At 58.3% G+C, this 230,686-nt stretch carries 177 protein-coding genes and 14 pseudogenes (2 of these 191 only partly in view); 58 read left to right on the top strand and 133 right to left on the bottom strand.

Features of this window, described 5'->3' with window-relative positions:
- Positions 1 to 1,230, bottom strand: the 5' portion of a protein-coding gene (locus ACNJX8_RS08960) for a hydantoinase B/oxoprolinase family protein (RefSeq protein ID WP_439360311.1). Its footprint begins 441 nt before the window's first position; 1,230 of the gene's 1,671 nt are visible here — the first part of the coding sequence; its start codon is at positions 1,228 to 1,230; the stop codon falls past the left edge of the window.
- 92 nt (positions 1,231 to 1,322) lie between these two features.
- Positions 1,323 to 1,544, bottom strand: a complete 222-nt coding sequence (locus ACNJX8_RS08955) for a hypothetical protein (RefSeq protein WP_439360310.1) — start codon at positions 1,542 to 1,544, stop codon at positions 1,323 to 1,325.
- A 429-nt stretch (positions 1,545 to 1,973) separates the two neighbouring features.
- Here ACNJX8_RS08955 and ACNJX8_RS08950 point away from each other — a divergent pair, with 429 nt between their 5' ends.
- A complete protein-coding gene (locus tag ACNJX8_RS08950) occupies positions 1,974 to 2,771 on the top strand; it encodes an IclR family transcriptional regulator (RefSeq protein WP_439360309.1) in 798 nt (265 codons plus the stop codon).
- Between the two features lie 918 nt (positions 2,772 to 3,689).
- Here ACNJX8_RS08950 and ACNJX8_RS08945 read toward each other — a convergent pair.
- The 12 genes from ACNJX8_RS08945 to ACNJX8_RS08890 all read right to left on the bottom strand — a co-directional run bounded on the left by ACNJX8_RS08945 (position 3,690) and on the right by ACNJX8_RS08890 (position 18,825).
- A complete protein-coding gene (locus ACNJX8_RS08945; protein WP_439360308.1) occupies positions 3,690 to 5,219 on the bottom strand; it encodes a porin in 1,530 nt (509 codons plus the stop codon).
- Positions 5,220 to 5,688: 469 nt separating this feature from the next.
- A complete protein-coding gene (locus tag ACNJX8_RS08940; protein WP_439360307.1) occupies positions 5,689 to 6,297 on the bottom strand; it encodes a Crp/Fnr family transcriptional regulator in 609 nt (202 codons plus the stop codon).
- 1,020 nt (positions 6,298 to 7,317) lie between these two features.
- The gene (gene pruA, locus ACNJX8_RS08935; protein ID WP_439360306.1) at positions 7,318 to 8,943 is read right to left on the bottom strand and encodes an L-glutamate gamma-semialdehyde dehydrogenase; all 1,626 of its coding nucleotides are present in this window, start codon (positions 8,941 to 8,943) and stop codon (positions 7,318 to 7,320) included.
- 1,176 nt (positions 8,944 to 10,119) lie between these two features.
- The gene (locus tag ACNJX8_RS08930; protein ID WP_439410317.1) at positions 10,120 to 11,124 is read right to left on the bottom strand and encodes a branched-chain amino acid ABC transporter permease; all 1,005 of its coding nucleotides are present in this window, start codon (positions 11,122 to 11,124) and stop codon (positions 10,120 to 10,122) included.
- A 71-nt stretch (positions 11,125 to 11,195) separates the two neighbouring features.
- On the bottom strand, positions 11,196 to 12,080 hold the full coding sequence (locus ACNJX8_RS08925) for a branched-chain amino acid ABC transporter permease (protein WP_439360304.1): 885 nt from the start codon (positions 12,078 to 12,080) through the stop codon (positions 11,196 to 11,198).
- Positions 12,077 to 12,772, bottom strand: a complete 696-nt coding sequence (locus ACNJX8_RS08920; protein ID WP_439360303.1) for an ABC transporter ATP-binding protein — start codon at positions 12,770 to 12,772, stop codon at positions 12,077 to 12,079. Before ACNJX8_RS08920 ends, ACNJX8_RS08925 begins: the two co-directional genes overlap by 4 nt.
- A 32-nt stretch (positions 12,773 to 12,804) precedes the next feature.
- Positions 12,805 to 13,560 carry an ABC transporter ATP-binding protein gene (locus ACNJX8_RS08915; protein WP_439360302.1) on the bottom strand — a complete coding sequence of 252 codons (756 nt, stop codon included), beginning with the start codon at positions 13,558 to 13,560 and terminating at the stop codon, positions 12,805 to 12,807.
- Positions 13,561 to 13,637: 77 nt separating this feature from the next.
- Entirely contained in the window at positions 13,638 to 14,873 is a 1,236-nt protein-coding gene (locus ACNJX8_RS08910; RefSeq protein ID WP_439360301.1) for an ABC transporter substrate-binding protein, read from the bottom strand.
- A gap of 46 nt (positions 14,874 to 14,919) precedes the next feature.
- On the bottom strand, positions 14,920 to 16,236 hold the full coding sequence (locus ACNJX8_RS08905) for a M20 family metallopeptidase (RefSeq protein WP_439360300.1): 1,317 nt from the start codon (positions 16,234 to 16,236) through the stop codon (positions 14,920 to 14,922).
- Positions 16,237 to 16,350: 114 nt separating this feature from the next.
- Positions 16,351 to 17,250 carry an ABC transporter substrate-binding protein gene (locus ACNJX8_RS08900; RefSeq protein WP_439360299.1) on the bottom strand — a complete coding sequence of 300 codons (900 nt, stop codon included), beginning with the start codon at positions 17,248 to 17,250 and terminating at the stop codon, positions 16,351 to 16,353.
- 128 nt (positions 17,251 to 17,378) lie between these two features.
- A complete protein-coding gene (locus ACNJX8_RS08895) occupies positions 17,379 to 18,041 on the bottom strand; it encodes an isochorismatase family cysteine hydrolase (protein ID WP_439360298.1) in 663 nt (220 codons plus the stop codon).
- The gene (locus tag ACNJX8_RS08890; RefSeq protein WP_439360297.1) at positions 18,028 to 18,825 is read right to left on the bottom strand and encodes an N-formylglutamate amidohydrolase; all 798 of its coding nucleotides are present in this window, start codon (positions 18,823 to 18,825) and stop codon (positions 18,028 to 18,030) included. The genes ACNJX8_RS08895 and ACNJX8_RS08890 overlap by 14 nt, the downstream gene beginning before the upstream one ends.
- A gap of 705 nt (positions 18,826 to 19,530) precedes the next feature.
- Between ACNJX8_RS08890 and ACNJX8_RS08885 the strand changes: the two are divergent.
- Both ACNJX8_RS08885 and ACNJX8_RS08880 read left to right on the top strand, forming a co-directional pair.
- Positions 19,531 to 21,212, top strand: a pseudogene (locus ACNJX8_RS08885) (AMP-binding protein).
- Positions 21,213 to 21,786: 574 nt separating this feature from the next.
- Positions 21,787 to 21,924: a hypothetical protein gene (locus ACNJX8_RS08880; protein WP_439360296.1), complete on the top strand. Its 138-nt coding sequence runs from the start codon at positions 21,787 to 21,789 to the stop codon at positions 21,922 to 21,924.
- A gap of 928 nt (positions 21,925 to 22,852) precedes the next feature.
- Here ACNJX8_RS08880 and rpoN read toward each other — a convergent pair.
- The 3 genes and pseudogenes from rpoN to ACNJX8_RS08865 form a co-directional block, all read right to left on the bottom strand.
- Positions 22,853 to 24,353: pseudogene (rpoN, locus tag ACNJX8_RS08875) on the bottom strand (RNA polymerase factor sigma-54).
- A 1,991-nt stretch (positions 24,354 to 26,344) separates the two neighbouring features.
- Positions 26,345 to 27,130 (bottom strand): helix-turn-helix transcriptional regulator, encoded by a 786-nt coding sequence (locus ACNJX8_RS08870; RefSeq protein WP_439360294.1) that lies wholly within the window; start codon positions 27,128 to 27,130, stop codon positions 26,345 to 26,347.
- 1,146 nt (positions 27,131 to 28,276) lie between these two features.
- Positions 28,277 to 28,900 (bottom strand): J domain-containing protein, encoded by a 624-nt coding sequence (locus ACNJX8_RS08865; RefSeq protein WP_439360293.1) that lies wholly within the window; start codon positions 28,898 to 28,900, stop codon positions 28,277 to 28,279.
- A gap of 818 nt (positions 28,901 to 29,718) precedes the next feature.
- On the opposite strand from ACNJX8_RS08865, the gene ACNJX8_RS08860 reads away from it, so the two are divergent.
- Both ACNJX8_RS08860 and ACNJX8_RS08855 read left to right on the top strand, forming a co-directional pair.
- Entirely contained in the window at positions 29,719 to 29,952 is a 234-nt protein-coding gene (locus tag ACNJX8_RS08860; RefSeq protein WP_439360292.1) for a hypothetical protein, read from the top strand.
- Between the two features lie 421 nt (positions 29,953 to 30,373).
- Positions 30,374 to 31,744 (top strand): hypothetical protein, encoded by a 1,371-nt coding sequence (locus tag ACNJX8_RS08855; protein ID WP_439360291.1) that lies wholly within the window; start codon positions 30,374 to 30,376, stop codon positions 31,742 to 31,744.
- 120 nt (positions 31,745 to 31,864) lie between these two features.
- Here ACNJX8_RS08855 and ACNJX8_RS08850 read toward each other — a convergent pair whose 3' ends face one another.
- From ACNJX8_RS08850 to ACNJX8_RS08835, 4 genes and pseudogenes are all read right to left on the bottom strand, one after another.
- Positions 31,865 to 32,188 (bottom strand): hypothetical protein, encoded by a 324-nt coding sequence (locus ACNJX8_RS08850; RefSeq protein WP_439360290.1) that lies wholly within the window; start codon positions 32,186 to 32,188, stop codon positions 31,865 to 31,867.
- Between the two features lie 379 nt (positions 32,189 to 32,567).
- A pseudogene (locus ACNJX8_RS08845) lies at positions 32,568 to 33,275 on the bottom strand (IS256 family transposase); the annotation flags it as partial.
- 189 nt (positions 33,276 to 33,464) lie between these two features.
- Positions 33,465 to 34,102: pseudogene (locus ACNJX8_RS08840) on the bottom strand (dethiobiotin synthase).
- Between the two features lie 541 nt (positions 34,103 to 34,643).
- Positions 34,644 to 36,956: pseudogene (locus ACNJX8_RS08835) on the bottom strand (DPP IV N-terminal domain-containing protein).
- Between the two features lie 1,531 nt (positions 36,957 to 38,487).
- Between ACNJX8_RS08835 and ACNJX8_RS08830 the strand changes: the two are divergent.
- Complete coding sequence (locus tag ACNJX8_RS08830; RefSeq protein WP_439360289.1) at positions 38,488 to 38,721, top strand: hypothetical protein; 234 nt, start codon at positions 38,488 to 38,490, stop codon at positions 38,719 to 38,721.
- 684 nt (positions 38,722 to 39,405) lie between these two features.
- Here the strand turns inward: ACNJX8_RS08830 and ACNJX8_RS08825 are convergent.
- On the bottom strand, positions 39,406 to 39,633 hold the full coding sequence (locus tag ACNJX8_RS08825; RefSeq protein ID WP_439360288.1) for a hypothetical protein: 228 nt from the start codon (positions 39,631 to 39,633) through the stop codon (positions 39,406 to 39,408).
- 1,241 nt (positions 39,634 to 40,874) lie between these two features.
- Between ACNJX8_RS08825 and ACNJX8_RS08820 the strand changes: the two genes are divergently transcribed.
- The 6 genes from ACNJX8_RS08820 (at position 40,875) to ACNJX8_RS08795 (ending at position 45,731) form a co-directional block, all read left to right on the top strand.
- Positions 40,875 to 41,294 (top strand): SET domain-containing protein, encoded by a 420-nt coding sequence (locus tag ACNJX8_RS08820; RefSeq protein ID WP_439360287.1) that lies wholly within the window; start codon positions 40,875 to 40,877, stop codon positions 41,292 to 41,294.
- Between the two features lie 918 nt (positions 41,295 to 42,212).
- Positions 42,213 to 42,764 (top strand): MarR family transcriptional regulator, encoded by a 552-nt coding sequence (locus tag ACNJX8_RS08815; protein WP_439360286.1) that lies wholly within the window; start codon positions 42,213 to 42,215, stop codon positions 42,762 to 42,764.
- A 683-nt stretch (positions 42,765 to 43,447) separates the two neighbouring features.
- A complete protein-coding gene (locus ACNJX8_RS08810) occupies positions 43,448 to 43,939 on the top strand; it encodes a hypothetical protein (protein ID WP_439360285.1) in 492 nt (163 codons plus the stop codon).
- 46 nt (positions 43,940 to 43,985) lie between these two features.
- Positions 43,986 to 44,216 carry a hypothetical protein gene (locus ACNJX8_RS08805; protein ID WP_439360284.1) on the top strand — a complete coding sequence of 77 codons (231 nt, stop codon included), beginning with the start codon at positions 43,986 to 43,988 and terminating at the stop codon, positions 44,214 to 44,216.
- Positions 44,217 to 44,716: 500 nt separating this feature from the next.
- Positions 44,717 to 45,163, top strand: coding sequence for an IS66 family transposase (locus ACNJX8_RS08800; protein ID WP_439360283.1), 447 nt, complete (start codon positions 44,717 to 44,719; stop codon positions 45,161 to 45,163).
- On the top strand, positions 45,081 to 45,731 hold the full coding sequence (locus ACNJX8_RS08795) for an IS66 family transposase (RefSeq protein WP_439360282.1): 651 nt from the start codon (positions 45,081 to 45,083) through the stop codon (positions 45,729 to 45,731). Before ACNJX8_RS08800 ends, ACNJX8_RS08795 begins: the two co-directional genes overlap by 83 nt.
- 16 nt (positions 45,732 to 45,747) lie before the next feature.
- Here the strand turns inward: ACNJX8_RS08795 and ACNJX8_RS08790 are convergent, their stop codons facing one another.
- The 3 genes and pseudogenes from ACNJX8_RS08790 to ACNJX8_RS08780 all read right to left on the bottom strand — a co-directional run bounded on the left by ACNJX8_RS08790 (position 45,748) and on the right by ACNJX8_RS08780 (position 50,151).
- Positions 45,748 to 46,779, bottom strand: a complete 1,032-nt coding sequence (locus ACNJX8_RS08790) for a hypothetical protein (RefSeq protein WP_439410316.1) — start codon at positions 46,777 to 46,779, stop codon at positions 45,748 to 45,750.
- Between the two features lie 1,743 nt (positions 46,780 to 48,522).
- Positions 48,523 to 48,948: pseudogene (locus ACNJX8_RS08785) on the bottom strand (S9 family peptidase); the annotation flags it as partial.
- Positions 48,949 to 49,848: 900 nt separating this feature from the next.
- Entirely contained in the window at positions 49,849 to 50,151 is a 303-nt protein-coding gene (locus tag ACNJX8_RS08780) for a hypothetical protein (protein ID WP_439360280.1), read from the bottom strand.
- Between the two features lie 733 nt (positions 50,152 to 50,884).
- On the opposite strand from ACNJX8_RS08780, the gene ACNJX8_RS08775 reads away from it, so the two are divergent.
- The 5 genes from ACNJX8_RS08775 (at position 50,885) to ACNJX8_RS08755 (ending at position 57,172) form a co-directional block, all read left to right on the top strand.
- The gene (locus ACNJX8_RS08775; RefSeq protein ID WP_439360279.1) at positions 50,885 to 51,259 is read left to right on the top strand and encodes a Nif11-like leader peptide family natural product precursor; all 375 of its coding nucleotides are present in this window, start codon (positions 50,885 to 50,887) and stop codon (positions 51,257 to 51,259) included.
- A gap of 1,800 nt (positions 51,260 to 53,059) precedes the next feature.
- On the top strand, positions 53,060 to 53,206 hold the full coding sequence (locus ACNJX8_RS08770) for a hypothetical protein (RefSeq protein WP_439360278.1): 147 nt from the start codon (positions 53,060 to 53,062) through the stop codon (positions 53,204 to 53,206).
- 72 nt (positions 53,207 to 53,278) lie between these two features.
- Positions 53,279 to 53,836 (top strand): lasso peptide biosynthesis B2 protein, encoded by a 558-nt coding sequence (locus tag ACNJX8_RS08765; protein ID WP_439360277.1) that lies wholly within the window; start codon positions 53,279 to 53,281, stop codon positions 53,834 to 53,836.
- Between the two features lie 20 nt (positions 53,837 to 53,856).
- Positions 53,857 to 55,488: an asparagine synthase-related protein gene (locus tag ACNJX8_RS08760; RefSeq protein ID WP_439360276.1), complete on the top strand. Its 1,632-nt coding sequence runs from the start codon at positions 53,857 to 53,859 to the stop codon at positions 55,486 to 55,488.
- Complete coding sequence (locus ACNJX8_RS08755) at positions 55,475 to 57,172, top strand: ABC transporter ATP-binding protein (RefSeq protein WP_439360275.1); 1,698 nt, start codon at positions 55,475 to 55,477, stop codon at positions 57,170 to 57,172. Before ACNJX8_RS08760 ends, ACNJX8_RS08755 begins: the two co-directional genes overlap by 14 nt.
- Here the strand turns inward: ACNJX8_RS08755 and ACNJX8_RS08750 are convergent.
- The 4 genes from ACNJX8_RS08750 to ACNJX8_RS08735 form a co-directional block, all read right to left on the bottom strand.
- The gene (locus ACNJX8_RS08750) at positions 57,081 to 57,776 is read right to left on the bottom strand and encodes a GntR family transcriptional regulator (protein WP_439360274.1); all 696 of its coding nucleotides are present in this window, start codon (positions 57,774 to 57,776) and stop codon (positions 57,081 to 57,083) included. The two genes, ACNJX8_RS08755 and ACNJX8_RS08750, sit on opposite strands and share 92 nt — an antisense overlap.
- Before the next feature lie 712 nt (positions 57,777 to 58,488).
- Positions 58,489 to 58,626, bottom strand: a complete 138-nt coding sequence (locus ACNJX8_RS08745; RefSeq protein WP_439360273.1) for a hypothetical protein — start codon at positions 58,624 to 58,626, stop codon at positions 58,489 to 58,491.
- Positions 58,627 to 59,275: 649 nt separating this feature from the next.
- Positions 59,276 to 59,584 carry a hypothetical protein gene (locus ACNJX8_RS08740; RefSeq protein WP_439360271.1) on the bottom strand — a complete coding sequence of 103 codons (309 nt, stop codon included), beginning with the start codon at positions 59,582 to 59,584 and terminating at the stop codon, positions 59,276 to 59,278.
- 214 nt (positions 59,585 to 59,798) lie between these two features.
- Positions 59,799 to 60,539: a GH12 family glycosyl hydrolase domain-containing protein gene (locus ACNJX8_RS08735; RefSeq protein WP_439360270.1), complete on the bottom strand. Its 741-nt coding sequence runs from the start codon at positions 60,537 to 60,539 to the stop codon at positions 59,799 to 59,801.
- Between the two features lie 104 nt (positions 60,540 to 60,643).
- Between ACNJX8_RS08735 and ACNJX8_RS08730 the strand changes: the two genes are divergently transcribed.
- Together ACNJX8_RS08730 and ACNJX8_RS08725 are read left to right on the top strand one after the other, a co-directional pair.
- A complete protein-coding gene (locus ACNJX8_RS08730; RefSeq protein WP_439361851.1) occupies positions 60,644 to 60,922 on the top strand; it encodes a hypothetical protein in 279 nt (92 codons plus the stop codon).
- Between the two features lie 579 nt (positions 60,923 to 61,501).
- On the top strand, positions 61,502 to 62,830 hold the full coding sequence (locus ACNJX8_RS08725) for an MFS transporter (protein ID WP_439360269.1): 1,329 nt from the start codon (positions 61,502 to 61,504) through the stop codon (positions 62,828 to 62,830).
- Positions 62,831 to 63,831: 1,001 nt separating this feature from the next.
- Here the strand turns inward: ACNJX8_RS08725 and ACNJX8_RS08720 are convergent.
- The 14 genes and pseudogenes from ACNJX8_RS08720 to ACNJX8_RS08655 form a co-directional block, all read right to left on the bottom strand.
- Positions 63,832 to 64,038 carry a hypothetical protein gene (locus tag ACNJX8_RS08720; RefSeq protein WP_128947667.1) on the bottom strand — a complete coding sequence of 69 codons (207 nt, stop codon included), beginning with the start codon at positions 64,036 to 64,038 and terminating at the stop codon, positions 63,832 to 63,834.
- A 722-nt stretch (positions 64,039 to 64,760) separates the two neighbouring features.
- Positions 64,761 to 66,983: a hypothetical protein gene (locus ACNJX8_RS08715; RefSeq protein WP_439360268.1), complete on the bottom strand. Its 2,223-nt coding sequence runs from the start codon at positions 66,981 to 66,983 to the stop codon at positions 64,761 to 64,763.
- 637 nt (positions 66,984 to 67,620) lie between these two features.
- On the bottom strand, positions 67,621 to 67,974 hold the full coding sequence (locus ACNJX8_RS08710; protein ID WP_439360267.1) for a hypothetical protein: 354 nt from the start codon (positions 67,972 to 67,974) through the stop codon (positions 67,621 to 67,623).
- 281 nt (positions 67,975 to 68,255) lie between these two features.
- Entirely contained in the window at positions 68,256 to 69,497 is a 1,242-nt protein-coding gene (locus tag ACNJX8_RS08705; RefSeq protein ID WP_439360266.1) for a cytochrome P450, read from the bottom strand.
- A gap of 334 nt (positions 69,498 to 69,831) precedes the next feature.
- Positions 69,832 to 70,713 (bottom strand): pantoate--beta-alanine ligase, encoded by an 882-nt coding sequence (locus ACNJX8_RS08700; RefSeq protein WP_439360265.1) that lies wholly within the window; start codon positions 70,711 to 70,713, stop codon positions 69,832 to 69,834.
- 205 nt (positions 70,714 to 70,918) lie between these two features.
- Positions 70,919 to 72,400: a pentapeptide repeat-containing protein gene (locus ACNJX8_RS08695; RefSeq protein ID WP_439360264.1), complete on the bottom strand. Its 1,482-nt coding sequence runs from the start codon at positions 72,398 to 72,400 to the stop codon at positions 70,919 to 70,921.
- Between the two features lie 734 nt (positions 72,401 to 73,134).
- A pseudogene (locus tag ACNJX8_RS08690) lies at positions 73,135 to 74,234 on the bottom strand (IS630 family transposase).
- 278 nt (positions 74,235 to 74,512) lie between these two features.
- Complete coding sequence (gene nolL / locus ACNJX8_RS08685; RefSeq protein ID WP_439361850.1) at positions 74,513 to 75,670, bottom strand: nodulation factor fucose acetyltransferase NolL; 1,158 nt, start codon at positions 75,668 to 75,670, stop codon at positions 74,513 to 74,515.
- 159 nt (positions 75,671 to 75,829) lie between these two features.
- Positions 75,830 to 76,175, bottom strand: a pseudogene (locus tag ACNJX8_RS08680) (IS630 family transposase); the annotation flags it as partial.
- Positions 76,176 to 76,632: 457 nt separating this feature from the next.
- Positions 76,633 to 78,357 (bottom strand): dipeptide ABC transporter ATP-binding protein, encoded by a 1,725-nt coding sequence (locus ACNJX8_RS08675; protein ID WP_439360263.1) that lies wholly within the window; start codon positions 78,355 to 78,357, stop codon positions 76,633 to 76,635.
- The gene (locus tag ACNJX8_RS08670; protein ID WP_439360262.1) at positions 78,358 to 79,221 is read right to left on the bottom strand and encodes an ABC transporter permease; all 864 of its coding nucleotides are present in this window, start codon (positions 79,219 to 79,221) and stop codon (positions 78,358 to 78,360) included.
- Positions 79,218 to 80,174, bottom strand: coding sequence for an ABC transporter permease (locus ACNJX8_RS08665; protein ID WP_439360261.1), 957 nt, complete (start codon positions 80,172 to 80,174; stop codon positions 79,218 to 79,220). Before ACNJX8_RS08665 ends, ACNJX8_RS08670 begins: the two co-directional genes overlap by 4 nt.
- A 4-nt stretch (positions 80,175 to 80,178) precedes the next feature.
- Positions 80,179 to 81,867 (bottom strand): ABC transporter substrate-binding protein, encoded by a 1,689-nt coding sequence (locus tag ACNJX8_RS08660; protein WP_439360260.1) that lies wholly within the window; start codon positions 81,865 to 81,867, stop codon positions 80,179 to 80,181.
- 43 nt (positions 81,868 to 81,910) lie between these two features.
- Positions 81,911 to 83,248 carry an NtaA/DmoA family FMN-dependent monooxygenase gene (locus ACNJX8_RS08655; RefSeq protein ID WP_439360259.1) on the bottom strand — a complete coding sequence of 446 codons (1,338 nt, stop codon included), beginning with the start codon at positions 83,246 to 83,248 and terminating at the stop codon, positions 81,911 to 81,913.
- Between the two features lie 2,366 nt (positions 83,249 to 85,614).
- Between ACNJX8_RS08655 and ACNJX8_RS08650 the strand changes: the two genes are divergently transcribed.
- The gene (locus ACNJX8_RS08650) at positions 85,615 to 86,523 is read left to right on the top strand and encodes a hypothetical protein (RefSeq protein ID WP_439360258.1); all 909 of its coding nucleotides are present in this window, start codon (positions 85,615 to 85,617) and stop codon (positions 86,521 to 86,523) included.
- A 766-nt stretch (positions 86,524 to 87,289) separates the two neighbouring features.
- Here the strand turns inward: ACNJX8_RS08650 and ACNJX8_RS08645 are convergent.
- Positions 87,290 to 87,730: a VirK family protein gene (locus tag ACNJX8_RS08645; protein WP_128943650.1), complete on the bottom strand. Its 441-nt coding sequence runs from the start codon at positions 87,728 to 87,730 to the stop codon at positions 87,290 to 87,292.
- Positions 87,731 to 88,359: 629 nt separating this feature from the next.
- Here ACNJX8_RS08645 and ACNJX8_RS08640 point away from each other — a divergent pair.
- The 6 genes from ACNJX8_RS08640 to ACNJX8_RS08615 all read left to right on the top strand — a co-directional run bounded on the left by ACNJX8_RS08640 (position 88,360) and on the right by ACNJX8_RS08615 (position 97,487).
- Positions 88,360 to 89,334 carry a hypothetical protein gene (locus ACNJX8_RS08640; RefSeq protein ID WP_439360257.1) on the top strand — a complete coding sequence of 325 codons (975 nt, stop codon included), beginning with the start codon at positions 88,360 to 88,362 and terminating at the stop codon, positions 89,332 to 89,334.
- 1,975 nt (positions 89,335 to 91,309) lie between these two features.
- Complete coding sequence (locus ACNJX8_RS08635; protein ID WP_128943647.1) at positions 91,310 to 91,999, top strand: response regulator; 690 nt, start codon at positions 91,310 to 91,312, stop codon at positions 91,997 to 91,999.
- Between the two features lie 27 nt (positions 92,000 to 92,026).
- Positions 92,027 to 93,481: a type II and III secretion system protein family protein gene (locus ACNJX8_RS08630; RefSeq protein ID WP_439360256.1), complete on the top strand. Its 1,455-nt coding sequence runs from the start codon at positions 92,027 to 92,029 to the stop codon at positions 93,479 to 93,481.
- Between the two features lie 10 nt (positions 93,482 to 93,491).
- On the top strand, positions 93,492 to 94,154 hold the full coding sequence (locus ACNJX8_RS08625) for a CpaD family pilus assembly lipoprotein (protein ID WP_439360255.1): 663 nt from the start codon (positions 93,492 to 93,494) through the stop codon (positions 94,152 to 94,154).
- Between the two features lie 1,804 nt (positions 94,155 to 95,958).
- Positions 95,959 to 97,131, top strand: coding sequence for a TlpA disulfide reductase family protein (locus tag ACNJX8_RS08620; protein WP_439360254.1), 1,173 nt, complete (start codon positions 95,959 to 95,961; stop codon positions 97,129 to 97,131).
- Between the two features lie 95 nt (positions 97,132 to 97,226).
- Entirely contained in the window at positions 97,227 to 97,487 is a 261-nt protein-coding gene (locus tag ACNJX8_RS08615) for a hypothetical protein (RefSeq protein WP_439360253.1), read from the top strand.
- A gap of 467 nt (positions 97,488 to 97,954) precedes the next feature.
- Here the strand turns inward: ACNJX8_RS08615 and ACNJX8_RS08610 are convergent, their stop codons facing one another.
- The 21 genes and pseudogenes from ACNJX8_RS08610 to ACNJX8_RS08510 all read right to left on the bottom strand — a co-directional run bounded on the left by ACNJX8_RS08610 (position 97,955) and on the right by ACNJX8_RS08510 (position 121,332).
- Positions 97,955 to 99,937: a RiPP maturation radical SAM C-methyltransferase gene (locus ACNJX8_RS08610; protein ID WP_439360252.1), complete on the bottom strand. Its 1,983-nt coding sequence runs from the start codon at positions 99,935 to 99,937 to the stop codon at positions 97,955 to 97,957.
- A gap of 705 nt (positions 99,938 to 100,642) precedes the next feature.
- Positions 100,643 to 102,175, bottom strand: coding sequence for a radical SAM family RiPP maturation amino acid epimerase (locus ACNJX8_RS08605; RefSeq protein WP_439360251.1), 1,533 nt, complete (start codon positions 102,173 to 102,175; stop codon positions 100,643 to 100,645).
- An 81-nt stretch (positions 102,176 to 102,256) separates the two neighbouring features.
- Complete coding sequence (locus ACNJX8_RS08600; protein WP_439360250.1) at positions 102,257 to 102,622, bottom strand: Nif11-like leader peptide family natural product precursor; 366 nt, start codon at positions 102,620 to 102,622, stop codon at positions 102,257 to 102,259.
- Positions 102,623 to 103,307: 685 nt separating this feature from the next.
- A pseudogene (locus tag ACNJX8_RS08595) lies at positions 103,308 to 103,627 on the bottom strand (IS5/IS1182 family transposase); the annotation flags it as partial.
- Between the two features lie 1,237 nt (positions 103,628 to 104,864).
- Entirely contained in the window at positions 104,865 to 105,026 is a 162-nt protein-coding gene (locus ACNJX8_RS08590; protein ID WP_439360249.1) for a hypothetical protein, read from the bottom strand.
- A 681-nt stretch (positions 105,027 to 105,707) separates the two neighbouring features.
- Positions 105,708 to 106,028: a hypothetical protein gene (locus ACNJX8_RS08585; RefSeq protein WP_439360248.1), complete on the bottom strand. Its 321-nt coding sequence runs from the start codon at positions 106,026 to 106,028 to the stop codon at positions 105,708 to 105,710.
- A 688-nt stretch (positions 106,029 to 106,716) separates the two neighbouring features.
- Positions 106,717 to 107,304, bottom strand: a complete 588-nt coding sequence (locus ACNJX8_RS08580) for a GNAT family N-acetyltransferase (protein WP_439360247.1) — start codon at positions 107,302 to 107,304, stop codon at positions 106,717 to 106,719.
- Positions 107,305 to 107,483: 179 nt separating this feature from the next.
- Complete coding sequence (locus ACNJX8_RS08575) at positions 107,484 to 107,798, bottom strand: hypothetical protein (RefSeq protein WP_128931407.1); 315 nt, start codon at positions 107,796 to 107,798, stop codon at positions 107,484 to 107,486.
- Positions 107,795 to 108,902, bottom strand: a pseudogene (locus ACNJX8_RS08570) (IS5 family transposase). Before ACNJX8_RS08570 ends, ACNJX8_RS08575 begins: the two are co-directional and overlap by 4 nt.
- 1,685 nt (positions 108,903 to 110,587) lie before the next feature.
- Positions 110,588 to 112,120 (bottom strand): S10 family peptidase, encoded by a 1,533-nt coding sequence (locus ACNJX8_RS08565; protein ID WP_439360246.1) that lies wholly within the window; start codon positions 112,118 to 112,120, stop codon positions 110,588 to 110,590.
- A gap of 802 nt (positions 112,121 to 112,922) precedes the next feature.
- Positions 112,923 to 113,960, bottom strand: a complete 1,038-nt coding sequence (locus ACNJX8_RS08560; RefSeq protein ID WP_439360245.1) for an EscU/YscU/HrcU family type III secretion system export apparatus switch protein — start codon at positions 113,958 to 113,960, stop codon at positions 112,923 to 112,925.
- On the bottom strand, positions 113,957 to 114,778 hold the full coding sequence (gene sctT, locus ACNJX8_RS08555) for a type III secretion system export apparatus subunit SctT (protein ID WP_439360244.1): 822 nt from the start codon (positions 114,776 to 114,778) through the stop codon (positions 113,957 to 113,959). Before sctT ends, ACNJX8_RS08560 begins: the two co-directional genes overlap by 4 nt.
- A 10-nt stretch (positions 114,779 to 114,788) precedes the next feature.
- Entirely contained in the window at positions 114,789 to 115,064 is a 276-nt protein-coding gene (locus tag ACNJX8_RS08550; protein WP_439360243.1) for an EscS/YscS/HrcS family type III secretion system export apparatus protein, read from the bottom strand.
- A gap of 2 nt (positions 115,065 to 115,066) precedes the next feature.
- Complete coding sequence (gene sctR / locus ACNJX8_RS08545; RefSeq protein WP_439360242.1) at positions 115,067 to 115,732, bottom strand: type III secretion system export apparatus subunit SctR; 666 nt, start codon at positions 115,730 to 115,732, stop codon at positions 115,067 to 115,069.
- Positions 115,725 to 116,816: a type III secretion system cytoplasmic ring protein SctQ gene (sctQ, locus tag ACNJX8_RS08540; protein WP_439361849.1), complete on the bottom strand. Its 1,092-nt coding sequence runs from the start codon at positions 116,814 to 116,816 to the stop codon at positions 115,725 to 115,727. Before sctQ ends, sctR begins: the two co-directional genes overlap by 8 nt.
- Positions 116,816 to 117,346 (bottom strand): hypothetical protein, encoded by a 531-nt coding sequence (locus ACNJX8_RS08535; RefSeq protein ID WP_439360241.1) that lies wholly within the window; start codon positions 117,344 to 117,346, stop codon positions 116,816 to 116,818. The genes sctQ and ACNJX8_RS08535 overlap by 1 nt, the downstream gene beginning before the upstream one ends.
- Positions 117,322 to 118,671 carry a type III secretion system ATPase SctN gene (sctN, locus tag ACNJX8_RS08530; RefSeq protein WP_439361848.1) on the bottom strand — a complete coding sequence of 450 codons (1,350 nt, stop codon included), beginning with the start codon at positions 118,669 to 118,671 and terminating at the stop codon, positions 117,322 to 117,324. The genes ACNJX8_RS08535 and sctN overlap by 25 nt, the downstream gene beginning before the upstream one ends.
- Positions 118,672 to 118,673: 2 nt before the next feature.
- Positions 118,674 to 119,297: a type III secretion system stator protein SctL gene (gene sctL, locus ACNJX8_RS08525; protein WP_128943630.1), complete on the bottom strand. Its 624-nt coding sequence runs from the start codon at positions 119,295 to 119,297 to the stop codon at positions 118,674 to 118,676.
- On the bottom strand, positions 119,294 to 119,926 hold the full coding sequence (locus ACNJX8_RS08520; protein ID WP_128943629.1) for a nodulation protein NolU: 633 nt from the start codon (positions 119,924 to 119,926) through the stop codon (positions 119,294 to 119,296). Before ACNJX8_RS08520 ends, sctL begins: the two co-directional genes overlap by 4 nt.
- Positions 119,927 to 119,937: 11 nt before the next feature.
- Complete coding sequence (gene sctJ / locus ACNJX8_RS08515) at positions 119,938 to 120,804, bottom strand: type III secretion system inner membrane ring lipoprotein SctJ (protein WP_439360240.1); 867 nt, start codon at positions 120,802 to 120,804, stop codon at positions 119,938 to 119,940.
- 9 nt (positions 120,805 to 120,813) lie between these two features.
- Positions 120,814 to 121,332, bottom strand: a complete 519-nt coding sequence (locus tag ACNJX8_RS08510) for a nodulation protein NolB (protein WP_439360239.1) — start codon at positions 121,330 to 121,332, stop codon at positions 120,814 to 120,816.
- A gap of 174 nt (positions 121,333 to 121,506) precedes the next feature.
- Between ACNJX8_RS08510 and ACNJX8_RS08505 the strand changes: the two genes are divergently transcribed.
- Together ACNJX8_RS08505 and ACNJX8_RS08500 are read left to right on the top strand one after the other, a co-directional pair.
- Positions 121,507 to 122,208 (top strand): secretin N-terminal domain-containing protein, encoded by a 702-nt coding sequence (locus ACNJX8_RS08505; RefSeq protein ID WP_439360238.1) that lies wholly within the window; start codon positions 121,507 to 121,509, stop codon positions 122,206 to 122,208.
- A gap of 417 nt (positions 122,209 to 122,625) precedes the next feature.
- Positions 122,626 to 123,354, top strand: a complete 729-nt coding sequence (locus ACNJX8_RS08500) for a hypothetical protein (RefSeq protein WP_439360237.1) — start codon at positions 122,626 to 122,628, stop codon at positions 123,352 to 123,354.
- A gap of 495 nt (positions 123,355 to 123,849) precedes the next feature.
- Here ACNJX8_RS08500 and ACNJX8_RS08495 read toward each other — a convergent pair.
- Positions 123,850 to 124,389, bottom strand: a pseudogene (locus tag ACNJX8_RS08495) (ribonucleotide-diphosphate reductase subunit beta).
- On the opposite strand from ACNJX8_RS08495, the gene ACNJX8_RS08490 reads away from it, so the two are divergent.
- Positions 124,340 to 124,909, top strand: a complete 570-nt coding sequence (locus ACNJX8_RS08490) for a hypothetical protein (protein WP_439360236.1) — start codon at positions 124,340 to 124,342, stop codon at positions 124,907 to 124,909. The pseudogene ACNJX8_RS08495 and the gene ACNJX8_RS08490 overlap by 50 nt on opposite strands.
- Before the next feature lie 675 nt (positions 124,910 to 125,584).
- On the opposite strand, the gene ACNJX8_RS08485 is transcribed toward ACNJX8_RS08490, so the two are convergent.
- On the bottom strand, positions 125,585 to 127,078 hold the full coding sequence (locus ACNJX8_RS08485; protein WP_439360235.1) for a DUF1521 domain-containing protein: 1,494 nt from the start codon (positions 127,076 to 127,078) through the stop codon (positions 125,585 to 125,587).
- Between the two features lie 788 nt (positions 127,079 to 127,866).
- Between ACNJX8_RS08485 and ACNJX8_RS08480 the strand changes: the two genes are divergently transcribed.
- The 13 genes and pseudogenes from ACNJX8_RS08480 to ACNJX8_RS08420 all read left to right on the top strand — a co-directional run bounded on the left by ACNJX8_RS08480 (position 127,867) and on the right by ACNJX8_RS08420 (position 140,590).
- Positions 127,867 to 128,163, top strand: coding sequence for a hypothetical protein (locus tag ACNJX8_RS08480; RefSeq protein ID WP_128943624.1), 297 nt, complete (start codon positions 127,867 to 127,869; stop codon positions 128,161 to 128,163).
- 43 nt (positions 128,164 to 128,206) lie between these two features.
- Positions 128,207 to 128,398, top strand: a complete 192-nt coding sequence (locus tag ACNJX8_RS08475) for a hypothetical protein (protein WP_128943623.1) — start codon at positions 128,207 to 128,209, stop codon at positions 128,396 to 128,398.
- 117 nt (positions 128,399 to 128,515) lie between these two features.
- Positions 128,516 to 129,409, top strand: coding sequence for a SctD/MshK family protein (locus ACNJX8_RS08470; RefSeq protein WP_439360234.1), 894 nt, complete (start codon positions 128,516 to 128,518; stop codon positions 129,407 to 129,409).
- A 30-nt stretch (positions 129,410 to 129,439) separates the two neighbouring features.
- Positions 129,440 to 129,973, top strand: a complete 534-nt coding sequence (locus ACNJX8_RS08465) for a hypothetical protein (protein ID WP_128943621.1) — start codon at positions 129,440 to 129,442, stop codon at positions 129,971 to 129,973.
- Positions 129,974 to 129,976: 3 nt separating this feature from the next.
- Complete coding sequence (locus ACNJX8_RS08460) at positions 129,977 to 130,405, top strand: tetratricopeptide repeat protein (RefSeq protein WP_439360233.1); 429 nt, start codon at positions 129,977 to 129,979, stop codon at positions 130,403 to 130,405.
- A gap of 9 nt (positions 130,406 to 130,414) precedes the next feature.
- Positions 130,415 to 132,532: a type III secretion system export apparatus subunit SctV gene (sctV, locus tag ACNJX8_RS08455; protein ID WP_439360232.1), complete on the top strand. Its 2,118-nt coding sequence runs from the start codon at positions 130,415 to 130,417 to the stop codon at positions 132,530 to 132,532.
- A 217-nt stretch (positions 132,533 to 132,749) separates the two neighbouring features.
- Positions 132,750 to 133,154 carry a tetratricopeptide repeat protein gene (locus tag ACNJX8_RS08450; protein ID WP_439360231.1) on the top strand — a complete coding sequence of 135 codons (405 nt, stop codon included), beginning with the start codon at positions 132,750 to 132,752 and terminating at the stop codon, positions 133,152 to 133,154.
- A 17-nt stretch (positions 133,155 to 133,171) separates the two neighbouring features.
- Positions 133,172 to 133,303: pseudogene (locus ACNJX8_RS08445) on the top strand (IS5/IS1182 family transposase); the annotation flags it as partial.
- Between the two features lie 246 nt (positions 133,304 to 133,549).
- Positions 133,550 to 134,260 (top strand): hypothetical protein, encoded by a 711-nt coding sequence (locus ACNJX8_RS08440; protein WP_245508463.1) that lies wholly within the window; start codon positions 133,550 to 133,552, stop codon positions 134,258 to 134,260.
- Between the two features lie 332 nt (positions 134,261 to 134,592).
- Positions 134,593 to 136,038: a M16 family metallopeptidase gene (locus ACNJX8_RS08435; protein WP_439360230.1), complete on the top strand. Its 1,446-nt coding sequence runs from the start codon at positions 134,593 to 134,595 to the stop codon at positions 136,036 to 136,038.
- A gap of 59 nt (positions 136,039 to 136,097) precedes the next feature.
- Positions 136,098 to 137,471 carry a M16 family metallopeptidase gene (locus tag ACNJX8_RS08430; protein WP_439361847.1) on the top strand — a complete coding sequence of 458 codons (1,374 nt, stop codon included), beginning with the start codon at positions 136,098 to 136,100 and terminating at the stop codon, positions 137,469 to 137,471.
- A gap of 1,590 nt (positions 137,472 to 139,061) precedes the next feature.
- Positions 139,062 to 139,811, top strand: a complete 750-nt coding sequence (locus tag ACNJX8_RS08425; protein ID WP_439360229.1) for a hypothetical protein — start codon at positions 139,062 to 139,064, stop codon at positions 139,809 to 139,811.
- Positions 139,812 to 139,870: 59 nt separating this feature from the next.
- Entirely contained in the window at positions 139,871 to 140,590 is a 720-nt protein-coding gene (locus ACNJX8_RS08420; protein WP_439360228.1) for a hypothetical protein, read from the top strand.
- A gap of 286 nt (positions 140,591 to 140,876) precedes the next feature.
- Here ACNJX8_RS08420 and ACNJX8_RS08415 read toward each other — a convergent pair whose 3' ends face one another.
- The 4 genes from ACNJX8_RS08415 to ACNJX8_RS08400 all read right to left on the bottom strand — a co-directional run bounded on the left by ACNJX8_RS08415 (position 140,877) and on the right by ACNJX8_RS08400 (position 143,880).
- A complete protein-coding gene (locus ACNJX8_RS08415; protein WP_439360227.1) occupies positions 140,877 to 141,950 on the bottom strand; it encodes an NEL-type E3 ubiquitin ligase domain-containing protein in 1,074 nt (357 codons plus the stop codon).
- Complete coding sequence (locus tag ACNJX8_RS08410; RefSeq protein WP_439360226.1) at positions 141,899 to 142,192, bottom strand: hypothetical protein; 294 nt, start codon at positions 142,190 to 142,192, stop codon at positions 141,899 to 141,901. The genes ACNJX8_RS08415 and ACNJX8_RS08410 overlap by 52 nt, the downstream gene beginning before the upstream one ends.
- A gap of 825 nt (positions 142,193 to 143,017) precedes the next feature.
- Positions 143,018 to 143,263, bottom strand: coding sequence for a hypothetical protein (locus ACNJX8_RS08405; protein ID WP_245508460.1), 246 nt, complete (start codon positions 143,261 to 143,263; stop codon positions 143,018 to 143,020).
- A 170-nt stretch (positions 143,264 to 143,433) separates the two neighbouring features.
- Entirely contained in the window at positions 143,434 to 143,880 is a 447-nt protein-coding gene (locus ACNJX8_RS08400) for a hypothetical protein (protein ID WP_128943614.1), read from the bottom strand.
- Positions 143,881 to 146,444: 2,564 nt separating this feature from the next.
- Between ACNJX8_RS08400 and ACNJX8_RS08395 the strand changes: the two genes are divergently transcribed.
- Entirely contained in the window at positions 146,445 to 146,690 is a 246-nt protein-coding gene (locus ACNJX8_RS08395) for a cytochrome c peroxidase (RefSeq protein WP_439361846.1), read from the top strand.
- A 113-nt stretch (positions 146,691 to 146,803) separates the two neighbouring features.
- Here ACNJX8_RS08395 and ACNJX8_RS08390 read toward each other — a convergent pair whose 3' ends face one another.
- Entirely contained in the window at positions 146,804 to 147,004 is a 201-nt protein-coding gene (locus ACNJX8_RS08390) for a hypothetical protein (RefSeq protein ID WP_439360225.1), read from the bottom strand.
- Positions 147,005 to 147,729: 725 nt separating this feature from the next.
- Here ACNJX8_RS08390 and modC point away from each other — a divergent pair.
- From modC to ACNJX8_RS08370, 4 genes are all read left to right on the top strand, one after another.
- Positions 147,730 to 148,911 (top strand): molybdenum ABC transporter ATP-binding protein, encoded by a 1,182-nt coding sequence (gene modC / locus ACNJX8_RS08385; RefSeq protein ID WP_439361845.1) that lies wholly within the window; start codon positions 147,730 to 147,732, stop codon positions 148,909 to 148,911.
- 21 nt (positions 148,912 to 148,932) lie between these two features.
- Entirely contained in the window at positions 148,933 to 149,229 is a 297-nt protein-coding gene (locus ACNJX8_RS08380; RefSeq protein ID WP_439361844.1) for a DUF2478 domain-containing protein, read from the top strand.
- A gap of 169 nt (positions 149,230 to 149,398) precedes the next feature.
- Positions 149,399 to 149,953 carry a peroxiredoxin gene (locus tag ACNJX8_RS08375; RefSeq protein ID WP_128943611.1) on the top strand — a complete coding sequence of 185 codons (555 nt, stop codon included), beginning with the start codon at positions 149,399 to 149,401 and terminating at the stop codon, positions 149,951 to 149,953.
- 6 nt (positions 149,954 to 149,959) lie between these two features.
- Positions 149,960 to 150,508, top strand: coding sequence for a carboxymuconolactone decarboxylase family protein (locus ACNJX8_RS08370; protein WP_439360224.1), 549 nt, complete (start codon positions 149,960 to 149,962; stop codon positions 150,506 to 150,508).
- 231 nt (positions 150,509 to 150,739) lie between these two features.
- On the opposite strand, the gene ACNJX8_RS08365 is transcribed toward ACNJX8_RS08370, so the two are convergent.
- The 8 genes and pseudogenes from ACNJX8_RS08365 to ACNJX8_RS08330 form a co-directional block, all read right to left on the bottom strand.
- Positions 150,740 to 151,036, bottom strand: a complete 297-nt coding sequence (locus ACNJX8_RS08365) for a ferredoxin family protein (RefSeq protein WP_128943609.1) — start codon at positions 151,034 to 151,036, stop codon at positions 150,740 to 150,742.
- 38 nt (positions 151,037 to 151,074) lie between these two features.
- The gene (locus tag ACNJX8_RS08360; RefSeq protein ID WP_439361843.1) at positions 151,075 to 152,382 is read right to left on the bottom strand and encodes an FAD-dependent oxidoreductase; all 1,308 of its coding nucleotides are present in this window, start codon (positions 152,380 to 152,382) and stop codon (positions 151,075 to 151,077) included.
- Between the two features lie 11 nt (positions 152,383 to 152,393).
- A complete protein-coding gene (locus ACNJX8_RS08355) occupies positions 152,394 to 153,503 on the bottom strand; it encodes an electron transfer flavoprotein subunit alpha/FixB family protein (RefSeq protein ID WP_128943608.1) in 1,110 nt (369 codons plus the stop codon).
- A gap of 991 nt (positions 153,504 to 154,494) precedes the next feature.
- A complete protein-coding gene (gene nifW, locus ACNJX8_RS08350) occupies positions 154,495 to 154,836 on the bottom strand; it encodes a nitrogenase stabilizing/protective protein NifW (protein WP_128943607.1) in 342 nt (113 codons plus the stop codon).
- A gap of 60 nt (positions 154,837 to 154,896) precedes the next feature.
- Positions 154,897 to 155,079, bottom strand: a pseudogene (locus ACNJX8_RS08345) (homocitrate synthase); the annotation flags it as partial.
- 292 nt (positions 155,080 to 155,371) lie between these two features.
- Positions 155,372 to 156,163 (bottom strand): nitrogen fixation protein NifQ, encoded by a 792-nt coding sequence (locus tag ACNJX8_RS08340; protein ID WP_439360223.1) that lies wholly within the window; start codon positions 156,161 to 156,163, stop codon positions 155,372 to 155,374.
- A gap of 148 nt (positions 156,164 to 156,311) precedes the next feature.
- Positions 156,312 to 157,196 carry a nitrogenase iron protein gene (nifH, locus tag ACNJX8_RS08335; RefSeq protein ID WP_027571409.1) on the bottom strand — a complete coding sequence of 295 codons (885 nt, stop codon included), beginning with the start codon at positions 157,194 to 157,196 and terminating at the stop codon, positions 156,312 to 156,314.
- A gap of 137 nt (positions 157,197 to 157,333) precedes the next feature.
- Positions 157,334 to 157,741 (bottom strand): hypothetical protein, encoded by a 408-nt coding sequence (locus tag ACNJX8_RS08330; protein WP_439360222.1) that lies wholly within the window; start codon positions 157,739 to 157,741, stop codon positions 157,334 to 157,336.
- 29 nt (positions 157,742 to 157,770) lie between these two features.
- Here ACNJX8_RS08330 and ACNJX8_RS08325 point away from each other — a divergent pair, with 29 nt between their 5' ends.
- Positions 157,771 to 158,184, top strand: a complete 414-nt coding sequence (locus tag ACNJX8_RS08325; protein WP_439360221.1) for an ArsC/Spx/MgsR family protein — start codon at positions 157,771 to 157,773, stop codon at positions 158,182 to 158,184.
- A gap of 448 nt (positions 158,185 to 158,632) precedes the next feature.
- A complete protein-coding gene (locus tag ACNJX8_RS08320) occupies positions 158,633 to 159,376 on the top strand; it encodes an OmpW/AlkL family protein (protein ID WP_439360219.1) in 744 nt (247 codons plus the stop codon).
- A gap of 411 nt (positions 159,377 to 159,787) precedes the next feature.
- Here the strand turns inward: ACNJX8_RS08320 and ACNJX8_RS08315 are convergent, their stop codons facing one another.
- The 14 genes from ACNJX8_RS08315 to ACNJX8_RS08250 all read right to left on the bottom strand — a co-directional run bounded on the left by ACNJX8_RS08315 (position 159,788) and on the right by ACNJX8_RS08250 (position 170,412).
- Complete coding sequence (locus tag ACNJX8_RS08315; protein ID WP_018319601.1) at positions 159,788 to 160,135, bottom strand: (2Fe-2S) ferredoxin domain-containing protein; 348 nt, start codon at positions 160,133 to 160,135, stop codon at positions 159,788 to 159,790.
- Positions 160,136 to 161,538: 1,403 nt separating this feature from the next.
- Entirely contained in the window at positions 161,539 to 161,988 is a 450-nt protein-coding gene (locus ACNJX8_RS08310) for a Rieske (2Fe-2S) protein (protein ID WP_439410350.1), read from the bottom strand.
- A gap of 587 nt (positions 161,989 to 162,575) precedes the next feature.
- Positions 162,576 to 163,730, bottom strand: coding sequence for a DegT/DnrJ/EryC1/StrS family aminotransferase (locus tag ACNJX8_RS08305; RefSeq protein WP_439361842.1), 1,155 nt, complete (start codon positions 163,728 to 163,730; stop codon positions 162,576 to 162,578).
- A gap of 41 nt (positions 163,731 to 163,771) precedes the next feature.
- On the bottom strand, positions 163,772 to 164,041 hold the full coding sequence (locus tag ACNJX8_RS08300) for a hypothetical protein (RefSeq protein WP_128943602.1): 270 nt from the start codon (positions 164,039 to 164,041) through the stop codon (positions 163,772 to 163,774).
- 34 nt (positions 164,042 to 164,075) lie between these two features.
- Positions 164,076 to 164,435: a DUF3024 domain-containing protein gene (locus tag ACNJX8_RS08295; protein ID WP_439360217.1), complete on the bottom strand. Its 360-nt coding sequence runs from the start codon at positions 164,433 to 164,435 to the stop codon at positions 164,076 to 164,078.
- Between the two features lie 14 nt (positions 164,436 to 164,449).
- The gene (locus ACNJX8_RS08290) at positions 164,450 to 164,689 is read right to left on the bottom strand and encodes a nitrogen fixation protein NifZ (RefSeq protein ID WP_439360216.1); all 240 of its coding nucleotides are present in this window, start codon (positions 164,687 to 164,689) and stop codon (positions 164,450 to 164,452) included.
- Complete coding sequence (locus ACNJX8_RS08285) at positions 164,686 to 165,000, bottom strand: nitrogen fixation protein NifZ (protein WP_439360215.1); 315 nt, start codon at positions 164,998 to 165,000, stop codon at positions 164,686 to 164,688. Before ACNJX8_RS08285 ends, ACNJX8_RS08290 begins: the two co-directional genes overlap by 4 nt.
- 362 nt (positions 165,001 to 165,362) lie before the next feature.
- Complete coding sequence (locus tag ACNJX8_RS08280) at positions 165,363 to 165,587, bottom strand: 4Fe-4S binding protein (RefSeq protein ID WP_128943598.1); 225 nt, start codon at positions 165,585 to 165,587, stop codon at positions 165,363 to 165,365.
- 10 nt (positions 165,588 to 165,597) lie between these two features.
- Complete coding sequence (nifB, locus tag ACNJX8_RS08275; RefSeq protein ID WP_439361841.1) at positions 165,598 to 167,097, bottom strand: nitrogenase cofactor biosynthesis protein NifB; 1,500 nt, start codon at positions 167,095 to 167,097, stop codon at positions 165,598 to 165,600.
- A gap of 401 nt (positions 167,098 to 167,498) precedes the next feature.
- Positions 167,499 to 168,362 carry an SIR2 family NAD-dependent protein deacylase gene (locus ACNJX8_RS08270; RefSeq protein ID WP_439360213.1) on the bottom strand — a complete coding sequence of 288 codons (864 nt, stop codon included), beginning with the start codon at positions 168,360 to 168,362 and terminating at the stop codon, positions 167,499 to 167,501.
- Positions 168,359 to 168,583 carry a putative nitrogen fixation protein NifT gene (nifT, locus tag ACNJX8_RS08265; RefSeq protein ID WP_018319613.1) on the bottom strand — a complete coding sequence of 75 codons (225 nt, stop codon included), beginning with the start codon at positions 168,581 to 168,583 and terminating at the stop codon, positions 168,359 to 168,361. Before nifT ends, ACNJX8_RS08270 begins: the two co-directional genes overlap by 4 nt.
- The gene (locus ACNJX8_RS08260) at positions 168,580 to 169,764 is read right to left on the bottom strand and encodes an aminotransferase class V-fold PLP-dependent enzyme (protein WP_439360210.1); all 1,185 of its coding nucleotides are present in this window, start codon (positions 169,762 to 169,764) and stop codon (positions 168,580 to 168,582) included. The genes nifT and ACNJX8_RS08260 overlap by 4 nt, the downstream gene beginning before the upstream one ends.
- On the bottom strand, positions 169,761 to 170,051 hold the full coding sequence (locus tag ACNJX8_RS08255; protein WP_439360209.1) for a NifU family protein: 291 nt from the start codon (positions 170,049 to 170,051) through the stop codon (positions 169,761 to 169,763). The genes ACNJX8_RS08260 and ACNJX8_RS08255 overlap by 4 nt, the downstream gene beginning before the upstream one ends.
- 40 nt (positions 170,052 to 170,091) lie before the next feature.
- Positions 170,092 to 170,412: a HesB/IscA family protein gene (locus tag ACNJX8_RS08250; RefSeq protein ID WP_128943594.1), complete on the bottom strand. Its 321-nt coding sequence runs from the start codon at positions 170,410 to 170,412 to the stop codon at positions 170,092 to 170,094.
- 264 nt (positions 170,413 to 170,676) lie between these two features.
- On the opposite strand from ACNJX8_RS08250, the gene ACNJX8_RS08245 reads away from it, so the two are divergent.
- Positions 170,677 to 171,267, top strand: coding sequence for a hypothetical protein (locus ACNJX8_RS08245; protein ID WP_439360207.1), 591 nt, complete (start codon positions 170,677 to 170,679; stop codon positions 171,265 to 171,267).
- 7 nt (positions 171,268 to 171,274) lie between these two features.
- On the opposite strand, the gene ACNJX8_RS08240 is transcribed toward ACNJX8_RS08245, so the two are convergent.
- From ACNJX8_RS08240 to ACNJX8_RS08090, 31 genes are all read right to left on the bottom strand, one after another.
- On the bottom strand, positions 171,275 to 171,670 hold the full coding sequence (locus tag ACNJX8_RS08240) for a Rieske (2Fe-2S) protein (protein WP_128943592.1): 396 nt from the start codon (positions 171,668 to 171,670) through the stop codon (positions 171,275 to 171,277).
- A gap of 632 nt (positions 171,671 to 172,302) precedes the next feature.
- A complete protein-coding gene (locus ACNJX8_RS08235) occupies positions 172,303 to 172,959 on the bottom strand; it encodes a host specificity protein (protein WP_439360205.1) in 657 nt (218 codons plus the stop codon).
- A gap of 1,122 nt (positions 172,960 to 174,081) precedes the next feature.
- Positions 174,082 to 174,378 (bottom strand): ferredoxin III, nif-specific, encoded by a 297-nt coding sequence (gene fdxB, locus ACNJX8_RS08230; RefSeq protein WP_128943591.1) that lies wholly within the window; start codon positions 174,376 to 174,378, stop codon positions 174,082 to 174,084.
- An 11-nt stretch (positions 174,379 to 174,389) separates the two neighbouring features.
- Positions 174,390 to 174,590, bottom strand: a complete 201-nt coding sequence (locus ACNJX8_RS08225; protein ID WP_128943590.1) for a CCE_0567 family metalloprotein — start codon at positions 174,588 to 174,590, stop codon at positions 174,390 to 174,392.
- On the bottom strand, positions 174,587 to 175,063 hold the full coding sequence (locus ACNJX8_RS08220) for a NifX-associated nitrogen fixation protein (RefSeq protein WP_128943589.1): 477 nt from the start codon (positions 175,061 to 175,063) through the stop codon (positions 174,587 to 174,589). Before ACNJX8_RS08220 ends, ACNJX8_RS08225 begins: the two co-directional genes overlap by 4 nt.
- A 6-nt stretch (positions 175,064 to 175,069) precedes the next feature.
- A complete protein-coding gene (nifX, locus tag ACNJX8_RS08215; protein WP_128943588.1) occupies positions 175,070 to 175,465 on the bottom strand; it encodes a nitrogen fixation protein NifX in 396 nt (131 codons plus the stop codon).
- Positions 175,462 to 176,871 (bottom strand): nitrogenase iron-molybdenum cofactor biosynthesis protein NifN, encoded by a 1,410-nt coding sequence (gene nifN / locus ACNJX8_RS08210; RefSeq protein WP_128943587.1) that lies wholly within the window; start codon positions 176,869 to 176,871, stop codon positions 175,462 to 175,464. Before nifN ends, nifX begins: the two co-directional genes overlap by 4 nt.
- Before the next feature lie 9 nt (positions 176,872 to 176,880).
- On the bottom strand, positions 176,881 to 178,527 hold the full coding sequence (gene nifE / locus ACNJX8_RS08205; protein ID WP_439360203.1) for a nitrogenase iron-molybdenum cofactor biosynthesis protein NifE: 1,647 nt from the start codon (positions 178,525 to 178,527) through the stop codon (positions 176,881 to 176,883).
- Between the two features lie 97 nt (positions 178,528 to 178,624).
- On the bottom strand, positions 178,625 to 180,181 hold the full coding sequence (gene nifK, locus ACNJX8_RS08200) for a nitrogenase molybdenum-iron protein subunit beta (RefSeq protein WP_439360201.1): 1,557 nt from the start codon (positions 180,179 to 180,181) through the stop codon (positions 178,625 to 178,627).
- Positions 180,182 to 180,247: 66 nt separating this feature from the next.
- Entirely contained in the window at positions 180,248 to 181,750 is a 1,503-nt protein-coding gene (nifD, locus tag ACNJX8_RS08195) for a nitrogenase molybdenum-iron protein alpha chain (protein ID WP_439361840.1), read from the bottom strand.
- A gap of 455 nt (positions 181,751 to 182,205) precedes the next feature.
- A complete protein-coding gene (locus ACNJX8_RS08190; protein ID WP_439360200.1) occupies positions 182,206 to 183,453 on the bottom strand; it encodes a cysteine desulfurase in 1,248 nt (415 codons plus the stop codon).
- Complete coding sequence (gene sufD / locus ACNJX8_RS08185) at positions 183,450 to 184,772, bottom strand: Fe-S cluster assembly protein SufD (RefSeq protein WP_439360199.1); 1,323 nt, start codon at positions 184,770 to 184,772, stop codon at positions 183,450 to 183,452. The genes ACNJX8_RS08190 and sufD overlap by 4 nt, the downstream gene beginning before the upstream one ends.
- Before the next feature lie 20 nt (positions 184,773 to 184,792).
- Complete coding sequence (gene sufC, locus ACNJX8_RS08180; protein ID WP_128943582.1) at positions 184,793 to 185,545, bottom strand: Fe-S cluster assembly ATPase SufC; 753 nt, start codon at positions 185,543 to 185,545, stop codon at positions 184,793 to 184,795.
- A 70-nt stretch (positions 185,546 to 185,615) separates the two neighbouring features.
- The gene (gene sufB / locus ACNJX8_RS08175) at positions 185,616 to 187,112 is read right to left on the bottom strand and encodes a Fe-S cluster assembly protein SufB (protein WP_439360198.1); all 1,497 of its coding nucleotides are present in this window, start codon (positions 187,110 to 187,112) and stop codon (positions 185,616 to 185,618) included.
- A gap of 194 nt (positions 187,113 to 187,306) precedes the next feature.
- A complete protein-coding gene (locus ACNJX8_RS08170; protein ID WP_035730311.1) occupies positions 187,307 to 187,501 on the bottom strand; it encodes a 4Fe-4S binding protein in 195 nt (64 codons plus the stop codon).
- A 717-nt stretch (positions 187,502 to 188,218) separates the two neighbouring features.
- Positions 188,219 to 189,331, bottom strand: a complete 1,113-nt coding sequence (ald, locus tag ACNJX8_RS08165) for an alanine dehydrogenase (protein WP_128943655.1) — start codon at positions 189,329 to 189,331, stop codon at positions 188,219 to 188,221.
- Between the two features lie 386 nt (positions 189,332 to 189,717).
- Complete coding sequence (gene hypE, locus ACNJX8_RS08160) at positions 189,718 to 190,764, bottom strand: hydrogenase expression/formation protein HypE (protein WP_128943579.1); 1,047 nt, start codon at positions 190,762 to 190,764, stop codon at positions 189,718 to 189,720.
- Positions 190,761 to 191,903 (bottom strand): hydrogenase formation protein HypD, encoded by a 1,143-nt coding sequence (gene hypD / locus ACNJX8_RS08155; protein WP_439360195.1) that lies wholly within the window; start codon positions 191,901 to 191,903, stop codon positions 190,761 to 190,763. Before hypD ends, hypE begins: the two co-directional genes overlap by 4 nt.
- Entirely contained in the window at positions 191,900 to 192,085 is a 186-nt protein-coding gene (locus ACNJX8_RS08150) for a HypC/HybG/HupF family hydrogenase formation chaperone (protein WP_306469171.1), read from the bottom strand. The genes hypD and ACNJX8_RS08150 overlap by 4 nt, the downstream gene beginning before the upstream one ends.
- Positions 192,086 to 192,134: 49 nt before the next feature.
- On the bottom strand, positions 192,135 to 194,390 hold the full coding sequence (gene hypF / locus ACNJX8_RS08145; RefSeq protein ID WP_439360194.1) for a carbamoyltransferase HypF: 2,256 nt from the start codon (positions 194,388 to 194,390) through the stop codon (positions 192,135 to 192,137).
- On the bottom strand, positions 194,387 to 195,346 hold the full coding sequence (hypB, locus tag ACNJX8_RS08140) for a hydrogenase nickel incorporation protein HypB (protein ID WP_128943576.1): 960 nt from the start codon (positions 195,344 to 195,346) through the stop codon (positions 194,387 to 194,389). Before hypB ends, hypF begins: the two co-directional genes overlap by 4 nt.
- Complete coding sequence (locus ACNJX8_RS08135; RefSeq protein ID WP_128943575.1) at positions 195,346 to 195,687, bottom strand: hydrogenase maturation nickel metallochaperone HypA/HybF; 342 nt, start codon at positions 195,685 to 195,687, stop codon at positions 195,346 to 195,348. The genes hypB and ACNJX8_RS08135 overlap by 1 nt, the downstream gene beginning before the upstream one ends.
- Positions 195,680 to 196,774, bottom strand: a complete 1,095-nt coding sequence (locus ACNJX8_RS08130; RefSeq protein WP_439360193.1) for a hypothetical protein — start codon at positions 196,772 to 196,774, stop codon at positions 195,680 to 195,682. The genes ACNJX8_RS08135 and ACNJX8_RS08130 overlap by 8 nt, the downstream gene beginning before the upstream one ends.
- A 100-nt stretch (positions 196,775 to 196,874) precedes the next feature.
- Positions 196,875 to 197,729 carry a hydrogenase expression/formation protein gene (locus ACNJX8_RS08125; RefSeq protein WP_439361839.1) on the bottom strand — a complete coding sequence of 285 codons (855 nt, stop codon included), beginning with the start codon at positions 197,727 to 197,729 and terminating at the stop codon, positions 196,875 to 196,877.
- Positions 197,729 to 198,166 (bottom strand): hypothetical protein, encoded by a 438-nt coding sequence (locus ACNJX8_RS08120; protein WP_439360192.1) that lies wholly within the window; start codon positions 198,164 to 198,166, stop codon positions 197,729 to 197,731. Before ACNJX8_RS08120 ends, ACNJX8_RS08125 begins: the two co-directional genes overlap by 1 nt.
- A 191-nt stretch (positions 198,167 to 198,357) precedes the next feature.
- Positions 198,358 to 198,648: a HypC/HybG/HupF family hydrogenase formation chaperone gene (locus tag ACNJX8_RS08115; protein ID WP_128943573.1), complete on the bottom strand. Its 291-nt coding sequence runs from the start codon at positions 198,646 to 198,648 to the stop codon at positions 198,358 to 198,360.
- A gap of 16 nt (positions 198,649 to 198,664) precedes the next feature.
- Positions 198,665 to 199,249 (bottom strand): HyaD/HybD family hydrogenase maturation endopeptidase, encoded by a 585-nt coding sequence (locus ACNJX8_RS08110; protein ID WP_128943572.1) that lies wholly within the window; start codon positions 199,247 to 199,249, stop codon positions 198,665 to 198,667.
- Positions 199,250 to 199,260: 11 nt separating this feature from the next.
- Positions 199,261 to 199,944, bottom strand: a complete 684-nt coding sequence (gene cybH / locus ACNJX8_RS08105) for a Ni/Fe-hydrogenase, b-type cytochrome subunit (RefSeq protein WP_164939155.1) — start codon at positions 199,942 to 199,944, stop codon at positions 199,261 to 199,263.
- A 4-nt stretch (positions 199,945 to 199,948) separates the two neighbouring features.
- Positions 199,949 to 201,739 carry a nickel-dependent hydrogenase large subunit gene (locus ACNJX8_RS08100; RefSeq protein WP_439360191.1) on the bottom strand — a complete coding sequence of 597 codons (1,791 nt, stop codon included), beginning with the start codon at positions 201,737 to 201,739 and terminating at the stop codon, positions 199,949 to 199,951.
- Positions 201,740 to 201,751: 12 nt separating this feature from the next.
- Positions 201,752 to 202,852 carry a hydrogenase small subunit gene (locus ACNJX8_RS08095; protein WP_439361838.1) on the bottom strand — a complete coding sequence of 367 codons (1,101 nt, stop codon included), beginning with the start codon at positions 202,850 to 202,852 and terminating at the stop codon, positions 201,752 to 201,754.
- Between the two features lie 510 nt (positions 202,853 to 203,362).
- Entirely contained in the window at positions 203,363 to 204,052 is a 690-nt protein-coding gene (locus ACNJX8_RS08090) for a molybdate ABC transporter permease subunit (RefSeq protein ID WP_439361837.1), read from the bottom strand.
- Between the two features lie 1,152 nt (positions 204,053 to 205,204).
- On the opposite strand from ACNJX8_RS08090, the gene dctA reads away from it, so the two are divergent.
- The 4 genes from dctA (at position 205,205) to ACNJX8_RS08070 (ending at position 211,439) form a co-directional block, all read left to right on the top strand.
- Positions 205,205 to 206,512: a C4-dicarboxylate transporter DctA gene (gene dctA, locus ACNJX8_RS08085; RefSeq protein ID WP_439360190.1), complete on the top strand. Its 1,308-nt coding sequence runs from the start codon at positions 205,205 to 205,207 to the stop codon at positions 206,510 to 206,512.
- 1,099 nt (positions 206,513 to 207,611) lie between these two features.
- A complete protein-coding gene (locus tag ACNJX8_RS08080) occupies positions 207,612 to 210,287 on the top strand; it encodes a PAS domain S-box protein (protein WP_439360189.1) in 2,676 nt (891 codons plus the stop codon).
- A complete protein-coding gene (locus tag ACNJX8_RS08075; RefSeq protein WP_128943567.1) occupies positions 210,284 to 210,967 on the top strand; it encodes a response regulator transcription factor in 684 nt (227 codons plus the stop codon). The genes ACNJX8_RS08080 and ACNJX8_RS08075 overlap by 4 nt, the downstream gene beginning before the upstream one ends.
- 46 nt (positions 210,968 to 211,013) lie before the next feature.
- The gene (locus ACNJX8_RS08070; protein WP_439360188.1) at positions 211,014 to 211,439 is read left to right on the top strand and encodes a response regulator transcription factor; all 426 of its coding nucleotides are present in this window, start codon (positions 211,014 to 211,016) and stop codon (positions 211,437 to 211,439) included.
- A 918-nt stretch (positions 211,440 to 212,357) separates the two neighbouring features.
- Here ACNJX8_RS08070 and ACNJX8_RS08065 read toward each other — a convergent pair.
- The 3 genes from ACNJX8_RS08065 to glmS all read right to left on the bottom strand — a co-directional run bounded on the left by ACNJX8_RS08065 (position 212,358) and on the right by glmS (position 218,308).
- Positions 212,358 to 213,185 carry an Effector protein NopP gene (locus tag ACNJX8_RS08065; RefSeq protein WP_439360187.1) on the bottom strand — a complete coding sequence of 276 codons (828 nt, stop codon included), beginning with the start codon at positions 213,183 to 213,185 and terminating at the stop codon, positions 212,358 to 212,360.
- 410 nt (positions 213,186 to 213,595) lie between these two features.
- Positions 213,596 to 215,587: a glycoside hydrolase family 127 protein gene (locus tag ACNJX8_RS08060; RefSeq protein ID WP_439360185.1), complete on the bottom strand. Its 1,992-nt coding sequence runs from the start codon at positions 215,585 to 215,587 to the stop codon at positions 213,596 to 213,598.
- 894 nt (positions 215,588 to 216,481) lie between these two features.
- Positions 216,482 to 218,308, bottom strand: a complete 1,827-nt coding sequence (gene glmS / locus ACNJX8_RS08055) for a glutamine--fructose-6-phosphate transaminase (isomerizing) (protein WP_439360184.1) — start codon at positions 218,306 to 218,308, stop codon at positions 216,482 to 216,484.
- A 1,294-nt stretch (positions 218,309 to 219,602) separates the two neighbouring features.
- Here glmS and gmd point away from each other — a divergent pair.
- Both gmd and ACNJX8_RS08045 read left to right on the top strand, forming a co-directional pair.
- Entirely contained in the window at positions 219,603 to 220,688 is a 1,086-nt protein-coding gene (gene gmd / locus ACNJX8_RS08050) for a GDP-mannose 4,6-dehydratase (RefSeq protein ID WP_439360182.1), read from the top strand.
- Positions 220,669 to 221,646, top strand: coding sequence for a GDP-L-fucose synthase family protein (locus ACNJX8_RS08045; RefSeq protein WP_439360180.1), 978 nt, complete (start codon positions 220,669 to 220,671; stop codon positions 221,644 to 221,646). The genes gmd and ACNJX8_RS08045 overlap by 20 nt, the downstream gene beginning before the upstream one ends.
- A gap of 311 nt (positions 221,647 to 221,957) precedes the next feature.
- On the opposite strand, the gene ACNJX8_RS08040 is transcribed toward ACNJX8_RS08045, so the two are convergent.
- The 5 genes and pseudogenes from ACNJX8_RS08040 to ACNJX8_RS08020 form a co-directional block, all read right to left on the bottom strand.
- Positions 221,958 to 223,100, bottom strand: a complete 1,143-nt coding sequence (locus ACNJX8_RS08040; protein WP_439360178.1) for an MFS transporter — start codon at positions 223,098 to 223,100, stop codon at positions 221,958 to 221,960.
- A gap of 620 nt (positions 223,101 to 223,720) precedes the next feature.
- Entirely contained in the window at positions 223,721 to 223,876 is a 156-nt protein-coding gene (locus ACNJX8_RS08035) for a hypothetical protein (protein ID WP_439360177.1), read from the bottom strand.
- A complete protein-coding gene (locus ACNJX8_RS08030) occupies positions 223,873 to 224,763 on the bottom strand; it encodes a sulfite exporter TauE/SafE family protein (RefSeq protein WP_439360176.1) in 891 nt (296 codons plus the stop codon). Before ACNJX8_RS08030 ends, ACNJX8_RS08035 begins: the two co-directional genes overlap by 4 nt.
- Before the next feature lie 551 nt (positions 224,764 to 225,314).
- Entirely contained in the window at positions 225,315 to 228,419 is a 3,105-nt protein-coding gene (locus ACNJX8_RS08025) for an efflux RND transporter permease subunit (protein ID WP_439360175.1), read from the bottom strand.
- A gap of 699 nt (positions 228,420 to 229,118) precedes the next feature.
- A pseudogene (locus tag ACNJX8_RS08020) lies at positions 229,119 to 229,263 on the bottom strand (pantoate--beta-alanine ligase); the annotation flags it as partial.
- Positions 229,264 to 229,322: 59 nt separating this feature from the next.
- Between ACNJX8_RS08020 and ACNJX8_RS08015 the strand changes: the two are divergent.
- Positions 229,323 to 229,634: a transposase gene (locus tag ACNJX8_RS08015; protein WP_128930227.1), complete on the top strand. Its 312-nt coding sequence runs from the start codon at positions 229,323 to 229,325 to the stop codon at positions 229,632 to 229,634.
- 198 nt (positions 229,635 to 229,832) lie between these two features.
- On the top strand, positions 229,833 to 230,686 hold the 5' portion of the coding sequence (locus ACNJX8_RS08010) for an IS110 family transposase (RefSeq protein WP_439361836.1). The gene runs 514 nt beyond the window's last position; only the first 854 of its 1,368 coding nucleotides appear in the window; it begins with the start codon at positions 229,833 to 229,835; its stop codon lies off the right edge, out of view.

Here is a 230,686-nt window from a genome sequence, read left to right as displayed (position 1 = left end):
GACTGTGTGCCATTCGCCGATCGAGGACCAGCCGTCACCGCGCGACGAAGCGCCACCACCGGGACGCGCCTGGAACATATGCCAGATGAAGCTGCGCCCGGTGCGAGGATCCTCGCCCTGCACAGCGATTCGGAAGCGCCGGCTCCAGCCACCCATGGCTCGGTCCGGACAAGATGCAGATAGCGCCTTGATCACCGCCTCCACGATCTCGTTTGATGGATGGCTGGTGCATAGCGTCACCGGCCGGCCGGGATCCGCCCAGACGATGGTGCCCTGCTTGGCAAGGACGGTGAGCGGCCGCAATGCGCCTGCATTCTTTGGGATTTCGGCGTCTATCAAGTAAGCAAATGCCATCACCACCGCCGCATGCATGTTGGCATGCGACGAATTGACAAAGCTCGTGCTCTGCGGGTCTGATTCCGACAGATCGACCTCAATCTGACTGCCTGTTTTGGTGACCTTGGCTGCAATCCGAATATCGCTGCGGCCATGGCCGTCATCATCGAGGAATGCCTCGCCGTAAAATACGCCGTCCGTCCAGGTCGAGACCACGGCGCGCGTCTGTTGTTCAGCGGCATCGAGGATCGATTCGATCGCGGCTTCGACCACCGGCGCGCCAAACTCGGCAAACAGCCGCCCCATCCGCCGCTCGCCCATGTGCGCGGCTCCAATCATTGCAGCAAGATCACCGCGGAAATCGTGAGCGTTGCGCACATTCAGTGCCAGCATATCGAGAATGTCCTCACGCAGTCGGCCGGCCTCGTAGAGCTTGATCGGTGGAATGCGCAGCCCCTCCTGCCAGATTTCGGTCGCGCTTGGATTATAGGCGCCATATGTTGCGCCGCCGATATCACTCTGGTGCGCGCGCACGATGCTCCAGAACAGCCTGCGGCCGCCGTCGAAGATTGGCACGAATGCGGTCAGGTCGGGCAAATGGCTGCCGCCGTGATAAGGATCATTCATCAGGATGACGTCACCGGGCGCGACATCCTTAGAGCGCTCCTCCACCGCGCGTGTCGCCCAGGGCAACGCGCCGACATGGACCGGAATGTGGTCGGCCTGGGCGATCAGCCGGGAATTGACGTCGCAGATGGCCAAAGAGAAGTCCCGGCTCGAGTTGAGGATCTGCGAATAGGATGTGCGAAGCATTGCTTCGCCCATTTCCGCAACGATCGAGCTCAATCGATGCTGAACGACGGACCGCGTGATGGGATCAACCTTGTGGGCCATTCTCGCACCTGTTTCAGACTATAAATTCGCGGCGTGACGACCCCCAATGGCCTCACGCGAGACTTAGCAAGTTTCAAGGACTCAAGGACGCGTCAGCTTTTGGACGCGACCTGGGCAAGTGCATCTGAGGCCGCGCGGACGATGCTCTCTATATCCGTGTCCGTCATCGGCAGCGACAGCGCCATCAAGCCATAGCTGGCGGCGAGAATGCCGCGGTTGAGGAACTCCAAATTGAACACATTTTCCCGTTTGGTCTCGCCTTCGCTCATGTAGGCCGAGCGATAGTCGCGGATCGGGCGTTCGGAGAGTTGCAATCGCGAGCTTGACGAACGCATTCACCGCCGTGCTGTTGGAGGCCTGAGTATCCTCGAACTTTAGGCTGCGTCCGTTGACGCCGCCGGCTTTGTTGATGTCCTGTTCGGCCATCATCAGGGAGCTTCCGGTCATGGGCACCGTGGCGCCGACGATGATCGGGCTTCCCTGCTCGGCGCGTGCGACTGCCATCCACGGCATTGCGGCCCCTAACAAAGCTTTCAAAACTCCTGCCTCGTCATCTTCATGATGTGCCTCGTGACGCTTCCCCGTTGCGGCAGCATGATTTGTGCCCGCAATCGCTGTTGACTTTTGTCCCGTTTTTAGGAACATTATTCCGGTATTGCGTAACGTTAACGTGCTTCTGCTCGGGTAGTCAAGCGGCTCGAGAGGTACGCATGCACAAACTGTCCGTCTGGAAGGCGCCCTGAATGACTATCTCAGATGAAACGGCGGGTCCTCTCGACCGCTATATGCAGGTGCTCGAACTTGTCGCGACCTTTCCCGGCGCCCTGACGCTGGCAGACGTGTCCTCGTTGCTTGACCTTCCGAAAACATCTGCACACCGGCTGTTGAAGGGCCTGGTACGCGCTGGACTTGCAAAGGACAACGTCGGCGGGCGCGCTTATCAGCTCGGCGACCGCTTGTTGCGTCTCCTACACGCAACTGCAGACGATGGATGGGTTGCCGCCCTTGCTCGCGGGCATCTGCAGCAGCTGACCGACGAGACGTCAGAGACCTGCTACCTCACACGCCTCATTGGCGCGCGCGTCGTCGTGGCGATTTCGATTTCACCTGATGTGCGCTGGCGGAGCTACGTGCAGCCCGGGATCGAGATGCCGGTGCATGCAGCAGCAACGGCCAAGGCGATCATAGCCTATCAAAGTGAAGCGGTATTGGCCGAAGCGATGTCCACCGACCTTCCCTTGCTCACGGCGAACACACGCAATGACCGTGCATGGATCGAACAGGAGCTCGCTGGGGTCAGGACCCGAGGCTATGCTACGTGCATTGGAGAGATCGACGAAGGGTTGGCCGCTATCGCGGTGCCCGTTTTCCTGTCCGATCGGCGTGTGTTTTACGCTCTCGGAATGACCGGGCCTCTGCAGCGGATCATGAACGGGCAACTACCGGAGCGCCTGGCAGCGCTCCGAACTGTGGCCGACACATTGGGGCGATCGCTCTCAATTGGCGAGAAACTAAAATCAAAGGATACGTCGCAAGGCTAATCGAACATGACCGCGCATGCCTGATCGCGGAACAATGACTGCGGCTAGCCATCATCTCCTGGCGTAGCTATGGCAATCGCCACGCCTCCCTCGCCGTCACCCGCGCCAGGCAGAGCGTATAGAGGTGACGAAACCCACCGCGTAGACCGCGGACGGGATCATCATCGAGGCGCTCGAGCATAGCACAATTGTGCGATGCGAGGCCGTGACTCTGGCAGACAAAGCCGAGCCGAAAGATTTCGAACGACGATTGAGCGCAGGATACAGCATGCCCGGCCGCATCGATGACGACGAATATCGACATATGACCACCGGTTGACGTTGAACCTGACAGACTCGGTGCCGAGCTGGTCGTGGCCATAGATAGAATGCACGGCGCAGCCGTCGTAGGCGAACCAGCTTGGGGAGAACCAATACAAATTTTGGAGGGATCTATCAGATTGGAATTGACTTGACTGTGCTGCCCTGCAGAGGCGATGGCTTGCTGACTCGTACCGCACTCCCGCTCTGCAAAGTGTGGTATGCAATTCTCGCGGAGGGACACTTGCTGCTTGTGGGCTTCTGCGCTGGGCCGAGACTTTCTGAGTAGCGAGAATCGAAAGCCCATTTCGCGCACGCGGCAGTCGGGCTCCTCCACACGCGTTAGAACGGTTTGATATCACCACAAATAGCCGATTCTTTGCGGTGCGAATCGCACATTCAGACTCCTACTGGAGCTGGGCCATGGTCGGAAACAGAGCTACGGCAGCTCGCGACTCTGGTCCCGCACATCCTGTGCCGCCGAACTGCTATCACCCTCGATCGGAAGTCAGAGTAGGGCTCTAAAAGGCCTCCGGCGGGCATGCCGGAGGCCTTCTTGGAGGTTAACTTAGATCTATGAAGTCGCTATTTGTCTCCTTCCGCTGGTTTGACAGTGATTCACCAGTTGCGCTGGGCGCGGAGCAGCAGCGTAAGGCTGCCCTGGTCCTTCAGCTCATACGCAGTGCCCGGCTTGGCAATCGTCGACTGCAGCGGCAGCGTGACCGTGCTTCCGCTTGCGTACTTCTGGTCAAGCATCGTGTAGGCGAGGTCGGCCGAGAAGGTCAGGTTCTTGACGGGCGTCCAGCGTGTGATCACACCGACAACCGAATAGTTGAAGTCGGGGTTGCAGCCGGCAATACCGCTCGAGAGGGCGAGCCCAGTAACGAACGCGCCGCAGAGGTAGCCCTTCGCCGTGTTGTTATACCGCACAGCAGCCCATGCACCGTAGATCGCCGTGTTCCAGTATGGGTCCCAGTTGTGGGTGTAAGCACCACGGAAGCCATAGGTCGTGGTTAACTCCTGACCGGCGCCAGTCACGAACACAGAGTCGGACAGACCAGCGAGGCCAACGCTTTGGTAAGCACCCGCCAGACCGGTACCGCCGTAGATCGCGTAAGTGCTCGCCATCAGGTCCTGAAAATTGTAGCGGCTTGCACCGTTCGTGTACACACCTGACACGTTGATCGTGTCACCCGCGCCAGTGGGGATGTTCTTGATCGACAAAGCCAACTGAGCAGCCCAGCCCCACTTGTCGCCCGGATGGCCCGTCGTCTCGTCCGCACCGTAGTAACCAGCGTGGTTGTCGTGCGCGGCAACGGACGCCTGGACGAGACCCCAGGCCTGATCGACGCGAACCATGGCCACGAGGTCCGGAGAACGTGATCCGCCGCTGTCGATGGCGCCATAAGCTCCGGTCGCGAGTCCGGCGACCGTCGCGCCGCTCACATTCCAAATATTGCTGGTATAGTAGGCCACCTGATCCTGCGCCGAGAAGGCGGCGGTGATGCCCTGGCCGAAGTCAGCAGTATAGGTGAACTGGTTCACACCGGTGACCGTTCCACCGCCGCCGGGCAGACCATCGAAGTTGTTACCAGGATAATTGGTCCAGGGAGCAGAGAACTGCGAGACCGCTTTACCCAGCGTAAAACCAGCGAACTGGATGAATGCGTAATAGACACCGAGCGAACCACCGGCGATCGCGCCAGAACCGCTCGCCCCGGTATAGGTCGTCGAGCCGTTGGCGGCAGTTGTGCCGGTACCCGTATAGCCACCCGAGGTCCAGGTGAAGGTTGCGTCGAAGAAGGTGCGGACCACGCCATACTCGGTCGCAGTGCGCGTATCGATGTTCAAATCCTCACGGGAACGGGCCGTGTAGTAGTTGCTCAGGCGATTTTTCGCGCCCGCCACACTGCCGTTCGCAGTGTCATAGACGCTATTCGTACCCAGGGCGACCTCGGCACGGAGGTAACCACCAAGCTTGATGCAAGTGTCAGTACCGGGAATGTAGTAGAAGCCGGCGCCATACAGCGAGCAGATCTTCACGTATTCAATCGCCTTGGCCTTGACAGGCAAATCCGCAGCCTGCGCTCCGCCTGCAGCAATCAGACCCGCCGCCGAACCGAGCAATAGGCTCTTCACCATCTTCATAAGAGTTCTCCGAATTCTTTCACCTCAAAGGCAATCTCTCAACCGTTACGGAAGAGACCAACCACCTTTGCCCCCAATCATTCTCGACCTGCAGGGCCCTCCTCGAACGCCAACCGATAGAGTGAACCAGCGGACGTCGCGGTGCGGATCATTCCGCCGCTCGCACATTGATGTTGACAGACTGCGTTCACAATCGGCGTGCAAACATTGTACGTATCGGACCAAGACGCGCGCGCCCTTAGCAAGCGTGTTTTAGACGCGTCACAACAGTACGCTTCGCACCATCCGTTTCTATAGGAGCACGTTTCGTACGTTGAGCAAGCGATCTAACGATGTCGAACGAAGGCCAACTGCCCGGGAATGTTCACGCGCACGCAGCGAACTGCGCAGGTCAATCCCGATGTACGAATGCGCAGTTGAGGTTTTTGAGAATGACTTTGGAGACGAATCAGACGACCAGGCGGCTTTGCTAACTCGCCGGTGTCACAGACTCGGGCGCGGCGTAAGCGCCTGAGACAATTCGGTAACAGGTACATGCCTTTTGTGCGAGGCAGTTGCGCGCCTCGATCTGCAAAACGCCGCGCGTCTTGCGAATCAATTGCTGTTCTTCGAACCGGTTCAGCGTCTCCGTTATCCCAGCACGGCGCAACCCCAGAACTGATGAAAGGTATTCGTGAGTAACGGGAAGAACGTTGGCGCCGACAGCATCACTCGCCAAACAGAGCCAGGATGCGAGGCGCTTCTCACGAGCGTGCCGAACGCCGCATAGACCTGACTGAGCGCAGTGCAAGGTCAGTGCTTGAACGTATCGAAACAGACGTTCTCTGATATCGGGGTTCTCGTTCATGATCCGACGCAGATCCTCGACACGGATCCTGTGCGCGTTTCCAGGAATGAGCACAACGGACTGATGGATCGGCAGATGTCCTCCTAACAGGAACGACGCGCCGACTGCGCCCTGATATCCTATGACTGCCGTTTCGAGGATGCTTCCCGCCGCAACTATTCGCAGCGAAATAAGACCCGACTCTACAAAATAGACATGATCAAGCTGCCTCTTTGGCTCCTGCAAAACCATACGCTCTCTCAGCACGATAGGTTCTAGACACTCCCCTATTGCCGCGAGGTCTTGCAGAGAAAGACTCCCCAATATCGTATTCTTGACAAAAAACCGCGTATTAGCACGCACGGTAGAGGGCCTATAATACACTGGCTGCCCCCCGTACGCGCACTCGGTTGAGGGACTCCCAAGCTTTGACGAGCGGCTCAGTAATCTCCGGCGAGACTTCCAATTCGTCCCTAGTCGTATCCGATCTCTCCACCTGATGAGGATCGAAGGCGGAAAGTATTTTGAATGGTCGTACAAAGCATCCGGCGGAAGTTCTGGCGCTCACGTTCATCTCCTGAGTGTCTCGATCAAGGTATCGAAGCGCACCTGGCAGTATTCAGTTTGAAGCGGATCAGTACTTCGGCTTTGGACACACGTCTTGTTGATCGTTGCACCCGAGACCTCGAGATTGCTCCAAGAAACCAATCAGGGTGGATGATGCTGCTTACGCGGCTCACAGCGATGGCGAGACACGCGCTCAGAGTCCGCTAGCCACAGAGACCTTCGAACCTCTCGCTCGGTTAGACGATCTCCAACTGAAGGCTTGTGATCGAATCGTGGTAATTGCGGGTGAAGTGGGAAGCCAATACCAATTTCGGACTGATCGACACCAGATCGGAAACGATGCGCGCCGGCCGTGTTAACGTCAGCCAACGGGAATGAAGCATCACCGACTCCTGGCGGACTGACTCGTCCTGTTTTCAAGCGGCCCCAATCGGGGCTTCAATCAGGCAAGCCGATCGCGAGCCAAGACCAGGGCGTGCCGCGGACGAACACTCGCGGTTAGTTCAAGCCAATTGTGAGCAGATCGGTGTGGCGCGACTGGAAGAGAAAAAAGCCGCCCCTGACGGGGCGGCCAGTGATGTCCGTCGCGGGAGGAAAAATACGACGAACAACGCCAAACGGTTATAAGAAGCGACTTGACTCCAAGCAGCTCTATACGAGCTGACACGTCTCGATGAGAGATACATAAAGCGACAGTTCAAACGCTCAATCGTCAATCGAGCCGCTGGAGAGGTAAGGGTAGCGATAGTCTTTCGGCGAGACGAACGCTTCCTTGATACTTCGTGGCGACGCCCACCGGATCAGTTTCCAGATCGACCCAGCTTTGTCGTTGGTGCCTGACATTCTTGCTCCGCCGAATGGCTGTTGGCCAACGATCGCACCCGTTGGCTTGTCATTGATATAGACGTTTCCGGCGGAAGAGCGCAGACCATTCAATGCGCGACCGATGATGCGACGATCGGTCGAAAATATCGCGCCTGTGAGGCCGTAAGTACCCGATTGATCTATCTTCTCCAGAACATATTCAAACTCGCTGTCGCGATAGACGTAGGCCGCGACGATTGGTCCGAAAAACTCCTCACGAAGAAGACGCGATTCCAGATCGTCCGTTTCGATCAGGGTTGGTGCAACGAAGTAGCCGGTCTTGTCGTCACCACGTCCTCCGGTGAGGATTTTCGCGTTGGAGGATTTTACTTCCTCGAAAATCCGCATGTGCTTGCGCCATGCCCTTTCATCGATAACGGCGCCCATAAAGTTGCCGAAGTCGGCGACATCGCCCACTTTGATGGTCGCGATTTCATCGCACAAGACCGTCTTCAGTGACGGCCACAAGGAGGCGGGTATGAAGATCCGAGATGCCGCAGAACACTTCTGCCCTTGATATTCATATCCGCCGCGGATGATTGCTGTAGCCAATGCGGCAACGTCAGCGCTCCCGTGAGCCAGAATGAAGTTCTTTCCTCCGGTCTCCCCCACCAGCCTCGGGTAATTATGATACCGGTCGACATTCGATCCAACCGTGCGGATAATCGAATTGAAGACCTGTGTTGATCCGGTGAAGTGAACACCGGCGAGGCGACGATCGGCCAGTGCGATCTCGGCGACTTCCGCACCGTCTCCATAAACGAGATTGATGACGCCATTTGGAAGCCCCGCCTCCTGGAGGAGCAACATGATGAGTTGCGCAGAATATTTTGCGGTTGCGGCCGGCTTCCAGACAACCGTATTGCCCATCAATGCCGGCGCGGTCGGCAAGTTACCGGCGATCGCGGTGAAGTTGAAAGGCGTGATCGCAAGCACAAAACCCTCCAGTGGTCTGTAATCGCTGCGATTCCAGACGCCGGGAGCCGAAATCGGCTGGTCCTCGTAAAGGCGCCTCATGAACTCGACGTTGAACCGCCAGAAATCAATTAGTTCTGCTGCAGAATCGATCTCCGCCTGGTGAACTGTCTTGGACTGACCGAGCATGGTCGCAGCATTCAGACGGTCGCGCCATGAGCCCGACAGCATCTCGGCAGCTTTCAAGAAGATTGCCGCCCGGTCTGTCCAAGGCCATTTCGACCAGTCGTGCCATGCCCGGGCGGCAGCATCTATGGCAGCGTTCACCTCGCTCTTGGAGGCCAGATGGGCATCCCCGAGAACATGACCGTGCCGATGAGGCATCACAGCCGTCTCACAACGGCCCGTCCGTTGGTGAGCACCGTTGATAATAAGCGGCAGTTCGACGCGCTCCCTGCTCATTTGCGCCAACGCAGCTTTTAGTGTCGATCGCTCCGGGCTGTTTGGAGCATAGTCGCGCACAGGCTCGTTGCGTGGAAGTGGTGAACGCACGTTAGCGGCTTCAGCAACCGAATTCCGTGTTAAGCGAGAAAGGTGGGTGGAGTGAAGTTCGCAGCCGGACTCGCGAGCCAAGTCCCGCGACGGGTTGGATTTCACCGTGCATCGAATGCTTCCATCCATTTTCCCGCAGGCGACCTCGGTGAGGCCAATACCAATTTCGGAGCGATCTATACCAACTTGGAATTATTTGTTGCCGCTGGCCGAGCAAAGAATAGTGATGATAGCGTCTCGTCTCTATTCTGCGGGAAGGTTGGACAGGAGCTTCTTCGTCAACCTGAGAAGGTCGGCCAAACTGTCGATCATACTGATCCGCCAGATTCCGCAGCCTCCGCAAAGATCCCCAACAATCCTGCCGTCTCTCAAGAACTGCTCGTCCAGGACAATACCAATGTACTGAACTGTGAATATGCTGCGGAGCTTACCGTTTGGCTAACCGGTACAGTTCGTCCATTTACAAAGATACTATCGACGATGACACCTTCGCGTGAATATTCCGTCAGCGACCTATCCACCGATGCATTTAATTTACTTCAAGTCCTCAACGGCACCATTATCCTTCTCGGGCCGACCCGTCGGCGCAGAACGGCGCCAGTCCGCCATCATGCGCAGGGGCTTCTCCAGCCTGTCGCCGCAGCGATAGGCTGTCTCGACCGTGTCGGACACCTCATTGGGGTGGCCGGTCTAACGTCGATCGGAGGTCCTGAGCACCATCCACCGCCGCCGGCCCAGCCCCGAGCGTCGTTCATGCCATCAATCACCGCGGCCGGAGCGGGCCGCGCGGAAGGGCTCACCGAGCCGCCGTGTGCCCCTCTTCCGTGCAAGGCTCACGGCCAGCGGATAGAAGCGCAAATGAGCCAGTTTCGAGATGCATCGGGCTGTCATGTCTCGTTCCTGAGTTCAAATACTGGACAGGCGCGCAGCAAATTTGGCCCTCACGACCGGTGTGACGACCGGGCGCGTTGGCAGCGCTTGCAAAGGTCTGCATGGCGGCGCCTCACGATCGTGATGCCCCACGAGGTCATCAGGGCAAAAGAGCCGGCGAAATTCCCGTCAACCCGGCCTCGATCAATCCCGGGACAACCACGCAATTCAGATCGCCTCTCCGGATCGGGGGCTTCAATCCTGCCTCGCTCCGCTCCGAATATAACTTCGGCCGTTAAACGGAGTTCAATGGACGCTGGAGGGACTGGCAGCTCCGGCCTCGTTCTCTTTGTCGGTCGAAGTCATTAGAGCCTGGTCTTTCGAAGACTTTAGGGGTTGTCGCGATCGCTTTTGATTTGCATTCCTTGCAATACTTGCAGGCACTGCGGAGGCAAGCCCCTTCGGAAAGAACAGGAGCACGACGATCATGGCCAGAGCAACCAGCATGAAGCGGCCTTCGGCGAAGTTGTTGATGCTGGCGAGCCCTTCCGAGATGAAGGTCAGGAAGAGCGCAGCAAATAGCGGCCCGTAGATACTGGAGGTGCCCCCGAGAAGTACCATGCTCAAGATGAGCGACACGGTCGAGAAGTCGAAGACCTCCGGCGAGGCAACGCGCAGATAGATGACGTAGAATCCACCTGCCAGCCCCGTGAAGAATGCACTTGCCACGAGGGCTTTCAGGCGCTGCCACGCAATCGGAATACCGCGGGAGACGGCGTAATCGTCGTTGTCGCGCAGGGCCCTGATCGAGAGGCCGAAATCGGAGCGGACCAGCCAGCGCAGACAAGCGGTCGTGATGACAAGCAGAGCAAAGGCGACATAGTAGTAGCCGAGCTTGTAGTCGCGCAGGAAATTGTAGCCCGGCAGCCATATTGTCGGCACGCGCACCATGCCTTGCGTTCCTCCGGTCAGATTTGACTGATTGATCACAAGTTGCATTACAAGCTGGCTGAAAGCGAACGTGACCAGCACCACATAGACGCCCTGCAGTCGTACGACGGGGAGAGCGACGATGGCAGCAGCTGCGGACGCGGCAAACCCGCCGAAGAGCATCGCAACCCACGGATCAATCCCGAGAAGCTTTGCGGTCAGTCCCGTCGCGTAAACACCGACGCCGAAAAACGCGACATGGGCAAAATTGAAGATGCCGGCATAGCCAAGGCTGAGATCCCAGCTCGCCGCGACAATCCCGTAGACGAAGGAGATGATGAAAAGATGTCGCAGATAGCTGTCCTGGATGAAAATCGGCACAAGGAGCCCTGCGACCAGCAGGACGCCAATCAGCCACGACTTGCTGCTGCTGGCATTGTGGAGGCCTATCATCAGCGCACCACCTTTCCGAGGAGCCCTTGGGGCCGGACGAGGAGCACCAGGATGAGCAGGAGAAAAATCATTGAGGGTGCCCAGTAGATGCCTACGAAAAACACAAGGGCCGCCTCGAGGATACCCATCAGATAGGCAGCGAGAATCGTCCCGCTCAGCGAGCCAAGCCCGCCAAAGATCACGATGATCAATGCCTTGACGAGCGGCTCGGAGCCGAACTCCGGCGTGAGCAGGCGGATCGAGCCGAGAAGCACGCCTGTGAGCCCGGCAAGGACTGCCGAGAGGGCGAACGTAATGATAAAAAGACGAGAGACGTCGATGCCGATCAGCCTGGCGGCGTCCGGGTTCTGGCCCACTGCCCGTATTCCGCGTCCTGTTCGCGAACGATCGAGGAAAAGCCAAAGCGCACCAAGCAACAACGGCGCCACGACAACGATGAGCGCCTCCTGCGCGGAAATCGTCGTTTGCCAGATTTGCACGTTGCCGGTTGCGACCGGAGACAGCTGCTTGAGCCTTGCTCCCCAGATCAGCTGGATCCCCTTCTGCATGAATATCATTGCGGCAAGGGTCGTCATGACAGTGATGAGCAGGATATCGCGATGGTCATAGAACGGCCGAACAATGATCCGCTCAATCAGAATGCCTACTGCGATCATGACCGCTGCTGAAATGGCGATTGCAACACCCAATCCGAAATTGAGCCCGGCCGCGTCCGAGACGGTCCAGGCGATGTAGGCGCCGAGTGTCATCAGCACACCGTGAGCGAAATTGAAGATGCCAAGCGTGGTCCATACCAGGGAAAGTCCGCTCGCCATCAAGGCATAGCCCGAGCCGAGCACGATACCGCTGACGAGAATTGCGCTGAGGATGTCGCTCGTGATCATGCGCCCTCCGATCCGAAATACATGTCCATGATTTCCTGATGGTCGACCTCTCCGCTCCGGTTGATTTCCCGGCTGATTTCGCCGTGGTCGACAAGGTACATGCGGTCGACAAGGGACAGGATGAATGCGATATCCTGTTCGACAAGAAGAAGCGGAATGCCCCGCGACGATATTTCCGAGATTGCCCCGGCAAGCTCGTCCTTGAGCTTCGGAGACAACCCGAGGGTCGGCTCGTCCAGCATCAGCATGCGAGGCGCGCACATGAGCCCCGCGCCGATTGATAGCATCTGGCGCTCGCCGCCCGACAACGTCTTGCATTGTTGCCGGCGGCGCTCGGCAAGCCGGGGAAACAGGTTGAGCACATAATCGAGGTTTGTCTTCAGCTCCTCCCGCGCGCGCGGCGTGAAGGCCGCAAGCTCGAGCGTCTCCATGATCTGCATGTCGGGAAAGAGACGATTGGCCTGGGGCACGTGAATCAAGCCGCGGGCAACGATCTTCTGGGGCTCGAGCTGGTCGATCGGCTCGCCCATGAAGCGGACCTCTCCTGCCCGCGGACGGATCACCCGAGAAATCGTGTTGAGAAGCGTTGTCTTACCGTGCCCGTTGGGTCCGAAGAGCCCGACGCGCTCCTGCGGCCCGACGTGGAGGCTGATGCCGAGCAGCACATCGCTGGCATCGTAACCGGCGCGCAAGCCGGCGATTTCGAGCGCGTTTGTAGTATTGCTCAAAGTCTCGCCTCCCGTTTGCCGAGATAGGCTTCGACGACCTCCGGGCTGCGTACCACCTCTGCCGGACTTCCCGAGGCGATGATGGCGCCGTGATTGAGGATCATCAGGCGTTCGGACACGTTCAGGAGAAGCGGCAGGACGTGTTCGATGAGCACGACCGTGATGCCGCGTCGGTGCACGGTAAATATCAGGTCGGAGAGGCCAGATATTTCGGGCCTGGTGAGACCGGCGGCAGGCTCATCGAGGAGAAGCACCTTAGGTCGCCCCGCGATTGCAGAAGCAATCATCAACTGCTTGCGCTCGAAGACCGAGAGGTCGGAGGCGACTTTCGACCGTCGGTCAACCGCCAGCGATACGTCATCCAGCGCCTGTTCGGCGGCCTCTCTCGCTTCCATTGAGGTCATGCGGGCGCAATAAGCGGCACTTGCATAGACGTTCTCTCGCGCGCTCAGCGTTGCAAACTCTGCATCTTTCTGAAAGGTGCGAAGGATGCCGGCGCGGCTGATCTGATGCGGGCTCAGCCGATGGATCGGCTTTCCGGAAAGGAGCACCTCGCCTTCGCTTGGAGGAAATGGAATCCCGGTGATGACGTTGAAGAGAGTGCTCTTGCCGCTGCCGTTCGGGCCGGCAATGCCGAAGATCTCACCCTTGCGAATCGAGAACGAGACATTGTCGATAGCGACCAAGGCACCGAAGCGTCTACTCACCTGACGTATCTCAAGCAGCGGCTTGTCATCACTGAGATCTGGCATCGTGTGCTCTTCGCTCGTCGCGGATGGATCAATCGACCACGCGGCGATGCCGCGCGGCCGCAAAGGTGCCGGTCGCGCTATTGTCGCATCCATGGAGGCATACGGAACTCTCCGTCCGCATACTGGCTCGGATAAAACAGAACCCGTTTGCCGTCCCAGATCTGGAAGAACTGAATTGGAATTGAATTGTCGCCCTGGTCCGCAAGATGCGTCTTCGGATCAAAGGAGAGCTTGCCACTTACGATCTGTTTGCGGGTATCGCCAATGGCCTTGCCGATAGCGAGCCGTTTGGCCGGATCTCCCACCCTGGCGAGGGCGTCGGCATAGACCATGACCTCCTCGTAGAGCGCCGGCCCATAGGTACCTGGTTCGTGGCCATATTTGTCCTGATATTTCTTGATCACTTCGGCAGCCCGCGGGTTCGCGGGCGTATTCAGCGTGCCGCCCAGCAGGTTATAGACGACGCCCGTGGCCTGCTTGCCCGTCAACTTTAAAAATTCGGGGACCGAAGGTGCATACTGGATGAAGACGAGGCTGTCCGTCGGCTGCTCCAGGAACTGGGTCAAGAACTTCCCGGCATTGCCCGGCTGATAGTCCGTGTTGATGATGAGGGCCGGATTATCCTGACGAACTTTGGCAAGGAACGTTCGCCAGTTGTCGATCTCCCCGAACGGCAGAAGGTCTGCCGACGTTACGGTCCAGCCGGCATCTTCGAAACTCTTCTTCAGCCCGTTCATGATGGTCTTCGAATAGGGATTGTCCGAAGAGATCAGGGCGACCTTCGTATTCCGCAGCTTGAGCTTGCCATCTGCAAGAAGACCCTTAACCACCGGCACCATGGCCGTATTGTATTCATCAAGGGACGGGGCCATTGACCAGACGGTCGGGAACTTGTCCGGATGGGGCGCGATGATGTCCCGCGTCTGAGCCGAATTCGCCCAGATCAGGTAAGGCATCTCCTGCTCGGCCATGGTCTCGATTTCGAAATTGCTGCCGCTGGCGTAGCCGGTGAGGATGGCGTTCAGGTCACGATCACCCGCCAAGCGTTCGATCGCACTGGTCACGGCATCGGCGGACTGGTTCTGGGTGTCGCCTACGACCACCTGCAGCCTGTAGCCAGCTACCCCGCCAGCTGCATTGATTTCGTCAACGGCAAGCCTGGCGCCGTCGATCATTTCGTTTCCATCCGCAGCTGAGTTACCGGTCAGCGGCGCGAGGACACCGATCTTGGCGATTTTATCAGCTGAATGGGCAGGCGCTGCCGCGGCGAGCGCAGCGAGGACCAGACTGGTCCAAAGACTAGCAAGTTTCATGGTAGCACTCCTCTTTCACGGCACTGTTCACTGCATTTGTGATCAATCACTTGATTCCACACCAATCGATGATTCCGGCTGCCAGCGTTTTGGTTGTCTCCTCCAGCGAAGCAATGTCCACGTACTCGTCGGCGCCGTGGAAACCATCGCCCGTTGCTCCGCAGATGACAGCATCAACTCCCGCGCCGGCGTAGTGCGCGGCGTCGACGACGGCAATCATTCCCGAGATCTTCGGCTTGCCGCCAAGTTGGGTTCGACGCTGCAAGAGCGATTGCACGAGCGGGTGATCTGGCGCGGTATCCATAGGCGGGAAATGCAGGCCACCGAGCTCCCACTGGACCTTGATCGGATTCTTCTGCAACCAGAGATCCTGCTGACAGAAGTGATGGACGAAGGCTTCGAACTCGGACCGGATCTCTTCCTTCGTCTGGTTGGGCAGGAATTTGTAGTCGAGGTCGATGACCGCCACATCCGGAATGATGGCGGGATTGGTCATGATGAGCGGCAACCCGTCCGGCCCAAGTCCGGCGCCAGCACGCATTGCCCCGACATTGATCGTATTCATGCCGGGCGGCAGCAATGGATGCTGACGCGCGCGGCACCTCGAATATTCGAAATTCCTGAGCGCTTCCAGGAAACGACCTGCGATATCGATCGCATTCACCGCTGGCCGCAGCCGCTCAGGTGAGTCGCGCTGCGGCCAGATCTCGTTGTAGCGCCACGCCGAATGGCCTTGTCGACCGGTGATGGTGATGCGTATCCATTCCAAACCGCCTTCGCAGATCTGGATATCGCCCATCGTCAGTTCGGTGATGATCGCCGCCTTGGCAAGATAGCCGCGCTTGACAGCGTCTATCGCTCCAAAGCCGCCAGCTTCTTCATCGACCACCGAATGGAGAGCAACACGTCCCTGAAGTTCGATACCTGCCGCCCTGATGCCGCGGATGGCAGCAATGGCAGCTGCGACGCCGCTCTTCATGTCGATGGCACCACGCCCGTAAAGCCTGCCATGCTTGATCTCACCCCCGAAGGGGTCGACTGTCCAGGTGCCGGCCTCGCCGACCGGCACCACATCGATATGGCCGCACAAGAGCAGGCTACGCTCTTCCGAGCCAGTGAGCTGACCGACCACGTTTGGCCGATCCGGAAAGACGTCCCACCGGTCAATCGACATACCAAGTGACGTCAGTTCCGATTCAACCAGGTCCTGGACAGCGCTCTCGCGGTTCTGGTCTGGATCGTTGATGAACTTTGGATTGACCGAAGGAATCCGGACAAGCCTTCGAGTGAGCTCAGTCGTATAACTCCGCTCGCGGTCGATCGCGCTCCAGGCGGCCTTCACTGCGGCGTCCAGTTTGCCCATTTGGAATTCTCCCTAATTCTTGCATAGATTATCGCTTAACAATGGCAGCCGGTCTCGTGGGTCTGCATGTCTGGTGGGGCACGCGGAAATGCCGCCTGGCCGCAACGCCTTGCTTCATCCAGAGCGGCATGCCGAATTCGCCATCAGAATGCTGCTGCGGAGAGAGCAGGCCCCGCTTGCCGTCCCAGACCTGCTAGAATGGAATGCGCGGCGCATACTGGATAACGTCAGGCTATTGGTCGGCCGATCGAGAAACTGGGTCAGAAACTTCGCCGCGTTGTCGGCCCTCGGATCGGTAGTTATGACCACTGCCGGGTTGCCCAGGGGGACCTTGACGAGGAACGTCCGCCAGTCGCTGATGTCCCCGGTGGGCAGAAGGTCAGCAGATGTGATTGTCCAGCCGTCTTCCTCGAAGCTCTGTTTCAATCCATTCATGATCGACTTCGAGTCAGGATTATCGGTGGAGATCAGAGCGACCTTCTTATTTTGCAGCTTCAACTTGCCGGTCTTTTCCAGACTGTGCAGCACTGGAATCATTGCCGTCTTGTCGGCGTCATAGGAAGCGTTGGACGACCAGATGGTCGGGAACTTGTCCGGAGGGGGCGCAATGACCGCGCGCATCGAATCAGTGCCGGTGTAGAGCAGGTACGGCATATCCTGCTCGGCCATCAACTCGATCTGAAAATTGCTATAGTGCGCATAGCCGTTGATGACGGCGTTGAGCTCAGGGTCGTTCGTCAGGCGCTGGACGGCGCTGGTGACCGACTCCAGTGACACGTTCTGCGTGTCGCCCATGACGACCTGAGGCTTGTAGCCGGCAACGCCCCCGGCTGGATTGCTTTCGTCGACGGCGAGCCAGGCGCCATCCACCATTCCGAGGTCGTCGCCGGCGCTGACGCCAGCGAGCGGCGCAATCATGCCGATCTTCTCGGCAGCATGGGGAGGGTTGGTCGCAATCAGAGCGGCAAACCCCAGGCTCACCCAAAGACCAGAAAACTGAATGACCACAGTCATTTCCCTCTCCTTCATGGTATTCTGCTGAACCTCTTTGAGCGGGAGCAATCGATGATCGCGGCCGCCGCGTTTTGGTTCAGGCGGCCGCAACTGAGCCGCAAAGGCGCGATTTACTCGCTCTTGATCACTTATCCCGAGCACCTTCCGAGCTCGTCGAGCAGCGCGTCTGTGCCGACTTGGCGGCAATACCCTTTGAGCGCTCGCAGAGTGTTGTCGTGACGATCCTGGCTATATGTGGCGCAGGCATCTGGCACGAGCGTCACGAGGTAGCCGAGATCGCAGGCGTCTCGCACCGCAGATTCCACGCATTGGTCCGTGACAAGTCCAGCCAACACCAGCTGCTTGACGCCGAGATTGCGCAGCAGGTAATCGACGTGGGTGGACACAAAGACGCTCGAGGACGATTTCGGCAGCACGATTTCATCGTCGCCGGGCGCAATCTCGTCGATAACCTTCCCGTCCCACGAGCCCTTTGGGACATTGAAGCCCGAGATCTTGTAATCAAGACTGCGATCGCGACCATTCTTGGTAAGGCTCTCTATCGTGGTGTAAAGAACTTCCATGCCTGCGCCACGAAACGCCCCCTGCAGCCGCTGCATGTTGGGGATCGCAAGGTTCTTCAAGCGATCGAAATAGTAGCCGTACTTATCGGCAAACTCAGCCTCTGACACATCCTTGAACTCGCCGCCATCGCGTCGCGCGCAAAAGTTCTGCACGTCGATGAACAACAGCGCCGACACGTTCGGATTGAGCGGCACCTCGCGTGTCGTGGGGAAATCAATCGTTGACATGATCTTTCTCTCGCGCATCGATCAGCCCCTGGGCGATTAAGCTCGCCCATCGGTGCTGCCCCTCGGGATCGCCAATCAAATCGTTACGAATTTCAAGCAGGAGGTGCAGCAGGCCGCGCGCCTCCCCATGCACCGGGATCGTGTAGTCGCCCTGATCGTCGACGACATATGGCTCGTTGTGCGCACAGATCGTCCCCGGGTTGCGCTCCCGAAAGGAGCCGAGGAAACGCCCGGCAAAGCGACGATCACGGTTGGAGAGCACACCGAGTTGCCAGGGGCGTCCGGGCCCTCCTGCCAGCCGCGGCGTAAAGCTGTGCACCGCGACTAGAACGGTCGGCGAGCCGGCCGTCGCGCGACCATCTAGAAAGAGCGCCACTTCCCGATGGAATGGCTCGTGGATCTCCGCATAACGCTGCCGGCGCTGATGTTCCGCGAGGTTCAGGTTGCCCGGGACGACCGTCCCATCGCTCACCTCTGGAATGCAGTCGGGCGCGTTAAAGGGACGATTGCAGTCGACCACTAGCCGGCTATAGCGCTGCAGGAAAAGCGGAGCATCGAGTAGATCCGCAAGTCGACGCGCCACAGCTTCGGCGCCGATATCGTAGGCAATATGCCCAAGCGTTTCGGCCGCGCGCAGACCAAGGTTGTCGAGCCGCCCTGGCACAGCGGTCCCGGCGTGCTCGCAAACCAGCACAAAGTCGGCACGTCCGCTGGCATTTACCAGTTCAACCGGGCGCGGGTCCAACGGCGAGAGCACACTTTGCAAGGTTTCTGGGTACTGCAACACGTCACCCGAAGCTGGTGCATGGCACACATCGCCATCCTGAGTTCCCCAACACAACGAAATTCTGACATCAAAGTCAAATATTTTCTTCCGTTTGATATATTTTTTTCATAAGGCTATTGCCGGAACTCGGCTTTTTCCGAGCCGGATTGCTCAGGTTGGGTTGCATGACACGGCAAGGGACAACAGGGCGCGCTGCGCCAGCAAACCCGGCAACGGGGCGCGGAGCCGGTCGAACCGGCGTTTGGCCGCGTCTGAACTTTCAATCAATGGAGAAGATGGCGAGCAGCGCCTCGGCACAGGCTGGCTGGTTCGACGGCACTGTCAGGACGACCTCGCTGAAAGCCGGAGGCTCGCTCGCAACTGCTCATCCCTGCTCACCGACTGATCGAGAGCATTTGCCCCGGCACGCCCACACGGAGCACGCGCGAGGCGCGAGCAGTCAGTATTTGCGCTTCGCTTTTGCGTCCATCGCCGACACCGCCAGCTTCCGGGAATTGGCCGGCGCACTCGCTTCAAGACATGAGTGGATGGGCGAAACGCGCACCGGTACGCCTCAACGCACCGGCTGGTCCACGGGTAGGACTGAAGGACATGACCGAAGGACCGGGCCGTCGTTGGAAACACGGCGAGGAGCACAGAAGGGCGCGTATCGCCCGGAGCTCAGGTCAGCAGGCTTTCTCAGATCGAGACGGAGGACAAGTAATGCTGAAAAAGGCAAAAACTTTCGATGAGGTTCGAAATGGGTATCGGTGGAATATCCCCGATTACTACAATATCGGTGCCGACATATGTGACAGGTGGGCCGATCAAGAGCCCGGTCGATTGGCAATCATTGACGTGGAGCCTGGAAAATCCACTCGCGAATACAGCTTCGCCGAGCTGAAGGCTATCTCCAACCGCCTGGCTAACGCCTTGAGCGCGCGCGGCATTGGCCGGCGTCCCGGAGAGATGGGTGATCGGGTTGGTGTTATGCTGCCTCAGCGCTTCGAGACAGCGGTGGCGCATGTTGCGCTCGCAAAACTCGCGTGCATCTCGATCCCGCTATTTACACTCTTTGGACCCGATGCCCTTCTACATCGCCTGGCCGATTCTGGCGCAAAAGCAATCGTAACGGACGCCTCGGGCGTTGAGCGAATAAAACCTCTTCTCCAACAGCTCCCCGCATTGGAGCTGATCATCTGCATCGATGGCGCGATTGGACCGGCCAGGAGTTTCGCTGCACTTTGCGCGGCAGAATCACCTGCCTTCGAACCTGCATCGACGCTCGCGGATGATCCAGCAATTCTAATCTACACGTCGGGCACCACGGGGAACCCTAAAGGCGCCCTTCACGCCCACAGGGTTCTGTTGGGACATCTTCCGGGGGTCGAATTGAGCCACGAATTTCTCCCTCAGGCCGGAGATCGGTTCTGGACTCCTGCAGACTGGGCATGGATTGGCGGTCTACTCGACGTCCTCATGCCGGCGTTCATCATGGCATCCCGGTTGTCGCCTGCCGATTTGCTAAATTCACCGCGGAGGCGGCTTTCGACCTGATCAAAACCTGCCGAATACGTAACGCCTTTCTGCCTCCCACGGCTTTGAAGATGATGAAGCTCTTGCCCCAGACCGAAACCCCTGAGGTGCGCCTTCGCTCGGTGGCAAGCGGCGGCGAACCGCTAGGTGCAGAATTGATCGAATGGGGGCGCACGACGCTAGGAGTTACGATCAATGAATTTTATGGCCAGACCGAGTGCAACATGGTGGTTTCTTCCTGTGCAGCGCTAGAGCCCCCTTTGCCGGGGAGAATGGGCCGGCCCGTGCCCGGCCACGTTGTTGATGTAATCGATGCCGCGACCGGCATTCGCCAACCTGAGGAGACGGAAGGCGCCCTTGCGGTATTATGCCCCGATCCCGTGATGTTCCTCGGCTACTGGCAAAATTTCGAAGCGACGCGCGAAAAGTTCGTAGAAGGGCCGGATGGGAATTGGCTTCTCACGGGTGACCAGGGGGTACGCGATGCTGAGGGACGGCTTCGCTTTGTGGGACGCAATGATGATGTCATTGGCTCCGCCGGCTACAGGATTGGCCCTGCAGAAGTGGAGGATTGCCTGCTTGCGCACCAAGCTGTCCGTATTGCCGGGGTTGTCGCCAAGCCGGATCCGCTTCGGGGTGCGGTCGTTGCCGCATATGTCGTGCTTAAGGATGGATATGTTGGATCAGATGCATTGGCCGACGACATTGCAAGTTTCGTCAAGTCACGCCTGGCAGCGTACGAATATCCGCGTGTGGTACGATTTATTGATGAGATGCCCTTAACAACCACGGGCAAAATTATTCGTGGCGCTCTGCGCAAGATGGCCCAGGATGAGGCTGCAGCAGAGCATGTCGCAGCGAATGGATGAGAGCGCACAGCGATTCTTTTGCCCACAATAGGGTGACGACTGTCCCAATTGCGAGAACTACCTTCGCGAACGAGCCCTAGACTAAGCGGATGGCTAACTTAGGCCGCGACGTCATCATCACGGCCAAACTTGATCGCGCCTTCGGACCGGACGCGCATGCGCCCGGCACGCTTGACTTCCAAATAGCTGCAAGCAGGCGCGCCTTTCCCGGCCGATTCGACCATAGGCCGCAAAAGCTGCTTCGTAGGATTAAAGACACTCGATGAGCGCTCAAACCTAGTCTCATTCAGCTACTCAGATTGGAGGAGGCATTCGAGCCATGCCGTCACTGAGAACTCCTCCTTAACAGCCGCGCACGCATCCGCGACATTGAAGACTCGAGGTCACTTCAGCACACCAAGGTATGGCTCCGGTCGAATTGTCTCGACGTGAATGCCTCCTAGAACCGCGAATGCAGCTGCCAGTTCGAGGATAAGAGCAAAGCACGGAAGCGGATGTCCCTCGCTCAGATGGGCCCGGTCCACGGCTCGCGATCAATGCCCCCTGGCCCCTATCCCGCAGCCAGCGCGACCACATGGCCGACGCCCGTCATCGTCGACCATCTCACGACCTCAACGCCCGGCAGTGGAAAGGACTTCCGGAATCCCTGCTTGCCGACCTGGACATTAAGCTCGCTGAGCGGCAACGGCTGTTCGTGCTTGAAGCACTGTGAGCAGAGCGTATCGCCGGCGGTGGATGCGTAGAAGGGAGGTGAATGCGCGCCACGATCACGACCGTCAGCGGAAGCGACATCGCCAGCAGCACCATGATGAGTTCGCCACGAATGTCGCAAGTCCCAAAATGGTAGTGCAAATTCCCACAAGGGGATCGAGCCCACGATTGTGGCGCGGCCAACGGTCCCAAGCATGACTCGGAGACGCCGGCCATCGCAATAAATGGCAACGAAACCGCTGGCGAATCCACACTCAACGCTTAATTACGGTCAAAAACGCCGATTGCATGCGACGACCGCCCTCGCTAAGAGCAAGAGCTCTGGTTTAGCGAAACGCCCGATCCAGATAAGCGTCGAGAGGGCGCCTGAACAACGATAGCGCACTCTGCTCGTTCGCTTGATCGCACATTGGATCTTCGGAGGGCGGACCTTGCCGCTAATCCAGGAGCCACGATCGCAGCCGCAGCTATGTGCCGTGGAGCCGTTCGTGATCTCTGCCTTGATCCTTTATCTTTTAAAGTGCTAGCTCAAGATCGCTTTGCAGGATCGCTTTTAGACGGGAGCTGCAGGCGACAGAAACTTCACCGGGCTCGTAGGACGCGCAGGACAAATTGCGCGGCGACCGAGCCTGGGCGTTCGATGAAAAGCTCGTCGAACAAGGGCGAAATATCGGCTAAACTTCGATACTGCGTGAGATATAATCGGCTGCGTTGCTCGCGACAAATTGCCGACTGTCATCTGCTCGATCACGGCGGCGCAGAGGACTCACCTTGGCCATCAGAAAACCCTCTTGTCTGAAGGGGGGTCGGCTCTGAGAACGCGCGATCCTCTCAGACGGCAGTCGGCCTTTACTATCTCTACCTCAAAATTCGCGCCAGCGGCTTCGTTCAATGGACCAATCAACAGATCTCGCTCGAAAGGTCCGCTTTCACAGAAATCCAAAGCGTAGCTTGTGGATTCCAAATCGAGGGCTGGGAGTTTCTTCATGGAGGCCAATTCCTGCCGATTCTCGACTGTTGATCGTTGACCACTCATTGTCGCGGCGGCGTTGCACCGAGGAGGGTATGCGCATCGCTTCGCGATACTTCGCGACCGTGCGGCGGGCAATATCAATGCCCAAGGCGCGCAAGCGTTCCACGATGGTATCGTCCGACAGGATCGCGGAGGGCTCCTCGGAATCGATCAGCTGCTTGATGTGGTGACGCACCGCTTCCGCCGAATGCGCTTCGCCGCCGTCGGCCGAGGCGATCGAGACCGTGAAGAAATATTTCAGCTCGAACGTGCCGCGATTGGTTGCCATGTATTTGTTGGCGGTGACGCGCGACACCGTGGATTCATGCATCTGGATGGCATCGGCGACGGCCTTGAGATTGAGCGGCCGCAAGTGTGCCACGCCATGGGTGAAGAAGCCGTCCTGCTGGCGCACGATCTCGGTTGCAACTTTCAGGATGGTGCGGGCGCGCTGGTCGAGCGCGCGCACCAGCCAGGTCGCGTTCTGAAGCGCATCGGTGAAGTAGGACTTGTCGCCGTCCTTGCCGATCTTCTTCGACAGCTCGGAATAGTAGGTCTGGTTGACCAGCACGCGCGGCAGGGTGTCGCTGTTGAGCTCGACGTGCCAGCCGCCGTCGGGACCCGGGCGGACATAGACGTCGGGCACCATGGTCTGGAGCCGCGCCGAGCCGAACTTCATGCCGGGCTTGGGATTGAGGCGGCGGATCTCGCCGATCATGTCGGCGATGTCCTCGTCGTCGACGCCGCAAAGCTTGCGCAAGGACGCGATGTCGCGCTTGGCGAGGAGATCCAGATGCTCGACCAGCGCCTGCATGGCCGGATCGTAGCGGTCGAGCTCGCGCAGCTGGATCGCCAGGCATTCGCTCAAATTGCGCGCACAGACGCCGGGCGGATCGAATTTTTGCAGCACGGCAAGGACGTCCTTGACGTCCTGTTGCGATGCGCCGAGACGCTCGGCGGCCTGACCGAGATCCGGCGGCAGATAGCCGGCCTCATCGACGAGGTCGATCAGGTACTGGCCGATCATGCGCTGCGCCGGTGCGGTGAAGGCGACCGAGAGTTGCTCGGCGAGATGGTCCGACAACGTTGGCCGCGACAAAAGCTTCGAGATTGTAGTCTTCGTCACCGGAGGCGCCGCCGCCCCACTCGGTGTAGGTCGTCGGCGCGCCATCCCGGGCGTCGCGCGCTTGAGCCTCGGCCAGCTGTTCGCCGCTGACCTGATCGACTTCAGTCGGGGCTTCGGCGCCAGCTACATCGTCATTGGCTCGCTCGAGCAGCGGATTGCACTCGAGCTCCTCCTCCACGAAGATCATGAGGTCGAGATTGGACAATTGTAGCAGCTTGATCGCCTGCATCAGCTGCGGCGTCATGACCAGGGACTGCGATTGCCGGAACTCTAATCTCTGCGTAAGCGCCATGAAGCAAGAACCGTTACTGAAGTTGGCCCGCGTTTTGCTCATCTAGTCAGGAGCTGATCCAACCGCTTTGATGTCGCGCAAAAGCAGATGCGAGGTGAGATTTTTTGATGAAGGCGGCCAACAGCTGGACACCGAAACACTTGCGGAACTCCTTCGTTAAGTTCCGTTGTCCATGAGACTAGAGAACTAGAGATTAAGAGGTGGCACTTTGACCCGAGGACATGAACCAACAGGACAGTTTCACTGTGGCGACACTCCTGTGAACGACTTGGCAGTCCGCGGCAGTTTCGGTGATTTCTAAGAGTAGCCGCGATGCTACACCATCCCGTAGGACCACCGGCAATAGGGCTTCATCGGTCCTGCCCGCCACTCTGACAGTCCATTAACATAGAGCCTTGCTGCACGCTCGGAATTGGCGCGAACTTTGAAGCCAATCATAGAAGAACGTTGCCCAAACGGATTGGCACTAAGGCTGGCAGTCAAAACAGTTGAGGTGGCGGGTTGAACCTGGCCGCGAGATCGGCCTTGCGCCAAAAGAGATCGCGAGGTTATCGTCGCGTTCGGCTGCCTAAAGCCCGCCGCTTGTTAGTGCAGTGCCTGCCCCATGTGCGTCGAAACAAGTCCCTTGCCCAAGTTGCTGAGGCAAATCGGCGGAAGATCGAACAGCGGGCACCTATTGTCCCTGCGCTTCGGCTTATGCTGGCGAAGGTCCCAACGTATTTGCGATGTCACTTCTGGGCCTCTCACGCATCCGAATCTGGGAAGGATACCTTCCTCCTCCAAATTGGCCGGCGTGACCGGGACGATCTTTCGGTTTGTCGAGAGCCTGCGCGAGTTGCTTTGCAGCGGACTGCCGACAATCACACGGGGCGAAAGGCGTCCGCACGCGCGTAGACCGCCATGCTGTTGCCTATGACCTCGAGCACCACCTCATCGCTGGCCAGCAGAGCCTTGCCAGCGCTTTGGCGCACTCCGCGTCGTATCAGTGCTGCCGGCGGAGCCTGCCGCCACCCCAAACATCCCTCCGAAGTTTCGCTGGATGCCGAGTCCAATCGCTCGTCTCATCGGCATCTGAGCTGCGGCGAGACGACAAGTGCGAGTACAACGCAGTGAGTCGCAGAGGTGGCCAGCTCCCAACTCGAACTCCCGGCTCATTGCCTGTATCGCCGGACCCGCAATTCGTGCTCCCGCTGCTTCTGTGCCGATGGTAGTACCATACACCACGCTGTAGAACACCGCAGCGGAACGTTGGCACCGGCAGATCTCATTGCCCGTACTAACACCATACGAGGAGTTCAAGCGACGGATCAAGATCAAGACCGTTTGCCATCAGCGGCCGCCATGGCAATATTGTCCTGGCCCGCTCACCTCCTGCCAGATCAACATGCGGCAAGGTCGATGGCTGGAGAACCCTTACCACAATGCCTAGATAGGCGATTGACCTCGCTGCACGAGCAGGTGGCTTCACGTTGATGGAAATCGCGCCACAATTGTAAGGCGGCGCTGCCCCCGCGGTGAAGCGCACGGCTTTCAGCGATCATGGCTTCATCCATCGGCAAGCCGCTGCCATAGGGCGAACCACCTTGCCTCGGCGGATCGCATCAGGCAGCGGCACCTCGATTGCCTGATCGATAAGGCCGGGACGGCTGGCGGCGATCGCCTCGGGACGGTTGCTGGAGAGAATGAAGATGATGTCGGCGTCTTCCGCCGTCTCGTTGAGCCGCCTGTTTAGCAACACTAGATCGCTTGAGAGGCGGATTGAGTCCGGCGCAACGATGCAACAACGACGCCCCAAGTCCACACCGGGCGCTGTTGAGGCACACCGCATACGCGCGCCTGATGCGCTTGCCTGCCCAGCTATCTGGTTTGAGCCGCTTCCGTTAAAGTACATCGTCGAAGCCACTTGAGATCGCTTGTCCCGATCCGGGGCAATAACAGAAGAGCCGGCCCGAGGACGGGGCCTTTGATCGTGCCTTTAAACGGGCGCGGAGTTAAATGAGGCGGCGTCGGGTTGCTTTGTGTACAGCATTTGTCCGGTTCGCCGCCCCTAGCTTTCTGACGACGTTCTTCATGTGAAAGTTGACGGTATTCTCGCTAACTTCCACAAGTCGCCCGATTACCCAGGCTGACTTTCCTTCTGCGACCCAGTATAGGCACTCTGTTTCTCGATCCGTTAGCGGAATGTCTGTCTCGCAACCTTCATCAAGCGGCGGTGTAATCTGCGCGACAGCGTTGTGAAACGCCGATGCCAATGTCGTGAGATGAGCCATGCGATCCTGTGGATCGGCATCATCGAAGGGAGATGCAAACGATACGAAAGCCAATCGGCCTTCCGATCCAAACAATGGCACGCTTATGCCATGCTTAAGACCTGCTTCTCTGGCCTCGCGTAAGACGCGCAGCTCACGGGGCTGCAGTTCGTATCGACGGGTTAGTTCATCCCAAAGAAAGGGCCTTGGCAGCATTGCTGTCCGCCGGACTACCGGGTCGATCGCTCGATACTCTTGCTCAGCATAGCGTTGGCACCAATCAGACGGGAAGTTTATAGTTGGCGGGGGCGGCAGATAGTTCAGCAGACGACGCTCATTCGAGCAGGACAGTGCTCCGTACGCGACTTTATTAAAGCCTTCATTGCTCGCGCAATTCACAAGAAGATCGAACAGCGCTTTGATTGATTTTGTCTGTGTAGCGCATTCGACGAAGCTGAATAGGTCTGGCCCGCGGCTTTCCCGTCCGCTTGAAGAGAGTGGCATTTCGCCGTGCGTTTGGTCATCCATTTCTATTTCCATTTTACTTACACAGATGTTGGCTCTGCTTCTTGCAGTTGGACGCGCGCGCGAAGGAAAGCGCCGGGCCCGAAATGTTTGACCGGTCCCGGCGCGCACCGATCAGATAGGTGGCGCAAACCGATGCGCGCCGCCCAAAGGTTGAGCCAACGCGGAGCTGTCTTCGTTCGTTGCCGGCCGGTCCGGTTGCTATTCGAGCTACCGAATCGTCACGCGCGTATCCAGACTCGCGAAAGGATGGCTGGCAAATGATGCAACGGTTGCGGCGGACAAGGTCAGCACTTCTCTAAGAACATACCAACGTCTCGAGCGCCGACGTAAAGAAGCGCGCTCGGCACGGAACTCTTCGCGCAGCTCGGCACACCTCAGGTCCGGACTGGTGCAGCCCCTCTCAGGCGCTTGCGCATGTTGGGCCGCCACTCGCGGACATTGACAACCAGCTGCTTGATAAGGACGACAGCGTGCATGCGACTCTCAGGACTTCCAAGAACCAGCATGGTGGACATAGCAATTCTCGTACCACTTTCCGATTTGGCAAAATGGCCCCTTAAGAGAGAGGCACTCAGAGAAAGACGGTCTCATCTGAGGTGTTTCGAGCGGATGCGACAAACGTCAAACATGCGACAACGTCTCAGGCGCGACATCGAATTGATATAGATCAAGAGCATGATTGCAGTTGCCTCACCTGCATTGACGCGGAACGGGATGCGCGCTGCCTGTGAGTGCGGTCCTAACGCGCAAGCCAAATCCAGTACGGGCGTTTGCATCCTTGAAATCGAGCAGCGGAGCAGCAGTTTAGTCTTGCGGGGTCTTTGAGCAGCCGAGGACCGGCGCTTTCAGCGTTTCGCTGTGGTGCCCTTTGCGAACCGCCCCCTTAGGCGTCGCGAGGACTTGCCCCCTCCTTGCAAAGCCGAGGAGCGAGCAAATGAAAGAGGAAAGAATCACGGAAGGCTCGTCGTGGATTGATCCGGGGCGCGCTGTTGATAAAGACTCCGGCTAAAGTGGCGGAGATGCTGCGCCTCTCGGGCGTAGGCGTGAGGGTCTGAAGCGGATTACACGCCAGCTCGGATGCAGCCTTCACACGATGAAGGGCTACGTAGCGGCGGGTGGGGTGAAGCCGTTCAAGTCGTGTCTGGGCTAGCTCTCGCGCACCACGTTCTTTAGGTAATGGTAAGCCTTGATGATCTCGACCAGGCGATCCTCGGTAGAGCGGTCGCCGCCATTGGCATCAGGATGGTGCTGCTTGACCATCGCCTTGTACTTCGCCTTGATATCGCCGAGCGTCGCATTGGCATTCAGGCCCATCACCTGCAACGCTTTCCGCTCGGCATTTAAAATCTTGCGAGCCTCCGGCTTGGCCTCCGCGCGGGGGCGCGCACCGGCGCGTCCGTTCAGCTCGAGGAGCGTGCAGAGGGCATGCCAGTCGTCCTCGAAATCGGCCGCGCTGCCGGTCATTTTGCGGGCGCTGATGTTCTCGCCCATTTTCCAAGTCGGACGATGGCCGATCAGCGCGTCGTTCTGGTAGCGCGCGACCGCTTCCGGATCCATCCCCGAGAAGAAATTGTAGGACTCATTGTATTCGCGAACATGGTCGATGCAGAAGTGCCAATATTCGCGCGCATTGTCGCGGCCCTTGGGCGCGGGATGGGTAGCCTTGTTCTGACAACCAGGCCATTCACATAACGCCGCGGTCTGGCGCTCCCGCGCTTCCTTCTTGTTGATGCGAATGGAGTCGAAGATTGTGGAGGTGTCGATCAGCATGACTGGCTCCGTTAGCGGAGCGGCAGTTAACAGCGCCGCTTGTATGCTAGAGTATTCGTTTGGACGGCAAGTTGGATCTGTCTCGGCCTTTGCGTCCAGCTAGTGGCATGATGTATCAGGTAGCTTTCTAGCAATCGACATGCCAGCACTCGCGAGCTTGGTTCAGGCAAGCAACTCTTTGCGATTCAGATCGACTCAATTGCAATTTGCTGTCGGGTTCTGCACATAGAGGTCTTGAGCGGGACCGGGTGAATACGAAGAAAGCGGGAGTTGCGCAAGAATTTGGGTGATAACGCGCTCAGAGAGGCAGCGTATCCAGGCGGATGGCGAACCTGCGAGAATTTCTTCAAGGAGCTGATGCGGCCCGAAGGAGACGATCAACGTCCTGCCCTTCGGTCAGCCGTCTGCGGTTGATCATGCACTGCTACAAATTCTCCGCAACATAGCGCGTGATCTGCTCGTCCGGGCTGTCGAGACGGAATTTGCCGCGTTCCGGAGACGCCGGCGAGCTGAAGCCGGCGCGGGTGGTAGCGCCGGGCCGTGCGGCACGGCCATGGCCCGGCGCGCAACATCGCAACGGATATCGGCGCAATCGAGATTGCCAGGCCCAAGGTGAGGACCGGCGCGCGAGCGGCTCGCCGGTTGGATCGACTTCACCTCGGTGATTTTGCCAGTCCGAGCGCGGCGAACTAGGAGCCTCGATCCCCTGCTGCCCGCCCCTTAGCTGCGCGCTATGTCGACAGGCGATCCAGGAGGCGCTCTCGGCCCTGCTGGAGGGGATGCACCGAACCTTTCGCCTTCGATGATTTCGGGCCTGAATGACCAATCGCAGGGGCGAATACGAGCGCTGGCAGCACAAGACCGTCAACGTGCTCAAAGACATCCCGAGCTGGTTTGGACTGGCAAGAAGGCCAAACAGGATCTCAATGGCGCTAAGCCGGGCGGTCGCGGAGCATGCACTTGATACCTTCGCCGAGAGGCGCGCCAACCATGCGCTTGACCTTGATTACCGGACAAGGATCGCCAATCTGGAACCCATTGGCTTTCTATGACTTTCCCGCCGAGTACCAGAGCCAGCTGAGAACTACAATCCGATCGAGAGCATCCGCCGCGGTGCGGCAAGCGAGCGTGCGAGCCAAGGAAGCGTTGTCGCCACAAACCGTAAAATTGATGGTGAGCTGATGGAGGTGGCGTCGAAAGCGCTGCGTTGACTGAAATGGCCCAAACAGTTGCCGAGATCGTCGCGGCCTTAGAGTGCCGACGCCATTGAGCTCGTCCCGAACACGCAAAGTCATGCCGCCTGCTCGGTTCCGTCACCCAGTCGCGGTCAAGAGCGGCGAAATGATTGATCTGAGATCGCAATCCGTAAGTCTCCAAGCGCGTCAGCTTGTCGACAGCTGATCCGAATAGATCGGGAGAGTGCGACGCTGTCGGCTCGGCATTGCGAACCGACCCAACCCCCGGGGAGTTGACATGGACCCATTTAACAGCATCAACCCATTCGACCGTGACCACGCCGCAGTGTCACAACCGCAACAGCAGCAAGCGGAGTTTGAGCCGTACTTGGATGAAGTGCCGCAGCTTGATGCCCCTGCCGTTGCAGAGATCCCTGCTTCTTCAGATCCCTACTATTTTCCTCTGTCTGAGGAAGAGCGTAGCCTCATCGAGGCTTTGGAACTTGGGCACCATGGGGCCCACGGTGCTCATCCCGAAGACGCCGTCACCAGACACCTCGGGGACACCGCTGCCCAGCACAGCGCGCCGCGGGAAGCTTGGACTTGGCCGATAGAGCTGCCTGCGGAAGGTCACGATCAGGACCCGCTGCGAGGGATGATGGGCGAACCCAACCTAACATCGTCTCTCCCGACCGCGCGCGATCACCAGGGACCGGACCGCGGAAAAGCCGTTCGCCAGTTCAACTGGAGCGACGGCTACCAACCGGCTCGGAACGAGCTGACCGAGAGCGCTCCCTCTTCAAGTCACGAGGTCCTCATGCGTGACGATTACACCGGGGAGTTGAGGCCTGCGAAGAGGCAAAGAACACTAAGCCATACGGAAGGGGATGCCATCGGACGCCGGGTGGGCGAGCCCGGCAGTTCAGTCGTTCGCGAGCCGATGGAAGACGCCGGCGCACCGTTTCAGGCCAGCGATCGGCTCGTCCTTCCCGAAGGCTACGATCAGGATCTGCTGTGGGCGATGGTGAGAAACGCTGGCCCATCTTCGTCCGTCGAGCCAACCGAGGGTCATCACCAAGGGCTGGATTCAGAACCGGCCGTTATTCCCTTCAATTTCCGGCAGGGCGACCAGCACGCGTCCGCTGCGCTTGGCCGTAGCGACGTCCCGCCGCGCCAGGACAGCCGACCCAACAGTTTTATCGTTCACAATGACCGCTACACGGCGCTGTTCGTGCCCGCGGCAACGATGAGGCCAAGCACCCCACTCAATCCGCCAGGCACTGCCATTCCTCTGGGATTTCGACTGGAAAACGCTCCGCAGCCCAGCGCGCAGCGAGCCTCACCATCGCGACTTGGACGGTCGATGGAGCAAGCCGCTCCGGCGTCTTCCAGGGCTGAGAGGACGTCCCCCGCGCCCCGCGAGATTTATGCTGCATCGTTCGCCGTTCCCGAGAATTTTTCGCACGGCGACCAACCAGCCCCGGACACGATGCTCTCGAAGCTCCGCCGCTGGGGCCACGTGCCGAACGAGGCGCAGCCGGCAATAAACTACGACATTCGCGGCGAGCGTTACACCGCCCTCTTGGGGCCGGGAGGCCCCAATGACGTTCGGCTCATCCATCACCCAAGCAATGTAGATGCCGAGAGACAATCCCACGCTAGGAATTAGGAACCCGTCCACATAGCTCCGGTATTGGACTTGTTAATGTGGCATAGCTTGCTCCAGCGAGCTTGGCGCGGTTCCGGGGGGTGCGGGTGAGCGCTACCCCGCCCGATTAACTTGCGCGCATCATCGCTGTGCGGCTCCTCGTTGAGCCGCACAGCGATCTTCTTTGATCTTCCGAACGCCAAAGCTGCGAAGAACACCTACGGTGTTATCGCCGTTGCGCTTTACAGCATTGCCATTGATTGGGGCCTCGGTGGAGCATCCTGGGAGTAAAGAGGCTGCTTCCGGCGCCCCATTGAACACGCGTCGGCTGAGCTTAGCTGGCTGCAGATGGGTGTGGTTCTGGCCAACGCCGGGCTGCGCAGCGGCGTTGTTGATCCGCCTCGAGTCTGTCAGTCCCGTATCTTCGGGATCAGCAATGGTCGGGATACCGAGCGCGATCTCCATCGCTTTAGCGCCGGCCGACGACTTCCGCAGCTGAGCCAGTGCTGCCAGACGTTGCCGCCAACGCTCGTGTCCTGATTATAGCTCTTGACGTCTGCATTCAGCGCCTCCGCGGAAAGCTGGCCAGCAATGCCCTTCTTGTTTTTTTGACGCAGATAGTCGCTGAACCTCTAAGATTAATGCATAAACGGTGGTAGTGTCTGTCGCTGCTCCGGCTTTGAACTCTTTGACATCAGGATCTCCGGGACCGAAGCGAGCTATCGCCAAATTTGGTGATAGCGATGCCGGTCAGGCCCTGGCGATTGTGGGCTGACGGTCGGTCGGCTTGGCGATGACCTCGATCCCGTCGTTGAATGTCACAGTGCTCGGCCGGGACGTCTTAGAAGGCGAGCAGCGTGTCTTGATCCTTGCTCAGGCAGTCGGCTACCTTCTCGTATCTCAGCGCGTAGCTTCGACGAAGGCGTCGAACGCCAGCTCGGCGGCGACCTTCGTTTCAGCCATCCAGATTTCCTGCAACGCGCACTTGGCTTTCGGCTGCTGGCTCTTCGACAGCTTGGCGAGCACGCTCGCGGTCTTGTGCACCCAGCAGCGCTGCTCGCGCGTTTTGGGGCCAGACCTAGCCGACCGCCTTCCAGAATCCGAGTGCGCCATCGTGCGATGACGAGCCGCGGAGGCACGTCGAGCCCACGGCCCTTCAGATCAAGCAGCAGACCGCGCCAGTCATGCGTGCTCTCGCGGGCGCCATCGGTGAAGCCGACCAGTTCCTTGCGGCCTTCCGGCGTTGCGCCGATCAGCACGAGGATGCACTGCTTTTTCGTCCTCGAGCCGGGCCTTGAGATGGATGCCACCACCCCGGATGTAGACGTAGCGTTTCGCCGACAGTCGCGCTTCTGCCATGCGCGGTGTCTCGTCGAGCCAGGCCATGCTTCAGGTGACCGATCGCGGAGGCCGACAACCCGGCAGCATCCTTCCCGAGCAGCGCAGCCGGCGCTTCCGAGAAGTCGCCAGTCGAGATCCCCTTCAGGTAAAGGATCGGCACCAGCGTCTCCATCGAATTCGAACCCCGCATGTAGGGTGGCAGGATCGACGGCATGCCGGCAAAGATGACATGCGTCAATTCATCGAGGTCTGCCCTGGTTGACGTAATATGGCGGCATCACGATAGCCGCTAGGGATCGTCTTCAGATCGGACGCCGCGGTTCCGACTAAGGCACCCGGAGGTTGTAATCATGCCTTGAAGCGCGCGTTGCATGCGGATGCCAAATCAACGACTTCATCTTTAGTGTCGTGGGTTGAAATCATCGCGCCAGAAGGAGGCCTTGAACGCAGCTTGCAGAGTGTCTGCCGACAAAGGCGCAATCCAGGGCAGTCGCCCTAACCAACGCACCCGTCCAATCTCGCGAATTGCTCTCACAGTATCCGAATTCTTTTCTCCAACGAAAGCGACTCCAAGAATGTCGATCTGGCGCCTTCGCAGCGCCTCGATAGACCGCAGTGAACAATTGACCGAGCCCAGAGTTGTGCTCGCGCAGAGCACGACAGGAAGTTGCCATCTCTCCAAGAGGTCAATGTAAAGGGAGCCGCAATTCAGCGGCTCCATCAGTCCGCCGGTACCCTCGATCACGAGCGGCTGCTCTCCGGTGTCCGGCACGTCCAGCGAATCCGTTTTGATACGAACTTCGTCAATCTCCGCGGAGTGGAGCCAAGCTGCCGTTTGCAGTCGGTAACGCTCAGGCACGATGCGATGCGACGGAACATTGCCAAGCCGAGCGACGCGCTCTGTGTCCGTTTTCCTTCGAGGCCGGCTTGTATCGGTTTCCAAAACTTCGCACTGAGGAGATTGACGAGTCCTGCGCAGAACACCGTCTTTCCGATGCCGGCGCCTGTCGCGGTCACCACAATCCGCTGCTGGCTCATTGAGCTTGGCCTCTTGTCTCCCGCCGCAGTGTACGCACCTCATCCTCCACGATCTTCAGTGTCAGTTCACAGACGTGCGCCAATCGTAAGGCCCTCCTCGCGCTGGGAAGATCGGCAGTCTACGTTGGGCGTACGACCCAATCTTTCAGCGAGTCCAGCAAAAGGCTGCTCAGCGCGCTTTCGACCATTTTTCTCCCAACGCCAAGCAGCGGCCGCACAATCATGCAAGACGCCGATGGCGTTCGTTGCCGACGCCACTGGCCTGAAAGGCCTGCTGCGAAAGATTGAACCATAGAAGTTTCGCGCGCGGACCATCGCGCTTCCCTGAGTTGCGTGTCATGCGTTCTGACAGGTCAAGATTGTTTTTCGGCGCACTAATACTGTCAGGATCGGACGAAGGCGTTCACGCCCGGCACGATGTATCCTAATAGACGCAGAACTGTACGTTTCGTACCGCAACGGAAGCGCCCATGACCCATCCTCATCCGCGCTTCCGACGAACGCTGAATCGGCCAAATCGTCCGGCCGTAGAACGCGGACATCACTTGTGAGATTCGATGGAGCTAATTAGTTTTTGGCCATCACGTCCTCGCATCCAGCACCGGCTCAGCGACTCGATCGAAGCCGCGTTCCAGTTAGGCGGTGTCTGCCAAAGAATATTGCGAACGAAGAAGTCCACGAGCTTTAGTTCGCAGTAATTGCCTGGCACTCCGTGGTTCGCGTTCGGCACCACAAGCATGTCGAAGAATTTTCCTGCGTCGATAAGACGGTCGGCAAGCTGGAAGGTGGATGATGGATCGACGTTTTCATCCAGTTCGCCGACAATCAGCAACAGCTTACCTCGTAATCGGTGCGCGTTGTCGACGGCGGAGGATTGTGAATATTCGATGCCGACCGGCCAGCCCATCCACTGCTCATTCCACCAGATCTTGTCCATTCGGTTGTCATAGCAACCGCAATTGGCGACCCCAACCTTGTAGAACTCAGAATGGAAGAGGAGTGCGCTCACCGCATTCTGACCACCGGCGGACGCACCAAAAATGCCAAGGTTTGAAATATCGTACCACGGATAGTTTACGCTCGCCGCCTTGTGCCACAGGATTCGGTCGGGAAGCCCACCGTCCTTAAGATTCTTCCAGGCGACGTCGTGGAACGCTCGCGAACGGTTGTTCGTTCCCATTCCATCGATCTGTACAACGACGAATCCAAGTTACGCGAGCGGCTCGGCCGAGGCTGAGAATGACTTCGGAACGAAAGAACCGTGAGGGCCAGCATATATTCTCTCAACGACCGGATATCGCTTGGTTTGATCGAAATTAATGGGAAGGTGAATGACCCCCCAAATATCAGCCTCGCCATCTCTCCCCTTCGCATGAAAGCTGAGCGGCGGCGTCCAGCCAGCGGCCACGAGCTCCGAAATGTCGGCGCTTTCGACCTGCATGAGCTCCGAATTGTCAGTGGTTCGATATAAGACCAAGCTCGGCGGAAGATCGATTCGTGAACACAGGTCTACATAGTAGTGGCCATCTGGCGAGAACTCGATGTGATGATTTGCCGCTCGAGGCGTGAGCGCAGTCAGGCCCGTCCCGTCAAATTCGATTCGGTAGCCATGGATAAAGTAAGGATCTTCGCTTGCGTTCATTCCGCTCGCGCCAAACCAGATCTGGCGCGTCACCGGATCGACAAAATAGACCGTGCGGACCACCCACTTGCCTTTGGTGATCTGATTTTTAATCTCGCCGGTTCGGCCATCGAATAGGTAAAGATGCTCGTATCCGTCGCGCTCGGACGCCCAGATGATCTCCTTCCCGTCTGCGACGTTATACTGAAAGATTTTGCCAGTGCACTCTTGGTCCATGTTCAGCGGCTGATAGTCGACGAAGGTCTTGCTGCACTCATCGATCAGCGAGCGGACTTCTCCGGTGGCTGCTACCACTTCTAGGAGGCGATAGAGCTGATGACCTCGTTGATTATACTTAAAAGTGAAACCTCGACTGTCCTCCCACCACTCGATCGGCGAAAGTTCGTAAGGATTTCGGAATAGATTGTTGTCGAGTTGGATCTCGCGTCGGCTGCCGATCTCAAAGAGCACCGGATGTGATACTGTCAACAGGTCGCCAGGTTTAGGATACGTCATGGTCCGGCGCCTCGGATGAAGCTGGTCGGTCGGCGACGATTCGACGAAATGAATCTTACGCTCGTATCCGGGGCGGAACCGGTATCCCGCAAGATAGCGCGAGTTCGGAGACCAACTCAGCGTGGACAACCCGTAGTTGTTGCTCTCGGATCCGTCCCAGGTCAAGGGCATGTCCTGCGAGCCATCCTTGCTGCACAGGAATAGATTGTGCCTATTGATATAGGCCAGCCATTTACCATCAGGAGATGCGCTTTTTTCCTTCGGATCATTTTCTACCGGAAGGCTGCCATAGGGGTTCTCCTCATGGACTTTGGAGGAAGCGTTCTGGGTCAGACAAGCGTAGCTCACAAGATCGCAGCTCCACCTGGTGCTATCGATCTGGAAGATGATCTCGCGACCATCGCTAGCCAGGTCAAAGCGACGGAACGGCAGATTGTCAGCGTCGCAATGCCTCTGCGTTGCTCGGGTCAGGGCGGCAGCCAGCTTATCATGATCAAAGGCCAGCTGTTTTGCGCCCGTGACAGCGTTCCCGAGGATGAATTGGCGCCGGCCCCTTACCCTTCGGCAATAAGCAAAGGCCTCACCATCCGACATCCAGAACGGCACGTCCGCGACATTGACCGTGAGCTGAGCATAGTAGTCGTTGATCGAGAGCGCTCGTTCGTAATCCGCTACCTGCAGGATCTCGTGTCCCAGTGTATCTTTCCGGCGGTCCACCGCTTCCTCCTCATCTGAGCTAACGGAGCGATCGTTAAGGTGCCCCGTATACGGAAGCAGCAATAAGGCTCGCTGGTAGGGTGCGGCCAAGTCGTGGGCCGAAAGATCTCCAGTACCCTTTCGGTTCACCCCCCTTGAGCTCCGTCCAAGTCCTTCCTGCAGAAATGATGCCATCGAAGCTGCAGGCGTTATGTGCCCCCTTGTCGGCTAGACAAGAAGAGTAACGCGAACACGAATGTGCAAAATCAAACACGGACTCGAGTTGGCAGTAGCGGCAGGTCGAGCGAACAACGTTAGGCAGCGGTCATCTCCCGAAGCCGTGACTCTCGAGAAATATGAACCTGCTTCGGACGCGAGTGCGAGAGCATACAAGCACAGCGACCTTGCACAGTTGCGCCACAGCACGCGGTTTCAAGTGGCAGGTAGTTGCCAGAACCTCCGAGCCGGCGCGGATGTCGGCTGCGGTCTCGTGGACATTTGTTCGAAGGACATCCAACGTGTGTTTGATGCAATCTTGGCTGAATTGCTTCAATCCTGTCGTGGGCGCTACTCTTGCCGCGGGCGACGCTTAGTGAGCTGCGATTTCCACCAGAATGCTATGGACCGGCCCAGGAACAATATCTCCTTGAGAAACTGAACCCGAGCGCCTTTGCCCGTAAGCTCGTTAACGAGGTGACGATTGGTTAGGTTAAGCGAACCGCTCCAAGTTGAACGAGAGCGGCCAAGGCGTGTTCCTAGGGCAAGGCGAGTGCGGCCCCCGAATGAAAAACCTTGTTTGTTGGTCGCACTGAAGTGACGGGGCCTATAGAAGCGGAGATGTCGCTGAAATTCTCTGGAACGATACATCGACTTCATCGTCCACCCCACCTTCGAGGTCATCCAGGTTCGGTGCAGGACGCGTAACTGGCTTGCCTTGCAGTCCACCGCGCTGTTGAAACGCCAGCTATGCTGCTAAGCCACGCAATCTTGTGGAGAAATGGCGGAGCCATCATTAGAATTTCTGCTCGTTGAGGAGGTCGCGGTCCATTTCAAGCCTAGGAAGAGCAACTCTCAAAGCAGGCCGAAGGGAAGCTGCCGGCAGACGCCTTAACCCTAGCACACCCCCTCCTCGCGCGAACTGGCGCACCGCTGAGTGCCGTCTAGCCGCGCGCGACATCGCGCGCGACCACAAGCTGATTTAGCAGAAATACGACGGATCCTGCCTTCAAACGCCGCGGAACGTCTTGGTTGCAATGTTAATATCCCTCGCCGATCGGCTCGGGGGAACAAGCATGGCTCAGGCATTTCGCAGTACCGTCATGGCACTCACTTTTGTCGTCGTCGCCGGCAGTAACATAATTTGGAGTTTGCTGGATGACTACGTCGCGTGCGGCCTAGCGCTAGCCGCTTCAGTCGCCGCCGGCTTTTGCGTCGAGCGCGCCTTCATCAAACGGTCCCATCGCGAAATGATCCGTCAACACGGCGCAGACTGGCAGGCTGGTACCGAGCGCATAGAGTCTGGCGGACCCACTAGGACGGCGAAGGCGGAGAAATGAAACTGCATCGGAATATCCTCGAGAGCAGCACGAAGCGGGAGGCGCCTAAGCTGGAGGTCCTCGACCGCCAAACCCCGTTGCGACCGTTGCGAGCCCATGCATCGGCGATCGAGGCATTGCGCGCCTGGTACGCTATGCAGTCAACCGTCAATACCGTCGCGCTCTATGACGCCGCGGCAGCGCTGTTCGGCTCGGATTTCGACCGGGCCGAGTACCATGAGGTCGAGTGAATATATCTGATCTCGAAGCGCTTGCAGTTGGCAAGCGCGATGCCGAAGTCCAGATTATCTTACGCCGACAGAACGGGTGAAAACCTCTAACTCGATTCCTTCCGTTACGTCCCGAGGCGGCCACCATAAGTCTCTGCCTCACAAGGATATTAGACACGCACCCCAAGAGGCAGGCGGTCGGCCTGAAATTATTTTCTGGCGCCCCTAAGGGGACGCCGCTCGATCGAGACATGACTCTGTCCGCTCGACAATCGGCGTTTCGATAAAGACTCACGACATCGTAGAGATTGCGCGGGGCGCGTTCGCTCGGCCAAAGCCCTGAACTTTTCTGCGAAGCCCTCAACGTAGTCGTAGGCCAGTACCTCGATGCCGTCTTCAGGCTTGTCGGAATAAGGATGAAAGATGTGGCAGGACGATGCGTTCGTCAGCCGTCAGATCAAGTTTAATTCGCGGAAGAGGGCGAGTCGGTGAAACGGTCCCCTTGTAGCTGATCTTGGCTGCGCTAGATGCCGGCGAGCAATCAGCCGAGAACATAGTCCTTTTCGACAACATGCGGACCGAGCGAGGTCTGCCCTGCGATGGCAAGAATTTCGCGATTGTCGATCAATCTCGGCCTCCGCGAACCTAGGTCGACGGCACAAAGAGCTGCCATCTTGAGACGAGGCACGAACAATCCAGCGTGGATCAAGCTTCGCATTTCCTGCCGTGAGCCGCGTGTGCCACAGTTCGGCAATTGATGCGCCATCCGAATGTCGCCGCTCCGCAAGAAAGCCGCTTGAACACGGCGCCGCTGCCGAGCCGCTCACCATATTCAATGACCGTTTGATCATTGCGATCGGTCCGCTTGAGATAGATACTCAGGCAATCCGATACCTGCTGAATGCCGCCGCCCAGCGCGGGATTGTCGAGCATGTCGATGATGGTCCGGTGAATGTCAGAGACGGGGACCATGGCGCCAGACCGGTTTGGTGCCGAAAATCTTTTCAGCGCCAAGATGCTTGAGCGTGAATTCAACTCCTTGTCGCGTCAGATGCTTCTGGCGAAGGGCCCGACCGGTAATCACCACTACGTCCTTAAATTTGTTCGGTGAGATACCAATGCTCGGCTCCGGTGCGGCCCCCAACATAGGCTGGCGCGAACAGCGCCGGTACCAGCACCCGGGCATCATCGAGGACGTGGTCGGTGCCGAGCCTCGATCGACAGTCAGCCAGGGCTGAGACGACGTCGCCCGCGGGCCGCGAGATTTACGCTGCATCATTCGCCGTTCCTGAGGGCTCTTCGCACGGCACACAGCCCGCCCCAATACGATGGTCTCGAAGCTCGGCCGCTGGGGCCTCTTGCCGGACGCAGCGCAGCCGATAAAGCAATACGACATTCGCGGCGAGCGTTACACGGGCCTCTTGGGGCCGGGAGGCCCAATGACGTTCGGCTCATCCATCATTCACAGATGTAGACACCAGGGACGGTACGTGAGGGGCCAGTCCAGATAGCTCAGCTAGCGGACCTGTTGATGGACGATAGCTTGCTTCAGCGATTCTTGCGAGCTTAGTGACATTCTGGGCGGTGCGGATGAGCGCTGTCGGCCCCGATGAACTTGCGGGCGCCATCGCTTAGCGGCTCCTTGTTGAGCCGAACAGCCATGGCGCCTTTTTGTTTGTAAGGAGCGTGATCACGTTGACGGGCTGGTTGCGGCGAGGTGATAGTGCAGAGAAATCGGAGGTGACTGCCGCCCCTCACGGGCCCGCTCGTCGCTATAATGTCTGCCCATGTCTTCACTTTCTTCCTGGCAAGGCACAGGAACGAATGGGCATTGACGCATTCGGCCCCTGCTCTTGAAGGCCTTGTCGGCGGCTTGCAGGGTCGCGAGAAAGTCCAGCGTGCCGCGAGTCCACAGGTCGCGATCGCGCGACACGAACTCGCCACCTTGATGGGCGCGGATCTTTGCTCGGAATCCCACCGACCTGTACCCTTTCCAGCATCACCACGATGGCGGTGCCGCGCAAGGCGATCCGGAGCGTGCAGCCGAAACGAATGCCGAGGAACTCCAAATTGTGCTGAAGGCGCGGATAGACGCCCCTACCAATTCGTGCAGGGGATTTCGCAGCTCACGTCAGTTAGCTTGCTGGGCTTAGTGACTTTGGGAGATTTCTTCGATGTTAATTATTGAGACTATTTTGAAGCCAGACCAGTTTGGCGGTATTGGACTTTTCTCCGCGACTCGTTTGCCTAAAGGCGCGTTAGTTTGGATTCACAACCCGATCGTTGACATTGCGGTGACGCGCGAACAATACGAAACTCTAGCTCCAACATTTCAAGCTCTACTTGATAAACATGCCTATCCGAGAGACCACAAGGTTAATGACGGTATCGTAGAGTATAATGCTGACAACGCTCGCTTCATGAATCACAGCAGTCATCCAAACACATATCAAGACGATCATCGCAGAATTTTCACGGCCCGTGACGTACAACCCGGTGAAGAACTGACTTGCGATTACTTGTCTTTCGATCCAGGGTGTGACTTATCGTGGAATAGGGAGCTATTGCCGAACGTTGGTGCCGCAGCGGCCTAGCGGCAATAGATTAGAGACGCAGTCTGGCGACTTCGATTTCGTCGGCGAATTAGAGGAGGAGATTGGGCCGTCCCTGGGACAACCTATGAGGCACGCAGCTAGATCAAGGCCTCTCGATCGGCAGCGTCACGACCGCCGCAGTCGGAGCCATTTGCGACAGAGGACCGTTCGAAAACGCCTTGCGCCGCCCTCTTTGAAGACATCAGGAGCTGGCCAGCCGGTTTAAAGAAGCCCGATTGCCTAAGCAGTTGCTGAGCTCGTCAAGCTACCTAGGACGTTAGATCGTGCACTCGCTCTCGCACTTCTTTTTTGCGTCTGCGACGTGCAGGCTCCGCTTCGTGGAGCGCTGGGTGTCCAGGGCCGGTCAGTTTCGATCCCTAACGGCCCAACGTTCTAATCGAACAGTCAGGAATATCAGGCTTCTGGCAAGATTCGACGAACCTTTCGGGTTCGCGTCCGACATCGGGACCGTCCGTGCACCAGCCTTGCTCTCCGGCTCCTGCTTTCGAAGCCTGGAGCCGGCTCCGACAGGTTGATCCTGCGGCGTACGCGTTGTTCTAGTGATTCAGTGAGCAACTCTCGATAACCTAGAAATTCTCGCCGTCCAAGCGCGCGGCGCGGCAGTGCCTCTTTTGGAGCGGACTCAGGGCCTCCCACGCTGTAACTGCCTCAAAAGCAGTTCATGACGCCGGAATTCTGCATGTAAAACTTAGTTTTTGAGTAATTTCACCGGGGCGAGTGTGTGAAGGTGCTTTGCACCTAGGCAGCTTCGCCATCGGGGGACCTGCAAAGAAGGCTGGCACGGAAGGGAGTTTGGTGGGATTTGATTCGACGCTTCGAGGTAAGCGCATATGTAGTCCCCGCCAACTGAGCTCTGCTCGCCCGGAATAGTTTGAGGATGGAGCTTCCTGAAATCTGATGCCGTCCAAGCTGCCAGGATCGAAAAGACGGCTCGGGAAGAGCCTTACCGTAAGTCAGGATGTGCTCAGGCGATTCACGTGGGAGATCAGAGCCATTAATGTGTGTTTGGACGACCTTCGCTATTTCCAGGCGCATGCGCTGGGCATTGCTGCACCACAAATGATGATATTGATGGCATTGCTCGACTTGGAACAGGGCGACGGTGTTCCGGTCAACGTGGTTGCAAAGTTGATGAAGGTTGAGTCGGCCTTCATTACGAAGCATTCGAAACAGCTTGAGGATAAGCGATTTGTGCGACGCGAGCGCTGCGCGAACGATGCACGAATCGTTCACCTGTCGCTAACCGACAGCGCTCGCGGAGCACTTGCGGGCATCGCGGCTCAGCAGGAAGAACTCGATGAGTTTGTTTCTGGTTATCTCGATATTGCGGACTTTGCAAAGCTGGCTAGTTGCCTTAGCGGAGTCAGGCAACGACTGGAAAAGGCGCGCCTGCACGCCGCGTTAAAGATGCAAGAACCTTCAAGAGAGCAGCAGCTGCGGGACGCCTAACTGGTCAACAACTTGAGACCACGAGCCTACTCGCCGCGACACTCACAGCGAGCGCACCCAAATTCTGGATCGGGAGCTTTGGGGTTACTCTGCTGCTCTGCAACAGCTCGAGCCGGAGCCGAATGATCAAATTCCTCCAAGATATGGCGTGCGCATGCTCAAGGAGTCCTGCGTCCTCAGAGGCTCCAACGCAGCGATTTGCCTCGACTCTAGCAATCGTTTCTGCGCCTTGCTCCGCGCGCCGATGATAAGCGATAACTCTGCTGCATTTGGCCAATGCTTTGTTTGGAGGCGGGGTGTTCTAGGAGGGCGCCCCAGAGCGCTATCTGGCTATTCTCGACAGCTCGTCGCGTCATTCTCGGTCGCGCCGCTCGGACTAATAAGTATGATTTCGCCGTCGAGTGTGAGGACAACTGACCGAGATGTCTTCATTTTGGGGGTGGCAACACCGTAGACCGTTGCTTGATACTTCTCTTCTGTTAAGAACGCATTGTTTTGCAGCCGACCGCGACGTGCGATCGAATTGCGGCAGTACCGTCGTCGATGTCTTACAGCAGAGAAGCAGGGATTCCTAGACAACTGGGCCTCTGCGGACAGTCGGGCGTATTGAGAGCCATGGCACTACGTTAACAAGCGCGCCGGATCGGGCGCATTCTGTTTTTGCGTTTTCATAGCAATTTCACATGACCCCTATTGAAGCAATCAAACGTTGGTACGTGTCCCTGGACGACGAACTTCAAACAGACATCGCGTATATGTTCGTATCTCTCACGCTGGGGGACTGCCAATTTTCGCCTGCTGCAGCGGTACGAAGACTGCTGCAATGGTTCGACCTGCGCAGCGCGGGCTCGGAACATGAGGACGCGTTAGCGGCGGTCGTGTTTCGCGCCTCGTTCGAATACATGTTTGCCGACCGCTTCACGTGCGCCGGCTGGACCTTTCCCGAACAATTGTTCAAAGACGTGATCCGCGAGGCTGCTGAAGGGAAAGAGGCAAGCAAGATCGCAACGACGGCATTTCGATTGCTCCGGAACATTCCCGACCGAAAAACGAAATGGAGAGAGGCTGGTGAGAATTGGAATGCCTTGGTCAACTCGGTACTCAACGACGATGCGCTGAAGCAATGGACCCACAAGCAATTCCTGGCGAGTGACTTTGGGCCGACGCAAGACTGAAAATACCCGGAAATATTGGAAGAGTACCAATTCAGAATGAAATTTCGTGAGACCAGCCAGCGCGACGATTTCGCTGTATTTCGCTGTCGCGGCGGTGCTCCGCTATGGCTCCCTCCTCACCGCAATCGGGACGATCAGCTGGGTGCAGCCGGCTCAGATTGGTTTTCGTGTGGCACGCTTCTCCTCCGAACGGCCCGTCGCTGAGACAATCAATGAAGAGCATGGAACCTTTGCCGCCTCTCTCAGGACGATCGAATATCTTGTTGGAGACGTATAGGCTTTAAGACGAGAGCTGCGGGTCTTTGCCGATGGTGTCTAAACGATGGGCGCGCTCTCGAGAAGCCCATTTTGGGCTGACGCATGAATACAGATTAGCCCTTCCAGCGATTTCACCTAAGGGCCTCCTAGGCCGCTCCCTGCTCTTCTACATTCTTGTGCGCGTATTTGTCCTGGAAATGTATTCTCGCGCAGCTCTAGAGCGTCGTCCGGCTATTTGCCGCCGATTCTATACCGCACGCTTGATCGCGCAAGCTGAACGAAGACTGACACCTACTCTGTTGCAGAGGACCGCCTGCTCACGCAAGCCAGTCGCGGCGGGCTGAATCAAGCCAAAACCAGTTCAGCTTACATAGCCTTTGTTTGTGCAAAGCGGGGCCGCACGTGTGCCGCGCCACGCGCGGCGCGTCACACGTAACAACGTCACCGACGGCTCGCCGTGGAGTGATCCACGAGGCGCCGCGCGCGCGAAGCGGGAGAACCCACCAGTCGGAGATCTATATGTCCTCGCGTGCAAGCCGAAGCCACAACGGCTTCGAGCCGCTGTTCGACCCGCAGAAGAAGGTGCTGCGGATCACGCGGCCGTTTTGCTTTGCCCATGCGCGGCGGGGCTTCTTCGAGCTGGCTGAAACCGAGAAAAATGCCGGGGAAGGTAAGAAGGGCAAACCGATCTCTCCGATCGCGGTGGAGGCGGTCAGATACCTCGATGCGTTGTTCGAGATCGAGCGCACCATCAACGGCCGGGACGCCGACGAGCGGCGCGCCGTGCGCCAGGGAAAAGAGCAAGCCGCTTCTCGAGGACATGCACACCTGGTTGTTGCGCGAGCGCGAAACCCTCTCGCGCTCCTCCGAGGTCCTGAAGCCTATGAATTACATGCTCAGGCGCTGGGACGACTTCGCCCGCTTCCTCGACGATGGCAAGATCTGCTTGACCAACAATTGCGCTGAGCGCGCATTGAGAGGCATTGCCTTGGGAAGGCGCAACTGGACCTTCGCTCGTAGCCAGCGTCGCGCCGGCCGTGCTGCCATCATGCTGACGATGATCACGACCTGTCGCCTCAACGACGTTGATCCCAAGGCCTGGCTCGCCGAGGTCCTGGCCCGGATCGCCGATCTTCCGCGTCGCGCCTGCACGAACTGCTGCCCTGGGAATGGAAGCTCCTGCGCCCTAAGCCCGCCGGTCAGCAGGCCGCCTGACCTTCACCCAACCGATCATAGAGCTCGCTGTGCCAGCGCGCATGCGTCAATCAGGCGGTCTTCGTCGTATGCGTACTCAGCTCCTCACGTGAGACACTATGATGCTCTGCGAACACACCGATCGCGGATCTTCGATCGGCGAGAACAGCATTTCACTCGGTCGCGCCCTATTCAGTTGAAGCCGACACCAGCGCCTAGTCGGTCCTGCAGTGCCTGCCGACTGATGACAAGATTGTTGAGGTTCAGGTCCAGCCGTCTTGCTGCCAATCGCCTGACCAGTTCCCGGGTGCCGTCCAGGACAAAGACGCCGCAGTCATAACTGTTCTGCTGCTGTCTTATCGGGGCCTGTTGCAGGCTAGCGTCGAGCCGTCCTGCGAGTTCCGCTGCGGGCCTGTCATTGTATCCCTGGGTGGAGTCATAGTGATAGGCGACCGGCCGCCACGATCGCGGCGATCAACCAGCAGCAGCGACCAGTGACTGCCGCGCTGATGTCTATCCGTATCGCTGGCATCGCTTACCGGCAGAAACAGGAAGTCGGCTGTATCATGGCGAACCCACCCTAATGCTCGTTCGGCGACCTCCTTCGAGGGAGATCGCAACATTTGGGCTATCAGGGGATCCACGAACCGCGTCCCGGCGGCGAGATCCGGATTGTTCTGCTGCAACTCCTGCGCCAGGAGCTCATAGTCCCACTGGATATGCTCGTCACCCAGCCACTGCGTGGGCCCCAGCACGGGTCCGCCGCGGTGGCCGGAAGAGGCAACGGTAGCCGAGGGGCCGATCTGAGCACCCGGGACACGGGACGGGCGAGGATGATGGATGAATTGCACATCGCGGCGTCCTCGCGGCCCCAATGTGATCGAGTGGGTCTCACCGTTGATGGAGACCTGGGTTGGGCCGCTGAACTGGGTCGGCAGGACCCCGATATTATCCAGGACATCGAGTAAGAAATCCGGCACCGGCTGGGAGCCATCCTGCCAATCCTCGTCGACTCGGTATCCGATGTCCTCAAGCTCCTGACGTACGCCCGATCGCCCGACGAAGAACGCGGGTTTACCGGCAGGGCTGAGCACCGGCGCTGACTGAGCATCGTCTCGCATCTGCTGCGGTGTGTATGGCAGATCAACGAAAGAGTCGAGACCGCGGTAGATGTCTGACGACTGAGCTGGCGCGTCGGATGGTTCGTTGAAGAGCGGCGGTCTGGCGGCAGCCCCGCCCACCGGCGCTGACTGAGCATCATCTCGCATCTGCTGCGGTGTGTACGGCAGATCAACGAAAGAGTTGAGACCGCGGTAGATGTCTGACGACTGAGCTGGCGCGTCGGATGGTTCGGTGAAGAGCAGCGGCCTGGCGGCAGCCCCATCCACCGGCGCTGACTGAGCATCGTCTCGCATCTGCTGCGGTGTGTACGGCAGATCAACGAAAGAGTTGAGACCGCGGTAGATGTCTGACGACTAGCTGGCACGTCTGATGGTTCGGTGAAGACTGGCGGACTGGCGGCAGCCCCACCCATCGCCGCTGACTGAGCATCGTCTCGCATCTGCTGCGGTGTGTACGGCAGATCAACGAAAGAGTTGAGACCGCGGTAGATGTCTGACGACTGAGCTGGCGCGTCCGACGGTCCGGTGAAGAGCGGCGGTTTGGCGGCAGCCCCACCCATCGCCGCTGACTGAGCATCGTCTCACATCTGCTGCGGCGTGTACGGCAGATCAACGAAAGACTGAAGACCGCGGAAAATGTCCGGCGACTGAGCTGGCGCGTCCGATGGTCCGTCGAAGAGCGGCGGTCTGGCGGCAGCCCTACCCACCGGCACTGACTGAGCATCGTCTCTCACTTCCTGCGAGGTGTGCGGCAGATCAACGAAGGAGTCGAGACCTCGGTAGATCGCCGACGACCCATCCGGCACCGCCTCCGGCGTCGGCCACTGAAAATCGTACGGCAGGTGTTGAGTTCGACTCGCCACGCCGCGGCTCCCCACCCGCCTGTTCAGGGGAGACGCCCAGCGCAGCGTTCGCCTCGACGAGCAATAAGTAGTTCCGAAGCCGATCGAAGCCCATGTCCGCGTTTCGATGGGATTTTTCAAAGTCCGTGTGATCGTCGTTCAGCGACTTTTGCTGCTCACTGGTGCCGGTGAGTCGGCTCCTATGCTCCCCCGCCCCTCCCTTTGGAGCCAAGCACCCAATCTTCGTTGGTTGCGGGCCAGATCTTGAACAACTTTTTTCCGGCTCTTCTGCTCGGGTTTGAGCATGCTCAGCTCTGCCTGTTCCAGGCCATCAATGATGCGGGCGTCATCGGGATAAAGATGCAATGTGGGCGACGGGACAGCATGACCGCTGGGCTTCCGAGATGCACGCGCACCCGAAACGTTCTCGGCATCGCGAACCTTGCTTGAACCTTGCTTAATGCGAACAATAGAAGCTCGTCGTTCGGGAACAACTTCTGAGCGAATTCAATGCGCGCAGCGTGGTCTAACCGGGATATCGAGTAGCCCGCAAGATTAAGCGCGTTAGAAAATCTGCGAAGACTTCTCTGAGAGGGGCGCGTCTTCCGCTGAAGGGACCGCGATCGGTCGGAGCGAGATGTAAAACAGTGCGGGCGCGGCTCGGTGCTAACCGACCCGGGGGCTGAAACCAGGCCAACTAGTTCCTACCACATCCGCACTGCCGTTGAGACTAGCGGAAAGGTGACTCGGCGCTGATCGATCTGGAGCAATAGCGCTGTCCCTGCCACTTCCCGTTAACCCCAAAGGGCTCTGTATCTGTGATAGCTTACCGCAAGCTGACAGGCCTTTGCGCAGTCGGTCAATGGTACGTGGGGGCTATCAATGCCCGCTCAATCTGCCACGGAAATTCCTGCAACCACAGTTCTGTGCGTCAAGTTCAGCAAATTGATCATGGGGTCCGGTGAGCCATCCCCTCGGAGCCGCCGTCGCTCGCCTCACCCGGAAGCGCAGCGGGCGAGCGACGGCGGCGGAGAGGGGTGGCCCATCCCCTTGGTGGGCCTGAGCATCGTCAGGCCGCCTGGCGTAGCGCGTCCTTCTTGTGCTCCTTCAGGAGATCCATGTTCAAGTAGCGATGGTCCTCGAGGTCGCGCAGCACGAATGGTCTGGCCGCGACATCGGTCGGCTCGCCACGGAAGACCTCGTGCGCTTCCGCGAGCGACTGAGCGCGCTTGAGCTCCTTCACATCGAAAGGGTAACCGGCTCTCGTCATGGTCCCTTCGCCCCAATCTCGTGTAATCAGGACCGTGTCCCTATTTACCCAACTGACCTCCTGTTTTCCCTCGGGAAGTGCGAAGCCGTTCGTGACGAAGGTTTTGGCGACTGCGTCGAACTCCCGGACGAACACAGCGTCCTTTCCGCCCTCGGACAGCTTGAGCAAGCATAGGCGCTCTTCGGGCGGAAGGCAGCTCACCCCTTTAAGAACCCAGTTCTTCTTGTCCGCGTCAGCGAGAGCATCCACGTCGAGGATGGTCTCCCATCGAGGGCTCTGGGTGCGATAGCTTTCAAGCGTCGTACGCCGCAAGACGCCGCGCACCTGGTTCTCGTCCTGCCAGAAACTATCGAGACCGCGCCGTCCCAATGAGACGTACGGAATCCGGTCCTTGGCCTAAAGAACGTAGAGCGCTTCCCCGTAGAAGCGCTGGTAACGCGGGTCAGATTGGAGCGCACTGAGTCTTGTCGTTCTCGGTGTGAGCCCAAGCCAATGCGCCCGGCCCTTCAATTTCCTCAAGCCAAAGAAAAGGATCCTCAGCCCCGCTCGCAGGCGCTAGGGCCTGGGACGGTCCCGCGGCCATCAAACAGCTCATGGATAGCGACGCTGCGAGAAAAAGCGAATTTTTCATGGGAGTTGTCCTGAAGTCAGCCAGCCGGACTTGGGCGTCTTGCTAGGTGAGTTGAAGCATTCGGAAGATGCATTCTGGGCTTCAAAGAGCGGCCATGCGGGAACTGCGTCCGCTGGCTTTCGCTAGTGCAAGCAGCGTGGCGCTTGAAAATTGGAGGTTCTCCAGTCGTTTCCAGCCCATGTAAGTGTCGACTTTTGGACGTCCGTCTCAAACCTGACAATCGGTTCTTAGTAAGGGCGGCATATTGCAGCGGCCGCCTTGCTCATCGTCTCAGTACGTAAATCCTCGACGATCGCTTGCGCCACCGTTCCGCCACTCACAACTCGGCTATGGGCAGCATCATCCGTCGACAGTTTCGACTTTAGGTGTGAAGTGCGAGCGCAAGTCCGATCTTCGCGGCCTGCTGATCGCGTTGGCCGGCACCATCAGTGCCCCGCGCAGGCCGCCGGTACTCGATGTGATTTGCGGCCTGTTGGCTGGGAGAGACTTGAGGCGATTGGCGTTGAGCGACGCCTTTGTCCGCCAGCCAAACGCGTAACCTGCGGCAGGTTCGGCGGCCGAGCCCGTGTGGAAGGCAATCGACGCCACGATTCCTAAATTCCGCAGCGGGATCTCTCCTGAGCAACCGTGACCGCGGCGAGCCCCAACACCACGTCGCCGGTGAATCCGAAATGGAGACGATAGAGCCACCAGATTGCGCAGCACCGGTCGAGATCGCACATGGCGAGCGCGCGCCTTATTGCTACGACCATCCGCGCCATCGGCTTCATTCCTCGTATCATTTGGAAACCTCGACGTCTCGGGGCCAGCGTTCTCCATTTCGTGTTTTGATCGGCGATGGTTCGCTGTGCGCGTGCAGCCGCAATGGACCGGCAACTAAGATTGATGTTCGTCATGCGCTCTTTTCCGCGTTTCGAAGCTGGCTGCACAAGCCTATGTGCATGCGATTTACCGCGAGCCTACGGTGGAGGTGCTGCTTGCAAAACGCCCAGATCTGGTAGGGCCGATTGACAGGACTCCCAGCCGACATGGAGCGCTGGTTTGGTGGCCAAGTCCCGTCTGAGCGCGCTGGCAAGTCTCCGCCTCGCTGAACAGCACCTCGGGCAGTTCGGCCCGCCGCAGCACACCATCGTGCAGCGCTTGTTGGGATCGATCAGACGCAAAGCAGCCGAGCCGATCATCCCGCGTACGGCTAAGGTGCGGCCGTGCCGGTGATCCCGGGACTGCGGCTGCCACTGCGTGTAATGGGCACTTCGCGACGCCTCCAGTGCCTCCGATCCTGCGCGCCATGATGCAACCTCCGACTGACAACCGGAGCTACATCGGTCAAGCGGAATGTTACATCCTCAGGATGCGAACGGCCGACTTTGTCCCGGCTGCTATTGACGCAGCGTGATGCAGATGGCGCTCGTGCAAGGGCGCGCTTAGAGGAAGCGGACATTTCAGCGGCGACTTCGACACTGAGCGCTTGTTAGGTTCGAGACCAATGTCGGCAAGTTGACGATACGCACGGTCAGACAAAGCGGAAACAGCAATTTCAGGTTGGTATGCGGATTGCTTTGTTACGGCGTCATCACCGATCGCTTCCAAGGCGACGGATAGGTAGCAACATCTAGCAGAGGCCCGGCTATGTCGCAGGCTGAGGTAGAACGGTTTGTCAAGAATCTAGCGAAAGAAGGTAATCTGCTCGAAAACCTTAAGCAGAGTGCTACAGGTCTTGCACCGATTGTAGCGGTCGGAAAAAGCCACGGCTACGATTTCACGCTTGACGAGGTTAGGAGCTGCATCCGAGTGCCAGGCCGACACGAGTTGATGCAGCTCGACGCGGTTGTCGGCGGCAAGCCGGATTTGAGCGGTGCGGGCTTGAGCAGGATTGTGCATACCGCTGCGTTGGCTAATTCCAAGTCGGAGGCACCCACGAGCGCCGTGCAAGCCGCGGAAGCGGGCCGTGACCTAGTCGCTATCATTTTACTTATTGTAGTTGTTGTCGCGGTCGCGGCCTGACATATTTTTAGCTCTGATCGCATTGGCTGTCCAATGCCCCTGCAGTTCCACCGCGCTGTCGAAAACATGGAAATTTGGAGTGCACGCAGCGGCGGCTACTCGTTCGTTATAAGCTTGCAGAGCCCGACCGGTCCTGGCTTTCGCGGAAGGTTCGGCTACGTCGCTTCGTGGCGTCCGCTTGACCAGAGCCGTGGCTCGATCAGGGTGCTCGGCTCGCCGCTGCAGAGCTTCGCTGAGGCCAAGGACGCCTGCAACAATATGCTCAATTACCTGAGAGACTGAACAGATTTCTGGTCGCTGAAAATGGGAGCATCTTAAAGATGCTGCAGCCGCGCCGGGTGCTACCCAGGATGTTCACCGGTCGGGACGTACTTTGTAGCGATTGAGATTATCGCGGCCGATTTGAGCGGGCGCTACACGTTCTATCCGTCGGACGGGCTTGCTTCCAAATCGAGCTCATGTGGATGATCTTGAAGATCATCTGCCGTCCCTCACGCCCGTCGGAGCAAACATGTTCGTCGAAGGCTCGACAGATTTGTTCGCGTTTCCCAATCCGGTAGCTAAGCCGTACCTCAGGATCGTGATCCACAAGACGCCCCTAGCGAACGGCTGGGCCACCTACCGGATCTATCCACGAAATGATCACCACATCCATACGCGGTTGCGAGCCCGAACAGCTTGATGACAAGGGCAGGACAGTCGTAACACCGGAGTCCCAATGACTTCACTGATTTTGCCGTCCTGCCACGCCTGTTTGCGGCGGCCGCGGTAGTTGTGCTGCCAGATCGTCGCCGAAGCGACCGGCCGGGGAGCGGGCTTTGGGCGTTTGGCGGGCAGTGACCAGAGCCGCGCTCTGGAGCTATCCGGTTGGCATGGCGCTCTTTCGCCAGCGATTCAGCCTGCGCGTTATTTCTTTCGACTATTCGTGCGGACCGGGTAGGACTAACCTACGCAGTGGCTAGACAGTCATTGATACCGGCTACTGCCTATCCCGGCGCGACCCTGCCCCAACCTGAATACGGAGTAAAGACAAATGCAAAATGGTAAGACGGTACAATTTGAGCAAGAGGTACTTAACTAGCTTCAGTCCATGGAGGTCGAGCTGGCGCTCCGGGGCGGCATGAACACCCTACCTGAACAGCCAGAACAGAATATAGAGGGAGGGTGAGGATGACCGTACGGGCGGCAGCTCCGGATTCATTGCATAAGAAGCGAACTAACGTTTTCACCGTGCTCCTTTCTAAGGTTTAGCCTCAGAGCTTTAGCCGCCATTTGTTCAAGTAAGAAAAATCTCGATCGTTATCGTCGAACAGCTCTTTGTAGGAACGAACCGTATATGCGCGCACTCTGCAATATTGCCGCCTAATCTCGCCATCCTGCATCAGCTGCGCGCGCTCGGATTGCACGGCAACGACATGCCGCGGGCCTTCATATAAGAGGCGCCGATGACTTCGCCGCCGCAGCGTCCGCCGACAGTAGTCGTCCCCCTTTCAGCTTGTCGCGGGCGCTTTCTTGGCAAGTTTTGATGAAAACCGGCGATGAAACCTTCCCTCGAACTAATCCTGGAAGGCTCAGGGCACGCATGATCATAGGTGATTGAATCGCCCGCTAATCGTCCCTTCGGCCGCTGGCGGCAAACGCGCCACCTAATTGCCTCGTCGCCCCAATCCCGCATCTTCCGCAACGTCAAACTATTTTTCGAATCGCTCGACATCATACCAAAAAAATAAAAGCCCTATTTTATATCACGATGCTAGCTTCCGCGCGCTGGCGATATGCCGGTCACTCTGGAGAAAGTGGATGAATACAACCGCTATCAATGACGCCGCTATCAATGACACGCTGCAGGACCTCGGGGACGCCACCGAGCTCACAAAAGGCTTTGGGGGCTCGTGGCGCGCAGAACACACGACCGGTGATTATTATTTCGTGGATGATTCCGATTGATGCGGACCGTCTTGATGGGATGGACTTCGGCCCATCCCATCAGTTTGAGACGGTGGGCAAGGGATCGCTGCTGTGAGCGACATATTTCATGCGTGGTCTAACGGGCGTTGGATCAGCCTCGACCTGCAATCCAATCGTTACAGCATGGCGAGCACATCTGCAGCTTGTCCGGAGGAGCGTGAACGGCTAACCGAGACGACGGCAAAGTTGCGCGATTGCCTGAGTTCACCGCCAGCCTTTCTCCCACCCCTCCATCTGGTGTGGCACTATGCGCGTGCGGCTCATGCTGCTCGCTTCATTCGCAGCCAGACCATCGCTCGTCAACTCGACTTTTTACGTGCCTCGCGGCGGGGTACGGCACCGGTGTCCATGGGAATCGAAACAATCCATTACTACGCCAGCGTATTCCAACATCTGCGCAATCTTCGGTTCCGCCGCCCGCGCTGTCTTGAGGATTCCGTAGCGGGCTATCTGTTTTTCTATCCCTACATCGCATCACTCGAGCTCCTCGTGGGTGTGAAGCAGCCACCTTTCAGAGCCCACGCCTGGCTGCAATCTGGCGACCTCATTTTGAACGACGCGAAGCGTGTTGTGGAGGAGTACAGCGTGATCTTGAGATTCGAGAAATGAGACTCAATGTAGACGGGCTCTTGGATTCAGCCAAGGAGCTTGCCACCATCATTGTAAACGGCCGCGTGGAAATCACGGTGCTCAACGATATTGTTGACGCCGAGACCGGCATGCCAACTGAATTGGAGCCAACACACTTCAAAGGCACGTCTCTGCCGGAGATTGTCGCTTTGCTGCAGGAGCGGTACGCTGGCGATGCGGCTTTCATTGTTCGCGCGCCAAGTGGCATCGCGATCGTACGCCCCCCTTTCTCGGAGATCTCCATCTTCTACCAGGTCAGAAATGATGAGATTGAGTGCTGGGCAGGACTGAAGCTGCCAGATGCCGCCTTGGCGCAACGCCAAGCCTTCAACTTTGGCTATTTGACTGGCCTGATCTGCAACGCGTCCTGGTTGACCCCGGAAACAGGGTTGTGTGGGATTTTTGAGCTACTGAGTGGCGCGGCGCTCATCGTCTCAAGGGGGACTTTTCGGCAAGTCGATTTTCTGGCGGGCGCCGTAGCCAGGCTCAACACCTCGGCGGTCTCTTTCAAGGATGACGTGGCCAGCTTTCGCCAATTGATCTCGGCGAGCGTCGCTCACAAAACGCGCCGCTATGGCGATGCTTTCAGTATTGAATGTTCCGGGGGCCTTGATTCGTCGGTAGTGGCGCTGGCTGCGGCTGACCTCCATCGAAGCAGGCCCCTTTCCCTCCTGAACAGCTACTCAGAGACGGACGTCAATGGTGACGAACGCTTCTTTTTTGCCGCGCTAGCCGAGCAGGTGGGCGGCGTGCCAACCTATGTCGAAACGAATGCTCGCTCGTCGATGACCCACCTATCGTCAGAATTGCTGGCTCCAACGCCGCGACCTTGTAAGTTAGCGGCCACGATCGCCACAACGGCTCAACTTCATGAGGCTGCGCAGGCTGCAGGATCGCGCCTGGTGCTCACAGGAGATGGAGGCGATCAACTATTTCTCAGAATGCGCCGCTTGACGATGGCCAGAGAGCTGCTTGCCGAATCCCGATCGCCACAAGAGGCATTGCGCGAGCTCGCCGGCCTTGCGATTCAGGCTCGAGCGTCTGTCTGGCGTGTTCTTCGCGAGGTGATCACCGGTCGGAGCGGCCGGGACTTACGCCGGCAGATGCTCGGTGAGCATCGGCCGCAGTCGCCTGTCGCGTCAGTGCGGCCGGATTTGGGTGCAGAGCTCGTACCAGGCGCCAGGTCCCTACGCCACCTGCCGACGACGCGATTGTTTCAGTTCTTCGGCATGCGTAACGCGGAGCTCAATCGCATCGCACTACGAGACATTTCGGTAGAAGAGCGAAAGGCGTTTGTATTCTGGCCGCTCATCAAGGCAGGTCTCGTCACGGCTCGCCGACATCATCACTCAAATGGAATTGATCGTGCACTTGAGCGCGAGGCCTTCCGGGAACACTTGCCCGACGTGATCTACTATCGGGTTGGCAAAGGTGCCGGGCGCGACATGCTAATGCGGTACGAATATGGTGCCTTGGTGTCACGTGTCGAGCGTAGTGCATTGTATCGGCAAGGCTTGATCTCCCGCGATCTCCTCCGTTCTGCTATCGACAATTTGTCTTACGACTCAGCATTTGCACTCGTTCGTCTCTGCGCTGTTGCCGATTGGATGGACCTTTATGAACTGGGGTAAGCCGCTCTTGCCCCCGCTCCAATGGGACATAGTCAAGACGAGCCTGCAATCTTCCCGCCTTCTTGTCGCGGGCTTCTTGCTCACGACCATTGCAGCGTCTGGCTGCACGGTCGCCGGGCCGCTCTTGTTCTCACGGGCCGTCGACCGGCTGGCCAGCGCGCCGCCGCTTCTTACGCTCAGTTTGCTGTTGCTGTTTGCCATTACGGCCGCGCTTGCTCGGTGCTTGCAGGAGGTCAAGGCGGTTCTGTTGAACAGGCTGGAACAGGACGTTCGTAATCTCTCCAGCAAGAAGATCATGGCCGCTCTGGTGAGTGCCAAGGGATCGCTGTTTGCTCAAAACAATTCGAGCAAGATTTCGGCAATGGTAGAGAGTTGGCAGCAGTCCAATAAGATCTACATCCAGCTCTATTTGATGGTGCTAATGGGCGGGGTCGCCGATGTTGCGTTCTCGTTCCTTGCCGTCGGTGGAGCAGCAAATTGGTTTGTGGCGCTGTTCGTTCTAGCCTACGGCGCCGTCCTCGTGTTGATAACGTGGAAGAGCAATAGAGTTACAAAGGTGTATCAGGCTGAGGCACAGGCCTCAAGTAACGAGGGCTCGAACGTTTTAGGAAATGCAATCGAAAACATCATTTCGCTCAGGGCGTTCCGCGCTCAACCCTGGATAGCTGAGTTGTATGACCGCCAGGCCGCCGCCACGCGCCGAGCCTGGCTCACGTTCTATGGAGTCCGGTTGCGCTACGGCGCTTTGCAAGCGACCCTCTTGTTCGTTCAGTATGCCTCGATCTTGGGACTTTCGTTGTGGCTCTATAACCGGTCGGGCGAGATAGGTGGGCTCGTCATGGTGAGCATGATCCTGGTTCAACTGAACCGGCCCTTCGAGCTTATCGGCATGTCAATTCGGGACATCGTCGTTGCGCGTGGCATGGCCCGGCCGCTGCAGGCGCTGCTTGATGCCCATGCCCCAGCGGCACGACCCGCTATGCTCAAGCGTACTATGCCGATATCGGGCTCACTCACCATTTCCATCAGCGCGCTTTCGTTTGGTTATGAGCGAGCCGCCTCGCCGCTTCTCTCTGGGATAACGGGCGAGTTCAAGCCCGGCGTCATCAACTTCATCATCGGACGGTCGGGCACTGGCAAATCGACGCTTATGCAACTCCTGTTAACAATGCATCAAGGCTACAGCGGCCTGGTACGCGTTGGCTCTCTGGACCTGGCCACGATCGATCCGGAAGATTACTTGGCGCACGTAGGTTACGTGCCCCAAGAGCCTATGATAATGAATCTGAGTATCCGCGAAAACATTCTGCTGGGCCGCCCGTTTTCCGATGCGGACGTATTCCGCGCCCTAGAATGCGTCCATCTGGCTGATAAGGTGACCTCCTTGCGGGACGGTTTGGACTACCGCGTCGGCGAGCGGGGCCAATTGCTAAGCGGCGGCGAGAGGCAGCGCCTTGCGATCGCCCGTGCACTCATCGCAAGGCCCCAGCTGTTGCTCCTCGACGAGGCCAGTTCCGGGTTGGACGAGCAGACCGAGCGCGGAATCTTCGCCGAACTTCGGCAACTCGCGTCGGACACGACGATCATAGCAATCACGCACCGCCGGGGCGTGATAAGTCCACATGACTACGTGCTAGATTTGTCGTGGTCGGCATCCGCGAGAGCCTCGCCTGCGCTCGCATAACTTCCGTGACCCGGCGCCTGAAAAAGTCCTGGATAGCACGGGCTGCGCCTTTGTGCTGCCCTTCGACCATCAACGCACTAATACTTTGGCTTTCGACAAGCAAATCGCTGTAGTACGGACGTGTTCCCATTGCGCGTGAAAGGTAGACATAAACGACGTCCGCGACGTGATCCGCAATGTGGCGATGCTGTTTGACCAGCAACGCGCGCCGATAGCACTCGCCTACTTTCAAGAAGAGTTTGGCGGGATCCTCATTGCTTGCGTAGATGGGCTCAATTTCACCGCAGAAGCTTGCCGCCACTTCATCAATCAGCTTCGCCTTGGTGAAATCGCTGATGCTATCGACATACATTTGCGACAGCATATTGCAGAACAGGATGGCTTGATGTGGGTCGATCGGCCTGGCGTTGAACCCCTTGTGGTCGACATTTTGCACCACATCGCGCTCAGTCAGCCTTATCAAAGCCTCTCGTACGGGCGAAATTCCGACGCGAAGCTCATCGGCAATGTCGGCAGGCTTCAAGGCTGTGCCGGGTAGCCAATGGCCCAGTAATAGACGCTCGCGCAAGGCCTGGAATACTGGATGCTGTGTCTCAAAAGCCATGATTACTCGCCCGTTCAACCGTCCTGACTGAGGCGGCCAAGGGAGCCTCACCTCTTGGCATAGCTCAAGCCGGCCCGGAAGCCATGCGCGGTCCGGTCCGCGACGAAATGGCTGCTAGGATAGGCCGCCATGGCAAGCCGTCCCTACCCATCTGAGATACAACTTGACGCTACGTGCGATTCAAGGGAGCTGAGGCCGTTAAACTGGACCATTTTTGGCTAGAGTTTTCGCCGCCGAATCCTCTCGGCTGGGAGGAGCGACAAACGATGAAGCCTCAAAATTTTCCGACACCCGTCTTCCTCAGCGCTGCGCAACGGTCGTATCGGGAATCTGCGTCGCACTGTTTAGTTTTTTCAAGTAGTGGGTCGCGAACTGGACCTTCTGGTAAGGGGGCAGCTTGATGGCGTGCCTCTCTCGCGCGTTCCGCGATTTTGCTTGCCAGTTCCTCCGTCTCGCGATCCATCTGAACAGGCGGCACCTTCGGCAAATTTGTCGATTGCTCGCCCATAGCTTTCTGTGTCTCTGCGTGCCAGGTCAGGGCGGCGACCAGCGGGTTCTTGAAGGCCCTCCGGGATATCGCTTCCCGGCCAGGCCCAGGCCGCCGTAGGCTCCCCCTTTCCTTTACGGAGCAATTTCAACGAACCGCTCAGTCTGGGCAAGTGCCGCCCTCAGTTTTGTTGCTGGCGCGATCGCCGTCCCGATCGCGGAGCAGTCATTCCGGTTTTTTGTAGTAAAGCGAGATCAGCAGATCATCCTCACCTACCCGCAGCATCACCTCTGCCAGCTTCGGCGGAACGCCAAACGGTGATCCACCGAACGAATCTTTGCCGGAAGCAAGACGCGCGTACACACTGATGCCGCCAAAGCGCTCCCAGAAATCGCCGGATTAGACACTAAGACCACGCGCACGGTATAAATGCCACCAATACAAAACTAGAAAGAACCGGTGGCTCCCATTCGTAGTGAATTGGACATGTTTTCTAATGACCGGGTCAGCGAAACGGACATTCTGGCCGCCCATTTCAAGAGCGTCTGAGAGGGCCTCGACCAGCGCTATCGATCAGCCAGAAGACTGGCGCGAGGTGGAAGCAACGCGAGACAGTCACCGATTGTTCGAATGGCTCCAAGGAAGCCAACCGACGCCAGGCTCTTCGATGCCAGATTGACGGAGCAATGCCACGCCGAGCAAGGCTGATAAAGCATAGCCAAGGCCCGGCAATATCAGCGTGTCCCCGTAGCCTAATCTCGCCGCGACAAAGCCGCTCGCTGCGAAGCCTACCAACGCGAACGCCGACATCATTGAAGCCAGGATGTGACATCTGTCCCCGGCTTCCCCGGCCGGGCGATCCCGAGAAACCAGTTCGTGAATGTAACATGCTGAACAGCGAGTGCCGCGAATACGATCCCAAGGCTCGCGACGGCGCTCACGCGAACGCTGACGTAGCGCTCGATCATCGCAAGTGCGCCAAAACTGATGGCCATAACTGCGCAGCCCCAGATCAAACCGCGGTGCGACGCCATTCGGCCGAGGATCGCGCGGGTTCGGCCTCGGTCCATTCGCCGGCGCAGCCGAGCGTGAACGGCAGACTATGCCGCGCCACCGCGACGCCGTTCTCGAATTGGCTTTTGTATTGCGGATCGATCACGGCACTGAATTCGACCGCGCTGGCGACCTGCTGGGCCGGCGTCATCGCGGTGAACCCGAAGGAATTGGCACCTCCATACATGCAGGCACCGAGCAGGACACCGCGGCCGCCGCGGTTGAAGCGAGTGTGCCGCGGATGCGCGGTAATGACTGACGTCCTCATATGGTTGCCTTCCCTCCACTCGGAGCGTTTTGGAGACCTCAATGTAAGCAACCCGACACACGAACTGCTCGATCGAACCGCAGCAGTGGGTTTGTGCTAAGGGCCGCAACACCAAGCCGCTTCGGAAAGGCATTGCGATTCAGTCACACTGCCGAAGCGGCGAACTACGTGGAGCGCGGAGCTACGGTGCTCGGGTTCTATGGCCACAAAGCGGTTACTTCGAGGTCACGGCCCAATGGTTGACGTCGAAGTTTAAGCCGCCTGGGGCTGAGGTTATCTCAACACCATATTGGACGCTGCCGACGACTATATCGGCGAAATACCCTTTCGATCTTATCCATAGCAGGATACTCTTGATGTCCACGGTCTCTGCGTTGGCCTTGGACGCGCGCAGGAACGAGATGACCTTGTGGTTGTTCCAGCCTTCAAACACATTCCAAGTCGTCCCTCCCACGTCGACGCCTGTGTGGACTGGAATCGCGGCTCCCCCTGTGGAAGTGTAGTGGTAAGAAATGGGCTTGACATCGCCACTTCCATCGGGATTCCCGGTGTAATTGGTCCAGAGCATTATCTCATAGGTATTCGAGCTGTCCCAAATGTCGTACGCGAAGTTCCAACGGCCGCGAGCCGGGACGCTCTGATCGAAGCTCGAAGTCAGGGTCTTGATCGCGCTCAGCCGTTTACCAACATTGAACGCCTCGTGGGGATAGCTCTTGATGCCGCCGGTATCAGGATGGTTCGACCACACACTCCATCGATCGACCGCATGTACAGAGATCGTCTGAGGGCCAGCACCTTGGCCATATACGTCGTTATTCCAGGAATAGCCATCAAGCGAATAGGTGCCGTATCGATCACTCGAACTCCAGATCGGCGCTTTCGCGGATGCCGGGAATAAACCGATCATGGCCACAAAGGGTAGCGCAAGTACGTTCCGCTTCGACAACTCAGACATTCTAAATCTCCAACTGAGATCTGCCCGTCAGCGACCCATAAGCGAGCAAAAGTGGTGCCAGTGTTCGCGTGCCTCGCGAGGGCTTTCAAGACGCAGATCAAGCTATCAATGCGACGCGATCGTGCTGCACGAAAGCAAGTCGGCCCGCAATCCGCACGCTCCGTGGTTGGGCGATCTGCTTGCTGAAGGAGGCCGGCGCCATTCGTGAATCCGAGAAGCACGGCTGGATGCTGGATCGAGCCGATCCACATGCGCGCGAGCGCGCCTTCGATCTAACCCGCTTCGATACTCCGCAGAGATTCTCGCCCGAGGACGCTCTCGCCGAGCTGCGTGACGTTTTGGCCTCGATCGGCGACATCTGCCCCGATTGCTCCGAACATTAGACCGCACTGCCGAGCCTGCCACGACGCAGTGGGTTAGACGCTGGAACTCGGCGTTCTTGTTGGCGTCCGGGTTAGCTTTATTCCTATGCCGGCACGCCGAGCCAAGCCTGAGTTCGCGTCGGCCCACGCCCTCTAAGCACGTCGCCGCCCCATGGCCCAGCCGACGAGCGCACGATGTCCTGGCTGGAGTCGCCGCCGATCGCTTCCTCAGGGCGGCGATCGCCAGATCAGAGCTGGCGCCATCTGTTCGGCACCCGCCAATTTTGTCGCAAACTCGCCACTGCACAGCAGCGGAATGTCTGGGGCCGCCCGACAACCGCAGCGGGTTCTCTTAACTGTCGTTGCTGGCAAGGGCCGCGATCAGTTCAAGGGTTGAATGGGAGCCGGAAGAGGCAGGCATTTTTATTGCACACGTTATTATGAGCTTCGTCGTGACACGCTTCAGCTACAGGTGGACCGGCGCAGTGGTGGCCGTGTTAGATCATCAACGTAGAGACGTGTCCGGCAAGCGGGATGCAACGCCCGCGACCTTACTGTCGAAATGTTCGTGCCGGGGATCGCGCTCCAGACAGGTCGAGGATGGCCAGGCAATTTACTCGAGAGAAGTTGGAGCCCGTCCTCGTTCCGGCAGACGAACGCTTGACAAGCCGCGCTGTGTTGGGCGCAACGATCGGCAATATTCTCGAATTCTACGACTTCGGGACGTATAGCTTTTTCGCGATCCAGATCGGTCAGGCATTCTTCCCGGCGAGGGACCCTTTCGCCAGCCTCATGCTGTCGCTCGCGACGTTTGGCGCAGGTTTTGTGACCAGACCGATCGGGGCCATCGTGCTCGGCTCGTACTCGGATCGAGTCGGGCGCCGGCCCGCGATGACCGCCAGCTTTGCCATGATGAGCGCGGCGATACTTGTATTGGCTGTTACGCCTTCTTATGAGACAATAGGGATTGCTGCTCCCTCACTGGCCATTTTTGCGCGTTTGCTGCAGGGCTTCGCTCTCGGAGGTGAAGTCGGTCCGACTACTGCCTACTTGATGGAAGCGGCCCCGGCGCAAGCCCGCGGTCTTGCTGTCTCGTTTCAGCCTGCGAGCCAACAGATAGCTGCGACGGCCGGAGCGTTGGTTGGGGAAATACTCTCCCTCACCATGACAAGCGAGGCACTCAATGCGTACGGATGGCGGATCGCGCTTTTGCTCGGCGCCGGTACGCTGCCCTTCGGACTTTGGTTGCGGAGCGCCTTGCCCGAAACGTTGCACCGCCCCGAAGTCCCACCTCCCGTCGTCCAGCCTGTAAGAAGATCGCCTGCCGCTCGCCGCATCATGAGCCTGGGATTCGTCATCTTGGCCAGCTGCACGATTATCACCTACGTCACGGGATATATGACCACCTATGCGCTGAACACCCTGCAAGTTTCCGCGCCTCTCGCCTTTGCGACCCCGCTCGTCAGCAATACAGTAGGAATTGCTGCCGCACTTCTGGGCGGTTGGCTCGCCGACAGGGCCGGGCGCCGACACATCATGATATGGCCGCAGCTCACTGCGTTGCTGATGACCTATCCGGTGTTCTTGTGGATCGCAGAGAGCCGCAGTGCCCTGGCGCTTCTTGGAGGCTTCGGCGCGCTCACCCTCATCGGAACGATTCCGTATAGCGCCTTCTATGTGAGTATGGCCGAAGGTTTGCCCAAGAACATTCGCGGTAGCGCCTTCGCGACGATTTACGCTTTTGCGATAGCGATCTTCGGAGGCACCGCTCAACCCGTCGTCGCCTGGCTGATCCACGTAACCGGAAACGCGCTGGCGCCGGCCTGGTACATGCTTGCCGCTAGCGCAGCCGGGCTCTGTGCCATGCTTATGATGCCCGAGACCGCACCGTCGAAACTTCAGAGCGCTGCGAACAAGTCAAGCCCGTGATAGCATCACGGGTCCTTCCGGCTCATATCGCGGCCGCCCCACACCGTCGGCACATGTAGATCGGCCTGAGAGATGGGGAACGTTGTCTGAAGCATTCGCTTTGCACGAGACCCAGTTCCAACCGCGCCTTCTTCTTGAACTTGCGTTGGCTCTCAAGCTTTCGTTTTCTCCTAAAGAATGGTCCGTTATAGCTGGGTAGCTTTGCGCCATTCGCTGTCAGCTTTGTTCAATGCTTTGAGTCGGTCTGCGACCTAGCGGGACATATCACCGATCACAGCAGCTTCCGAAATACCATGCCCCTTTGCAGGCTCGATAATGCGCCAGGTGAGTTCAGCCACATCCTGTGATGCGCCAGCCGTTCGATACTGCTCGACCGCGTGAACGCAGTTTACGCCAAATCGATAAACTCGCGAGCCTTGCTCACCAGATTCTCCCAAACCGTGTCGGCGGCGTTAGCTAGCAAGTAAGCACCCCTTCTTAAGGGGCGCCGCGGCCCTCTAAAGGCGTGCGCCAAGCAGGCGAAGGGCCCATTACGAATGATGGCTTTGGAGCCATCGGCTGGAAGAGCAACATGGTACGCCCCGCACAAGAAGGCGTGCCATATCAATGGTAACCGCACCAGCTCCAACAGAACTTTCAGATATCAACTTCAGCAATTCTCATCGTTAGCTGTAAAACCGAACACCCATTGCTTGGTCACGTATTTTTGTGGACTGAATTATGAGCCTGGCACCAGCGGCCTTGGCGCTGATTGTTGTCCCGGTGCTGTTCCCAACCGAGTTCGCCAATCATTGGGCAAGGGCTGCGCCAGCAGTGCTCGCGTGACAAGTCTCACCTCGATGTTGTGGCCCTGCTCGGGCGGAATTGTCACCTAAGAGAACATCGAAGATGGCGCGCCTCGCATCGTCTGCAGGGCGCGAAGAGGACGCGACCGCTGTTCCCACGAGCGGTCGGTGTACGAGGCCTCTATCCTCATTCTCCTCTTGGTGAGCTTTCCGTTGTCAGGGCTTCACGCACGCGGGGTCGGTCAAGCAAAAGAAGAGATCGCAGATACCCTCCAACGGGTCCTCCTCGCATTCAGGATATGATGTATCGGCTACCTGCACCTTGGCGTCGACCGGTTGCGCGGCGACCTCAGCGACAAAAGTCGGCACCGCCGCCGTTGCAAGCGCGACGACGCTCGCAGCTACAAACAGCAATTTTTTCATTCGATTCGTTCCCTTGTATAGCCCCAGCCGTCCTCTATGGTCCTATATGACGACCCCGCGATGGTAAAATTGATTGTCTTGATTGGTTCTATCTACGGAATGAATAAGTTTGGACATCTCCGCGGGCTTGATTGAGCCTCAAAGAACCAGCGAAGCCGTTTGTGGTCCGCCCTTCTCCCCGCTCAAAGTGGTCCGCGCATTTCTCGGAGCACTCGCAACTCCCGAACTGCACCCGGACTTCGCTTGCGGGCTGGGACGCAGTGGATTGCATGGGTTCGAGTAGTGCGCTCCCAACGGCCCCTGCGGCACCTTCCGGACGAGATGGACAAGGGAGTTCTTGATCGCCGAGAAGGACTCTAGGCCAAACCGCAAGGCTTCGACCGCCCCGAGTACGTGGCGACAGTGCGGGACCAGGAGGGTAGCGGCTTTGCGGACTATCTGGCGACGCGTTGGTAACCTTGGGAGACGGTGCTGAGGCGCATTGCCCCCGAAGTGGCCTAGCTTCTCGCCCGAGTGCCGATCTTCGCCACGCTCGTAATGGCAGCTTGCTTGTCCGGCGATCGACAATTGTCCGGATCGCCGGCTGACAAGCCTCGCCCAGGCTCCATCCTTTTGGGAGATGGAGCCTGAAAGGCTGGGTGCTGCTCAGGCAATCCGCCGAGCCGATCTGTAGGCATGAAAGCTGCAACTGAACGGCACAATGCCGCAAGACAACCAGCTCACTAGATTCCCAGTCGAGCCATCTGCGCCGACACGTGCTCCGGATCGGGAAGGGGGTGCCACGGATAGGGGCCAGCGGCGGTGCTCAACAAGGACCTACAGAACGCAGGGGTGAGCTTGCCGCGGTGGATCACGACGTTCTCGTACCCCTCGGCGGCTCGAGCGCTCTGCCAGTGCTGATTGTAGCCGCGCTGTTCGTCGGACTTCACGTGGCAAGCGGCGAATTCGCGATCGCCTAGCGTTGCCAATTGCCAGGCATGTACCGGCCGCTTGGTATGGATGTGCACCCACATCGGCCTTGGCGTCGCACCACTGCGCAGCGCCTTGGGCTGCAGCTTGATTTCGAACAGCGTCCCTGGCTCTCCCTTCAAGGCGCGCGGTGGATCCACTGACGCCAGTTCCCCCGCCGCCTGCAACTGTTCAAGGTATTTTTGCGATGGAAACGCATAGGTCTTCATGCAATCACTCGTGATTGCTGCCTTTCGCGCGTTCAATGAGTTTGCCTGTCCCTGCACCTCGGACCACATTCCCTTGAGCCGGACTATTTTCTCGTGCACTTCGCGCACTTGCGCAGCCGTGAGCAGGCCCCGTCGGCGAGGCTCCTCCAGCGCGGCGACACAGGCCTCAATCTCGGAGGCCTGCGTCTGCAAGCGCTTAATGACGCGACCCAAGACGTGTTCGGCGTCCTCGGGCTTCATCTGGCGCGCTTGGGAGACGGCGCTTTGCTGAGCCGGCAGATTGAACTGCAGAAGCTCATCCAATCGCTCAAGTAATCCCGCCAGTGCTTTCCTGGAGGGCGGAGCCTGCCACATCTGGAGGTGCTCGGTAGCAGAGGATGATGCGCGTGCCTCCTCGGCGGTCGCGAGTTTCTTGGTACCGAGATCCGAGAGCACGATAACCTTGCCCGTCTGGGCCGTGGCGGCATTGGGCCCGGCGAGTTGCGGCTCAGACGGGCGGGCCGTCGAACTCGCCTCGCCTGCGGCCGCTGCCCGCTTTCCTTTTCCCTTTCTGCGCGCTGGATTACCTTCGCCGACGACGGCAGTATTTTCCGGCAGCGCAGCCCAAGCCGGCGGCTCAATCGTGGCTTCCGTCTTCGGCTGCAATGCCAGCAGCCGCATGACGTCGTTCGCCGTAACCCACGCACCTTCCACAGTCTCGTCCAGCAACCGCAACGGGAGGTCGGCTCGCGTTCCGGCCTCCCTCAGGCTGGCAACGATGCCGCTCAGTCCTGACGCAAATTCCGAAAGACGCTCCATGACACCTTCCAGAACGGCGCGGTGCTCAGCGTCGAGCGCCGCTCCATCGCTCTTCAGAACGGCGCCGGCCGTCGAGACGAATGCCGGAAAAACATCTTCGATGAAGGTCCCGAGCAGACGCACTCGACCGCTGTCGTCCATGAGGGTGCTGCGCACGTCTGGTTCGAACGTGCTCGCTTGCGAGTTAATCAAGAGCTGCGCGAGAGCTATCCGCGATTGCAGATACATGCACTTCGTATAGAGCGCCCAGCCGGTATGCAGCCTTAGTGCAGCCTCTTCGTTGTTCTGCATCTCGGGCGTGCTACATGGTAACTTGGCAGTAGCTGCGCAGACTGACTGCATCCGCTCCGAGCGCAACGCCTTCTTTCCCCACCACTCCATACACGCCACATAGTGGTCCGCCACGCCTGCAACCACGCGGCTCAGCTGGGCGGGCGAAGCGGTGTCTTTGATCTTGTCGAGCAGGTCTGCTGCTTTCCTTCTGTTCTTCTCCAGCCCGTCGACAATCTTCTTGGCCACCTGGTCACATTCGTTGGCCGCGTCCAGCGTGTCATCGCGGAGCCGGCGAGCCCTGTCGTCCGGCAGAATGCGGCGCGCCAGATCAGTGGGCAGATTCGCGTAGTACTCCAGAACTGTTGAGCCCGCTTTGACGACTTGATCGATCAGCTCTTGCGCCTCGGGCAAGTCCCGGGCGTGCCTGGCGGCTCGACGACAAGTTTCAAGCTCCTCAAGCAAGTTGCTCAATTCTCGCTTTGCTGCCTTGATCTCGTCCCGCGTTGGCGGCTGGATCGCGAGCGCCGAGGTTCTATCTTGAGGCCCGGAGCGCATCCGCTCCACGACGGCGTCGAAGGATTGACTGCGTTCCCCAGGGAACAGGCTGGGCTCCACGCTCGAACTGTTCAATTCCCCGGTGCTGTCGGCTCCTGCAGCCTCAACGTGCGATGTGCCAGCTCGGCCGATGCCCGTCATATTTTATCTCCGATAAAGTAGGGAATGCGCAGTCTGTCTGGATAGACCGCCTGGCTGACGAGTAGCTGACCAAGAACGTTCTCCCGGATGCAAAAGAAAGCCGATGTCGCCTTGGGTTCCATTTCCATCGCAGCTCCTGTGTTGCTGAAGACAGCGATGCGGGATGACTGCGTCAGTTGCGGGATAATCAACTGAGATACGTGACCGCGGCCTGACGTGCCCTGGTCAAGATCTGTACTGCGGACCGCGGCAGTATCGGCCGCGAGGCGATCCGTAAAAGTCCTGCCCCTATGCCGATGGCTCTTACGACGCGAACTAGGTCAAGGCATCCCAAAGCTAGAGAGCAGCCAGGAGAGAAGCTCGCCTCCTGAACGGCGAATTGTCGTCAGGCAGAAATGGCCAGCGTATATCGATTGGCTGACCTACGGCCGCCGTACGCGTCCCGCTATCCGGTAAGGAGACTTCGACCGAAGAGCTTACCAACCCAGCGGCCATACACCGATTGTCATGAGACGCTGAACGCCGATCAGCAACAACATTTTTTCCGATCCGAATCGAGCAGAATCGACGTTGCGGAAGTCTTTTCCAACTACATGTCGCCGAAGCCGGCGCCCATCCAGGCCCGGTCAGATCCCCCTTATAGAAATATGGCAGCGAGCGTACCAATCGCGCCGAACATCAGCCCGATCAACGAACCGGTTGTCGGCACCTCTCTAAAGAGCAGAAGGGTGAGCATCGGTTCCACTACCAGAATAGCTCCCACAGATATCGCGACAATGATCCAGATATTCTTCAGATGCATGTAGCCCAGCGCATATCCGAAAACGAGGAGGATTCCACCGAAGGATATCAGGAGAAACATCGGCAACAGCATTGCCAGATCACCGCCGGCCTTCCCAAATTGCCGTGAGGCAATCAACTCGGCGAATATCGAAAGCGCTTCTCCAAGAAAAATCGCTGCCACTGCTACAATCTTCAATATCAAGTTCATCGGCCTCTGCGGTTCCGGCCATCCAAGGCGGCCCGGAGACCCAGCATCGGAGTTACGGTTGGCGATTGGCTTTTCGGCGTCAGGCGCTTGCAAGTCGTGCGCGCGCCACACTATCGCTCCTCACGGCCACTTCAAACATCTGCCCGGTTGATGACTAGACCCCGGCATGCAGCAATTGTTTCGCGTCGATCAAACCATCTTCGCTGCTTGCAGAAGCGAAGATGGTTCAGGACGAGCCCATTCCCACCGCGTGCCGGCTGCCAGACCGGAGCGATCAGGGCCTAGGCTGCAATCCGCACGGGGAGACCGGAATAGCCGTGCACGAAGTTGGACGCAATTCGCTCGGGTTCGCCGACAACCTTGACCTCCAGTCCCGCATCCACAATCTCTTCCCAGAGGACTCTCAACTGCAGTTGCGCAAGATGTCGACCAAGACAGCGATGGATGCCGAATCCGAACGATAGATGCTGCCGCACATTCTTGCGGTCGATGACGAAACTGTCGGCGTTCTCAATGATCTCTTCGTCTCGGTTTCCGGAGATGTACCACATGACGACCTTGTCGCCCTTCATGATCTGTTTCCCGCCTACGATGCTATCGATCGCGGCGGTGCGGCGCATATGTGCGATCGGCGTCTGGTATCGTATAATCTCGGACACGGCGCTCGAGATCAGCTTGGGATTGTCGGTTAGTTTTCGCAGTTCGGAGGGGTACTGACTCATGAACAGGAGGCCGCCGGTAATCGAGTTGCGCGTGGTGTCATTCCCCCCAACGATCAGTAGAATCAGATTCCCGAGAAACTCGCTCGGCTCCATATGGCGTGTGGCGGGCGAGTGCGCCATCAAGGAGATCAGGTCTAGGCGCGGCTCGGCATTGATGCGCTCGTTCCAAAGTCGGGTGAAATAGTCCAGGCACTCGGACAAGATTGTACTTCGCTTGTCCCAGCTGTCGATTGTGTGGCCTGCCTTCGGAGCTGCAACAGCTACGTCTGACCAATAGGTTAGGAGTCGTCGATCCTCAAATGGAAAGTCGAACAGCGTGGCGAGCATTTGCGTCGTCAACTCTATGGAGACCATGTCCACCCAATTGAAGACATCGTTGCGCGGCAAACTGTCTAGAATCGCCCTGACCCGAGAGCGGATCAAGCTTTCGAGTCTCTGCAGGTTTTTCGGTCCGACTATCGGACTGACGGTATTGCGCTGCTCGGCGTGCTGGGGAGGCCCCATCTTGATGAAACTCTGGGTCCAGTGCTCGACAGGCACGTCGACGATAATAACACCTTGCTCTGACGAGAATGCTTTGTGGTTTGTGTCTACCGCTACGATATCCCGATACTTCGTCAGGGACCAATATGGACCATGAGGGCTGTCTTGGCAGTAGTGAACGGGATCTTCCCTTCGCAACCGCTCGAAGCAACCCCATATGCTGTCGTCCTGAAAGCGCTTGGCCTCGCTTACATCCAGTTTGCTCAGCGGGATAACACACGCGTCGTCAGCTCTATGATCTTCCAATCGCCTTGTCATGATCGTCTTCCGGAGATTTTGCTCTCGAGAGCTTACGGATCCAAAGGTCGTCGATTCACCGTTTCGAGCTGCCGTGGCATTTGGCTGCGACGGGCCACTTGAGCAGACTATCTCAAAGTGCGGCTAGCCGACCCTGCCATATCGGGCAGTACGGATCGGATTGACTTTTCAAGTCGATCTACTCAGTGGATCGTGAGAGCTTCACCGCTGGTTGGACCATGGCTGTGCGCTGGAGGCAGCGTAAAGCCGAATGCACAGTCATAAGGTCCCCCTGCGTTTAGGCACGGCCGGAACGGCTAGTCTTGTCAAAATCACGATATGCATAATCGTCTGGCTAGGACTTTTCAGGCAGATCGATCCAGACATCGGCAGGACCATTCAGGAGTGTATCCCGATCTGGAACGTAGATACTGTCGAAGACCCTGAGACCATGAGCCATTGCCGCTCCCACAATTATGAAGGGGAGCTGGACCTGCTCCAGGTCTTCGAAGCTATCAGCGCCAACAATCCGAACAAAATCGAGTTTAAACTGTCGGAACTCTATTTGAGATGTAGCCGACGCTACCAGATCCTTGACGCTCGACGCTCCTTTGGCGATCTCTTTCCTCGAATGGTTGAGTGCCTTGAAGAGACACGAAAGCTCATCAAGCTCGGAGCGGGTAAACCGCCGCAAGCGCGACGAGATGGGCACTCCGTTCTTGTATCTCACGGTGGGCACAAACCGTATCTCGCAATCGAGAAGGAGGTCTGCGACGGCGCGCTTCACTAGGATCGCCTGACCGATATCCTTGAGGCCGAAGTAGCTGCGAGTTGGCCGCGCATAGCAGATCCAGCGGATTGCCCCGGTAACGGCTTCCTTCAAATACGCCTCAGGCCCATCTAAACGCAAATGATAGTCGTCTTGCGATACGAACGTTCGATATCCAGGCGGGAACATTTCGGTGTCGTTCGAGGAAATCACGGCAGTTGCTCCCGCACGTAGGGCAAGTCCAATATCAGCGTCCAAATCGAACTCGTAGCTCCCACCTGGTCTAAGCTGGGTCTTGTTCGGGTAGACTGTGACAATTGCGACGTCATTCTCCGATGCCGCTCTTCTGATCAGTTCTGCATGCCCAAGATGCAGGGCGCCTAGGGTGTGTACCGTCCCAATAGTCTGACCTGTTCTCGCTACCTCCCGGATGAACGCTTTGCCTGCGGAAAGACATCCCAGATGCATTTTCTTACTCCAGTTTTTTTTTGCACGCCGAAAGAGTGGTCTGATCGGTCGGATCGCAGAAGGTCGGCCCTGGGTGTCGTATTGGCCGCGCACGCCAACGAGCCCCAAAGAGCTTTAACGCCTGCTCGCAGCTCGGACCACCGCACCAACAAGCTCTAAGCTCACGGACATTGTAATCCCTTCTATTTTGCGGTTTCCAAAGCAGTCAAGTTGACCCTTCACGGCCACTTCTGATCAACGATGAGAATTCAGCCAGATAGCTTGATGGCTCGCGCGGCTGATCACCCTTCAAAGCGGACTGCAGTCCCGGACATCGGTCGGCAAAAAACGGTGGCTCGAATGTGGTTATCTTAGCACCCGAAAAGTCGACCTTTACGAAGCTGGCCTGGAACGGCGATATCCCACTCAGGTTCGCGTCCCGCAAGGACGATTGGTTCATGCGAATGTATGCGACGCGCGTTGCCTCCAGGTTGCTGTCGGTCATTCCTGCGGCGAGATATGCCTGAACGAGATTGGATCCTTCGAGATTTGCGTGATCCAATGCCATTGATTGCGGGGGATCACCGGTCATCATCGACCTGTAGAGGTAAGCCTGGGAGAGGTCTGCATGTTCAAGATCGCAGTCGCGCACGAAGGCACAGCGACCACGAAATCCCGTGAATTTGGCGGCTCGCATTGTGCTCTCTGTTATCGAAATGCTTTCGCCTGATGCCCGAGACAGGTCCGCTCCATCGAGCTGACAGGAATGAATAGATGCACCGTTCAACACAGCACCGACGAGGTTGGCGTCGGACAAGCTTACGGACAGAAGCCGCGCCTCGGTCAAGTCTGCCTGCTCAAGCTCCGCGCTTGAAAGATTTGACAGATGAACATCAGCGAATGGAGCGCTCAGGGCTCTCGCCGTAATGCGGCCGCTCACCTTTGAGAGTCTCAGATACGGAAGATGAGCGCCTTCCAGGACAAGACCATCGACCGAGGTGGGACGCACGATCGATAAACAGTCCCCCTTTGACTGGAAGAACGAGCAAGCCGCCAGATGTGCCTTCGTGATCGTGACTTGGCTCAGCTTGGCAAAGCGGAAGGAAGCGGAAGGAAGGAAGCATTCATTTATGGTCGAGCCCTGTAATTCCGCGCCATCAAATACAGCATCGCTCGCGTCGCACTGGTAAACGAGAAGTCCACTGAGCATAGCGTTGTCAAAGCGTGTCCTTTTCATGCTACAACCGTGAAACAGACTGCCCGTTGCATCAATTACACTGCGCAGACTGGCATCATCGAAATTGCAGACCTGCGCTGCAATCGCGTGCATATACGCAAAATCGAGCTTGGCCCCGCGGAAACTTGCCCTCTCTAGCCCTGGGCAGATAAGGTTCGCCTCAGAAAGGTCTGCCCGATCCAACTTTGCTCCGTAGAGCTGCGCACGATTGAGTGTACAGCGCCGCAACGGGAAATCTGACAGGTCGTGACCGTTAAAGTTCTCGGAGGATAGCTGCAAACCAATCCCAGTCCTTCTGATCGCCTCCTCGGTTCGCCTCCCGACAGCGGCCACTGCGCGCAGCCGATCGGAAGCTCGGCTCCAGTACCGAACAAACTCGCCATCTGATGAAAGGTTGTTTTTCGACTCCGACCAGTGCTCTGCTCCTTCATTCGCGGTGCACTCGCTATCAGCGCCGATCGTTTGCGACATGTCGACGATTCCGTATTGCCCGGATTACGAGGGTGCCTGCTATTGACCTCTTTTTGCTCGGCCTTTGAGGTACGCTATGCGATTTGTGGCGAACTCGTCGGCGAAATGGCAACACGATGCGTCGATGAGGCACCCTATTGTGTCGGGTGGCCTCCGCAGCCGGCAGACTTGAGCACGTCAGCCGAATTCTAGTCATGCGCCCCACTGCCGTTCACTGCGCTTGTCACCGAGCCGGCAACGCTGACAACGAAACGGTCGTTTGACAGTGCCGACGTCCAGAAGCTACGACTTGTCTCGTCGGCTCTTATCGGCAAATCCACCATCGCTCTCCATACCGAACGCGAAAAAGCTCAAGGTCTTGCTTCTTTTTCAGAATGGACCCCACGGCTTGCGATCGTTCATCTAGGCTGCACTCAGCCCTCACTCGGCGTTACCTCCTTTTCGATAGCAATGACCGTGCCAGCCGCTTCAGTCTCAATTAAGGGCTGAATAGGCGTCATGAAATCGATATTGACGCCGAATGTTTTGAACCTGACAAACACGGTCTCGTTGTCGGGGACCGCACCATGATCGCAGGGTTATCGTAAAAGCGACAATTCCGAGCTCGTTTGCAGGATAGCGAGAGCCGGAAGTCGTTGCGGGAACGGAATCGCTGACTTGCAATTCGACACGCGCGGATCGCCGACATCACGGTCAGCGAGTGTTCAAACTCGGCTAGTACCTCTGCACGGAGATTATGACTCTTTGGCAGGATTTGGGTAGGCGCGTCCCTTTAGCGCGAGCCCTTTCTGTTGTGAACATCCATTTGATGCGAGCGCGTGCTGCGTTTCTCTGCCGTTCCCAGGCGGAGATTTCGTGGCGCAGCCGCTTTGGGTCCTCGATCCTGCGTCGAGGCACTGTCCCCGCAAGACGCCGATCTCGATCTCGACCATATTGAGCCAGCTTGCGTGCTTGGGGGGTAGTGGAACTCGATCCGCCGCAGGATACGCCGTGCTTCAGCGGGCGGGAACGTCTGATAAGGGCGCCGGCTGAGTGGGTCGATAGATCGTCCTGAACGACGCGGATGATCTCGGCATCGGGATAATGGATGTCGACGAGTTCGCGCATGCATTGGGCATAGTCTTTCGCCGTTCGCCGCTCGGTTAGCTTGACCTTCCGCCATGGGCGATGCACGTCGAGGAGAACGAACACATTGACCGTTCCATTGCGCCGATACTCGTAGTCGTAACGTTCGAGCCGATCTGGCTTTGGCGGAATTGGCTGACGCCTCGCCGATGAGCTGCACGGGGCTTTCGTCGAAGCACACTACCGGCCTGCTGGGTCCGGGTGGTTCAGCGTAGAGATCGAGCACGTCCTCCATGCGGGCGACGTATTCGCCATCGACCTGCCGAATGCGCCACATGTCCTTGCGCCAAGGCTTGAGATCATTCTCCGCCAGACGTCGTCGGACCGTCTCGCGCGGCAGGCTTTTGTGTTCGGTGAGCTTGACGAGTGCACCTGCTAGCAGATCGAGCGTCCAGCGGGCACGGCCCTTTGGAGGGGCTGCACAAGCGGTTGCCACCAGTAGGGCTTCTTTCTTGCCCGTGAGCTTGCGGTCCGCCCCGCGTCGCGACTCCTCGCTCAGCGCCTGTTCCAGATTGCCCTCCACGAAACGGCGCTTGGTACGGTACACGGTCGAGCCGCTTACGCCGACGCTCCTGGCGATCTCCTCGTCGCCTGCCCCCGCATCGGCAGCCAGCAAAATCTGGGCGCGCTTGAGCTTGCGAGACGCATGCTTGCCGCCGCTGAGCAGCGCCCTGAGTTCGTTGCGCTCGACTTGATAGCGTACGTTCATGCTTACCTCCCTGAGAGGCAGGCACGAACAACTGAATCGGATGGCCAGCGTGAGTCCTTCGGCAAAAACCTTCACGCCTAAACAGAGGCAGTACCTCGCCTTCATCCACCTTTATACGCGGCTGCACCGCAGACCCCTGGCGGAAACCGACATGCAGGAATATTTCCGCGTCAGCCCGCCTTCGGTTCACCAAATGGTGCTGACATTGGAACGAGCCGGCCTCATCAGAAGGGAGCCAAGGACACCTAGGGGCCTTCTGACCGGATTTGGGCGAAGCTCTACTTGTGCGAGGGCTGACCCGCTGGACGAAGGGCGCGGGGTGAAGCTCCTAGAATGAACTGAGATAGATAGGGAATGTCGCGCACGGTTCGGCGTAGCATCAGCGTGACGAGAACAATCGCTCCCCCTAGAATTCCCGCCACGGCCCACCTCGTTGTGAGATCCGAGGGCTCTGCGTACTGTATAGAATCCATGAGGCGAAATACCGTACCCTGAATCAAGTACAGCACCAGCGTGCTCTGTCCTATTTCCATGGCGATAAAGCGGACCACTCGATTTGACCGGCCAAATCTCCAGCATTGCAAGAAGAGCTCAATCATGATCGCTGAGGCTGCCGCAGAGCCAAAAAGCATCAGAAGCACGTTCTTCGCCGACAGCATATCTTGAACCAGGGCGAGATTGTTGTAGACGTACGTGTCCTTCTGCCAGGCTAGAAAACACACCAGTGCCGCTATGCAGAGAGACGCGATCAAGAGCAGCTTGTAACGGCGTGCTATGCTCGTCCAGCGGTCTCTCGACTGGGCAAATGAGAAGCCCAGGCAGAAAAAAGGGTAAGTATACTTTATAAGAGGAAATATGGAGAATGTCAGGGGCGCAAGCGCGACCACTACGACTGATACGAACAAGATCCAGGGCGAGTAATGATCGAAGATCGAAAGAATTTTAACGAGAAGAAAACAAACGAACGCTGCCCAGATGAACCAGTACGTGCCGGCAACATCGTATAGAAATGGCAAAATGTCGTCCGATGCGTCAGGCGCGCGGGGAAGCACAGCCAACTTTGCTGTCTCCAGGAGAGCGTACCAAAACAGCATGGGCAGCAAGAGCTGCATCGCCCGATCGCCGACGGCTTGCGCCAACGACTTTCGCAACAGCGCACGGCAAGCAAGGTATCCGCTTATCGCCATAAAGAGAGGCATATGGAACATGTAGATCCATTTGAAGCATGGCGAATCCCAAAAGCCTTCATCTCGGTAGAGGATATACTGGATGAGGTGACCGACGATCACCAAAATGATCAGCACTCCTTTGGCGAAATCCAAAGCTAGATCGCGATCGTTCGCCTCTGGCGCACCAAGCGTAGTCGATCCGGTTAAATTTCGTTCAATCACTCGCTGCTGCAGCTTTGCTCCATCAAGATCGATCCGACCGATCATCGTGGAGGCAGTTGCCATCTAGAGGCTACGCTCCGATAGCTGGCTGGCCACCAATGTTCAATTATATGGAGGCGGGTGATCGGTATAAAGAAAGAGGGAACGAGCTATACGAGGGTTTGCCGATTCAAGTCCACCTCGCTACGATCGGCTTGCAGATCGAGCGGTGCCGTTGCGGCGGCACTCATAATCGTAGCGCTCGCGCCTTTCCGGTTCGGGCGGAATCGGTTGACGCACCTCGCCGATGAGCTGGCGGGGGTTTCGTCGAAGCAGACCAGCGATCGCTCGGAATAGGCGCTTCAGCATAGAGATCAAGTACATCTTTCATGCGGGCGACGCATTCGCCATCGACATGGAGAATGCACCACATATCCCTGCGCCACGGCTTGAGGTCATTCTCGGCGAGCCGGCGGCGCACGGTCGCGCCCGACAAGCCGTCATGACCAGAGAGCTTGACCATCCCGTCGGCCGGCAGCGCGGTCAGCGTCCCGCGCCTCCGGCCGGCGGGCGCTTGGTCCGGTTCGATGAGTCAAAATCAGGCGCGCGCTTTATCGAGAAGAAGGGCCACTACCAGGCTTTCATCTATACCTACTCGTACACGTTCGGACGCACACCTGCCGCAACCGACATGCAGCGCCACTTCTGCGTCAGCCCGCCTTCGGTCCACCAGATGATTGTCACCCTCGAACGAAATGGACTCATTCGCCGTCGAGCCGGTGCCCCCAGAAGCATCGAAATCCTCATGCCTCCAGAAAACTCGCCGATCCTAACCTGGCTCGGTATCAAACCGTCAAAATCACTGTGACGAGCTACTAGCCCTGCTCCGCGCGCGGGCCGGTCCACCTAGTGCCCTGGCCGAGCGATCAGCGAGCGCCCAATCGTGACCAAATCGGCGCGCAAGGGTGAATGCCCCCGAGATCGGAGATCGACAATTTTATGATAAAGCAAGTCGAATTCGAAGGCATTCATGCGATGCCTTCTTCGAGGATCGTAGATGATTGACCTATCTGTTGGTCGCGCACAAGACGCGGCATGGCCGCGATAAGGCTCTTGGTATATTCAGACAGTGGATTACGAAATATCTCTTCAGTGGCGCCGCTATCGACGATTCTCCCCCGGCGCATAACTATGACGCGATCGCTGATATGACGAACAACACTGAGATCATGCGAGATGAAGAGATAACTTATGCCGAGGTGGTCCTTCAAATAGCCGAGCAGGTCCAAGACCTGGGCCTGGATCGAGACGTCGAGCGCCGAAACCGGTTCATCGCAGACGATTACGGCAGGATTTGGTGCGATCGCGCGGGCGATCGCAACGCGCTGGCGCTGACCGCCCGAGAGTTCGAGCGGCCGTCGGTCCAGCAAGGCCTGGGAGAGTCCGACCATATCGAGCAGCTCGATAACGCGCTCCTGCCGCTTGCGCCGTGTCTCAACGTCGCTTGAAAGGCTGTCGGATATGATGCGTTCGACCGTCCAACGTGGATCAAACGAGCCAAGAGGATCCTGGTAAATGATCGATATCGACCGCCGCCGAGCCCGGCGTTCGCGTTCAGCGAGCGTGGTCCAAGGCCGGCCTGCAAACTGAACGGCTCCCTCGTCAGGCTCGTCGAGCGCCAGGATCATGCGCGCCATCGTTGACTTTCCTGATCCAGATTCCCCGACGATGCCCAAAGTCTCGCCGGATCGCAGTTCGAAGGAGACGCCGTCCACGGCCGCCCGCAAAGTGCCATCCGGGCCCTTGAAGCGCTTCACCAGACTTGTCGCTTCGAGCAGGATGGGACGAGATTTCGGCAGCGATTGCACGGGTGGCTGCGTTTGCCGGCCAGGCGAACGCACAACAGTCGATGGTGACAGTCGTGAGCCGCGCGGCCGGCCTGATGGCACGGCGTCCAGCAGCTGACGAGTATAGGGGTGTCGCGGATCGCTAAATATCTGGGCGGGGGTGCCGCGTTCGACAACCTCGCCTCGTCGCATGACGAGGATCTCATCCGCCACGCGGGAGACCACTGCCAGATCGTGACTGATCAGAATCAGAGCCTTGCCCCGCGTTTTGGTCTCCTCGAGCAGTGCCAGCACATGAGCTTGCGCCGTCACGTCGAGAGCGGTAGTCGGCTCGTCGGCGATAAGGATGCGTGGATCGAGCGCAAGTGCTGCAGCGATGAGAGCCCGTTGACGCTGGCCGCCGGATAATTGATGCGGCAGTTGCTGGGCTTTGGTCTCGGGCTCGGGGATACCGACGAGCTTAAGAAGAGCAATGACGCGCTGCGCGAGCTCCTCGCGTGATGATACCGCACCATTGAGGAGCAAGCCTTCACCAATCTCTTTGCCGATCCGGCGAAGCGGGTCAAGCGAGACGAGCGCATCCTGTAATACAAAGCCAATCTCGTTGCCGCGGATGCGCCGCCAGCCACGATCGTTAAGGCCGATCAGGTCCGTCCCGTCGAAGCTCATCTGGCGTGCATGGACACCAGCGTGGCGACCAGCGAGGCCTACGAGAGCCCGGGCAGTTACGCTCTTGCCCGAGCCGGACTCACCGACGATCGCAAGGCACCGTCCCGGTCGGAGGGAGAAGGACATATTGCGCACAACCGCTTTCTCCGCGATGTCGCGCCCGAAGGAAACACGCAGCGAATCGACCGTGAGGAGGTCTGCCTGCTGCGAGACAGGCATGGGACGAACCTGCGACATTCAGCTTTTTCCTTCCAGACGGTCCTGTATATGACGCCCGACGATGGTGACGCTGACGGCAAACGCGGTCACGGCCAGACCGGGTATGATCTCCAGCCACCAGGCGTAGATCACATAATTGCGCCCGGCATTGAGCAGCGCGCCCCATTCAGGGGCAGGGGGAGCGACGCCAAGACCTAGAAAGGCAAGGCCGGAGGCCCAGATAATTGCCTGACCAACGCCGATCGTCATCATTGCTGTTAGCGGGTTCATGGCGTTGGGAAGAATATGCCTCCAGACGATACGGGGAAATGGATGGCCCAGCGCCTTGGCGGCCTCCACATACCCTGTCCCTTTGATGGAAAGCATCTGCCCCCTGATCATGCGCGCATAGCCTGGCGCTGTGCCGATTCCGACAGCTATGACTTCAGTCAATACCGACGGCCCAAAAACAGTCACGAACACAAGGGCGAGCAAGAGCGTGGGAATTGCGAAGAGCACGTCGACAATCCGGCTGAGGATGCTGTCGAATACGCCACCAGAAAGTGCGGCGGCGACGCCGAGAATGAGTGCAATGGACATGCTCAGCGCGGTCGCGCCAAGTCCGATGGCAAGCGATTGGCCTGCCCCCTCGAGTAATCGGGAGTAAAGATCCCGGCCCAATTGATCTGTCCCCAACCAATGGGCGATCGAAGGAGACTGCAACGACGATCTCAAATCAATAGCGAACGGGTCGTGCGTCTGCAGCACCTTTGGCATCATGGCCGCGAGGGCAATGAAACCAATGATAATAAGCGAGGCAGCAACTCGGAAGGGAACATGGCGGACGAATGCCAGGAGTTCTCTGAGCGGCCGAGACACGGTGACTTCTGCGAGCATGCTCATGTCAACTTAATTCTCGGGTCGAGTATCCGATAAGTTAGATCGACAATCACACTAACAGTGACGAATAGGCCCGCAGAGATCAAAACAGCTCCCGAGACAATCGGAACGTCTCGCGAGGACGTTGCGGCAACAAGAACTCCACCCAGCCCTTGACGGGCGAAAACGATCTCGATCAAAATCGCCCCCGAAAGAAGCTTGCCGAGCGCCCAGCCTGATAAGGTTACGCCGGGCAATGCAGCATGGCGCAGGACATGGTGAAGCCTGACGCCGAAATCACTCATACCTCGGGCTCGCGCGGACGTAATGAAGGGCTGCTCGAGCACGCGCGTGAACTCGTTTAGAACAACTTGTCCGAAAAAGCCGGACAGTTCGAGAGCCAGAGCAAGTGTTGGGAGAACGAGTCCCATCGGCGAGCTTTCTCCGACAACTGGAAAAATGCGCAAGTTTACCGCGAAGACGACGAGCAGAATTGTAGCTAGCCAGTAAGGCGGCGCGGTTGCCAAGAAGATTTGCGCGCCGCTGAGCAGCTTCGACCATATGTTGTCTCTGCCGGCGATCAACAGGGTGGTCAAGATCGCAATAACCCAAGCCATCAGCAGCGCGGCGATCGCCAGAACAATGGTGGGGCCAATCTGTTCTGCGATGATCCCCGCGACGGGTCGATGCTGCTGGTATGATTCACCAAGATCTCCATGCAGGATTCGCAATATGTATTTGCCGTATTGAACGGCGAGCGGTTGATCAAAGCCATATTTCGCATTGATGGTTGCGAGCTCGGCCGCAGGTGCCGGCCCGACGTCGCCACTCCTCACATTGATGACGATCTGCGCGCGATCGCCGGGCATCAAACACTGAACTAAGAACGTAAACGTTGCTGCAGCCCACACGACGGCCACACCCGATAAAATACGGCGCGCGAACCAAACAAGCCGATTGTGGGATACGACCTTCATGGTGTCATTTCTTCTCGTCGAAATGAGCGTCATAGAAGACGGGCTCGCCCACTGACCCGTGGTCCAGCCACACGTCTTTCAGGCGCGGGGTGGTGGCCAATGTCACGTCCAGCACCGTAAGGCCAATCACAGGAGCCTCATCCACGATCTTCCGTTCCGCCTGCTGATAGAGGCCAGTACGTTCAGCGCTATTGAAATTCTCCTCCGCCTTTTGGATCAGCTCCCAAAGTGTCGGATCCTGGAAGCGCGATGGATTGAAGCGATTGGGCTCGCCATTCTGGTCCGGCTTCCACGAAATTCGGAATATCTCAGCGCCGGGTGCAACCCAATAAAGAAGCACGATCTCATAATCGTTGGGCCCGAGGTTTTTTCCGGCGAAGAAATCAGCCGGATTGGTGGGTTGAAGACGTACGTCAAAACCGGCCGCCCTTGCCTGCTGCTGGATAACTTGCAAGGCTTGCTCGCCATCGGGCTTCAGAAAAGCGTACGAATAGGAAATGCGCACGATGAGCGGATTGCCGTTCTTGACACGAACGCCGTTAGGGTTGCGCTCAGTCCAACCCGCCTGATCAAGCAGCTGATTGGCTTTCCGAATATCGTACGCATAGAACTGCCCGAGCTCACGCAGGTATTCCGGCGAGCTCTGACTTAGCGCACCGTTGCCTTCAAATGGCAAAGAGCCGAGGAAGGATGTGTCGACCGCGGCCTTCCGGTCAGTAGAATAAGCAAAGGCTTTGCGGACGAGCACGTCGTCAAATGGGGGCCGGGCCGTATACAACGCCAGGCGCAGAGGGGTGCCGCCGGTAAGGTGCCGCAATACTGGAAAGCGGGAATTGGCGTCCTTCCATGCGATAGCTGGGATATCGTATATGGCATCGGTCTCCCCCGTGATCAGCGAGCCGTATCGGACAGTCTGATCTGGCAGAAACTTCCAGCTGATCCCGTCAACGTAAGCCGGCCCTTGATGTTTCGCGGTGGCCGGTGCCGAATTGTAGTCGGGATTGCGGCGGAAGGTGACTTCCCGTCCGTGGCGCCACTTGTCGACAATGAATGGACCTGAGCCGACAGGGTTCTCGCAATTGACCCCAAGTCCACGTTTGAGCGCGGATGGCGAGAGAATTCCTTGTGAGGATTGGGCGAAAACGTTCAGCAAGGGTTGGAACGGCGCTTTCAGGGTTATCTGCAACCTCAGAGGAGCGATTGCCCTTGCCGATTCGAAGCTGTCACTAAGATAAGGAGCGGCAGTCGGATTACGAAGATCAGGGTCATTGCTGAGCCATCCGTTGATATTATCAGCGACGGCCTGCGCATCGAGAGGAGTCCCATCCGTGAACTTCACGTTCGGCTTTATCTCGAACGTGTATACCTTTTTGTCGTCGGAGATTGTCCATGCCTCGGCCAGCCATGGCACAATCTTGCCATCCTCGCTGCGGGCAACCAGATTATCGCTGTACTGGCGTTGCAGATACCATTGCTGCACCCAACCTCCGAACAGGCACGCCGGCTCTTGAAAATGCCCATAACGAATAACGCCGCCCCGCTTGACGTTGCCGGCCGGCGCCTCTTGGGCATGGCCGCTGGGCGCGAACTGTGCCAGGCTTTGGAGCACGAATAGGCTAGCCGCCACTTTTCTTCCGCGATGGTTCGACTGGCGGGTGAAACGCCTCGATGATTGCGTATTCGATACAGACATATCCAAGCTCCAGGGCAATGAATGCGGACGGGAGAATGCAGCGTCAGACCGCTGACGTACCCGCCTTTTTCGGTTCGATGTGGAGGGGAATCCCCAAATGCTCGCGCAATGTCTGCCCCCGATATTCTGTGCGAAACAGACCGCGCTTCTGGAGGAGGGGCACGACATGGTCGACAAAGGCCGCAGTGCCGTCGGCCAGCACGTCCGGAATGACGTTGAAACCATCGACCGCGCCAGCGCGGAACCAGGCCTCAATCGAATCAGCGATCTGCTCGGGCGCGCCCACGAGTAAGCGGTGGCCAAAAGCTTGAACGCTGCTGATGATCTCGCGAACGGTCCGGCCTTGACGCGCCAGAGTTTCGATCGTGCGATGGTGACCGACAGAAAACGGAACGTTATCTGCATCGGGCAAAATCTCTTCAGGGATGGGACTTTCGAGGCTGAGCTTCTCGACCGCCAGGCCCATGCTTCGTGCAAGAGCGGCGATGGCGCGCTCCAGATCGAGCAAGTCGTCCAATTGCTGTTTGCGACGAGCCGCCTCTTCTTCGGTTCCGCCGATGCAGGTGACAAGACCTGGGAGGATGAGCGGAGCCGCAGGACGGCCGAATTGACGAGAGAGAGCACGCAGGCGCTCGGCCTCCTGCAGCGCTGTTGTCAAGTCCCCGGCTGCCGCAAACACGACATCTGCACTGCGCGCGCCAAGCCGTAATCCGGGATCCGAACCGCCCGCTTGAACGATGACTGGATGACCTTGAGGCGAAGCGGGATGTGTAAGTGGGCCTCGGATGCCAAAACTATTCGTATCAGGATCGAGCAGCCGGAATTGACTCTGATCTGCGTAAACTCCCGCAGCCTGGTCGGCGATGATCATCCCGCCGCCCCAGCTCAGCCAGAGAGCACGGACGGTTTCAACGAAGTCCTCGGCCCGTCTGTAGCGATCCGCTCGCCCGACTTCTCGACCGCCGAAGTTTGCTACCGTCGCCGGGCTCGACGTCGTGACTGCGTTCCACGCAACGCGGCCACGGCTGATGACATCGAGCGATTGGAAACGCCGAGCGAGATTGTATGGTTCATTGTAGGTCGTCGACGCTGTCGCGATCAGGCCAATCCGCTGCGTTTCGCGTGCAATCACCGCAAGAACGAGGGTAGGTTCGAGCCCATTCAGCGGTGGCTGGTGCGTAATGTCGAAGTTTATCGCGGGAGTATCGGCGAGGAATACAGCATCCAGCAAACCACGCTCCGCAACCTTCGCAGCCCGGACGTAGTGCTCGATATCGAAAAAGGCGCTTGGATTTGTACCCGGCCAGCGCCACGCGGCGGAATGGCCACCAGCGCCATGAAGATTGAGGCCAAGATGAAGCATGGAGTTAACCGAAGACATCACAACCCCTAATGCGGCGCCCTCTGAGCCACCTGGTGGGCCTTGAGGGCAAGTCAATGTCGGCGACCACCCTGCCCTTTCGCGCAAGCTCACGCTGAATGTGCGCCGGGCAGCCAATTTGAGGCATGGATAACAAACCGTCGGCTGATGTTAGAGGACTCTCACCGAAGAAGATTCCGCTACGTGCTGTGATGTTCTGCGCGCGGGCGCTGCCCAAAAAAGCTTCGACCACGGTGGTTGCCGATTGACGCCGTCGTGACAGCCAATTTCCAGCGGCTAGTTGATCCCACACGAGTACACTCACATCGGCGCTCCAGAATTTATCAACAAGCCAGCTGCTTCTCAGGAAGGTGTTCTGATGCCCATTCGCGATCGGAACGTTTGGACTCGCGACCGGGCGAGCAAGGATCGACTAGAGAATCTTTAGAGGTCGAGTCCACGCAAACGCAATAGTTGAGTATTTCAATCTACTATCGTCTGTTGGCATCCCCTTCTATTGCGACGTCTATCTGTCTATCGCTTAGCCCAAATGGTCTCTGATCAGGCTCCCCGAACACGCGCTGCGTGATTGCAGCGACTTTAATTGGCAGCGCCGGCTCAAAGCGAGGCACATGAATTGATGCGCTCGAGAACACACGACAGATTTGGGAGACATTGTTGATCAACCGCATGCTGCCCGTTGCAAAGCGACATCCGATCAATAAGGCCGCACCAAGCCAACCATCTAATAATGCGATGAAACATTCTAGATTATACATGCCTCGTTAAGGCATGCTTGGACGCTGAGCCTTCTTCTGCACCACCGTGGCGCCTGCTGCATTCGAGGATGCTGCGGATCTCTCGCTTGGTTGTCTTGCAGGCGCCGCATGTTCTCGCTTTTTCTATCGGTATGATGACCGACCGCGACTTTGCAAGAATGCCCGTCCTCGAGGCCCCCTTCGTGAGCGCGCCCCGCTATGTGCACGGGACTCAGTTACTTTTGAAGACAAACGCGTTGGAGCGTCAAACATCGGGAGCATCAACGTTCACGAAATCACTCAGTTGGGTATCGGAGTGCGTCACTTACCGGCAGATGAGGTCGGGCGCGCCTCTCGTGATGAATCGCGGGCTATCAGCTTCATCAATGCCAGTTCGAACCGTCTGGCTAGCCTCGAGGTCCGCGGCCATCTCCGGCGAGAAAGATCACGGACCACACGCTCCCCGCCAGCATGGTGGACGACCGCAGCCCCGGCGTTCTGACCTAAGCCATCATCGTCCTGCCATTAGCAACAGGAGTGCAACCCGCGAGCGCCAAGAGCCGCTTCCTTCGGCCATCCCGGCTGGTGGCTTTGGATCAACCCAGGAAGACTGATGCTAGTCAAATTTTCATGCGTCGGTGCCTGGGATCTATCGCTACTTTGACCGGAAACGCGCCGGGCTCGGAGATGGGAAGGAGGGGCCGATACGACCGACCGCGGAGATTGCCCTAGGTCTTTTTGTTCAGCTGCGCCTGCAAAGGCTTGCGCGGCGATATGTTTGTAAGGCGCGACCAAATTGTGGTGCATTGTGTGGCGCATCGGCTGCAAGCGTCAACGCCCCGTTTTTCTTTTCCGAACTGAGGCGCCCGTGTGCCAGTCGTCCTTGCCGCCGCGGTTTTTATGCACCCGAATCGTTTGTGGCCCAGCCACGTCTGGTTGGGAGTTCAACGTCTCGCGGCCGCACAGCCTTTTAATGTTGTGAGTTAAGCCATTACCCGTGTGTTGCGGATGCCTGGATCGAAGTCGCACGCCCGGCTCTTGTTTTACGGCCAACGCCCGGCGCACCGAAGGCGAGGCCGGCCTCGCATCAGCAGTCCCGACAGAGGACAATGAGCTTCACGCCACCCCGGCCCGGAAACGAGCCCGACGGCGGCGGCCAGACTCAGCTGTTCGGATCACAGCTAGCATCTTGACCAGCATTCAAAGGAGATCCACTCGGAGCCGATGCAAGCTGCCCCAGGCATACTTCTCCACGCCGCTCAAGCTCACCGATAGCCGCGCTTCCGCCCCGCTGCTTCTCCCGGACCTTCACACGGCGCTGCCGTGGAGCGGATCGCCGGCATAGTCGGGAGAGCCCCGAGTTTTCTTCAAGCAATGAGTCTGGTCAGCTGTTCGACAGCTAACCCTTTTAGCATGGCAACATCTTTATCCGGACAGGATGCCGACTTGATGGCCCAAAATCTGGAACAGAAGAATGACTTGGATCCCCGGTCAGCCCCTCAACCCACCCATCCGCTCGAGAACCAGACCCGGTGCGTTTTATCGACATTGCGCGCGTCTCGATTGCTGATCCTTATCGGATCAACTTCGTACGAATGATATTGACAAGGCTACCAAAGGGAGAAGGGCATGGACCCATTTGAGGACGTCAACCGATCCGAGGCTCGGATGCATTACCTCGAGCCGCAACAGGAAGAGACAGCGCAAGCAGACTTTGAGCAGGGGCTTCGAGAGTCTCAGCCAATCCTCGCAGGATTGGCTTCACCTGGGACTGCATCGAACCGGACGGTAACGGATGGTAACAAGAGAGCGCAAGCTATTCCGGAGAATGAACGGTGCACGCCTGCATCCTTTGTCAGAACGCGCGCTCAACTTGCCGCAATGCTGACGTGCGCGAACATTGCGGAACTCAGAAGAGAAATCGAACTCGCTGCGCAAAGATCAGCAGAATGGTCACGAGCGAGTGGATCGTCAGTCGACCGCGTCGATAGTGGCCGCGTTTACGACGACGTGGTGGGATCGTCATATGTGGAGCTGCAGCGCTTTCAAAACCACGCCAGCCATTGCAAGCCACATGCGTTGGACCGTCAAAGCGCGATGGCCCATTTGCGTTCCATGGCGGCTTTGCGTTACGACGCCGCCCCCTGGAATATCTGGGGAGGCCAACGACTTGATCTAGGTCGCGCAGCGGCAGAGCACATCAGGGGCGATACCAGTTCTTCGCCTTTTGTGTCGCTGTCCGAGGAGGCCTCACAACTGCTCCTTTCGCCGGACGATGACAACGAGTATGGCGCCAAAGTCATCGCGGAAAACGCGAATGAGTTGCACACCTACACGGTGCCGAGGGTCACAACTTGGACGGCGGAAGAGATCGTCAGTATTCTTGAGGACGGGACTGAGAATGATGAACCCGCTCTGGCATGGGTGAGTGATACCCCAACTGAGGAGCGTGAGGTACTATTTCTGGGCGGGAACCTGGATGACTATCGGACCTCTAGCGCATCTAATCCATACAGAAAGTCAGAAACAAAAGGCTGAGTGGTACAGGCTTCGGAAAGGTGATTTACCTTTTCCGACGCTCGGAAACATCGAAATCAGCGTTTCGCGCTACCAATAATACCCCGGTCCAAACGGCCAGCGCGGGCGACTGGCCGCGCTCTTCTCTTGCGTTGGCCGCAATTTGGCTGAACGAGGTGCTCATCGGCACCTCGGGCAGCTGCTCAAGCTTCCGAAACCGCGGATCGCTTGCTCAGAGAGCTTAGATCTGCGCCCGAACGCAGTTTACGAGCGGTGAGCAGACCCATAACAGCCAGCCCAGATGATCTTAAGCGGCATGGTTCAATCACCTTGTGGCTGCATTCGGCAGCACTGAGATCTCAGGTGAAAGGATCCCAAAAGAGGTGGATGAAAGATAAGAGCGCATCGTGGGGGGCCTAGGGTCGAGTGTCATCATCGCGAGCCCGCGGCTGGATCGATTTGGGAATAGTGTTCTTACGATGACCGCAGACAGCGTGAGGACGTCCTTGGCGAGCTCATCTGAAGCGTTCAACTGAGAGCCTTGGCTCCACCCCATACGACGACTGCCTGAACCGCCGATCTTCCAATCCCTGAGATCGAATCGAGATCGGCGGCCCTCGTGAGTTACCTGAGCAGCAAGTACGTGCAACTTAATCCTCGCCCGACGAAACGACCGTCAGAAACACTCTGATCGTTCCTGACGATCGAAAGGATCCTTATCCGTGCGAAGGTGTCCGCACGATTAAAGGATCAAGTCTTTGAAGCGCCCCCTGCTCTGTGCTCTTCGTTACCAGATGAACTTTGCGCCATCCGGCAGTTCGCAGATGAATTCGCCCTGGTTCACGAGTTCGGTGGTCCCGACGACAAGTTTCGAGGCTCGCACCGTCAGCTTGCCTTCGCGGCTAAGGCTATGGCGGATGTACTCGGTCACGGCATGTCCGGAGCTGTCGACCGTTTGATGAGCATTGGCGAAGCTGATGCCGTTCTGGACGGTCACCCTGAAGGCATTGATGACCAGACCGGCTTGCGTCGCCGACGCAGGCTTGCCACCCTCCGCTGTGGTACAGCGGCTCATGTCCAGTATGAGCTTTACATTCTTCCCCGCCTGGAGGGCACTGAGCACCTCGGTGTATTTCGGCGAGGGTTCATCGGCTCTCGCCGGCGCGCTCACGCTCGCGGCCGAAAGCAAGAACAACAGGATCCGTAGTGCTCGGCCAGTAAACTTCATATGCTCTTCTCCTTCGATAAGTAACGCAGATTGCACTTTTAAAGACGTCGTGCTCGCAAGCCGTTTGTCTGATTCCAGACACCACGCGCGCTCGCGCGCCTGTACAAAAGCAGCCTGTCGCAACGAGGCGCAAGTCGCTGTGATGGCTATTCCGACATCACAACCTCGTAGGTCAGGTTTGCTGAAGTGGCTTAGCTTCGCGCGCGTCGACTAGAACGATTTGATCCAGCGTCGTCCTCCGCTTGGAAACCACAAAAATGGAAGCCGGTTGCGCTTGTCCGTCGCAGTCCTAACGGGCGAGAGAATGCAGTTCTCACATCTGCATAAGGAGACGATTTACGAAAGAAATTCGACCAGCCTCAAGCGCCAGTTCATCCGTCTTGAAGGCTCAGTCAGGGGACCCGATCTCGGCTTGATCGAACACCAATGCCGGAAGGCACAAGGCAGCACCGTATTATGATCCGTCGCTTCACGCGGCTTCCGTCCAGCTGACCGTTCGCCTCGTTGACTGAATCTATTCGACTCATTCCAAAGCTAAATGACCTCATTCCTGGTCCGTCAGCTTCCCGAAAGCTGCACCTGCAACGATCTACGCCGACCGCCTGCACTTCGGAGGGAGAAAGAGATGAATGTTGATCCAGGAAATGCCGCAGACACTCCCTTTGAGGTTTCACAACCCGCTACAGGAGCCGCACCGGGTCCTCGGGCCACAGGACGAGCTTAACACCCAGATTAGCGCACCGGCGCACAGTTCAGACGATCAAGCAAGCTTCGAGCAGCAGCTGAATGACTTGAATTTAGACGACGTAGATTCGGTCTGCCCAGCCTCGGCTTCAGTCCCCTTAGCGGCAAATTCCGCCACCGCCAGGTCCTCGTCTGCGCCAGGCGAGGCGGCCTCGGAAACCAGTCGCTATCCAGCGACATCATTTGTCGGCGCGCGCGCCCAGCTTGCGGCAACGCTAATGGGCGCCACGCTCCAAGAGCTCAAGAACGAGATCGCCCTCGCCGAAAGGCAATCAGCGCGATGGGCGCCAGCGGGGGACAACGGTGTCGACCGGGATCGCATTTTCGACAATGTAGCGGCATCGGCATATCTCAAGCTGCATCGTTTCCAGAACCAGGACAGCGATTGCAAACCGCGCGCCGAAGCCAGCACATGTGCAATATCACATGTCCGTAACACGGCGCGGGATCATTCTTCCATTGGAGATCCTTTGGAGCGATATCCCATGGACCGAGCGCGCCAGGCTGGATGGAATATGCGCGGTAAGACGGCTTCTCCATTCGTGTCATTGGTCGAAGACCCTTCAAAACTCACCGTTTCGCGTGACCACTGGGCGAGAGCGATCGCCAACAATGCGAACACGCTGCACACCTACGCCGTACCGAAGTCCGCGGTCTGGACGCCCGACGACGTACTGAGCAGTATTGGCCTTGGAATGAATGTGGAGGATCAGGACAACATCGATGCGGACGTGGATTTGATGTGCTCGCTGGGCAGAACGCCAACCAGTGAGACCGAGCGCTTGTTCCTGGGCGGCGATTTGGAGAACTACCGAGTCGCCAGCGAAGCAAATCCCTACAGGCGGGAGACTGGAGACTAACGACTAGACAACCGGCGACCGCGCCATTCTCTCAAGTTCCTTGATGTTGACCAAGACGACCACCCTAGGACCGGTCGTCCCAGCGGCGCCGCTCCACGAACACGATAATGGCTTCGCGAATAATGTTCAGATCAACCCATTCCTTGACCTGCGCAAGGGACGAAGGCGCGCCCACATCCCAAGAAGTACCCGTCGCTCTGGAGGACACACTCGCACCATTGTTCGCTTTTCCACGGCTCTCATTGGAGTGCTGCGGCCTAGCCCGCATCGATCCGATCGCCGCCGACACATTTGGCGGGACTCGAATGACGTGAGCCATAAGGCGGAGCTTTGATCCCTTCGCCAGCTCGACCTGCCATCGACCGCGCGATCATTCAAAAGAGCTCGAGTGCGATCGCATCAGGATCGGGTCAATGGAGTCTCGCTCAGCGGCAAGCGTGCCGTCGCACAATGGCCTATTCGCTACCTGGATGCGTTCCATCAAAACAATCGATTTTGCCGATCTTGCCTTAAAGCCCCATAGTCGAATCGCGATCTATGGAGGCAGCATTCAAGAATGTCGTTCGGCTATCGATTCTTTCTTCAGTATCTTGCCGGTCAAATCGGCTTGCGCGCTCGGGCGTCTGCATCCCAGAAGTTCGCTCCCGCGCGTCCCATAGAAGCATCACGCGGCTCGCCACCGTCTCCCTGCTAAATTGGCGCGCACGAAGTCGATCGGACGACCGTGACGTCACGCGGTAAGGCCTAGCAAAGACGACTGCCTTCACACACTGTCATCGGCTTTGGCTCAAGCTACGCCTTAATTGGACCGACGAAATGCTCATGACATTGGCGAAAGGGACGAGCGTTACGCGCAGGTCGATAGTCTGGTTTCGGACGTATCGTCATTGCTTCAGAATGCTTGCGAGTTCAAGAGCACTGCTACAACCAGCGGTCAAAGGCACTTGAATCTCACCTAGCGTCAGATTGTAGGATTTCCGACACCCCGCGACACAGAACCCGCTCGCGTGAACTCTTCCTGACAGGTAGCAAGAATTGCGAACGCCTCAAAAGCACAATGCTCCGCCGCTCCGCCCCGTCACGCTGCTGGACTGCTCCTCTTTGGGGCGAGCGTCCTACATCGCCTGTGTGCAGATCGAAGGACGCAGCGCCGAAGTCGAGATCCGATCATTCTGGCGCCGTGCACCCCGTGAGACGAAATGGTGCTGGTGTAGCCACCTGGATCCATGCGCGATGACAACACCGTGGAGCTCGATTGCATCGTTCACAGCTTTCGCTGGGCTGCGGCGGACGTGGGGACCTCGGGCGCGACGGAACTTCGGGATGGTTGACACCTTGCGTGCGAACGATTCGCGAACGAGAGGGTGTTCTTCAAGCCGAAAGGGGCATTGATCGTTTCGTCGTGCATCTCGGTCTGTGAAGCCATTGGCCGGATGCGTCGCGTGATGTGTCTTCGAATGCGGAAGGACTTGCATTGTCGTGACTTCACGACACGACAGGCTCAACAGCCCAGCAGGACTGACCGCAGACAAGACGAATTGGGGAAGTTTCCAAATGTCGGTCTCGCTCATCTGTTCAGCCACAAATCCGATCGTCTCCCGCGCTTTGGTTTGGATTGCGCGGCTTGGCGCAATTCGCACTGCAGGCGTCGGCTCAGTGCATGCAAGAACGGTTGTGATCGGCCCGCAGACGCGTCAGCGGGCTGCGGCGGCCTTCGGCCTTTTAAACAAAATCAGATCTCTTGCTGGCACGCGGCGCACGTTGAGCGGCGCCGGCGCCGTAAGCAGTCCGCAGCGGTCCGTGGTCCATCCGATGACAATGGACCCGCAGATATTGATCGCCTGTCAACATGTTCCGCCCTCTCGTTTCGGGCTGTTCAAATTCACACTAATCCAGCCGCCTCTCAGTTCCATCGAGCCCCATGGTCGATCGTGACGCGCTCAGGTCTTGGCGTGAGTGGACGAGAGGCGATGAAATGCGAATTCTCCTGGTTGATCATCATGCGGACTTTGCCCGCGACGTGAAGGAAGCGCTCTTAGATTGCGGCTTTGCCGTCGACGTGACACGTACGCTGGATGATGCGGCGGCCGCGCTCGATTGCGCGAACTACCACATGGTCCTGCTCGAATCGGATTTGCCCGATGGAGACGGATTGGACTGGCTGAAGCAGCTGCGGCGCGAGGGACGGTCAATGCCGGCCGTGATGATGAGCAGTCTCAACGATCTCAGAAGGCGGATTGCGATTTTCAATGCGGGCGCGGATGATTTTCTGCCCAAGCCCGTGTCTATCGACGAACTCATTGCCCGCATGCGAGCTATTTTGCGACGGTCAACGCAAATGACGGCGCCGGTGGTGACATTCGGGAATCTGCATTTCGATCCGATCTCGCGACAAGTCTCGGTCGGTGGTCGAATCCTCCGAATTGCACGCCGCGAAGTGTGCATTCTTGAACATCTGCTCAACCGCGCGGGCCGTACCGTGCCGCGCGCATCGCTCGAAGATAGCTTGTATGCATTTGACGACGAGGTCTCGACCAATGCGCTGGAAGTCGGGATTTATCGCTTACGCACGCATTTGAGCCAGGCGGGTGCAACGCTCAGGATCAAGACCGCGCGCGGTGTCGGTTACACCCTTGAACTCATTGGCGCAGCATCGGCTGCCTAGCCGATCGAACTTGAAAGCAACACTCCCTTGAACGTCGTTAACAATGCCGCCGGCGCTGATCAGCCGTCGATGGTCGCCAGCGGCTCGCATTATGCCGCTTTTCCCCGACTCTGCTACGTCCTATGCGTAGTCGCTCTGCTGTTTCCGCTTGCTGCCACAGCTCAGACAAAGCGGGATGGCAAAGGAGAACCGCCACGTGCGGCACCCGGCAGCATCACCGGCACACTCAACCTTACCTCCTCACAGGGCAAGACAGTTCATCTGACCGGACCGGCTGCGAGCATTTTTATTGCCGACCCGGCGATTGCGGATTATCAGGCGCCGTCGAACACCACGATTTTCGTGTTTGGCAAAAAGTCCGGACGGACGAGCCTGTTCGCCCTGAACGACAAGGGAGAGGCTCTCGCTGAGCTGCGTGTTGTCGTCACCCAACCGATCGAGGATCTGCGGGCCACGCTGAAGGCCGAGGTCGGCGACTATCCGATTCAGATCAGCTATACCCCGCGCGGCGCGATCCTTAGCGGTACGGCGCCCAATGCCGATGTCGTCGAGACCGCCAGGAAGGTCACTGAGCAGTTTCTTGGGGCGGGCGCGCTGGTTGTCAACAAGATCCAGGTCGCTGGCTCATTGCAGGTGAATCTCAGCGTACGGGTGGCAGAAGTTTCCCGCAGCGCCGTCAAGGATCTCAATATCAACTTCACCGCCTCCGGCCCAAACGGCGCTTTCCTTCTCACCGGCAAAGGCGGCGGGTCCGGCGCGGCCGGCGGCGGCGGCAAGATCGGGATCGGGTTTAGCGCCGGCAATACCAACCTCAGCGCTGTTCTCGACGCTCTCGCGAGCGAGCACCTCGCCTCAATCCTGGCTGAGCCGAATCTGACGGCGATGTCCGGCGAAGCCGCAAGCTTCCTCGCCGGCGGGGAATTTCCGATTCCGGTCATGCAAGATAATCGACAGGTTTCGGTCCAATTCCGGCAGTTCGGCGTGAGCCTGGAATTCGTCCCGACCGTGCTCAACAACAATCAGATCAATGTCCGTGTGAAGCCCGAAGTCAGCGAACTGTCGAGCGAAGGCGAAGTCAAAATCAATGGCATGGCGGTCCCTGCCCTCTCGACTCGGCGGGCGAGCACAGTGGTCGAGCTCGCCAGCGGTCAGAGCTTTGCAATCGGCGGCCTTATCAGGCGCAACTTCAACACTGATATCGGCGAGTTTCCCTGGCTCGGCGATGTGCCGATTCTGGGTGCGCTTTTTCGCTCCTCATCGTTTCAAAAACGTGAAACCGAGCTTGTCATTATTGTCACGCCCTACATCGTGCGCCCCGGATCGAATCCGAACAGGATGAGTGCGCCAAGCGACCGCATCTCACCGCCCTCAGATGCGGGGCGGATTTTGACGAACACGGTGGCCCGGCCGCCGCGAAACCGCGATGCGCCTCGCGCCAGCGCACCAGGATTGACCGGCAGCGCCGGCTTTATCATCGAATGAGGATCGTCAAATGACCTTGCGATATTTGTGTCACTTGATCGCTATTGGGGTAACATTGGGTGGCTGCGCAAATAGTGCCTCGATCCATCTCGGGCCGGCTGAACCAGCAATACAGGTCGAGCAGAACAAACGTGTCTTGTTCCTGCAGAGCCTTCGTGGCTCCGAAAAGCTTCAGCTGCGGAGCTTTATCGCGAACGTCAGCGGCGGCCGGCGGGATGCACTCCATGTGGATGTCACGGGCTCCCCCAGGCTCATCGCCCAAGTGGCGCACGAGGCCCGCGCCATGGGCGTTGCTCCTTATAACATCCGCCTGTCCGCTTCCCCCGTCGATTTACCGCCCCGTTCCGGCGTGAGGATCGAGGCGATTACCTTTGAAGCCCATATTCCGATCTGTCCGTCGCTTTTGATTGTGGGACCTGCCGTGAACGACAATTCATTCGACTCGACGCTTGGCTGCTCGACCAGAAACAACCTGGCAGTCATGGTGAACGATCCGCTCGACTTGCTGGACAATCGGTCTGTCATCACGAGTAATGGCGATCGCGCCGCCATTCCTCTTGCCAACTACGCTACCTCCGCCCCGCGCAACAAGAGCAACGGAGAAGATGGAGCAGGCACGGTAGCGCCGGACGCGGCGGGAACGACAACACGGAATGTGCAGCCGCTCCGATAGGCGGGTTTGGGCGCGTGTCCGGACTCACTGTGCAACACCTTGCGCTTGAGCGTCGTCACCACGCCGCTAAATGGCGCGGCTCTGTGTGTCACGATCGAGCCGCCCCTCATTGCCGGCCACATGGTGGCAGCGATTGGTTTTGCTCTCATCGAGAACGAGGCCGATATTGTTCACCCGCACCACTCGATCCCGTCCAGAAATTCCACGTGGCGTGCGCGTGCTCTAGAAAGCCGTCATCAATCATTCTGGAGGCTGCAGGGAAAGCGTAACCGCCTGTCCGATGCTATCGGCGCTGACGGCGGAAGCGACAGAGCCTACGATGAGGCGTGTCCAGGAGCGTGACTTAGGCGTAGCGACGGCACGCCAGGGGAATGTGCAAGAGCATATCGCAAGCTTCCATATCGTGCGGGTGTTCCCATGACCGCAGATCAGCGATCGTTGCGTCCACGTCGGTCGTTTGGCGTCGCGCCGTTATGGCTAGGAGGCCACTCATTTCCAGTCTCGAGTCGGTACCGCGCTCGGCAGCTGCTTTGCCTCATCGTCGTCCCATCCGATCAATGGAATACCCTATCGAGCGAGTATGGCAGCTGCCGCCCGCTCGATGCTCTGCAAAGAGCACATCGGTCTAAACCAACAAAAGCATGGTTTGGCCTGGGTGTCTGAATGCACGCGGCTTCACAAGATATCGTTGCATCTCAATAGCAACGACCGTGCCATCAGCAGTCAAGACGCGCTCGGAAGCTTCGCGGCCGAGGGAGGTCCTGACCCAAGAACCGAACCTATTCGCCCTCGCTGATCTGTCCGGGCGCCGCCTAGATGCTTGTGCGTATTCAGAAAGACGGGACAGCAGATTTCACCACCATAGCGAACACATTGTCGCCTGCATCGGAGATGGACTTTGATGAACATTAGCGGACTTGGCGGTCGGGCGCTTCCCAAACGGTCTGCAAGTATTCGCATTCACAGTTCGAGCAAGTTAGCTTAGTCCGTCCTTGCGCGATGAGGGCTGCCGTGCCAAGCACGATTTTCTTGTTCTCGGTGGTCCATTTTCGAATCGAACGCCACCTCCAACCGCTCAGCACACCATTGTTCTCTGGCATGTCTATGACCAGCGGGCCGCTCGCTTCAGGCGGCAGCCTTGTTCGAACATCCGCGAAAACTCCTGTCCGGCCGCGATTCACGCGGCTGAACAGCAAAATTGATTGGAGTACCAGTTTGTGGTGCAGGAAACGCTTGACGCGATGGCGAGCAATGGCAGTTTTAAGGCGCACCGATCCGCGGCTCGCGCTCCAGTAACTTGGGACGCGCCTAGTCGTCGGGCGCGTCCCTAGCCGCAACGCACTGCGGAATGATTCCGTCGTCATCGACCACAAACCCGTCGCGGGTCCTCTGCCTTGGTTATTTCGATTCCGATCTGCATCAAGCTCTTCTCTCATCCTGCCGGGCGGGGAAAGGGGTCAGCAGGCTCCATTCGGTGGCTCACAAACCAGCTTTTCTGGTGGCGCGAAGCGCGCGAGTCGTGTCCAAGTTCTGACACGGGACAAAGTCCGTCAGGTTCAAAACACCGGCTGCTTTTGGGGCGCCTTGGAGTTTTCAAAGAGTAATCAGGCGCTTGATGCGTGCTGACCGAGCTGGCACGCCTGTTGCTATTGGGATGCAGAAACACGGAGTGAGGGCTGAGCGCACACCAGATGCGCAAAACGAGTGATGCTCTCCTTCTCTTGAACCCATGTGCTCCGTTTCTGAGAGAGACAGGCTAGCGCACAAAGTCGCGCAACGAGTGGCAATAGTTTTGGAGAGCAACATGGTGCTGCGCATGGAGTCCCCAGCTCCTCCGATCAAGGTAGAGAACTGGCTGCGCGGCGAGCCCCTCACGAGCTTCCAGCCCGGGAAGATGTACATCGTTGAATTTTGGGCAACTTGGTGCGGACCATGTGCGGCAGTGATGCCTCATCTAGTAGAGCTGCAAGAGAAATACAAAGACAGCGGACTTGAGCTGCTCGGCGTCGCAGCTTGCGAACAGGCTCCAACGGCGGACGAGGCCCGAACAAGGTTGGACGCGTGGTTGACCGACAAGTTCTCAAACCTGAACTATCGGATCGGGTTCGACTCCACAGGCGAAATGATCAAGCTTTGGATGGACTCCAGCTTTTCTGTCGGGATTCCCACCTCGTTCGTCGTTGACCGTGACGGCCACATCGCCTTTATCGGTCATCCAATGCAGCTCGATGACGTCTTGCCGAAACTTCTTAACGGCAGCTGGCGGACCAGCGATGAAGCCAAAGCCGCCGATACAGAGCGGATCGACAGCGGACGACGCGAAATGCGCGAAAGGACGCTGACTGAGCCCATTCTCGCCAAGCTTCGGCCGGCGATGGAGGCGGAGGATTGGGCAAAGGCGGTTTCGGCGGTCGAAGAGGCCGTCGCGGTGATGCCGGACGATCTCCACTTCCGCTCGCTCCATGCGGATATGTTGCTTCACAAACTGCGCAACTTGCAGACCGGCTTGCCGGTTCTGAGGCAATTCGCTCGCGACGCGATCGACAAAAACGATGAGCAGTGGATGGAAGGGGCGCTGCGCCAACTCTTTGATCCGGCGAATGACAACTCCCACTTCCCGTCTGCCGAGCGCCTTGCGATGGGCAAAGAGTTGTCCGAACACATTCTTGCGCTGAATCCTCCGCAAGGGGACGGTGGCTTCAAGTACCCGTCCTATGGGGCGGTCGCTCAGTATTATTATGAGAGCGGCAACAAGGATCGCGCAATCGAATTGGTCGAGGTGGCGTTGAACTCGCTAGGCGGTCCTGAGCCTATCCCCGACGAACTGAAACAGCACACCATGTCGCTGTTGGTCGAAGCGCTGGCCAACTACAAGGGTGAGAAGGCTTGCCATGGGACTCATTGTGCAACTCCGCAAGACGGGTTTCCGAGAGCGTCAAAGCGCAGGCAACGGAGCAAACAACAAAAAGAAGGGTGATAGTCGAAATTGCTCGCTGGCCACCATCCATTTCTTGGGCGGCCAGGGCAACTAAATCTGGCAGTGTCCGCCGGATAGATTTGGAAATGCGGCAAATGATGATCGAGGACGAGAAGGTGCTTCGCCCCGGCATCGAAACGATGCTCGGGTTGCCTGCATCTAATATTGGTGCAGTCGAGACGACATCGTCGCTCACGAATGTAAGTCTATGGGTCGATCTGGACGCGGCGAAGCAGTTGGATCGATTCCAGCCAATGCTGGACGCGGGCAAGCCATATGTCGCCAAAGGCGCAACGTTCGAGCGACCGATAAACTACACGACGCTTTGGCAGCTGCAACCTGTGTCAAAGATCTGAGGTTCGTTGTGATTTCTCTTTTTCGCCCAATGAAGTAGTTTACGAGGATCGAGCGATGCAATTCGCAGCGCATCTTTAAGCTATCGAACGCGGCGCGGAATTCGACGATGTTGGAACGACCGTTAGGAAATCTGATTGCCGCCTGCTCGCATCAAAGTGGCGGCGGGCCTTCCCGCCGGAGTGGTCAACTTTCTCGCGAACGCGCGCGCCGACGCTGGCCCCGTCGTTAGGCGATCATGCCCATCCCACCGTACGTCGCATAAACTTCATCGGCTTCACTAGGGTTGGCGCGATTATCGCCGCCGCTTCGGCCAATTATCTCAAACCATATATGCTGGAGCTTGGGGCTCGGCGCCGTTGATTGTGCTCAACGATGCGGGCGAACAATGCGACAAGACTGGCGCGAGCACCAAGCAAAGGAGACAGGCGACGGGTGTGGCCCTGCGAAGTGCATACCACAGTTTTCCTTATTCGCGCGGGGGGTCCACTGGCGTGGAGCGTCGGTCGAGATAGCCACCGGGGAACGCAGTCGGGGGAAGGATTGGCGTATATGGATGCCATAACGCGAGTCCAACCAGCCGCGCGTCAAGTCGTACGATCAGCTTGCGGGCGATCATGTCAGCTATCGCCGCCTCAATCTCGCCCTGCATTACATTCGCCGCGCCCGGCCGTTCGCGCAGGCGGGTTTCAGGCGAGCCTTCGTCCGCGGCCAGAAGAATTTCTCGCTCGAGGCCTCTGACGCGGTGTTCGCGCTCGACTGCTATGGCTCGCGTGTCCTCGACTATGATTTCGTCGCCGTTGTCCTGCATCGACAGCATAGAGAAAGTCGGCCCGCACCAGGCTTTCAGCCAGGCATCGATGCCCTTGGCGACGGCACTTAGCCCCGGGCGGCGGTTGGCGTCGCGGGCTGTGAAATGGCCGCCGACATGGTTGTCTTCGCTGTCTTCGAAGTAGTATACCTGATCCGAGAGATCGCGCTCCGACAGCGGATACACGTAGCGATAGGGGGCGGCCGGGAGCAGCTTCAGTCCATGTTTCTCGGCTGTGTAATGATAGGGGCTGTAGCGCTGGTATCGCAAGCGTACCGCAGGTCCCGGCTGCAGATGATGCAGCAACGGCAACCAAGAGGCCATTTCCGCATACCATGCATCACTCTCGCCGGGAAAGCCCCACAATAGGCTCCAACTGACCCGCACGCCGTACTGACGGCACCACTTCAAGAGCTGAACATTGTGCGCTGAGGTCGTTCCTTTGCGCATCAGCTTCAAAACACGAGTATCCAGGCTCTCAATACCCGGTTGAATCCAGCGGACGCCGGCGGCAGCCAGCTTCTCCACTTCGTGGCGCCTCAGGTTAGCTTTGACCTCAAAGAAGATCGCGAGCTTCTCGGGTAGCGCGGTGAGGTGAGGCAGCGCCTTTTCAAGGTAGTCAATGGCCATAATATTGTCCACAGCTTCGATGCGCGACGAGCCGTAGCGCGCCGACATCTCAATCATCTCCGCTGCAGCCTGCCCCGCGGGCTTCTGGCGGTAGGTCATCGATCCGCCGTTCAGCCCGCAAAACATGCAATGACTGCGCTCTCCCCACCAGCAGCCGCGAGAGAACTCCATCGGCAGCCCGGCATGGATGCGATCGGCGTAGAGCGATGCCTCGACCTCCGCAAAATAGTCCGAGAAATCCGGCAGCGGCAGGTCACGCATGTTCTCGATCACTGCGCGGGGCACTAAGTCGCGCGTCGACGCCGCGGGATAGCCGGCCTCGCGATGCGTCGGACCGAAAACGCCAAACGGCAGGTCAGCAGGCGGAATGTCTCTGCCGCGATTGAGGATATCCCAACACAGCGGGCCGATCAGTGCGTCGGCCTCGCCCGATACGACATAGTCGACCCATGGGAAACGCGCGTGAGTGCTCCGCCCCATAACCGACCCGCAGTTTGCTCCACCCATGAGGGTGACAAGATCAGGTGAGCGCTCGCTCAGCCGGCGCAGCAACGCGAGCGAGGGGACATGCTGGGTGAAGGTCGAGCTGCACCCGACCATAGCCGGCCGCTTCTGCAGTATCTTGTCAGCCGTCCAGTCGATAAACCCGCCGATAAGCGAGCGCAGCCTGAGGAAATTCGCGCGACGCTCGGCCATACCTTTGCCGGCGGGTATCGGGTTGCGCTCGAAATAGAGGTCGAGGAAGGCGTTTTGTTCGGGTTCGAAGTCGGGAAAAGCAATGCCCGCGAACAGCCAATCAACCAGTGCCTCCTCTGGCGGGCAATTCTCAAGAGGTCCATAGTCGGCGATGCCTATGTATTCTAAAAACCAGATGTTGGCATATGCTATGGTGGATTGCAGTCCAGCCTGGGTCAGCGCTGATTTCAGCAGACCAAGCGCCAGCGACGGCCTTTCGACCGCCGACACAGGCATGTTGACTAGGACGATTGGCACATCGATACTCATAATCATACCACGTTATTCATGATGTGCGCACAGGTGCGTTCGCCCTGCCATAGTCTCATGCGCCGGACGGCAAAGTGAACTCCTGCGCGACTCCTGACTGGAGCCGTGAACACGAAGTCGGCTAATTCGGCCAGTGGGCAGCCCGCTTCGAGCTACGATTTCCGCGTCACGTTCGTTGCCCGGCGACTGGACGGCATGAACAAGCAGAGAGTGCTGGAGCCGAGCGGTGAATAATTGGCTACATGCGGCTCCGCTCTTGATATTGAGCGGCGCCACGCTCGAGTGGGACTCGCTGTTTTTCATCATCGATGAACGGATTGACGTCGTCATTCACATGGACCTATCAAAGTTTCAGGTGCGTCGCCGTCCGCTACCAGGGATCACCGCCAGTGCAAGTTGCAGTGGCGCGCCACGAAAAGCCACGACCTCTCTGGAACCAGCGGCACCGTCGTCTGGCAGAACCATTTGATTGACCACTGGGCGGGGCAAACCATTCTTGACTTAACAGCGTGCGTCCCAGTCGTGCACCGCTGATGCACGCAAATGAGGGCTTTGGCTCGAAGCCGCAAGCGCGGAAGTCCGCTGGGCTTCTGTGGCCACGTCGGTTGTGCACGCCACGAAGCCACGGACCGTGGATGCGGAGCGGCTTGTCACCGCGCTCAGCACTGCTGGATGGTGGGATGCTGCCGTTGCTTGAGGCTAAGTAGTACCTCAATGCGAATCGGCACCATCTGCACCCGTGCGGGAGCCCGTGTGTTTGACTCCTTCGATGCGGCTCGTCATCCAGTCACCGGTCTGCCAGATGAAGCGGTCGTCGAGGTCTTCTTCGATCAGCCCGGCCATGTACAGCTGATCGAGCAAGTCGGCGACCCCAAGGAGGGTTGTTCCGTCAGCTGCGACCCGAATAACCAGCTCCGACATTGTGCAGTTGCCGTCCGCGATCAAACGGCCAACGGAAATCGGGGCGATGTCGTCGAGCACGCGGTGTTCCATGTTGCGTGAGCGAAGATGAAAGCACCCGTTCCCTGCCTTGTATTGTAGATCCTTGCGGAAGCTGATCGGCCGGTCATGGGCTGGACTCTCGAGCATATGCTGTTCGATCATGCTCTGCAGCCCGTCCCGGAAACCGTCAGGCGAGCTGAAGACGCGTTCGCCCAGGATGCGGTACCCGAGAGGCCAGCGGTCGCTACCCGGCACCGGCGTCACCAGTCGTAAGCGCCCCTGCCGCATATTTACGAGGAAGCCGGAAACGCAGGCGATCGTCGTGTGATTGCGTTCCAGAAAGGCGATTGCACCGTCCTTGTTAGCGCCCCTGAGCTTCTCCTTCCGCTCGCGTGCGCGCCCGGCCATGGCCTTTGCCGTCAGCGCCTCGTTGCCCTGCAGGATGAGTTCGACTCCTAGCAACTCCTCAGGCGAAAACGCGGTGTGAATCTGATTGAGATGTGCCGTGCTCAGCACGGAGAAACGATTCGTCGTCGTGCGATATAGATTGAAGAGCCCGAGCACGCGCCTGGTGAGTGCCTGATCCTTGAGGGGGGCTGCCGTTGTTGTTTGCGGTAACGCGCCCGTAATCTGATAGTAGTCGAACAGAAAGCGGTCGTAGTGTGGGTTGTCCATAGGATCTGTGGCCCAGTAGCAGAAGCCCGTGCGGACTGCCGAACCAAACATTTCGCTCGCGACACCAAGCACGCCCCGCCAAAGCGCTGCATGCTCTTTGCTATAGTCGTAATAGCCTTTGAAGCGATCGGCCGAGAGGCCACAGAACCAACAACCGACGGTGCAGCCTTCGCTTAGCTCGAAAGCGATGATGGGGTGCGTGAGCGACGCCGCCGACACGCCCAATTGGTCATTGCAGCGCCGGATTTGCCGCTCGCGCCAAGCATGAAAGCGAGGATTGATCGTTGACATCTCGCCCTCGTCGCGCAAGAGGTCGCGATGACGCATCATCTCGCGGAGATACTCATCCCACATCACAGCCAGTGGCCACGGCGCAGACTCCGGCTTGAAGCGGTATTGTTGGTAGCCACCGCGCCAGAGCGGCAGCACCTCCATTGGATCCACTTTGATGCCGTACCGCTCTGTTACCGCCCGAGGGGTGGCGATTGCCTCCGCAAGCGCCCTGCGGAACTCCACGTCACCGACTAACCGCTCCATGAAGCGCTTGACGTGCGACAGCGTGCGCAGTTGCTCCGGGGTGCGCCGGTCAAAAATCTGTCGGTAGTGCTCGGCGGCAGCGTGTGTCATTTGACGAAGCTTACTTCATGTTCTCATCGCACTTCATCGCCTCCTTGAGCAACCAGCCGACGCGGTCATAGCGAAGGCATGTCAGACCTCGGCCGCGACCGCAACAATAACAACCACAACAACTGCAACGGGCTCAACTGCCGTGGCGCGGTCAGAGGCCGCCTCCGCGGCTTGCGCGCCGCTCGTGGCCACCTCCGCAACGGCCTGCACAGCGCCGGTCGAGATCGTATCACTCGAATAAAAAGTGCCACCGGCGAGCCGTTTAGTCGTCAACTTCTGTCGAGCTCGGATGCAACTTTTGGCTTCATCAAGTGTGAAGCTGTAGCCGAGGCTCTTTCCGATCGCGACAATCGATGCAAGGCCGGTAGCAGTTGGTTTTACGCGTTCAAGCAGACCATCCTCGTTCCCCAGATCGTTGACGAATCGCTCTACGTCAGTTCGCGACACAGCCAGTCTCCGTGCCTTTGCTCAAGTCGCCAACCATCTCGGGGCTCACTAGCGATCGGTGCCGACGCCGTGAACAAGGCAAGCGGCGTGCCGAATTGAAGATCGCTGATTTTTCGCTTTTTCTGACCCTACGTATCGTCCACTTGGTGACATTTTGTTGCCGAACTGACAATCGGCCCACTACGGGGGACGAGGTTTTCGTTGTCGGCATCCAAACGCAGCGGCTTGGGGCGATATCAAAGGGCGGGAATCGGCGACTTCTGACGTTGCTGATCGTTGGTGCGACCTTGATCATCAAGTTGCTTGACGAGGCTTGAATGCCCCGCTCTGGATTCGGCCTGCAAAGACGACCGATCATCGTCGCATCCGTGGCACTCGCCAACAAGATTGCGCGCATCATCTAGGCCTTGCTAGGTTTGGAGTTCCACCACGCCCCGAAGCATACCAGTTGACTCAACATGGTCGCGGTCGAGATCGGCGTGCTTGCCCGACAGTGTCTCGACTGGCGCATCGACAGTTATGCCGTCTCGTCAGAGAGAGCAGTTCTCTCGCAAAGTGGCCGGACTGTATTTGCTTGTGTATGGTTCCTCCCCGCAGGCTGATGAGATATCTCATATCGCTTTGAGGTTGGCCTCTTCGCCATGGTGACATCGCGAACTTGACTCGGGACATTTAAGTCGAGATATCCCCTAACCGCAGAGCTGCGGCCGCTGGTATTCTGCGCAATATGCGGCGTCACGTTCATCGAGCGAAGTTCGTTCACTAACCTTTTTGGAGGGCGTAGCCATTGTCGGCGCCAAGCGTGATCGCTGTCGGCTGGTGGGCACGCGACGCGATCATGTGCAACGCGACCACCGGTTCGTCATGCCCACCGGCCAATGTGAGGCAGGCGTCGACCATAGGCATTAGCGGTTGCTCCATCAGACCGTGCCCGATGAAGCACTCTTTCGTCGCCTTGCCTTTTCCCTTGCAGTACAGCCTCGCGTTTGGATCGGCGGTCAGCGCCGGTCTTGACTTGATCCATGTGCGCGACTCGGCTGCGCTGTTCTCGCCCTGGCTTCTGCTTGTCGCCGCAAAATGCGAATGCCCGATTCTTCAATATGCTCTCTAAGCATCACCATATCATGCTAACGAATTGATATAGCCCCTCGAGCTGCGCGCCAGAGTGTTTGTGAGTGAGGCCGAGACATGAACCGCGTCAAGACCTGATGGCCTTTGTGCACCCACCGGAGACTCTGCCTCCCTGACGTGGGCGCATCATCTCCAGAGAGGGCGACTCTTCAAGAGCGATGATGTAACCAAGCCGCTCGATTTGCCGAGTTCGCCTCCGTTCAAGATCGCGGGATACGTGCAAAAGGTTTTGACGTCAGAACACGTACAAGAGGCGCTTACAGCGATCAGAGTCTCGACGGCCCCAAGGACATTGGCAGTGGTAGCTAGGCATGGTCCAGCGGCTCGGAATCGAGACATGATGTGGCGGTTGTCGCGCCACGAACGCATTCTCATCCGTGCGCGCAACATTGCCTACCCACCCGAGACCTACATAAAGCTGTGCTCTACATGATGGGACGGGAGGCAATGATACCCCGCAAACCTCGGGGTGATCGAGCGCGCTTTACCAAACCGTGAGCGGGGCAAGCCATGAGGCGTTCCATGTCGCTTCATGGGCCAATCCCTCCAGTAAACCCCTCTTCAATGTCTTTGCCAGATCAAAAGCAAGAGCGGCTGCCGAGGATATGGTCGTCAGCTTCTCGTCAGCTAGCCCAGCTATGCCATTGCTGCCCGAAGTGCACAGACATCCTGCGGGTAGCGGATGTCGTTCCAAGTGAGCACTTTGCGGAACGCACACGGCGCGTGTACCCAATATCCTGGCGAGAGCCACGCGCCGTGTGCCTCTGTCTTCAGCTCACCTTCGCCCCGAATTACGGCCCCCCTCTTGACCCGTCCTGTGCGTGCGTCCGAACGGATCGCTGCAGGTAGCTGTCCCGCAATCAGCTCGTATAGCGCCGGCCCGGGCAGCTGGAGGCGCTAACCTTGGGATGTACATAGCACAAGCGCTCAATCCGATCAGCGGCCGCTCGGGCCACACTAATAGGCTGGGCGACTCCTGGTCTCCTGATCGGCAGGGCAGTCTGCCTCCTTTGCTGGTACTAGTATGCTGCTTGTTAGTTTCGCTGAATGGATATCAGCGAATCCCGAATCATTGCTAGCATCGATGGCGCTTGCCGCAGCGCCTTCGTTTTTACGGTTCTGCTGGCAATAACAGCATCCGCAGGGCGGCAGCATCGTTGCGCGATGGCGTTGGGGATCGCCATAGCATTCCAATGGCGCGGCGCACGATTTTTCGGATTGAGATCACCAGGTGCAGGATACCGAACTGGACCACCAGCCAGAGCGCGGCCAAGGGGCTCGTCGCGTAAGCAACCAGCCCGGCTCCAATAGAGGTAGTGGGGTCAGCTGATCGCCAGAGGCCCGCCGTTTGCAAAATCGTCAGGCCTCAATTGACGAAGGTCGGAGTCGCAGGCCAAGCATGCAAACAAGCCAAGGTGGGCAAAGAATTCAGTTAGAAATCGGCTACAGAGATTCGATCGAAGCGGCGAGAAGGTCGTGTGGTCACCTGCCGAGTGTCAAGTCCCTCCTTCCTGCAGTTGAACAAGTGGGCGGCATCATCTTAAACCGACTGCACAAGATCAATCTCAGGTTGCGCTCGAATGATAAGGGTCTCTTGTCCGGATCATTTCGCTGCTCTGCGGCCGGCTCAACTTGTCGCCGTCCATGGTCGTTCGTTCGAGTGGCTGGACATCCGCACGAACAAGATCGCCCAGTTACGCGATCCGGTAACGCACGAACGAGTGTGGGTCCCACTGGCTGCCATTACTGTTCCAATGCGGCCGCAATGGGCTCCGACGCATCCTGCGGTCAGAGATGCTGCTCGCCCACTTTGCACTTATTTCCGGCGCTTTGTTCGTCGAAAGAATGTTCGTGCCAAAGTGGACCATGGCGAATCAGCATGATTGCGGGTCTGGTGACGGAGGACGCCTTCGGCCTGAAGGCTCCTCCTTGCAAAGAGGTTTTGAAGAAACAGTCAACATGGACCCTCCATGGGAAACCGGCCAAGCTCTAAAAGTAGCCTTCGATCGATAAACGCGGTGAGAGACGCCATCATTTGCGGCGTCAGCAAGGGCGTATCAGCGAGCGTACGATACGATTCGCCTTGTCCGATGAAGTCAAGCGCCGGCGACATCGCGGTGGCAATGGCCCCACTTAGTGGATTTGACTCCACACAGCTCTCAGCATCAGACGTGCCAACTTTGGTGAAGAAACGGTTCGTATGCTTTGCGCAGATCGGGCGAGCCGCCTCAATGTCTGCCCGCGGACATAAGCCATCCTCATCGAACGCGGTCATGTCAGGTTATTGCCAACTAGACTTAACCGGAGGAGGCGACGGTACGAGCGCTACAACCAACTCGTCGTGTGAGCTCAACGCCGAAACCAGTCGAGCCAGATGGTGCTGCGGGTCACTGTCGGCACCATGACCAATCGACCGCACCTCTTCGATCTCAGCTCCTGATGGCGGTTCCGATGAATATCGACCAGGTCGTTTGAGCAGGCGCAGGTGGCGCCGAGCAATTACCGCTTTTCCGCTGGCGAGTTCGAAAATGGCTACTCACTCCGCCTATCGGACGTGCCGGTCTGCTTTTGGAGGTACGCACCCGTTGTGTGGATGGCGGCCACGTTCACTCACATCGATCTCGTCCAGCGCGCTAAGATCGGCTGCTTGCGAAAGGCCTGGCCACCAGCTCACCAACTGCCGATTGAGCCTGCGGAGCCATGAGCCAACAAGCGGAACGAGTTCTCCCAGATCAGGGCTTGCTTATGGTGATTACGGTCTGGATAGAGCAAACGCCGTGCCAATTGAGGGCTGCAGCTCCCTCACGCTGGAATGCCTTAGAGGGCATAATAGAAAAGAGCCGCAAAGCTGGCAGGCCGGCCTTTGTTTGCGGAATCTGCGCTTAATTAGACATCAGTTCCGGGTCTGTGCGAGAATAGCTCCGGCAAACTTTAAAGCGTGCGAAGCATCCCCATCTTGCCGGTCAACAAGCCGTTCGGAACATTGGCGTGAGCGGCGGCGAGGAACCGTGTTGTATCTCACCAACGACCTTGAAGCCGTGACGTTGGTAAAAGGGAATATTTTCAGGGTTCGAGCTTTCGAGGTAGGCAGCTATGCCCTGCTCATCGCATTGTTGAAGGGCGTATCTCATCAACAATGTGCCAACCCCTTTTCCGACGCAGTTCGGATCTACAGCAATGAATGGCAGATACCAATGTGGCTCGCGGGGATGATGCTCGGCCATTCTCCTCCGCAAGTGTGCCATATCTTCGGTGATCTCCGGGCGCAAGGATAGCGCCATAATTCGATCCAAAGCCTCCTCATCTTGCTGCACGTCGGGAGGCAGCCACAGGGCCGCGCCAAGAACCTCTCCAGCGACGTAGGCTGTGCCATGTGCAAATGCTCGTCCGGCACAGGCATCAATGAACTGAGGCATGCTCCTAAGGTATTGCCTTGGGTCAGGCCAACTCCAACGCATCAACGGATCGGCGGCAAAGCCGAGTACAATTGTGCAGATAGTGCTTGCACGAATGTTTGCGTTCGCAAAACTGATATCCAATTCTTCTGTCATGATGTCGTTTCGGGTCTCTGTTTGGCCTCGACATTGCAAGGGGGAGCACGGCATCGACGGCCTCTGATGGGAGCGGGATGGCTACACCGAAGGTTCGTCGGCCGAGCCTCCGCCTGTCTCAAACGACTGAGCTTGACGGTCACTTCGGACCAAGGCTCCTTGGTAGGCAATGCTTGGATCTAGCAGGCTGTTGAAGAAGTAGCCAATCGGCGGGCGATAAAAGGAATGTCGTCGCCGCCTTCGAGGCATATCTTACCTTCGAGCGAGCCATCGGCGAGCTCTTCTGCCCAACCACGGCCTTTTGCGGGCTCCATCTCGTCGTTGCCATCCCATGTGAACTCGACGGCATCGCCTTCGCAACGGCCGTATATTGCCCCGGTGAGACAATCCAGGGCGAACTCGCCACCGTCGTTTGTGAACAGGATGTAAGAGCCCGACCCGGCCATGTCGTGATCGGGCGTTTCCACGACGCGCCATTTGCCCCGCACGCTCATAGCTGCACCGCCAGCAGCTTGGGCAGGCGGATCAGATTGTAGGCGGCAAGCGCCAACGTAAAGACGGCGTCCACACGCTCGCGCCCTCGCAGCTTTACCTTGGCCAGACCGGCGGAACTCTTGATCCATCCGAACACTTCCTCAATCCGCTTGCGGCAGCGTTGGCTGATCTCGTAGCCGGCATGGCGGGTGGAGCGGGCATCGACCGCCGTCTTGCGCGGGACGCCTGTCTTGCTGAGGTGTCCGTCGATTGCGATGTGCGGCGTCACCGATCGTTCTCTCAAGTCGTGCACGAACTGCGTAACGTCATAAGCCTTGTCCGCGCCGAGCGTGACCCGCCGGCCTCTGGGATGGCAATTATCAATCAACGCCAGCGCTGTCTCTCGTTCGGCCGTACCGGTGGCCTGGCTGACAATGCCGCCGACCGCCAAACCATGGCGATTTTCCATCAGAGCATGCCCCATGTAGCAGAGCTTGGCCGGCTGCCCATCGCCCTTCTTGTACAGCCGAGCCTCCGGATCGGTGGTTGCTTTGGTGCGTCTTGTTTGAACGCTTCTCCTTGTGGAAGCTGCGCTCAGCGTTACGTCCCGGCCCCCCACTGTCGTTGTCGCCTCCATCCCTTCTGCGGAAGCTCTTGATCGAAGCCCACGCCTCAATCAGCGTGCCGTCCACCGAGAAGTGGTCGCTCGACAATAGCCGCTTCACTTTCGGCTGAGCCATTACCGCGGAGAGGAACTTAGCGGCGATCTCACCCTCTAGCAGCCGGTCGCGGTTCTTGGAAAAGGTCGAGTGGTCCCACACCGGATCGTCCACGCCAAGACCGACAAACCAGCGGAACAACAGGTCGAACTCCAGCCGCTCCATCAATTGTCGTTCCGAGCGGATGCCATAGAACGCCTGCAACAACATCGCCCGAAGCAGCCTCTCCGGTGCAATCGAGGGTCGGCCAAAGTCCGTGTAAAGCCCCGCAAATGCCTTCGATAGATCGTCCAGCGCAGCGTTCACAATCTCCCGGATCTTCCGTAAGGCGTGATCCGGGCGAACCCGCGCTTCAAGATCCACGTAACTGAAGAGCGATCCAGACCGCTCGTCCGATCCCCGCATCATGGCCTCCCGATTCAACTATCGAGAGAATCACGTCCACTGCCATCCCGCCAGAGACTTCTTCAACAGCCTGCTAGATCTTCCTGGCCGGCTTATGCGCTTGCAGGCCAGAAGATGCATCTGGAAGCCGCCCCGCCTGTCCTAGAGGAAGCTTCGACGTTCTTACCGTCGATAAGCTTCATCAACCTGCAACCACTCAGAGAAATGACACGAGGACGCTTGTGAAATTGCACGCCCGAAGAAGTCACCGCATGCGCTCGACACGAACATCGGGCGATGGCTGCCTTTGAACCGGGTTCCGGCACGACGAGCAGCTTAGCGAGGGTCGCGCGTCGAGCTCAGACCAGGCAGCTAATCATCACCTCGTCTCCCATTCAGCGGTCCCGCATAGGCTTCTTTCAAAACACGTGTTGGGTGAGAAACCACCATTGCAGTTATCACATGTTCTTAGCGTTCATTGATGTTCTTGTGTCCTCACGGCTCTCGGCGCACCACTGCAGCGATTCGCCATTGTCGGGATAGGGCAACGCGGACTGGACGCCGCGATGCTGCGCCCCGTCGACCTACGGAAAATCGTAACTTGGGGATCGCGCGAGAGCTTTCGTGCATGGTCATGCGCGTCGATCGGTCGAAGCTCCAGTCAATCGAGCGAGAACGTTCATCGGGCCGTCGTCGAACTTAAACGCTCAGGTCACGTGTATCCGCCGCCGCTGTTGCCATTGTGGGAAGGAATGCAGGTCCGAGTCGCGTAGTTGCACGAGTAATTCTCGTAAGGATTTCTTTGGCCGCTGGCGTTGAGAAGCCCCTGATCGGAACGGTTTGCAAGTTTCTTGGCGCTGGTAATGCTTACCATGCCAGGTCCGAGATCCACGCGTTGAGTCATGTTTGTTTCGCTCTGTCTTGGAAAACTATGGTCACCGGAGCAGCATATCCGAAGAAGTTGTAGCAAAGACCTCCCCAAAATGGGTGGGGATCTATCCGCGGTTGATGCTGCAAGTTGGCCGGGTTTAACCTTGAGCATGGTCGCGAGAAGCCCAAATTGAGCATTGCCTAAAGTGGAACTCTTTTTCTCGAAAGTGGAAAGTGGCGGCTTTTAGCTCCATTTGGAACGGGCGACCCGAAGGCGGAATGGAGTCGGGTGAAAGGGGAGGAGATCACGCTTAGTCTCGGGGTCTCGGTAAGCGCAAGCTGGCCGCGACCTGGACGTTCATGACAATGTTCTGCGGAATTGATGAAGGAGTTCGGCACCGACGGGGCAAAAACCTTTTCTGGCCACGATAGATGAAGCCAGGGCTGCAGGAGATCTAGCGGTTGCGCCGCCGTGAGCTCCCTAAGTTGAAGGCGCCGAGATGCTCCAAAAGCTGCCCAGGCGCGTTGCGCGCCTGGGTTGTATCATGTATAGCCGGAAGCTAAATAGACTGCGCGCTGCAGCGCACATCCGGCAACGAAGCTGCCGCTACAATATCAGCTCGCCACAGGTGGCTCATTGCGGATTGCTGGTGTTTTCCGCGAGGCGGCCATGATGCGCAACTGCAGCCGCGCGCCTCCATCTCCCCGACGATTTCGGTGTCATAGCACGAGCTGCGCCGGCGCTCGGCGCATCGAACCCATTATCGGACACAAGGCCGAAAGGCGCATTGGCCGGCTCTCACCTAGCACCGGACCTTACGCCCAATCCATCGCCGCTACTTCATCATCGCTTCGACCTCTGCACGAAAAGCTTGGCGCGAGGTGTCTCGTGAATAGAACATGTGGCCGCCCGGATAGACTATAAGTTTGATGCGCGGTGCCGAGGCAAATGGCGGCAATTGGTCGAGCACGATCTGTGATCCGAGATAAGGCGTGACGAGGTCAAACAGGCCGTGCCCGACCAGCAGCTTCAACTTTCGGTCCGTTGCAAGGATCTGGCGCAGCTGCGAAACCGACTCCGGAGGGCTGCGGCCGAAATCCCAAGCCTGCCTGACCGAACCGTTGACCAGCTCATAGGAGCCGTCCGGCCGCCAGTTAAGCTTGCGCGTAAGGAGATCGACAGTGGCGCTAGTCAGAGGTGCTAGCAGCGTATCACTCGAGGCATCGCCGGAAACGTGGAAACCGGAGTCCGGGTACGGATCGAGGCCACGCACCGAGGCATCATAATTGCCGATTAGCTTGCCGTTCTTACGATCGAACTCACGGCGGAACTCGGCGAGTTCGACGCGGCCCGCGAGCCTACGACTGACCGCTTGATCGATGCCGGTCAGCGCCGCGACCTTGTCGGCCAGACGTGTGGTCGCTTCCCTGTCCTGCTGGCCTTTCATAAGATCGACAAGAAATTCGCCGCGTGCATAAGCCTCCATCTCAGCGAGATCGGCTCGCTTGACCGGCCCCTTAGCTTCACGGAAGGTTGCGGCATAGCTTGGCAGCGCCGCGACGTATCGCAACAGACCCGCGCGGACGCTGGAGTCGAACACTGGCGAGATCATGATGAGACCCTTAACGCCTATGCCCTGCCGCATCTGCAACTGGTGGACAATCTTTGGGCCGCGAATGCCACCATAGCTTTCGCCCGCGATGTACTTCGGCGACAATAGTCGGTCATGCTTTTCGAGCCAGCGGCGGATCACCAGTGCGAGCGCATTGGCGTCGCCGTCAACGGAATAGAGCCGCTTGCGTACATCATCGCCGGTACCCACGAATCGGCTATAGCCGGTACCTACGGGGTCGAGAAACACTAGATCAGTGAAATCGAGCCAAGTTTCCGCGTTTGGACTCGCCTCCGGAAAGGTCGATGGCGTGACCTCGTCCGCATTGATCGGTAACCGCCACGGTCCGGCATTGCCGAGCTGCAGCCAGGCCGATGATGAGCCCGGTCCGCCGTTGAAGAAGAATGTTACCGGGCGGGTGCCGCGATCGGTGCCGTCAAGCTGATAGGACGTATAGACGATGTCGGCCTGCGGCTCGCCCTTGTCGTCGAATAGACGGATCGAGCCGGCCGTCGCGAGGAAAGAGAGCGTCCTGCCAGGAAGCTCAAGCCTTTGTCTGGTGCTGGAATCCGGCGGCAGCCGATGCTGCTCGGCGGCCGACGGCATACTAGGAGTTTGGCCGGCGCCGGCGTTCTGGCCGGCCGGCGTCATGACTTGGACGGGCAGCGGCGAATCGTCGGCCCCCGCGCTGCCTACTCCCCCACAGGCAAACAGGATCGCTGCAATAAAGGTACGGCGCAGCGCGGTCAATCGCATCGAGTTTCTCCTATCCCGGCGCGCACCCTGTGCGCGAGGCCCATCTGTCAAAGCCACTAGCTCAGGACGGGGAGACAACAAACCTACCAAATCCAGTAGCCGTCACCATCGCCGGATGCCCTGCGGACGGTTGCGCGAAGGCGTCATCCAGCCAATGACAGGGTGCCTCGATAGCTACAGCAAATGCTCCTACTGAGGCCGCAATGCTATTAAGCCTAAATCGGAGCCGCTTCCCAACTTGGAAACCGAGCCGCTTACTGTGTTGTGGCATATTTGGGGTTCGAGACTAACCTTCGAACCCTGAGGCTGCGGAGAAAGATTGGGTCTATTCAAGAGTCCCGATTAAGGCCATTGAAATGGCTCGAGCCAGCACTCGGCGGTTTTCTGGATGGCTCACCATTGCGCGGCCCTTTGATACATCGAAACGTCACTGTAAAGATCGTGATCTGGAGCTAACGCTTCTATTTGCTGCGCCTTTTCAAGCAACTCAGAGACGGAACATTGTTCGGTGTCGCTTCCACAACCTCGCGACATTCATCCCGCAAGATTCCACAACGATCCAAAACACTTTTTCGCGCCAAATTCTTCGGTGATGCGTTTGAAGAAGCCGCAGGTAGACTAACATCGCCATGAATGACACAAGTTCATCAATACTCAGTAACGGCTCGGCAATTGCATAAGCCAGGATTGCACCTGATGAGTATCCAGCAAAGCGGTATGGGCATGCGGCTGGATCTGTTTAATCGCAAGAACCACCTCCATCGAGCGCACGTTGCGGATCGCAGCGTCAGGACAGGATGATCTAGACCAGCCCAGCGGCATAGAGTGCCTTTGCGACCGACTCGAAATATTGCGAGGGAACCGGGTTGCCGAGCCGTGCTTTCCCGAGCAGCTGACGTGCCAGGACATCGTCATCCACAATGTTGAGGCGCAGCGCGCGCGCCTCACCAAGCAGCTGTGAAGCAGCTTCGCCCTCGCCACGGCAGACCACGACCGGCACGCCGGTCTCGCCGCGAACATAGCGCAGCCCAATCAACGTAGCCGATCCCCGCAAGATCAAGGTGGCCCGACTGATGCCGAGCGGAGCCTCGTTGGCCGACTCTTGCCGCAGACGCCGGTGCTCACGCTTCACCTGCGGATTGCCTTGCTGTTCCTTGTTCTCTCGCTTGGCCTCCGTTTCCGTCATACGCATGTCCTGCATAAACAACCAGCGCTGGATTAGTAGGTCAGCCAATCCGCCGACCAGAAAAGCTCCAGCGGCAATCCCGGTCAGCAGTTTAACCTCGGTGAAGACGAAGCCAAAACAGCCCATGCCGCAGACCGGCAGGTACACGAGGGCCTTCCAGCTCGCGGTCACGATGAGAAAGAAGGTCGCACCAAGCAAAACCACTTTAGCCAGCGTCTTGCCAAGCTCGATGGCCGAACGTTTAGAGGCGATGCGTTTCAAGCCTTTGATGGGATCCAGTTTCTCGAGCTTCGGCTTGAGCGGCTCCGAAGCAAACATGAAGCCGCCATTGGCCAGGACATTGGCCAGAAGAGCTGCTGTCACGGCAGCGGCGAGCAACGGCGCGACAGTTGCAATCGAAAGCTCTAGCAAGCCGCTGAGCGCTTGTGGCACCGCACTTGTGAACGGCTGCTCCTCCAGTTTATCGACCAGTCGGACCGTTTCTTGCCACTTGTCCTCGATCGCACCCGCTCGCCACCACAGGCAGCCGAAACCGGCACAGGCGCTGACGCCGCTCACCAGATCGGAGCTGCGCGCGCTCTGCCCCTTCTTGCGCGCATCCCGCAGCTTCTTGGGCGTCGGAGGAAGCTTTTTCTCCTCACTCGTACCGCTCATTTCAAGAGCTTCTTCAGATACTCGAGCATGTTGCTCGAGTTCAAGATTTCAGCTCCCGCGTATTCCAGCAGATAGACGGTGTAGCTGACCATGATGACGCCGAAAGCGACATTCTTGATCATCGGGGAGAGATCGTTCAGCTTGAGCTGAGATGCGAAACGGCCGAGCATCATGACCGAGATATCGACAAGCAGCAGCAGGGCCAGCACCGGTCCGGCGACCAGCAGCGTCGTCAGCATGATATGATCGAGAAGGGCCAGACATTCCATTGCCCCTTGCGACGTCACCGCAGGCAGGAACTGATAAACGGGCCAGACCAGATAGCTACCATAAAGGCTCTTCACCATTGTCTGAAGGCCGCCGACCAGAACGAAGATCGTAACCGCGGTAATGCCGAGAAAAAGCCCCGTTCCGGACGCTTGGCTGTGCGTCGCGGGATCCTCGCCCGCAACCTGGCTTGAAATTCCTCGTTGGGTATCGATGATGTCGCCGACTGCCTGGATACTCCATAGTGGAATACTGAGCAGGATGCCGAGCACAAGACCGACAAATACCTCCTTCAGCCCAAGCATGGTGACGCTGACCAGACGCGTGTTCGGGTCCAGTGCTGGCAGGCCGAGTTTGACCTGCGCGAGGCATGGCAGGCCGATCGCAATCGTCAGGCTTCCCCGAATCAGGCCGCTGATGCGCGGCCGGGTAAAGACGGGAAGCACTAACATGATGCCTAGGGCGCGGGCCGCGCTCAGACCGGTTGCGGCGACGAGCTCGATCGCGCCCTGGACGACAGCTTGCGCATCTGTGGGTGACAGGCCGGCCATCCAAGCTCCGCTAATATCTTGCGGTGAGTGCAGGAAATTCGCTGAAGATGTGCTCGGCTTGGTCGATGAGTGGAGCGCTGAGCACGGGAGAAAACCCGGCGAGCACGGCGACGACGACCAGAAGCTTGACCGTCAGCGGCAAGGTTTGATCCTGGAGCTGGGTTGCCGCCTGGATGAGGCCAATGATCAATCCTGAGATGAGAGCTGCGAGCAGCGGCGGCAGAACCCAGATCATGAAAAGGATAAGCGATTGGCTCAAGTGCGTTAGGATGCTGGCTTCGTTCATCGTCAACCTCCTGGCGTCGTGTAGCTTAACACCAGCCCGTGCATAAGACGTGACCAGCCGTCGATAGTGACGAACAGAAAAAGCTTGAACGGGACCGATATCACCGTCGGGGACACCATCGACATGCCCATAGCCATCAAAATCGTCGTGACGATCAGATCGATGGTGATAAAGGGAAGATAGAGAAGAAAGCCGATCTCGAAGCCACGCTTGAGCTCGGAAATCAGGAACGACGGCACAAGAATCACAAAATCATCTGCCGTGGCGCTGTCGCGCATCTCCTCCGACCAGATATGTTCGGTGGACGACAGGAAGAAGCGGCGCTGCTCTTCGTTGGTGAACCTCTTAAGATGGGCGCGCAACGGCTCCTGTCCCTCCTTGGCGGCTGTCATCCAGTCGTCGAAGGTTTGGTAGCGAAGTTGGGGGTCGGTAAGGCGGTTGTAGGTCTGCTCAAAGACCGGAGCGCTGATGAAGACGGTCAGGATCAGTGCCGCTCCGTAAAGGACGATGTTCGGCGGTATCGATTGGGTCCCGAGCGCATTACGCACGAGAAAGAGAACAACCGAGACCTTGATGAAGGCTGTAGTTGTGACAACTGCAAAGGCCAGCAGGCCAAGGCCAACAGTTATCGCAAGAAGCGCAAGGATGCTGGGTTGAATCTCAGTCATTAAGCGTCAACCTGCCGCGTAACCTGACGGCCAGTTCCTCGCCGATCCGCACGATGTCGCCGCGGCCAATACGTTGGCCGTTGGCAAGGATATCGACCGGACCGTCAAGCGGCCGGCCAATTTCGAACACGTGACCTTCGTTGATGGTTCGCAAGGTTCCCAACGGCATCGGCCAGCGGCCACATTCGAATACGAGAGTGATCTCGAGACTGTCGATATCGGCCTCTGAGGGCGGTTGCTGCGCCTGGGTTTGTGTCATCGCATCTTCATTTTTCAAGGGGTGGGATTGCAAGCGGAATGGTCCCCGCAGCACCAGCCTGTCGCCGCCAACCTCTGCAGGGGCCCACAATCGGTCTGCAGTGAGAATGATCTGGCCTCGCGCGAGGGGAATTGCGTCCGGGAGCAGCGCGTCGCCTTGCCGTGCTTGGCGAACAACGCCGATCGTGACGCGGAGCGAACCGATATGGCCTGCAACGATGACCGGGAGTTCGGAAAGCAGCCTGGGCGTCTGTCGCGGCAATCGGACAAGCATTTCGCCTAGGGCACGAAACGCCGGCGGAACCGGACCGTCAAGAGGCGAGAATAGGAGCAGGCGAGCCTTGCTGGCGAGCTGACCATAGACGACGTCGAATTCAAGATGAGGTCTCGCGCTGGGCGCTTCATCAGTGCGAACAAGCCGCAGATTCCGTTGCGTCGTTCTCTCCAGCGAAGCAAGCAAGGGCTCAAGCGCAAGTTCCAGGAGCAGCGAACGCGTCGGCTCAGAAGGTAAGGTCAGACCATCCTGCACGGTCTCAATCAGTGCTGCCGCAAGCGGACCGGGCAAGGACAGGACCACGTTTTCTCCGTCTACTTCGAAGACGCAGCCAAGCATCGATGCCGAAGCCGGCTCCGCCTGCCAGACAAGCCGGCTTACACCGACCGATAGCGGCTTCTCGCCGAGACGGCTTTGCAGAGGTGTGCGCAAAACTGCAATCTCATTGAGCCACGAGGTCACAGCATGAGAGAGGGTCAGCGCCGGTATAAAGGGTGTGGCCCCACCTGATCTGGATGTCGCAGGCGCCACTTCCACAGAAAAATCGGCCATCATGTCGACTCGCCTCCCATTTGCCCGGGTCGACCTCGCCGGAGCAAGACCTCATCATCGGCTTCGATTTCAGCCGCGGCCTCGAAATGCGCATTCGTGATACGCCGAACGTCGCGCTCGATCTCATGCCATTTCTGGCTCGCGGCCGAACGTTTGGTCCAAAGGGTATGCGCCTCAACAGCCGCAGCCTCGGCCTCCTCTTGAGCAGCACGAGCCTTGTCAAGGCTCCGCTGCGCCTCTGCGATCTCGTCTGTGAGCCGGCCGATGATGAGATGATGGCGGCGCTCCAGTTCGGAGACTGAAATCGCATCGGCCGATAACATCTCCCCATAAAGCTCCGCTTCGACCCTTGCGCGCCGTCCTTCGGTATTTGCAAGATGCTCGCAAGCCTGTTCGACGGCTTGAACCGCAATGCGGCGCTTGGCTTCCATGTTGGACAACTCACGGAGGGCGCTCCGCTCCTGCATGTCCTTGACGAGCCGCAATTTCGACGCGTGAACGGGATTCAGGCGGTCAGACGTGATATCCATGCGATCGTCTCCTCAAAGCTGCATGCCTCGTCCTGACCCTGGCGCAAAAATGCTCGCAGATCCTCGATCGAGGCAATCGCCCGGTCGGTTAGCGGATCAGAGCCTTGCTTATATTCGCGGACCTTGATCAAGAACTCGGCCTCAGCGTAGCGCGAGAGCAGATCACGAAAGAAGGATGCTGCTTTGCGATGCGGCACGGATACGATTGCATCCATCACGCGGCTTCGGCTTGACAGCACATCGATAGCCGGAAAATGCTCTCGAGAGGCCAGCGCGCGCGAGAGAATAATATGGCCATCGAGAATGCCGCGTGATTCTTCCGCTATTGGATCGCCCGTGCCGTCACCTTCGACAAGCACTGTATAGAAGGCCGTAATGGAGCCTTTCTCGCCCATGCCCGCGCGCTCCAACAAACCCGGCAACAGTGCAAACACGGACGGCGGAAAGCCGCGCCGGGTCGGCGGTTCTCCTGCGGCAAGGCCGATTTCACGCATGGCGCGACTAAAGCGCGTCAAAGAATCCATCATCAGAACGACGCGCAGTCCCTGGTCACGGAAATATTCGGCGAGTGCCGTCGCCATATAAGCGCATTGCGCCCGCTCCATCGCCGAACGGTCGGAGGTCTCAACCACGACCACGGAACGGCGGAGGGCCTCACCAAGATGACGTTCGATGAATTCACGCACCTCTCGTCCACGTTCGCCGATCAGCGCAACGACGATGACGTCGGCCGACGCGCCTTTTACGATCTGCGACATCAGCGTCGACTTGCCGCAACCGGCATCACCATAGATTCCGATTCGCTGACCTTCTCCACAAGTCAGCAGGCCATCTAGGACACGGACGCCGAGCGGAAAAGGCTGTTCAATGCCGCGCCGTTTCATCGGATTGGGTGCCTTGCCCCGCAGCGGGCGGGCTTCGCTAGCCTTTATGGGACCTTTGCCATCGAGGGGACGCCCAAAGCTGTCGACCACTCGACCGAGCAAATCGGAGCCGACTGCCACTTCCTGCATTCGTCCGGTTGTGACCACCTCCGCACGGTTGGACAGCCCGACCATGTCACCGATCGGCGTGAGTAACACCCCGTCGGGCAACAGGCCGATCACCTCGGCCTCGAGCGACCACCCGCTGCGGGGATCCTGCAACAGGCATAGTTCTCCGACGCGGGCCTCCGGCAAGACAGCATGCAGCAGCGTGCCGATTGCCCGCGTGATCCGACCGCGGACGGCGCGCGTATCGATATGCTTCGCAGACGATCTCAAGGATGAGAGCGCGGCCTGGACAGTTCCTTCTCCGGCCGCCGCTTCATGGGTCGCTTGTTGCATGGTCACGATTCACCTGCCTGCGAAGACAAACCAAACCCGAGCCGTAGGGCGCGGAGCTGCGCGCCAAGTCCGAGATCGACATTGCCAAACTCGCTCCACAAGACGCACTGGTCCGCCGTCAGCGCCGGATCCGGCTCAATCCTGACCTTCGGCCGCCCTTCCAGTCCGTCATAGCCCCTGAACTCACTGGCCAGCAGATCGGCCTTCAGGGGGGATACGTGAAGGCAAACTTCCGTGTTCTTGTATTTTTGCTCAATGGCGTGACGAACCCCTCGCACCAGCATCTCGCCCGGATCAAACGCACCAAGCAAATCGCGCACGATCTCAAACACCAGCTGCGGCAACTCCCGCTCCAGAACAGCTTTTCGCTGCGCCAGTTCACAAGCAGCCTGCGCTATTAGTCGCGCCATCTCTTCTGCGCCTGCCTTTGCGCCCTCGGCGCGGCCCCGCGCTCGTTCCCGCTCATAAGCCTGGCGGGCCCAACCGCGAACCCGCTGTAGATGCCGCTCGGCAGCAGCCCGTGCCTCTACGGCGTCGTGCCAGATCTTGAGCTCGGCTGCCGAGATCAACGGCCCGAGGGGCCGAATCTGTGGTGCCACGGGGAATTCTGGGGCATCGGCTGTCATGCCCTGGCGGCCCCCGTTCCCAAATGGGCCGTCACCAGGGAAAGCAGCGGGTCGGCCGCGCTACGGTGTTCAGCAGCCGGAATCTCCGCAGCGGTCCCAATCGGCAGGCGTAGAAGCACGCGGACACGGTCAATTGATGAAGCCTTTTCCAGCCAGGCGCCGAGACAAGCATGCCCGTCGCATTCGATCTGTCGCGACAACTGCTCAGGATCGACAATGGGCGTGGTTGCGACCGCATGAGATAAATGCCGGACCCCGAAAGCATGCGCTTCAGCACCGATCATTTCGATTAATATCGACAGATCCTGCCGGGATACCAGCTTGAGGACGGAGCGTGCATGCCAGATGCTGCCCGCGAGCAGCGCAGCCCGACGCGGATCGTGCCCGAGCAGAGGGTCGTCGTTCCAACCGGCGCCGCTCAGATCCACTTCGCTGCCAAGCAGCAGCTCGGCCAGCCTTGGCTGCAGCCTGGCACTCCGCTGTAGTCTGACCAATGTGGCAGGCGACAGCAGCGGATCAAGACGTGCAGCGAAACGACTCGGATGAATCGAGGCTACGAGCTCGCGCAGCCGATCGGCAGCCAGCATGAACGAACGATTGGGTTCGGTTGATGATATCGATGTCGACATGAGCGTCCTGACTATGTCGCATCAGAAATCATTTTTTTGCCGGCAGCCTGCACAGCGGGCGCACTCGAACGTGTACCGAATATGGCCCATTTGCGCGATGATTGTCCGGACTGACGAAGACGGGTGCCCAGCAACACGTAAGATACGATGCCGAATGCGGCGCCGGCGCCGCCCACACCGAGTGCAAGCAACGGCACTGAACCAGATTTGGCTGTTTGAGCCGCAGCGGCCGCCGGTGCGGTCGACTGCTCGAGCGGCGTCCGCTCAACCGGCACGAAGACGACCGCGACCTTGTCGTAGGACAAACCTTCAATGCTGTTTGCGACAAGCATCTTAATTTGCGGTAGCAGCGCCGATAGCTTCGCGCTGGAGCCATGTCGGATGAAAACCGACGCAGAGGACGGGGTCGCATCTTGGCGCAGCAAATCGTTCTTCGGAAGAACGACATGGACACGAGCTGAAAGGACGCCGTCTATATCGCTGATCGTGCGCGACAATTCTTCGCTTAGAGCATAAACGTAACGGGCCCGCTCCTCGATCGGCGAGGCAACGAGGCCGGATCCTTTGAACACTTCGCCAAGATTCTTGAAGGATTGGCGCGGCAGCCCCTCGATATTCAGCAGGTCAATTGAATAGGCGAGCTGCTTTTCCTCAACCTGGATTGTACTAGTTCCGTCCTTGGCGACAACACGAACGGCATCAACACCCTTACCAAGGAGAAGCGCAAGCATCTCATTAGCCTCGCGCTCCTGAATTTTAGTGTAGAGATCAGCCTTGCAGCCGATCAGCGGAAGGAGAAGGGGCAGTGCAAAACACATGCGAAGGCGCCGCCACGATTGACGGCCGCCGCCGCTACCCGTCTGCATCACGCCACTCATCCGCCTCACTCAGCCCGCCGACAGCAGCTTGTTTAGCGACGAGCTGACGGCACTGGTACCCTTGGACACGAGGGAAACCTGAATGACGTCTCTATAGACGTCCCGCAGATTGACCATCATCGAATCGAAATCCGCTCCAACTGACTTACCCGTCGCATGTGCACCGACGTCGTCCGACTGCAAGAGCGGCCTGCTAGCCGGTCCAGGCTGCAGACCGGTCACAGCAGTCGGCAGGCCTCCGGCAGCCGGAGGAACGGCATGGCCATGGTACATAGTGGAAAGGGTGTGAAGGACGCGGTCGCCCGGCGGACTTGCCAACGTGTTCGCGCGCTGGATCTCCATTACCGGCGGAGCAACCGCCGGCCTGTCCGCGACCGGGGAGGCGGCTCCTTGACTGGAAGCTGCTTGGGCGAGAGCCTGCTCAAAGTGCGCCTGCTCGCCAGTAGCTGCCGGCGAGCAGGCATTGGAAAGACAGTCAACTGAATTGGAAGAGATCGGCATTGCGCCTAACATCATGGAAGGAGTCATTGTTCTCGCGTGATGAGACCAGGCGTTTTGACCGATAAGCGGATCAAGGTCATAGATTAGCGAGCTGACGAAAACCTGACGAAGATGCCGCTGATTGCGTCATCTAAAGATCACGTTTGCCTTCCAAGTTGGAATGAAACTCCAGTTCTTATTCTGAGTGGAAGGCGTCTGGGAATGCTCGTGCGATCTAAGATGGTGCGAATTTTAAAGAGAGCTCTCTATGTGGGGGGGTTCGTCTATCTCGGAATGATGCGGGCGTTTGGCGCATCCCTTTCACTACCCTCGACACCTTATAGCTACACCGTTCTCGATCAGGATCTTTCTGCGGCCCTTCAGGAGTTCGGCAACAATCTCAATATCAGGGTCAATGTCAGTGCCGAGGTAAGGGGCAGGATTCGCGGACGAATGCCAGACCTTCCGCCGCGAGAGTTCCTCGATCGTTTGACAGCCCTCTACAATCTTCAATGGTACTACGACGGCCTCGTCCTTTACGTCTCCGCTGCCCACGAGGCGCAAAGCCGGCTCATTGTGTTGAACCCGATCAGCTTCGATGCGTTCAAGACCGCGCTCGATGCGCTCAAAATCTCCGATGAGCGCTATATCGTGAAACCGGCTCCGGGAGAGGGCCTCGTCCTGGCTTCTGGCCCACCGCGCTTTGTTGCGTTGGTGGACCAGACGCTCAAGGGCCTTGTGGCGGAGGCACAGGCCCGGCGGGATCCCGTCGCGGCCGAAAGGCCACAACGCGATTCGGTTTTGATGTTGTTTCGCGGCTCCTCGAGCACGGTCATTCGGGACGGACGACCGGAAGGTCATTATTCTTCCGACACTCCGCATCAGGACAGCGTCGTGCGCGAAGCCGGTCCAGCTCGGAAATGATACTTGATGATGTGTCTCCGAGCGATTTGGGCGAACTGGCCTTGGCTTAATTCCATCTGATCGTCAGCTTCTCGAAAGCTAAGGTGCCCAGCATGAGCGCGCGATGTCTAGACGGCCAGCTCATGGAGACAGCCGCGGATGTATGCATTAGGCACGGGATGCTCGATCGAAAGGCGGTTAGCGCCATCTTTGAACGTAGCGCGAAGCCTTACTTCGGAGCTAGAACGGCTGAGCCTTTGCATAGCTCGAAGTGTTCCATCATTTGAAAGGAGGAACGGCGTGGATTTCCATGAAGTCGGCTCGGCGGCTACGAGCCCAGAGCCCGACACACCGCAAACGACAACGGACACCACCGGCTTTGAGCGGCAGCTAAGCAGCACACAGGCTAGTGCTCCGCCAGATGGAGCCGCTCCTCCAGTGCTGCAGGGCGAGGCTTATTCGCCATATCTGGACGCTGGCCATCCCTATTCTCCATATTTGGATGCTGGGCACCCCTATGCGCCATACCTGGATTTAGCGCACCGCTATTTACCGGACTTGGGTTGGCAGAATGATCCGTATACGCCCCCTGCGGCCGACGCCGAGCCAAAGCCGGAAAACCTCCCGCAACATCTCTCGCAGCAAACTATCGCTCAGGCCATCGAGGAACATCCTGGTTTCGATCAAGATCTGATATGGCAGAATGTGGATGTCGGGCCGTCGCATTCCGAGCAACCGCACGAGGGCGCATTGGAGCCATCGCATGCCAGACCATCGTGCGTCGCCCCTTTGCGGGCTGAGCCGTCGCACGCTGGTCCCTCTCACGTCCCACCATTGCAAGCGGGACCACCTCAAGCTGGGCCTTCCGAAGCTGCACCGCCAGAACTTTCCGAGTTCCGTATGCTGGACGGACATCTCGCCAAGGATTACTGGGTGTTCGCTCGTCAAACAGCCACAGGCGCTCAAATCGACATGCTGGAGCGCAGTGGCGTGAAGCCGAGCAAGCGCCACCCAACGCAGGTTTTCACTATGCTCGGGGTGCCTCACACAGCCGAATGGAGAGAAGAGGGGTTCATTCTGCTCACACCGTCGCTAGACCCAACTCTTTGGCCCGAAGATGTGGAGGAAGACCGACCTGCAGACCCGGAAGATCCGCCCATCCACTAGCGGCAGTAGCCGAGCCACGGCAGGTCATCTTCGAGGGCGATCTTGCCGATGGCACGAGCATCTGGTGAAGGCGATCAGGGCCGGCGGCTATTGCGCGGCCAAGCTCCTCTTTGAGGGGCATTTCATAATCGCAAAGACCTGATACGGCAGCGTCCACGCCGACCGAGTCGATAAAGCGCAAAGTACGACACAGAAGCATATGGACGCGCTGAAAAGACGACGCGCTTGCGGGGAGGAGGACAAAATCGGACTAGCGCTTCCCGACAGTCCCGCTCGGATTCTAGAAGACCGTGAGATGTTCATGTCCTCGACGACAAAGGTGAGAGTGCGTTCTGAGACAGGCGTCAGCTATCACAGCTTCGGTGGGGGTAGAATAATTTCGCGTGAGTTAGCTTCCGCAAGCATCAGCGCACTTCTGCGAAAGTACGAGCTTGACCAGGATCGCGCCTCAGCAAAGCGCTCTTGCGGTCTTCCCACGTACGGCCAAAAAGCCGCTCACCCCCCCTCTTCGCCATCCCAGCTGCCGCGACTCGCCGCCTTAGAGTACTCCGTAGCGCGCTGTTCGAAGAAATTGGCGTGCTCGACCCCATTCAGGATCTCGACCAGCCATGGCAAGGGATGCGGCCTGAGCTGGATAAACCCGCTCTCTCTGGCCTCGAAAAAGCCGAAGACCTGGGCAATTCCGAGCTGGGTCAGTCGCCAATCCGCGACATAGCGGACATAAGCGTGGATCTGCTCAGCTCGCATGCCCTCGATCTTGCCGAGGCCGAAGGCGACATCAACGAAGTTCTCCTCCAGCTTCATCTTGGTTTTGGCGACGTCGATGATGTCGTTACGGACGGAGCGCGTCACCGCTCAGGTTTCGCGATGCCATTTGTGAAACAGCTTGATGATCCCCTCGCAGTGGGGACTCTCATCGCGCACTGACCAGCTTACGATCTGCCCCATGCCATTCATCTGGTTGTGGCGCGGAAAATTGAGCAGCATGGTGAAGCTCGCGAACAACGCCATGCCTTCTGTGAAGGCGCCGAACATCGCAAGGGTGCGAGCGACGTCGGCCGAGCGTCTTGAGCAGCAACGCATAAGCGTCAATGTGGACGGTCTCCATGTTGGTGAACGCCGCCATCATCATCTGCACGGTGAGCGGTTGAAAGATCGGGATGTAGCGCTTGAGATAATTGTCGCCGACCTCGAGCCCAGTCCTTTGCATCGAAAGTCCACCAAGCAAGTCACCATCAGTGACCTAGAAATCATCGCGCACGAGACGCGACTTCGTCAGCTTCTCGCAAGCTGCCCCTGCTATCAGGAAGCAGGTGATCTCGCGGCGACGCCGCTATCTGGGTGTTACGACATGGACGCAGGCGCAGCCGATATCGCAGCAACAAGGCCAGAGGCTGGCGCCGACCCCGACACCGCAGCGAACGGCGGCGACCACTCGCCTGCAGCGTTGTTGCAGCGAGCTTTCGAGAAGGCTCTCGTTTCCGTCGCCACTCAAGTCATAAGCGACTCCCAGTCGGATATGGATGATGCCATGAGCGAGCTGGATGACGGGTGAGGCGGGATGGGGGATACATCGGGCGCGGCGTTCAAGACGAGCCCGATTGAACGAAGCAAGCGCGACTTGGTAGCTGCAGCAAGCCAGACGTGCCTTCAGCGATGCTCCAAATGGCTGGCCGAGCGGGTGCACCCGGATCTCTCGGCAAACGCTGCTGCGACTTTTCGGTCTTCCCAGGAGCAAACCTGCGCAGCAAGGCCGAAGCTGCCACCGGCAAGCACTTTGGCGCAGCACTCTCAGCCCGGCTAATGAGATAGTCGTGCAACATTTCCCTGATTCCAGCATCGATTGCGCTCGCCAGGCTGTCCCTGGCCCGATCCGCGGCTGACAGCGAGCCTGTCCGCTAGTGAGATCCCAAGGACGCACAGAACTAGGAACTTTCGTGAGCGCTAACATCGTTGGCTCTGGCGCTCAGAGCCGGAGGGCTCTCTCCTGCGTATGCAACTCGTGCGCCTCCGCCACAGCATTGAGAGATGTCGCCGGTACTTGGTCCTGAGGTCACGGCCTGCTTGTTGGCGCGGTTGGAGCCTAAGCTCCGACTGACGCGATCGTCCGACGAGAGCGGCGCTTCCGGATCCATAGGCCGCAACCTGCTATGCTCATTTTCGCTTGCCGAACATGAAAAGCGGGCGCTAGCGCCCGCCTACACGATTTGTGCAAAAGATGGATTCGACCTCACGCAACCCGCTGCAACATCATTTCGCGCATCAGAGTCTTGAAATCGGGCGGCGCGTCCGGGTTCTCATTGTGGTCGATGACCGACTGCGTCACCCTGCGTCCGGAGTTGTCAACCCACCCCTGATTCTGCTCGTGGATTGTCTGAGCTCCATCAGACGTCAGCTGATCAAGGGTTCGGCCGGCGTTGGATTGGGTCACCTTCAGATTGTTCTTTCCATCCTTCTCATCGCCGAGTCCCTCGACAACAATCGCATTGTCGCCGTTGGTGATGGTCAGCTTTGAGGAAATGGTTTTGCCTTTACCAAACTCGACCGTGTCCACGGTGATCTTTGTGCCGTCATCGAGCTCGAAGGTCATGCCTTTCTTGAAGTCGAAGTCATCCTTGCCGTCGCCATTCGCATCGACGTGAGGATCGCCGTGGATCTTCGTGACATGGCCGGTCTGATTGTTGCGAACGGTCCAGGTGCCGTCCTTCTCATCGGCCGTGATGGTATACTTATCACCAAGGTTTATCGTCGCCTTGCCGTCCTTCACCTCATGCGACCAAACTGGCGCCGGCTGAGGCGACTGCGCGGGAGCCTGAGCGACCGCAACCGGCACCATCGCAAGCGGCGGCGGCGGAGGCGGAACGAAGAAGACGGGGCTTGCAGAGCCTGACGCCGGACTTGCATACTGGTAGTTGCCGGGGCCGCGCCCCTCTTCACCCGCATCGATGCTCGCCTGATTTACCGCGCGTCCGGCGCCATCGGCCCAGCCTTGGCCGCTCTCATGGATTGTCTGAGCACCATCGGCTGTCAACTCATCAAGGGTCATGCCAGCATTGGACTGCGTCACCCTCAGGTTGTTTTTGCCATCCTTATCGTCGCCAAGCCCTTCGACAACCATCGCGTTGTGGCCGTTCGTAATCGTAAGCTTTGAGGAGATGGCCTCACCATTGCCGTAGTCGACGTTATTGACGGTAATTTTCGTGCCATCGTCGAGCTGGAACGTCATATCTTTCTTGAAATCGAAGTCGTCCTTGCCGTCGCCATCGGCATCGACGTGGGGGTCGCCATGGATCTTCGTGACATGGCCGGTCTGGTTGTTGCGAACTGTCCAGGTGCCATCCTTCTCGTCGGCCGTAATCGTATACTTGTCGCCGAGATTGATCGTGGCCTTGCCATCCTTGACCTCATGCGTCCACACCGGATCCACAGCAGGTTCAGAGCTCTGATTGGGCTGGCCCACCAGCATGGTGGGAGGAGGCGGCGCCATCATGTACGCCTGGGTAGTAACGACGGCTGGAGCGACGGCGACGGGAACGACACTTGCAACGACCGAACCGACCAGGGCTGGCGAAGCTACCGGTAGGTACTGATAGCTCGCCGGGGCATACTGCCCCAACATGGCATTGAAAGCAGGAGCGACAACCGCGCCTTCAGGCACCACTCCGTTCATCGTCGAATCGAGCGCGCCGACCACGGGAAGACCGGCCACGGGAAGATACGGCATTTAGTTCACTCCTGTTGCATAGAAGAAAGCTGTAAGACTTCAAGCGTCACGCGCTAGTCAACCGAACGCGCTCTTCAGACCTGTATGAGAACGCACCATTAGCCCACTCAAGCGCATAGATGCCTGTCGTTGCCAGCACCTGCAGCCCTGATGAAGCCCCTCCCTCCTCATCCAACTCCGCAGTTATGGCACGAGCATATCGCACGCGCATTCAACGTCAGAAACGCTACCCGCAATACCTGTCGAAAAGCTGACGACAATAGACTACTGACGTCGCACTTGCTGCGATGACATCAATCGCATGGTGCAGCGATCCATTCAGCATGGCGTAAAGCTGCTGCTTGCTGGACTCCAGGTGCGATCTGTACGCGTACTGGCCACTACACGATCAGCTTCCACAGCATCAGGGGTTCGCCAAACCTACCTCCCCTTCATCCGCCAACTGCCAAAGCTGGGGACTGGATGACTCAACCAGCCGCTACAACTCGATCGCCTTATCGACCAGTCGCGTCGCTGCACGCAACCGAAACGCCGCCGCTGGGTCCGCGAGAACGAACAATTCGCATGAACGCGCAGGCAAGCCCCGCAATGCTATCCTTTCCGACGCGCCGACCATACGCGCTAGCTGGGCGAACCGATAAGTCGAGCAAGCGCTAGGCTGCGGCAACAATCGCCTCGAACGTGTGACTCGTCAGCTTCTGGAAAGGTAGCGGCCCTAGCATGAGCACGCTGAACTCTAGGCGAGGAGTCGTCTATTGAGCGTAACAAGACGAGCATAGGAGAAACCGATGATCGGAGAAATGATCGGAAGCGCTGCCGGCGGATGGCTCGGCGGCCCCGCCGGAGCGGCGATTGGTGCCGCAGTGGGCGGGACCGTCGACAAGGTCTTTGATAAGGTCGTCCATAACCTGGAGCCCGAGAAGAGCGGCCCTGATAAGGCCGCCGAGACCAAAGACGCCGACGAAACAAGCAGCGTAAAGACTCTCGGCAAGAACCCGGAGCTGCACCTTAGCCTCAGCACGCTGGGGGGCGAGCCCATGTTTCTTTCCATTCCTGCTATCGTTTCGCCCGCCCGCGCGACGTAACAGGGCACAAGTAGCAACATACGACGAAGAAAGGTGAATCGACATGGCAGTCGATAATGTTGGCGGTAACGGTGGCGCGGCTGGCGCGCAGCAGGCCGAGGATGCTGGATTCCGGAATCAGATGGCTGAGTTCGAGCGTGTTAGCCAGAAGGTTCAGGCCCAGGCCGTGGCAATGCGCAGAATCACGACCGAGCTCTCGTCCGAGAAAAAGGTCGCCGACGAGCGCGTCCAGTAATTCTGCAAGACAAGTGGCTCACCGCGTCGCTTATCATGGCCGCGCTGTGAATGACGAACTCTGAATGAGCCGTACGGCACTGCCGTACGGCTTCTCTCGTTATTCAGGAGATTGTCCGTGACCCAATCGATTTCCCTCGACTTTGAGGTGCTGTCGGGACTCTATACCGGGCTGAGGGGCAAGGCGCCGGTCGGCGACAGCCTTATCGGCAGCGGCCTCGATGCCGATATGATCTTCGTTGAGCAAGGGCTCGCACCGTATCACCTTCGCATCATTCCACAGCGCGATTCGATCGAAGTGGAGGCACTTGCTGCTGGTATCAGCGTAGACGGTCACGAGAGTATCACCTCAGGCGAGCGCGTCAGTGTACCTCTTCCTGCGATCGTTCATGTCGGCGCGATGTCAATCCGCTGGTCGACGCAGGATTTCCCGCAAGCTGGTCCCAGCAATCGTTCACGTGGTTCGATCGTGGCACTCAGTCTCCTTTTGCTCAGCTCTGTCGCGATCGGCACCGTCTCAACTATCTTCGCCCCTACCGACAGCGCGGTGGCGCTGAGTACTGATTCGTTGCCGGTAGCCGAGGTTGCCGCCAAACCAGCCATCAATCATTATGAAGCGAGCGGCGCTGATGGAATCGCCGAATTGCTACGGCACGAGATCGAACGACGGGGCCTACTTGATATAAAAGTCGGTTCGGGCCCTGGTGTTGTGACCGCGGAAGGCACTGTCACACCTAACCTTGTCGCAAAATGGCAAGAAATTCAGCAATGGTTTGATCATCAAACCAACGGCACTCCGACCCTTGTGAATGCAGTCGCGGTCAAAGAGGAGAAGGCGCCGTCTTCAATTGCTGTCCAAGCCGTATGGCGTGGAAGCGAACCTTATCTGCTTATCGGCGGGCAGAAGTATTTCGTGGGTGCGCTATTAAGCAATGGGTGGACCGTCGATCGAATTGAGGATGGACGGGTGCTGCTCAGCCGCAACGGCCGATTTGCTGCTTTGCCATATTAGAGCCTCTCTGCAAGAAAGAAGGAGAAGTCGATGGCTAGGCTGCCCCAGCATGCTGTAGGGCCCGGCACCTCATCGCAGGGGTTAGACGCGGGCCAGAACGCACTGGCTATCGGCTCGCCCTCCTCGCAAGCCGATCTGGAAGTCGGAGTTGCTCATGCAGACGTGGGCACGAAACGGGCGTCGTGGCGAGACGCGCCCGCGCAGAATCTGCCAATCGAAGGCGCGAGCGACGCCGCTCTTGAGGTCAATTCCATCAACGCCGTCTCGGGCGTCGCTCTGTTCGAGACGGGTGCCGGGGCAAATGAGATCGACCCACGCGTAGTACTGGCTTCGCTTTATGGGTCCAATCTCTCACACGGCCTACTCTCCTTCGTCATTCCGCGTCTACGTCATCCGGACGTGCTGCGCGCGGATAAGCATGGAGTTCTTCTGGAGCGCTTAAGCCAAACGTTGGAGGCGACGCCAGACGACAAGACGGCCCGTGAGTGTCTAGCAATCCTGCAGCAGGAGCTGCGCCGACTGCTTCTGCTCCGGCAGAATCAAAACAGCATAATCAAGGGCTAATCGATGGTCGACCCTAATCGATTGCAGCATGTCCCCGCCACGCTGGCACCGGAAGCTTCCAAATCGGGCGATATCTTGTCGATCTCCGGGCCGGAGCGCGACCTGCTTTGCGCCCTCTCCTATGTCCATCTCGCGTGCGGGCAGAGTGCACAGAGTCTAGCTCTGCTAAGAATCGCCGCTCGCGAGCATTCCCAAGACGTCGATCTACTCCGCATCCTGGCCTACACTCTTATCGCGGAGGGCCTTGGCGATGAAGCGCTTGATGTGCTGGATCGGCTGGACGCGCTCGATGTGCACCCCTCTTCACGCGTGCCTATGACGCTCTTGCGTAGTCACGCATTGCGACACGCCGGCCGCATGACCGAGGCTCGTGATGTTTTCCAGCGCTATGTGTCATTGCGCACGGGCACGGCCTTCATTAAACAGCAATAGGGATCTTTCATGGCCAACGTCTTGCGTAACTTGGTCGTGCGCGCGCCGGCCCACCCGGATTTCATGGTCGCCTTGATGCTGCTTCTGGCGATCGGCATGATGATCATGCCGATCCCAATCATTGTGATCGACATGCTGATCGGCTTCAATCTCGGCTTTGCTATATTGCTGCTGATGGTTGCCCTCTATCTCAGCACGCCGCTCGATTTTTCGTCCTTGCCGGGCGTCATCCTGATCTCGACGGTTTTTCGTCTGGCGCTGACTATTGCGACAACGCGACTGATTCTTGCTGAGGGCGACGCCGGCAGCATCATCCACACCTTCGGCGATTTTGTCATATCGGGGAATATCGCTGTCGGAATTGTCATATTCCTGATCGTGACCATGGTTCAGTTCATGGTTCTTGCCAAGGGGGCCGAGCGTGTCGCAGAGGTGTCGGCCCGCTTCACACTCGACGCGCTGCCGGGCAAGCAGATGGCAATCGACGCGGAATTGCGCAACAGCCATATCGATCAACACGAAGCACGTCGCCGGCGCGCCGCGCTGGAACAAGAGAGCCAACTTCATGGCGCCATGGATGGCGCCATGAAGTTCGTGAAGGGCGACGCGATCGCCGGACTGATCGTCATTTGCATCAATATGCTCGGCGGAATCAGCATCGGTCTGCTTTCCAAGGGTATGTCGCTCGATGAAGCGCTGCATCAATACACCCTCCTCACGATTGGTGATGCACTCATTTCACAGATTCCGGCGTTGCTGCTGTCAATTACGGCCGCAACCATCGTCACGCGTGTGAACGGGCCTTCCAAGCTCAAGCTCGGCGCCGATATCGTTCACCAACTTACAGCGAGCACGCAGGCCCTTAGGTTAGCCGCCTGCGTTTTGGTATTCATGGGGCTCGTTCCAGGCTTCCCTTTGCCGCCGTTCGTCATCCTGGCTGTTCTTTTTGCTGCGGCAAGCTATGTCAAGATCGGCGCGAAAGCTGACAAGGCCGGCGTTAAGAAAGGCGCTGACGGCGCTGCTTCCGCGTCGGCTCCTGCGCCGACTCAGAAGCAAGCCGTGCATGCGGAAGCACTTCCCATCGCTTTATTTCTTGCACCGAATCTGACGCATTCGATCGACAAAGACGAGCTAGAACGGTGCATTGCGCGTGTTTCGACATTGGTATCGGCGGATCTTGGCATCACCGTTCCGCGCATCCCGGCCCAGATTGGCCAGAACTTGTCCGCGTCGCAATTCAGGGTGGATGTCGACAGTGTGCCAGTTGAACGCGATGTGATCGATCCGACGCAACTGGCGCTCAACGACGATGTGGCGAACATCGAATTGAGCGGCATCCCCTTTCGGCAAGACCCGGAGACGAATCGGGTCTGGATTGAAGAGCGGCATGCAGCCGCTCTCAAAGCAGCCGGAATCGGATATCACCGGCCGAGCGAGATTCTTGCCTTGCGTCTCCATTCCACCTTGACACGCTATGCTCAGCGCCTGGTCGGCATCCAGGAAACCCGCCAATTGCTTGCCCGGATGGAGCAGGAATACCCCGACCTGGTGAAAGAGGTGCTGCGTACGGCCACCGTCCCTCGCATCGCCGAGGTCCTGCGCCGCCTGCTCGATGAGGGCATTCCCATCCGCAACACCCGCTTGCTCCTAGAGGCGCTGGCAGAGTGGAGCGAACGCGAGCAAAACGCTGTCCTGCTCACCGAGTATGTTCGTGCTACTCTGAAGCGGCAAATCTGCTTTCGCTATGCGAATGCGCATCGTGTTGTGGCCGCCTTTATCATTGAGCGCGAGACCGAGGAAATTGTGCGAGGCGCGGTGCGCGAAACTGCTGTCGGCCCATACCTCGTTTTGGATGAATGGCAGAGCGAGAAGTTGCTTGCACAGTTCCGTCACATCCATTCGACCATCGCACAAAGCAAGAGCCAACCAGTCATTCTTGGGTCGATGGACATCCGGCGTTTTGTGCGTGGCTTTCTCACGCGCAACGGGATCGACCTGCCCGTTCTATCTTATCAAGATCTCGCTGCGGATTTCACGGTTCAACCGATTGGATCCATTAAGCTTCCAGTTTCCAAGGACAGGATTCCTTCCCCGGAACGGGGCGGGCTCCTTCCCGCTGCGAGTTGACAGTGTACTGCAGCTCGTCATGAGACAGCCTATGAGTGCAAATGAGATCAGGGGCCGCAGGTGCTTGTGCTCCATTCTTCCGAGGGCCTGGCCACCTCTACTCGCAGTGCTCGCCGTTGCGCTGCTCGCGGGTTGCGCTATCTCGGATAGATCGGGTGTTTCACCGCAGCAGACGTCCACATCAGACCTCGCAGGCAGCAAAGAGATCGACCCTGCCGTGCGCGAGCGCATTTCGCACGCGCTCGGCAGGGATCCTGATGAAGGGGCTCTGCGCGATGCATTGAAGCAACAGCCGAACAACATCGATGCGGCGATTCCTCTTGCGCGAGCCCTGCTGGTACGCAACTGTCCGAATGATGCGCTTGAGGTGCTCGACGGCGTCTTATTGGCAGCCCCTGGCGACCTGCGCGCATTGAATGCCAAAGCAGTTGTTCTCGATCACGAGGGCCGACATCAGGAGGCCCAAGAACTATACCGCCAAGCTCTCGCAGCGGACCCCGCAAACCCGATGCTGCGCAATAATTTCAAATTGTCCCTAGCCCTTGAAGGCAAGACGGAGGCAGGCAATGCCAACCCAGCACCGCAGGCGGACGGCCGGCACGCCTTGGCTCGTTCAAGATAGATCTGTTTAGCCCGTATCTCTATCGAGCCCGGAATTTGGTCGAGCGCTTCTTCACTAAGATCAAGCATTGCGGGCGCCTGGCAACGCGCTACGACAAACTCGCCGCCAATTACCTCGGGTTCGTCCAACTTGCATCAATCAGGCTATAGCTGCGCGTTAATGAGTCCACGTGCTCGCCATGACAAGTGCTCCTCGATTTGCGGCCGTGTGCATCACGAAAGGCTACTGCGCAATTCAAGGCGACGCTTCAGCCAGCCGAAAGGTCTCTGACCCATCAGCCTCCCAAACGAAGGAGGCGACGGCATCTCTTGTTTGTTTGTAGCATATGCTCTGCGAACGTACGGATTCAATGGTGCGCCGGAGCACTCGTACCGTTCGCGATTAAGGGCACTCGGATGATCACGCCGTTTCGACGGAACTGGAGTCCAAAAGAATTGTTCGATGCTCTTACGCCAGCGATGTTCGCCGCCGAGCCGTCGGCTGTCCGCGCACGTTGGAACAAATTGTGGCCTGATCTATACACGGAATATGACGCTCGGTATTTGAAACAAGAATTAGTGGCGCGAAATCTTATCGCTTCCGACGAAGCTGCCGCATTCTTCAACGCTTGGGCGATTGACGAAGAGCGCCACACCGACGGATTCATCCGAATCATTGAACTTGTCGCTAATGGATCCGAAAAGGATCTTCGGGAGAGATTGGACGCTCGATCTCATGATTTTGGTCCGATCGTTGAACACCTGAAGGACGAATTCTCCCTAATGGTTATGATCGCATTTGATGAGATGTGCACTTGTCGCGCCTATGCAGCAGAAAAGCCATTTTATGACGCCCTTGGGAACAACACGTTCCATCATTGGCTGCGGGAGGTAATTGCGGACGAGGCGGTCCACTCAATGAACGCAGTTAACGTTATCCGCGTGTGCTATCGCGACCGCATTGGCCAAGTCGGCACAATTCTGGATAACCTAATCCGCGCGACCGATAATCTACGCTATTCTGGCACCTTCGTCCTGGACTACTTCGGCGCAGTGTACTCCAAGGAGTTGCTCGCCGACTCGCGCCTCGCGACCATGAGAAATATTGCCAAGCCACTCATCGTGTAGAGCGAGATGTGTGACAGCGAGCCTGCCGAAAGTTGCACCGGCGTCATATCGCCGCTCAATCCACCATTTCTGCAAGTTTCCATTCTGTCAATCGACGCCCAAGTTGTCCTGACACGTGTACGCGACGTCGTGTTCACGACATGTCGACGGTTCACCTTTGGCCAGAATATTACGCGCCGGTTCTGTTTTGTGTCCAGTTGCGTGCGTGCGGCCGTGAGTACGCCATCCGGCGATTGGTCCGGTTTTTGCTCCGCTGTTTGCCAAAACCACGTGCGGCTCCCCGCTCTGTCGGTGCCATAAACGTGGATCAGTATGGGACGAAAGGCGATGCCATGAAGAACCGGATTTCGGTCACCGCCAAGGCGGCAGGTAGCGCCGCTAAAGCCTCCGACTCGACGGCGCGCGCCGCGCCGGCGTTCGAGCACAGAACGGATGATAGCACTGACTTATACCTTCCTGAAGAGGCTAGCGTCTTCGACACAGTTAGATCAGATCGACCAGCTAGCTTCACGCTTCAGAACGGCCTGCAGGTGGTCGTGATCCCGGATCATCGCACGCCCGTTGTGACTCAGATGATCTGGTATAAGGTCGGTTCGGCGGACGAGCCGCCCGGCAAATCGGGGCTTGCGCATTTCCTCGAACACCTGATGTTCAACGGCACCTCCACACATCCGGCGGATGAATTCTCCAAGGCCGTGCTGCGCGCCGGCGGCAATCAGAACGCCTTCACCGGATTAGACTACACAAGCTATTTCCAGCACGTGCCGCGCGAGCACCTCGGCAAGATGATGGAGTTTGAAGCCGACCGCATGACCGGTCTCATTCTCAAAGATGAGAGCGTTCTGTCCGAGCGCGACGTCGTGCTGGAGGAATTCAATATGCGCGTCGCCAACCATCCAGGTGAACGGCTCGCTGAGCAGATGATGGCGGCGCTTTACCTCAACCACCCCTACGGTCGCCCCATTATTGGGTGGCGCCAAGAAATCGAAAAGCTTACCCGAGAGGACGCGCTTACCTTCTACAAGCGCTTCTATGCACCGAACAACGCGATCCTGATTGTCGCTGGCGACGTCGCCCCCAAAGAAATCCGCTCGATGGTGAAGGAGACGTTTGGCGGCATCCCCACGCAACCATCGATTCCCCTGGAACGCCTGCGACCGCAGGAGCCGACGCCGGCCGCGCCGCGCACAGTGACCTTGGCCGATTCCCGCGTCGAGCAGCCGGCCCTGCACCGCTATTATCTCGTACCGTCGGCTCGCACCGCGGCCGCGGGCGAAGGTCCAGTGCTTGAGGTGCTCGAGCAGTTGATGGGCGGCGGCGTCAACTCATATCTCTATCGCTCGCTGGTGGTCGAAAAGCAGCTCGCCGTCACTGCCAGAGCGAGCTACCACTCTGCCGCGCTCGATCCCTTGCTATTCGAGATTTCCGCCAGACCCAAACCTGGTGTCAAACTCAGCCAGATCGAGCGCTCCATCGACGAGGTAATCGCCGACATTGCCCGTAATCCCGCGAGCACCGAAGATCTCGAGAGGGTCAAGACGCGGCTGATCGCGCAAGTAACCTACGCCCAGGACAGTCAGGAAATGCTCGCGCGCCGGTATGGCCGCGGCCTGACGACGGGACTAAGCATCGACGATATTCGAGGCTGGCCGGACGGCATCCGGGCGGTCGGTGCACAGCAGGTGAACGAGGCCGTGCGGAAATGGCTCGACAAGAAACGAGCGGTGACCGGCTATCTCATCAAAGAGTCTACGGCACAACACGGGGAGAAGCTCTAGTGGTCCATCCTTGCACACGACGTGGAATCCTCCTCGGCGAAGCCTCGCTCTCCATCGCGATGCTCGCTTCGCCAAATTCGCTTGCGACCACGAGGTCACTTGACCGGACCAGGATCAAGCGCCTGGTTTCGTCTTGCGGTATAGAAGCCTGGTTCGTGCAGGATTCCACTGTCCCATTGATCGCGATGGAATATGCCTTCACCGGCGGCGCGACTCAGGACCCCCCTCAAAAACCTGGCGTAGGCCACATGGTTTCTCGCCTGCTCAAGGAAGGTTCCGGCGACCTTGACTTCAAGACCTTTCACGAGCGGCTGGACCGTCGTGCCATTGAGCTGCGTTTTCACTTGACCCATGATCACTTCCGCGGTGCCTTGCGCACGCTTGAGGACAACGCGGACGAGGCCTTCGACCTTTTACGGATGGCGCTAACCTCGCCGCGTTTCGACGCGGCCGACGTCGAACGGATCCGTGCTACTGTGCTTGCGCGCCTTCGGCACGACTCGACCGATCCTTCGTCTCTGGCCCATCGCAAGTTCCTCGAAGTCGCCTTTAGCGATCATCCTTATGCTCGCCCAGCCGAAGGCTCGCTGGAAAGCGTGCCGAAGATTGACGTCGCGGATCTCAAGGATTATGTCCGACGCGTGATCGCAAAGGACACGCTCAAAATCGCGGTGGTCGGCGACGTCGATCCAGGGGTCCTCTGCAATCTGCTCGACAAGACCTTTGGCAGCCTGCCGAGCAACGCGGAAGCGACGCCGGTTCCCGAAATCGTCGCAGCAAAGCCGCCGCAGCGGGTCTTCATTCGGTTCGACGTGCCGCAGACAGTTGTGACTTTTGGCGGTCCAGCCGTCCGTCGCAGCGAGCCGGATTTCATGGCCGCCTATGTCGTCAACCACATCCTCGGCGGCGCCGGCCTGACGTCGCGCCTGTTCCGCGAAGTCCGCGAGAAGCGCGGACTGGCCTATTTCGTCCGCGAGCACCTTGTCTGGTTGGATCATTCAGCCATGTTTCTCGGTAATAGCGGCACCTGCGCCGATCGCGCCGGCGAAACGGTGGAAGAAATCGAGAAGCAGGTCCGCCACATCGCCAAGGAAGGACCGACTGAGCAGGAACTCGATGATGCAAAGTCCTACCTGAAAGGCTCGCAAGTGGTGGCCCTCAACACATCATCAAAGCTTGCGCGAACGCTGCTGCAGCATCAGCTTGACAAGCTGCCCATCGACTATTTCGAAAAGCACAACGCCGTGGTCGATGGGGTGACGTTGGAGGACGCCAAGAGAGCAGCGCAGCGGCTGTGGGGCGAGGGTCTGCTCACAGTTATCGTCGGCCGCTTCCCAAAGGATGCGGCGCAGCCGAGCACCATGCCATCGGGGAACACACCCCCGCCAGGCGCCGAGCAGCTAGACGCCGCTCCGACGACGCCCCCCAATTAACTTTCTAACGGCACAGGCGCTTAGCAAGCGCCTCGCTCTTGCGCGCAGAGTGCGGTTAGCCAGCCGCCTTTAGCTCGTTGGGCAGTTACCATGCGGCCGCTCGCGGCCGCTTTTGCTCATTACGCGTTGCTAAACAAGGCGGCAGTCCGGGTTGAAATCTTCAGGGTAGCCAAGACAGAGATATCATCAAGAAAACGGCCTCAGCGAGGGCTACGCTGAGGCCTAGCTTCCACTGTGGTCGTACCACTGGAGGAATAGCTCAGACATGGAGATAACCCTTACCAAATGGCTTGTTCCTAATTCTTTTGATTTCCAGCCTAGCCAGCTATCCCGGATCGGAGCTCTTCGCAGCGCCACGGGATCGCTACTTTCGGCCGGCCTTCGGCGACAGCTATGAGGTCGACGCTTCCTGTTTTCCACGCATTCCTCGATTGTTGCAGTAAGTATCCGGCTTAATCGCGTTCAGTTGTGATCGAGTTGCGTTACCCTAGCAGGCTGGCGTTATGTACCGTGGCGCCAGTGAGATCGATGCCCCTGGAGAGAGCCAACTCTAGGGGCTGGCCTGACAAAGCAGGACGTAGCTTTACGCCGAGGCCAAATTTGTTCAATTATTTAAAGCGCGATCGACCAGAAGAAACGAGAACTGGACGCGCAGCTCGCAACCCAATTCAGGCTGCCTTGCCTAGCAAATCGAAAGGATGGTCAGAGTGGGCACTTTAAAACCGTAGCGTACACCGTCTGCCGCGCAAGGAAGCGGCCCAGCGAGAGCGCACACCCGCCAGGCCATCGTTCATTCCACTAAAGGTCCTTCTCGACCCGCACCACGTAGCGTCATCCGCGAAATCTGTGTCCAAGACAAAGATCGCCGGTTCCGGTCGCTCGACGCCGGCTTCTTTTAACGGAGCGTCCTCGATATCGCTTCGCCCACCGATGCGGCGCCGTCGGCCGGCGCCCCCGCTCCCCCTTCGACTTTGTTCTCCGTGACGCGATAATCTCGTCTAGGCGCGAACAGATGCATGGTTGCTATTTGCGTCACCAACGCGTTTCAGCTTTCGCATCTCGATATTCTTCAGCAGAGTGAGAGCTCGGTCGTTCAGGGTCAGCTCTCAGGAATTAACCAGCCACTTCGCTGGCTGCCGAAAAGACGACGATCTGATCCAGCACACCTTTGATGTTCTGCCAAGCCATAGTCGCGTAGCACCGCCTCGATTTTCGCGTTCATCGAGCTCGCAATCTGACGCTACGTAAGATTCGGTCGCTTCACGCAAATTCGATAGCGGCAGCGACGGCATCGATAGATAACCTATGGAAATATAACGATCACCACAGGTAGACAGTTGATTATTGGCCCGCGCATTCAAGCTGTCCACAAACCTCACGTAGATCACCAGTACAAGTGATTACTCCCATTATCGGGCCTGCTTCATCACACGATGTCACTCGCTTAATGTTGAAAACGTTCGTCGGTTGCAGAGCTCTCGCATCGAAAGTTCATTGCCCCTTCTTTCTGCCATGTTCGCACCCAAAGCAGAGACGCGCCGATTGCGCACTCTGCGCGCGGCAATAGCGAGTGTCTCAGGAGATATTTCCATGGTGAAGCCAGTTGTAATTGTGGTAGGTGCGGACAAGGGAGGAGTCGGCAAGACGACCGTATCACGAACGCTACTGGACTACTTCAGCGTCAATAACGTGCAAGCACGCGCATTCGACACGGAGTCGCCGCGGGGAACGCTGAAGCGCTTTTATCCCGAGATCACCGACATCGTCGACATGACGACGACGGCGGACCAGATGAAGATCTTCGATACCCTGAACTCAGGGCTGTCCGTCACTGTCATCGATGCTCGCGCAGGCCTACTGTCCTCTGCGTTGGCTTCCTTGCGCGACATCGGATTTCTGGACTCGGCACGGTCTGGCCAGATCACATTCTCCGTGTTCCACATCCTGGGATCATCCATCGCTTCGCTAGACGAGATCGCGGAAACCGCGACGTTTATGAGTGGCGCAAAGTACTACCTCGTTAAGAACTTCATCAACGACACTCAATTCTTCCAGTGGGATCAAGCGACCTATAATTCCTATTTTCGCCGCATCAAACATGCGACTGAGTTGACGATACCGAAGCTTAACGAGATGGCCTATGAGCAGGTGGAAGTCGCATCCGTCCCATTCATAGACTTCGTCGCAAACAAGGGACGGAACGATGAACCTGCGAACAACTCCTTCGTGCTGCGCGGCTATGTCCGGCACTGGCTGGCAAATGTCTGGAGCGAATTTGATCGCATCAACTTGACGGAATTGGCCGGGGCCAAGTCCGCCACTCGGGCCGGCGAGAAGTAATCGCATATTCGGCGAGCTCAGGTCGGGCTTACGTACGCAACGAAATTGATCTGCTGGCTATGTTAGCGACCCCCATCTACATCATCTGCTCTCCTAGCCCGCAGGTCGGTAAAACCCTCATCGCTCGGGCCATGAGCGAGTTCTTGCTGCTGAAAAACGGCACAGCGCTATCGTTTGACGTCAACTCGAAAGAGCCGTCATTGCTCGACTACCTCCCCAACATCACGGAGACCGCGGATGTGATCGACACTTACGGCAAGATGCAGCTGATGGACCCTCTTATCATCCACGATCGGGTACCCAAGGTTATCGATCTCGGCTTTCACGCCTTCGACGAATTCTTCAAGATGTGCGAGGAGATTGGCTTCATGAAGGAGACGGCGCGTTGCTATGTCGTCCCCATCATCCTCTTCGTCGCGGGTGCAGACCGTATCTCCTTTCGCGGTTATGAAATGCTGCGGCGGCGAATTCCGCCGGCGTCGCTGGTCACCGTCCACAATGAATTCGTGCTGCGCGGCGGATTACCTGAAGCGATGGATGGCGAGCGGGTAATTCGGATTCCGGCACTTCCGCTGTTCCTCAAAAGATATATAGACCGGCTTAGCTTTTCCTTCACTGGATATCTGCGCAACGAGAAGGACTGGTCCACGGAGCTGCATCAATGGATCCGACGGAATTACAGCATGTTTCGCGATCTGGATTCGAGTGTGATTGCGCGAAGCTCCTATCGATCGCGGGGGACGGATATCGATAGCCTACGTTACACAAGGTCCACTTGAGATTTCAGTCTGATCGCCATCAATTCGTCCGGCTATGAGTGGTCGTTGACCGCTGACTTCAATGGCGTTCGCAACGCGAACGCATGGATTGCGGATACGAATCTTCGCTTGGATCGCGCATCTTTACCGTGATCGTCCGCACGGACCGCGCGACTGGCAATTGACGGCAGCTCATTCGCCGAATGGCTCATGCAGACACGGCGTCCTCGAAAGAATCGATGACTGTCTTGACATTGTGAGCGGCTAGGCGGATCGACGGGGCATTCCGTCGTAGGGCGCTCATAGCTCAAGGCCGAGTTTCCCCGAGCACCTGGTGCATGACCGCGCTTTTGATCTCGCGGGCGATCTCGTTGCGTATCTGGGCGCCGAGCACCCGCTCGGCATCGGCATCGCCTGTCAGACCATGCTCGGCCAGTCGCCCATCCAAGCGGGTTTGAAACTGTACGCCCATCGCGTCGACGAGCCGCTCCTGCATTTCAGCATAGTCTTCGGGTGCGATGCGCCTCAGCACGCTTTCCCATGGTTGCCAGCGCGCTGCCAAATAGTCCGGAAATTCCGCCACTTCCTGGGTCCGCACCGATGCCTCGGCACTGGCCACATCGTCCTCGGTCACGTGAGAGACGTTCATGAAGCGCATGTCGGGAGCGATGTGCCGCAGCTCCAGCGCGTCCCGCAGCTGGGTCTGGTAGGCAAGGTAGATCTCGATCTCATCGACGTCCGCGTCGGGTTCGGCACGACGAAGCGAGTTGACCCTCTCGCGCGCGATTCCGTCCAACGCTTCCAAGCGAAACATGACGCGGCCGTGCTGGAGCAGTTCGCCCAGTCGCGCGTCACAGACGCCGTTCTCGACATCAGCGTTCAGGCGTGCAGTCTGCATGCCGTTCCAGGCCAAAGTAATGCGATCTTCGCAGGTCGCGTTCGCTCCCGAAGCCAACTCGAAATACTGCTCGCGCAAACGCGGCCTGACGGCTGCCTGCCGCAAGTCTTCGGCGACCGCCTGGCGGAACGCCTCGTTACCGTAATTCACGGTGCCCCAGAGCCTGACGAGGAAGCGTGCATAGTCCGCGGCCCCCTCTTCATGGGCGAAGTGCTGCCAAGTGGCCATTGCCGTGGGCCCGCCCTCGAGCCAGTCCGCGGCAACGTCTTGCAGGGACCGCGGCTGCACTTCCACCGCTCCATCCGCGGTCGAGAAGAAAATCTGAGGGCCGGCATAGTGTCCGGCATGCATCGCTGTTGCCAGGCCGGCCTGCACCCAATCGGCCAGCGGATTATTCTCCAGATCAACGCTCGAGTCACGGCTTAGCTGCGTCAGCGGGTCTCGGGCACGCTGGTCAGCTGATTGTTGCTGATGCCGAGCCATAGCAGCTGGGGCGGGACCGTCTCAGGCAGGCTGGTCAGCAGGTTGTGGCTGGCGCTGAGCCATTCGAGCTCGGCCGGAAGAGGCTCGGGCAGGTCGGTCAGCTGATTGTACTCGACGTTCAGACGCTGGAGCCCGGCTGGAAGCCCGGGCAGGTGGGTCAGGCGGTTACCCCCTGGCGTCCAGCTCCTGAAGCGTTGCTGGAACGCGTTCGGGCAGGCTGGCCAGCTGATTGCTGTCGACATTCAGCCGCCGCAATCCCGGCGGCAGCTCTGCGGGCAGGCTCGTCAGCCCATTGCTCATGGCATAGAGCCGCCGCAGGCCAGGTGGAAGCTCGGGTAGGCTGGTCAGCCGATTATTGCTCCGTGGAGCCGCCGGAGGCTGGCCGGAAGGGTCTCGGGCAGGCCGTTGAGCTGATTGTCATCGACATTCAGGCGGCGCACCCCGGCCAGAATGGGCGCAGACAAGGATCTCTCGTGGATCGATTGATATTGGAGTCCATCCCGGTCTCGCCTGCCAGATCTGCCCCATTGAGCCGAGCCTGCAAGCCAGAAGCGACGTTCATGATACGGGAGCTAGCTGTCGATAAGCTGACGGGACCGCAGAGCGACGAAATGACGGATGGCCCCATCAAAAATGAACCTTAAACAGCGCTCCGCAGACGAATCACTTCGAGCTGGACCGACTGGTGCCGGCACGCCGGCAGCGGCGCGCGCTTACGCCGGCAACTTTGCTGTCGCTTGCGGCGAGGCGGCCCCACTTCTCCCTGCGTTCAAACGCTTATGTAATAGCTGAGCTTAAAAGCTTGCAGCCATCGCGCCTAGCGCCGCTCGCCCTTGGCTACGAGACGCGGCGCGCACCCGATGTTGACAACACGGGCTCGCTAAATTTCTCCGATGACGAGTTCCCAGCCATTTTGACATCGGTCACGTGAACCGGCCCTCCCCCTCGGCTTACCGTCGCCAATCTCGACGGGCGAGCGCCCATGAGGAGGCTCCTGACCGTACGCGTTCGACTGAATGATCGGACAGCCACATCTGCACTGGTGCGACAGAGTTTCTATGTCGAGCTCAGTGTAGTCGAGCCGCGCCGCGACCAATGAACTCGAGCATCGACTGCGCCTTGTTGATCTCGCGTGAAACGCGTTTCAGTATCCGTATTGCCATCTCCTCCGTCGCGATCAGCCCCACTCTCTCGCAGGCTAACCCAAAATGATGCATCACCTGCTCGTCGGAGGGCGCGATACGATTCTGCAACATGCTGCTCGTCAATGACGAGAGCATGTGCTCGACGACGTCATTCTCCGCCTGGCTCAAGACCTAGTCCTTCTGATTTTTTGTTCAGTTCTGTAATCTTTGACGACCACATCGCTTAGAGTGTCGCTGTGAAGGATGGTCGTCTTCGACATCGCAGTTTCATGTCCGTTGAACTCTTCTATTGAGAGATTCTAGTTGGTCGTTTACCTCACTGCTCGGACCGCTTGTCCTCAGCACAGGCTCACGGCTTCAGATTGCGTGAGTTGCACGATTCTGATACCTCCACAGCGGCATTCCGCTCTTTTGAAGTGCCGACCGAATGATGCTGCAAATAGGGAAAAGGCCCTAACTCCGACCGTCCCAATCAGAACGTCGTCCAGCTGCGACACTCGAGAGGCTATTCCCTCGCAACCGTCCTGGCCGGTCTGGCCTCCGGCCTTTCGGCTCAACGCGTTGCATGTCGTGGCGTAGCCCCACGATCTTCCGGCGCGGATGCTTTCCTCGAAACTCGGCAGAAATCTAAATTGAAACTCAACCACCGCCTTCTCCTGGAACAACGAATGGTCCACGTTGCGCAGTTGCTTGTCGCGCGTGACCACCACTGTTGAGAATTCAACGATGTCGCTGGCGCAATCGATTTCGCCTAGCGCCCTCCTGAGGCTGGTCTGAAAGGACATAAGACCTTCCGAGCTTTCACCGCAGCGCTCTGTGCCGTCATCAGTGCTGCCGCTCATCGCCTCTGGCTAGATATGGCCGTCTGCTGGACTATTTTGCTTGCGAGCGCGGGCTGTTCACCCAGCGCGCTTTCCCTAGACCGCAAAAAGCGCGGCCACGGCTGGGGTCAGCGATATTCTGCTGCCTGCATCATTCCATCATCCATCCCATCTCGCGACTCCAACCGGTCAGTGTACTTGACAATGGCTGGCCCGGCGCCCGTGCCGACCATGGAAATGGCTTTCCTGGCCATCGCCCGCAAGCGAGAAAACCGGCGATCAGCAGGCCGTCCCCTCGATCTCCATTTGCGATGCACATCAACGCCTGCCAAGCGGGCCTTTATCTTTTACGCATCAGCAAACCTACAACCTGTCGCAGCGTGAGATTCAAGCTATTAAATCGGTCTTCTGAGGCGTGCACAGCGGATGTCGATGGCAATGATTGTCTGTGTAACGCTCATTTGGCTCGACACTCCGTCCAGCCGACATTTTGCCTCGGATGACCAACATCCAACCCCGGCGCGTGCGCTTCTTTGATTAGCTGGCCGATGCCGTGGATCGCAGTCAGGCTGGCTCGCCTTCCTCAACACTCGTCCTCATGGTTTTCCCATGTTGTTGATGAGGCCCACCTCGCCCATAGATTATTTATCGGGTAAGCGATTGCGAATGCTCGTAGCAGCGCGGGACCGACCACCATGAGAGATCGCAATGAAGCCGCCATCGCTTTACGCCGCTTGGGCCGCTAGAGGTCGACATCCCTATGCTCGGAGTCGCGAGCTGCTGGCCTAAGTCAGGTCGCGCCCAGCGCCTGAACAGGCAACAAAGCCGTCAAACGGCTTGCATATTCCGCTGCCATCAACCATGGGGGGGATGCGTTGTGCATTGCCAGCTCCTGCTTGAGCCGTCTGCGTGTCGGACATGGATTTAACTGCTCTCCGGTGTTCGCGCACCAATCAAATCCTGTGCAGCGCTGGAATTGTGCAAGGCACACGATCGCGGCGCCGTGAAAACGCGAGGATCTGCCGCGATTTCTCGTCACACGCGCGGTGTCGGGTGATATTAATTGATAGGAGTTGCATACATCGAACTGCTCGCCGCCTCCGGGGAAGAACGGTCGGGAAGTCGAAGTCCTCGGATCGACTATTCAGGCAGGAATGCGGAGCCAAGGAATGGACGCTCGATGACGATCGCCATGCTTGATACTCCAGGGACGAAGTGAACTACATCTATGATGACTTCGATTGATGATAAATTAAGTGAGATCAGATGGCTGCGGAACGAAATCTGGCGCTGCCGTCGATTACTTAAAACTGGCCTACCTGGCGCGGAGCGCAAGGCCGTTGAGAGGCGTCTGCTTGAACAGCTTTCTGCCTTTGAACGGCTCTTGTCGACGGCGTTTCCTTTGACCTTGAGCTCTAAAGTGCATTCGGCCAAGAGCGCGACGATCGGGCGAAGCGACTCCCCTGAAGCCCCCATCGAGAGCGCCGCAACGGCATCAAGCGGTTCCTTCGGGAAGTCGATCGGCGGGTAACAAAAGAGGTCTCCTAGCTCAATAACTGCGGCTCGGCACGCTGATGCTTCCAGCCCGATCGACTTTCGGCCACCAAGCTGACCAAACCCTGGCGCCCGTCTGTCTGAGCACCTCACTGTCGTCCGAGTTCTGCAACTGCCGCCCGAACGCCTCACTCTCTATGAAGGACGACCGGAAGCCTGTTGAGACGTCGTCTCGTTCCGCCGTTTCTCTCCGCCGCGGTTGGCATCATGCGTCGGCATTGGCCGCGCAAGTTTTTGAAATTGTCCCTAAGACAAAACATGGCCACTTCCACATCGCTACGCCCTGTAAAGCGGTCACAAAAGCGGATCACGTCTGGTCTGCACGACGTCAAGACTTCCTCGGCCCGCCGATCTCGCGCGCGAGCGTGTCCTGTGCAACACGTCGCTGCGATCGCGATCGCAGTGAGGGCGGCTGCACAGCGATACGCATTGCAAGTCCAGCCCATTCGTCGTTCTTGATTCACCAAACCTCTCTTAAGCCGCATATCCTTCACTACTTTTCTTTGCCTCGCCAGCGTGATCTGTTTACCGGATTGGGCCGCCTCGGCAGCCACTGTCTCGCTGTTGCGGGGCCGACGCAAGGCGCTCTGAATCATCGTCCCGCCACGCGCAACACACATTGCGAAGACCGAGATCCAACAGAGATCGGCCGCTTACCGCTTGTGTGGCGATGTTGGCTCCCAATATGGCGTTCTGCTTCGCAACGCCTACAACCTGACGTTACGGTCGATTCAAGCACTTTGAGCGTCCGGGAAGTGCGTGAATAAGTTCTGTGCATACCCACATTGGCGGCAGTAGGACGAACTCCCGACAACTGCGCGTCGGACCGGCTGTCCCGGGGACGAATGTCCTCGATGTTGGTTGATGACGCTCAGCCTAGTGTTGGGGGTGAAGGCGCAACGGGCACGCATCGAGAGGATTAGCGAGAAGCTGCGGCGACGCAGCTCGCCGGGGTCGATGCCGGCCCGACGTCGATTGGTCATCGCTGGCAGCTGGGTTCACGTCGTGCGCCAACGGTCTATAACGCGGTCTTCACGTGGCCCAGTTCTGGAATGGGCGCGCGGCGGATCTTAAGGCGCAGGCCGCACGCCCTTGTCCAGGCCAGCGTCGAAATAAATGCGACGCTCGATCACGTGCTCAGCAGTTTGAAGTCAATGACCGATTATGTCGTTATGTTCAGTAAAGGCTTTTCCCAACGATGCGGCACCAGTTACGTTTGAACATTTCGCCAAAGCCATCGAGCCTTAGACGCATTGGAGATGATGCTTTGGCGAATGTGGGGCCGTAACACTCGTCAATGATGCACAAGTCCATGTCAACGCCAACCACTTGCCTAAGACTCCAAACCTGACCAGAATGGAAGTAGGGGGCACAATGCGACGTTGCGCAACGGCGCCCGGCGGAAAACAAACTCATCGCCGAGATCCTTGGTGACGACAAAACGACTCTTGTCCTCCCTCGGAAGCAGGCTTTTGGCTGCGCCGAACGGGAAGTAATCCTGTCCGAGAGGCGATGTATCATCCTCGGCTGCCATCTCGTAGCTCCTGCATGTGCGGTTGGTGACGCGAGCGTCCAAAGCCCTACAATAGGATGCGGCGATTTAAGACGCCGGGTGGAGACCAATACAAAGCCTCCTTGCCACTAGCCGCCAGATACTCCTTGAAACGGCACGCGGATTGCTGGGTAAGGATCAGCAAGTTGCCGCCAAGGAAGCGGTTGCGGCGGAGCCGGAGTTCCAATGAGGCTTATCCGATTCATCCTGATCGATCTGGCTTTGATGCTGCTCACATCTGAGAATGCAGACGCCATGATTATGGCGATCGGCGCAAACTTCAAATCGGCTCCCGAAGCTGTGGGATCCTTGATGCGGATTTCCAGCCCCGAGCCAGTATTCAGCTCTGGCGTACGCCGACATCTATACCGCCAAATCTCTCAAGCCGCGCCATTTGGACATTCAGCAGAAGTCCTCGGCCCGGCGAAGCAGGGTGAGAACCTCGCGCTGCTGGAAAGGCGCTTTGCCTCTCATTGGCAACCGTATCGGACAGCGTCCGATTACCACGATCCTCGCGACGCGGAGATGCTCAAGAAGCCTCCGGTCTTAACACCGATCTGCAGTCCGCCGTCGTACCTTATGCCCTCACGCGAGCAGAGACGCCATCCTGGAGCGGAACAGACTGGATTGTCGGAAGCTTGGCCATCATCTCCATTGCAGCGATTGTGCACGTGACTTGGATGGGAAGATACAGCACAGGCGCATTCATGAGAGAAGCCAAAAAGGGCTATATTGAGGTTGCCTTCAACGGCTCCCTCGCAAGCATTCCGCTAGATGTGCAATTCAGCCTACCGGCCAAAGGCGTCACAGCGATTTTTGGTCCGCCCGGGTGCGGCAAGACCACACTCGCGCGCTGCATCGCCGGCGTGGAGCGTCTGCCGAACGGATTCTGTGCGATCGATGGAGAGATTTGGCAGGATGAGACGACGTTTCGACCGCATCTTCTGCGTCCCGTCGCATATGTATTCCAGCTACCAATTCTTCCTTCTCATTTGTCTGTACGGCGCACCCTCTTATACAACGCGTCAAAATCGGATCCGACACTGATCGATTTTGATGGTGTGGTCGAATTGCTTGCCTTGGCGCCACTGCTCGAGCGTTCGCTATCACATCTTTCCGGGGCCGAGCGACAGCGACTTGCCCTTGGCAGCGCGCTATTAGGCCAGCCTCGGCTACTTTTGCTGGACGATCCGCTCATGCTGCTCGACCGCTCCGCCAAATGCGAGATCCTACCATTTCTCGAGCGCATGCGGGAAAAGCTCCCATTGCCGATGATCTACATCAGCCATGACATCGCTGATATCGAGCGTTTTGCCGATCATCTCGTCATAATGAAAGATGGCGTCGTGACTGCGGCCGGGCCGCTCAATGTCGTTCAGAGCGATCCCGCGCTTGCCAGGCGCGGCGAATCGGCAGTCTGTCTTGATACCGTGGTCGGCGGCTATGACGGACGCTATGGGCTGATCAAGCTCCGCCTCAAGGCTGCGCGCCTTCTGATACCCGGAGTGCCGCTTAGACCGGGCGCACGGCTGCGGCTGCGCATCGCAGCCGCCGACGTCAGCATTGCGCGCGAGCCCCCGCGGGCAAGCTCTATCCTCAATGTATTTCCGGCACGCATCAAAGCCTCTCTGCCGTACGACGAGGCTGAGGTCACTTTGGTTCTGACTCTTGAAACTGGCCGTTCTGGCGTGCCACTTTTGGCGCGCATCACGCGCCGCTCCTTTGATGCGCTACGGCTCAGCAATGGAGCGGACGTATTCGCGGAGGTCGCGCGCGCCGTTCCGCTCGGGCTGCCGAGCGGTTGCTTGCAACGCCTGCCACATCTGCATGAGAACGTTCGACAGCTATGCCCCGAGACGAGAAACACATCAACAGGATCCCGGCTGTGATCGATAATCTGGATGAGATAGATCCGAATAGCGTGGGGGCAGTTCTCTACCGTCCAAAACACTGATGTCGATAGGCTACTGGCCGATTTCGCTGAGGATATCGCGCAGCAAGGCGTACGCATCGGCGGCATCGTGCAGCGACACCCGATCAACTCGCACGCAGGTCATGCTCGGAATCGACGTTGCGACGGGACAAGAGATCTCGATTTCCCAGCTACTCGGCAGCGGAGCTATGTCCTGCTAATCTCGATACAAATGGGCTTGCCGAGGCCGCAGCTGTCGTTTCCCGGGCACTTCGCGCCATCGATCTCTTCGTGATCAGCAAATTCGCCAAATGCTAATCGAGGCTCCGAGTGTGCGAGCATTGCCTGCACCCAAATCACCTTGGCTGCCTTGTTGCGACAATTCCAATCCTGCGAACGGGTGGCATATAGTTTGCTTCACCAGTGAGGTCACGATCTACAAAAAGCAAATTTGCGAGGACAGCATGCTCGGAATTGGAAGTCAGTTGCCGGCGTTCGAAATCACAGGCGTGAAGCCCGGCTTTCAAGCGCAGGAAGAAGAAGGACAGAGCGCGTTCGAGACGCTAACCGAAACGAGCTTTCCAGAGAAGTGGAAGATCATCTTCTTCTATCCCAAGGATTTTACCTTTGTCTGCCCGACAGAGATCGCTGAGTTTGCCCGGCTGTCCAAGGAATTCGCCGACCGCGACGCGGTTGTCCTGGGTGGTTCAACTGACAATGAGTTCTGCAAGCTCGCCTGGCGGCGCTCACACGTCGACCTGCACAATCTACCAATCTGGCAGTTTGCCGACACAAAGGGAACGCTCGTCGACGGCCTTGGCGTGCGTTCACCCGAAGGGGTTGCCTATCGTTACACCTTTATTGTTGACCCCGAAAACACGATCCAGCACGTCTATGCGACCAATCTCAGTGTCGGGCGCAGTCCCAAGGACACGCTGCGCGTTCTGGACGCGCTGCAAACCGACGAGCTCTGTCCCTGCAACCGCGAAATCGGCGGCGAAACCCTGAAGGTTGCTTGAGGCACTATGTCGTCGATCGAACAACTGAGCGACAGGATTCCCGATTTCGCGAAGGATGTCAGGCTTAACTTGACCTCCTTGGTGGCCGATGAGACGCTCTCGCCGCAACGAAAATACGGGGTGCTGCTGGCGAGCGCGATCGCCACCCGCAATGCGGCCCTGATGGCCGCGATGGAATCGGCTGCGTCCGCCGTGATGACATCTGCGGCGATCTCCGCAGCGAAGGCCGCAGCCTCCGTGATGGCAATGAACAACGTCTACTACCGCTTCGCTCACCTCGTTTCCAATCCGGAATATAAGACGATGCCGCCACGGCTGCGTATGAACGTGATCGCCAATACCGGCGTGGACAAGTCCGATTTCGAGCTGTGGTCGCTTGCGGTCTCCGCCATAAACGGCTGCGGCGCCTGCATTGATGCCCACGAGAAGACGCTGCGAGCGGCGGGCGTCAGTTCCGAAGCGATCCAGACCGCCGTGCGCTTTGCCGCGATCATGGAATCAGTGGCGATCGCAATCGAGGCTGCTGGGCTCAACCCCTCTCAGGCGAGGGGCTGATCCTTCCTCTGCCATGCGATCAACGGCGTTGTGGCGCCACTCAGTGGCGCCACCACCAGTCCTTTGCGGCTCCCGAACGAGCGTGATATCCGCAAGTCATACCTTGCGCGGCGTCCCCATGAAGAGTGCTTTGCTCGAATTCCAGGCGCCGAGCAAGCGACGCGGAATGCGCCACAGACAAGTAAGATCCGTCGCCTAAGATCGGTCGCACCACGGCCGTTCGTTCCACCTTCACCCAAACTTGAACAGCACTCCATATCCGCCGCGTGGATGGCTCCATTGGATGTCGCCGCTGGGCTCGGCGATCACACGGCAGGTACCGCACTCGATGCAGCCGTCAACTGTTATCTCGACCTGGCCGTCGTCGTTCAGCTCGTAGCATCGCGCGGGGCAGGCTTTCAAAAGTGCAAGTAGCTGCGGCGACGGCGTCGTGTGCGCACGGACCTTGACGTGAGGCTGACCGACGTCGACAACATAGCGGTTGTAATACAGCTTGTCTTCGACGCGCACCGGCGGTTCGACATTCATGCTTTCGCTTTCCATTGTTGGACTTCACACTGTTGCGGTCAACGCCAGGCCCGGGCAAAACGACAAGCATCGCCTAACAGACCTGTCCATGACCGCGCCTTGACAAAGGATTTCAGGGTCGCCTTCTCCTTCTCAGCCTTGGGCGTACCATCGATGCGCACAAAGCTTTGCATCGCCTTAGAGATGAGCTGCGGATAGGTGAGAAAGAAGTTTTTTGAGTGGGTATGCATCAGGGGCGGCAAATCCTTGTACTTCTTCAGATCTTTGATGACGAAGGAATCGTCCAGCATCTTCTTGTAGATCGACAGATTTGTTGCACTCATCGGCTCGCCGCGCGATTTCACCAGAGTTATCGCTTCGGCAGCGATGCGGCCGGAAGTCATCGCGAGATTGGAGCCCTCACGATGAATGGCATTGTTGAGTTGGGCCGCATCGCCCACTACGACCCAGCCTTCCCCATAAAGCTGCGGGATCGACTTGTAACCGCCTTCAGGAATGAGATGCGCCGAATATTCCTTGACTTCGGACCCTGCTATCAGGGGCACCACAGAGGGATGTCTCTTAAATTGATCGAGCAGGCCGTAGGGCGTTTGGCCCGTGCGCTGGAAATCGGCGACGAGACAACCGATGCCGAGCGAAATGCACTCTTTGTTGGCATAGATGAAACCCATTCCGGTCATGCCGCGGGAAATGGTACCGGCCGCCTCGATCACGACGCCTTCATCGCCCTTGAGATTGAAGCGCGCCTCGATAGTTTCGCGAGGCAAGAAGTGCATCTCCTTCACCGCGAGCGCAACGTTATCAGGTGTCGGCCGCGCGCGCAGGCCCGCGCGCGTCCCGAGCAGGCCATTGACCCCTTCGGCCAGCACGACGACGTCGGCATGTATTTCGCCGTCTCGGCGATCTGTTCGAACACCGACGATCCTTTCACGCTCATCACGTGCGAGCTCGGTGACAGTCGTCTCGCACAGCACGGTCGCGCCAGCCTCCCGCACCTTGGAAGAGAACCATTTGTCAAACTGCGCGCGTATAATCGTGTAGCGGTTCGGCCGTTCCTCGTTGAAGTCGTCCGAGCGGTAATGCATGCCGACATGGGAGCGATCGTCCATTATCCAGAACCGCTGCTCGATCAGGTGACGCTCGAGCGGCGCCTCGTCTCGAAACTCGGGGACCAGCTTTTCCATCATGTCGGCATAGAGGATGGCGCCCTGCACATTCTTCGATCCAGGATATTCGCCTCGCTCGAGCTGCAGCACCTTCATGCCGCGTTTGGCCATGGTCAATGCCGCCGCGTTGCCGGCCATACCGGCTCCGACCACGATCGCATCGAATCTCTCTTCAATCATCATCAACTCCTCTAGACCGCGATCCGGGCGCGCGAATTCGGCAAAAGCCGGGCGCGAAATGCGCCCGTCAGCGCCGGTAGCAATTGGATGGCGTCACTGACGATCGCGAGATGGGCAAAGTCGAAGATCGGAGCGTTCTTGTCAGTATTGACGGCGACGATCAGATCCGCGCCCTCCACGCCAACCCGGTGCTGGATCGCGCCGGAAATGCCGGCGGCAATATAGAGCTTTGGCCGGATGGTTTTGCCCGTCTGGCCGATTTGCCGGTCAGACGTAACCCACCCTTTTTGCACCAGAGGACGCGAGCAGCCATATTCAGCGCCAAGCAGAGTAGCGAGCTCGCGCACCAACCGAAAGTTTTCAGGCGATCCCAGTCCCAGGCCGCCCGCAACCACGACATCGGCATAGGCCAGATTGGAGGTTTCTGCATCGCGGTCGGGTAGGAACGACAATACTTTTGTGACAATATCATCTTCGAGAAGGCCGAGCGGATGGACGATGATACGAGCGGCATCGCGTACAACGCGCTCAGGCATCGGCATGACCCGCGGGCGGACGGTTGCCATCTGCGGACGATAATTCAAGGTATAGATCGTGCAGAGCAGCGAGCCGCCAAAGGTCGGACGCGTCGCCGCAAGCGAACCATCGGCGTCGACGTCCAGCGCGGTGCAGTCGGCAGTGAGCCCCGTCGACAGAGTCGTCGCCACGGAACCTGCGAGATCGCGACCGAGCGTCGTCGCCCCCAACAGCAGGATCTCGGGCTTGTAGGTGTTGACGAGTTCGGTTAGCGCTTTGGTATAGGATTCGTTGCGGTAATCCGACAAAACATTGTCGCTCACGAGATAGGCCAGATCCGCGCCATAGCAAAAGGCGTCAAGCGCGGCGTTACGTGTGTGCTGCCCCTCCGGACCGATAACGACAGCGGCAAGATTCACCTTTAGCCTGTCGGCAAGCCTGCGCCCCGCACCCATGAGCTCCCACGAAACCGGATGCACCTGGCCGCGCTCCAGCTCGACGAAGACCCAGACGTGCTTGTACGCCTTAAAGTGCTCCGGCAGTTCTTTTTTGGCTGCTGCGCGGCCGGCCGCCGCCGGCATGGCCGTTCTCGTGACATTGCTCATACTCTAAATTCCCCTCAAAGATAGGCACGCCCGCGCCACAGGTTTGCTTTTTAGCTTCGTTAACTGAAGATCACTTTCGGTCAGCAAGGGGCCGGCTGCGCTGCCCCGTCTGCTTCGTCCGACCGGCCGCACAACAAGACGCGTCGTCGCGATAGACGTACCGGTCCGGCCGGATTTGGAGAGGTCTTCCACACTGGACGCTTCGCCATGTCCGACGAGCGCCACCGCGGCGGCCAGGGCGCCGCGGTGATTCTGACCGGTCGCTTCCATGCCTGAGTTGGCGAGTCCGTTCGCTGCGCAATACCTGCGCCTCACGTTCGGCCCAGCGGCTCCACATTGACGGTGACGACGAGCGCGAACCCGGCAACGCACCTGTCACGCAACCCATGCCGAGCCTCCAGCACCGAAAACCCGTGTGGGCCGACGCTGGCCCTCTTCCTGACGCATGTTGCTATCCGCCATGAGATGGATACGAATCTGAGCGGAATCGGGGGCCGCTTTGATGCGGAGGATGCTGGGCATACCCTCTCCAGGTGTAGCGCGAAGAGGCAACTTATCCATTGACCACCATCTCACCGTCGATACGGAACTTCGATCGCGAAGACCGTTTCGAACGTACCTGGCGCGATCGTGGGCCACGAGATGATGGCGCAGCGCTCGGCAGGCAGTAAAAGCAGCATCATGGGTCTTCCTTCAATCTCATCTCGGACGACTACCGTCTGTCGGCATCGATGATCGGATCGGCAGGACAACAGCAAGTGTCGTACCAGTTGCAAAAACCATTGAATGTCAGTCGAAAATATTGGTTTGGCAGACACTTTGAATGGCCGCTGATACCGTGGACACGACCAGTCCAGACATGGGTCGGGAATACGACAGGCGCCGCTCGGGTCATGGCTGCAGAGAGTTGACCCGGATGAAGACGAAGGCCCCACATCGGGTTGCCACGGCGCCCGTCGGGCGCAAACCTTGCTTGCAGTGGAGCGCGAGATCACTTCAGCTCGCTCAACGCGACAAAGGCCGCGGCCTTCTTAGGGTCTGCGACGGCATCCTTCAAAACCTTGAACACTCGCTGGTCGATCGGTGTCGATGACACGAAATCGGCATAGGCCTGCTCCAGCATCGCCTTGCACCGAGCTCTGATTTCCGGCTCTGCGGCACCAGTAAATTGCTCTTTGGCAAAATATTGTCCCATGCGCTTTAAGATGTGAAGGCGCGCGACATTCACGATTTTAGGGTCGTAATCGACGCCAAGCAGCGAGAAAAAATCCTCTGCCGACGAGGCCTTGCTGAGCCGATCCAGGATACCGGATGCCGCGGATGAGTGGATCATCGAAAATTCTCCTTCGGATTAGCTCTGGACGGTCAATGAGATGGGGTGGCGCCTGCTGACTGCCTCGATCTCCGTGACACCGGCCCGCGCCGGCGCCCGCGCGATCGCCAGCTTTTCCTCTGTGGTGAACGCAACGCCAGGTGCCTGCTCGCCGTCGCGTAAGGTCGTGTCGTTGAGCATGGCGGGCTCGGCGCGCACTTGGTCGGACCAAGACGATTTGGCGACGGTGCTGGTGGCAATCACGCGAGAGCTCCTCATTGACCTACCTAAGCTTCAGCAACCAGCATGCCAGCCCGTCGCCCCAGGCAACCCATTGACGAAACTAACGCTTCTGTCCTCGACCTTCTTCAGCAAATGGATTGTCGCAAATGCGACAGGCTCATGAAGCGCACGCCTTGCCTACTGCTACGCCGAGTTCGAACGTTAATGCATTGCGGCGCGCCAGGATGTGAGAATTGTCGCGGAGCACTTGGGGCCCGCCGCCACCTTGGACACATGGTCACTCGTTCGCATCGAAACGGCGTCAGCCGCGTCCTCAACCTCCCGCGCGGCTTACCAAATCCGGCGAGGCTTTCTCGGATGACTGGTCGATAGCGGACGCTTGTGGCAGCTCAGATGGCCCGTCGCCGGCAACGACCGGCCGAGCTGGCTGCAACAGAAAATCGCGCCGGCGCTCGGCCATCCGGCTCTCACCACTTTCTTCGCCGAAGCAGAGGTTGAAGTCGTCACATTGATTGCACACGGGTGTTGTGCACATCACGAGGCCTTCATTCTCGCAAAGCATGCGGTAGAAGAAGCGCTTCCAGCGCATATTGTTGACATTGCGCGCGGCGAGCGGCGCGAAATGGCGGCTCAGCAGCCGAGAGAGTTCGACACGATTGCGCAAGCCGAGAGCTTCCCACAGGTGGTCTGGCTCAATGGCACGGCGCGCGATCATCGCGGCCAGCCAGCGGCCGATATCCCCTTCCGTCGAGCTGTGCTTGAGCAAGAGATCGCGCAGCATTGCGATCTCGTCGTCCTCTTCGCACTTGAAAGCCGAGAGCTGCTCCGGGAGCTTGATCTCAAGCGGGGGAAAGTACTGCTCCAGCAAGGCCGCCAGTTCAAGGCCGGACAGGCCGGCCTTCTCGGGAAGGGAGCCACCATCCATTGTGGCAGCCGCCAGGATAGACGCCAGGACGTGGCGATCGAGATCGCTGTCAATGGCAATAACGGCATCTGCAGGAGGCACACCGGTGAGCAGGCGGTAGGTTGCAATTCCCCTGTGCATCTGGCTGTTGGCATCAACGGCACAAGCAGCCATCAGGGGAAGGAAGTTCGCTTCGGACATAATTTTGCGGGTTTCACAATAGTCAGGTTTGCCCCCGCCGCATCCTGCCTTTGGTCAGGGTCGATCATCAAATGCCGGCCTCCCGGGATGGGCGGTGAGGGAGACCGGCATCCGTCGCGCGCCTTCACAAGGCCGCGACTCGCGACCTTTACGAGGCCGCGAGTTCGGCGGCGGTCTTGCCGATGATGGATTCGTCCACGGGCTTCATAATGCCATGCTCCATCAGCATGTCCTCGAGCTCGTCCATGGAGATCGGGGTCGGGATGATGCCTTTGCCGCCATTGTTGTGAACCTTGGTCGCAAGATTGCGATAGTGATCGGCCTGCTTGGAATCGGGTGCATATTCGAGCACCGTCATGCGGCGTAACTCGGCATGCTGCACCACGTTGTCGCGCGGCACGAAGTAGATCAGCTGAGTGCCTAGCTTCTTGGCCAACGCTTCCGCCAGTTCCAGCTCCTTGTCGGTCTGCCGCTCGTTGCAGATCAGACCGCCTAGCCGCACGCCGCCAGAGTTCGCGTATTTCAGGATGCCCTTGGAAATGTTGTTCGCGGCATACATCGCCATCATTTCACCGGACATCACGATATAGATTTCCTGCGCCTTGTTCTCGCGGATTGGCATCGCAAAGCCACCGCAAACGACGTCGCCGAGCACGTCGTATGAGACATAGTCAATGTTCTCGTAGGCGCCGTTCTCCTCCAGGAAATTGATCGAGGTGATGACGCCGCGGCCGGCGCAGCCGACACCCGGCTCAGGACCACCGGACTCCACGCAGCGAATGTCCTTGTAGCCGACCTTCATTACGTCCTCGAGCTCGAGGTCCTCAACGCTGCCGGCGCTCGCTGCAAGGCTCAAAATCGTATCTTGCGCCTTGGCGTGCAGAATCAAGCGGGTCGAGTCCGCTTTCGGGTCGCACCCTACAATCAGAATTTTCTGTCCCATCTCGGCCAGCGCCGCCAGCGTGTTCTGCGAAGTGGTCGACTTGCCGATGCCGCCCTTCCCGTAGAACGCGATTTGTCTCAGTGAAGACATGTTGCTCTCCATCAACCGATTTGCCAAAAGTTTGCGCGCTTCTTGCGCGCGAGCTTGTTTCCCTCTCAGAAACGGGGCACACGGGTTCAAGGGAAGGAGCGCATCGCTCGTCTTACGCGTCGGCGTGCACTCAGCCCTCACTCAGTGTTGCTGTCGCTTATTAGCAACCGCCGTGCCAACGCTGTGACCGCGCTCCTTAAGCTTCTGATTACGTTTCTAGAAACCAGCCAGCCGGTGAGTGATCCTGGCTGTTTTGGATCTGACAGGATCTGCGCGGCTGTCAGAAAACGAACAACGACCACAACCATCAACGCGAAAAGCCGATCTGACGGGACCTGTTCCGATGCCTCAGGTGTGGAACGGAACTTGCTGCTCTTCTCGCAGTCAGGCGATTTGGGGAGAGTGAATATGCCGGTCGGGCTCGAAACCTGGCGGAACAGCGGCCAGTGTTGCACATACGGTACGGGGCTTGTTGCGCTGACATTGGAGATGATCTGCAATAAATTCGAATCGGCTCCTGGAAGCAGCAGCGCCGTGCCAATCATTCAGATCAGCGCGCCTACATAGGTATGTCGTGGCGACAATCATCTTTTATCAGAAGCCCGGCTGCGCCACTAATGCGCGTCAGATTCAAGCGCTGAAGTCCGCCGGCCACGACGTGATCGCCGAAGACATCTTGAAGGAGCCATGGGATGCGGAGGAATTGCGCAGCTTCTTCCGCACTAAGCCCGTCGAATCCTGGTTCAACCGAGCCGCGCCCCGTATCAGGTCAGGCGAAGTCAATCCCGATACTATCGACGCCGCAAGCGCGCTCGCATTGATGATGGTCGATCCGCTCCTGATACGACGACCGCTGATCGACGTAGACGGGGCACGATGTGCCGGATTCGATCATGAGCCCGTGCTGTCCCTGCTTGGCGGCAACACGCAAGATGATCTCGAGGGATGCTTGCACGAAGCAAACCGTACGCGTTGTCCGCAGACGTGAAAGGGCGGAGGGTACCCCCAGTCTATCAAGCGAGGCAGAGATGACGTTTCCCACTTCCGGCTTCCTTCACGGGTAGTAACCGAGGGAACCTTCGCTGAGATGGCCCGCACGAGTGGCTGCTCCGTAAGGAGCATCGCCTCTATTGCGCTCGAATGCCGCGCTTCTCGTCTTTGCTGTGTGTGAGCGGCCGCCGCAGTTGCCGCCTTTATCGCGCATGACCTCCGCGATTGGATCAGAGCACCAAGCCGAGAGGCGGTTATTTGAAGAGATTCTGCTTTCTTCAATTGAGTAACGATCAGAACAGACCACCACGATTCGCGGCTGTGATCCTTATGCAACTTAGCGGCACAATTGCGCTATGGCCGCTCCCAATTTGATCGGTATCAAATCCTCCGCCATTCCCGATGTGTGACAGAGATGTCGCGCGGCTCTTCGCGCCGATTTTGGAATGGAGAATTCGATGAGAACAAGGACAGTTCTGACGAGGGCATCGCTCCTCGCGCTCGCGACCTCGTTGGCCAGCATCTCGGTCCAGGCTGCGGATCTGGGTCGGGCGCCGGTTTACTATAAAGCGCCTCCGATCGAACCCTTCAATCCATGGATGATCCGCCTGCGCGCGCTTGGCGTTTTGCCGGATACCGCAGGCAGCTCGGTCAGCGTCGCCGGAGCGCCCTCGCTGTCCTCACCAACTTCTGGGCTTTCGATCAGCGATCAAGCCGTACCCGAGCTCGACATCACCTATTTCTTCACAAAAAACGTTGCCGCCGAACTCATTCTCGGCGTGACCAGCCATCGCATCACCGGCAATGGCGCGCTCACTGGCCTCGATATCGGCAAAGCCTGGCTGTTGCCGCCAACACTGACCCTACAATATCACTTCACCGAATTCGGCGCGCTCAAGCCCTATATCGGTGCGGGCATCAACTACACCGCATTCTTCAACCAATCGGCAACCAATACGTCGCTCGCCGGTCTTGTCGTGACGGATTTGCGCATCAGCAACCAATTCGGCGCAGCGGTCCAATTCGGCTTCGATTACATGCTTGATCGACACTGGGGCCTCAACTTTGACGTGAAGAAGCTGTGGCTGCGGCCGGAGTACTCCGCGACCGTAAACAATGCGATTGCGGTCACCGGTCGCGCCAATATCGATCCATGGCTCGTCAGCGGCGGCGTCACTTACAAGTTCTGACGCCGGAACAGGAGCTCATCGAGCGCGTCCTCTAACCTTACCGCAGTGCAAGCAGGGAGCGAGATGATGCGTCAAGGACGCGTCATCTCACGAGACGCGGGAGCCATTCGCCGCATTGCTCTCGCTGTGAGCTACGGATCGCGCGGCATGGAGTGACGGTACACAAACAGATCGACGCAGCATATGCTCATATGCTTGTTTAATCGCGCGTTGCAAAAGGCGCCATTTGCCGATTGGGCCGGAGAAAAAAGGCGGCACGCCGCGCCCACGTCAATGACCTGCTGTTCGCAGACCCGGAGCGTGAAAGGCCCCCGCTCAACCTCAGACGATCCGAGCTCCGAGCGGCCAGCTCATGGACTGACAAGCCGTCCATGCTTGCTAGCCCGGGCACGTGGCTGTTAAGCGAAGCCTCTAGCTTCGCTTTAGCACCATCACAAGGCGGTCGACACGTTTGCCCTGCTTGAGGTGGGAGTTTACGATTTCGTCAACGTCCTCAGGCGTGGTCGCGCGATACCATACTCCATCGGGATAGACGACCATCAAGGGACCAGAGTTACAAAAGCCAAGGCAGCCTGCCATCGTGAAGCCAATATCGTTGAGGCCTTGCGCTTCGATCGCCTTGCCCATTCGATCCCAAAGGGCTTGCGCGCCGGAGGCGCCACAGCTGCCGTGCGGATGAGTTGGCGGACGCTGCGTGTTGCAGGCAAAGACATGATGCCTATAAAGTTGAGGAAGCTCGAATTCGGTTTCTGAGTTCATGCGCCTATCCTGTGATCAATGGGCTTCATCTGAAAAGGGACAAGGTGCCAGCACATCGCCCCCACAATCTCTTACGGTTGAACGCCGCATCGACCAATTGATGCTACTGATTCCCACTCGCGCTTGCGAAAGCAGGCGAAATGAGCGGGCGCCATCGTGATTGTCGTAGCTGAAGATCAGCGATAGATACCTTCGTGTCCGGAGCAGCCTCCTTGATCAATTCCAACCTCTTCTTCCGTCATCGCGACCTTTCTACTCCCGCCTCACTTGCTCACCACCCAACTTCTCAAAAGCAAGTTACACACCAGATGCGTAATGTTCGTTTCTGCAACGATCCCTTGCTTTGCCCGGCGCGACTCACAATTATTGCCGAGGTTGCGACAATGTTGTTTACTTTTGTTTCGAACACGACAAACCTCGCATAGCGTTTGACCTCCCGCTTCAACCTTCTGCAGTTCGTACGCAGAATAACCGAGCATCTCGACTATTTTGTCCAGCTCTTGTGCCGTCATATCTTGGAATTAGCAGCGATCTTCATGACCCTCGTGCCGCCTATCGAGGAGCCTTTATTCTCGACGATCGCGCGGTGAATCGAGCGCTCTGTTCTGCCATGGCGTGATCGGTCGGCCGCATCGTGAGCCCACAGCATCTTGTTCGCCCTGAAGCTGGACGCTGCGTTCCGCCGCTGCCGATCTATCGTTTGCCTCAACAGATAGCGCCTGTCGCGAGAGCCCAACGAGGCAGGGATGATCGCCGAGCCACCTTTGAGGCTGCAGGCCAAGCCGGCCCCAATCCCGATTGGCAGCAACGGCAAACCGGCAACACAGCGGTCCCAGATTGGCCCACGTTTCGCACAATACACGTCAATACGCGCTTGCAGCGGCGCATGCGGAACAACGAGCGCGTGCCCCATTAATGCATCTACTCTTGACCGGTCCCTAGCTGACGATGGTGGCGCCATTCGCTAAGGGCGTCGCACGAGCGGAGGTTTGGCATTGCAGTTGCAGAGCAGGCAATAACGTCAGCTACGCCGGCCGGCCAAACACTTCTGACACAGGATCGTCATCCCTCCCCAACGGTCCTGTCAGTCTGGGTCCCTCCATTTCCCCAGCCCAGACGATGCCCTCGGCGAACTTCCAGCCGCCGGGGGCATTTCCCGCTCGAACATATCGTCGGCAGTACGAAGGGTTCCTGCCTACCGGCTCGACTTGCGCGCTAGCGCAAGAGCAGCTTCTTGGTGCGGCGGAGGTCGCGAAGTGCAAGGCCGCAGTCCGCGCGGGGTGCCCTTTTTGTCTCACAAGTCAACAGCCGTGACACGCATCTGCCAACGCTCACCAGGACGACGGCCTCATCCGACGGCAAAGCGCCTCAGGCAGCTTGAGCACAACAAAGCGATAGGCCCGTTAGTCCGGATGGATCGTGATATCCATGGTTTCGTCGCCGTCCGCGAACAGGTCGGCAAACCCATCGTCCTCCAGCAGCTTGACGCCGCACAGGCAGACGTCACCTTCGATCACGGCGAGTGCTACCGGCTCAAGCGATTGTCCATCGCAGGGGCCGTCGATGCACATCCCAGTGTCGATCTCGAATCTTGCACCGTGCCGGCCGCATCTGAGAAACGAGCGGTCCGCCGAGAAAAATGCACCGGAGCCGATGTTGAGCCAGACGCTCTCATGCGGACAACGGTTGACGTAACCAAAATAGTCGTTGGCGAAGGTGCGCACCACAATAATTGGAAACGGCCGGCTCTCGCCCCTATCATCGATCCGCGACAGGCTAAAGCCCATGGCCCCACTCCGCTCGATGGCATCGGCCGGACAGACGGCAAAAACCTCGATCTGATCGCTCATCAGGTCGCCGATGATCGGTTCGCTCATCCCGGCCTCGCAGTTTCCTGCTTGAAGGCTTCGATCGCAGTCCGGCTCAGCCGAAAAATCCCGCGGCCACGAGCGAGCGGCCGATAAGCGGAGCTGGCACGAGCGTTGAGGACATCAAACCATTGGTTCGGCGTGAGCTTCGCCGGACGCTCACTGATCTGGATCACCCTCCCGTTCGGACCGAAGCGGACGTGGATGATGACTTCTTGCGAGTTCATACTGATCCCCTGTTTTGATAACTCTAAAGATCCCGAGTCGACACCGAGGATCTCGAATCGGGCACCTTGGCGCGTCTCAAGCCGCGCCTTAGACGCGGCGCCTTTTCTACTGTCGAGCAGGTCTTCTTCGCGCTCGCTTGGAACATTTCTCTTGCGGACTTAAGACGAGTGCATGCCTCCAGGGGCATCCGGCGTGCTCCCGCATTTGTGTGGATCACGATCCGCGTCAGGCAACGCTGCCACAAACGACGTATGCTCGGTCCGTTTGCTCATCTCTAGCGATGACACAAACTACGATCATCGCCATTCAATCCTCGGTCTTCCGTGTCGTGGATGACGAGCATCTCAGTAAATCGCTGCCCCCGCTCCTACGTTGATCGACGCATCTTTCATGGTATCGACGATAAACTCGATCTGCTTGTTCGTGATATGGGTGTGAAACGGAAGCGCGAGAGCGCGATCCGCTATTTTTTCCGTAACCAGGAAATCGCCACGCCGATAGCCGAAGTCAAAGTAGTGGCGTTGCAAGTGCAGCGGTTGGCTATAGGCGGCGGACTCAACCCCTGCGCCGCGCAGATCATCGATAATGGCGTCGCGCCCCGATCGCGTGAAGCGTGTCCCCAGATGAACGAGATAAAGCAACCAGTTCACCTCGGTCACATGGGGACCAACATAAGGCGGCTTGATGCCCTCAAATGATTGCATATGGGCGTTATAAAGCTGCTCGACCAAACGACGCCGCTCCAGGATTTCATCGAGGCGCTTGAGCTGGGCCAGGCCCAAGGCAGCCGTGAGATCGCTCATGCCGGCCTGATAAGGTGCCGTGCTAGCGACAACAACAGAGAAGCGCTCGTCCAGGCGATGGGCGCGATGGCGACGCAAGCCGACCGCGATGTCGATATCGTCGGTCACCACCATTGCGCCTTCGCCACAGGTTAGGGCCACCGGCTGAGCAAAGTCGAACACCGCGAGGTCGCCAAACCGGCCGACGAGCTCACCCTTGTAGCTCGATCCGATCGCCTCGGTGCAATCCTCCAAAAGCAGCAGCTGATGGCGCTGCGCGACTGCGCGCAGTTCCGACCATGGCGCGGGATGACCGTTAGGATTGCCGGCGACAATCGCCCGCGTGTTGGCCGTGATGCGCTCTTCGGCCTTCGCTGGGACTAATGCTCCCGACCAATAATCGATATCTGCAAATACCGCTCGTGCGCCTGCGAGACTGATGGCATGCGCGGTTTCGCGAAAGGAGTAGGGCGAGGCGATAACCTCCTGCCCCGGGCCGATACCGAGCGCCTGCAGCGCAAGCAGGAGCCCGATTGTACCACTCGAGACTGCAACAGCATATTTGCGACCAAGATAGGCGGCGAAAGCGTGCTCAAACGCTTCAGTGATGCGCCCGTTGGAGATTTGCGGCGAACACAGCAGCGTTTCCACGGCAGAGAGCTCGGCGAAGGTGATATCGGGATCGGACAGTGGAATGAATGATGTACTCTCCTCCACAGTGTGCGCGCCATCAAGCCGGTACTCTGCTAGTTCAGTGCTCACCGCCCAACATTCCTTTTGGCCAATACGATGCCGGTCGCCCGCGTCGGATCGGACGTAATCTGCACGCAGGGATCCGATCCATCGATCAGATGAAGGTCAAAACGCGGAAACTGCCGGAACGGCTGATCCGCCACATCCGACGCATCACAGCGCACCCAAGCAAGCTGCGGAAAGCGGCGCCGCAGCTCGACAAACGGACCCATTTCGGCGCTATCGGCTGCAAGCAGCCGCTCGATTTCGATCAATTCCTTCGCGGTGAGCGCCATCGCGGCTCCTCTATGACTCGTCAAAGGCGGGGCGTCATTGCCAGAACAGACGCTCCGGATCCGCATTCAATTCGTCGATTGCAGAAGTCAACCGATGGTAAAGGCTGTAAAATTCCCAGCTTCCTCGCGCGTGGTTCTTGCGAAACATCTTCCAGATCCCGCTCACGGCATCATAAAGAATCAGTGCGACATCGATGAGAGCACCATCCTTGTCGATGTTGCGCGAGCAACAAGGACTCTCGACGAGGTAGCCGCCCCTCACCGGCGTCACGTTCGGCGAGACGTAGAGATAGCGCTTGCGCGAGCTCAAGCCGCGCTCGATCCGTTTGCGATCGATCTCGTTGGGGTGAGGCACCAGCCCGGCCTTTATCTTTCTCATCAGCGCGGCATTCATGGCGAATCCTCCATTCAAAGCACGGTGATTTCTTCTTCAAGACAGCCGATGAGCAGCTGCTCACAAAAATCGACAATATAGATCGGCACGTTCGCTTCGGTATGGATCGCGACATTGATGATCTCGCCGGTCGCTCCGGAAGCGAGCAAGACTCCCTCGGGCTCCGTATCTGGAAATGAGTGGTCGTTGATGAGATCGACTGCGGTTTTGACCCGCTGGCCCCGCCGATATTTCGGAAAGCCGGGCTGAGTCATGACTCCTCCGGTAATGGCGGATCATCAATCTCCTCGCAGGCGCCCACCGGCTCTAGTTCCTTGCGCTTCATGCCAACGCGGTAGCCGCTTTCCGGAAACTCGACGCCGTAGATGTAGAATTGCTGCAGGAACGTGCCGATCGAGACAACGTAACCCACCTCCCCCTTCTTGACTAAGACGTCGCCAATCTCCTTGCCGGGATAGGTGCCATCATTGCGGATGGTGCGATTAGCTCGCAGCTTTTGGCCAAAGCTGAAGACAGGCGGGTCGCTGAGCTCGACGACGTCGCTGTCGCGAACAATGCTGTTCATGTACAGCTCCTCATGCATCGCTCCCTCGTAGAGATGCAGGGAGCCGCCTCGCCCACCGCAGGCGAAGATCCTGCATCACTTCATGCTCACGCGGCGTGGTCAGTCACATCGACGATGGCAGCGCTGGGTAGGAAGGCCGCTCTCGGAATCGGGAAGCGCCTTTTTAACCGCCGCGCAGAATGAAATGCCCGCCAGGCCCGTGCTGCCGACCACCAACAGTACGATCGCAGGGCAATCCAGCGCAGTCGTCTTCCGTGATGGAGGACCGAACGTCGGCGTCTGCGCCGCCGCCAACGCGCAGCTACGAAGCTTGCGACGTTTTCAGCACCAGCTCTTGGCATGCCGCTCATGGGGTTCACGTTTTAGGCTGGCGCCTGGTAGCGAGGCAAGGACGTGTCAACCACGCAGGTATTGTCGACCGGACAGGCGGCGACGCATTGCGGCTCGTCGAAATAGCCAACACATTCAGTGCATTTCGCCGCTTCAATGACAAAGCTCCCCGCCTTCTCCGAGATAGCAACGTTCGGGCATAAGGGTTCGCAGGCTGAGCAGCTCGTACACTGCGAGGCGATGATCTTGAATGGCACATATTCCCCCTTACGCTGCAGAGATCAGAGATCCTTGCCGGATCGCGGCGTCGCCGCGCTGCACGTGCAGAATCTCCCCGCGTTTCACCTTGTCCAGATAGGATTTGAACCAGGCGATCGCCGACTTCTCAATGAACTCATGGGCGTATTGATCGACCGGCTCGATCCCCGCCTTGATCAGATTGCTTTTCGGGCAGCCGCCGATCTTGGAGACGAAGACCGCATGGCAGTCATGGATGCCACGCATGATGGCGGAAAGCCTGTCGTCCTCGCCATAACCGCCCTGGCAGTAAACGTCCACGCGGCGGTGGCCGACGAATTTGGCGCCGGATGTAGAAAGTTCGTAGACCTGGAATTCCTTTGCATGCCCAAAGTGCTCGTTGATCAATCCCGAGCCCTTGGTTGCGACGGCCACTAGAAGAGTGATCGCGCTCATCTCTCCGGCAAATTCCGCAAGCTCCTTTTGGGCGGCCGCGGCTTTGGCGGCACGCTCATGCTCTACCCTGCCCTGATATGCCTTGCGCATCTCTAGGTCATATTCGACGTCCATCTTCATGACCTGATCGGTGGTGAACTCTGCCCTGCGGTCCTCCCCGAGTAGACCGACCGCATCGGCCCGGCACTGGCGACAATGCCGCATCATTTTTATCTCTCCTTCACAAGCATCTTGCAGCGCCTTCAATTCTTGCGCCGTCGGTCCGCGCTGACCGTTGATGCCAAATACTGTGCCGTGCTCGGGCGCCGAGATCAGCGGCATGATATTGTGAAGGAAGGCACCGCGCGACTTCACGGCCTTGTTGACCTCGACCAGGTGGTCGTCGTTGATGTTTGGGATCATCACCGAGTTGACCTTGCACAGGATACCCCGTTCGCTAAGCATCTCGAGACCTTTCAGCTGGCGATCGGTGAGTATCCTTGCTGCGTCAATGCCGGTGTAGCGCTTGTGGTTGAAGAAGATCCACGGATAGATCTTGGCGCCGATTTCGGGGTCAACCATGTTGATGGTGATGGTGACGTGGTCGATTTTGGATCTGACGATAGTGTCAATATAGTCAGGCAGAGCCAGTCCGTTGGTCGACAGACACAGCTTGATGTCGGGCGCTGCCTTAGCGACCAGTTCGAATGTCTTGAACGTCTTTTCTGGATTGGCCAGGGGATCACCGGGACCGGCGATTCCAAGCACGCTCATCTGCGGAATGGTGTTCGCGACGACCAGCACTTTTGTCACCGCCTGCTCGGGGGTGAGCTTCTCGCTCACCACGCCCGGACGCGATTCATTGGCGCAGTCGTATTTGCGGTTGCAGTAATTGCACTGCATGTTGCAGGCTGGCGCGACCGCCACATGCATGCGGGCGTAATGATGATGCGCTTCTTCACTGTAGCAGGGATGGTTCTTCACCTTTTCCCAGATTTCGGTCGGCAGATCGCCATGGCCCGCCCGTGACCCGCAGCCCGCTTGGCCCGGCTTGGCCGCAGTGCGACAGCCTCTATGCTCGGCCGCAGGCCGCATTGTCGTGCCGTTATCCAGCGCAGCTTTGGTGTATTTTCCGCGCTCCACGACCGCGTTCATTCTGGTTCTTCCCTGCAGGCATCATCGGCTTCCCAGGACCATCCGTGAGCGAGCCTCGATAAGAGCAGTAGCAACTCACATGCCATGGCAGAGACAATTAGATTGCAGGCCTATGTCAAAGGGTTAGCGAGACGCATCGGTGCGGACACGTGTAAGAACGGCAATGATGCGCTTGTTAAAAATGCGACAGGTACGTCGTCTTCCTCACCCAGAGCTCCGTGGCTGGGCTAATTATCGGCTAAAGCTAGCGCAGAACCCGGTTCCATCTGAGCGGGCTTTTCCCACGTTGCGCCCTTTCACTCCAGGCCGATACCACCTTGGCTATCCTGCTTCACACGCCGCTAATGGGTGAGCAATATCTCGACCGCGGAAGGGAGCCGAATCGCAAGCGGTGTCAGACCTTGCTCGAGTAGAAAGCGGAGCTCGTTGCGCGACAGCACGTCCGGGTCGACGATCGCATAATGAGTGGCGCCCGAGCGCTTGATGATCTGCCGTGCATAGCTACGCAACAGCTGGTCGTTGAAGCGACAGCCGATGAAGAGAAAAGTCTGTCCGGTTCGCCTTTCCTTGATGATGTCTGGAATTGGCGTCCGAATGTCGATTTCGGTCAACGCCTCGACGTAGTCCGCGTCGGAGATAAGGAAGTTGTTGGCCGGCTGCACGCCGCCATGCGGCTTGTACAGCACCGTCGCCCAGCTGGCGGCCGCGGCACTGTCGACCTCTTGGCCAAGTGAATCGTAAAAGCGATACCAGCGATTCTCGCCAATGCCGGCGCGGGTGATACCCTGTACTTCGCCCCATCCATCGCGCTTCCCCAGCGCCGCGCGCATGGCGGCATCATACCAGGCGTCGACTATGACGGGCAGCGACAGGGACGCAAGATGATGGTGCAACCGCGTGGGCTCGACTGGCCGAGCGAAGGCCTGCGTCATCAATGCCGTCACGGCGGACCGATGTTTGCTGATCTCGATATGCTGCGCCGACGCCCACGCATTGCCCCTAGCCCGCCGCGGCAGCGCAACCTTGCTCGCGAAGAAGCCGGCCAACGCCTCTGGTGTGGCCGGCATATCGGATCTGCACAATTCGGCGAGGCCAGAACCGAGATAGGGAACAATGCTCGCGGCCCTTAGGCCGGCAGCGATGTCCACGAGCGTGGCCTTTGCATCGGCCGCACCGACAAAGTCGATCTGCGGGGGCGCCTTCACGGATCGTCCCCGTTCTCGCCGCGTTTTTTTGCGTTGATTGTGATCGGTAACCGTGTGTCGCTCGCCATCTCGGGCAAATCGAGCACCCAGCCATTAGCTACTTTGATCCAGCCGCCCCATAGCGTCTCGTACTCGGATTCCACGATTGGCTCTTCGAGATCCTTTTTTGGCACGTAGATCGACAGGCCCGCGTCCGGAGACCGGCGGATCATGATTTTCACGAGGTCGACTCCCTGACTGTGACGCGGGAGGTGGCGCGCAGGCGAGCCACGATGTCGGACACTGCGCACACGACCTCATCGACCTCCGCGAGGGAGGTTTCACGCGACAGAGAAAAGCGCACCGCGCCGCGCACCCGCCACGCCGGCACGTGCATCGCACGCAGAACATGCGATGGCTGCATTGAGCCGGAGTTGCAGGCTGATCCGAGCGACACGGCAATGCCCGCACGATTGAGATGGTGAGCGATGGCTTCGCCTTCGAGATGATCGAAGGCAATATTGGCCGTGTTCGCTAAGCGATTGCTGATATCGCCGAGCGCAACGCACTCGCCATTGTGCAAAATTCCCTGCTCAAGGCGGTCGCGCAACGCGCCAATGCGAACGCGCTCCGGTTCGAGCCGCTCCGCCGCAAGCTCGGCAGCCTTTCCCAGGCCGACAATGCCGGGAATATTCGCAGTCCCGCCGCGGCGCCCTCGTTCCTGTGACCATCCGCCGCAGATCAGCGGCCGGAATTTTGTCCCTTTGCGCAAATATAGCGCGCCGATCCCCTTGGGGCCGTGCAGTTTGTGCGCGGATAGCGACAGCATGTCGATCGCACTGTCCTTTAGGTTCACGCGCTCCTTACCGATGGCCTGGACCGCATCGGTGTGAAACAGCGCGCCCGCCTCACGGGTCAACCCGGCCAGAAACTCCACAGGAAACATCGTTCCGGTCTCGTTGTTGGCCCACATAACGGAGGCAATCGCTGTGCGTGACCCGAGCGCGCAGCGAAACGCCTCGACGTCGAGCCGGCCGCGGGCATCTACGGGTACGATGTGCGTCTTGACTCCTCTTGTCGCCAATTGCTCGGTTAGCGCAAGAACGGAGGAGTGCTCAACGGAGGTGGTGACAATCTCGTCGCGGTCTTCCTGCGTTGCAAGTGCAGAGAGGATCGCGGCATTATTGGCCTCGGTCCCTCCCGAGGTGAAAACGATTTCGTGGTCGTATGCGTTCCCTAGCAGGCCCCGCAAGCTACGCCGGGCCTGCCTCAGAGCGGCTGCGACCTCGTCGCCAAAGGCATGCGTCGACGAGGCATTGCCGAATTGCTCGGTGAAGAACGGCAACATGGCTTGCACGACGGATGGATCGGTCCGGGTCGTTGCATTGTTATCGAGGTAAATCGGCATTCGATTCTCGCTCAATCCATTGCCTCGCCTGCAGCAGCAACGGGGATCAGGCGGACCAATTCGCCGAGTTTATCGACGAGCCGCGCCTGAATGCCTTCCAGCCTCACCCGCGAAACCCTACACAGCGTGCAAGCACCAGTCAGCCTGACCATGATCCTGCTGCCATCGATACCTATCAGCTGACGATCGCCATGATCGCGTTGCAGATTGGGTCGTACCTCTTCGAGCGCGCCGCGAATGCGACGCTCTCGGTCTGTCGCAGTGGACGACGATTGCCTCAGTTGTTCTGGTTCGGCCGGCATGCTTCGATGTCTCCACTTCATCAGCTGAACGATTTGTTCTTCAGCTGAACGATTTTCCGCAGGAGCAGCTCGCGGTGGCGTTCGGGTTGTGAAAGGTAAAGCCAGAACTCTCCAGTGCCATCACGAAATCGATGGTCGTGCCGACCAGATGCTCACGGCTCTTGTTGTCGACGAACACCTTCAGCCCGTCGCATTCGATCACGGTGTCGTCAGGCTTCGGTTCCTCGGCCAGACCCATCTTGTATTTGAATCCATTGCAGCCGCCTGCTTCGATCATGACGCGCAGACCGCCGGTCGGGTGCGCCGACGATGAAATCGCGTTCTTGATTGCATTCACTGCGCTGTCCGTCAGGTTGATCACGGCTTTCCCTCATCAGCTTGGACCTAGCTGCTAAGGGCAAGTCACGTGCCAGCGCGCAGACGCTTGATGGTGCGCACTTTTTCGGATCGCGCCTGTTGGCTTTGGAACCGGTGTCGGGTTCCTGACAGGGCTACGCGCAGTCTCCTGACGCGTTTTCTTTCCAAGCTACGCCGGGGGCAGCTACGCATGCGACGGCAAGCAATTTGCATCGCATCTCGCACCGGCCGAGGCGTCGGTGAAGAGCTTAGATCGAGGACGACTTTAATGACTGCAATCGAGAACACCGTACTCGGCAGACTTGAGAAGGAGGGCCGCCTGCTCAATGCCGTACTCAAAGGCGGGACTACCAAGCCGGGCCGGTTCGGCTTTCGCGGCGACATCGCACTACAATTTCAGACTCAAGTCGCGGACGAGAAACGGCCGCCGGACTATTCGATCGAGCAGGTTTTGACGATCGCGCAGGACGGAGAACGCACTATTCCGGTGCTGGCCGGCTACCTGCATTCTTTCGCGTATCTTGCTGACGTCGCCACCGTCCTTGACGGTGCCTTAAGCCCGGACGGCAGCTACTTCCTGTTCTGCAACAACATAGATTTGCTTGCGAAATACCGAATCAAGCTCGGTGATATTAACTTCCACGTCTTGCCGTGCGATGAATCAACCGTTTGGAAGGAGATGATGGAGCTGGTCGGGCTCAACAAGGACGACATCAAGAAGCTCGATCCGGGCGGCAAGCTCGATTACCTGCTCGATGAGGCAAAGAAACTCGATCTGGGCTACGACGAGATCTCCTACGAGGACGGGCTGAAGAGGATGGAACCGGTGAGAAACCGTAACGAGAACCGGCCAGTCTAAGCGCGGTTCATTCGTTCTGGGCCGCATCGTCTTCAACAAGGCGCACGCCGACGACACAGATATCACCATCCAGAACTGTCAACGCGATCGGCGTGAGCGCTCTACCCTGACACGGACCTTCGACGCACCGCCCAGTGCCGAGTTCGAAGGTAGAACCGTGTTTGCCGCACATCAGCCTGATGCCGTATGGATCGAGGAACTGGTTCCGCTCCCAGTCCAAATTGACGCTGTTGTGGGGGCATTTATTGACATAGCCAAGCACCTTTTTGCCCCAGCGCACCACAATGATGGACCACGGGCGATGATTGCCGTCATCATCGACGACCATAAGATGGAATCCCATGGCCTGTCGGCTCCGAATGTCATTAAAGCCGCAAATCGCATAGATAGCATCTGGCTGCATTTCATTGCTCGTCTATTCGCAAGGACCTTGCATTGTTGCTGTGCCTTGATCTGCAAGACTCGTAGGAGTGCCCCGACTACTCGGCTTTCTCTTCGTCCAACGGGCAGCCTCAGCGGTGCCATACAACTCAATCCGACGAGCAGTATCGCAAGCGTGCGCAACTCGTTGCTACCGGCGCAGCAAGCCATTCCGCCTACCAGCGTTGGCGCATTGGCGCTTCCAAGCGTATCTATAGAAAGAGTTTGATATTTTAAGTGTACCGATCAATTGGTCCATTTGGACGAGCCCAACGAGACGCTCGGTCGCACTATCTGAACGCCGGTTTGGCCGCATGCCTCGCGCGCTAGCCGTCGGGGAACCTTTTTCACGGATTCTCGGCTTCGAATCCGTCGAGTGATACCAGTTTCTCCCAGATTGACGCTCAGCAACCAAATTAACGTAGGTCCTCCCCAAAACCTCACGGGTCCCTTGCTCGGCGGCGCACGCGCGGTACTAGTTTTCCATCCACCAACTCGCGGGCCGGTCTCTGGCGCGCGCAAGGGAGCGCGACGCCGCGCGAGCGCTCCCTTCACTCTTGACTACTGTGCCGGCGCATCCAATGGCGACATACCAATCAGTCCCGGCGGCTCTCATCATTCTGAATCGTCTTGCTCCACCGCAAATCTTTCGAAAGCGCGCTCCAAATACTGCGAAGGATCATCGTCGGATGAATCCGCGTCGAAGTTCCCTTGATTATCGCTATCTTCGACGACTTTGGAGAGATACTTTGTAGGCTTGTCTACTCGCTGCCACTTGTTGTCCTCGTTCTTCGTCCACACTTCAGGATTTCGGTGCGGATCAAGCACCCAGTGATTGCGACCCACGTGAACAAAACCCATCTCCGCTAGACGGGGTTCTACCTCTTCTACGGCAGGACGTGACAAGACCAACGGATGATCGCCGTCCTCTCGCAGTTGATGCTCGAGCAGGATATCGCCCGCGTTCTCAACCAGCGGATGAGTAACGCGCAGATCTATCACCGACGTGATATCGTTTCGCCCGAACTGTCGGCGAAAATGGTCTCCCTTGACGCGGACCGGGCCTCCTGCTCTTAAAAGTCCGACGGTTTTGCCACCCAACTGATAGCTGAAAAACCGCGCGGGCGTATCCGGATCATCGTAAGTGCTGGCATAGCCTCCAGCGACAATTGCCGCGCGCTCGGCTTTCTCCGAAACAAAATCCGAGTACTCCTGTGGGTTAGTTGCGATTTGACTGATGTCACTAGCCAGGAATCTTCTCACCCTGTCCATGAAGGAGCCTCTGTCGATCTCTATAATGGGCGGATCGGAACGCAGAGAGTACGGCCTCGCTTGCCCCGACGATGACCCACCTCGGTCCATCCCTGCAACTGTTTCCGCAAAGCGGGGACCATCTCCCGCTTCTCCCGATTCATCAGCTTGGCTAGCGCTTGTGGACTGGCTGGATGAGCCAACGATTCTGCCATACATCAGATCGGTCTCCTATCGGCAAAATTGCACGCGATCGAGCTCGTGCCGAGCAAGCTCTGCCGACGAGGATAGAACACTTAGCTGACCACAACCTGTCCAAAGCATCTTGCGCGCGCTGGCGTGGTTACCCCCGGGCAATTTGCGCGTCAGTTACAGATACTCGCTGATCACGAGCCGCAATCTGTACGCGGAACCGCACGTAATATCGCCGACCGTCGATCCGTCGGAGAAACGACGCTTCGTCGGCAATGACCTGAACGTTCCTATCATCAGATGGGCAGTCCGGCCCGACCAGGCACATTGACCCATGAACGCGTGCAGCGAGAGTCGGCGTGCAAAATTTCCCGCGTCCTGCTTTTGCCGTCGGGCTCTCGATGTCCAAGGACTCGCATACCTCATTGCACCGACTGTCTAGTCTTGGCAACGAAAAGCTTGTCCCCACCGGAATTACGCAAAAAGACCAACCAACTGTCCCAGCACATTCGGTTTCAATGCGATCGACCATAATCGAGGCAAACATGATTCCATGATCGGCCGCGCCGCCGGCAAGTACGCTTCTCCTGATCCGCATGCAGACATGCCACGGCATCCGCTCGGATCAAATCGCCCGATCCAGCGGTCACCCGCCTCCGAAGCAGGCCCTTCGAAGTCCATCATGACAAGGCACTTCGATCACTCGGGCGAAGATCGCCCTCTACGAGTACGTGGACCGAATGGTTTGTGAGCGATGGATATTCTATCGGCATGACATGCCCGGCGCTCGAGCAGCGCGGGGCATTGTTTGCGTTTTAGCTCGTGCGATCTTGCTATTCGATGCTTGATCAAGATCATTGGGGCGCGCCGTCCCACCACGAGTTCACCTGATCAACATTGTGTCTTTCCTCGCCTATATCTCGCCTGCGGCGACAGGAGGCCTGCCTTGGCTCACGCCGCAGCTGCGGCTGAAGTGTGGGTCTGGCAGTTGGCCGCGCAAACCCTAGCGCAGGCACCGCAGCCGATGCAGGCGCCTTCATCATTCAAAACCATGACCTTCTTTTCGATTTCATCGTCCTCGTCATTGTCGAGGTCGACAACTTCGCCCTCCTCGTTGATTCCTTTCAAGGTCATGACATCTCGACCGCACACCTTGAAACAGCGGCCACAGCCGATGCACTTCTTGGCATCGATCGAGATCAGATATTCTGGCGTCCAGTCGCGGCCGTCGCGCGTTGCAAATGACATGCATCGTCCCTTTAAGTCCGTTCCAGCGCCTTCAAGTCATGGCTCTTGCGCTCGAGTTCGGCATAGGCGTCGTGCGCCTTCTGCGCCACCACCATGATCGAGGTCCAGTTGACGGGCAATTCTTCCGAAAGGTCGTGCAGATCCATCTTGGCCTGCACCGCCTTGACGGACAGTTTCTTTAGTTCTGCCTTCAGTGTTTCACGATCGCTCATGAGTATCCCCAATAGTTCGCCACGTCCGGAAATTTCCGAATCAGGCCGATGCCGTCGCTGACATATTTGTCGCCCTGCTGCGCGAGCTTTGCCAAATTATCGAATCCGAAGCGATGCACATCGCGCAGCTGCTTGTTCACGGCGATCAGCCGGCCTGAGATGAGCACCATGCGACCGAAGCCTTCATGATGCATGTCCAGAATCGGCTGGATCATCACGCCGGTCTCCCTCTCGATCGAGAGCGCGACCGCATCGAAGAACAACTTAAGCCGCCACAGCGTATCGGGATCAGGATCACCGATAATCGGCAATGCGCGCCGTTTCTCCTTGTCCAGGATATAGGGTTCGAGCAGGTCGAGATCGCTCTTCGCCTCCCAGGCTCCGTTGGTGTCCTGCGCACGCCAAATCTTGATCAACTCCATGAGGAACGGCGCGTCGACGGCGCTCCCCTGCTGCTCTATTTTCGCGGTCATATCACCTCATTCGTCGAACTCGAACGTAGGCCGTCGGTCCTTTGCCATGGCCTTGCGTAGCCAGGGAGGCGGCGTGCCCTTCAGTACGCCCTCGAGTTTTTTGAGCAACACCAGAATGCTTTCTGGCTTATTCACCTTGATAGGATGGATCTTGTTGGCCACCACTCGCGCAGCCCCCGCACCGCCAATGGCGGCGACGTAAAGTATTGCGCAATCCTTGATTGCCTCGATCTTCGGCGCCAACTTGTCGTCGTTGCCGTCTTCCTTAAGATCGCCCTCAAACTCAATCGCTTTGAGAAACACGTGCCCGTCAGGCGTGACATCGTAGATTGCGATATTCTTTGCCCAACCAAAATGGGCATCGACGCGTCTCAGGTCTTGAGTGGCAAATGCGACCTTCATGCAGTCGACCTCTCAGCTGCTCCGGTGGAGCTGCGATACCCCGAGCTTCGTGGCGATCCGGCCGCAGTCCGCCATCTATCGGGCGTAGGCCGATCGTTCTCCTCGCGGTGCGCGATCACGAGATTGGCGATATCGAAGATCAGATTGCGGGTACCACGATAGCCCACGGTTAGTTGGTGTCCCGCGCCAAGTCGATCGAACATCGGAAAACCCATACGATAGAAAGGGACTTTCAGCCGGGCCGCCGCTTGCCTGCCGTGCGAATGCGTGATCAGCAGGTCGCAATGCTTTGTTTTGGCAAGCTCTTCCAGATCCTCAAGATCGCCAATGAGTACCTCCTTGGTCTTGATCTTCTCGATCACCCCCGACTGAGTGGTCGTCACGGCCGCGGTCACCTGCGCGCCCATGTCGTGCAGCATGCCGGACAGATCGAACAGGAGGTCTGGCTCAGCGCCGATCGCAAGTTTGCGACCGCCAATATGGAAGTGCGCGTCCAGCATTGCATCGGCGAGCTGACCGCGCTGGCGCCGATATTTCAATGGTATGGGGCGGCCGCTGATCTCGCTCAAGAACGTCATGAATTCGTCGGTCGGACACAGACCACACAGCCGCTCGAAGACACGAAAAGGCACGCCGGTCTTGACCTGCATGACCTCTGCCGCTCGCTGCATCTGCGCGCCGATTGCAATTGTCCACCCGGCGCGGCCCATGCTCGCAATTTCGTCGACGCCGATGCCGCCGATGGTCGTAGGCGTAAACTCATCGGGGATATGCCCATCGAGCGATCCCGCCAGGTCAGGAAGGAAGGACGGGCACAAGCCGAAATCCTCCAATATGACACGGAGTTCATCGAGGTCGCCGGGCGTGAGGTGAGATCCCGGCAGAACGTTCACCTTCGATGGATCCCGCAGGCCATTGGCGTTGGGCCCTTCAACCAGCACCTCCACGATGCGCGCCACAGCCTTCTCCCAGCCGTCCTGGAACGCGCCCTTGAAATCAGGCGTCGAGACATACACCAGTGGCAACTTTGCGAGTTTCGGATGCTTGCTCCGGATTAGCTTGAGATAGGCATCCACATCGTCGCCGTTGGTCTCGGTAACACCGGTCGAGCAGATTCCGATGATCTTTGGCTTGGTACGGTTGTAGATGTTCAGTATTGCCTGCTCGAGATTCTCATAGCCGCCGAGTACGGTCGCGACCTCGCTCATCGCGGTAGTCTGCAGCGGTACTGCCTCTTTGAAATGCCGGACAAAGAGCGTGAGACCGAAGGATGTGCACCCCTGGGAGCCGTGCAGAAGCGGCATCGCCCCGCGCAGCCCCATGAAGGCGAATGCGCCGCCGATCGGCTGACTCATCTTCAGCGGGTTGACAGCGCAGGCTTTTGTCGGCGCCGTGACGATTGCCATGACGCCTCGCTATTCTGCGGCCTGTCGCATGGCAGATGGCTCGGACACCAAGATATCTTCGATGCGTCTCTGGCAGCAGTCGCCGACCGCATTGGTATGCTCTCTGACCGCTGCGACGCTCTTCAGGCCGTGCGCATAGATAGCATCCTCAATCGTGCCCAAATCGACCCTGTTACACACGCAGATCTTCCTCGCGCGGCGCGCGGTTTCGGCGAGCGCCGGATCGCAGGCGATCGCGGCCATCGGCGATTGCATCTGCTCCATCGCCTTGGCTAATGCCTCCCACGGTGCCGGTCGACGTAGCTGCTCCCACATCGGACTGGAGAGCGACTTATCGATCTCCTCCATCAGCTTGACCATTCCGACATAGCCCATATAGGCGTGGCAACGCTCCTGGTTGATATCGAGCCAGGGCATCGCCGCTTTCAGCGCGACGAACTGCGACTTACCGCCCGATAGCATGATGTCCGCTTTTGCGTCCTTCAACATCTTATACATTTCGCGCGGCGTCATGTCCTCGATCATGTGGGCATCCTGCCCCATGAGCTCCTTGATGCGCTCCTTGTCTTTCCTGGTTGATTTCTTCACACTGGTTCCGACTAACTCAAGCCCGGCTTGCTGGAGTGCCGCAACGACCGACCATGACTTGACGCCGCCGGTAATCAACAAGGCCTTCTTGCCTTCTAATCGAGGCTTGTACGGCTCGATCGCAGCCCAGGCCCACGCTTCCTCGCGCGCGATCACCGCTTCGGTGCGCGCGAGCAGATCTGTCGGCGCGCCGCGTTCAACCAATAAGCGGGCAAGCTGACGCAGTGATTCGCTCGAATCTTGAATACCGTAGAACGACCCCTCGAAGAACGGAATCCCGTAGCGTTGCTCCATCTTGCGTGCGACGTTGATCATCGACTTTGAGCACACCAACATCGCCGCCCGCGCGCGATGAGATGAAGCGACTTCGCGATATTTTCCATCGCCGGAGATGCAGGCGAGAATCCGTACTCCAAGCTCGTCTAGCAAAGGCTTCACTTGCCAGAGCTCTCCCGAAAGGTTGTATTCCCCGATCAGGTTGATATCGTACGGCGTGGTGTAGTCCGGTTCTTGCGTCCCGATCACATAGTCGAGCAAGGCCTCTCCGGCGAGCTTGTTACCGAGATTCTTCGAGCCGACGAAGCCCGGGGAATTGATTGGGATCACCGGCTTTGCGAACCTTTGAGATGCTGCCTTACAGACTGCGTTGATGTCGTCGCCGATCATCGCCGGGATGCAGGTTTGATAGACGAAGATGGCGGACGGGTCGCGGTTGTCGATGATCTCCTTGATCGCTTTGCAGAGCCGCTTCTCGCCTCCGAATACAATATCGGTTTCGCTCAAATCTGTTGTGAATGCGGTGCGCCACAGATTCGAGCCGGACGACGCCGCGCCGCGATTGTCCCAGGAATTACCCTCGCACGCGATCGGACCATGCACCAAGTGAGCGACGTCGGTGAACGGCTGCAGCGCAATCTTGGCACCGTCGAAAGCGCAGCCGCCGGCAGCGCTACCCGGCTGCAGCTGTTTCCTGCAGCCCTTCTTGCGTTCAGCCTCCGACTTACTGCCATTCTTGGCGCAGCCCGGCTCATCGAAAATATTCTGGACCGTGGCCGCTAGTGAACTCATCCCTTTTTCCTCTCAGCGCAAACTAATTGCAAGGTCAACCGTCGTGCGCTTGCGCCATCGTCGAGTGCTTGGGTGATGACGCGCGCATAGTCGCTCATCAACGAATGATGTCGAAGCTGTAGTCAGTTTTGCCAAGAACGTTGGTCTTCTTGTCGATCTCGTCGAAGATCTTGTCCAGGATCTTCACCAGCACATTCAGGCCGCCCTGATAGCCCCATAGGGAAGAGCGGTGATGGTGATGCCGATCAAAAACGGGAAAGCCGATGCGGATCAGTGGCGTTCCAGTATCACGCTCCAGGTACTTGCCATAGGTGTTGCCAATCAGAAAATCGACGGGCTCGGTGAACAGGAGTGAACGCATGTGCCAGAGATCTCGGCCCGGATAGGCTTGGCAGCCCTGCCCAAATGGCGAGCTTGCAAGCAGCACCTGCATTTTTTCCTGCCACGCCTTGTTGCCGTTGGTGGACAGCACATGGGTCGGTTCGGCGCCGAGTTCGAGCAGAAACGCAGCCAACCCATAGCAAAGATCCGGATCGCCATAGATCGCGAACTTCTTGCCATGGATATGCGCGCTGGAGTCAGCGATGGCATCGACCAGGCAGCCACGTTCTCGCGCGAGTTGCTCGGGAATCTCCTTGCCGCTGATGCGTGACAGCGCCACGATAAAGTCATCCGTTGCGGATAAGCCCACGGGGTAGTTGAAGGATACGACGTCCTGTCCATGCTCAGCCACGAATGGCAGCGTTTTTTCGGTGCACCACTGCTGCATGGAGATTGTCGCCTTGGCGTGAACCGCGTTGGCCGCATCTTCTAGGGTCGTGCCTCCGTCATACATCCGGAATTCACCGTCTGTCGGAGTATCGAAAACGTCAGAATTGTCCGCTAGAATCGTGTGCTGGATGTCCATTAACGCTAAGATGCGCTTGATCTCACGAAGGTTTCCGACGGTATACCCATCGAACCCACCAATGATGTTGATCGCCCCGTTAGGCTTGCGCTCCAGCTTCGGCGCCGTTCCGGCCTTGCCGTCCCAAAAATGCTCCAGAATGCCCTTGAGCGCATTGTCATAACCGGTGACGTGGCTGCCGACGAACGCCGGCGTGTGGGCGAACGGCACGTCGAAGTCCCCCGGAACCGAGCCTTTTTCTTTCGACGTCTTGATGAAGGCGTTGAGGTCATCGCCGATCACCTCGGCCATGCAGGTCGTCGAGACCGCAATCATCTTGGGTTTGTACATGTTGTAGCTGTTCGCGAGCCCGTCGATCATGTTGTTCAGGCCACCAAATACGGCAGCGTCTTCCGTCATCGACGAAGAGACGCAGGAAGAAGGCTCCTTGAAGTGCCGCGACAGATGGCTGCGGTAATAAGCCACGCAGCCTTGCGAGCCGTGGACGAAGGGCAGCGTGCCCTCAAAGCCAACAGAGGCGAATACGGCGCCAAGCGGCTGGCAGGCCTTGGCGGGATTTACCGCTAGCGCCTCCCGCGCAAAGTTCTTTTCGCGATATTCGGCCGTTTTCGTCCATTCCTTGATACGTTCGACCTCGGCCGGATCGCGAGGATTCTCGAATATCTTCTTCTTGGCCAGCATCTGCTGGTATTCTGGACCGCGGAACAGTTCGAGATGATCGAGCACGTGTTCGGCACTCTGCGCCATTGTTGAAATCCTTCATTATCGAGATTGGTGTCGCCCCGGCTTTCCCAGAGAGCGAGATGAGTTGCTTTATTCTGCAGCCAGGAGCTTGGCCCTAGAAGCTTCCTTCCAGGGGGCCTTCGTTTTCTTCCAGACCGGCGAGTTGACGGCCATGTCCATGTCGCGCGCAAAGATCGCAAACCCGTCATAGCCGTGATATGGGCCCGAATAGTCCCAGGAGTGCATCTGCCGGAACGGCACACCCATCTTTTGGAAAACATATTTTTCCTTGATCCCCGAGCCGACGAGGTCAGGCTGGAGCTTTTCGACGAAGCGCTCGAACTCATAGCCATTGACGTCATCGTAGATGAGCGTGCTGTCCTTTACATAGTGCTGAGCTGTGCGCTGATAGTCGTCGTTGTGACCGAACTCGTATCCGGTGCCAATGACTTCCATCCCGAGATCCTCGTATGCGCCAATCACATGACGCGGGCGGAGTCCGCCGACGTACAGCATCACCGTCTTACCCTGCAGGCGCGGGCGATATTTTGCGATCACGTCGTTCACCAGCGGTTGGTACTTTTCAATCACCCGCTCGGCGCCTTCCTTAATCTTGTCGTCGAAATAGCCCGCAATCTTGCGCAGCGATTCTGCGATCTTTGAAGGTCCGAAGAAGTTGTACTCGCACCACGGAATACCGAACTTCTCTTCCATGTGGCGTGAAATGTAGTTCATGGAACGGTAGCAATGCAGAATGTTGAGCTTTGCCTTCGGCGTTGCCTCGAGCTCAGCCAGTGAACCGTCGCCAGACCATTGCGCGATCACCCGCAGGCCCATCTCTTCCAACAGAATTCGCGATGACCAGGCGTCGCCGCCGATATTGTAGTCTCCAATGATCGCAACATCATACGGCGTCGGCTCGAACTTTGGTTTGCCGTCGGACTCGATCTGGTCGAAAATCCAATCGCGCACCGCGTCGTTGGCAATGTGGTGGCCTAGCGACTGCGACACGCCGCGAAATCCCTCACAACGGACCGGCACGATGGTCTTGCCGCCATATTCCTTGGATTTCGCTCTTGATACGGCCTCGATGTCGTCACCGATCAATCCGATCGGGCATTCCGATTGGATCGTGATGCCGTTGTTGAGTGGAAACAGCTCCTGGATTTCGTCAAGAATTTTGACCAGTTTTTTGTCGCCACCGAATACGATATCCTTTTCCTGGAAGTCGGAGGTGAACTGCAGGGTCACGAAGCTATCGACGCCCGTCGTGCCAACGTAATAGTTGCGTCGCGAGCCCCACGAATACTGACCGCAGCCGACCGGGCCATGGCTGATATGGACCATGTCCTTGATCGGTCCCCAGACTACCCCCTTTGACCCTGCATAGGCGCAGCCTCTGATCGTCATCACGCCAGGTATGGATTTGATGTTGGACTTCACCCCGCAGTCTGACTTGCCGGCTTGGTGAACGTTGAGGTGCTTGGCACGCCGTTTCGCGGTCTTCTCAGGATAGACCTTCAGCACCTCCTCGATCAGCTCTTTGTTGCGAGCCCTGATTTCTGCGATGCTCTGGGTCGTGGCGAGACTCATCTGATGTCCTTCAAAGGTTAGCTGTTGCGAGGGCGGCTTCTTGACCAAGACTTTTGCAACCAGCATGCCAGCGTCTCGTGAGCACAAAAAACATAGCAATAAAAATCGCTTAGCGCGCCTTGTGCGGTGACAGGGGGTGTTGTTGCGAACCCGACATCACGCTTCAGGCAGAGAACTCTTGGTTTGACGCTGTTCGAAATGGGACAAGGGGCTGGCTATGCGCGAAATTGCCCGCCCAATTCTCGAGCGTGTCCGCGATCGCAGTACTCTGCGATCGCGCTCGCCAAAGGCGGCCGTACAGGCAGACCGGCTGCAAGGCTGGCTGACCGACACAGGCTTGCCAATACTATCTATGCTTGCTGAGACCTACAGGTACTTACCTGCTGCAATGACGATGAGATGCATGACCTCATCCTTCAGACCTCAATGCGAGCTGCTATCGTAGCTTCGCCGAATCACGAGAATAGCTGCCGCGCGTTGATAAGCGCACGCACGAGCGCATCAATCTCTTCACGTGTATTGTAAAGTCCGAGGGACGCACGGCACGTCGCGAGCACGCCGAAGCGCTTGAGCAGCGGCATCGCACAGTGGGCCCCCGCCCGCACCGCTACACCGGCGCGGTCGAAGACCGTGGCGATATCATGCGCATGCGCACCCTTCATATCAAACGAAATGATCGGCCCCTTCTCGGCCGGAGTTCCGATCACGCGCACGAAGTTGATGTCCGCCAGCATCTCCTGCGCGTAAGCGAGCAGTACGCTCTCATGCCTGCGGATCTGCACCTTGCCTATTGAATTGATGTAATCAATAGCCGCGCCTAAACCGATGGCCTCGACGATCGGCGGCGTACCCGCTTCGAACCGGTGTGGCGGATCACCATAAATGACCCCGGAACGCGAGACCTCGCGGATCATTTCCCCGCCGCCATTGAAGGGCGGCATCGATGCAAGATGCTCAGACTTGCCGTAAAGCACACCGATGCCAGTCGGACCGTAGAGTTTGTGGCCCGTCATGACGTAGAAATCGCAATCAATGTCGCGGACGTCGGCGCTCAGATGGACGCATCCTTGCGAGCCGTCGACCAGCACCGGGATACCACGAGCATGCGCGATCCTCACCACGTCTTTCACCGGCAACACCGTGCCGAGCACGTTCGACATTTGTGTGATTGCAACCATCTTGGTGCGCGGGGTCAGCAGTCGCTCAAAATCATCGAGCAAGAAGTTTCCGTCATCATCCACTGGCGCCCATTTGATCACTGCACCAAGTCGTTCCCTGAGAAGGTGCCACGGCACAATGTTGGAGTGGTGTTCCATAATCGAGAGAACGATCTCATCACCCGGGGTAATGCGTTCACGACCAAAAGTCTGGGCGACCAGATTGATTGCCTCCGTCGCGCTCCGGGTGAAGATGATCTCTTCATTTGAATGCGCGTTCACAAACCGCGCCACCTTGGTACGGGCGCCTTCATACGCCTCGGTGGCCGCGTTAGCGAGGTAATGCAAGCCGCGATGAACGTTGGCGTATTCGCTGGAGTACACCTGCATCATACGGTCAAGCACCGCGTTGGGCTTTTGCGCGGATGCAGCGTTATCGAGGTAAACAAGCGGCTTGCCGTACACCGTCAGGGCCAGCGCAGGAAAGTCCGTACGCAGACGGTTGACCTCGTAACTACCATTGCTCATGGCGGGATGTGCGCTCATCGCCCGCCCTGCAGCCAGTGTTCAGCTTGAACTGTCACAAAATCGCGCAGATTCTCGGAAGTGATCTCCTCAATCAACTCGCCAAGGAACGCTTTAATCAGCAACATCTGCGCATCCTTCTCGGATAGTCCCCGAGCGCGCAGATAGAATACGAGAGTGTCATCCAGCGCACCCGATGTCGCTCCGTGGCCGCAGGTCACGTCGTCAGCCAAGATTTCAAGTTCAGGCTTATTGTCGGCCTCGGCCTCGTCGGATAGGAGCAACGCTCGCGTCGTAAGGGTGGCGTCCGTCTTCCGGGCGGCGGGACGCACGACGATTCGGCCCTGAAACACCGAGCGGCCACAATCGTCGACGATCGCGCGGAACTTCTCTCGACTGGTGCAATGTGGCACGGCGTGGTCGACCACGATCATTGTATCGGCGTGCAGCTTGTCCCTGATGAGACTAACCCCATTCGCCGAGAGCTTGGTTCGCTCGCCGGCCAGCGTGATGAATCCCTGATAGCGGCTGATGGAGCCGCTGCAAGTCATGCTGAAGAGGTCGAGCTTAGCCCCGGCGCCGACTGCGATGATCGCCGACGAGATGTTCACGGCGTCAGAGGCATCGGCTGCCACGCGGATATGCGAAAGGCTCGCCTCGTCACCAACCAGGGCGATTATCGCATCGTTGGCTTGATAGCCGCTTGCGCCTTCAGCCGGGACGAAACTTTCCACGATGGCCGCATGCGCTCCTTTACCGAGCTGCAGATAGGAGCGTGTAAAGGTGGACACAGACACTCCGGTTGCGACGTGAACGATCTGAATTGGACGCTTCACCGCATTGCCATCGGCGACCGTAATCACCAGGCCATCTGTCGCCATTGCGGCATTGAGCGAGATCGCCGAATCGCTCGTCGTGGACAGCACTAGACCGGCCATCGCGGCAGTGGCCGAATTCTCCAGAACCTCTCGCAGCGACCGCACAACGACTTCATTTTCCAGCCTTCCGAGATCGGATAGCTCCGGCGCGAATATGCCATCCACCAAAACCAGTTTGACCGCCTGATCGGCAGCCACTTGCTTGACCGACACCTTTGCGCGCACCAGCGCCTCCGGATCCGGTCGCGGAGCGAGTGGCAGCACCTCGCCGATCAGGGAGCGCAGATCAGTGTATTTCCAATCCTCCATGCCCCGATGCGGGAGGCCGGCACGCTCGTAGAGCTCGAATGCCCTCGCCCGGATTTGGGGGACGGGGCCTGCACCAGGCAGCCGTCCACGCGCCGCAGCGAAAACATTGCCCGTTGCGCGTTCGGCGTCGGCTTTGGCCAAAACCTGCTTCATTGGGGAAATCCCTAGAGCCGTCAGGCCGCATCTTCGAATTGGGCGTAGCCACGGGCCTCGAGCTCCAGCGCGAGTTCCTTGCCGCCGCTCTTCCTGACCCGCCCTTTCGACATCACGTGCACGACGTCCGGCACGATATGGTCGAGTAGCCGCCGATAGTGGGTGATCATGATCATCGCTCGTTCCGGCAAACGCAAGGCGTTGATGCCACTGGCGACGATACGCAGCGCGTCGATATCGAGGCCGGAATCGATCTCGTCCAGGATGCACAGACTCGGCTCGAACAACGCCATCTGCAAAATTTCGTTGCGCTTCCTCTCGCCGCCGGAAAAGCCGACATTGACGCCGCGCTTCAGCATGTCCTTGGGAATGTTGAGCGAACCGGCCACCTCGCGGACTCTTTTCAGAAATTCGGGAGTGGAGAATTCCTGTTGATCGCGCGCCTTGCGCTGGGCGTTCAATGCCGCCCGCAGGAAGTTCATGGTGGTCACGCCGGGAATCTCGACCGGATACTGGAATGCCAGGAACACGCCCTTGGCGGCGCGTTCATTTGGCTCCATCCGCAAGAGGTTCTCGCCCCTGAACAGGATTTGGCCCTCGGTGATCTCATAACCCGGCTTGCCAGCGATGACATGAGAGAGCGTCGACTTGCCGGAGCCGTTCGGCCCCATGATCGCGTGCACCTCACCCGCATTGACGTTAAGATCGAGGCCGCAAATAATTTCGCGGTCTCCGACACCAACATGCAAATCTCGGATTTCGAGTAGCGCCATTCTGATCTGATCCCTGAAATGCGTCATCCGAATAGCGAGCCGCATTCGAGAGGGCTCGCGGGGGATTTGGTTATCCGACAGATCCCTCGAGCGAGATCGAGATTAGCTTCTGCGCCTCCACGGCGAACTCCATCGGCAGTTTTTGCAGAACGTCCCTCGCGAAGCCGTTGACGACGAGGCCGACGGCCTCTTCCTGCGAGAGGCCGCGCTGGATGCAGTAGAACAGCACGTCCTCCGAGATCTTCGAGGTCGTCGCCTCGTGCTCGAACGTCGCGGACGAGTTCTTCGCCTCGATGTACGGCACGGTGTGCGCGCCGCATTTGTCGCCGATCAACAAGGAGTCGCAGGCGGTGAAGTTGCGCGCGCCGGTCGCTTTGCGGTGCGCGGTGACGAGGCCGCGATAGGTGTTCTGCGATTTGCCGGCGGCGATGCCCTTGGAGATGATGCGGCTCGACGTGTTCTTGCCGAGATGAATCATCTTGGTGCCGCTATCGACCTGCTGGAAGCCGTTCGAGATCGCGATCGAGTAGAACTCACCACGCGAGTTGTCGCCGCGGAGAATGCAGCTCGGATACTTCCAGGTGATCGCCGAACCGGTCTCGACCTGGGTCCAGGAGATCTTGGAATGGGCGCCGCGGCAGTCGCCACGCTTGGTGACGAAATTGTAGATGCCGCCCTTGCCTTCCGAATTGCCGGGGTACCAGTTCTGCACCGTCGAATATTTGATCTCGGCGTCATCGAGCGCGACCAGCTCGACCACGGCTGCGTGCAGCTGGTTCTCGTCGCGCTGCGGCGCGGTGCAGCCCTCGAGATAGGAGACGTAGGAGCCCTTGTCCGCGATGATCAGCGTGCGCTCGAACTGGCCGGTGTTGCGCTCATTGATGCGGAAATAGGTCGATAGCTCCATCGGGCAGCGCACCCCCGGCGGCACGTAGACGAACGAGCCGTCGGAGAACACCGCCGAGTTCAGCGTCGCGTAGAAATTGTCGGAGGTCGGCACCACGGAGCCGAGATACTTCTGCACCAGTTCAGGGTGCTCGCGGATCGCCTCCGAGATCGGCATGAAGATCACGCCGGCCTTCTTCAGCTCCTCCTTGAAGGTGGTCGCAACCGAGACCGAATCGAAGACAGCATCGACCGCGATCTTGCGGCGGGCCGGGTCTTCCTCGCCCACCTTGGGCTCGACGCCTTCGAGCATGGCGACTTCCCGCAAGGGAATGCCGAGCTTCTCGTAGGTCTTCAGGATCTCCGGATCGATCTCGTCGAGCGAGGTGACCATCTTCTTCGGCTTCGGCGCCGCGTAATAGTAGATGTCCGGGAAGTCGATCTTGGGATAGTCGACGCGGGCCCAGGTCGGCTCGGTCATGGTCAGCCAGCGCCGATAGGCTTCCAGCCGCCACTGGAGCATCCAGGCGGGTTCATTCTTTTTCTGCGAGATGAACTTTACGATCTCTTCCGAGAGCCCCTTTGGGGCCTTCTCGGAGTCGATCAGGGTTTCAAACCCATAACGATACTGGTCGACGTCGATGCGCTTCACGCGCTCGACCGTCTCTTGTACGGCTGGCATTGCCCGCTCCGCTCGCGCTAGGACAACTCTCGCCGGTGAGGATTGCGCTGCAATCTCTCCGAGCGGATCGCACAAGTCACGGCCAACTCGGGGCTAGCGAGTGAGAGAAACAGGAGACGGATCCAAAAAGCGGCGACTGTCGATAGCGTTTTCATCATGTTTCGCACTGGAGCTCCTCTCATCGGCTAGTCCATCTATGCCGGCACGCAGGTATCGGGCACCGGGCAAACGACGGCGCATTGCGGCGCGTCAAAATGCCCCTCACATTGGGTGCACTGGGTCGGATTGATCACATATATGTCGTTCTTCAAGCTGATCGCGGCATTGGGACATTCGAACTCACACGCACCGCAGACGGTGCACTGGGATGCGATTATCTTGTAGGCCATCACTGCGATTCCATGAGCAAAAGGGGCGGGACAGTTTCTTGTCTTCAAGTCTTGTGCCAGACAGCTTAACCTTGATTTGCCTGGGCTATTTTCGATAACGCAAGTCGCCGCCTCGACACTGTGTCGCAAATCCTACAACGGGCATGACAGCAGCTTGAAATGCCGTGGTTTGCGCATGGTCGATCCCACGGCAGTCAGCCGATCAGGTGAACCGCGTTCGCACGGCCTCAGGGAACGATCTGCGATCCTTCCCAAGGCCGCCGTACCGCGGCTACGATCGATGCGCCGCCCGACTCCACAAAGTTCTCCGCCGGTGTGTCAGGTCGATCCCCAAGCCGCATCTTGTTTGTTCCACTCACGGGATAGCGGCGGCTTCGGCGACAGCACCACGATAAACAACCGGCGCAGTCATCACCGGTCCGGTCCGCGTCTCCCCGGCCAGTCGGAAAGGTCGCTTCGATCGCGCCAGATAAAGTCGCTCCGGCGATCGCGGTCCCCTGGGGACCTGCGGGACGCATTCTCAATTGCCTCTATGGGGCGAAGTACATTGTCTCGCATCGTGCGGGAGACTGAAGCCAGGCGTTCGTTCTGGGTGATCCTCGGCTTCGCTCCGCGTTCCAAATGCCGACGGCGGTCAGCAGATCGATAGAGCCGAAAAAAAGCCACCCCGAGGGGTGGCCTAAGTCAGGGAGGAAACGCCCATAAGGGCCTCTGGGATCAGGCCGCAGCCTGTTCGATTGGTGAGAAGGGCAGCCCGAGGCTTTCGGCCACCGCTTTGTAAGTTAGTCTGCCCCGATGGACGTTGAGGCCCGCGCGCAAATGCGGATTTTCGAGCACGGCGGAAAAACCCTTGTTGGCCAGAGCCAAACCAAACGGCAGCGTCGCGTTATTCAGTGCCTGGCTCGAGGTCAGCGGCACGGCGCCCGGCATATTGGCCACGCAATAATGAATGATGCCATCCACTTCGTAAGTTGGATCAGCGTGAGTGGTTGGGCGCGATGTCTCAAAGCAGCCGCCCTGATCGATAGCGACGTCCACGAGCACCCCCCTCTTGCGCATAGAGCTCAGCATGCTCCGGCGGACCAGCTTCGGCGCGCTCGCACCTGGAACGAGCACCGCACCAATCACCACATCCGCCGCAAATACCTCTTCCTCCACGGAGTCGATGGTCGAAAACCTGGTGCGAACGCGTCCTGCGAATAGCTCGTCCAACTCGCGGAGCCGGAGTATCGAACGATCGATGATGGTCACCTCTGCGCCCAGACCGACCGCCATGCGGGCCGCGTGCGTACCAACAACGCCACCTCCGATCACGACGATTCGGGCCGCCTGAACACCGGGCACTCCACCGATCAACAGCCCTCGTCCGCCTGCACTCCGCTTCAGGGCGCTACCTGCCGCTTCGATCGCAAGCCTACCCGCGACCTCGCTCATCGGCGCCAGCAGTGGAAGACCACCATGCGCATCAGTTACGGTCTCATAGGCGATCGCGGTGCATCCCGATTTCAGGAGGCCCTTGGCCTGATCAGGGTCGGGGGCGAGATGCAGATAAGTGAAAAGGATCTGATTTTCCCGCAGCTGACACCATTCGGACGGCTGAGGCTCCTTAACCTTTACGATCATCTCGCTCGATGCGAATACCTCAGCTGCGGAAGTTAGAATCGTTGCGCCAGCATTGCGATAATCGTCGTCGGTTGCACCAATGCCAGCGCCGGCATCGGTCTCGATCATCACGCGGTGGCCCGCTGCCACGTATTCGCGGACCGCTCCCGGGGTAAGGCCCACGCGATATTCGTGCGCCTTGATTTCCTTGGGGACTCCGACCTTCATTTGAAAACTCCCTGCCTGGTTCGCCTTTCTAATCGGAAGCGAGCAGGGATATTGCGACGCAGCCGTCAAAATGACGCAGAAATTCAGCGATATTTGATACACTTCGCAGGATTTCAAACCCACCGGTGCCGAGCGGATCGTGTGACCATGCTCGCTGAGCTTCACCGTCCAAAATGCGTGATCGCGATGAATCGTTTCGAATTGCGCTCTCGGCTCGTGGAAAAGCTAACAACCGAAATCCAGCCTCGCCGAAACTTCTTAAAGAGCGGAGTCGCAATCTGCCGTTGGGTAGGCTTGCCCATAGAAGGGATCGTTTGGATGGCTCTTGGCTAACGACCATTGATCATAAATTTAGTTTCCAAAAAACTGGACGATGCGCAATGTGTTCAACAGATCCGAGGCAATTGTTCGCCCCACAACCAATCAACGATTCGCCGGCCGCCGAAACCGGTCGCCATCTGCACAAATTTCCGATCGTCAGCCACCGCCTCGCCAATATCAGCTGCATCGGACCCGAGCGGGTGCGCCTTCATGGCTGCAAGCACGGCATCGGCCAAATCAGGCGCGACGATCGCAACGAGCTTGCCCTCATTGGCGACATGGATCGGATCGAGACCAAGGAGCTCGCAGGTAGCTGCAACCGCGGGCTTCACCGGAATGGATGTTTCCTGCAGACGGAACCCGAGGTCGGATTGATGCGCAATCTCGTTGAGGGTCGCGGCAAGCCCACCCCGCGTGGGGTCGCGCATCACCCGGATGCTGCTACCGCCGGCGGCAACCATGACCGCTACGAGATTATGCAACGCTGCGGAATCCGAGACGACCTCGGTTTGAAAAGCGACGTTCTGACGTTTTGACATGATCGCTACTCCATGATCACCGAGGCTACCGGACACCAGCACACGATCCCCGACCCTTGCCTTGTCGGCGGAGAGATCGAGCCCATCGGCCACAATCCCGATGCCGGTCGTAGAGATGAACAAACCATCCGCCTTGCCGCGCTCGACGACCTTGGTGTCTCCGGCAATGATGTAAACGCCGGCCGCGCGCGCTGCCGCGCCCATCGAATCCGCGATCGCTTTCAGATCCGAAAACCGGAAGCCCTCCTCGATGATGAAACTGGCCGACAGATAGAGGGGACGCGCGCCGGACATCGCGACATCATTGATCGTGCCGTGCACAGCCAGTGACCCGATATTGCCGCCGGGAAAGAACAGCGGAGAAACCACATAGCCGTCGGTTGTCATCACCATCCTGCCTGCCGCAACGTCAAACGCCGACTGATCATTGCAGCGGGCAAGCCATTCATTACCAAAGGCTTGGTGAAAAAGGCCGGAGATCAGCTGTGCCATGGCACGGCCTCCCGATCCGTGGGAAAGATCAACGCGTCCGTTCTCGACGTCGAGCTTGCGTTGATAGGCTTTTACGCTCATGATGTCCGGCCCAACTGTTCATCGCGAACTCGGCCATAGGTCCAATACGCCGCACAAGCGCCTTCCGATGACACCATGCAGGACCCTATGGGGGTTTCCGGCGTGCAGACGGTTCCAAACAGCTTACACTCGACCGGCCTCTTGGCGCCACGCAAGATCGCGCAGCACTCGCATGCCGGATTGTCTGCGACACGCAGATCGTGGATCGCAAAACGCGTCTCGGCGTCGAATTGCGCGTAAGCCCGCTTCAGCTTCAGTCCGCTGTTGGGTACGAGTCCGAGCCCTCGCCATTCAAACTGCTCGCGCGGTTCGAATATCTGCGATACCTCCTCCTTGGCGCGCCGATTGCCTTCACGCGTTACCGCACGACTGTATTGGTTCTCCACCTCGTAGCGATCTTCGTTCACCTGCCGCACCAGCATCAGGATCGCCTGCATCACATCGAGCGGCTCAAATCCCGCGATCACGATCGGCTTGCCGAATTGTTCCGCCAGAGGCTCGTAAGGCTGCGTACCAATAATGGTGCTGACATGTGCAGGCCCGATGAAGCCGTCGATTGGAACCCCGCCGGTGTCGCGGATTTTGGGGTTCTCGAGAATGCTGTGCATCGCAGAGGGTGTAAGCACGTGGTTGCAGAACACGCTGAGGCCCTTCAGCCGCTTCTTCTCGGCAATCCGGATCATCACCGCCGTCGGGGGCGTCGTGGTCTCAAATCCGATGGCAAAGAAGACCACCTCGCGGCTCGGCGCCTGTTCGGCGAGCCGGATAGCGTCGAGCGTTGAGTAGACCATCCGAATGTCGGCGCCGAGCGCTTTGGCTCGCAACAGGGACTGTCCTCGCGACCCAGGCGCGCGCATCAAGTCGCCGTAGACGCACAGAGTGACCTCTGGTCGGTCGACGAGCCGGATCGCCATATCAATTCGGCTGGCGGGCAGAACGCAGACGGGACAACCGGGCCCGTGGATCATGCGAACGTTCGCGGGCAGCAGATCCTCCAGGCCATAGCGGGAGATCGCATGAGTGTGTCCGCCGCAGAATTCCATGAACCGATAGGCTCTTTGCGAACTGACCTCGGCGCCAATCGCACGCGCAATTCCCCGCGCGATGGCCTTGTCGCGAAATTCGTCGGCATATTTCATGATCGGCGTTCTCCTGCGCTGCCTAGCTCCTGCAGGAGCTCCAGCGTGCGCTTGGCTTCCGTCGGATCGATCTTGGCCAGCGCATAGCCGACATGGACAAGGACGCAATCGCCGACCTCGAGCTCGTCGATGAGAGCAATCGATATCTCCAGGCTGATGCCATCGATGGACACCGTAGCCATGTCGTTGGGAAGAATTTTCGCAATTTTTGCCGGCACTGAAAGACACATATCAGGCTGTTCCTCCCCTGGCGGACGACTGTTGAGCAATCTGCAGAGCGGCAATCCAGGCCTGGCCAAGGCTCAAACCGCCATCATTGGGCGGCACCCGCCGTGGCACGAGCGGGGTAAGGCCGGCAGCGCTGCAACCGCGCGGGATTTCCTCCGCCAGCACCGCGTTTAGGAAGCAGCCGCCGCTCAGAACGACAGTATTAATGCCGGTTGCCCGCGCAGAGCGCGTGACCCAGTCAACGCAGGCGGCGGCGAAGGTGCCATGAAACAGCCCGGCTCCGTCCGCGGCGTCAATGTCATCAGTAATCAACCGCGCAAACAGCGGACGAAGCGACAGCACGCCGCCATCGATCGTCCAGCCGGCTTCGAAAATCGCAGTCCGCCGCACCAGCGCCTCGAGCTTCATCGCCGCTTCGCCCTCATAGCTCTGCAAACTCGCAATCCGCAGCAGCGCCGCTGCCGCGTCGAACAACCGGCCCGCACTGGTCGTGGTGGGCCCGCCCGGCTGATCGAGCAAGGCCGAGACACATCTAGCCTGCCGTTGCGCCGCAAAGCGCGACCCGATTTCATTACCCCGACCGAGCCCGTGTAGTACTGCGCTCGCCATGCGCCACGGCTCGCGAGCTGCACGATCTCCACCAGGCATTCGCAGCGGCGCTAAGTGCCCGATACGTCGGCACCTCGGCCCTTCGCACAACAATAGTTCGCCACCCCAGTTACCCCCGTCGGAACCAAAGCCATGGCCATCGAGCACCAGGGCCAGCGCAGGTCCCGCATGGCCATGCTCGGCAATCACCGCGGCAGCGTGTGCGTGGTGATGCTGGATCGCCACCAGCTCGCGGCCATTTGCTTCCGCAAACCGGGTAGAAGCCATATCGGGATGCAGATCATGGGCGACGACGACAGGCTCCACGTCAAGGCTCGATGTGAGGTGTCGGATCGTCTCCTCGAACGCACGAATGCCTTCGGCCGTATCCAGATCGCCAATATGCTGAGAGACGAACGCTTGGTTGTCCCGCGTGATAGTGATGGTCGATTTCAGCGCGCCGCCGACGGCGAGCACGGGCGGCACAGACTTCGCAAGCCTGATGGGTTCGGGAACATAGCCACGGGCACGACGAATGAACTGTGGCCGGCCAGCCACCACCGACACCACGGAGTCATCAGCACGCGTCAGGATATCGCGGTCATGGGTCACGACAAGGTCGGCGATCCCCTTGAGCCGCCGCAGCGCCTGCGCGTTGTCGATCAGGAGCGGTTCGCCGCAAAGATTGGCACTGGTGGCCACGATGACGGGGCCAGCCCCCGCCCATTCTCCTGCCGAGCGAAGCGCATGAAAGATGAGGTGATGCAGCGGCACTACAGGCAGCATGACACCCACACGTGACAAGCCAGGAGCTATGGCGGGCGCCAGATTGTTTCGCGAACGCAGAAGGACGATGGGACGTGCTACGCATTCGAGCAGCGCAAGCTCGGGCGCGTTCGCCTCGGCGATCTGGCTGACGCGGTCTATGGAATCGACCATAACCGCGAACGGCTTCTGAGGGCGCTGCTTTCTCCTGCGCAAACGCTGCACCGCGTCCTGGTTACGCGCATCGCAAAGCAGCTGGTATCCGCCCAGCCCCTTTATCGCCACGATTTGTCCCCCAGCGATTGCCGCGACAATGGCGCTGATCTCATGGCTGAGCCGAGGACCGCATGTCGGACACGCGATCGCCTCCGCATGAAACCTGCGGCTCGCCGGATTGGCATATTCAGCCTCGCAGGCGGCGCACAGCCTAAAAGCCCTCATCACGGTATTGCGGCGATCGTACGGAAGCCGGTCGGCGATGGTGTAGCGTGGGCCGCAATGGCAGCAACTGATGAAGGGGTAAAGGTAGAGCCGGCTTTCTGGATCGAACAGCTCACTGAGGCATTGCGGGCAGGCCGCGGCATCAGCGACGATCTGTGTCGACAATTTGCCGCCTTCGCTCGTGCCGATCGAAAAGTCTTTCGCTGCGAGCGCCGCAGTCTCCCGAACGCAGATGTGGTCGATGCGTGCCAATGGAGGTGCCTCGAGCGGCAACGCGGCGACAAACTCCGACGCACGGTGGCCCTCGACCTCGATCGTAACGCCCTCGGGGCCATTGATGACAAACCCCGCCAATCCGTACCGCATGGCGAGTCCATAGACGTAAGGACGAAAGCCGACCCCTTGCACGGCCCCCTTCACGCGCACGCGCAGCCGTGTTCGGTCGCAGGTGGTTGCGGCGCTCATCGCCTTGTGTCCTCTACGGCGCGCCTCTGATGCCCCGCTTGTCTATCGATCCAGGCATAGAGCGCGCCAAAACCCGCGCCAGTACGAGCCGAAACGACGAGCACGTCGATCTTTGGATTGACGCGTCTGGCGTACTCGATGGTCTTGGCCAAATCGAACTCAAGCAGCGGCGCCAGATCAATCTTGTTGATCACCATGAGCGAACAAGCGGCAAACATATCAGGATATTTGAGCGGCTTGTCTTCACCTTCGGTAATCGACAACACTACGATCTTGCAGGCCTCACCAAGATCAAAGGCTGCGGGACAGATCAGATTACCGACGTTCTCAATGAAGAGAATACCGCCCGGGAGAAGCGGCAAGCGGCGATAAGCCTCGCCAATCATCGCAGCATCGAGATGGCAACCCTTGCCGGTGTTGACTTGAACGGCTGGTACGCCGGCGGCCCGAATGCGTTCGGCATCGTTCGAGGTTTGCTGGTCGCCTTCGATGACCCCGACCGGACGGCTGCGCTTGAGCTCGGACACGGCGCGGACGAGCAACGACGTTTTACCTGCACCGGGACTGGACAAAAGATTAAATGCAAGCAGGTCGTCGGCTACGAAGAGCGCGCGGTTGTCCGCCGCAATCCCATTATTTCTGTTAAGAATATCGCGCTCGATCTGAATGACCCGGTCTCTGCTCATGCCCGCGAGCCTCAAACCAGCCGGCCCGGCGCCGCCGCTCAGAAGGACCTGCACGCCATGAGCCTGGTGATGGGCAGAGCGATGGTGGCAACTATGACTATTGCCAGCATCGTTTGAAGGCTGCGGGCCTTGGTCGCTGTGCGGATGGGCACAATGGCGATCGCAATCGTCCTGCACATCGGCATCGTATAGCTGCTGGCTCTCCGCATCATGCGCCTTGGTGCGCTTGATCGACGTCGTCCATTCGGTGCAGCCGCAAACGGTACACATCAATCGATCTCCAGCTCTTTCACGCGCATCTGTTCGCCCGCGGTTACCTGCAACTGATAGCTGCCGCAGCAAGGACAGCACTCGCCGCGCCGTGCAATTTCGACGCTCTTCGAACAGCTCATGCACCAAGCAACGCCTGGCAGTTCGATGATATTAAGGACCGCGCCCTCGGCAACGGTCCGCGTTGCAGCGACAGCAAAGCATGACTTGATCGCTTCAGGCGCGGCATGACTCAGCGCTCCCATCTCTAGACAGACGCTCCGGACCCGCGAAAACGATCGGTGACGTACCTCCTCCTCGACGATTTGAATGATGCCAAGACAAATCGCCATTTCATGCATCGCCAACTTCGCGAAAATTGAGGGTGAACCCGACGCACGGATCGAGCGATGCAATCACCGCATTGACTGCATCCCGATGTCGTTTAGCCGTCAGCACCGCGCCTTGCAGGTTCCGGACAAGCGGTCCGCGCCGGTGGAAATTCCATTCCGTCGGCGCAAGGAATTCGAAGCGGGATATCCGGCCCTGAAGATCAAGCTCAACTGCGTGGTAGAGACGCCCCCTGGCGCACTCGACCGCGGCCGCAGCACGGCCGGGCCCTAGCTTATATCTTTCGATAATCCCATGCTCTGCCGAGTCAATATGAGCACCATCCTTGATCCAGGCGCATAGCCGGAGGATTTCAGCAATTCTGGCCTTCAGCCGCTCGGCCGCGCCGGATGGGCTCGGGGAGAGCCGATCACGCGTCATTTGGCGCGCCCATGGACCCGTCTCGGGCGCATGTCCATCGAGATCGGGACAACAGCAAAATGTCGCATCATCAACGAGCAGCCGTTTAATGACGTTGCGGTCGTCGGCAACGGACAGGAACGAGTGCTCCGCCGGAATTGGCTTCAGGTCGATCTCATCAAGCGCTGCAATGCGAAGCGCCAATGGGCTGCCGGACCTCAGCGCGCCACCCTCATTCGGCATGCCGAGCGCGGCCAGCGCAGCCACAATCCGCGTTGTTGTTTCGCGTTGAGCGGAGTCCCAGGCTGGCTGTGCGCTGCCGACAAGCGCTGACATTCCCCGCATCAGGGAGCGGATTGCCCGCGCACTGGCGATGTCTTGCGTAAGATGTCCGACAAAGAGGCCCCGTAGCAATTCCGCTATGCGCTCGGTTACGACAAGCGCAATACGATGCTGTTTTGTTGTGCGGGTGATCGCTTCGTCGCGCGCCGTCTCGATCGCGGACAGCAGTGCGGTTTGCTGCGCGGCGGCGCACAACGCGAAGAGCCGCGGGAGTACGTTGAGCAGTGACGAGGCCTGTTTGCCGGCGAACAGCCGAGCCAGCGGCGGCCGGACTCGAGGCAGGATCTCAACCGCGGCAACTACGTCGGCAGCAAGCGATACGGTGACATCGATTTTGTTGCGGGCAGCGAGGCTCATGCGCACGGCACCGCCATCATCCCGCGCAAGATATGCCGGCGCACGCTGTGCGCGCGCCGTCTGCGGGATCCCACTCGATGCCGAATGTTCTCCAAGCTCTTCATGTGAAGTACGCCTTGATAATTTCCTTCATGCGTTCGGCAGAGTCCTGGAAATCTTCGTCGGCAGCCAACGCAACAATCGGCACGCCGCCGACCTCCAGCGTATCAAGGATGATGTTGTCCGTAGAATTGAAGAACTGCACCGACCAGACATTCCTGATCCCGGTCGCCTGCACTCGGCACGTGCCGTAACCGCGGAAGATGAGTTGGACCGGGCCATCGCCCACGCTGTGCTGCAGGTATGCCAGATCGATAACACTCATCGGCAGCAACGTGAGATTGATGACATGCGCGCGCATGCCAAACCGCCAGATGCGCGACCGTTCGCGTATTTCCGCGAGCAACGGTTGCACGTTCATCGCGCTGTCCGGCGCCGCGCCGATCACGATATCGGCGAACGTCAGGTCACTTGCGGCGCTCCGTACAATTTGCGGAATCGCCCCGACCTCAACATATTCGTGCGCCGGATCGGTCCCGATGCGCACGCGCCAGATTCCCGCAAGCACGGACTCCCGGATTTGCGCCAAAGTGCCATCTGGCAGCGCAACCACGCCGGCAACCTCACCTTCTCCGAGCACTTCGCCAATCAGCTTGCGCTCGGGATCGCTGAGATTCGCGAGTCCGTACTGTTGCGTCCGAGCGCCGCTTCTCTGGCCGCCAACGGCAGCAGCGACATTCGATAACAGCGCGGTGGCATTCGGATAGTTCCTTGTAAGCTCGTCGCCATCGCGCCAGCCGCTGGCGAGCGCACTCGTCGACCCGCGATGGAATACATCGAGACTTCCAGAGCCCGTGACAAGCTTGCTCGCCACCCGCTCGGCGCCGTCCGATACAACGCGGAGCGCTGTCTTTATCATGCGATGTTCCGTTGGCTGTCTCGAGAGCCCTTGCCGACACAGGTGCTGCCGGCGTGTGACCGAACAATCTGTACCGAAATGCGGTCGATCGTGACCAAACGGACCGGTCTCCTGCCGATCACGCGGAGTGTACCGTGCCGACGGCGCAGGCTCAGGCTCGACGGGCCGCGCAGGCCGAGCCGGCCGACCAGTTCGCCACCAACGCCGACTGCAGGCACTGTGCCTTGAATGCGCCGCCGAAACGTGTTGACCATTTCAGGACGGAAGAACGCGGGCTTGATGATCCGGAGCAAATATACGGGATCGGCCACCGACTGCGGCATCACGGCCGCCCTCATGGGAGCGCGCGCGACTAGGCGCGCATCGACGCTGACGCCCCCCAGCTCGGGCGGAGCGGACCGCGCAAAACCATGCTGCGCTGGCTGCAACTTCATCACACGCCTTCTGAAAATGTTCGGTTCTGCTAACAGGCTATTAGCAAGGCGCATGCCAATCATTGTCTGGCCGCGAGTCCCGCTCGAACCAAAGACTCGAAGCGCCTGACATTTTCCATGCAAAGGTTACGTGCGACTGGAAGCCGATGTGTGAGCAAGCGCAGTCGGTGCAATATCCGCGAGTGGAACCGCTAGCGTAGGTGCTCCGGCAATTGCGGCTCATGACCAATCAAGTCCGCAAAGAAGCGATCGCAGTCCTGGCCGTTGAGGCTGGCCTCAAGCCCGTCAAGTGCTTCGGAGATCAGCCTTGCTTCATTTTCGTCCAAGAGCCGCACCGCGCTGTCGATATGAACGAGCACCTTTGCGCCGACGAAGGCGTCGGAGAGCAGCATGACGGAGACGCGCCGCTGTTCATCGCCATACTCGCACAGCGCCGTAATGCTGTCGGTCTCGAGAATCGTCATCGGCAAGCCAAGGCACATGGTCAGTCGCGGGCCGCTAGATCGGCTGCGCCCTCATCTCATAATTTGCATGGTCGATATTGTTCGCTAACAGTCGTTCTGATGCAGGCAGCTGCGCGGTCCGCGGTTTTGCCGGCGATTCCCACTGCGCCAGGAGTTTGCAAGCTAGTTCAATCGCAGGCGCAATTTGAAAGCGTACCGGGGCCGTCAGCGGACCGCCCCAATGCTCCAGGTCCAGCGGCTGACAGCCGATAAGAGCGAGCTCTCGCGGGCGGCGGCCAAGCAGGTCGGCCGCACTCAAGACCTCCTGAAAGCCGGTCTGATGCAGGCTCACCTTCTTGGCGGCGGTAAATTTTGGCACTTCGTCATCTCGCACAAGCTTCAACTGCCCGGGCAGCAATCCATAGTCGATGGCATCGAACACGATCAGACAATCGGCCTGCTCAAGAAAACTGACGAGGTAGAGGCCCTGTGTGCCGCCATCGAGGACGGTGACGTTGTCATCGATGGCGTAGCGGCGATGAAACTCCTCGACCACCCGCACGCCGAATCCCTCATCGGCCCACAAGATATTGCCGATGCCGAGCAGCAGAATCCTCTTCTTGTTCTCCGGAGTCAGCATCCGCTTCCCAGTCAATCGCGAAACCCGCGCTCATTAGATGCTCCGGCGCGACATGAGTCTTCCCAGATCACCGCGTAGATGTGGACCAGCGCAAAGGTCACGATCACCCACAGGCCGAGATGATGCCAGGTATGGACGTCCTGACTGTTCGGCCAAATTGAAAATACCCAGCTGAATAGCTTGTACTGCCAGCTGTCAGTACCTGCACCTTGCCCATAAAGTGCAAACCCTGTGACGACCATGAACGTGATCGTCTGCGTAAACATGAAGAACATTGCGAGCTGAGCAAGACGGTTGCGCCCGACGTGGCTCTCGGGCTCAACTGTAAGGAACGCATACGAGCGAATCTCGTGGTACACCTCGCGCCAAAAGCACCTGCGCCAGAGCGGCACCCAAAAGATCTGCATGGCATGCGCATTTCCCTTTAAAGCCCAGTAGATCCGCAGAAGAAAGCCGATACCGAGCACATATCCCGCCGATAAATGAGCAAAGCGGATATAGCCGAACAGGAAATTTCCGGTTGCCTCTCCCGACATCACCGGTGTCCCGGTTCCAATGAGATAGCCGGTTGAACTCAGTATCAGAATGGCCGCGGCATTGACCCAATGCCACAGTCGCACCGGCGCGCAGGCGATGCTGCGTTCAGTCGGTGCCGCATCGACGGCGGCAAGGAGCTTCCGAGCGCTGTCCGGCATGCCCCTAACGAACATTGACTGAAGCCATTTCCTGGCCCTCAGGACTCATCACGTGGGTCGAGCAAGCCAAGCACGGATCAAAGGAATGGATCGTGCGCAAGATCTCCAGGGGCCGCTGCGGATCGGCCATCGGGGTACCGATCAGGGAGGCTTCAAAAGCGCCAATATTGCCCTTGGGATCGCGAGGAGATCCGTTCCACGTCGTCGGCACAACACATTGATAATTGTCGATCTTGGCGTCCTTGATCTTGATCCAGTGCCCAAGCGCACCGCGCGGCGCCTCAGTGAACCCGTAGCCCTTGGCCTCCTTGCGCCAGGTTTCCGGCTTCCACCTGCTGACATCGGCAGTTGCCGTATTGCCCGCCTTGATGTGGGCTACCAACTTATCCTGGAAATAACGCATCTGATGCGCCGCCCACTGGCATTCGAGCGCCCGCGCCGCAGTACGGCCAAGCGTTGAGAACAGCGCAGTCAGGGGAAGATTGAGCCCCTTGAGCAGTCTCTCGGCGGGCTCCTTGAACTCGGTTTTGTTTTGCGCATAACCGATGATGTATCGCGCTAACGGCCCGACCTCCACGGCGTGGCCGCGCCAGCGCGGCGCTTTGATCCAGGAATACTTGCCGCCCTCGTCGAGTTCCTTGATATCTGTCTTGCTGCCTTTGAGTTTTGGCCCAAGTTCAAAACTCGGCTCGGTGATACCGTCCCAGGGATGCAGTCCACAGCAATCGCTGGGATATTTATACCATGAATGCGCGACGAATTCCTGGATCTGCTCGGGATCACCATGATCGATCGGCAGTATCTCCTTGAGATTGCCACCAAGAATGACCCCGCGCGGCAGCTTGAGGCTTTTGGCGGAACAGTCATTTGCGTTTTCAGGGATGTCGCCATAGGACATCACGCTTTTGCTCGAAAGTCCGCCGCCATGGAGCCAGTCCTTATAGAACGAGCAGATCGCGGCAATGTCGGGCAGGTAAACCTGTTCGACAAACTCGATCGAACGGTCGACGATCGAGGACACGATGTTCAATCGCTCCATATTGATCGCACCCACCGCACCAGTTCCGTCGATGTTGATCGCGCAGGGCACCCCGCCGACCAGCCAGTTCGGATGCGGGTTCTTGCCACCATAGATAGCTTGGATCTTGACGATCTCCTTTTGGAAGTCGAGCGCTTCCAGATAATGCGCTACAGCCATCAGGTTCGCTTCCGGTGGCAGCTTGTAGGCCGGATGCCCCCAATAGCCATTCTTGAACGGACCGAGTTGCCCTGATCCGAAGAATTTGGCGAGCCGGATCTGCAAATCCTTAAAATAGCCAGGGGACGACAGCGGCCAGGGCGAGATAGACTGCGCGAGCGCGGAGGTCGACTTGGGATCGGCCTTGAGCGCGGAGACCACGTCGACCCAATCCAGCGCGTGCAGGTGATAGAAATGTACGAGGTGATCATGCACGAGCAGGCACAGCTGCATGATGTTGCGGATCGAATTGGCATTCTCCGGAATCGCAATTCCTAGTGCATTTTCAACCGCGCGCACGGAGGTGAGCGCATGGGTGCCGGTGCATACCCCGCAAATCCGCTCGGTGAACGCCCACGCGTCGCGCGGATCGCGCCCGCGCAGGATAACTTCGATGCCACGCCACATCGTCCCGCTTGAGACCGCATTGCGGATCACATTGTCTGAATCGAGATTGGCTTCGACACGCAGGTGGCCTTCGATCCGCGTCAGCGGATCGATGACGATTCGCCTGCCGGAACGATCGAGATTGAACCCATTCGGTGTCTGGACGGCCACCGTCGCCCCTCCTCAGCTCGGTTTGCTTTTGTGGGCTGCGCGATCCCGCTTGCGGGTCAACCGCTTCGCGGCGGTGACCGCCGCGTGGGCAGCGACGGTTAGCCCAACTACGCCGGCAGCGGCCATGCCGATCTGGTCGGCGTTCGCCTCGATGCCGAACTGCTTGATGGTTGTGAGGCGGTCGTAAAATGACCCCTTATCCCAGAAGCCGTCTTCGGAGCAGCCGAGGCAGCCGTGGCCGGATTGAATCGGAAATGAAACGCCGCCGTTCCACCGAATGGCAGAACAGGCATTGTAGGTGGTTGGCCCCTTGCAGCCCATCTTGTACAGGCAATAGCCCTTGCGCGCGTACTTATCGTCCCACTCTTCGACGAATTGGCCAGCGTCGAAATGGGAACGCCGATAGCACTTGTCGTGAATCCGCTCGGAATAGAACATACTTGGACGCCCTTGGCGATCGAGCTCCGGAAGCTTTCCGAACGTGGTCATGAATGTCACGAGGCCACTCATGACCTCTGCGATAGGAGGACACCCGGGCACCTTGATGATCGGCTTGTTGGTGATCACCTTATCGATCGGCGCCGCGCCAGTCGGATTGGGCTTGGCCGCTTGCACGCATCCCCAGGACGCACATGTGCCCCAAGCGATGACCGCCATGGACTCTTCCGCCATGGACCTGAGCTTTTCAACGAACGGCTTGCCGCCGTCAATGCAGAACATGCCACCCTCGTTCAGCGGCGGATTGCCTTCGACGGCGAGCACATACCTGCCTTTGTATTTGGCACGAGTTTCCTCCAGGATGGCTTCGGCCTGGTGTCCTGCCGCCGCCATGATTGTATCGTCATAGTCGAGCGATATCATCGACAGCAGCGTGTCCCTGATCAAGGGATGGGCCGAGCGGATAAAGCTTTCCGAGCAGCAGGTACACTCGAGCCCGTGCAGCCAGATGACGGGCACACGCGGTTTGGTCTCCAGGGCATTGGCAATACTGACTGCGGCGAGCGGACTAAGTCCCAAGCTCGCGGCAGTCAAACTGCAGAATTTGTGGAAACTACGACGCGTGATACCCTGACGTCTGATCACGCTGTAGAACGTTTCTGTTGCACCACTCATTAAGCCTTCCATGTAAGTTGTCGTCGGCCGTAACGAATTACTGACGTTCAGCAAGAAACAAGCCAGCGAACCGAAACACTTGACAGATGGCAAGCCACCGCTTCTGGCTTTGCGAACAGTCGAAGCCAGCCAGCGAGCCACAAGCTGCGCCATTGATCTGTCATGCTATTAGTGTCCGGTTTTGGACGTCGATGTGAGCACTTCAACAGAGCAGCACGATGGTTCACCACTGCACGGTGACCATGTCATGCTCGCTCTTGCACGACCGCGACACTCACGCGGCATGCCGATTGTTGAATAGAATGGGTGCGAGTTGACGGGGACCGCACTGCCCCCCAGTCTCAATCAGACTTGTCGATTGCTGACCAATGGGGCGTTAAAGCCGCTCATAGTCGCAAGTGCGCAACGCCGCGGCCATAACAAGCTTATTCATTGTAGCCTCGCAAGGATGGATAGATCCGGCTTGCAATAATGCTCCTCGGTCGTGACGGATATGTCCGGCCGGCAACCCTAAGACGGTTCAATGCTTCTCTTGGCACAGTGTCTCTCGATGAGGGCTAAGGTGAAGATAGCCGCAAAGGCGAACATCACCATACCGCCGGCAACCACACTCGCCTCGCGCCAGCGCGACGCTTGGACGTAGTCTACGACGTAGGCTGACAACACTTTGGTGCGCCCAGGAATGTTGCCGCCGATCATCATCACGACGCCGAATGTGCCGATCGTATGAGAGAAGCCGACCACGGCGGCTTTAACAAACTCCAGTCGCGCCAGCGGCCCGCTAATGGTAATGAAGGCATACAACGACGAAACGGGCCCCGTAGTCTTCAACGGGCGATCGCCTATCGCAACAAAGGCGTTACGGATCGGCTGCACCACCAACGGCAGCGCCGAGAGGACCGATCCGATCACGATTCCAGCGAAGGTAAAAGCGAGTGTGCGCTCGCCCCACAAAGAGGCGAGAACGCCACCCGGTCCGTTTGGGCCGAGCAACACGAGTACGCAAAAACCGAGAGCCGTCGGCGGCAGCACTAGCGGCAGGGCGATCATCGTCGCCACCGCCTCGCTCAAAAGAGTCCTTGAGCGCGCCAGCCACCCAGCGAGGGGCACACCAATCAGGAGGAGGATCACGGTCGTCACGCTGGCGAGCTCAATCGTGAGCGCAACCGATTGCGAAATCTCTGCCGAAAAGACATCCATGTGGGTCAGCCCAACAATCCAAGCAGGTCGCCGTGTCGGCACAGTGATCGCCTGCACGTCCGGCTCATCCAGGGATGTGGCGCAGATCGCCCTTTAGTCGCGCGGCACTTCGTGGCGGCCGCCACATTCACGCGCGTCGTTTCTGCGAGCAACAGCAGCATCGCAATACTCATCGGCAACTCCTGCGACTGGGTCACTTCCATCCATCTGACGGCGGAAGCTCCTCGTTCGTCATCAGCAATTCCTGTGCCGCGTGCGAACTGTCGCGCGCTCTATGCTCAACGTGCGAAATTCGCATAGACGCCGACATCACTGTGGCGTGAACCTAACGCTCTGTCAGATTTCAGGCATTTTTGTTTCCGAGCAGACAGCGACACGCCGCGCAACGAAGGGGTAGACTTTGACGCCCTCATAGATGCCTGTTTGATTCGTCGCCGGCTCAACCGCCGCACTCGCCGCGCTGGCAATGGAACGGATCTCAGCAAGACTGCCGTTTGGCAGTAACGGGAACGATCTAGCTGAGAAATCATCGTAACGCTGCTTCTGCGGCGCGGCAAAGGGAACGAGGAGCCGAGAGCGAAGGCCGCCTGCTTAATACGCATCGCTAGCACAGGCTTGGAGACAATGCCCCGTGCGCGAACGAGCTTTGCCGTTAGCGACAACGCAGTGCATCGATCAAAGATTCTTCCGCGCAATCGAGTTCCTAAACCAGGCTTCCATCGCGTGGATGCCTACAATCCAAATTATGAATTTTACCGATGTCACGTACTGTTGCATCCATCTCAGCAGTCGGCGCATATCGATCACGCTAGGGCTTCGCGGCCGAGACGTGACTCCGCTAATGCGCCCAGCCGATCAAGTTACGAGTACGCTGGAACTTTTTTTCGACCTTGCGAACGCGGTCCGAGCACTCAAACCGATGCCGCCGGAGACAGACGGTTTGTCCGCCACTGCTTGGTCGGCGCACTTTGGGCATTTGGTGCAGATCTTGCTTAAGAGAGAGGATAAACGCAACTCGCCTGCCTTTGGAACGACGCACCGACTCTCGGAACCGTCTTCAATCGCACACGGCTCAAAATGAGTCTCGTATGACGCTGTCGCCTCTCAAAGACGCGGCGGCTCACATTCGAGGATATTCGGGAAGGAAGCGTCATGACCACCATGTCAACTGCGGCACCCGCGCGCACGTCGCAAACTTGGTATAAGATTCTCTACGTGCAGGTGCTGATTGCGATCATGATTGGCGCCATGGTCGGCTGCCTATGGCCGTCCATCGCGACCAACGACTGGGTCAAGGCGCTCGGTGACGGATTTATCAAACTCATCAAGATGGTGATCGCGCCGATTATTTTCTGCACCGTCACATCCGGTATTGCGCATATTCAGGATGCGAAGAAAGTCGGGCGCGTCGGCGTCAAGGCGCTGGTCTATTTCGAGATCGTCTCCAGCTTTGCATTGCTGTTGGGCCTTGTTATGGGCAATCTGGTCCAAATCGGCCATGGCCTTGCGGTCAAGCCGGATGCTGCGGCGGTCGCCAATTACGTGAAGCAGGCGGAAGCCTCGAAGACCGTCGATTTCTTTCTCAACATCATTCCCGAGACCGCGGTCGGCGCCTTCGCTCGCGGCGATGTTCTGCAGGTTCTCTTGTTCGCGATTCTATTCGGCTTTTCGTTGATGGCGCTGGGAAAGCGTGGGGAGCGGCTGCGCGGCATGATCGACGACGTCGCGCACGCGGTGTTCGGCGTAATCGCTATCATCATGAAAGCGGCTCCGATCGGCGCCTTCGGCGCCATGGCCTTCACCGTCGGCAAGTTCGGGCCGGCAGCACTCGGCAATTTGATCGGTCTGATCGCGCTGTTTTACGCGACTGCGGCGCTATTTGTCGTGGTGGTGCTCGGTTTGATCGCGCGCCTCGTCGGCTTTTCAATCTTCAAGTTCATTGTCTATATCAAGAACGAGATTCTGATCGTGCTCGGCACTTCGTCCTCTGAAAGTGCGCTGCCGCAATTAATGGAGAAGCTCGAACGGCTGGGCTGCTCCAAGCCCGTGGTCGGCCTGGTGGTGCCAACTGGCTACTCCTTCAACCTCGACGGCACCAATATCTATATGACACTTGCGACATTGTTCATTGCCCAGGCACTCGGGGTCGAGCTCACCTTTGGCCAGCAGCTCACCATCCTGCTCGTTGCAATGCTAACGTCGAAGGGAGCAAGCGGCGTCACCGGCGCGGGCTTCATCACGCTCGCTGCGACGTTGTCGGTGGTCAACCCAGCGCTGGTGCCGGGCATGGCAATCGTGTTTTCAATCGATAAGTTCATGAGCGAGGTACGCGCCCTTACTAACATTACCGGCAATGGCATCGCCGCCGTGTTCATATCCTGGTGGGAGGACGAGCTCGAGCACGCGACGCTGCAGGCTCGGCTCAACGAGCCCAACGTTTCCACCACCATCGACGCATGATGAGATAGCTCCCGGGTCTTAACCACCGCCATTCGAAGACGGGTTGAATGCAAGCGCAGCCACATTTCTCGTAGTTCGAATCGACACTCCGACTTGACACGAGCCGGAACTCTCTAGCGCGATCTCCAGTGCGCAGCCCTTGCTCCGCGTCGCGTCCCGGCAGCCGCCCTGAAAAGCTGCCACCAAGCAAAAGCTGCCACCCAAGCAAAAGAGTAGGAGATTTCTTAACAGTCATTTTCAAGCGCGTCTTAGCCGTCAAGCTCTCGGCCATCTGAACGTTTCTGCAACATTTTGCCGTGTCAGATGGGACTGCGACAGAACGTGTCCACCTGACGGACATAGGTGTTGGTCCGCCTACAATTGCCAATGCGCGCGGTCACTGCACTGGCCTCGCCCAACCAACCACGTGGTGGCGAGCTTGCTGATGCAACTCGTCATCCCTTGTTACGGTCCGTGCTGCCGCATTAGATCGTGATGGCTGTGATCAGCATGGATTAGATGGCACCTCGACGGAGCCATGGCGGCTTGCACACGGCTAGTGTCGGTTCGGCGTCGTTGGCGCGCGCTCACCGGCTAACCGGAGACAAGTCCTCTCACCTAGGCGTGATGGCCCTCGGGCATACAAGGCAGTCGCGTAACTTCGCCTTCGTATCTCGGCACATGACGATTGCACTTTCTTCCCCATGCCGATCGCAACGGCGAGATGAATCGGCCGGCAGCTTGTCCCTGTTCTTTCCGGTTCGGCGAGGCGCGCCTGATTGTTTCGGCTCAACGTCTTGGCCGAACTGCAGCCGCTGTCCTCGTCCAGCTGGCGTCAGGGAGTTGTCCTCGGCTGCAGCCTCAAGCGCCTGCCCGAACGTTATCGGCAGCGGAGGAAAGTAGACATCTTAGCTTCGATTCTAGGCGTGTCACGCGCCATATTGAAAGGTTTAGGACAACTATACGTATGTCTGTGATGCGTTTTTTCTTCGCGCGTGCTCAGTTCAGCAAGCAATCGATCTCGGAACCGCTCACAGCGGGTGCGCGTGCCGAGTGTTGCCCCATTTTTGCCTAAAATGTTATAGCTCTCCCGCCGGAGAACAGCCCGGACGGTCCCAAAATGCGTAGCCAGATCAGCAGTTTAAAGCGCTCAGCCCCCCAGTTTACCTTCGGCACCATAACGCTGGCGGTGGTAACACTGTCTTGCTTGTACCTTCAGGCGCATTTCGCCGCGACGGCGTTCGCCTATTTGTTAGTGGTGTTGCTGTTTTCGTTGATGGGCAGCTTCATCGCGTCGTCCGCGCTTTGCATCGTAGCCATTGCTGCTCTCGCTTTTTATTTTGCACCGCCGGCGTTCAGCCTGCGAATCGATGACCCCCAAGATCTGCCCGTGATTGTTGCATTCTTTATTGCCTCGATTGTGGGAGCGCACCTGATCGGAAAGCTGCGCCAGGAAAGAGAGGCTGCGCGTGTGGCTGCGGCCAAGCTTCAGCGGAGTGCGGCCGATTTGGAGGATCGGGAAAAACGCTGGCGCGCCATCTTCGAGCACAATCCGGCCATGTACTTCATGGTCGATGAAGCCGGCACTGTCCTCAACGTCAATACGCTCGGCGCGACACAACTCGGCTATGCTCGTGCTGAACTGATCGGTCGATCCGTGCTGGACGTATTTCTCGAGGAGGATCGCGCCTTCGTTCGCGAATGCGTTCGGACTTGCCTTGAGGATGTCGGACAAACGCGCACGTGGGACGTCCAGAAAGTCAGGAAGGACGGGTCGGTGTTGTGGGTACGTGAAAACGCCAAAGCCATGCTCTGGGCGGATGAGCAGCCCATTATCCTTGTCGCCTGCGAAGATATCACGGAGCGAAGGCGGACCGAACTTGCCCTGCAGCGGAGCGAAGCACATTTAGCCCAGGCGCAGGAGTTGAGTCACACAGGAAGCTTCAGCTGGAACCCCACTACGGGCGAAGCCTTCTGGTCCAAGGAAACATTTCGGATTTTCCAATTAGATCCTCAGACAGTGCCACCGGGGCCGCAGCTCGTCGTTGAGCGCACTCATCCAGATGATAGGGCTTCGGTTAGAGAAATTATCGATCGCGCGATGCGAGACCCGAGCGATTTCGAGCACGAATACCGGCTTCTGCTACCGGACGGCTCGGTAAAGCACATTCATGCGCAGGCACGAGCGACGAGGACAGCCTCTGGTGAGATCGAGTTTGTTGGGGCAGCTACGGACATTACGGCGGCGAGGCGAGCAGAACAGCAGCTGCGCCGCAGCGAGGCCTATCTGGCCGAAGCCCAGCATCTCAGTCACACGGGCAGTTGGTCCTGGGACGTCTACGGTCTAGATTTCGTGTATCGCTCCGCCGAGGTCGATCGTCTGTTTGGCTTTAGCCCACAAGAGCCGGTATCGATAGAGACCATTCGATCGCGCATCCATCCCGACGACTTGCCGCGGCTACAGGAGGTGCAGCGCCAGGCGATTGAACACGAGGAGGAGCGGTTCGAATATGATTTCCGTATCCTTCTACCAGATGGCGGGATAAGACGCATACACTCCGTTGCGCACGTGGTGGTCGGCAGCGATGGTAACGTCAGCGAGCTGATCGGAACACATATGGATGTCACCGAGCAACACGCAGCTAGGGAACGCCTGGAAAACACACTTGCCGCGCTGCGCGAAAGCGAACAGCGCTTTCGCGACTACGCCGAAACAGCTTCCGACTGGCTCTGGGAGACCGGGCCGGATCATCAGGTCACTCACTTGTCCGAGCACACCAGCGCTGCGGGAATTTTGGCGACAGGATTGATGGGCCTGCTTCGCTGGGACATTGCGCGCGACGTCGAAGAGGAACCCGAGAAGTGGCGGCAGCATCGGGCGACGTTGGAAGCCCATCTTCCATTTCGAGATCTCGTCTACCGTACCGTGAATCGGACAGGATCTCCGATCTACGTCCGCACGAGTGGCAAGCCTTTTTTCGATGGAAAGGGCAATTTTCTCGGCTACCGTGGCGTCAGCACTGATATCACCGCTACCATTCGCGCCGATCAAGCCGAACAAGAACTACGAAAGGCACAGGCGGAGCTTGCGCATGTGACGCGTGTAACGACCTTAGGAGAGCTGACAACGACTATCGCCCACGAAATAAACCAGCCACTTGCCGCTATTATCAGCAACGCCGATGCGTGCCTCGGTTGGATGGGTCGCGAAGCTCCTAATCTTTCTGCCGCGCGCTCTTCGGTGGAGTGGATCATCGAAGACGCAATCCGCGCAAGCGAGGTGATCCGTCGTGTTCGCGCTCTCGCGAAGAAAGGCGAGATTGAGATGGTGCCGCTCGATATTAATGAGGTCGTTAAGGACGTCATTGCGCTGGTAACACGAGAGCTGGTGAGCCACCGAGTGTCGTTACGAACCGAGTTGACGGCCGCGCTGCCTACGATCCTCGGCGACCGGATTCAGTTACAACAGGTGATCATCAATCTGGTGATGAACGGAATCGAAGCCATGGACGCAGTTACAGACCGGACGCGCGAACTGCTGATTCAATCATCAAAGGACGATCTGGGGCATGTCCAGATTGCCGTGACCGATTGCGGCGTCGGCATCGCCGAGAACGACGCGGACCGCGTCTTGGATCCCTTCTTCACCACCAAATCGAGTGGTCTTGGAATGGGTCTTTCGATCTGCCGGTCGATCGTAGAAGCTCATGGCGGACGGCTGTCAATGGTCCACAAAGACGGACCGGGCGCGACCTTCCAGTTCGCCCTGCCGCTGCATAAGGAGGCCGTCTCGTGACAGGACGATTTGATACGCCAGGTGAAGGCAGCAATGCCGAGGCCTCGACAAAGGCGATAGTCTTCGTCGTCGAGGACGACATCTCCATGCGCCGCTCGCTTACGAACCTTTTTCGATCGGTAGGGTTGGACGTCGTTGCATTCGGATCGGCCCGCGAAATGCTGCAGAGCACAATTCCGAACGTTGTTAGCTGTCTCGTTCTTGATGTCCGGCTGCCAGGCTTGAGCGGCCTTGAATACCAGAGCGAGCTGGCGAGGTTAAACATACATATTCCGATCATTTTCATTACCGGCCATGGCGACATTCCCATGAGCGTTAGGGCCATGAAGGAAGGAGCGGTCGATTTTCTCAGCAAACCGTTTCGCGACCAGGAACTGCTTGATGCCGTGGTCGCGGCGACCGAACGCGATCGCAAAAGACGGGAGGCTCAGCAAACCGTCGCGAACCTGCAGTCTCTATTTGAGACCTTAAGCCCGCGCGAGCAGGCGGTGATGAAACTGGTCGCTGCCGGCCTGATGAACAAGCAGGTAGCCGCCGAGCTTGGGCTCGCCGAGATTACGGTCAAGATCTACCGGGGACACGTCATGAAAAAGATGCGTGCACGGTCGCTGGCCGACTTGATCAGAATGACTGAGACGCTGGGAATTCGCGCTAATCGTCCTGAACAAACCCAAGTATGATTTTACAATTTCATCAGTCGAGCCCACTTTTCGCCGAAGGTGGCTAATGCTTGTGGCCACTATTCACGCGTCAGGAGGGATCGTCTTGTCTACGCCTTTGATTTCCGTCGTTGACGACGACGCCTCAGTCCGTGCGGCGACAGAGAATCTTTTGAAATCGCGTGGCTACATCGCCCAAATATTTGCGTCGGCCGAGGAACTCCTGAGGTCGCCGCAATTGGACGAGACATCCTGTGTCATTACCGATGTGCAGATGTCGGCTATGAGCGGCCTGGATCTGTTGGCAGAGATGCGGACACGTGGTTACGACGCACCATTCATTTTCATTACTGCTTTCCCCAACGACCGCGTGCGCGCGTCAGCGCTGGGCGCCGGCGCGATTGGCTTCCTCGCCAAACCCTTTGCAGGACAAGCGTTAATCGAATGCCTCGACACCGCACTGAACGCGTATGACGGCCGGCGCGACATCTGATGCAATCAACCTGCGGCTTGGGTTGATGTCCGATCTAAACGCTCCACGCGTCGATCTCGCCGCCGACCAACCTCTTCGAGTCAAAGATGCTACTTGCTCTAAAATCAAGCGAGCGAGAGGCCAATTGTCGCCTTGTCGACACTTTAGCGACCATCGCCGGGCGGCTACATTGGTGCAGAACAACCTTATCGCTGCGAGTGCTGGAAGGGCACGCCAGCTCGACTCACTCTGCAGATCGACGTTCAACGTAATGCTCACCCAAAGCAATCGACGCCCCTAAGCCCTTCTTAACTCGTCTGGATCGTTTCTATATGTTCCATTGCAGAGCGGAGCTGGCCGAGAGCGATCGACAAAGCAAGAGATTGGCTGTTCGCAGCCGACTGCAGTGACGATGATAACGGAGCTTCGCCCAGGACAACCGCCTCGCGTCTTCTGTTGAGGCTTTTCTGGTGAAAGTGCTCTGCACGATGATCGTGCTCTCGGCGTCGTTATGTCCGTTGACGCATGCCAGCCGTCTTGCCCATCGGGCGCCGCTTCGCTGTGCATTTCCTTGCCCACCGACTCACGGCAGGCGCCCACGCCCTTACTACTTCATAGGTGTCATCTGTAGACGACTTCTGGCTCCAAGCCGTCCAACGGCTCGGCACAACACGCCCGGCCCTCGGCGACCGGGCGCACTTTGGCGGCATCCCATGCAGGTCCTCGCCGCAGCGAGCATTGTCGCAATTGGCTTGTGCAGTGAGCCCCTACTTCCAAGGCTCAAACAAATCAGCAACCGCTAAGCCGAGGAGCACTCTGGGGACAGTATTCTGAGCCAACTCAGAGGAACTCTCAGCCGAAAAGGCGATAAACACAGAGGAGCCCGGAGCAGGCTAGATTGGTCTACTCCATCGGGCCAAATCACCGGTGATCCCATTGTCACATAAAATCATCCTCATAGTCGTATGTTGAGGGGCTCGCTGAGATCTCGGTATCACTACCCTCACTGTCTTCAGCTTTGGAAAGATACAGCGCAGCAGTACCTTTGCGCTGCCATTCGCCGTCACTATTCCTTACCCACTTGTCTGACTTCTCTGGGTCGAGAACCATGTTGTCGGCGTCAACCTCGACGAATCCCATCTTTGCCGCACGGGCTCTTGCTTCCGAATTAGCCGGACGCAAATTGAGCAGCGGCTGTTTTCCGTCTAGTCGAAGCTGGTGCTCGAGCAGGATATCGCCAGCGTTCTCGACAAGCGGATGAACGACTTGAAGATCCACAGTAGAGGTAGTCCCGTGGCGTCCAGGAAATAGCTTCTTAAACCTTTTGACGTCGAACTCGGTCATGCTGTCGCCGCCTTCCGTTCTTAGAAGTCCGACACTCTTGTTGCCCAATTGGTAGCTGAAGTATCGCGCCTTCTCGGAATCTCGGGTTCGCCCGTAGTCTTTGGCAACTTCCGCAGTTCGCCTTGCCTTGCCGGACACGAAATCGGAGTACTCTTTGGGGTTGTCGGCGATGTACATGATTTCGTCGCCATGATAGGCCTCCGCCGCTTTTCGGAATGACTGACGATCCTTGAACTCTATTATGGGAGGGGTCGAAGCGAGCGAATACGGTCTTGTTGCCGAAGATGCACTGCCACTGGAACCAGATTCGGCTAAGCGCATATTTGCGAACGCATCCGCAAAGGTGTCTGCGTCCATTTGCTCATCAGTTTCGGCAAAGTCAGAGGATTGGAAGTAGGACGAGCCATTGATCCGATTATACATGGCGATTGGTGCTCCCGTCGGACATACATTTCCGCATCTAGTTTAGGCTTGTTAGGCCCAGCAGCGCTGATAAGGAGCCTGGCTTACCAAAACCTGACGTGGCCGCCCTCACGTTGGCTTATCATAGGGCTTCCTTTCGAACGACACGGCGGCACGCTCGTGCCATTGGCATTCATCAGGTTCGATGAGAGGCCGCGAACACCTCCGAGGAAGCTCCTTTATTGGGAATTAGGCCGATCGCTGATTGACCTGTTGACGCCAATCGGATCGTACTCTTTTCGGAGTTCCGCCGCGCCGCTTCATATTCGGTTTTTATTTTCAACGTTCCAGTGAAGCTCGCGCACCGCCTTCCATAGATTGGCCGATTTCCAGAATTTGACCAACGATATCGCCTGCGCCAGAACGGCCGTCTAACGTTGGCTCGTAGAAGCGCGACCCACCCGCTCATTTATCCAAATCCGCATTTCGCCCTCGCCGCGGTTACCCCAGCTGAACCACGGAATGAATGTCAGCCGCTGCGGTTCTAGCTGTCCAGGCACTTTGTCGTAGTGATAAAGCGCCGCTTCTTCAGAATGCGTGTGTTGCAACCGCGCCCCGTCGGCCTGCAGCAAAATCTTGCCGTCAAAGAGACCAGTTCCTTCCATAAGGGAAAACCGGCTGTCTGAGTGAAGCCAAACGTTGTGTAACTCGGTCCCGTTGTCGGCCTCCTCCAGACAATAAACTAAGGGGCCACGCTGGATGGCCACCTTGCCGGCCAAATTGCGAAGTTGTGGATGGCCGTATACGCGACGCACTTGCATCGGCAACGATAATTTGACGCGATCTCCCTGCTGCCACGTTCGGCGAATGTGCAAATAGCCCTTGCGCGGCTCGCAATTCACTGGCTCGCCGTTCAGGCTCGCCTGCGGTACGCTGCACCATTCTGGCAGGCGCAGGGCGAGCGTGTGGGCAATTGGCGGCGCAGATTCGACGGCGATTTCTACCTCTTCTCTCCAGGGATAGCTGCCGCTTATGAGCAACCGCAGCGCATGTCCGTCGACGGATATTGCTACTCTATTACCAACGTAGAGATTTACATAGAGCGCATCGGTGCTGGGCGTGTAGATGTAATGACCAATGGATGTGAAAAGCCGTGCGATGTTCGGTGGACAGCAGGCGCAGCCAAACCAAGGTCGTCGCACCGGCGAGACATGATTGTAGATGCCATTAGACTTCAGCGTTTTTGGATGCACTTCGAGCGGGTTAACATAAAAATAGTGACGCCCGTCCAACGCGATACTGCCGAGAACGGTATTGTAGAGCGCGCGCTCCATCACGTCGGCATAGCGACTGTCCAGTTCCAACTCCAGCATACGGCGCGCGAACATCATCAAGCCAATCGACGCGCAACTTTCCGCATACGCCGTATCATTCGGCAAATCGTAATCGCTGCTGAAGGCTTCGCCGGCACTTTGCGAGCCGATGGCTCCGGTAATATAGATCTGGCGCTGGACCATGTTTTGCCATAGCCGTAGGCAAGTTTGGAGCTGCTGCTCGTTCTGGCGCAGACGCGCGAGATGAGCTACTGCCGTCATGAGGTATACAAAACGAACCGCATGACCTGTTGCAGTCCGCTGCTCCGAAAGCGGCAAGTGCGCTTGGCTATACGCTTTGTTTTTTATCATCCAAGGCGGGCCGTCGGATTTGGGGACGCGGGATTGCTGGCGCTTCTCGTACTCAATGTCGTAGAAGTGCGGCTCCGTGCCGCGTTGCTCCACGAAATAATTGGCTAGTGTGAGATATCGCCGCTCCTTTGTCGCGTCGTAGAGGCGTGCCAACGCAAGTTCGATTTCCGGATGGCCATCGTAGCCGTGCAGCTGATTGCGCTCTGGGCCAAAAACTGTGCCGAGGTGGTCAGCAAGCCTGCAAACGACCTCCAGCAATCGCCGTTTGCCAGTTGCCTGAAAGAACGCGACACCTGCTTCAATCAAGTGCCCCGCGCAATAAAGTTCGTGGCACTCCGCTAGGTTGGTCCAGCGCTTCTGAGGCGCGTTCAGTATGAAATAAGTATTGAGATAGCCGTCGCCGCATTGGGCGGCCGCAATCAGTTCAATTAGATCATCGACGGCTTTCTCCAGGTCTGGATTTGGTGCCTGGCATAGCGACCATGCAGCCGCCTCAAGCCATTTTGCGACGTCACTGTCTTGGAAAACTGCGCCATGGAACTCGCCCCTCGCACGTCCGGCGGCAAGGCGGAAGTTCTCCACCGCGTGGCTCGGTATCGCCTCGGGATCGCGATCGTTCAGCACCTCCCATTGGTAGGGAATTGCCACTTCCCTGACCAGCTGCTGGCATTTTCCAATCAGCGGATCCGAGACCTGTAGGTTGTGAAGATCGACTTCGGCCACATTCCGATCATTCATCGCGTTCCTCCTTGGAGTGTGGCGAACGGTCGCCTAGCCAGGCGAGCCACCTCACCACGCTTGCCTTGCCGGGTTGTGGCCCTGAGATTTGCGGCCGCACAATCGTATTCTCGTTGCGAGCGTTCAAACGATAGAAATGGAGAGGTTGCCCTAAGGCGCCGCACTCCCAGACATGCGTTGACAGCCGCTGCGTTCGAGGAGCGGGACAGCAATTCCCGTGCCGAGAATGAGGAGCGGTTCTTCTGTCAACCAGATCTGCGGCTCCGCGGTAGGATCCGATGCGATCGCTGGCCCACCAACCGGATTTGCCATCGTGCTAAATCCCGCGTCGCCACAACGCTGGTTGATCCTGCTGTACGAGCGGGTCGGCTGTCGCTGGGCCAGATAATGGCCATATATACAGACAGCGCCGCGTCCTTCCGGTGCGGCGAACCATCTGCTATTGATACTAAGCCCTCGACCTTGCGCGGGAATGTCCGGTTTCTAACAATTCTTTTGATGACACGCAGCAGGTGTCACGGCGCCTGTGGCGCATCCGGATTCAATGAGCCGTTGGTAGGCGCGATCTAAGGGAGAAACTGGACTGCTAATCCTAAGCAATCCTCCGGGGGCGAAGCGCATGCTCAACTTGCCCGACAGGGCGCGCATGCTGGCAATTGGGCAAAGTAAGTTGTCGCGCGTATACGCTTCCAGTGAATAAGCCGCGACAGAGCAGCGCGAAGCTTCTGCAACACTTGCTCGTCGGCTTCGGCATCATACGGCAGCTACGAGCAACTTCGGAGACAGCAAGATTGGGAAATTGTCCGGTTCCGTCTCAACGAACTCGACGCGACCAAACGCAAGCCCAACATCTCGACGCGGCGGCCTCAATGCTCAGATACTAACACTGCGACCTCATTCGACAGTCACCGATTTTGCGAGATTACGCGGCTGATCCACGTCCGTGGCCCTTACGAGGGCGGTATGGTAAGCCAAGAGCTGAACCGGAATGGCATAGACCATCGGCGTAAAGCTTGCGACCATCTCCGGCAGCACAAGGGTCATGAGTGTGTCCACTGTCGCTTCCAAAGCACCCTTCGCATCGGTGATCAGGATGATCTTGCCGCCCCGAGCGGCAACTTCTTGCATGTTCGAGACGGTCTTCTCGAAGACCTCGTCGTAAGGCGCGATCACTACCACAGGCACGGTCTCATCGATCAGTGCGATGGGTCCGTGCTTGAGCTCGCCGGCGGCATAACCTTCTGAGTGGATATAGGAAATTTCCTTCAGTTTGAGTGCACCCTCCAACGCCAGGGGGGCCGATGTGCCCCGACCGAGATAGAGCACGCCTCTCGAGTCGGCGACATAACGCGCGAGCTTCTCGATCTGCGGCTCGATCAACAGCGCCGCAGCAATCAACCGCGGCACTTCGATAAGCTCACGCACAAGCTTCGATTCATCGATCTCAGACAGCTTACCGCGCTCTTTGCCTGCTGCGACGGCAAGGGCCGCCAATACCATCAGCTGGCAGATGAATGCCTTTGTGGAGGCGACGCCGATTTCTGGCCCCGCCAGTGTCGGCAGAACGGATTCACTCTCGCGCGCAATCGTCGAGGTCGGGACGTTGACTACAGATATCGTGTGCACGCCCTGGCCCTTGGCGTATCGCAACGCAGCCAGCGTGTCGGCGGTTTCGCCCGACTGCGAGATGACGACGACGAGATCACCCCGACGCAGAGGCGCCTCCCGGTAGCGGAACTCGGACGCTACATCGATCTCGACAGGTAAGCGCGCCAGCCGCTCGAACCAGTATTTGGCGATGTGCCCGGCATAGCTCGCCGTGCCGCACGCGGTAATTGAGATGCGCTGAATGGATTTAAAATCGAACGGCAATGTGAGCGGCAGCGCGACGCGCTTGGCCGCCATGTCGAGATAATGCGCCAATGTCTTGCCCGCCACTATCGGCTGCTCGTGGATTTCCTTGGCCATGAAGTGGCGATAATTCGCTTTGTCCACAAGGAGTGACGATACGCCAGACTTTGATGTTTCCCGCTGCACGACGGAGCCGTCTGCGCTATAAATCACGCACGTCGTGCGCGTAAGCACGGCCCAGTCGCCATCTTCAAGATAGGTAATGGTGTCGGTCAAAGGCGCGAGCGCGATCGCGTCCGATCCTAGATACACTTCGCCGTTACCATGTCCGATCGCAAGGGGCGACCCCTTGCGCGCACCGATCAAAAGATCGTCGTGGGCCTTGAAAAGGAATGCCAGCGCGAAGGCACCGCGCATCCGTGGCAGCGACGCTTGTACCGCATCCTGCGGCGAGTAGCCATTCTTGAGATAAGATTCGACGAGATGTGCCACCACCTCGGTGTCCGTCTCTGAGTCAAAATGGGCTCCATTCCGCTCCAGCTCGGACCGCAGCTCGCTGAAATTCTCAATGATCCCGTTATGAACGACCGCTACATTTTCCGTCGCATGCGGATGAGCATTGCGCTCGGTCGGCTTTCCATGAGTAGCCCAGCGGGTGTGACCAATCCCGGTACGACCCGACGGCGGATAATAGCGTAGCCGCTCCTCAAGGTTTCTCAGCTTGCCTTCAGCGCGTCGCCGCTCGATACGGAGACCCTCGAGGGTCGCGAGGCCTGCGGAGTCGTAGCCACGATATTCCAATCGCTTGAGCGAAGCGACCAACTGCCCAACGACCGGACCACGCCCCAAGATGCCGACAATTCCACACATATCGATCAATGCTGCCCAAATTCAAGAAGTCCGACGTTCCCCCTCACGGGAACCCCGTTACGAAATTCGCTTGCCCGAGGATAACAGGTGTCAAGTTCGGAATTTGTCGCGGCCCCCTGTATCGCCGCCGCATTCACAAGCGTGAGTTAGCTCTCTTTCAGCCATCATCGCTTCGCCCGGCTACATGCCGCCTTTGGCTGCCCATCGAGTACAAACTGGGATGTGGCTGCGAATAGGGTGACCGCTTTGAAGAGTGCCAGATAATCGGGCGCGCTTGAACGGTGGTGCGACATCCAATCCCGACACAAACAGACTTGCTCGGTTGCGACGATAGCTGTCGTCGTCGCATAAAGCCGCTGCGAGGACATATCGCGCCAATAGTCTGGCTCCATAGATTAAGGACATTCCAACCAGATCGGCAACCAATTATCCTACGATGGAACATTTTGTCTTGTTTGGCTCATCATCACTGTGAGTCATTTGACGACTTGCCACTCAAATTCCCAAGGAAGTGAGCAGCGAAACCGACGAACCGGGTGGCGCTTGAGTGGCAGTCACTGAGTCCTTGCGTCGAACCGAGGCAAGTTACGCTCGTCGAGACTAAACGATTGGCAGCGAAGCTGTAGTGTACAAACGTAAACTTTCGATATCGAAACGTTCGAGGATCTATACCAATGTTTGCTACTCTTTCTCATTTTGTCTTGCGTCGACCGTCCGCTGCCTGCCGCGAGCTGGACAAAGGCGCTGATTACGGTTGATGAGTCGACCGCCAAGGGCGGGCGTTCTGTTCGGAAGTTAACGGTACGGACGCTTTGTAGACTGCGAATTGACGCGCAGGCCTGACTGTGTGTGCTGGCTTGCATCCGTCATCCGACAAATGCATTGACGGCTGCGGCCTCAGCTCGTCGCTCTGCCAAGCCACGCGACTGCGCCTGAGGATAGATAAGGAACACAGACCCTCGGCTTCTATCTCATTGGAGATATCGCCCTGGACAAGCGCGCCCTGGTGCTCGCAACGGCGATCGCACTCGCCTACTTAGGAACATTGCGGATATCAGCCAGGATGAGAGCGTTTGTTGACTTTCATGTTTTGAAGATCAATGTGTTGGCACTCCTCCAGTCCAATCTAAATCAATGTATATAGTGTGCATTCCTACATGATGTGTATGACTGGCGCTAACGATCGCTTTCCTCCAATTGCGGGTGGAGCGGGCTTGCGCATCTAGATTTCTCGAGAAACGGCTTCGCAATAGCGTTTCACAGAGCCTTCTTTCCCGCGCAACTAAGAGAGACCATGGCGGCTCAGGATTCAAAGCGGCGCGTTGCGCTGATCACCGGCGTCACCGGGCAGGACGGCGCATATCTCGCCGAGTATCTGCTCGGTCTCGGCTACACCGTGCACGGGATCAAGCGCCGGTCGTCCTCGTTCAACACCGCGCGCGTAGATCATCTCTACCAGGATCCGCATGCCGGCAACGTGCCGTTCCTGATGCACTATGGCGACATGACGGATTCGACCAATCTGATTCGGCTGGTGCAGGAGATCCGGCCGACCGAGATCTATAACCTGGCCGCCCAGAGCCACGTCCAGGTCAGTTTCGAGAGCCCGGAATACACCGCCAACGCCGACGCAATCGGCGTGCTGCGCCTTTTGGAAGCGATCCGCATCCTCGGCAGGGAAAAGGAGACGCGGTTCTACCAGGCCTCGACCTCGGAGCTTTACGGGCTCGTGCAAGAGGTGCCGCAGAAGGAAACCACGCCATTCTATCCGCGCTCGCCCTATGGCGTCGCCAAGCTTTATGGCTACTGGATCACGGTGAACTACCGTGAGGCCTATGGCATGTTCGCCAGCAACGGCATCCTGTTCAACCATGAGAGCCCGACCCGCGGCGAGACCTTCGTGACGCGCAAGATCACCCGCGCCGTCGCCCGCATCGAGGTCGGCCTCGAGAACACGCTCTATCTCGGCAACCTCGACGCCAAGCGCGACTGGGGCCATGCCCGCGACTATATTGAGGGCATGCACAGGATCCTGCAGGTCGACGAGCCCGGCGACTTCGTGCTCGCGACCGGCGAGACGCGGTCGGTCCGCGAGTTCGTCGAGCTGGCGTTTGCCGAGGTCGGGCGCAGCATTGAATGGCGCGGCAAGGGCGTCGAGGAGGTCGGCGTGGACAAGGCGTCCGGCAAGACCCTGGTGCAGATCGACCCGACCTATTTCCGTCCGACCGAGGTTGATCTCCTGATCGGCGACGCCAGCAAGGCGCGCGCGAAGCTCGGCTGGGCTCCGAAGACGCCGTTCTCGCAACTGGTGAAGGAAATGGTCGCCAGCGATCTCGTCGAAGCCAGGCAGGGCACGGCCAATGGCAAGCACGGCGTTTGAACTGAAGGGCAAGACGGTTTTCGTTGCGGGCCATCGCGGCATGGTCGGCGCGGCGCTTATGCGCCGGCTGGCACGCGAACAGGCCGATCTCTTGACGGCGTCGCGCAGCGAACTCGACCTGCGTGACCAGGCCGCGGTGAACGCTTGGTTTGCCGCGAAGCGGCCGCAGGCCGTGTTCCTGGCCGCCGCCAAGGTCGGCGGCATCGTCGCTAACAACACGCTGCGCGCCGAGTTCCTCCACGACAATCTGGCGATTTCGAGCAACGTGATCCAGGCGGCGCATGCCAATGGATGCGAGAAGCTGATGTTTTTCGGCTCCTCCTGCATCTATCCGCGCCTGGCGCCGCAGCCGCTGCGAGAGGATTCGATGTTGACCGGCCCGCTGGAGCCGACGAACGAACCCTATGCCATCGCCAAGATCGCCGGCATCAAGATGGCCCAGGCCTATCGCAGCCAGTACGGCGCCGATTTCATCAGCGTGATGCCGACCAATCTCTACGGCCCCGGCGACAATTATCACCCCAAATACAGCCACGTCGTCGCCGCCCTGATCCGCCGCTTCCACGAGGCCAAGATTTCGGGCTGCGGCAACGTCGTGGTGTGGGGCACCGGCACGCCGCGCCGCGAATTCCTCTATGTCGATGATCTCGCCGACGCCTGCATCCATCTGATGAAGACGTATTCCTCGCCGGAACTCGTCAATATCGGTACCGGCGAGGACATCAGCATCGCCGAGTTCGCACTCATGGTCGCGGCCGCCGTCGGTTTTCGCGGTGAAATCAGCTTCGACACGTCGCGCCCGGACGGCACGCCGCGCAAGCTGCTCGACGTGGGTCGGCTGTCCGGGCTCGGCTGGCGCGCCACGACCTCGCTCGAGGACGGCATTCAGCTGGCATACTGGGCGTATCGCGCTGACAGCGCTGGACGGCACCAGAGTGATTCGCTTGTTTCCGGATAATGGGGCCGATCCTACGATCAATCGGCGGTGAACGTCCGGCCTAGCGGACTCGCCGCTCACGTAACGATCAATCCTGCTTCGCAGTTGACGAACTTTCATTGTCAACAACCGCCCTCAGCTGGCCGCCAAGAACCCGGGTGACGCGGTGTATCCTAGCTACGACGCAGCAAGCCGACTTGCAGGAAAACGGAGAATGATGACGATCGAGATGTGCTGCCATCAGTTGAGAGCTCATCGACTCTAAGTCTCAAACGCCGATGGACGATCATTAGCCGGAAGCGTGCTGGTGCCCTTTCCTCTCGCCCAATGCCTTAGCGATTGTCTGTGATCATCCTCCTCGCCGACAGCGTAACGATGGACATGAGCGCTCCTAACATCCCGAACGCCAAGGGCAAGCCAAACATGTGTGCGATGAGCCCGATGCCGGCTGGCCCGACGAGTATACCCGCGTAGCCGCCGGTCGTGATGACCGCGATCGCTATGCCTGCTGGCATCACGTTCTGTTTGCCGGCGCTTCGACACAGTACAGGTACAACATTTGAAATACCCAATCCAATAAGCGCGAAGCCCGCCATAGCAATCAACGCAACGGGCGCGGCCACCACAGCCAAGAAGCCTGTCACGATCGGCAGAGTCCCGAGCACCAATGTGGCACGGTCGCCAATTCGCGCCACCACGGCATCTCCGCTGAGACGCCCCGCGGCCATTGCGATTGAGAAGAGCATACAACCAATGCCCCCCTGCGCCTCCGCTAGAAGACCTCGCTCAACGAGAAGCAAAGCGCTCCAATCGAGCATTGCACCTTCGACAAGAAAGGTGATAGCCGCGAGCACAGCTATTAGCAACACACTGCGATGGGGCAAGACAAACAATGGCCCCTGCTGTCGCGAACCCGTCGCGAGCAACCTCGGCCAGGCCGACACAATCGCGATCGTCATTAACGCCGAACAGACCAACGTCGAAAAAAGCGAGCCAAGCTGCAGCGAGAGGAACGAGGTCACGGCGGCAGAGCCGCTGAATTCCCCAATGCTGTACTGGGCGTGGAAGCCCGACATCAATGGACGGCCGGTTGCGCGCTCCAGTTCAATCGCATGAATGTTCATGGCTACATCGATCGAGCCGAGTGAAACGCCGAAAGCAAACAGCGTGGCACCCAGCCTGACAGGTGTGTCGGCAATCGCAAGGCACGGCAGGATGATCGTCAGTCCAAGTCCACCCGCGAGGATAATGGGCTTGCTGCCGTACCGCGCATTCGACACGCTGGTCAGAAGCATCGCGATGACGGATCCCGTTCCGAGACAGAGCAGCAGTAGACCAAGCATGCGGTCATCCACCGCGAGCCGCTCCTTCGCGAGTGGCACCAAGGGCGCCCAGGCCGCGAGGCCGAATCCGGCCACAAAAAATGTCAGCCGCGTCCCAAGCAGGCCGGCAGACCAATTGGCAGATGGTATCACGGGCGCTCCTGAGAGAACGGGCTCGCGAGCGCGGCGCCTCTCATCCTGCGTGCGTCGCCTGCAAGCGGCGCGCGGCTCGACGATGATGGCCTCAAGTTGACGTTCTTCATCCCTGCAAATGCGATGCCGTCACAAAAACTGGACTCCATCACAGGACGAGTGACGAATAGGATGATCGTGGAGCCCCGGCATGCGGTGTTTCGGCTAATCTTTGCCGGATGAGCTAGCCATACGGGTGACAGTTTTTGCTGGTCTGCGACAGCCGGAGGCGCAACGCTCACATGGGCTGTCGCAAAGCCTACAAAACCAATGGCGCCCCACGCCTCTATGAGTTGGCGCGCTAACACGGCCGTCGGTTTTCCGACAGCTTTTGCACAATCGGAAGCTCTCATCACGAGTAACTGCGCTGACTCGCGAGGTCAATACAACGAGGACCGCTATCACGCGCAAGCCGTCAATGGCGGCCCGATATTCGATCGTCCTGGTTTCAGGCGGCCGGATGGTCCCCGCGCCGCGCTTGATGTGTCGTGTCTCGAATCATTCGTTTGTTCCGGACTAGCCGGTCGCCGCCGGCAACAGCCACTTCGAATGGCATGCCGGCAACATCAGCCTCCAAAAGTTCAGGGCTGTCCTGCGGTTCCGAACTCCCGGCGCCGGCGTGCTGGGCAATCAAACCAGAATTCCATGCCATCATTGTCGCCGCCGAAGAGGGGGGCGTCGATCAGGACCAGGACGCGCGCGCATTCGATACCCAGGGGCCCGCCGGCATCGCTCAAGCGCTTATATCCGCAGTTCGCCGAGACCGTCGCTCTGACCAAATCGGACTGTGCGTAGTAAGGAACAAGTATAGCAGGCAGAGATCGATCAGTATCGCCGCCGCCATTACGCTATAAGCCCAGGCGCTCTGCACTAGATCGATCTCGATCAGCACCCGTGACAAACCGAAGCCCACGATCCAAGCATCAAAGCTCATACAGATGCGTCGGAATATCTCCGGATCAAGCCGCCGAATGACGTAGGACCCCAGCGGGATGCCAAGCATGACACTGGGTATAAAAACATAGAGCAAGCTTCCGCTTTCGGAAATGAACAAGCCGAGCTGATAATAGACGAAGGCGGTCACGCTCGATTCCGCCACGCGAACCAACGCTAGGCCGGCGCGAAATTCGTGTTTGACCAAGCCCTGGTTGTTAAACAGCATCGCTAAGGGGGGGCCGGAGATAGTCGTCACCGAATACAGGATCCCCAGCATCCACCCGAATGGCAGGCCGACCAGCCAGCTTGCTTCGATAGGGCGGCGCCAACCCGCAGCTTGCAGCAGGATCAGGGGCAGAATGATCGTGTAGGTGGCGAATTTGATCCATCCCGGCTGGAGCGAGGTCAACGCATAGCCGCCGAGCGCAATGCCCGGCAAGAGTCCAAGCAAGACGGGAAACACTCGTCTCCAAACCGCCCGCACGCCCTTCAGATTGACGAGGAGGACGTAAACGTTGACGAAGACCTCGACGATGACAATAGCGGGGTTGAGAATGCGATTGGTGTAGAAAATCAGCGCAAGGGGTACAGTGAGCGACGAAAAGCCGTAGCCGATGGCTCCATTTACAAAGGCCGCAAAAAACGTCGTTGCGACTAGAAACCACATAGCAGCACCAAACTCAGTCATTTCTTAAAACTTTCCCACTCCGAACGGCGTCGGGTCACGCATCGGGGAACCAGCGCGGCCATTGGTCATCAGGATTGCGGCAGATTCTGATGATTCGTTTAGCAGCTCGGCCCGTTTTCACAATGGCAGTGGCCGCTGTGTGTGTTCAGCAGTTGCTCTTGTCTCGACTTCGGTCGTACAACAGAAGCTGTACTGCATTCCCAGTACCCGACTACGATCACTCAGCCAATACGTGTCGGTCTGCTTTTCGGTTTGTCGATCAATGGTCCTCGTGTCGAAAGCCGTAAGAGCGTCGGTCATGGATGCGGGGTCTCCTGACGACCGTTCCCACGGCATTGAACTCGTGTCGAAATCCTAAGCGGTTCGTGCGATCTCTTATCAGCTAGCAACGCAACGCGGCCGGTCAGACGGAAATTCTGCTTCAAGAACGCTTGGGATAATTGGCAACACCACTTTTATCAGGCGAGCATCAATTCTCTCCTCCCCCAGCGTGAACCGGTCGCAGGCTCCTCCGCTCACCACACACTGAGCGAACTGGATTGCATTTATCGTCATTGCTTGGCCAGCTGGGCATCAGCAGCGCCGGTGAGGTCGAGATCGGCGGCGATGTTCTCGCGGCCGGAGCTCGCATCGGCACGGTGATCGGACGCGATCGCGACATAGACCGCCGGCAGCACGAAGAGCGTGAACAGCGTGCCAACAGACATGCCAGCGACGAGCACGAGCCCGATCGAGAAGCGGCTCGCGGCGCCAGCTCCCGTTGCAGTCAACAAGGGTATGAAGCCCGTGACCATCGCCGCCGTAGTCATCAAGATTGGACGCAGTCGGACGCGCGCAGCCATCTCTATAGCCGAGCGACGGTCAAGCCTCTCCTTGAGCTGCAGCTCATTGGCGAACTCAACCATCAGGATGCCGTGCTTGGAAATCAACCCGACCAGTGTCAACAATCCGACCTGGGTGTAGATGTTCATAGTCGCCCAGCCAAAGAATGGCGGGATCAAGGCGCCGACGATTGCCATCGGCACGCTGATCATGATGATGAAGGGATCGCGCAGACTTTCGAACTGCGCCGCAAGCACCAAGAAGATGATGATGATTGCAAAAGCAAAGGTAATCGCCAGTTGGTTACCCTCGTGCACATATTGGCGGGCGTCGGCGAGAAAGTCGTGGCTGAAACCTGCGGGCAGTTTGTTTGCCTCGGCTTCGAGGAAGTCCACAGCCTGACCGATCGTGACGCCGGGCATCGGCACGGCCTGAAAGGTCGCGCAGTTGAGCTGATTGTAGTGGGTGAGCGCGTTCGGATCGGTCGAAGTCTCGATGGAGACTACGGTAGACAGCGGGAGCATCGCCCCCGTCGCAGTCTTCACATAATAGCTCCCGATTGCTTGCGGCGCCAGGCGTTCCTCACGTGGCACCTGCGGGATCACCTGGTAGGAGCGACCCTGCAAATTGAAGCGATTGACGTAGTTACCGCCAAGTAAGGTGGCGAGCGCGCTACCGATGGTCTGCATGGTGATGCCAAGCTCGTTGGCCTTGGATCGATCAACCTTGATTCGTACCACCGGCTGGTTGAACTCGAGGTCGGAGTCGCTCACCATGAACAGGCCGCTCTTGCGCGCGGCATCCTTCAGCTTCGACATTTGCTCGTAGACGGATTGGAAGCCAAGCGTCGAATTGATCACCATCTGCACTGGTAGGCCACCAGAGCCGCCGGGAAGTGGCGGCAAGCTAAAGGCAAACGCGTTAATCCCTTCGATTTTCGACAGCTCGGCTTGGACAAGGGACTGTAGGGCGGTCGATGACCGCTTGCGCTCGTTCCATGGCTTGAGCAACATGCCGGCCATGCCACTCTGCTGGCCGCTAACGCCATTCAGCACGAAACTCAAATCAGTCTCGGAAAATTTCTGTAACGCTTTCTCGAGCTTGGTACCGTAGTAGTCGAGGTAGTCGATATTGGCGTATTTCGGCGCCTTGATTAGAGCGAATACGATACCTTGATCCTCCTCGGGTGCGAGTTCCTTGGAAATATTCATATAGAGAAAGCCGACGAGGCCCAACATGGTCAGCGCAAACAGCCCGGTAATCGGACGATAGTCGAGCGAGCGGTCGAGCTTGCGGCCGTACCATCGTGTCATGGCGCCGAACCAGCGGTTCACAACTCTTGCGACCCGCCCCTCCTCAGCGCGCTGCAAGAAGAGCGAGCACATCATCGGCGACAGCGTCAAAGCGATCACGCCCGACACGATTACCGCTCCGGCCAGCGTAAACGCGAACTCGCGGAACAGCGCACCGGTGAGGCCGCCGAGAAATCCGATTGGGGCATATACCGCAGCCAAGGTAATCGTCATGGATACAACGGGGCCGACGATCTCTCGCGCGCCCTTCGTAGCAGCTTGGACAGGCGGCGCACCTTCTTCTAAATGGCGATGAATATTCTCCACCACCACGATCGCGTCGTCGACCACGAGACCGATCGCGAGAACCATGGCAAGAAGGGTCAGGAGATTCAATGAAAACCCGAGCGCCAGCATCATGCTGCAGACACCAACGAGCGACAAAGGAATGGTGACTACAGGAATGATGACCGACCGCAGCGAGGCCAGGAATAGGAAGATCACCGCCACCACGACAACGACGGCCTCAATGAGCGTCTTCTCCACTTCGTCGATCGATGATTGAATGAACTTGGTGGAGTCGTAGGCCACTTTCATCTTCAGTGACGGCGGCAAGTTACGCTCCATGTCTGGAAACAGGGCCCGAACGCCTCGCACTATGTTTAGCGGATTACCTTGCGGGCTCGCCTGAACGCCGATAAAGACCGCGTGCTCGCCGTTCATGGCGACGCTAATGTCTGTGGTCTGCGCGGCAAGCTCGACTACGGCAATGTCCTCCATGCGCACAAAGCCGCCGTCATTGGCTTTGACGATCATGCGCTTGAAGTCATCGACACTCCGCAGATCCGTGTTTGCAGTGACATCGGAGACAGTGAAGTTGCCCTTGGTCTGGCCGGCCGCAGCCTGGAAGTTGTTAGCTGCGATTGCAGCCGAAACTTCAGCCGGCGACACGCCGTGCCCTGCCATTTTCGCAGGATCGAGCCATAGCCGCATCGCAAAACTCTGACCGCCCAGGATGTCTGCCGCTGCGACGCCATCGACGGTTGCCATAACGGGTTGCACGACGCGCGAGAGGTAGTCGGAGATCGCGCTTGCCGTCAATTCCTCGCTGGAGAACGCGATATACATGACAGCGGTGGCCTGACCGGTCGATTTGGTGACGACCGGATCGTTTGATTCCTTTGGGATCAAATATTTGACTGAGTTGACCTTGGAGAGCACCTCGGTGAGCGCCTCGTTGGGATCAAAATTCAGCTTGATGTAAACTTGGATCGTCGAGGTACCGAGCACCGATGAGGAACTGATGTAGTCGACGCCCTCGGCGGAAGCGACTGCCTGCTCCAGGGGAGTCGTGATGAACCCCTGGATCATGTCGGCGGAGGCGCCAGGATAGGAAGTCGTGATATTGACGACCGTATTAGATAGCTTGGGATATTGCCGGATCGGCAGTACGGTGGCCGCGCGAAAGCCGATCAGCAAGATCAAGAGACTGACGACAATAGACAATACCGGACGTTTGATGAAAAGCTCGGTAAATGCCATCTCGACTCGCTTTTCCAGAGGGGGATGCAAATACGCCAGCAAATTGCGGTACAGCAATGATCATCAATGCGGCGACTGCGCTAAAACCCGTAATATGAGGGAAGCGTATCGGCTACTCTAAGGAGGTTGCTGAGCATAGCGTGCCCAATCCTCCGCTTATTCATCTTCGTCGCTTGAATGAAGGTTGGTTGCGCTATTCTGATCACTCATCGCGATCTCGAATAGTGGGCACCTTCTTAAGACACAGCCCCCTAGTCTTTTTGCGTGCAACCGGGCAACGGTCAGACTCAAGATGTTCGTCCTCACACCTGATTGGAACGCAACGACTCCTAGCAAGACGTCACTTCGGGATTCGCGCCGTCCCGTCGATCGAATGATCCGGGTTCGAGATCGAAAGTACAAACGACCTGACGGGTGCTCAACTCTACAAAAGTAAGTGGGCAATATAGAATGGGCTGCAAAACACTATACCAAGGTTTGTCGACACGCTCGCTGGTCGCAGCCCCGCGAAACTTGTGACCTTGCCAGACGCAAAGTTCTCGGTCCTACAATATTCCGCACGCCCCGCAGTCGCATCGCTAACTCGCTGAACAACGTCTGCTCGGAGTTCGCCCTTGGTACCAAGTCGACACGTCAGAACAGTTGGCTTGAGCACTTCTTCCAGTTCAATATGCTGCGTAATGTTGGCTACGCATTGCGCTACGGAGTTGGCAACGCCAGTATTACGTTGTCGATCAGCCGGGTCGATCCAACGTAGGCTGCTGCGCAAAGCGCCGCGGGGCGTCGCAGTGGACTGTCGGCGGACGTTGAGCGTGTCACTGTCTACAAGTTCAAGATACTGGAGTGAACCTCCTCCGAATGAGTGGACACCTGTAGTAGGCTCATTGAGCCCGGAGGTGTCGAATGGAACGTCAACGTCGGTCATTTACCGAAGAGTACAAGCGCCAGGCCGTTGAGCTGGTGGTGTCGAGCGGTCGCTCGATCACGTCGGTAGGCAAGGAACTCGGGCTGCGCGACTCGGTGCTGCGGCGCTGGGTGGATAAGGCCGGGCAGCAGCCGGCATCGGCGGCGTGGCGCCCCACCACGCAGGCGACGCCGATGTCGGCGGACCAGGCTTCGGAGATCGCCCGGTTGCGCCAGGAGAACGAACGTCTGCGCATGGAGCGCGACATTTTAAAAAACGGTCCAGCACCGTGGCGCGCCTGTGCGGCGTAGAAACAGCCTTGTGCTATCCTCGGCGCTGGGAGGGTAGCGGCCGCTCGATTATTGGAGGCACAATCCCCGTTAAAAAACATGGTCCATGGGTGCATGCGAACTTGAGAGTGGTGACGTCGCCTGGCGACGATCCCGATTAGGAAGATGACGATTGGCATAGCCCAGACCCTCCTGCTCATCATTGAACGGAGGATTGCCATGCTCAAGAGGACGGCCGGCGACCGCCCGGAACTGAAGCTGGTCAATGTCGGGGCCGCCGCCATCGACATTGGATCAAAGATGCACATGGCCGCGGTGGACCCCGCTTGCACCGACGTGCCGGTGCGCTCTTTCGGCACATTCACGCGAGACCTGCATGAGCTGGCGGACTGGTTCAGAGCGTGCGGCGTGACGAGTGTCGCGATGGAATCCACTGGGGTCTATTGGATCCCGGTTTACGAGATCCTGGAGCAGCGCGGGTTTGAGGTGATCTTGGTCAATGCGCGGTACGCCAAGAACGTGCCCGGGCGCAAGACCGATGTCAGCGATGCCGCGTGGTTGCGCCAGCTTCATTCCTATGGCCTGTTACGCGGCAGCTTCCGACCTGATGCCGAGATTGCAACCCTGCGCGCGTATCTGCGCCAACGGGAGCGGCTGGTGGAATATGCCGCCGTCCATATCCAGCATATGCAGAAGGCCCTGATGGAGATGAATCTGCAGCTCCATCATGTGGTCTCGGATATCACCGGCGCGACCGGCATGCGGATTATCCGAGCCATTGTTGCAGGCGAGCGGAATCCTGACGTCTTGGCAACCTATCGGGACGTGCGATGCCATTCATCCATCGCGACGATCCGTGCGGCACTGGTGGGCAACGACCGGCACGAACATGTCTTCGCGCTGACCCAGTCGCTGGAACTCTACGACGTCTACCAGGCCAAGATGCTGGACTGCGACCGCAAGCTCGAGGTCCTGATCGCAGCACTGAACAATAAAGGCGCAAAGCCGGTCGGAAAGCTATCCAAGCCACGCATCAAGACCAAACAGGTCAACGCGCCCACCTTCGATGTCAG

The organism is Bradyrhizobium sp. SPXBL-04 (assembly GCF_051853035.1).
Classification (GTDB): domain Bacteria; phylum Pseudomonadota; class Alphaproteobacteria; order Rhizobiales; family Xanthobacteraceae; genus Bradyrhizobium; species Bradyrhizobium zhanjiangense.
This window is presented reverse-complemented; position numbering and strand designations above follow the sequence as displayed.

Excerpts from the sequence above, each read along its gene's own strand:
- ACNJX8_RS08950 (WP_439360309.1), top strand. The coding sequence starts at position 1,974 with ATGACTATCTCAGATGAAACGGCGGGTCCTCTCGACCGCTATATGCAG.
- ACNJX8_RS08945 (WP_439360308.1), bottom strand. The coding sequence starts at position 5,219 with ATGAAGATGGTGAAGAGCCTATTGCTCGGTTCGGCGGCGGGTCTGATT.
- ACNJX8_RS08940 (WP_439360307.1), bottom strand. The coding sequence starts at position 6,297 with ATGGTTTTGCAGGAGCCAAAGAGGCAGCTTGATCATGTCTATTTTGTA.
- ACNJX8_RS08925 (WP_439360304.1), bottom strand. The coding sequence starts at position 12,080 with ATGATCACGAGCGACATCCTCAGCGCAATTCTCGTCAGCGGTATCGTG.
- ACNJX8_RS08915 (WP_439360302.1), bottom strand. The coding sequence starts at position 13,560 with ATGCCAGATCTCAGTGATGACAAGCCGCTGCTTGAGATACGTCAGGTG.
- ACNJX8_RS08910 (WP_439360301.1), bottom strand. The coding sequence starts at position 14,873 with ATGAAACTTGCTAGTCTTTGGACCAGTCTGGTCCTCGCTGCGCTCGCC.
- ACNJX8_RS08905 (WP_439360300.1), bottom strand. The coding sequence starts at position 16,236 with ATGGGCAAACTGGACGCCGCAGTGAAGGCCGCCTGGAGCGCGATCGAC.
- ACNJX8_RS08900 (WP_439360299.1), bottom strand. The coding sequence starts at position 17,250 with ATGACTGTGGTCATTCAGTTTTCTGGTCTTTGGGTGAGCCTGGGGTTT.
- ACNJX8_RS08895 (WP_439360298.1), bottom strand. The coding sequence starts at position 18,041 with ATGTCAACGATTGATTTCCCCACGACACGCGAGGTGCCGCTCAATCCG.
- ACNJX8_RS08880 (WP_439360296.1), top strand. The coding sequence starts at position 21,787 with ATGGCCGACGCCCGTCATCGTCGACCATCTCACGACCTCAACGCCCGG.
- ACNJX8_RS08870 (WP_439360294.1), bottom strand. The coding sequence starts at position 27,130 with ATGGATGACCAAACGCACGGCGAAATGCCACTCTCTTCAAGCGGACGG.
- ACNJX8_RS08865 (WP_439360293.1), bottom strand. The coding sequence starts at position 28,900 with ATGCTGATCGACACCTCCACAATCTTCGACTCCATTCGCATCAACAAG.
- ACNJX8_RS08860 (WP_439360292.1), top strand. The coding sequence starts at position 29,719 with ATGACCAATCGCAGGGGCGAATACGAGCGCTGGCAGCACAAGACCGTC.
- ACNJX8_RS08855 (WP_439360291.1), top strand. The coding sequence starts at position 30,374 with ATGGACCCATTTAACAGCATCAACCCATTCGACCGTGACCACGCCGCA.
- ACNJX8_RS08850 (WP_439360290.1), bottom strand. The coding sequence starts at position 32,188 with ATGGAGATCGCGCTCGGTATCCCGACCATTGCTGATCCCGAAGATACG.
- ACNJX8_RS08830 (WP_439360289.1), top strand. The coding sequence starts at position 38,488 with ATGAAACTGCATCGGAATATCCTCGAGAGCAGCACGAAGCGGGAGGCG.
- ACNJX8_RS08825 (WP_439360288.1), bottom strand. The coding sequence starts at position 39,633 with ATGCTCGACAATCCCGCGCTGGGCGGCGGCATTCAGCAGGTATCGGAT.
- ACNJX8_RS08820 (WP_439360287.1), top strand. The coding sequence starts at position 40,875 with ATGTTAATTATTGAGACTATTTTGAAGCCAGACCAGTTTGGCGGTATT.
- ACNJX8_RS08815 (WP_439360286.1), top strand. The coding sequence starts at position 42,213 with ATGCCGTCCAAGCTGCCAGGATCGAAAAGACGGCTCGGGAAGAGCCTT.
- ACNJX8_RS08810 (WP_439360285.1), top strand. The coding sequence starts at position 43,448 with ATGACCCCTATTGAAGCAATCAAACGTTGGTACGTGTCCCTGGACGAC.
- ACNJX8_RS08800 (WP_439360283.1), top strand. The coding sequence starts at position 44,717 with ATGTCCTCGCGTGCAAGCCGAAGCCACAACGGCTTCGAGCCGCTGTTC.
- ACNJX8_RS08795 (WP_439360282.1), top strand. The coding sequence starts at position 45,081 with ATGAATTACATGCTCAGGCGCTGGGACGACTTCGCCCGCTTCCTCGAC.
- ACNJX8_RS08780 (WP_439360280.1), bottom strand. The coding sequence starts at position 50,151 with ATGACGAACATCAATCTTAGTTGCCGGTCCATTGCGGCTGCACGCGCA.
- ACNJX8_RS08775 (WP_439360279.1), top strand. The coding sequence starts at position 50,885 with ATGTCGCAGGCTGAGGTAGAACGGTTTGTCAAGAATCTAGCGAAAGAA.
- ACNJX8_RS08770 (WP_439360278.1), top strand. The coding sequence starts at position 53,060 with ATGAATACAACCGCTATCAATGACGCCGCTATCAATGACACGCTGCAG.
- ACNJX8_RS08755 (WP_439360275.1), top strand. The coding sequence starts at position 55,475 with ATGAACTGGGGTAAGCCGCTCTTGCCCCCGCTCCAATGGGACATAGTC.
- ACNJX8_RS08750 (WP_439360274.1), bottom strand. The coding sequence starts at position 57,776 with ATGGCTTTTGAGACACAGCATCCAGTATTCCAGGCCTTGCGCGAGCGT.
- ACNJX8_RS08740 (WP_439360271.1), bottom strand. The coding sequence starts at position 59,584 with ATGAGGACGTCAGTCATTACCGCGCATCCGCGGCACACTCGCTTCAAC.
- ACNJX8_RS08735 (WP_439360270.1), bottom strand. The coding sequence starts at position 60,539 with ATGTCTGAGTTGTCGAAGCGGAACGTACTTGCGCTACCCTTTGTGGCC.
- ACNJX8_RS08725 (WP_439360269.1), top strand. The coding sequence starts at position 61,502 with ATGGCCAGGCAATTTACTCGAGAGAAGTTGGAGCCCGTCCTCGTTCCG.
- ACNJX8_RS08720 (WP_128947667.1), bottom strand. The coding sequence starts at position 64,038 with ATGAAAAAATTGCTGTTTGTAGCTGCGAGCGTCGTCGCGCTTGCAACG.
- ACNJX8_RS08715 (WP_439360268.1), bottom strand. The coding sequence starts at position 66,983 with ATGACGGGCATCGGCCGAGCTGGCACATCGCACGTTGAGGCTGCAGGA.
- ACNJX8_RS08710 (WP_439360267.1), bottom strand. The coding sequence starts at position 67,974 with ATGAACTTGATATTGAAGATTGTAGCAGTGGCAGCGATTTTTCTTGGA.
- ACNJX8_RS08705 (WP_439360266.1), bottom strand. The coding sequence starts at position 69,497 with ATGACAAGGCGATTGGAAGATCATAGAGCTGACGACGCGTGTGTTATC.
- ACNJX8_RS08700 (WP_439360265.1), bottom strand. The coding sequence starts at position 70,713 with ATGCATCTGGGATGTCTTTCCGCAGGCAAAGCGTTCATCCGGGAGGTA.
- ACNJX8_RS08695 (WP_439360264.1), bottom strand. The coding sequence starts at position 72,400 with ATGTCGCAAACGATCGGCGCTGATAGCGAGTGCACCGCGAATGAAGGA.
- nolL (WP_439361850.1), bottom strand. The coding sequence starts at position 75,670 with ATGATCGGTCGGATCGATCTTGATGGAGCAAAGCTGCAGCAGCGAGTG.
- ACNJX8_RS08675 (WP_439360263.1), bottom strand. The coding sequence starts at position 78,357 with ATGTCGCAGGTTCGTCCCATGCCTGTCTCGCAGCAGGCAGACCTCCTC.
- ACNJX8_RS08670 (WP_439360262.1), bottom strand. The coding sequence starts at position 79,221 with ATGAGCATGCTCGCAGAAGTCACCGTGTCTCGGCCGCTCAGAGAACTC.
- ACNJX8_RS08665 (WP_439360261.1), bottom strand. The coding sequence starts at position 80,174 with ATGAAGGTCGTATCCCACAATCGGCTTGTTTGGTTCGCGCGCCGTATT.
- ACNJX8_RS08660 (WP_439360260.1), bottom strand. The coding sequence starts at position 81,867 with ATGTCTGTATCGAATACGCAATCATCGAGGCGTTTCACCCGCCAGTCG.
- ACNJX8_RS08655 (WP_439360259.1), bottom strand. The coding sequence starts at position 83,248 with ATGTCTTCGGTTAACTCCATGCTTCATCTTGGCCTCAATCTTCATGGC.
- ACNJX8_RS08650 (WP_439360258.1), top strand. The coding sequence starts at position 85,615 with ATGGACCCATTTGAGGACGTCAACCGATCCGAGGCTCGGATGCATTAC.
- ACNJX8_RS08645 (WP_128943650.1), bottom strand. The coding sequence starts at position 87,730 with ATGAAGTTTACTGGCCGAGCACTACGGATCCTGTTGTTCTTGCTTTCG.
- ACNJX8_RS08640 (WP_439360257.1), top strand. The coding sequence starts at position 88,360 with ATGTTGATCCAGGAAATGCCGCAGACACTCCCTTTGAGGTTTCACAAC.
- ACNJX8_RS08635 (WP_128943647.1), top strand. The coding sequence starts at position 91,310 with ATGCGAATTCTCCTGGTTGATCATCATGCGGACTTTGCCCGCGACGTG.
- ACNJX8_RS08625 (WP_439360255.1), top strand. The coding sequence starts at position 93,492 with ATGACCTTGCGATATTTGTGTCACTTGATCGCTATTGGGGTAACATTG.
- ACNJX8_RS08620 (WP_439360254.1), top strand. The coding sequence starts at position 95,959 with ATGGTGCTGCGCATGGAGTCCCCAGCTCCTCCGATCAAGGTAGAGAAC.
- ACNJX8_RS08615 (WP_439360253.1), top strand. The coding sequence starts at position 97,227 with ATGATGATCGAGGACGAGAAGGTGCTTCGCCCCGGCATCGAAACGATG.
- ACNJX8_RS08610 (WP_439360252.1), bottom strand. The coding sequence starts at position 99,937 with ATGATTATGAGTATCGATGTGCCAATCGTCCTAGTCAACATGCCTGTG.
- ACNJX8_RS08605 (WP_439360251.1), bottom strand. The coding sequence starts at position 102,175 with ATGACACACGCTGCCGCCGAGCACTACCGACAGATTTTTGACCGGCGC.
- ACNJX8_RS08585 (WP_439360248.1), bottom strand. The coding sequence starts at position 106,028 with ATGACCGCGTTCGATGAGGATGGCTTATGTCCGCGGGCAGACATTGAG.
- ACNJX8_RS08580 (WP_439360247.1), bottom strand. The coding sequence starts at position 107,304 with ATGACAGAAGAATTGGATATCAGTTTTGCGAACGCAAACATTCGTGCA.
- ACNJX8_RS08575 (WP_128931407.1), bottom strand. The coding sequence starts at position 107,798 with ATGAGCGTGCGGGGCAAATGGCGCGTCGTGGAAACGCCCGATCACGAC.
- ACNJX8_RS08565 (WP_439360246.1), bottom strand. The coding sequence starts at position 112,120 with ATGCGATTGACCGCGCTGCGCCGTACCTTTATTGCAGCGATCCTGTTT.
- ACNJX8_RS08560 (WP_439360245.1), bottom strand. The coding sequence starts at position 113,960 with ATGAGCGGTACGAGTGAGGAGAAAAAGCTTCCTCCGACGCCCAAGAAG.
- sctT (WP_439360244.1), bottom strand. The coding sequence starts at position 114,778 with ATGGCCGGCCTGTCACCCACAGATGCGCAAGCTGTCGTCCAGGGCGCG.
- ACNJX8_RS08550 (WP_439360243.1), bottom strand. The coding sequence starts at position 115,064 with ATGAACGAAGCCAGCATCCTAACGCACTTGAGCCAATCGCTTATCCTT.
- sctR (WP_439360242.1), bottom strand. The coding sequence starts at position 115,732 with ATGACTGAGATTCAACCCAGCATCCTTGCGCTTCTTGCGATAACTGTT.
- sctQ (WP_439361849.1), bottom strand. The coding sequence starts at position 116,816 with ATGGCCGATTTTTCTGTGGAAGTGGCGCCTGCGACATCCAGATCAGGT.
- ACNJX8_RS08535 (WP_439360241.1), bottom strand. The coding sequence starts at position 117,346 with ATGGATATCACGTCTGACCGCCTGAATCCCGTTCACGCGTCGAAATTG.
- sctN (WP_439361848.1), bottom strand. The coding sequence starts at position 118,671 with ATGCAACAAGCGACCCATGAAGCGGCGGCCGGAGAAGGAACTGTCCAG.
- sctL (WP_128943630.1), bottom strand. The coding sequence starts at position 119,297 with ATGACAGCCGATGCCCCAGAATTCCCCGTGGCACCACAGATTCGGCCC.
- ACNJX8_RS08520 (WP_128943629.1), bottom strand. The coding sequence starts at position 119,926 with ATGTCGACATCGATATCATCAACCGAACCCAATCGTTCGTTCATGCTG.
- sctJ (WP_439360240.1), bottom strand. The coding sequence starts at position 120,804 with ATGAGTGGCGTGATGCAGACGGGTAGCGGCGGCGGCCGTCAATCGTGG.
- ACNJX8_RS08510 (WP_439360239.1), bottom strand. The coding sequence starts at position 121,332 with ATGACTCCTTCCATGATGTTAGGCGCAATGCCGATCTCTTCCAATTCA.
- ACNJX8_RS08505 (WP_439360238.1), top strand. The coding sequence starts at position 121,507 with ATGCTCGTGCGATCTAAGATGGTGCGAATTTTAAAGAGAGCTCTCTAT.
- ACNJX8_RS08490 (WP_439360236.1), top strand. The coding sequence starts at position 124,340 with ATGGTGAAGCTCGCGAACAACGCCATGCCTTCTGTGAAGGCGCCGAAC.
- ACNJX8_RS08485 (WP_439360235.1), bottom strand. The coding sequence starts at position 127,078 with ATGCCGTATCTTCCCGTGGCCGGTCTTCCCGTGGTCGGCGCGCTCGAT.
- ACNJX8_RS08480 (WP_128943624.1), top strand. The coding sequence starts at position 127,867 with ATGATCGGAGAAATGATCGGAAGCGCTGCCGGCGGATGGCTCGGCGGC.
- ACNJX8_RS08475 (WP_128943623.1), top strand. The coding sequence starts at position 128,207 with ATGGCAGTCGATAATGTTGGCGGTAACGGTGGCGCGGCTGGCGCGCAG.
- ACNJX8_RS08465 (WP_128943621.1), top strand. The coding sequence starts at position 129,440 with ATGGCTAGGCTGCCCCAGCATGCTGTAGGGCCCGGCACCTCATCGCAG.
- ACNJX8_RS08460 (WP_439360233.1), top strand. The coding sequence starts at position 129,977 with ATGGTCGACCCTAATCGATTGCAGCATGTCCCCGCCACGCTGGCACCG.
- sctV (WP_439360232.1), top strand. The coding sequence starts at position 130,415 with ATGGCCAACGTCTTGCGTAACTTGGTCGTGCGCGCGCCGGCCCACCCG.
- ACNJX8_RS08440 (WP_245508463.1), top strand. The coding sequence starts at position 133,550 with ATGATCACGCCGTTTCGACGGAACTGGAGTCCAAAAGAATTGTTCGAT.
- ACNJX8_RS08435 (WP_439360230.1), top strand. The coding sequence starts at position 134,593 with ATGAAGAACCGGATTTCGGTCACCGCCAAGGCGGCAGGTAGCGCCGCT.
- ACNJX8_RS08430 (WP_439361847.1), top strand. The coding sequence starts at position 136,098 with ATGCTCGCTTCGCCAAATTCGCTTGCGACCACGAGGTCACTTGACCGG.
- ACNJX8_RS08425 (WP_439360229.1), top strand. The coding sequence starts at position 139,062 with ATGGTGAAGCCAGTTGTAATTGTGGTAGGTGCGGACAAGGGAGGAGTC.
- ACNJX8_RS08420 (WP_439360228.1), top strand. The coding sequence starts at position 139,871 with ATGTTAGCGACCCCCATCTACATCATCTGCTCTCCTAGCCCGCAGGTC.
- ACNJX8_RS08415 (WP_439360227.1), bottom strand. The coding sequence starts at position 141,950 with ATGGCTCGGCATCAGCAACAATCAGCTGACCAGCGTGCCCGAGACCCG.
- ACNJX8_RS08410 (WP_439360226.1), bottom strand. The coding sequence starts at position 142,192 with ATGTCGACAGCAATCAGCTGGCCAGCCTGCCCGAACGCGTTCCAGCAA.
- ACNJX8_RS08400 (WP_128943614.1), bottom strand. The coding sequence starts at position 143,880 with ATGTCCTTTCAGACCAGCCTCAGGAGGGCGCTAGGCGAAATCGATTGC.
- ACNJX8_RS08390 (WP_439360225.1), bottom strand. The coding sequence starts at position 147,004 with ATGGCAGCCGAGGATGATACATCGCCTCTCGGACAGGATTACTTCCCG.
- modC (WP_439361845.1), top strand. The coding sequence starts at position 147,730 with ATGAGAGAAGCCAAAAAGGGCTATATTGAGGTTGCCTTCAACGGCTCC.
- ACNJX8_RS08375 (WP_128943611.1), top strand. The coding sequence starts at position 149,399 with ATGCTCGGAATTGGAAGTCAGTTGCCGGCGTTCGAAATCACAGGCGTG.
- ACNJX8_RS08370 (WP_439360224.1), top strand. The coding sequence starts at position 149,960 with ATGTCGTCGATCGAACAACTGAGCGACAGGATTCCCGATTTCGCGAAG.
- ACNJX8_RS08365 (WP_128943609.1), bottom strand. The coding sequence starts at position 151,036 with ATGAATGTCGAACCGCCGGTGCGCGTCGAAGACAAGCTGTATTACAAC.
- ACNJX8_RS08360 (WP_439361843.1), bottom strand. The coding sequence starts at position 152,382 with ATGATTGAAGAGAGATTCGATGCGATCGTGGTCGGAGCCGGTATGGCC.
- ACNJX8_RS08355 (WP_128943608.1), bottom strand. The coding sequence starts at position 153,503 with ATGAGCAATGTCACGAGAACGGCCATGCCGGCGGCGGCCGGCCGCGCA.
- nifW (WP_128943607.1), bottom strand. The coding sequence starts at position 154,836 with ATGATCCACTCATCCGCGGCATCCGGTATCCTGGATCGGCTCAGCAAG.
- ACNJX8_RS08340 (WP_439360223.1), bottom strand. The coding sequence starts at position 156,163 with ATGTCCGAAGCGAACTTCCTTCCCCTGATGGCTGCTTGTGCCGTTGAT.
- nifH (WP_027571409.1), bottom strand. The coding sequence starts at position 157,196 with ATGTCTTCACTGAGACAAATCGCGTTCTACGGGAAGGGCGGCATCGGC.
- ACNJX8_RS08330 (WP_439360222.1), bottom strand. The coding sequence starts at position 157,741 with ATGATTGGCACGGCGCTGCTGCTTCCAGGAGCCGATTCGAATTTATTG.
- ACNJX8_RS08320 (WP_439360219.1), top strand. The coding sequence starts at position 158,633 with ATGGAGAATTCGATGAGAACAAGGACAGTTCTGACGAGGGCATCGCTC.
- ACNJX8_RS08315 (WP_018319601.1), bottom strand. The coding sequence starts at position 160,135 with ATGAACTCAGAAACCGAATTCGAGCTTCCTCAACTTTATAGGCATCAT.
- ACNJX8_RS08300 (WP_128943602.1), bottom strand. The coding sequence starts at position 164,041 with ATGGCGCTCACCGCGAAGGAATTGATCGAAATCGAGCGGCTGCTTGCA.
- ACNJX8_RS08295 (WP_439360217.1), bottom strand. The coding sequence starts at position 164,435 with ATGAATGCCGCGCTGATGAGAAAGATAAAGGCCGGGCTGGTGCCTCAC.
- ACNJX8_RS08290 (WP_439360216.1), bottom strand. The coding sequence starts at position 164,689 with ATGACTCAGCCCGGCTTTCCGAAATATCGGCGGGGCCAGCGGGTCAAA.
- ACNJX8_RS08285 (WP_439360215.1), bottom strand. The coding sequence starts at position 165,000 with ATGAACAGCATTGTTCGCGACAGCGACGTCGTCGAGCTCAGCGACCCG.
- nifB (WP_439361841.1), bottom strand. The coding sequence starts at position 167,097 with ATGCGGCCTGCGGCCGAGCATAGAGGCTGTCGCACTGCGGCCAAGCCG.
- ACNJX8_RS08255 (WP_439360209.1), bottom strand. The coding sequence starts at position 170,051 with ATGCCGGCCGAACCAGAACAACTGAGGCAATCGTCGTCCACTGCGACA.
- ACNJX8_RS08245 (WP_439360207.1), top strand. The coding sequence starts at position 170,677 with ATGACTGCAATCGAGAACACCGTACTCGGCAGACTTGAGAAGGAGGGC.
- ACNJX8_RS08240 (WP_128943592.1), bottom strand. The coding sequence starts at position 171,670 with ATGCAGCCAGATGCTATCTATGCGATTTGCGGCTTTAATGACATTCGG.
- ACNJX8_RS08235 (WP_439360205.1), bottom strand. The coding sequence starts at position 172,959 with ATGGACAGGGTGAGAAGATTCCTGGCTAGTGACATCAGTCAAATCGCA.
- fdxB (WP_128943591.1), bottom strand. The coding sequence starts at position 174,378 with ATGTCATTTGCAACGCGCGACGGCCGCGACTGGACGCCAGAATATCTG.
- ACNJX8_RS08225 (WP_128943590.1), bottom strand. The coding sequence starts at position 174,590 with ATGAGCGATCGTGAAACACTGAAGGCAGAACTAAAGAAACTGTCCGTC.
- ACNJX8_RS08220 (WP_128943589.1), bottom strand. The coding sequence starts at position 175,063 with ATGACCGCGAAAATAGAGCAGCAGGGGAGCGCCGTCGACGCGCCGTTC.
- nifX (WP_128943588.1), bottom strand. The coding sequence starts at position 175,465 with ATGAAGGTCGCATTTGCCACTCAAGACCTGAGACGCGTCGATGCCCAT.
- nifN (WP_128943587.1), bottom strand. The coding sequence starts at position 176,871 with ATGGCAATCGTCACGGCGCCGACAAAAGCCTGCGCTGTCAACCCGCTG.
- nifE (WP_439360203.1), bottom strand. The coding sequence starts at position 178,527 with ATGAGTTCACTAGCGGCCACGGTCCAGAATATTTTCGATGAGCCGGGC.
- nifK (WP_439360201.1), bottom strand. The coding sequence starts at position 180,181 with ATGGCGCAGAGTGCCGAACACGTGCTCGATCATCTCGAACTGTTCCGC.
- nifD (WP_439361840.1), bottom strand. The coding sequence starts at position 181,750 with ATGAGTCTCGCCACGACCCAGAGCATCGCAGAAATCAGGGCTCGCAAC.
- ACNJX8_RS08190 (WP_439360200.1), bottom strand. The coding sequence starts at position 183,453 with ATGAGCGCACATCCCGCCATGAGCAATGGTAGTTACGAGGTCAACCGT.
- sufD (WP_439360199.1), bottom strand. The coding sequence starts at position 184,772 with ATGAAGCAGGTTTTGGCCAAAGCCGACGCCGAACGCGCAACGGGCAAT.
- sufC (WP_128943582.1), bottom strand. The coding sequence starts at position 185,545 with ATGGCGCTACTCGAAATCCGAGATTTGCATGTTGGTGTCGGAGACCGC.
- sufB (WP_439360198.1), bottom strand. The coding sequence starts at position 187,112 with ATGCCAGCCGTACAAGAGACGGTCGAGCGCGTGAAGCGCATCGACGTC.
- ACNJX8_RS08170 (WP_035730311.1), bottom strand. The coding sequence starts at position 187,501 with ATGGCCTACAAGATAATCGCATCCCAGTGCACCGTCTGCGGTGCGTGT.
- ald (WP_128943655.1), bottom strand. The coding sequence starts at position 189,331 with ATGAAGGTCGGAGTCCCCAAGGAAATCAAGGCGCACGAATATCGCGTG.
- hypE (WP_128943579.1), bottom strand. The coding sequence starts at position 190,764 with ATGAGCGTAAAAGCCTATCAACGCAAGCTCGACGTCGAGAACGGACGC.
- hypD (WP_439360195.1), bottom strand. The coding sequence starts at position 191,903 with ATGAAATATGCCGACGAATTTCGCGACAAGGCCATCGCGCGGGGAATT.
- ACNJX8_RS08150 (WP_306469171.1), bottom strand. The coding sequence starts at position 192,085 with ATGGCTACGGTGTCCATCGATGGCATCAGCCTGGAGATATCGATTGCT.
- hypF (WP_439360194.1), bottom strand. The coding sequence starts at position 194,390 with ATGAGCGCCGCAACCACCTGCGACCGAACACGGCTGCGCGTGCGCGTG.
- hypB (WP_128943576.1), bottom strand. The coding sequence starts at position 195,346 with ATGTGTACCGTTTGCGGCTGCACCGAATGGACGACGTCGATCAAGCGC.
- ACNJX8_RS08135 (WP_128943575.1), bottom strand. The coding sequence starts at position 195,687 with ATGCATGAAATGGCGATTTGTCTTGGCATCATTCAAATCGTCGAGGAG.
- ACNJX8_RS08130 (WP_439360193.1), bottom strand. The coding sequence starts at position 196,774 with ATGAGCCTCGCTGCCCGCAACAAAATCGATGTCACCGTATCGCTTGCT.
- ACNJX8_RS08120 (WP_439360192.1), bottom strand. The coding sequence starts at position 198,166 with ATGAAGTTGCAGCCAGCGCAGCATGGTTTTGCGCGGTCCGCTCCGCCC.
- ACNJX8_RS08115 (WP_128943573.1), bottom strand. The coding sequence starts at position 198,648 with ATGTGCCTTGGCTTGCCGATGACGATTCTCGAGACCGACAGCATTACG.
- ACNJX8_RS08110 (WP_128943572.1), bottom strand. The coding sequence starts at position 199,249 with ATGCTGACTCCGGAGAACAAGAAGAGGATTCTGCTGCTCGGCATCGGC.
- cybH (WP_164939155.1), bottom strand. The coding sequence starts at position 199,944 with ATGCCGGACAGCGCTCGGAAGCTCCTTGCCGCCGTCGATGCGGCACCG.
- ACNJX8_RS08095 (WP_439361838.1), bottom strand. The coding sequence starts at position 202,852 with ATGAGTGGTGCAACAGAAACGTTCTACAGCGTGATCAGACGTCAGGGT.
- ACNJX8_RS08090 (WP_439361837.1), bottom strand. The coding sequence starts at position 204,052 with ATGGATGTCTTTTCGGCAGAGATTTCGCAATCGGTTGCGCTCACGATT.
- dctA (WP_439360190.1), top strand. The coding sequence starts at position 205,205 with ATGACCACCATGTCAACTGCGGCACCCGCGCGCACGTCGCAAACTTGG.
- ACNJX8_RS08080 (WP_439360189.1), top strand. The coding sequence starts at position 207,612 with ATGCGTAGCCAGATCAGCAGTTTAAAGCGCTCAGCCCCCCAGTTTACC.
- ACNJX8_RS08070 (WP_439360188.1), top strand. The coding sequence starts at position 211,014 with ATGCTTGTGGCCACTATTCACGCGTCAGGAGGGATCGTCTTGTCTACG.
- ACNJX8_RS08065 (WP_439360187.1), bottom strand. The coding sequence starts at position 213,185 with ATGTATAATCGGATCAATGGCTCGTCCTACTTCCAATCCTCTGACTTT.
- ACNJX8_RS08060 (WP_439360185.1), bottom strand. The coding sequence starts at position 215,587 with ATGAATGATCGGAATGTGGCCGAAGTCGATCTTCACAACCTACAGGTC.
- glmS (WP_439360184.1), bottom strand. The coding sequence starts at position 218,308 with ATGTGTGGAATTGTCGGCATCTTGGGGCGTGGTCCGGTCGTTGGGCAG.
- gmd (WP_439360182.1), top strand. The coding sequence starts at position 219,603 with ATGGCGGCTCAGGATTCAAAGCGGCGCGTTGCGCTGATCACCGGCGTC.
- ACNJX8_RS08045 (WP_439360180.1), top strand. The coding sequence starts at position 220,669 with ATGGCAAGCACGGCGTTTGAACTGAAGGGCAAGACGGTTTTCGTTGCG.
- ACNJX8_RS08030 (WP_439360176.1), bottom strand. The coding sequence starts at position 224,763 with ATGACTGAGTTTGGTGCTGCTATGTGGTTTCTAGTCGCAACGACGTTT.
- ACNJX8_RS08025 (WP_439360175.1), bottom strand. The coding sequence starts at position 228,419 with ATGGCATTTACCGAGCTTTTCATCAAACGTCCGGTATTGTCTATTGTC.
- ACNJX8_RS08015 (WP_128930227.1), top strand. The coding sequence starts at position 229,323 with ATGGAACGTCAACGTCGGTCATTTACCGAAGAGTACAAGCGCCAGGCC.